The 230,686-nt window shown below is 31.8% G+C and carries 223 protein-coding genes, 3 tRNA genes and 1 riboswitch (1 of these 227 only partly in view); of the genes, 114 read left to right on the forward strand and 112 right to left on the reverse strand.

Going from position 1 to position 230,686, the window contains the following annotated elements; translation table 11 throughout:
* Positions 1–53: 53 nt before the first annotated feature.
* The 4 genes from rpsT to proS form a co-directional block, all read right to left on the reverse strand.
* A complete protein-coding gene (rpsT, locus tag BUC09_RS05050; RefSeq protein ID WP_073309316.1) occupies positions 54–305 on the reverse strand; it encodes a 30S ribosomal protein S20 in 252 nt (83 codons plus the stop codon).
* A 158-nt stretch (positions 306–463) separates the two neighbouring features.
* A tRNA-Glu gene (locus BUC09_RS05055) sits at positions 464–535 on the reverse strand.
* Between the two features lie 33 nt (positions 536–568).
* Positions 569–640, reverse strand: a tRNA-Glu gene (locus tag BUC09_RS05060).
* A gap of 120 nt (positions 641–760) precedes the next feature.
* Positions 761–2,239 carry a proline--tRNA ligase gene (gene proS, locus BUC09_RS05065; protein ID WP_073309317.1) on the reverse strand — a complete coding sequence of 493 codons (1,479 nt, stop codon included), beginning with the start codon at positions 2,237–2,239 and terminating at the stop codon, positions 761–763.
* Positions 2,240–2,338: 99 nt separating this feature from the next.
* On the opposite strand from proS, the gene BUC09_RS05070 reads away from it, so the two are divergent.
* From BUC09_RS05070 to BUC09_RS05085, 4 genes are all read left to right on the forward strand, one after another.
* Positions 2,339–3,430 carry a hypothetical protein gene (locus tag BUC09_RS05070; protein WP_073309319.1) on the forward strand — a complete coding sequence of 364 codons (1,092 nt, stop codon included), beginning with the start codon at positions 2,339–2,341 and terminating at the stop codon, positions 3,428–3,430.
* 64 nt (positions 3,431–3,494) lie between these two features.
* Positions 3,495–5,006, forward strand: a complete 1,512-nt coding sequence (locus BUC09_RS05075) for an OmpP1/FadL family transporter (protein WP_073309321.1) — start codon at positions 3,495–3,497, stop codon at positions 5,004–5,006.
* 141 nt (positions 5,007–5,147) lie between these two features.
* Positions 5,148–6,452 carry a 30S ribosomal protein S12 methylthiotransferase RimO gene (gene rimO, locus BUC09_RS05080; protein ID WP_073309323.1) on the forward strand — a complete coding sequence of 435 codons (1,305 nt, stop codon included), beginning with the start codon at positions 5,148–5,150 and terminating at the stop codon, positions 6,450–6,452.
* 154 nt (positions 6,453–6,606) lie between these two features.
* Positions 6,607–7,158: a YfbU family protein gene (locus BUC09_RS05085; RefSeq protein ID WP_073309325.1), complete on the forward strand. Its 552-nt coding sequence runs from the start codon at positions 6,607–6,609 to the stop codon at positions 7,156–7,158.
* Positions 7,159–7,236: 78 nt separating this feature from the next.
* On the opposite strand, the gene BUC09_RS05090 is transcribed toward BUC09_RS05085, so the two are convergent.
* Genes BUC09_RS05090 through BUC09_RS05105 form a run of 4 tightly spaced genes read right to left on the reverse strand, consistent with a single transcriptional unit; the run spans position 7,237 to position 12,083 of the window.
* On the reverse strand, positions 7,237–9,456 hold the full coding sequence (locus BUC09_RS05090; RefSeq protein WP_073309327.1) for a B12-binding domain-containing radical SAM protein: 2,220 nt from the start codon (positions 9,454–9,456) through the stop codon (positions 7,237–7,239).
* Positions 9,457–9,482: 26 nt separating this feature from the next.
* Positions 9,483–10,013: a tetratricopeptide repeat protein gene (locus BUC09_RS05095; protein WP_073309329.1), complete on the reverse strand. Its 531-nt coding sequence runs from the start codon at positions 10,011–10,013 to the stop codon at positions 9,483–9,485.
* Positions 9,997–10,689, reverse strand: a complete 693-nt coding sequence (gene prfH / locus BUC09_RS05100; RefSeq protein WP_073309331.1) for a peptide chain release factor H — start codon at positions 10,687–10,689, stop codon at positions 9,997–9,999. Before prfH ends, BUC09_RS05095 begins: the two co-directional genes overlap by 17 nt.
* Before the next feature lie 2 nt (positions 10,690–10,691).
* Positions 10,692–12,083 carry an RtcB family protein gene (locus BUC09_RS05105; protein WP_073309333.1) on the reverse strand — a complete coding sequence of 464 codons (1,392 nt, stop codon included), beginning with the start codon at positions 12,081–12,083 and terminating at the stop codon, positions 10,692–10,694.
* Positions 12,084–12,502: 419 nt separating this feature from the next.
* Here BUC09_RS05105 and bshC point away from each other — a divergent pair, with 419 nt between their 5' ends.
* The 4 genes from bshC to BUC09_RS05125 all read left to right on the forward strand — a co-directional run bounded on the left by bshC (position 12,503) and on the right by BUC09_RS05125 (position 17,327).
* Entirely contained in the window at positions 12,503–14,092 is a 1,590-nt protein-coding gene (gene bshC, locus BUC09_RS05110) for a bacillithiol biosynthesis cysteine-adding enzyme BshC (RefSeq protein ID WP_073309335.1), read from the forward strand.
* A 71-nt stretch (positions 14,093–14,163) separates the two neighbouring features.
* Complete coding sequence (locus tag BUC09_RS05115) at positions 14,164–15,882, forward strand: carbamoyltransferase family protein (protein ID WP_073309337.1); 1,719 nt, start codon at positions 14,164–14,166, stop codon at positions 15,880–15,882.
* A 131-nt stretch (positions 15,883–16,013) separates the two neighbouring features.
* Positions 16,014–16,835: a formylglycine-generating enzyme family protein gene (locus BUC09_RS05120; RefSeq protein ID WP_073309339.1), complete on the forward strand. Its 822-nt coding sequence runs from the start codon at positions 16,014–16,016 to the stop codon at positions 16,833–16,835.
* A 72-nt stretch (positions 16,836–16,907) separates the two neighbouring features.
* Positions 16,908–17,327 (forward strand): nucleoside-diphosphate kinase, encoded by a 420-nt coding sequence (locus tag BUC09_RS05125; protein WP_073309341.1) that lies wholly within the window; start codon positions 16,908–16,910, stop codon positions 17,325–17,327.
* A 49-nt stretch (positions 17,328–17,376) separates the two neighbouring features.
* Here BUC09_RS05125 and BUC09_RS05130 read toward each other — a convergent pair whose 3' ends face one another.
* The gene (locus BUC09_RS05130; RefSeq protein WP_200778476.1) at positions 17,377–18,855 is read right to left on the reverse strand and encodes a helix-turn-helix domain-containing protein; all 1,479 of its coding nucleotides are present in this window, start codon (positions 18,853–18,855) and stop codon (positions 17,377–17,379) included.
* A gap of 142 nt (positions 18,856–18,997) precedes the next feature.
* Between BUC09_RS05130 and aceB the strand changes: the two genes are divergently transcribed.
* Positions 18,998–20,578, forward strand: coding sequence for a malate synthase A (aceB, locus tag BUC09_RS05135; protein ID WP_073309345.1), 1,581 nt, complete (start codon positions 18,998–19,000; stop codon positions 20,576–20,578).
* Positions 20,579–20,654: 76 nt separating this feature from the next.
* Positions 20,655–21,932 (forward strand): isocitrate lyase, encoded by a 1,278-nt coding sequence (gene aceA, locus BUC09_RS05140; RefSeq protein WP_073309347.1) that lies wholly within the window; start codon positions 20,655–20,657, stop codon positions 21,930–21,932.
* 41 nt (positions 21,933–21,973) lie between these two features.
* On the opposite strand, the gene BUC09_RS05145 is transcribed toward aceA, so the two are convergent.
* On the reverse strand, positions 21,974–22,270 hold the full coding sequence (locus BUC09_RS05145) for a DciA family protein (RefSeq protein WP_073309349.1): 297 nt from the start codon (positions 22,268–22,270) through the stop codon (positions 21,974–21,976).
* Complete coding sequence (locus BUC09_RS05150; protein ID WP_073309351.1) at positions 22,251–22,688, reverse strand: hypothetical protein; 438 nt, start codon at positions 22,686–22,688, stop codon at positions 22,251–22,253. Before BUC09_RS05150 ends, BUC09_RS05145 begins: the two co-directional genes overlap by 20 nt.
* A 76-nt stretch (positions 22,689–22,764) precedes the next feature.
* Here BUC09_RS05150 and BUC09_RS05155 point away from each other — a divergent pair, with 76 nt between their 5' ends.
* Positions 22,765–23,844 (forward strand): serine hydrolase domain-containing protein, encoded by a 1,080-nt coding sequence (locus BUC09_RS05155; protein ID WP_073309352.1) that lies wholly within the window; start codon positions 22,765–22,767, stop codon positions 23,842–23,844.
* A 30-nt stretch (positions 23,845–23,874) separates the two neighbouring features.
* Here the strand turns inward: BUC09_RS05155 and BUC09_RS05160 are convergent, their stop codons facing one another.
* From BUC09_RS05160 to BUC09_RS05170, 3 genes are all read right to left on the reverse strand, one after another.
* A complete protein-coding gene (locus tag BUC09_RS05160) occupies positions 23,875–24,474 on the reverse strand; it encodes a glutathione peroxidase (RefSeq protein WP_073309354.1) in 600 nt (199 codons plus the stop codon).
* Between the two features lie 2 nt (positions 24,475–24,476).
* Positions 24,477–27,608, reverse strand: a complete 3,132-nt coding sequence (gene ccsA / locus BUC09_RS05165) for a cytochrome c biogenesis protein CcsA (RefSeq protein WP_084127115.1) — start codon at positions 27,606–27,608, stop codon at positions 24,477–24,479.
* A gap of 431 nt (positions 27,609–28,039) precedes the next feature.
* Positions 28,040–28,228 (reverse strand): hypothetical protein, encoded by a 189-nt coding sequence (locus BUC09_RS05170; RefSeq protein WP_073309358.1) that lies wholly within the window; start codon positions 28,226–28,228, stop codon positions 28,040–28,042.
* 321 nt (positions 28,229–28,549) lie between these two features.
* On the opposite strand from BUC09_RS05170, the gene BUC09_RS05175 reads away from it, so the two are divergent.
* The 6 genes from BUC09_RS05175 (at position 28,550) to BUC09_RS05200 (ending at position 41,675) form a co-directional block, all read left to right on the forward strand.
* Positions 28,550–29,299, forward strand: coding sequence for a hypothetical protein (locus BUC09_RS05175; RefSeq protein ID WP_073309359.1), 750 nt, complete (start codon positions 28,550–28,552; stop codon positions 29,297–29,299).
* Positions 29,300–29,739: 440 nt separating this feature from the next.
* Entirely contained in the window at positions 29,740–31,383 is a 1,644-nt protein-coding gene (locus BUC09_RS05180; RefSeq protein WP_073309361.1) for a T9SS type A sorting domain-containing protein, read from the forward strand.
* A gap of 2 nt (positions 31,384–31,385) precedes the next feature.
* Positions 31,386–34,742 (forward strand): RHS repeat domain-containing protein, encoded by a 3,357-nt coding sequence (locus tag BUC09_RS05185; protein WP_073309363.1) that lies wholly within the window; start codon positions 31,386–31,388, stop codon positions 34,740–34,742.
* A 12-nt stretch (positions 34,743–34,754) separates the two neighbouring features.
* Positions 34,755–38,261 (forward strand): DUF6443 domain-containing protein, encoded by a 3,507-nt coding sequence (locus BUC09_RS05190; protein WP_073309365.1) that lies wholly within the window; start codon positions 34,755–34,757, stop codon positions 38,259–38,261.
* A gap of 11 nt (positions 38,262–38,272) precedes the next feature.
* Positions 38,273–38,695, forward strand: coding sequence for a hypothetical protein (locus BUC09_RS05195; protein ID WP_073309367.1), 423 nt, complete (start codon positions 38,273–38,275; stop codon positions 38,693–38,695).
* A gap of 355 nt (positions 38,696–39,050) precedes the next feature.
* Positions 39,051–41,675, forward strand: a complete 2,625-nt coding sequence (locus tag BUC09_RS05200) for an AAA family ATPase (RefSeq protein ID WP_073309369.1) — start codon at positions 39,051–39,053, stop codon at positions 41,673–41,675.
* Between the two features lie 65 nt (positions 41,676–41,740).
* Here the strand turns inward: BUC09_RS05200 and BUC09_RS14755 are convergent, their stop codons facing one another.
* On the reverse strand, positions 41,741–41,881 hold the full coding sequence (locus BUC09_RS14755; protein WP_159432937.1) for a hypothetical protein: 141 nt from the start codon (positions 41,879–41,881) through the stop codon (positions 41,741–41,743).
* Positions 41,882–42,792: 911 nt separating this feature from the next.
* Here BUC09_RS14755 and BUC09_RS05210 point away from each other — a divergent pair.
* Together BUC09_RS05210 and BUC09_RS05215 are read left to right on the forward strand one after the other, a co-directional pair.
* Positions 42,793–43,287 (forward strand): hypothetical protein, encoded by a 495-nt coding sequence (locus tag BUC09_RS05210; RefSeq protein WP_073309374.1) that lies wholly within the window; start codon positions 42,793–42,795, stop codon positions 43,285–43,287.
* Positions 43,288–43,376: 89 nt separating this feature from the next.
* Positions 43,377–43,937: an REP-associated tyrosine transposase gene (locus tag BUC09_RS05215; RefSeq protein ID WP_073309376.1), complete on the forward strand. Its 561-nt coding sequence runs from the start codon at positions 43,377–43,379 to the stop codon at positions 43,935–43,937.
* Between the two features lie 152 nt (positions 43,938–44,089).
* On the opposite strand, the gene BUC09_RS05220 is transcribed toward BUC09_RS05215, so the two are convergent.
* On the reverse strand, positions 44,090–44,530 hold the full coding sequence (locus tag BUC09_RS05220) for a hypothetical protein (RefSeq protein WP_073309378.1): 441 nt from the start codon (positions 44,528–44,530) through the stop codon (positions 44,090–44,092).
* 150 nt (positions 44,531–44,680) lie between these two features.
* Between BUC09_RS05220 and BUC09_RS05225 the strand changes: the two genes are divergently transcribed.
* The 8 genes from BUC09_RS05225 to BUC09_RS05260 all read left to right on the forward strand — a co-directional run bounded on the left by BUC09_RS05225 (position 44,681) and on the right by BUC09_RS05260 (position 51,235).
* The gene (locus BUC09_RS05225) at positions 44,681–45,445 is read left to right on the forward strand and encodes a Rossmann-like and DUF2520 domain-containing protein (protein WP_073309380.1); all 765 of its coding nucleotides are present in this window, start codon (positions 44,681–44,683) and stop codon (positions 45,443–45,445) included.
* A complete protein-coding gene (locus BUC09_RS05230; protein ID WP_073309382.1) occupies positions 45,429–45,956 on the forward strand; it encodes a KdsC family phosphatase in 528 nt (175 codons plus the stop codon). Before BUC09_RS05225 ends, BUC09_RS05230 begins: the two co-directional genes overlap by 17 nt.
* 9 nt (positions 45,957–45,965) lie before the next feature.
* Positions 45,966–46,889 (forward strand): geranylgeranylglycerol-phosphate geranylgeranyltransferase, encoded by a 924-nt coding sequence (locus BUC09_RS05235; protein WP_073309384.1) that lies wholly within the window; start codon positions 45,966–45,968, stop codon positions 46,887–46,889.
* Positions 46,879–47,463 (forward strand): Maf-like protein, encoded by a 585-nt coding sequence (locus tag BUC09_RS05240; protein ID WP_073309386.1) that lies wholly within the window; start codon positions 46,879–46,881, stop codon positions 47,461–47,463. Before BUC09_RS05235 ends, BUC09_RS05240 begins: the two co-directional genes overlap by 11 nt.
* 92 nt (positions 47,464–47,555) lie before the next feature.
* The gene (locus BUC09_RS05245; RefSeq protein ID WP_073309388.1) at positions 47,556–48,071 is read left to right on the forward strand and encodes a hypothetical protein; all 516 of its coding nucleotides are present in this window, start codon (positions 47,556–47,558) and stop codon (positions 48,069–48,071) included.
* 261 nt (positions 48,072–48,332) lie between these two features.
* Positions 48,333–49,085, forward strand: a complete 753-nt coding sequence (truA, locus tag BUC09_RS05250; RefSeq protein WP_073309390.1) for a tRNA pseudouridine(38-40) synthase TruA — start codon at positions 48,333–48,335, stop codon at positions 49,083–49,085.
* Positions 49,072–50,826 (forward strand): ABC transporter ATP-binding protein, encoded by a 1,755-nt coding sequence (locus BUC09_RS05255; RefSeq protein ID WP_073309392.1) that lies wholly within the window; start codon positions 49,072–49,074, stop codon positions 50,824–50,826. The genes truA and BUC09_RS05255 overlap by 14 nt, the downstream gene beginning before the upstream one ends.
* Before the next feature lie 10 nt (positions 50,827–50,836).
* The gene (locus BUC09_RS05260) at positions 50,837–51,235 is read left to right on the forward strand and encodes an acyl-CoA thioesterase (protein WP_073309394.1); all 399 of its coding nucleotides are present in this window, start codon (positions 50,837–50,839) and stop codon (positions 51,233–51,235) included.
* 147 nt (positions 51,236–51,382) lie between these two features.
* Here BUC09_RS05260 and folP read toward each other — a convergent pair whose 3' ends face one another.
* The gene (gene folP / locus BUC09_RS05265; RefSeq protein WP_073309396.1) at positions 51,383–52,204 is read right to left on the reverse strand and encodes a dihydropteroate synthase; all 822 of its coding nucleotides are present in this window, start codon (positions 52,202–52,204) and stop codon (positions 51,383–51,385) included.
* Between the two features lie 76 nt (positions 52,205–52,280).
* On the opposite strand from folP, the gene BUC09_RS05270 reads away from it, so the two are divergent.
* Genes BUC09_RS05270 through BUC09_RS05300 form a run of 7 tightly spaced genes read left to right on the forward strand, consistent with a single transcriptional unit; the run spans position 52,281 to position 56,872 of the window.
* On the forward strand, positions 52,281–52,823 hold the full coding sequence (locus BUC09_RS05270) for a DUF1599 domain-containing protein (protein WP_073309398.1): 543 nt from the start codon (positions 52,281–52,283) through the stop codon (positions 52,821–52,823).
* 2 nt (positions 52,824–52,825) lie between these two features.
* Entirely contained in the window at positions 52,826–53,923 is a 1,098-nt protein-coding gene (locus BUC09_RS05275; RefSeq protein WP_073309400.1) for a BT_3928 family protein, read from the forward strand.
* A 2-nt stretch (positions 53,924–53,925) separates the two neighbouring features.
* A complete protein-coding gene (locus BUC09_RS05280) occupies positions 53,926–54,432 on the forward strand; it encodes a TlpA family protein disulfide reductase (protein ID WP_073309402.1) in 507 nt (168 codons plus the stop codon).
* Positions 54,433–54,434: 2 nt separating this feature from the next.
* A complete protein-coding gene (gene tpiA, locus BUC09_RS05285; protein ID WP_073309404.1) occupies positions 54,435–55,184 on the forward strand; it encodes a triose-phosphate isomerase in 750 nt (249 codons plus the stop codon).
* A 6-nt stretch (positions 55,185–55,190) separates the two neighbouring features.
* On the forward strand, positions 55,191–55,619 hold the full coding sequence (locus BUC09_RS05290; protein WP_073309406.1) for a DUF1801 domain-containing protein: 429 nt from the start codon (positions 55,191–55,193) through the stop codon (positions 55,617–55,619).
* 46 nt (positions 55,620–55,665) lie between these two features.
* Positions 55,666–56,322 (forward strand): hypothetical protein, encoded by a 657-nt coding sequence (locus tag BUC09_RS05295; RefSeq protein ID WP_073309408.1) that lies wholly within the window; start codon positions 55,666–55,668, stop codon positions 56,320–56,322.
* A 10-nt stretch (positions 56,323–56,332) separates the two neighbouring features.
* Positions 56,333–56,872 carry a hypothetical protein gene (locus tag BUC09_RS05300; RefSeq protein ID WP_073309410.1) on the forward strand — a complete coding sequence of 180 codons (540 nt, stop codon included), beginning with the start codon at positions 56,333–56,335 and terminating at the stop codon, positions 56,870–56,872.
* Positions 56,873–56,925: 53 nt separating this feature from the next.
* On the opposite strand, the gene BUC09_RS05305 is transcribed toward BUC09_RS05300, so the two are convergent.
* The 5 genes from BUC09_RS05305 to BUC09_RS14970 form a co-directional block, all read right to left on the reverse strand.
* Positions 56,926–58,116, reverse strand: a complete 1,191-nt coding sequence (locus BUC09_RS05305) for a serine hydrolase domain-containing protein (RefSeq protein ID WP_073309412.1) — start codon at positions 58,114–58,116, stop codon at positions 56,926–56,928.
* 418 nt (positions 58,117–58,534) lie between these two features.
* Positions 58,535–60,736, reverse strand: coding sequence for a TonB-dependent receptor (locus BUC09_RS05310; RefSeq protein WP_073309414.1), 2,202 nt, complete (start codon positions 60,734–60,736; stop codon positions 58,535–58,537).
* Complete coding sequence (locus tag BUC09_RS05315) at positions 60,736–62,028, reverse strand: tetratricopeptide repeat protein (RefSeq protein WP_073309416.1); 1,293 nt, start codon at positions 62,026–62,028, stop codon at positions 60,736–60,738. Before BUC09_RS05315 ends, BUC09_RS05310 begins: the two co-directional genes overlap by 1 nt.
* A 66-nt stretch (positions 62,029–62,094) precedes the next feature.
* Complete coding sequence (locus BUC09_RS14965) at positions 62,095–62,646, reverse strand: DUF4331 family protein (RefSeq protein ID WP_073309418.1); 552 nt, start codon at positions 62,644–62,646, stop codon at positions 62,095–62,097.
* A 26-nt stretch (positions 62,647–62,672) separates the two neighbouring features.
* The gene (locus BUC09_RS14970; protein WP_073310378.1) at positions 62,673–63,323 is read right to left on the reverse strand and encodes a DUF4331 family protein; all 651 of its coding nucleotides are present in this window, start codon (positions 63,321–63,323) and stop codon (positions 62,673–62,675) included.
* A gap of 151 nt (positions 63,324–63,474) precedes the next feature.
* Between BUC09_RS14970 and BUC09_RS05330 the strand changes: the two genes are divergently transcribed.
* Together BUC09_RS05330 and BUC09_RS05335 are read left to right on the forward strand one after the other, a co-directional pair.
* Entirely contained in the window at positions 63,475–64,005 is a 531-nt protein-coding gene (locus tag BUC09_RS05330; protein WP_073309420.1) for an RNA polymerase sigma factor, read from the forward strand.
* On the forward strand, positions 64,006–64,773 hold the full coding sequence (locus BUC09_RS05335) for an anti-sigma factor (RefSeq protein ID WP_073309422.1): 768 nt from the start codon (positions 64,006–64,008) through the stop codon (positions 64,771–64,773).
* Between the two features lie 57 nt (positions 64,774–64,830).
* Here the strand turns inward: BUC09_RS05335 and BUC09_RS14760 are convergent, their stop codons facing one another.
* The 11 genes from BUC09_RS14760 to BUC09_RS05385 all read right to left on the reverse strand — a co-directional run bounded on the left by BUC09_RS14760 (position 64,831) and on the right by BUC09_RS05385 (position 72,501).
* A complete protein-coding gene (locus tag BUC09_RS14760; protein ID WP_159432938.1) occupies positions 64,831–64,989 on the reverse strand; it encodes a hypothetical protein in 159 nt (52 codons plus the stop codon).
* Position 64,990: 1 nt separating this feature from the next.
* Positions 64,991–65,944: a signal recognition particle-docking protein FtsY gene (gene ftsY / locus BUC09_RS05340; RefSeq protein ID WP_073309424.1), complete on the reverse strand. Its 954-nt coding sequence runs from the start codon at positions 65,942–65,944 to the stop codon at positions 64,991–64,993.
* Between the two features lie 160 nt (positions 65,945–66,104).
* A complete protein-coding gene (locus BUC09_RS05345) occupies positions 66,105–66,257 on the reverse strand; it encodes a DUF4295 domain-containing protein (protein WP_014166478.1) in 153 nt (50 codons plus the stop codon).
* A gap of 41 nt (positions 66,258–66,298) precedes the next feature.
* On the reverse strand, positions 66,299–66,481 hold the full coding sequence (rpmG, locus tag BUC09_RS05350) for a 50S ribosomal protein L33 (protein ID WP_035640032.1): 183 nt from the start codon (positions 66,479–66,481) through the stop codon (positions 66,299–66,301).
* Between the two features lie 27 nt (positions 66,482–66,508).
* Positions 66,509–66,745: a 50S ribosomal protein L28 gene (gene rpmB / locus BUC09_RS05355; protein WP_073309425.1), complete on the reverse strand. Its 237-nt coding sequence runs from the start codon at positions 66,743–66,745 to the stop codon at positions 66,509–66,511.
* Between the two features lie 68 nt (positions 66,746–66,813).
* Positions 66,814–68,070, reverse strand: a complete 1,257-nt coding sequence (locus tag BUC09_RS05360) for a CinA family nicotinamide mononucleotide deamidase-related protein (protein ID WP_073309427.1) — start codon at positions 68,068–68,070, stop codon at positions 66,814–66,816.
* 45 nt (positions 68,071–68,115) lie between these two features.
* Positions 68,116–68,460 (reverse strand): Hpt domain-containing protein, encoded by a 345-nt coding sequence (locus tag BUC09_RS05365; RefSeq protein ID WP_073309429.1) that lies wholly within the window; start codon positions 68,458–68,460, stop codon positions 68,116–68,118.
* Entirely contained in the window at positions 68,460–69,071 is a 612-nt protein-coding gene (locus BUC09_RS05370; RefSeq protein ID WP_073309431.1) for a fumarylacetoacetate hydrolase family protein, read from the reverse strand. Before BUC09_RS05370 ends, BUC09_RS05365 begins: the two co-directional genes overlap by 1 nt.
* 71 nt (positions 69,072–69,142) lie before the next feature.
* Positions 69,143–69,916 (reverse strand): 3'-5' exonuclease, encoded by a 774-nt coding sequence (locus BUC09_RS05375; RefSeq protein WP_073309433.1) that lies wholly within the window; start codon positions 69,914–69,916, stop codon positions 69,143–69,145.
* Positions 69,917–69,984: 68 nt separating this feature from the next.
* On the reverse strand, positions 69,985–71,286 hold the full coding sequence (locus tag BUC09_RS05380; RefSeq protein ID WP_073309435.1) for a dihydrolipoamide acetyltransferase family protein: 1,302 nt from the start codon (positions 71,284–71,286) through the stop codon (positions 69,985–69,987).
* A gap of 72 nt (positions 71,287–71,358) precedes the next feature.
* A complete protein-coding gene (locus BUC09_RS05385) occupies positions 71,359–72,501 on the reverse strand; it encodes a glycosyltransferase family 2 protein (protein ID WP_073309436.1) in 1,143 nt (380 codons plus the stop codon).
* Positions 72,502–72,609: 108 nt separating this feature from the next.
* On the opposite strand from BUC09_RS05385, the gene BUC09_RS05390 reads away from it, so the two are divergent.
* From BUC09_RS05390 to BUC09_RS05430, 9 genes are all read left to right on the forward strand, one after another.
* On the forward strand, positions 72,610–74,469 hold the full coding sequence (locus BUC09_RS05390; protein WP_073309438.1) for an ABC-F family ATP-binding cassette domain-containing protein: 1,860 nt from the start codon (positions 72,610–72,612) through the stop codon (positions 74,467–74,469).
* A 1-nt stretch (position 74,470) separates the two neighbouring features.
* On the forward strand, positions 74,471–75,244 hold the full coding sequence (locus tag BUC09_RS05395) for an O-methyltransferase (RefSeq protein ID WP_073309440.1): 774 nt from the start codon (positions 74,471–74,473) through the stop codon (positions 75,242–75,244).
* A 79-nt stretch (positions 75,245–75,323) separates the two neighbouring features.
* Positions 75,324–76,010: an ABC transporter ATP-binding protein gene (locus tag BUC09_RS05400; protein WP_073309442.1), complete on the forward strand. Its 687-nt coding sequence runs from the start codon at positions 75,324–75,326 to the stop codon at positions 76,008–76,010.
* Positions 76,011–76,095: 85 nt separating this feature from the next.
* Positions 76,096–79,023 (forward strand): M16 family metallopeptidase, encoded by a 2,928-nt coding sequence (locus tag BUC09_RS05405; protein ID WP_073309444.1) that lies wholly within the window; start codon positions 76,096–76,098, stop codon positions 79,021–79,023.
* A gap of 128 nt (positions 79,024–79,151) precedes the next feature.
* On the forward strand, positions 79,152–79,532 hold the full coding sequence (locus BUC09_RS05410; RefSeq protein WP_073309446.1) for a DUF3887 domain-containing protein: 381 nt from the start codon (positions 79,152–79,154) through the stop codon (positions 79,530–79,532).
* A 5-nt stretch (positions 79,533–79,537) separates the two neighbouring features.
* A complete protein-coding gene (locus BUC09_RS05415) occupies positions 79,538–80,107 on the forward strand; it encodes a cob(I)yrinic acid a,c-diamide adenosyltransferase (RefSeq protein ID WP_073309449.1) in 570 nt (189 codons plus the stop codon).
* A 145-nt stretch (positions 80,108–80,252) separates the two neighbouring features.
* On the forward strand, positions 80,253–80,474 hold the full coding sequence (locus BUC09_RS05420) for a DUF2795 domain-containing protein (RefSeq protein WP_002986941.1): 222 nt from the start codon (positions 80,253–80,255) through the stop codon (positions 80,472–80,474).
* 78 nt (positions 80,475–80,552) lie between these two features.
* Positions 80,553–83,912 carry a preprotein translocase subunit SecA gene (secA, locus tag BUC09_RS05425; RefSeq protein WP_073309451.1) on the forward strand — a complete coding sequence of 1,120 codons (3,360 nt, stop codon included), beginning with the start codon at positions 80,553–80,555 and terminating at the stop codon, positions 83,910–83,912.
* 68 nt (positions 83,913–83,980) lie between these two features.
* Positions 83,981–84,613, forward strand: coding sequence for a class I SAM-dependent methyltransferase (locus BUC09_RS05430; RefSeq protein ID WP_073309453.1), 633 nt, complete (start codon positions 83,981–83,983; stop codon positions 84,611–84,613).
* Between the two features lie 10 nt (positions 84,614–84,623).
* Here the strand turns inward: BUC09_RS05430 and BUC09_RS05435 are convergent, their stop codons facing one another.
* From BUC09_RS05435 to BUC09_RS05445, 3 genes are all read right to left on the reverse strand, one after another.
* Positions 84,624–86,777 (reverse strand): TonB-dependent receptor, encoded by a 2,154-nt coding sequence (locus tag BUC09_RS05435; RefSeq protein ID WP_073309456.1) that lies wholly within the window; start codon positions 86,775–86,777, stop codon positions 84,624–84,626.
* 96 nt (positions 86,778–86,873) lie between these two features.
* Positions 86,874–87,242 (reverse strand): hypothetical protein, encoded by a 369-nt coding sequence (locus BUC09_RS05440; protein WP_073309457.1) that lies wholly within the window; start codon positions 87,240–87,242, stop codon positions 86,874–86,876.
* Positions 87,243–87,291: 49 nt separating this feature from the next.
* Positions 87,292–88,695 carry an FAD-binding oxidoreductase gene (locus BUC09_RS05445; protein WP_073309459.1) on the reverse strand — a complete coding sequence of 468 codons (1,404 nt, stop codon included), beginning with the start codon at positions 88,693–88,695 and terminating at the stop codon, positions 87,292–87,294.
* Positions 88,696–88,905: 210 nt separating this feature from the next.
* Here BUC09_RS05445 and BUC09_RS05450 point away from each other — a divergent pair, with 210 nt between their 5' ends.
* Positions 88,906–90,591: an SBBP repeat-containing protein gene (locus BUC09_RS05450; RefSeq protein WP_073309461.1), complete on the forward strand. Its 1,686-nt coding sequence runs from the start codon at positions 88,906–88,908 to the stop codon at positions 90,589–90,591.
* A 63-nt stretch (positions 90,592–90,654) separates the two neighbouring features.
* On the opposite strand, the gene BUC09_RS05455 is transcribed toward BUC09_RS05450, so the two are convergent.
* Positions 90,655–91,560: an AEC family transporter gene (locus BUC09_RS05455; protein WP_073309463.1), complete on the reverse strand. Its 906-nt coding sequence runs from the start codon at positions 91,558–91,560 to the stop codon at positions 90,655–90,657.
* Positions 91,561–91,853: 293 nt separating this feature from the next.
* On the opposite strand from BUC09_RS05455, the gene BUC09_RS05460 reads away from it, so the two are divergent.
* Positions 91,854–92,051 carry a hypothetical protein gene (locus tag BUC09_RS05460; protein WP_073309465.1) on the forward strand — a complete coding sequence of 66 codons (198 nt, stop codon included), beginning with the start codon at positions 91,854–91,856 and terminating at the stop codon, positions 92,049–92,051.
* 173 nt (positions 92,052–92,224) lie between these two features.
* Entirely contained in the window at positions 92,225–93,307 is a 1,083-nt protein-coding gene (meaB, locus tag BUC09_RS05465) for a methylmalonyl Co-A mutase-associated GTPase MeaB (RefSeq protein WP_073309467.1), read from the forward strand.
* Positions 93,308–93,319: 12 nt separating this feature from the next.
* Here the strand turns inward: meaB and BUC09_RS05470 are convergent, their stop codons facing one another.
* The gene (locus tag BUC09_RS05470; protein WP_073309468.1) at positions 93,320–94,204 is read right to left on the reverse strand and encodes an NHL repeat-containing protein; all 885 of its coding nucleotides are present in this window, start codon (positions 94,202–94,204) and stop codon (positions 93,320–93,322) included.
* A 54-nt stretch (positions 94,205–94,258) separates the two neighbouring features.
* On the reverse strand, positions 94,259–94,849 hold the full coding sequence (locus tag BUC09_RS05475) for a TetR/AcrR family transcriptional regulator (protein ID WP_073309470.1): 591 nt from the start codon (positions 94,847–94,849) through the stop codon (positions 94,259–94,261).
* 165 nt (positions 94,850–95,014) lie between these two features.
* On the opposite strand from BUC09_RS05475, the gene BUC09_RS05480 reads away from it, so the two are divergent.
* From BUC09_RS05480 to BUC09_RS05490, 3 genes are all read left to right on the forward strand, one after another.
* The gene (locus BUC09_RS05480; RefSeq protein WP_073309472.1) at positions 95,015–95,647 is read left to right on the forward strand and encodes a hypothetical protein; all 633 of its coding nucleotides are present in this window, start codon (positions 95,015–95,017) and stop codon (positions 95,645–95,647) included.
* 653 nt (positions 95,648–96,300) lie between these two features.
* Complete coding sequence (locus BUC09_RS05485) at positions 96,301–97,065, forward strand: sensor histidine kinase (protein ID WP_073309474.1); 765 nt, start codon at positions 96,301–96,303, stop codon at positions 97,063–97,065.
* 2 nt (positions 97,066–97,067) lie between these two features.
* Positions 97,068–97,706 carry a response regulator transcription factor gene (locus BUC09_RS05490; protein WP_073309475.1) on the forward strand — a complete coding sequence of 213 codons (639 nt, stop codon included), beginning with the start codon at positions 97,068–97,070 and terminating at the stop codon, positions 97,704–97,706.
* 8 nt (positions 97,707–97,714) lie between these two features.
* On the opposite strand, the gene BUC09_RS05495 is transcribed toward BUC09_RS05490, so the two are convergent.
* The gene (locus BUC09_RS05495; RefSeq protein ID WP_073309477.1) at positions 97,715–97,942 is read right to left on the reverse strand and encodes a hypothetical protein; all 228 of its coding nucleotides are present in this window, start codon (positions 97,940–97,942) and stop codon (positions 97,715–97,717) included.
* A gap of 4 nt (positions 97,943–97,946) precedes the next feature.
* Positions 97,947–99,314 carry an MATE family efflux transporter gene (locus BUC09_RS05500; RefSeq protein ID WP_073309479.1) on the reverse strand — a complete coding sequence of 456 codons (1,368 nt, stop codon included), beginning with the start codon at positions 99,312–99,314 and terminating at the stop codon, positions 97,947–97,949.
* 81 nt (positions 99,315–99,395) lie between these two features.
* On the opposite strand from BUC09_RS05500, the gene BUC09_RS05505 reads away from it, so the two are divergent.
* The gene (locus tag BUC09_RS05505; protein ID WP_073309481.1) at positions 99,396–99,869 is read left to right on the forward strand and encodes a hypothetical protein; all 474 of its coding nucleotides are present in this window, start codon (positions 99,396–99,398) and stop codon (positions 99,867–99,869) included.
* Here the strand turns inward: BUC09_RS05505 and BUC09_RS05510 are convergent, their stop codons facing one another.
* A complete protein-coding gene (locus BUC09_RS05510) occupies positions 99,870–100,745 on the reverse strand; it encodes a PPK2 family polyphosphate kinase (RefSeq protein WP_073309483.1) in 876 nt (291 codons plus the stop codon).
* Between the two features lie 134 nt (positions 100,746–100,879).
* On the opposite strand from BUC09_RS05510, the gene BUC09_RS05515 reads away from it, so the two are divergent.
* The 7 genes from BUC09_RS05515 (at position 100,880) to BUC09_RS05545 (ending at position 107,804) form a co-directional block, all read left to right on the forward strand.
* A complete protein-coding gene (locus BUC09_RS05515) occupies positions 100,880–101,698 on the forward strand; it encodes a DUF6929 family protein (RefSeq protein WP_073309485.1) in 819 nt (272 codons plus the stop codon).
* A 19-nt stretch (positions 101,699–101,717) separates the two neighbouring features.
* Positions 101,718–102,164, forward strand: coding sequence for an SRPBCC family protein (locus tag BUC09_RS05520; RefSeq protein WP_073309487.1), 447 nt, complete (start codon positions 101,718–101,720; stop codon positions 102,162–102,164).
* Positions 102,165–102,329: 165 nt separating this feature from the next.
* Positions 102,330–102,830, forward strand: a complete 501-nt coding sequence (locus BUC09_RS05525) for an RNA polymerase sigma factor (protein WP_073309489.1) — start codon at positions 102,330–102,332, stop codon at positions 102,828–102,830.
* Between the two features lie 3 nt (positions 102,831–102,833).
* Complete coding sequence (locus tag BUC09_RS05530; RefSeq protein ID WP_073309491.1) at positions 102,834–103,739, forward strand: hypothetical protein; 906 nt, start codon at positions 102,834–102,836, stop codon at positions 103,737–103,739.
* A gap of 40 nt (positions 103,740–103,779) precedes the next feature.
* Positions 103,780–104,130, forward strand: a complete 351-nt coding sequence (locus BUC09_RS05535; protein ID WP_084127119.1) for a TonB-dependent receptor plug domain-containing protein — start codon at positions 103,780–103,782, stop codon at positions 104,128–104,130.
* A gap of 39 nt (positions 104,131–104,169) precedes the next feature.
* Positions 104,170–106,077, forward strand: coding sequence for a vWA domain-containing protein (locus tag BUC09_RS05540; RefSeq protein WP_073309494.1), 1,908 nt, complete (start codon positions 104,170–104,172; stop codon positions 106,075–106,077).
* Between the two features lie 170 nt (positions 106,078–106,247).
* Complete coding sequence (locus tag BUC09_RS05545; RefSeq protein WP_073309496.1) at positions 106,248–107,804, forward strand: vWA domain-containing protein; 1,557 nt, start codon at positions 106,248–106,250, stop codon at positions 107,802–107,804.
* A 49-nt stretch (positions 107,805–107,853) separates the two neighbouring features.
* On the opposite strand, the gene BUC09_RS05550 is transcribed toward BUC09_RS05545, so the two are convergent.
* From BUC09_RS05550 to BUC09_RS05600, 11 genes are all read right to left on the reverse strand, one after another.
* Positions 107,854–109,488 (reverse strand): ABC-F family ATP-binding cassette domain-containing protein, encoded by a 1,635-nt coding sequence (locus tag BUC09_RS05550; protein ID WP_073309498.1) that lies wholly within the window; start codon positions 109,486–109,488, stop codon positions 107,854–107,856.
* Between the two features lie 102 nt (positions 109,489–109,590).
* Entirely contained in the window at positions 109,591–110,034 is a 444-nt protein-coding gene (locus BUC09_RS05555) for a hypothetical protein (RefSeq protein WP_073309500.1), read from the reverse strand.
* Between the two features lie 10 nt (positions 110,035–110,044).
* Positions 110,045–110,845, reverse strand: coding sequence for an alpha/beta hydrolase (locus BUC09_RS05560; RefSeq protein ID WP_073309501.1), 801 nt, complete (start codon positions 110,843–110,845; stop codon positions 110,045–110,047).
* Between the two features lie 74 nt (positions 110,846–110,919).
* Positions 110,920–111,138 carry a putative signal transducing protein gene (locus tag BUC09_RS05565; RefSeq protein ID WP_073309503.1) on the reverse strand — a complete coding sequence of 73 codons (219 nt, stop codon included), beginning with the start codon at positions 111,136–111,138 and terminating at the stop codon, positions 110,920–110,922.
* Positions 111,139–111,160: 22 nt separating this feature from the next.
* Positions 111,161–111,796 (reverse strand): DEAD/DEAH box helicase, encoded by a 636-nt coding sequence (locus tag BUC09_RS05570; protein WP_073309505.1) that lies wholly within the window; start codon positions 111,794–111,796, stop codon positions 111,161–111,163.
* A gap of 6 nt (positions 111,797–111,802) precedes the next feature.
* The gene (locus BUC09_RS05575) at positions 111,803–112,966 is read right to left on the reverse strand and encodes a sigma-54-dependent transcriptional regulator (protein ID WP_073309507.1); all 1,164 of its coding nucleotides are present in this window, start codon (positions 112,964–112,966) and stop codon (positions 111,803–111,805) included.
* 15 nt (positions 112,967–112,981) lie between these two features.
* Entirely contained in the window at positions 112,982–113,809 is an 828-nt protein-coding gene (locus tag BUC09_RS05580; protein ID WP_073309509.1) for a mechanosensitive ion channel family protein, read from the reverse strand.
* Positions 113,810–113,812: 3 nt separating this feature from the next.
* Positions 113,813–115,114 (reverse strand): ABC transporter permease, encoded by a 1,302-nt coding sequence (locus tag BUC09_RS05585; RefSeq protein WP_073309511.1) that lies wholly within the window; start codon positions 115,112–115,114, stop codon positions 113,813–113,815.
* Positions 115,114–116,040, reverse strand: coding sequence for an ABC transporter ATP-binding protein (locus BUC09_RS05590; protein ID WP_073309513.1), 927 nt, complete (start codon positions 116,038–116,040; stop codon positions 115,114–115,116). The genes BUC09_RS05585 and BUC09_RS05590 overlap by 1 nt, the downstream gene beginning before the upstream one ends.
* A gap of 125 nt (positions 116,041–116,165) precedes the next feature.
* Entirely contained in the window at positions 116,166–117,287 is a 1,122-nt protein-coding gene (dnaJ, locus tag BUC09_RS05595; protein WP_073309515.1) for a molecular chaperone DnaJ, read from the reverse strand.
* A gap of 41 nt (positions 117,288–117,328) precedes the next feature.
* Entirely contained in the window at positions 117,329–117,868 is a 540-nt protein-coding gene (locus BUC09_RS05600; protein WP_073309518.1) for a nucleotide exchange factor GrpE, read from the reverse strand.
* A gap of 161 nt (positions 117,869–118,029) precedes the next feature.
* Here BUC09_RS05600 and BUC09_RS05605 point away from each other — a divergent pair, with 161 nt between their 5' ends.
* On the forward strand, positions 118,030–118,692 hold the full coding sequence (locus BUC09_RS05605) for a YceI family protein (protein WP_073309520.1): 663 nt from the start codon (positions 118,030–118,032) through the stop codon (positions 118,690–118,692).
* A gap of 1 nt (position 118,693) precedes the next feature.
* On the opposite strand, the gene BUC09_RS05610 is transcribed toward BUC09_RS05605, so the two are convergent.
* Positions 118,694–119,602 carry a TIGR01777 family oxidoreductase gene (locus BUC09_RS05610; RefSeq protein ID WP_073309522.1) on the reverse strand — a complete coding sequence of 303 codons (909 nt, stop codon included), beginning with the start codon at positions 119,600–119,602 and terminating at the stop codon, positions 118,694–118,696.
* Between the two features lie 80 nt (positions 119,603–119,682).
* Positions 119,683–120,138 carry a DUF4442 domain-containing protein gene (locus BUC09_RS05615; protein ID WP_073309524.1) on the reverse strand — a complete coding sequence of 152 codons (456 nt, stop codon included), beginning with the start codon at positions 120,136–120,138 and terminating at the stop codon, positions 119,683–119,685.
* A gap of 206 nt (positions 120,139–120,344) precedes the next feature.
* Here BUC09_RS05615 and BUC09_RS05620 point away from each other — a divergent pair, with 206 nt between their 5' ends.
* From BUC09_RS05620 to BUC09_RS05645, 6 genes are all read left to right on the forward strand, one after another.
* Positions 120,345–120,809 carry a DUF4870 domain-containing protein gene (locus BUC09_RS05620; protein ID WP_073309526.1) on the forward strand — a complete coding sequence of 155 codons (465 nt, stop codon included), beginning with the start codon at positions 120,345–120,347 and terminating at the stop codon, positions 120,807–120,809.
* 88 nt (positions 120,810–120,897) lie between these two features.
* A complete protein-coding gene (locus BUC09_RS05625; RefSeq protein ID WP_073309528.1) occupies positions 120,898–121,227 on the forward strand; it encodes a PadR family transcriptional regulator in 330 nt (109 codons plus the stop codon).
* A gap of 5 nt (positions 121,228–121,232) precedes the next feature.
* Complete coding sequence (locus tag BUC09_RS05630) at positions 121,233–122,948, forward strand: PspC domain-containing protein (protein WP_073309529.1); 1,716 nt, start codon at positions 121,233–121,235, stop codon at positions 122,946–122,948.
* Between the two features lie 3 nt (positions 122,949–122,951).
* Complete coding sequence (locus BUC09_RS05635; RefSeq protein WP_073309531.1) at positions 122,952–124,031, forward strand: M23 family metallopeptidase; 1,080 nt, start codon at positions 122,952–122,954, stop codon at positions 124,029–124,031.
* Positions 124,032–124,050: 19 nt separating this feature from the next.
* On the forward strand, positions 124,051–124,788 hold the full coding sequence (locus BUC09_RS05640; RefSeq protein WP_073309533.1) for a head GIN domain-containing protein: 738 nt from the start codon (positions 124,051–124,053) through the stop codon (positions 124,786–124,788).
* A gap of 72 nt (positions 124,789–124,860) precedes the next feature.
* A complete protein-coding gene (locus BUC09_RS05645) occupies positions 124,861–125,694 on the forward strand; it encodes a GIN domain-containing protein (RefSeq protein WP_073309535.1) in 834 nt (277 codons plus the stop codon).
* A gap of 400 nt (positions 125,695–126,094) precedes the next feature.
* Here the strand turns inward: BUC09_RS05645 and trxB are convergent, their stop codons facing one another.
* Together trxB and BUC09_RS05655 are read right to left on the reverse strand one after the other, a co-directional pair.
* Positions 126,095–127,045 (reverse strand): thioredoxin-disulfide reductase, encoded by a 951-nt coding sequence (gene trxB, locus BUC09_RS05650; protein ID WP_073309536.1) that lies wholly within the window; start codon positions 127,043–127,045, stop codon positions 126,095–126,097.
* 140 nt (positions 127,046–127,185) lie between these two features.
* Positions 127,186–127,260 (reverse strand) — tRNA-Pro (locus BUC09_RS05655).
* A gap of 195 nt (positions 127,261–127,455) precedes the next feature.
* Between BUC09_RS05655 and BUC09_RS05660 the strand changes: the two genes are divergently transcribed.
* The 4 genes from BUC09_RS05660 to BUC09_RS05675 all read left to right on the forward strand — a co-directional run bounded on the left by BUC09_RS05660 (position 127,456) and on the right by BUC09_RS05675 (position 131,455).
* A complete protein-coding gene (locus BUC09_RS05660; protein WP_234972532.1) occupies positions 127,456–129,567 on the forward strand; it encodes a prolyl oligopeptidase family serine peptidase in 2,112 nt (703 codons plus the stop codon).
* Positions 129,568–129,702: 135 nt separating this feature from the next.
* A complete protein-coding gene (locus tag BUC09_RS05665) occupies positions 129,703–130,230 on the forward strand; it encodes a hypothetical protein (RefSeq protein ID WP_073309540.1) in 528 nt (175 codons plus the stop codon).
* A gap of 155 nt (positions 130,231–130,385) precedes the next feature.
* Positions 130,386–130,952, forward strand: coding sequence for a hypothetical protein (locus BUC09_RS05670; protein ID WP_073309542.1), 567 nt, complete (start codon positions 130,386–130,388; stop codon positions 130,950–130,952).
* 92 nt (positions 130,953–131,044) lie between these two features.
* Positions 131,045–131,455, forward strand: coding sequence for a hypothetical protein (locus BUC09_RS05675; RefSeq protein ID WP_073309544.1), 411 nt, complete (start codon positions 131,045–131,047; stop codon positions 131,453–131,455).
* A gap of 63 nt (positions 131,456–131,518) precedes the next feature.
* On the opposite strand, the gene BUC09_RS05680 is transcribed toward BUC09_RS05675, so the two are convergent.
* From BUC09_RS05680 to BUC09_RS05845, 34 genes are read right to left on the reverse strand one after another with little or no spacing between them, the layout of a single operon-like run.
* Positions 131,519–132,010, reverse strand: coding sequence for a hypothetical protein (locus BUC09_RS05680; RefSeq protein ID WP_073309546.1), 492 nt, complete (start codon positions 132,008–132,010; stop codon positions 131,519–131,521).
* A 55-nt stretch (positions 132,011–132,065) separates the two neighbouring features.
* Entirely contained in the window at positions 132,066–132,881 is an 816-nt protein-coding gene (locus BUC09_RS05685) for an SDR family NAD(P)-dependent oxidoreductase (RefSeq protein WP_073309548.1), read from the reverse strand.
* A 4-nt stretch (positions 132,882–132,885) separates the two neighbouring features.
* Complete coding sequence (locus BUC09_RS05690; protein WP_073309550.1) at positions 132,886–134,175, reverse strand: flexirubin biosynthesis putative acyl-CoA ligase FlxY; 1,290 nt, start codon at positions 134,173–134,175, stop codon at positions 132,886–132,888.
* Positions 134,172–135,839, reverse strand: coding sequence for a C45 family autoproteolytic acyltransferase/hydrolase (locus BUC09_RS05695; protein WP_073309552.1), 1,668 nt, complete (start codon positions 135,837–135,839; stop codon positions 134,172–134,174). Before BUC09_RS05695 ends, BUC09_RS05690 begins: the two co-directional genes overlap by 4 nt.
* Positions 135,836–137,362, reverse strand: coding sequence for a phytoene desaturase family protein (locus BUC09_RS05700; RefSeq protein ID WP_073309554.1), 1,527 nt, complete (start codon positions 137,360–137,362; stop codon positions 135,836–135,838). The genes BUC09_RS05695 and BUC09_RS05700 overlap by 4 nt, the downstream gene beginning before the upstream one ends.
* A gap of 2 nt (positions 137,363–137,364) precedes the next feature.
* Positions 137,365–141,039: a 1-acyl-sn-glycerol-3-phosphate acyltransferase gene (locus BUC09_RS05705; protein WP_073309556.1), complete on the reverse strand. Its 3,675-nt coding sequence runs from the start codon at positions 141,037–141,039 to the stop codon at positions 137,365–137,367.
* Positions 141,040–142,218, reverse strand: coding sequence for a DUF2062 domain-containing protein (locus BUC09_RS05710; RefSeq protein ID WP_073309558.1), 1,179 nt, complete (start codon positions 142,216–142,218; stop codon positions 141,040–141,042).
* A 3-nt stretch (positions 142,219–142,221) separates the two neighbouring features.
* Positions 142,222–142,701 carry a hypothetical protein gene (locus BUC09_RS05715; protein ID WP_073309560.1) on the reverse strand — a complete coding sequence of 160 codons (480 nt, stop codon included), beginning with the start codon at positions 142,699–142,701 and terminating at the stop codon, positions 142,222–142,224.
* Between the two features lies 1 nt (position 142,702).
* A complete protein-coding gene (locus BUC09_RS05720) occupies positions 142,703–143,074 on the reverse strand; it encodes an ApeI family dehydratase (RefSeq protein ID WP_073309562.1) in 372 nt (123 codons plus the stop codon).
* 20 nt (positions 143,075–143,094) lie between these two features.
* On the reverse strand, positions 143,095–143,706 hold the full coding sequence (locus BUC09_RS05725) for a porin family protein (RefSeq protein WP_073309564.1): 612 nt from the start codon (positions 143,704–143,706) through the stop codon (positions 143,095–143,097).
* 13 nt (positions 143,707–143,719) lie between these two features.
* Entirely contained in the window at positions 143,720–144,340 is a 621-nt protein-coding gene (locus BUC09_RS05730) for a flexirubin biosynthesis protein LolB2 (protein WP_234972525.1), read from the reverse strand.
* Positions 144,318–144,944, reverse strand: a complete 627-nt coding sequence (locus BUC09_RS05735) for a flexirubin biosynthesis/transport protein LolA2 (RefSeq protein ID WP_073309565.1) — start codon at positions 144,942–144,944, stop codon at positions 144,318–144,320. Before BUC09_RS05735 ends, BUC09_RS05730 begins: the two co-directional genes overlap by 23 nt.
* Entirely contained in the window at positions 144,934–145,698 is a 765-nt protein-coding gene (locus BUC09_RS05740; RefSeq protein ID WP_073309566.1) for a polysaccharide deacetylase family protein, read from the reverse strand. Before BUC09_RS05740 ends, BUC09_RS05735 begins: the two co-directional genes overlap by 11 nt.
* A complete protein-coding gene (locus tag BUC09_RS05745; RefSeq protein ID WP_073309568.1) occupies positions 145,685–146,752 on the reverse strand; it encodes a beta-ketoacyl synthase N-terminal-like domain-containing protein in 1,068 nt (355 codons plus the stop codon). The genes BUC09_RS05740 and BUC09_RS05745 overlap by 14 nt, the downstream gene beginning before the upstream one ends.
* 44 nt (positions 146,753–146,796) lie before the next feature.
* Positions 146,797–147,987 (reverse strand): beta-ketoacyl-[acyl-carrier-protein] synthase family protein, encoded by a 1,191-nt coding sequence (locus BUC09_RS05750; protein WP_073309570.1) that lies wholly within the window; start codon positions 147,985–147,987, stop codon positions 146,797–146,799.
* Between the two features lie 21 nt (positions 147,988–148,008).
* Complete coding sequence (locus BUC09_RS05755; protein ID WP_073309571.1) at positions 148,009–148,377, reverse strand: four helix bundle protein; 369 nt, start codon at positions 148,375–148,377, stop codon at positions 148,009–148,011.
* A 42-nt stretch (positions 148,378–148,419) separates the two neighbouring features.
* Positions 148,420–148,677 (reverse strand): phosphopantetheine-binding protein, encoded by a 258-nt coding sequence (locus tag BUC09_RS05760; protein ID WP_073309573.1) that lies wholly within the window; start codon positions 148,675–148,677, stop codon positions 148,420–148,422.
* Positions 148,665–149,309, reverse strand: coding sequence for a 3-oxoacyl-ACP synthase (locus BUC09_RS05765; protein ID WP_073309575.1), 645 nt, complete (start codon positions 149,307–149,309; stop codon positions 148,665–148,667). The genes BUC09_RS05760 and BUC09_RS05765 overlap by 13 nt, the downstream gene beginning before the upstream one ends.
* A 1-nt stretch (position 149,310) precedes the next feature.
* Complete coding sequence (locus BUC09_RS05770) at positions 149,311–150,447, reverse strand: beta-ketoacyl synthase N-terminal-like domain-containing protein (protein WP_073309577.1); 1,137 nt, start codon at positions 150,445–150,447, stop codon at positions 149,311–149,313.
* On the reverse strand, positions 150,447–150,896 hold the full coding sequence (locus BUC09_RS05775) for an acyl-CoA thioesterase (RefSeq protein ID WP_073309578.1): 450 nt from the start codon (positions 150,894–150,896) through the stop codon (positions 150,447–150,449). Before BUC09_RS05775 ends, BUC09_RS05770 begins: the two co-directional genes overlap by 1 nt.
* Positions 150,871–152,154 (reverse strand): ABC transporter permease, encoded by a 1,284-nt coding sequence (locus BUC09_RS05780; RefSeq protein ID WP_073310382.1) that lies wholly within the window; start codon positions 152,152–152,154, stop codon positions 150,871–150,873. Before BUC09_RS05780 ends, BUC09_RS05775 begins: the two co-directional genes overlap by 26 nt.
* On the reverse strand, positions 152,147–152,902 hold the full coding sequence (locus tag BUC09_RS05785) for an ABC transporter ATP-binding protein (RefSeq protein ID WP_073309580.1): 756 nt from the start codon (positions 152,900–152,902) through the stop codon (positions 152,147–152,149). Before BUC09_RS05785 ends, BUC09_RS05780 begins: the two co-directional genes overlap by 8 nt.
* 3 nt (positions 152,903–152,905) lie before the next feature.
* Positions 152,906–153,901 carry a BtrH-related acyltransferase DarH gene (locus tag BUC09_RS05790; RefSeq protein ID WP_073309582.1) on the reverse strand — a complete coding sequence of 332 codons (996 nt, stop codon included), beginning with the start codon at positions 153,899–153,901 and terminating at the stop codon, positions 152,906–152,908.
* Positions 153,901–154,305 carry a flexirubin biosynthesis protein DarG gene (locus BUC09_RS05795; RefSeq protein WP_073309584.1) on the reverse strand — a complete coding sequence of 135 codons (405 nt, stop codon included), beginning with the start codon at positions 154,303–154,305 and terminating at the stop codon, positions 153,901–153,903. The genes BUC09_RS05790 and BUC09_RS05795 overlap by 1 nt, the downstream gene beginning before the upstream one ends.
* A 2-nt stretch (positions 154,306–154,307) precedes the next feature.
* Positions 154,308–154,766, reverse strand: coding sequence for a hotdog family protein (locus BUC09_RS05800; protein WP_073309586.1), 459 nt, complete (start codon positions 154,764–154,766; stop codon positions 154,308–154,310).
* Position 154,767: 1 nt separating this feature from the next.
* A complete protein-coding gene (locus BUC09_RS05805; RefSeq protein ID WP_073309588.1) occupies positions 154,768–155,205 on the reverse strand; it encodes a hotdog family protein in 438 nt (145 codons plus the stop codon).
* Positions 155,205–156,338 (reverse strand): dialkylresorcinol biosynthesis protein DarB, encoded by a 1,134-nt coding sequence (locus BUC09_RS05810; RefSeq protein ID WP_073309589.1) that lies wholly within the window; start codon positions 156,336–156,338, stop codon positions 155,205–155,207. The genes BUC09_RS05805 and BUC09_RS05810 overlap by 1 nt, the downstream gene beginning before the upstream one ends.
* Before the next feature lie 3 nt (positions 156,339–156,341).
* Positions 156,342–157,241, reverse strand: coding sequence for a hypothetical protein (locus BUC09_RS05815; protein WP_073309591.1), 900 nt, complete (start codon positions 157,239–157,241; stop codon positions 156,342–156,344).
* Positions 157,242–158,126, reverse strand: coding sequence for an LpxL/LpxP family acyltransferase (locus BUC09_RS05820; protein WP_073309593.1), 885 nt, complete (start codon positions 158,124–158,126; stop codon positions 157,242–157,244).
* A 5-nt stretch (positions 158,127–158,131) separates the two neighbouring features.
* A complete protein-coding gene (locus BUC09_RS05825) occupies positions 158,132–158,383 on the reverse strand; it encodes an acyl carrier protein (protein ID WP_073309595.1) in 252 nt (83 codons plus the stop codon).
* Between the two features lie 13 nt (positions 158,384–158,396).
* Complete coding sequence (locus BUC09_RS05830) at positions 158,397–159,617, reverse strand: beta-ketoacyl-[acyl-carrier-protein] synthase family protein (protein WP_073309597.1); 1,221 nt, start codon at positions 159,615–159,617, stop codon at positions 158,397–158,399.
* A 17-nt stretch (positions 159,618–159,634) separates the two neighbouring features.
* On the reverse strand, positions 159,635–160,366 hold the full coding sequence (fabG, locus tag BUC09_RS05835) for a flexirubin biosynthesis SDR family reductase FlxB (protein WP_073309599.1): 732 nt from the start codon (positions 160,364–160,366) through the stop codon (positions 159,635–159,637).
* 10 nt (positions 160,367–160,376) lie between these two features.
* A complete protein-coding gene (locus BUC09_RS05840) occupies positions 160,377–161,495 on the reverse strand; it encodes a WG repeat-containing protein (RefSeq protein WP_073309601.1) in 1,119 nt (372 codons plus the stop codon).
* Positions 161,496–161,521: 26 nt separating this feature from the next.
* A complete protein-coding gene (locus BUC09_RS05845) occupies positions 161,522–163,039 on the reverse strand; it encodes a flexirubin biosynthesis tyrosine ammonia-lyase FlxA (RefSeq protein WP_073309603.1) in 1,518 nt (505 codons plus the stop codon).
* Between the two features lie 118 nt (positions 163,040–163,157).
* On the opposite strand from BUC09_RS05845, the gene BUC09_RS05850 reads away from it, so the two are divergent.
* Complete coding sequence (locus BUC09_RS05850) at positions 163,158–164,417, forward strand: NAD(P)/FAD-dependent oxidoreductase (RefSeq protein WP_073309605.1); 1,260 nt, start codon at positions 163,158–163,160, stop codon at positions 164,415–164,417.
* Positions 164,418–164,448: 31 nt separating this feature from the next.
* Here BUC09_RS05850 and BUC09_RS05855 read toward each other — a convergent pair whose 3' ends face one another.
* A complete protein-coding gene (locus BUC09_RS05855) occupies positions 164,449–166,089 on the reverse strand; it encodes a hypothetical protein (RefSeq protein WP_073309607.1) in 1,641 nt (546 codons plus the stop codon).
* Positions 166,090–166,178: 89 nt separating this feature from the next.
* Complete coding sequence (locus BUC09_RS05860; RefSeq protein ID WP_073309609.1) at positions 166,179–166,952, reverse strand: hypothetical protein; 774 nt, start codon at positions 166,950–166,952, stop codon at positions 166,179–166,181.
* A gap of 115 nt (positions 166,953–167,067) precedes the next feature.
* Here BUC09_RS05860 and udk point away from each other — a divergent pair, with 115 nt between their 5' ends.
* From udk to BUC09_RS05900, 8 genes are all read left to right on the forward strand, one after another.
* Positions 167,068–167,676: a uridine kinase gene (udk, locus tag BUC09_RS05865; RefSeq protein WP_073309611.1), complete on the forward strand. Its 609-nt coding sequence runs from the start codon at positions 167,068–167,070 to the stop codon at positions 167,674–167,676.
* A 112-nt stretch (positions 167,677–167,788) separates the two neighbouring features.
* Complete coding sequence (locus tag BUC09_RS05870; protein ID WP_073309613.1) at positions 167,789–168,124, forward strand: FtsB family cell division protein; 336 nt, start codon at positions 167,789–167,791, stop codon at positions 168,122–168,124.
* Between the two features lie 73 nt (positions 168,125–168,197).
* A complete protein-coding gene (locus BUC09_RS05875) occupies positions 168,198–169,565 on the forward strand; it encodes a methylmalonyl-CoA mutase subunit beta (protein ID WP_073309615.1) in 1,368 nt (455 codons plus the stop codon).
* Between the two features lie 10 nt (positions 169,566–169,575).
* Complete coding sequence (locus tag BUC09_RS05880; RefSeq protein WP_073309617.1) at positions 169,576–170,028, forward strand: VIT1/CCC1 transporter family protein; 453 nt, start codon at positions 169,576–169,578, stop codon at positions 170,026–170,028.
* On the forward strand, positions 170,029–172,155 hold the full coding sequence (gene scpA, locus BUC09_RS05885) for a methylmalonyl-CoA mutase (protein WP_073309619.1): 2,127 nt from the start codon (positions 170,029–170,031) through the stop codon (positions 172,153–172,155).
* Positions 172,156–172,296: 141 nt separating this feature from the next.
* Positions 172,297–172,518 (forward strand): helix-turn-helix domain-containing protein, encoded by a 222-nt coding sequence (locus BUC09_RS05890; protein WP_073309621.1) that lies wholly within the window; start codon positions 172,297–172,299, stop codon positions 172,516–172,518.
* Positions 172,515–173,774, forward strand: coding sequence for a DNA cytosine methyltransferase (locus BUC09_RS05895; protein WP_073309622.1), 1,260 nt, complete (start codon positions 172,515–172,517; stop codon positions 173,772–173,774). Before BUC09_RS05890 ends, BUC09_RS05895 begins: the two co-directional genes overlap by 4 nt.
* Positions 173,775–173,776: 2 nt before the next feature.
* Positions 173,777–174,400 carry a hypothetical protein gene (locus BUC09_RS05900; RefSeq protein WP_073309624.1) on the forward strand — a complete coding sequence of 208 codons (624 nt, stop codon included), beginning with the start codon at positions 173,777–173,779 and terminating at the stop codon, positions 174,398–174,400.
* Between the two features lie 27 nt (positions 174,401–174,427).
* Here the strand turns inward: BUC09_RS05900 and BUC09_RS05905 are convergent, their stop codons facing one another.
* Both BUC09_RS05905 and BUC09_RS05910 read right to left on the reverse strand, forming a co-directional pair.
* On the reverse strand, positions 174,428–174,991 hold the full coding sequence (locus BUC09_RS05905) for a hypothetical protein (protein ID WP_234972526.1): 564 nt from the start codon (positions 174,989–174,991) through the stop codon (positions 174,428–174,430).
* Positions 174,992–175,013: 22 nt separating this feature from the next.
* The gene (locus BUC09_RS05910) at positions 175,014–175,922 is read right to left on the reverse strand and encodes a phytanoyl-CoA dioxygenase family protein (RefSeq protein WP_073309626.1); all 909 of its coding nucleotides are present in this window, start codon (positions 175,920–175,922) and stop codon (positions 175,014–175,016) included.
* Positions 175,923–175,985: 63 nt separating this feature from the next.
* Between BUC09_RS05910 and BUC09_RS05915 the strand changes: the two genes are divergently transcribed.
* The 7 genes from BUC09_RS05915 (at position 175,986) to BUC09_RS05945 (ending at position 182,662) form a co-directional block, all read left to right on the forward strand.
* A complete protein-coding gene (locus BUC09_RS05915; protein ID WP_073309628.1) occupies positions 175,986–177,113 on the forward strand; it encodes a methionine aminotransferase in 1,128 nt (375 codons plus the stop codon).
* A 134-nt stretch (positions 177,114–177,247) separates the two neighbouring features.
* Positions 177,248–178,012, forward strand: coding sequence for a ParA family protein (locus BUC09_RS05920; RefSeq protein ID WP_073309630.1), 765 nt, complete (start codon positions 177,248–177,250; stop codon positions 178,010–178,012).
* 8 nt (positions 178,013–178,020) lie between these two features.
* Entirely contained in the window at positions 178,021–178,923 is a 903-nt protein-coding gene (locus tag BUC09_RS05925) for a ParB/RepB/Spo0J family partition protein (RefSeq protein ID WP_073309632.1), read from the forward strand.
* Complete coding sequence (locus tag BUC09_RS05930) at positions 178,923–179,483, forward strand: DUF5683 domain-containing protein (RefSeq protein ID WP_073309634.1); 561 nt, start codon at positions 178,923–178,925, stop codon at positions 179,481–179,483. Before BUC09_RS05925 ends, BUC09_RS05930 begins: the two co-directional genes overlap by 1 nt.
* Before the next feature lie 56 nt (positions 179,484–179,539).
* Entirely contained in the window at positions 179,540–180,247 is a 708-nt protein-coding gene (gene dapB, locus BUC09_RS05935) for a 4-hydroxy-tetrahydrodipicolinate reductase (RefSeq protein WP_073309635.1), read from the forward strand.
* Positions 180,248–180,295: 48 nt separating this feature from the next.
* A complete protein-coding gene (lepB, locus tag BUC09_RS05940) occupies positions 180,296–181,996 on the forward strand; it encodes a signal peptidase I (RefSeq protein ID WP_073309637.1) in 1,701 nt (566 codons plus the stop codon).
* 54 nt (positions 181,997–182,050) lie between these two features.
* Positions 182,051–182,662 (forward strand): WbqC family protein, encoded by a 612-nt coding sequence (locus BUC09_RS05945; RefSeq protein WP_073309639.1) that lies wholly within the window; start codon positions 182,051–182,053, stop codon positions 182,660–182,662.
* Here BUC09_RS05945 and BUC09_RS05950 read toward each other — a convergent pair.
* The 6 genes from BUC09_RS05950 to BUC09_RS05975 all read right to left on the reverse strand — a co-directional run bounded on the left by BUC09_RS05950 (position 182,659) and on the right by BUC09_RS05975 (position 188,802).
* A complete protein-coding gene (locus tag BUC09_RS05950) occupies positions 182,659–183,714 on the reverse strand; it encodes an endonuclease/exonuclease/phosphatase family protein (protein WP_073310386.1) in 1,056 nt (351 codons plus the stop codon). The genes BUC09_RS05945 and BUC09_RS05950 overlap by 4 nt on opposite strands.
* Positions 183,715–183,750: 36 nt before the next feature.
* On the reverse strand, positions 183,751–184,635 hold the full coding sequence (locus BUC09_RS05955) for a rhomboid family intramembrane serine protease (protein ID WP_073309640.1): 885 nt from the start codon (positions 184,633–184,635) through the stop codon (positions 183,751–183,753).
* Between the two features lie 31 nt (positions 184,636–184,666).
* On the reverse strand, positions 184,667–185,413 hold the full coding sequence (locus BUC09_RS05960) for a rhomboid family intramembrane serine protease (protein ID WP_143161872.1): 747 nt from the start codon (positions 185,411–185,413) through the stop codon (positions 184,667–184,669).
* Positions 185,410–187,260, reverse strand: a complete 1,851-nt coding sequence (gene mutL, locus BUC09_RS05965) for a DNA mismatch repair endonuclease MutL (RefSeq protein WP_073309641.1) — start codon at positions 187,258–187,260, stop codon at positions 185,410–185,412. The genes BUC09_RS05960 and mutL overlap by 4 nt, the downstream gene beginning before the upstream one ends.
* A 182-nt stretch (positions 187,261–187,442) precedes the next feature.
* Positions 187,443–187,931, reverse strand: coding sequence for a 6,7-dimethyl-8-ribityllumazine synthase (gene ribH, locus BUC09_RS05970; RefSeq protein WP_073309642.1), 489 nt, complete (start codon positions 187,929–187,931; stop codon positions 187,443–187,445).
* Between the two features lie 79 nt (positions 187,932–188,010).
* Entirely contained in the window at positions 188,011–188,802 is a 792-nt protein-coding gene (locus BUC09_RS05975) for a tetratricopeptide repeat protein (RefSeq protein WP_073309644.1), read from the reverse strand.
* 139 nt (positions 188,803–188,941) lie between these two features.
* Between BUC09_RS05975 and recF the strand changes: the two genes are divergently transcribed.
* The 19 genes from recF to BUC09_RS06070 all read left to right on the forward strand — a co-directional run bounded on the left by recF (position 188,942) and on the right by BUC09_RS06070 (position 206,621).
* Complete coding sequence (gene recF / locus BUC09_RS05980; RefSeq protein ID WP_073309646.1) at positions 188,942–190,021, forward strand: DNA replication/repair protein RecF; 1,080 nt, start codon at positions 188,942–188,944, stop codon at positions 190,019–190,021.
* Positions 190,022–190,049: 28 nt separating this feature from the next.
* Positions 190,050–190,748, forward strand: a complete 699-nt coding sequence (gene trxA / locus BUC09_RS05985) for a thioredoxin (RefSeq protein ID WP_073309648.1) — start codon at positions 190,050–190,052, stop codon at positions 190,746–190,748.
* Complete coding sequence (locus BUC09_RS05990) at positions 190,748–191,422, forward strand: DUF2461 domain-containing protein (protein ID WP_073309650.1); 675 nt, start codon at positions 190,748–190,750, stop codon at positions 191,420–191,422. The genes trxA and BUC09_RS05990 overlap by 1 nt, the downstream gene beginning before the upstream one ends.
* Positions 191,423–191,436: 14 nt before the next feature.
* Complete coding sequence (murB, locus tag BUC09_RS05995; protein ID WP_073309652.1) at positions 191,437–192,450, forward strand: UDP-N-acetylmuramate dehydrogenase; 1,014 nt, start codon at positions 191,437–191,439, stop codon at positions 192,448–192,450.
* A gap of 32 nt (positions 192,451–192,482) precedes the next feature.
* Positions 192,483–193,211 carry a phosphodiester glycosidase family protein gene (locus tag BUC09_RS06000; protein WP_073309654.1) on the forward strand — a complete coding sequence of 243 codons (729 nt, stop codon included), beginning with the start codon at positions 192,483–192,485 and terminating at the stop codon, positions 193,209–193,211.
* Positions 193,212–193,315: 104 nt separating this feature from the next.
* Positions 193,316–193,930, forward strand: a complete 615-nt coding sequence (locus BUC09_RS06005) for an FMN-binding negative transcriptional regulator (RefSeq protein ID WP_073309656.1) — start codon at positions 193,316–193,318, stop codon at positions 193,928–193,930.
* Positions 193,931–194,020: 90 nt separating this feature from the next.
* Positions 194,021–195,136 carry a glycosyltransferase gene (locus BUC09_RS06010; RefSeq protein ID WP_073309658.1) on the forward strand — a complete coding sequence of 372 codons (1,116 nt, stop codon included), beginning with the start codon at positions 194,021–194,023 and terminating at the stop codon, positions 195,134–195,136.
* On the forward strand, positions 195,127–195,675 hold the full coding sequence (locus BUC09_RS06015) for an RNA polymerase sigma factor (RefSeq protein ID WP_073309660.1): 549 nt from the start codon (positions 195,127–195,129) through the stop codon (positions 195,673–195,675). Before BUC09_RS06010 ends, BUC09_RS06015 begins: the two co-directional genes overlap by 10 nt.
* Positions 195,675–196,451 carry a hypothetical protein gene (locus BUC09_RS06020; RefSeq protein ID WP_073309662.1) on the forward strand — a complete coding sequence of 259 codons (777 nt, stop codon included), beginning with the start codon at positions 195,675–195,677 and terminating at the stop codon, positions 196,449–196,451. Before BUC09_RS06015 ends, BUC09_RS06020 begins: the two co-directional genes overlap by 1 nt.
* A gap of 49 nt (positions 196,452–196,500) precedes the next feature.
* On the forward strand, positions 196,501–197,745 hold the full coding sequence (locus BUC09_RS06025; protein ID WP_073309664.1) for an MFS transporter: 1,245 nt from the start codon (positions 196,501–196,503) through the stop codon (positions 197,743–197,745).
* A gap of 268 nt (positions 197,746–198,013) precedes the next feature.
* The gene (locus BUC09_RS06030) at positions 198,014–198,883 is read left to right on the forward strand and encodes a caspase family protein (protein WP_073310390.1); all 870 of its coding nucleotides are present in this window, start codon (positions 198,014–198,016) and stop codon (positions 198,881–198,883) included.
* Positions 198,884–198,936: 53 nt separating this feature from the next.
* Positions 198,937–199,899 carry a trypsin-like serine peptidase gene (locus tag BUC09_RS06035; RefSeq protein ID WP_073309666.1) on the forward strand — a complete coding sequence of 321 codons (963 nt, stop codon included), beginning with the start codon at positions 198,937–198,939 and terminating at the stop codon, positions 199,897–199,899.
* Between the two features lie 10 nt (positions 199,900–199,909).
* On the forward strand, positions 199,910–200,263 hold the full coding sequence (locus tag BUC09_RS06040) for a hypothetical protein (RefSeq protein ID WP_073309668.1): 354 nt from the start codon (positions 199,910–199,912) through the stop codon (positions 200,261–200,263).
* A gap of 64 nt (positions 200,264–200,327) precedes the next feature.
* Positions 200,328–201,878, forward strand: coding sequence for a hypothetical protein (locus BUC09_RS06045; protein WP_073309669.1), 1,551 nt, complete (start codon positions 200,328–200,330; stop codon positions 201,876–201,878).
* Between the two features lie 62 nt (positions 201,879–201,940).
* A complete protein-coding gene (locus BUC09_RS06050) occupies positions 201,941–203,728 on the forward strand; it encodes a hypothetical protein (RefSeq protein ID WP_143161873.1) in 1,788 nt (595 codons plus the stop codon).
* 12 nt (positions 203,729–203,740) lie between these two features.
* Positions 203,741–204,403 carry a hypothetical protein gene (locus tag BUC09_RS06055; protein WP_073309673.1) on the forward strand — a complete coding sequence of 221 codons (663 nt, stop codon included), beginning with the start codon at positions 203,741–203,743 and terminating at the stop codon, positions 204,401–204,403.
* A gap of 76 nt (positions 204,404–204,479) precedes the next feature.
* Entirely contained in the window at positions 204,480–205,307 is an 828-nt protein-coding gene (locus BUC09_RS06060) for an N-acetylmuramidase domain-containing protein (RefSeq protein WP_073309675.1), read from the forward strand.
* A 5-nt stretch (positions 205,308–205,312) separates the two neighbouring features.
* Positions 205,313–205,687 (forward strand): hypothetical protein, encoded by a 375-nt coding sequence (locus BUC09_RS06065; RefSeq protein WP_073309677.1) that lies wholly within the window; start codon positions 205,313–205,315, stop codon positions 205,685–205,687.
* Positions 205,688–205,805: 118 nt separating this feature from the next.
* A complete protein-coding gene (locus tag BUC09_RS06070) occupies positions 205,806–206,621 on the forward strand; it encodes an energy transducer TonB (protein ID WP_073309679.1) in 816 nt (271 codons plus the stop codon).
* Between the two features lie 66 nt (positions 206,622–206,687).
* Here the strand turns inward: BUC09_RS06070 and BUC09_RS06075 are convergent, their stop codons facing one another.
* The gene (locus BUC09_RS06075; protein ID WP_073309681.1) at positions 206,688–207,479 is read right to left on the reverse strand and encodes a hypothetical protein; all 792 of its coding nucleotides are present in this window, start codon (positions 207,477–207,479) and stop codon (positions 206,688–206,690) included.
* A gap of 232 nt (positions 207,480–207,711) precedes the next feature.
* On the opposite strand from BUC09_RS06075, the gene lipA reads away from it, so the two are divergent.
* Genes lipA through BUC09_RS06090 form a run of 3 tightly spaced genes read left to right on the forward strand, consistent with a single transcriptional unit; the run spans position 207,712 to position 211,848 of the window.
* Positions 207,712–208,584 (forward strand): lipoyl synthase, encoded by an 873-nt coding sequence (gene lipA / locus BUC09_RS06080; RefSeq protein WP_073309683.1) that lies wholly within the window; start codon positions 207,712–207,714, stop codon positions 208,582–208,584.
* A 24-nt stretch (positions 208,585–208,608) separates the two neighbouring features.
* Positions 208,609–209,613, forward strand: coding sequence for a type I glyceraldehyde-3-phosphate dehydrogenase (gene gap / locus BUC09_RS06085; protein WP_073309685.1), 1,005 nt, complete (start codon positions 208,609–208,611; stop codon positions 209,611–209,613).
* A gap of 36 nt (positions 209,614–209,649) precedes the next feature.
* Positions 209,650–211,848 (forward strand): tetratricopeptide repeat-containing hybrid sensor histidine kinase/response regulator, encoded by a 2,199-nt coding sequence (locus BUC09_RS06090; RefSeq protein ID WP_073309687.1) that lies wholly within the window; start codon positions 209,650–209,652, stop codon positions 211,846–211,848.
* Here BUC09_RS06090 and BUC09_RS06095 read toward each other — a convergent pair.
* Both BUC09_RS06095 and lpxK read right to left on the reverse strand, forming a co-directional pair.
* Positions 211,835–212,647, reverse strand: coding sequence for a purine-nucleoside phosphorylase (locus BUC09_RS06095; RefSeq protein ID WP_073309689.1), 813 nt, complete (start codon positions 212,645–212,647; stop codon positions 211,835–211,837). The two genes, BUC09_RS06090 and BUC09_RS06095, sit on opposite strands and share 14 nt — an antisense overlap.
* Entirely contained in the window at positions 212,619–213,650 is a 1,032-nt protein-coding gene (gene lpxK, locus BUC09_RS06100) for a tetraacyldisaccharide 4'-kinase (protein WP_073309691.1), read from the reverse strand. The genes BUC09_RS06095 and lpxK overlap by 29 nt, the downstream gene beginning before the upstream one ends.
* Positions 213,651–213,727: 77 nt before the next feature.
* On the opposite strand from lpxK, the gene BUC09_RS06105 reads away from it, so the two are divergent.
* From BUC09_RS06105 to BUC09_RS06115, 3 genes are read left to right on the forward strand one after another with little or no spacing between them, the layout of a single operon-like run.
* On the forward strand, positions 213,728–214,822 hold the full coding sequence (locus tag BUC09_RS06105; RefSeq protein WP_073309693.1) for a Nif3-like dinuclear metal center hexameric protein: 1,095 nt from the start codon (positions 213,728–213,730) through the stop codon (positions 214,820–214,822).
* 3 nt (positions 214,823–214,825) lie between these two features.
* Positions 214,826–215,602, forward strand: a complete 777-nt coding sequence (locus BUC09_RS06110) for a zinc ribbon domain-containing protein (protein WP_073309695.1) — start codon at positions 214,826–214,828, stop codon at positions 215,600–215,602.
* 33 nt (positions 215,603–215,635) lie between these two features.
* Positions 215,636–216,478 (forward strand): alpha/beta fold hydrolase, encoded by an 843-nt coding sequence (locus tag BUC09_RS06115; RefSeq protein WP_073309697.1) that lies wholly within the window; start codon positions 215,636–215,638, stop codon positions 216,476–216,478.
* On the opposite strand, the gene BUC09_RS06120 is transcribed toward BUC09_RS06115, so the two are convergent.
* Positions 216,479–218,152 (reverse strand): S8/S53 family peptidase, encoded by a 1,674-nt coding sequence (locus BUC09_RS06120; RefSeq protein WP_159432939.1) that lies wholly within the window; start codon positions 218,150–218,152, stop codon positions 216,479–216,481. It lies immediately after the preceding gene.
* A gap of 82 nt (positions 218,153–218,234) precedes the next feature.
* Here BUC09_RS06120 and rluF point away from each other — a divergent pair, with 82 nt between their 5' ends.
* Positions 218,235–219,044: a 23S rRNA pseudouridine(2604) synthase RluF gene (gene rluF, locus BUC09_RS06125; RefSeq protein WP_073309701.1), complete on the forward strand. Its 810-nt coding sequence runs from the start codon at positions 218,235–218,237 to the stop codon at positions 219,042–219,044.
* A gap of 30 nt (positions 219,045–219,074) precedes the next feature.
* Here the strand turns inward: rluF and BUC09_RS06130 are convergent, their stop codons facing one another.
* From BUC09_RS06130 to argS, 7 genes are all read right to left on the reverse strand, one after another.
* Positions 219,075–219,884, reverse strand: a complete 810-nt coding sequence (locus tag BUC09_RS06130; RefSeq protein WP_073309703.1) for a mechanosensitive ion channel family protein — start codon at positions 219,882–219,884, stop codon at positions 219,075–219,077.
* 1 nt (position 219,885) lies between these two features.
* Complete coding sequence (locus BUC09_RS06135) at positions 219,886–220,383, reverse strand: GNAT family N-acetyltransferase (RefSeq protein ID WP_073309705.1); 498 nt, start codon at positions 220,381–220,383, stop codon at positions 219,886–219,888.
* Complete coding sequence (locus tag BUC09_RS06140; RefSeq protein ID WP_073309707.1) at positions 220,374–221,255, reverse strand: bifunctional 5,10-methylenetetrahydrofolate dehydrogenase/5,10-methenyltetrahydrofolate cyclohydrolase; 882 nt, start codon at positions 221,253–221,255, stop codon at positions 220,374–220,376. Before BUC09_RS06140 ends, BUC09_RS06135 begins: the two co-directional genes overlap by 10 nt.
* Before the next feature lie 65 nt (positions 221,256–221,320).
* Entirely contained in the window at positions 221,321–222,667 is a 1,347-nt protein-coding gene (gene ffh, locus BUC09_RS06145) for a signal recognition particle protein (RefSeq protein WP_073309709.1), read from the reverse strand.
* Between the two features lie 153 nt (positions 222,668–222,820).
* Positions 222,821–223,207 carry an acyl-CoA thioesterase gene (locus BUC09_RS06150; protein WP_073309711.1) on the reverse strand — a complete coding sequence of 129 codons (387 nt, stop codon included), beginning with the start codon at positions 223,205–223,207 and terminating at the stop codon, positions 222,821–222,823.
* A gap of 107 nt (positions 223,208–223,314) precedes the next feature.
* Positions 223,315–223,442, reverse strand: a riboswitch (cobalamin riboswitch).
* 61 nt (positions 223,443–223,503) lie between these two features.
* The gene (locus BUC09_RS06155) at positions 223,504–223,968 is read right to left on the reverse strand and encodes a hypothetical protein (protein WP_073309712.1); all 465 of its coding nucleotides are present in this window, start codon (positions 223,966–223,968) and stop codon (positions 223,504–223,506) included.
* A gap of 96 nt (positions 223,969–224,064) precedes the next feature.
* Positions 224,065–225,843, reverse strand: coding sequence for an arginine--tRNA ligase (gene argS / locus BUC09_RS06160; RefSeq protein WP_073309714.1), 1,779 nt, complete (start codon positions 225,841–225,843; stop codon positions 224,065–224,067).
* Positions 225,844–226,056: 213 nt separating this feature from the next.
* Between argS and BUC09_RS06165 the strand changes: the two genes are divergently transcribed.
* Positions 226,057–228,459, forward strand: a complete 2,403-nt coding sequence (locus BUC09_RS06165) for a TonB-dependent receptor (protein ID WP_073309716.1) — start codon at positions 226,057–226,059, stop codon at positions 228,457–228,459.
* A gap of 179 nt (positions 228,460–228,638) precedes the next feature.
* Positions 228,639–230,686, forward strand: partial view of a TonB-dependent receptor gene (locus tag BUC09_RS06170; protein WP_073309718.1) — the 5' portion only. 436 nt of this gene lie beyond the right edge of the window; 2,048 of the gene's 2,484 nt are visible here — the first part of the coding sequence; its start codon is at positions 228,639–228,641; the stop codon falls past the right edge of the window.

Here is a 230,686-nt window from a genome sequence, read left to right on the forward strand (position 1 = left end):
AAAAAGCCTTGCATTTGCAAGGCTTTTGAGTAAATTTTGAACACTAATTTGAATTATAAAGCAGCTACGTGTTTAGTCAATTTTGACTTTAAGTTAGATGCTTTGTTATCGTGAATAATGTTTTTCTTAGCTAATTTATCAATCATTGAAATAACGCTAGATAATTTTGCAGAAGCTTCAGCTTTATCAGTTGCTAAACGAATTGCTTTAATAGCATTACGTGTAGTTTTGTGCTGATATCTGTTTAAAACTCTTTTTTTCTCGTTACTTCTAATTCTCTTTAAAGCTGACTTATGATTTGCCATTTTCTTTTAATTTTAATTGTAATAATTATTTATAAACTATCAGTTAAAAAAGAAAAACCTCCCACAATTACATTTGCAATCACTTTGGTTTTAACTAATAAAATAAATCTTGAGACACTAAGAGTTTATTTTATAAAACTTATTTACAACTAATTTTGTAGCCCGTAAGGGAATCGAACCCTTCTTACCAGGATGAAAACCTGGCGTCCTAACCGATAGACGAACGGGCCATCTATACTTTTATTTCAGTATTTCAAAATTTGTAGCCCGTAAGGGAATCGAACCCTTCTTACCAGGATGAAAACCTGGCGTCCTAACCGATAGACGAACGGGCCATTTACTTACTCTAAGTCTCTTTAAGAGCGCTCATTTCTGTAATGCGAGTGCAAAGATACACCTATTTTTTATTTCTGCAAGAGCACTCGCAAATTTTTTCAATATTTTTTCACTCAATTTTAGTAAGCCTTTGCAAATAAGACTCTTCCTGTTGAAGGTTTTCCTGTAAAAACACAAGTTCCTGTTTCCTCTTTTCTATCTAAAGGAATACAGCGTATCGTTGCTTTTGTCAACTCTTTTATTTTTTCTTCAGTTTCTGCAGTACCATCCCAGTGAGCTGAAACGAATCCAGCTTTTCCTTCTAAAACCTTTTTAAACTCATCAAATGAATTTACTTCAGTAACATGTGTATTTCTATAATCTAAAGCTCTTTCAAATAAATCCTTTTGAATTTGCTCTAATAATGCTTGAATATGACTTGCTACTCCTTCTGCTGCAACCACTTCTTTTGACAAAGTGTCACGACGTGCAACTTCAAAAGTTTTATTTTCTAAATCTTTTGGACCAACAGCAATACGAACTGGCACTCCTTTTAACTCCCACTCTGCAAACTTAAATCCTGGTTTCTGAGTTGTTCTATCATCAAATTTTACAGTAACACCTAATTTTCTGAATTGAGCCATTAAATCTTTTACAACTATAGAAATATTCTCCAATTCCTCATCTGATCTAAAAATTGGCACAATAACCACTTGAATTGGCGCTAAATTTGGAGGCAAAACTAATCCATTATCATCTGAATGCGTCATAACCAATGCACCCATCAAACGTGTAGAAACACCCCAAGAAGTTCCCCAAACATGTTCTTGCTTACCTTCTTGATTAGCAAACTTAACATCAAATGCTTTCGCAAAGTTTTGTCCTAAAAAGTGTGAAGTCCCTGCTTGTAATGCTTTTCCGTCCTGCATTAACGCTTCAATGCAATACGTTTCATCTGCACCTGCAAAACGCTCTGTTTCTGTTTTCACACCTTTTACAACTGGAATTGCCATAAAGTTTTCAACAAAATCAGCATATACATTCATCATTTGAACTGTTTCATTTAATGCTTCTTGTTTAGTTGCATGAGCAGTATGTCCTTCTTGCCATAAAAACTCAGCCGTTCTTAAAAATAAACGTGTACGCATTTCCCATCTTACAACATTAGCCCATTGATTGATTAATAGCGGTAAATCTCTATAAGATTGAACCCAATTCTTATAAGTACTCCAGATGATTGCCTCACTAGTAGGACGAACAATTAACTCCTCCTCAAGTTTAGCATTTGGATCCACCATTAATTTCCCAGGTTTATCTTCATCATTTTTTAAGCGATAATGAGTTACAATGGCACATTCTTTTGCAAATCCTTCAGCATTTTTTTCTTCAGCTTCAAACATGCTTTTTGGTACAAATAATGGAAAATAAGCATTACTATGCCCTGTTTCTTTAAACATTCTATCCAATTCTGCTTGCATTTTTTCCCAAATCGCATACCCATAGGGCTTGATTACCATACAACCTCTAACACCAGAGTTTTCAGCTAAATCAGCTTTGACAACTAGCTCGTTATACCATTTAGAATAATCTTCTTCGCGTTTTGTTAAGTTCTTGCTCATATTGAATAGTTTGGCACAAAAATTGTTTATATTTATACTTCAAATAGTTTGGCAAAACTAACTATTTTTGTGTTGTCCAACAATAAAAACTCAATAGAAATGAAAACTTACTACTTTTCTTTTAAAAATAGAATCCTAGTATCCCTTGTTGGATTATTAGGACTAACAGTAGTTTCTTGCGGTACTTACCAAAATAAATCTTATTACGATAATGATGGGATTTATGGTGGCGAAAAAAGAGAAACTACACAAAATGAGAATTCTGCTGTTGAAAATCCTTCAGCCAACAAATACAAAGAATATTTTGCAGCAAATGCAAACAACTACAGTACTGAAAACACAGAAGTTTTCACCGATGTAGAAGGATATTCCAGCGATACAAATGACACAATAAAAAAAACCGAGAGTAAAAGTTATGCTGGCTGGGGTGAAAACAACAGCAATGTAACTATTAATTACTACGACAATAATTGGGGATGGAACTCAGGTTGGTATTGGCAAAGTTATTGGGGCTACAGACCATGGCGTTCTGGAATATATTTAGGTTGGAATTCATGGAACTACGGCTGGTACGACCCTTACTGGGGATATGCCGGATATTACGGCCCTTCATGGGGTTGGTATAATCCATATTACTATGGTGGTTATTACGGATATCCATACTATTATGGTAGTGGTTATTACGGAAGAAATTACGCTTACGGGCACGAAACTAGAGGATCATCATACTATAATGACAGATATAATTCTAATGGTTATTCACCTGGAAGGAGATCCTACGCTTCAACAAGTAATGGAATTTCAAATTCACCTAGAAATTATACACCTAGACCAAGAAGAGGTGAATCTGACAACAGTATGATTAACAACACCCCAAGACCTAGAATTAGTAATCCTAGAGGAAATACAGAAAATGACAATGTAAATCCAAGACCTAGAACTTCACCTAGAAGTTATGATGATATAAACACTCCTAGACCAAGAACCGAGAATCCCAAAGGTACAGAATACAATACCCCAAGACCTCGTATGGAGAGCCCAAGAAGTTCAGATTACAATACACCAAGACCACGTACAGAAAGTCCTAGAAACTTTGACACTCCAAGAAGTTTTGACACACCTCGATCTTCAGGAGGAAGTAATGGAGGTGGTTCTTTTGGCGGTGGCGGAAGAGGTGGTCGCAGAGGATAAATAAAATCTACACAGCCTATACTGCTACATAATTAGTACGTATAGGCTTTTTAATACATACGTTATGAAAAAATATCTATCACTATTCATTATAGTTATTGGTACAAGTGCTACACAAGCTCAAGATTTTACAGATGCTTTAAGATATGGTCAAACCAACCAATTAGGGACTGCTCGTTTTAGAGCATTAAGTGGCGCTATGGGAGCTCTTGGTGGAGATTTATCTGCCATTAGTGTTAATCCAGCAAGTTCTTCCATTTTTAACAACAATCAAATTTCAGTAACTCTGAGTAATTCAAATAATAAAAACAATTCAAATTATTTTGGTACAAAAAATTCAGAATCATCTAATGCTTTTGATTTAAATCAAGCTGGAGGCGTTTTTGTTTTTGAAAAAAATGGTGAGAAAAACCAATGGAATAAATTCGCATTGTCCATAAATTATGAAAACCAAAATAATTTTGATAATTCCTTATATTTCAGTGGAATCAACCCCACAAATTCTATAGATAAATATTTCCTATATTATGCTAATAGAGAAGGTGGTGTTTCAGCATTTAATTTAGATAATTATTATTACGATGAATTAACTTATGAAGAACAGCAGGCTTGGTTAGGATATCAATCATACATTATTGACACAGATCCTACTTACGACGAAAACAATAATAGATTATACACTTCTTTAGTTCCTTCTGGGGGGAATTACTATCAAGAAAAAAACATTCAAACAACAGGTTATAACGGAAAACTTACCTTTAATGCATCTGCACAATATGCTGATTGGCTGTCTATTGGCTTAAACTTAAATTCACATTTTTCAGACTTTAAAAGAAGTTCATATTTTTTCGAAAGTAACAATAACAACAATACCACAACAGATCTTGTAAAAAGAGCCTATTTTAATGAAGACTTACATACTACTGGAAATGGATTTTCTTTTCAACTTGGTGCAATATTTAAAGTAACTAATATTCTAAGACTTGGTGCAGCATATGAATCACCTACATGGTATGAGTTCACAGATGAACTAACTCAAAATGCAAAAGCCGTAAGCGGAAGCACAAATGGAGAATTAGCACCAGATTATGCAGACCCAAATGTGACTATTGTGTATGAACCTTACAATTTAAAAACTCCTGGAAAAATAACTTTAAGTGGCGCATTAGTTTTCGCAAAAGTTGGCTTATTAAGTCTTGATTATTCTTTAAAAGACTATGGTAATACAGAATTTAAACCAATTAGAGATTATAAAGGATTAAACAAAGCATTAAAAGATAATCTTGATACCAGTAAAGAATTACGTATTGGTGCTGAACATAAAATCCACCAATGGAGCTTAAGAGCTGGTTACCGTTTTGAAGAAAGTCCATATAAGGACAAAAAAATCATGGATGACCTTAAGGGATATTCTGCAGGTATAGGTTACGATTTTGGAAGAACTAAGTTAGATCTTGCTTATTCAACCGCTAAAAGAAATTATGGAGAGCAACTATTTTTGGCTGGACTTAACGATAGAGCAGCAATCAAAAACAGAATGGACAACATTATAGCTACAATTTCATTCAAATTATAAAATTTCTTACACAAAACATAAAAAGCCTTCATAATTGAAGGCTTTTTTATTTTCAACGTTTAAAAAAATCATAAACGTTAACGCTCCTTAATATAAAAAGCGTAATTTTGCACACTTTCTAAAAAATAGAACACTAAATATATGAGAACCAAGTCTTTAAAAAAGAATAAAATCAATGTTATTACCTTAGGTTGTTCAAAAAACGTTTACGACAGTGAAGTGTTAATGGGACAATTAAAAGCAAGCGGAAAAGATGTAGTACACGAGCAAGAAGGTAATATTGTAGTAATTAACACATGTGGTTTTATTAACAATGCTAAAGAAGAATCTGTAAATACCATTTTAGAGTACGTTGATAAAAAAGAACAAGGCATTGTAGACAAGGTTTTTGTAACAGGATGTTTATCTGAAAGATATCGCCCAGATTTAGAAAAAGAAATTCCAGACGTAGACAAATATTTTGGAACTACAGAACTACCTCAATTATTAAAAGCGTTAGGTGCCGATTATAAACATGAATTATTAGGAGAACGTTTAACTACAACTCCTAAAAATTATGCTTATCTAAAAATTGCTGAAGGTTGTGATAGACCTTGTAGTTTTTGTGCTATACCTTTAATGAGAGGAAAACATGTTTCTCAACCCATTGAAAAATTAGTTAAAGAAGCTGAAGGCCTTGCAGCAAATGGAGTAAAAGAGCTTATTTTGATTGCTCAAGATCTTACCTATTATGGTTTAGACTTATATAAGAAACGTAACTTAGCTGAGTTACTAGAAAACTTAGTAAAAGTTGAAGGAATTGAATGGATACGTTTACACTATGCATTTCCAACAGGTTTCCCTATGGATGTTTTAGAATTAATGAAAAACGAACCTAAAATCTGTAATTATATAGACATACCACTTCAACACATTTCTGACAATATATTAAAGTCAATGCGTCGTGGAACGACTTATGAAAAAACCACTCAGTTATTAAAAGATTTTAGATTAGCAGTTCCTGGAATGGCAATTAGAACAACACTAATCGTTGGCTATCCTGGTGAAACTGAAGAAGATTTTCAAATTCTTAAAAACTGGGTTCAAGAAATGCGTTTCGAGCGTCTTGGCTGCTTTGCTTACTCACACGAAGAAAATACTCATGCATATACATTAGAAGATGATGTGCCTGCAGAAGTTAAACAAGCAAGAGCAAATGAAATCATGGAATTACAAGCGCAAATTTCATGGGAGTTGAACCAAGAAAAAATTGGACAAACTTTTAAATGCATAGTTGACAGAAAAGAAGGTCAGTATTTTGTTGCTAGAACAGAATTTGACAGTCCAGATGTCGACAATGAAGTTTTAATTGATGCCGCTACACATTATTTAAAAACTGGCGAATTTGTAAATGTAAAAATAACTGATGCTACAGAATTTGATTTATATGGTTCACCTGTAAAATAATTTACAACCTAAATAAATACTAAAGAGCTCTTTATTGAAGGGCTCTTTTTATTACAACCAATTTCTTAACTTAAAGTTTAACATTTATTACGGAAAAACCGTAACCCAATACAATTAGATAGTTATACATTTGAATTAAGCAAATTTAACTACTATGATTCCAGAGACATTATCAGTTATTGAAAGACAAATGCTTGTCAATCAATTCAAAATCTTATCAAAGATTGGTGACCCATCTGAAAACTACGATTTAAGAATCGAGATTCTTGAGAATGGATATACTGAGAAATATTATGAAGTATTTGATGTAGCAATGGAAGAAATTCCATTAGAAATTTGTGAAGAAACAACTCAAATCTTGTTCATGTACAAACGCATTAATTCAGCAATAGAGTCGTTAAGCGAATCTGATAAGCAAGAACTAGATTTAGATGTTATAAAATTTGAAGGGTTTAATGCTAGAAGAAATCTACATTACCAATATTTTGAATTCTTAGTTGAGAAAACAGACCAATGGGATGAATATTCAGATATGTATTTTATCTCAGCTGATGAATCTCAGTTAAATAAATATAAAAAAATGCTAGATTATCAAATTTTCTTACTTGATAATGACCAATATATTCTAAGAAAAGAAGATTTGTGCCATCTAATTAACGTTGTAGCCAGTCCTAGTAATACAAATCCATTTCAGTTAGCTGTTTAACATTTAGTTATTCAAATATTATTCCTAGGATATAAAAAGTCTTCATACCAAAATGAAGACTTTTTTTTATTTAATTAATTACAAAACAAGTAATCCGTATTCTCTTAGTGCAAAAATTGGTTTTGAATACCAAAATAATTCAAATTCTTCAAACCCAAAATTATCATAATCAGTTTTAACTTCTTGATAATTCATTCTTTTATCGTTTGCTATATGAATTTTATTTAGAAGTAAAACCAACCATTCCCCTTTTTCTTTTTCAACAGATATATTAAACGTTTCTCTTTTATCATGAAATATAAGCTTCATCATTTCCCAAGAGTTCCCTTTTTTTGATTTAGTAAAAATTTCTACTGAAGGCTTACCGCCAATCCATATAATCTTAGCATTAGGCTTCGTTTGCAATTGACTTTCTTCCTCTTGTAAACAGTCGTAGATAAAATTAGAATCAATTTTAGTGTTAGGTATTTTGAAATCAAACCAATCTTGAAGTGGATATTCAAAACAAATTCCGTGCATATAATTAAATAAAGATTTCTTTAATCCAAAACTAAATTTATCATGATTAATCCCCGTTTTATCTTTAAACTGAATATCATTATTGGCAAAAGTAATATCATTTAATTGTGGTGTCACACCAAATTCTTCAGGGTTCATTCCCACAGGGCTGTGCGCGGTCATAGCAAACTGGTGCCAGAAACCAGACTGCAAAATTCCAAGTTCAAACATTTGACGAACCATTTCCAAACTATCAATAGTTTCCTGAATGGTTTGTGTTGGATAACCATACATCAAATAAGCATGAACCATAATTCCTGATTCGGTAAAGTTTCTAGTTACTTTAGCAACTTGCTCAACAGTAACTCCTTTTTTAATCAACTCCAATAAACGATCGGAAGCAACTTCTAATCCTCCAGAAACTGCAATACAACCTGAAGATTTAAGCAAAACACACAAATCAGAGGTAAAACTCTTTTCAAAACGAATATTGGTCCACCACGTCACAGTTAGATTTCTTCTTAGGATTTCTAAAGCTACCTCACGCATCAAAGCGGGTGGAGCCGCCTCATCTACAAAATGGAAACCATTTTCTCTAGTTTGAGTAATTAATTCCTCCATCCTATCCACCAATATTTTAGCGTGAATAGGCTCGTAGACTTTAATATAATCCAAAGAAATATCACAGAACGTACATTTACCCCAATAACAACCATGAGCCATGGTTAATTTGTTCCAATGACCATCACTCCAAAGACTATGCATTGGATTAGCAATTTCAATAACCGAAATATATTTATCTAATAACAAATCTGAATAATCCGGCGTCCCGACTTCACTTTGTTTATAATCGTGTCGAGAAGTATTGTTCTTATAAACTACTTCGCCGTTTTCCATAAGAAATGTTCTTTTGACTTCAATAGACTCAGTCACCTGAATCGTTTTCAACAAAAGTTCAATAGGCAATTCCCCGTCATCGAGTGTGATATAATCAAAAAACTCAAATACACGAGTGTCCTTCAAATCCCGTAATTCGGTATTAGGAAAGCCACCACCCATAGATACTTTAGTGTCTGGAAAATGGTTTTTTACATATTTAGCACAACGAAAAGCACTGTACAGATTTCCCGGAAAAGGAACAGAAAAACATACTAACTTCGGCTTAGTCTGCTCTATTTTTTGTACTAATATCTTTAAAGTAATATTATCTATATAAGTAATCTCTCCTTTGAGTGAAGTATATAATTCATCAAAAGAGTTGGCACTTCTTCCCAATCGTTCAGCATAACGACTAAATCCAAAATTTTCATCAACACATTCCACTATAAAATCTGATAAATCTTCAAGATACAATGTAGCCAAATGCTTTCCTTTGTCTTGCATTCCCATAGAACCAAAAGCCCAATCCATATCATCAAGTTGTTCAAATCTTGAGGCTTCTGGCAAGAAATTTCCGGAACAAATTTGACGTGCTAAAGTTGGATTTTTTCCTTGAAGAAATTCTATTACAGAATCAATTGTTTTTACATACTCATCCTGCAAAGCCATAATACGCTCAGAATTTAATGTCATATCCAATTCTTTGTTGGCTACTGCATCAAAAATTTCAGTCAATCCTTTTTTGGAAAACAATTCTAAAATTACCTCTATTCCCAAATCCATCTGAAAAGATGTGATGTTTTTAGTATTCAAAAATCCTTTTAAATAAGCAGTTGCTGGATACGGAGTATTCAGTTGTGTAAAAGGCGGTGTTATGAGTAGGATATCTTTCAAGAGAAATGTTTTGGCAAAGTTACACATTCCATGGTTTAATAAAAAAAGAGCAGTTATTTACTGCTCTTTTTATTTTTGGACTTTTTCTTTTTCTTTTTGGGTGCGATTAACTTCAGTTTTTCGGTCAATCTTTTTTCCGTTTCCTCGATACAATAATTATAATCATTGTTGACGATTGCCAATCTCATGTCTTTCAACAAAGCTTTTGCTTTTTTATACTCCTGTTTTCTTTCGAACAATTGGATTTTTTTCAATTGCAATTCGGCTTTATTGCTTCCTTTAACGGTCATGGCGAATTCGATTAACTTTTCTGCCTCGTCATAATCTTCATTCAACAATAAGGTTTCGATATAATAAGCGTATACTTCCAAAGCATTGACATTAATTGCCAACGCTTTTTGGAAATAGCTTTTCGCCTCTTCGAATTGCAACAATTGTTCGGTGTATACACGTCCGTACAAGCACAATGCCATAGTATTTTTATCATCATAAGACAAGGCATAATCCAATGATTCGATGGTTTCCTCCAACGAATACGGATAATTGTCCAATGCCTGAAACAAGTATTTATCTATAGATTTCATCTTTCAATTCTTTTTTAAACCGCTGTCGATCGGTTTTGTTATTCTTTTCTTCTTTTGTTTTTTTGAAGTCGGTCCCTTTGAATGTTCGCACAGGATTACCTCTTTCGATTTGCATCTGGTTCATCCATTGCTTTTGAAACTCCCTTTTAATCAGTTCCACATTGACCACTTCCAATTTTTCGAACAAACGTTCCTTCGCCAGTTTTTTATTCTGGTGTTGCGAGCGCGAGTCCATAGCTACCACCGAAGTACCCGTTGGTACGTGTGTTGCTCGGATAGCCGAACTCACTTTGTTCACATTTTGGCCTCCTGCCCCGCTACTACGCATGGCTTGGTATTGAATCTCTTTTTCGTGAAAAGCCGCTTGTTTAGGTTTTTTCACTTCAAAAATTCCGATGAACCAATTTTTGCGTTTGTGCATTTTTCGGAATTGGCTTTGACCGATCCATTGGATAGTTCCTTTCCACGAAGCGGCGAATTCGGCAGCATTCTTACCTTCCAATGCCACCAATGCCGATTCGATGGTACCGTTTTCGTTACCCTGTTCCCGATCAATTACGGTAGCACTTAAGCTACAATCTTGAGCTTCCTCCAGTACTTTTTTAAGCACTTGGGCGACAACCCAAGTGCATTCTGCAGGACCTCTTCCTGCGGTTATTTGTATGATAGTGTCCATTTTTATTTATCCATTCTCACAATTTTGGGTGTGAAAGTTCCCATTACGTTGACTAATTCTTTTTGCAATTCAATTACCGTATTGATATTCTTATAGGCCATTGGTGCTTCGTCTATATTTCCGCCGATTAATTGCACTTCATGTTTTTTCAATTCCTTTTTAATATCACTTTGGGTGAATGTTGCTTTACATTTGGCGCGAGAGAACAAACGTCCGGCGCCGTGAGAAGCCGAGTTTAGACTTTCCGGATTTCCCTTACCCATTACGATAAACCCCGGAGCCGTCATAGAACCCGGAATGATTCCCAATTGGCCTTCGCTTGCTGGAGTCGCCCCCTTTCGGTGCACGATACACTCTTTACCGTTGACCATTTCCTTCCACGCGAAATTGTGGTGGTTTTCGATGGTAGTTACGATACGTTTTCCCAGCGCTTTTGCGATACGTCTGTGAATATCATCGTGACAGGCTTTAGCATATTCACCAGCTAAATTCATAGCCATCCAATATTCCTGACCGTCATGCGTATTCAAATCGAGCCAAGCCAAATGCTGCACCTGTTTCGGCAGCGGACATTGCTTAGTGGCCAGATACGTGTAATGTTTGGCGATGTTAGTGCCCAATCCGCGGGAGCCACTGTGAGACAAAACCGCCAGGTATTCGCCCGGGAGTAATTTCCATTCGGGCAAAACCGTATCCAGTTTTGCGATACCAAATTCAACGAAATGATTACCGCCTCCCGAAGTTCCCAACTGCTTGTAGGCTTTACCCAACAAGTTTTTCAAAAGCGGAATATCTTTGAATTCACTTCTGCTGAACACTTCATGATCCGCTTTGATCTTGTGCGTTTCGGTCATACCGAATTTAGTATGCTCGCTCAAAATCGCTTTCAGTTGGTCATCTTTACCTTTCAGAAAAGAAGCTGGTAAATCAAAGACAGACAAACTCATTCGGCAGCCGATATCGACACCTACTCCGTATGGAATTACGGCATTATCTGTGGCCAATACACCACCAATTGGCAAGCCGTAACCCGAATGCGCATCGGGCATCAAAGCACCTGAAACGGCGATAGGCAATTTCAATGCATCGTACAATTGGAATTTGGCCTGTTCGTCAATTTCATTTTCACCAAAGATGGAGAAAGGAGCGCGAGTGGTGTTCAACTGATGCATTCTAACCTGCACCGGATTGATTAAACCTTCTGCTACTTTGCCCCAAGTACCGTGACCTTTGAATTTTTCAGGTGCCAAGAGTACTTCTTTTGCTTCGGTTAAAATGCTGGCTTTCTTTTCTTTTTTTCTATATCTGTTAATTTGCCCTAAGGCAATGTTTATTGCGTTATTTTTAGGGAAACCCAATTGAATTAGGTCTCTCCCTGATAATTTATTTCCCATGATTTTGTTGCTAAAAATTTCTATTGTTGCCTAATGACAATGCATAGGCAAATCATTTTATTCGTTACGAATAAATAACAATCGGTGTTCGGGAAGTAATTGTGAAGTGTGTAGAATATACAAAAAAGCCCGAAACTAAATGTCTTCGGGCTTTTTCATATATTTTGATTTAAATCGCTACGATTGAAATAAGCCACGAAGAAAAGCTACACCACGTACTGATGAGTTGCTTTGAGATGTTAAGTTGAATACAAACATTTTTCTTCGTTTTTAAGAGTTAATTATTACGGCACAAATTTTTAGAAAACTTTTTCAAATTTCCAAATTTCTTACAAATTATTTTTTTTAAAATGATAAGAAGACGTTAAAATAAAATCGTCGAATACCTCAATTTAGTACATTTACAAAAAATAAAAAAAATGCCAACCGACTGTATCAGCTACCAAAATTCAGGATATTTTTCAAAACTCATCATCGATTATTTAAATCAGAAACCCGAATTACAGTCGTTATACCATCGGCTTCCCACGGCAGAAAACTTTCTTCCTCAAATTGAGGAGAAAGGCAATAATTTTCCAGTTGAAAACCGAAAAGTATTAGTTGAAAGTCTGTTACAACAATATACCAACTTCACCTTATCCGACACTTCTTTGCACAACATCGAATTGTTAAAACAGCCCAATACCTTTACAATTACCACCGGTCATCAATTGAATTTATTCACAGGTCCGTTGTATTTCCTTTATAAAATTGTTTCAACTATTAATTTATCCAAACAATTAAAAGCTAAATACCCCAATTATCATTTTGTTCCCGTGTATTGGATGGCGACTGAGGATCATGATTTTGAAGAGATCAATCACTTTACATTCAAAACAACCAAGATAAAATGGAATAAAGACAGTAAAGGGCCAGTTGGGCGATTGTCAACTCAAGGATTGGAAGAAGTGTATGCACAATTTGAAAAAGAACTGGGTGTTGGTGACTATGCCAAGTATTTGAAAGAGTCATTTAAAAAGGCCTATTTAGAACATGCAACATTAGCCGATGCCACTCGGTTTTTGGCCAATGAATTATTCAAGGAGGAAGGTTTGGTCATTGTCGATGGAGATGATGTGAATTTGAAACAACTCTTTGCTCCCTATGTTAAAAGAGAGTTATTAGAGCAAGCTTCCTTTCAAAACGTTACCGCAACGAATAAAGCATTAGCACACTATGACATTCAGGTAAATCCGAGAGAGATCAATTTATTTTATATAGAAGACAATCTTCGGGAACGAATTGTATTCGAAGAAGGTAAATATAGTATCAACACTACCAAAACAACATTCACAGAAAGTGATATCTTGGCTGAGTTGGAAAACCATCCGGAGAAATTCAGTCCGAATGTTATTTTACGACCGTTGTATCAAGAAGTTATCTTACCGAATTTATGCTATATTGGTGGTGGCGGTGAAATCGCTTATTGGCTACAATTGAAATCCAATTTTGAGAGCAATGGCGTTACATTTCCTGTTTTACTGGTTCGAAATTCAGTAGTGATTGCTACAGCAAAACAAGTGCAGAAGATTGACAAACTGGATTTAAGTTGGTCCGATTTATTTACAAAACAGCACGATTTGATACGTAAAAAAACCAAAGAACTTTCCAGTCTGACGATTGATTTCTCGGAGCAAAAAGAATTTTTAAAGCAACAATTCATTACGTTAAACGACATTGCCAAGCGAACTGACCCTTCCTTTATTGGAGCAGTAAAAGCCCAAGAAGCAAAGCAAATCAAAGGTTTGGAGAATTTGGAAAAGCGATTATTAAAAGCTGAGAAGAGAATTTTAAGCAATCAATTGGAACGAATTTCGATGATTCAAAATGAACTATTCCCTAATGGAGGACTTCAGGAACGCAAACAGAATTTTTCAGAATTTTATCTTGAAAATGGCGATCAGTTGATTTCTAAATTACTCTCTGAACTCAATCCGTTAGATAAAGATTTCACCCTATTGATTGTGTAAAACCCTAACTTAAAAATTCAATCTCCAAATCCAAAGATTATTTATAACTTTCGATTGCACAAAATCGAAAAATGAGTACACCAATTTATATACTGGGCACCGGATTATCTCATGATGGTTCTGCGGTATTACTGAAAGACGGAAAAGTTTGCGTAGCTATTGAAAAAGAGCGCATTACAAGAGTTAAACACGATGGTGGTAACGATACCGATGCGATTCAGTACTGTTTGGATGCTGAAAACATTACAATTGACGACATTAGTTTAGTTGTACAAAGCGAGAACTTCTCAATACCATCACGAGAGCGATTTAAAGGAAAACGTCTTTTTGCGGAAAAATCCACTCTGGAAATCATCACAATATCGCACCACCTTGCTCATGCTTATAGTGCTATTGGCACATCCTCTTTTACCGAATGTGCCGTTATGGTTATAGATGGTTGCGGGAGTCCACTCGAACAGTTTTTACAATTAAACCCTGAAGAAAAAGACACTGTTCCGGCACATTATTTGACGGCTAATGTAATGCTTTGTGAAAAAGATAGTTTTTACTATTACAATGGAACCGAATTAAAAACCCTATATAAAGATTTCAGTCCGATGGCTGAAGTAAGAGAAAATCAATTAAAACTACCCACCACTCGACATTCTATTGGAGGTTTTTATGCAGCAGTAAGCCATTATGTATTTGGCAATATGGACGATGTTGGCAAATTAATGGGATTGGCACCGTATGGAAATTCCGGAGTATTTGAAATGGAAGCCTTTTATTTTGAAGATCAGAATATCTATGTTTCAGACGATTGGAAAGCAGTGCTGAACAATCCCTCTGAAGGATATGATTATTTCAAAGCTCATTTTTCCTATTATGCCGATGTTGCAAAATGGGCACAAGAACAAGTAGAAAAAGCAGTTTTGAAATGCATTACCCAACGCTACACTCTATTTTCCCATCCCAACCTTTGTTATTCTGGAGGAGTTGCTTTGAATGCTGTAGCCAATGCTAAATTGCAGGATACGAACTTAGCCCAAAATATCTATTGGGAGCCCGCTGCCGCTGATAACGGATTGGCATTAGGATGTGCATTTTACGGTTGGCTTCACCATTTAAAAATGCCCAAAATCCCACATCAAGGTTCGACCTGTTTTGGAAAAAAATACAGTGAAAATGAAATCAAACTTGCAATACAGAAAGTAGATAGTAAAAATTACAATATGAATTATTTTCAGGATGAAGATGAGTTATTACAACATTGTGCTACGAACATTGCGAAAGGAAAAACAATTGCCTGGTTTCATGGAGAATCTGAATTTGGTCCAAGAGCGCTAGGTAGACGTAGTATTTTGGCGCATCCCGGCATAAAAGGAATGAAACAACATATTAATAGAAACATTAAATTCAGAGAAGACTTTCGCCCTTTTGCTCCTGCAGTACCTGAAGAAAAAGTAGAAGAGTATTTTGAAAATGGTAGAAAAAGTCCATATATGATTTTAGTCGATAAAACTCGTGAAAAATATATCGATTTACTCCAAAATACCACTCATGAAGACGGTTCTGCGAGAGTACAAACAGTTAATAAACATTGGAATGAGCGTTTCTATAAACTTATTGAATATTTTGAAAAAGAATCTGGAATAGCTGTACTTTTAAATACTAGTTTAAACAGACGAGGTATGCCTATGGTCGAAACTCCAGATCAGGCAATTGCTTTTTTTGAAGAAACCGCACTTGATATTTTGGTTTTGGAAAATTTTGTAATTAAAAAAAGTAGTTTTTTAAATATCTTTTAAAAAAATAGTCATTTTGGCGATTATTTTTGCATTTATATCGATTAAACACACAAAGCCTCAACATAATCCATAATTAAATATACTTTTGCGGCCGATTTAAAAAGACATTTTTATAACAAATAAATAATCTTATGTTAAAAAAATTAGTATTTATAAGCCTAGTATCTTTTACATTATTATCATTTTACAGAGTTGGTAATCCAGTACTTGAAATTGTTAAAGTTGAGGGAGGATCATTTATGATGGGATCTAAAGACGATAACCGCATTGCCGAAAATGACGAACAAAAACAACACGAAGTTAAATTAAAATCTTTTGAGATTAACAAACTTGAAGTTACAGTTTGGGAATGGAAAGACTACTGCAAAAAAAATAATAAAAAAATGCCTTTAACCCCATTTTGGGGATGGAATGACAACAATCCCATTACAAATATCACTTGGTTTGAAGCTGTTGAATATTGCAATTGGCTAAGTAAAATTGAAGGTTTAAAAGCGGCTTATACTTTTGCTGGTCCAAATGTAAAGTGTGACTTTACTGCTAATGGGTACCGTTTACCAACTGAAGCAGAATGGGAATTTGCTGCTAAAGGTGGAAAAAAATCAAAAGGAAACATTTTTGCTGGTTCAAATAATTCAAACGATATTGCCTGGTGGATTAAAAACAGCGAAAGAAAACCACATGCTGTGGGGACAAAACTACCTAATGAACTAGGTATTTATGACATGAGTGGTAATGTATGGGAATGGTGTTGGGACTGGTACAATAAAGACTACTATAAAACAGAAGATAGTAACAATCCATGTGGTCCTATTCGTGGAGAGAAAAAATCTGTTCGTGGAGGATCTTGGGATAGCCAAGAAAATTATTTAAGAACTGCTAATCGAATTAGTACAGATCCAAGTAAAACAAATGAGTTTTATGGTTTTAGATTAGCTAGAACTATTAACTAAAATAACATTAAAACTTTTCTTTCAGATTGATTAAAAAGTTATACTTTTGCACGCAAATTAAAAAAGGAAAAAATGGCAAGTAATAGAACTTTTACTATGATCAAACCGGATGCGGTTGAAAAAGGAAACATCGGTGGAATTTTAAATATGATTACTGAAGGTGGTTTCAGAATTGTATCAATGAAATTAACACAATTAACTGTGGCTGATGCTCAGAAATTTTATGCTGTTCACTCAGAAAGACCTTTCTTTGGTGAATTAGTAGAATTCATGACAAGAGGTCCAATCGTAGCTGCTATCTTAGAAAAAGATAACGCTGTTGAAGATTTCCGTACTTTAATTGGTGCTACTAATCCAGCTGATGCTGCAGAAGGAACAATCCGTAAAAAATATGCTACTTCAATTGGAGAAAATGCAGTACACGGTTCTGACTCTGATGAAAATGCTGCTATTGAAGGTGCTTTTCACTTTGCAGGTAGAGAAATGTTCTAATCAAACATATATTATATAAAAAGGCCGTTCAAATGAACGGCCTTTTTTATTATTTATACTTTTCAAAAATCCCTTGAACCACTTCGTCCGTTTGAGCAAATCGAACTTTTTTCTCTACTGTTTTTGGAGGCGCTACTCTTTCAGCACAATCATTAATTCTACACGATTCACAAGTTATTCCTACTTCACGTCTTTTACTATTTTCATCGTTCAAGAAAGCAATTTTAGAAGATGAATTAGGAGTAATCATAATTCCAAAACCTATACTTCTATAATATCCATTTTTAAAAGGATCTTTTGTTGCCGAAGACATTGTAAAATATTCTACCCCACTATGTGTATAGGATGATATTTGAGTATCAAACAAGTGTTCTTTAACTAGATTCGGAATTTCTTTTATGGTTTTTAAAGAAATCCATCTTCTACAATAATGCTCATAACTCTCATTAGCATGAGGTTCTAACAAATTTGTGATATGCAATTCTTTAGTCAACTTAATATCACTTTTATCTGGCTTATAACTAAAACGAAGAAAAAATAGATTCTTTAGATTGAAATCTTTAGGTAAAATGTTAGTTAAGCGTTGATAAAATGTTTCTGGCGAATCTGTATACTCAGCAATTAAATTTTGAAATTCAATAGAGTCAAATGTTTTCTTCTCAAAAAAATCTTTCAGTTTTTTTACTAAAGGTTTTCTTGGAATCAATAAAGCACCTGCAAAATAGGATGCCAAGAAATTATTCAACACCTGATCAAAACGTTCAAACTTAATCCATGAAAAAGTGTACAATCTATCCGTAATATTTAAATAATTATACGCAATCTCTTTAGCATAAATAAACATTCTTTGCGACTCATCAGTTTCAGATGAAACCAATAATGTTTTTGAGCTTGGAACAAAAACAGAACGAAGATTAATTAATTCCTTATGTTGAGATAATTCATCGTTATTTATAGTATAACCATACTCTTCAATCAAAATTTCTTCTAGCTCCTGAATAGATAATCTTTTATTTAAATCTATTGAATAGGCTTTTGCAAACTTCTCAACTTGACTTTCAATTTCATCAAAATAATTATTATTTGCTTCCTGATAAGAGCGGAGTGCTGCCAAGAAAAAACTTTCGCGAGTTAGATTATAATGTTTAGCTATTTCAAATAATGTGCTGATAAAGGCATTAACCTTCACAGGCGCTTCTGCAATAATATCAATCAAATCACTTTCTTTAATTCCAAACAACTCCAGCGGAATTTCCTTCAATATATTTGATTGCAATATTTCACCAATTGGCGCCAAATTTTTATCAAGTTTTAAAGAAACCAAATGGTCATAATTGGACTCTAATGCTTCGGCAAGTAATAATATTTTATCACGTTTTGGATACTTTTTCCCTTTTTCAATTTCATTAAGATAAGACTTAGACAAACCTGTCATTTTAGCCAAGCCAAATAAAGACAGATTTTTTTCTGTACGCATCTGCTTCATCTTCAAACCAAAAATCAATCGGATATATTCTTCTTCAATCATTATAAATACTGATATTATTACTTACAAACAAAGATATAACTTTTAATGAATTTTGCAATTTGAAAATATTTTGCGAACGTTCGCTTGTTTTGTAAAAATTAATTTTATAAGTTTGTTCGCATAAAACTAAATAAACGCAAAAATGGAATTAGCAATCAATCAAAACTACAAGGTAAAAAACCAACATACCTTCAAAGACATACTTACTGAGGAGGCGTTAGCTTTCTTAGAAGCTTTACACAAAAACTTCAATCAAAGTAGAATTGAGCTTTTAGAAAAAAGAGAAATTCAACAAGAAATTTTCAATTCGGGTGAAAGCCCTGTTTTCCCATTGGAAACAAAAAATGTAAGAAACACTGCTTGGACAGCCGCAAAAATTCCTGATGCCTTATTAGATAGAAGAGTTGAAATAACAGGACCTGTTGATCGCAAAATGGTAATTAATGCTTTAAACTCAGGCGCTAAAACTTTTATGGCAGATTTTGAAGATAGCTGCTCACCTACTTGGAGCAATTTAATGGAAGGGCAACAAAATTTAAGAGATGCCATCAACAAAACCATTGACTTTGAACAAAATGGTAAAAAATATAGCTTAAATGAAAAAACAGCAGTATTGTTAGTTCGACCACGTGGATTACATTTAGAAGAAAAAAACATTTCTTTTGAAGGAGAATTAGCTTCAGGATCATTAGTTGATTTTGGATTATTTTTCTTCCACAATGCAGAAAATTTAATCGCAAATGGAGTTGGCCCATACTTCTATTTGCCCAAATTAGAACACTACGAAGAAGCTCGCTGGTGGAATGATGTTTTTGTTTTTAGCCAAGAATATCTAGGAATTAAACAAGGTACAATTAAAGCCACAGTACTTATTGAAACAATAACGGCAAGCTTTCAACTAGATGAAATTATATACGAACTAAAAGAACATATTGCTGGTTTAAATTGTGGTCGTTGGGATTATATATTCTCATACATCAAAAAACTTAAAAATCATAAAAACTTTATCGTTCCTGATAGAGATCAAATCACTATGACAAGTCCGTTTATGAGTGCTTATTCGTTGAGAGTAATTCAAATTTGTCATAAACGCAACATATTAGCAATTGGTGGAATGGCTGCCCAAATTCCCATCAAAAACAACGATGAAGCAAACAAAATAGCTTTTGCCAAAGTAATTGCAGACAAAGAAAGAGAAGTAAAAAATGGACATGACGGAACATGGGTAGCACATCCAGCATTAGTTCCAATAGCCATGAAAGTTTTTAATGACAATATGCTTACAAAAAACCAAATGCATATTAGAAGAAATGAAATAAGCATTACCGAAGAGCAATTACTAGAAGTTCCTCAAGGAACAATTACATTAAACGGAATTAAAAAGAACATTAACATAGGCATACTTTATATTGAATCTTGGCTAAGCGGAACAGGAGCAGCAGCATTATACAATTTAATGGAAGATGCTGCAACAGCAGAAATCTCTAGAGCTCAAATTTGGCTTTGGCTTAAAAGAAATATTGTTTTAGAGGATGGTAAAACATTCACTCCTCATCTTCTAAAAGAATTAACAGAAATAGAATTGATAAAAATCAAAGAAGATCTAGGAGAAGAAAAATATAATAAAGGAAGATTCGAATTGGCAGCAGAACTATTCACTGAGATGTCATTAAGAAAAGAACTAGATGATTTCTTAACCACAATAGCATACAAATACTTATAAAAAACTGCCAGATGCGGCAACATCTGGCAATTACATTCAAATAATTAATAATAACTATCTAAAGCACAACAAAATTATGAAAACTGAAGAAAGAATTCAACAATTAGTAACTGAATGGACTACTAACCCAAGATGGAAAGGAATTGAAAGACCTTATACTGCTGAAAAAGTAGTAGAACTACAAGGCTCTTATCAAATCGAACATTCCATAGGTCGTCGTGGTTCAGAAATACTATGGAAAAAATTACATTCTCAGGATTGGGTAGCCGGACTAGGTGCTATGACAGGAAATCAGGCTATTCAAGAAGTAGAAGCTGGATTAGAAGCAATATATTTAAGTGGTTGGCAAGTAGCTGCTGATGCTAACTTGGCTGGCGAAATGTACCCAGACCAATCGTTATACCCTGCTAACAGTGTACCACAAGTAGTAAAAAGAATCAACAACGCTTTATTACGCGCAGATCAAATTCAGTCTGTAAATAAAGTAGAAAATAAAAAAGACTATCTAGTTCCTATCGTAGCTGATGCAGAAGCAGGATTTGGAGGAAATCTAAATGCCTTCGAATTAATGAAGGGAATGATTGAAGCTGGTGCTGCGGGTGTACATTTTGAAGACCAATTATCTTCTGCCAAAAAATGTGGTCATTTGGGCGGAAAAGTATTAGTACCCACTCAAGAAGCAATAAACAAATTAGTCGCTGCTCGTTTAGCTGCTGATGTTATGAATGTTCCAACTTTGATTGTTGCTCGAACTGATGCTGATGCTGCCAATTTATTAACAAGTGACATTGATGACAGAGATAGAGAATTCATCACTGGTGAGAGAACTCCTGAGGGATTTTTCTATGTTAATGCAGGATTAGAACAAGGAATTAGCCGAGGATTATCATACGCTCCTTATGCAGATTTGATTTGGTTAGAAACCTCAACTCCAGACATTACAGAAGCTAGAAAATTTGCTGAAGCTATTCACGCACAATATCCAGGTAAACTATTAGCTTACAACTGTTCTCCATCATTCAACTGGGCAGCTAAATTGAGTGTAGAAGAAATGGAAACTTTCCGCGAAGATTTAGCAGCCTTAGGATATAAATTCCAATTCATTACTCTAGCAGGATTTCATGCTTTAAACACTTCAATGTTTGAATTAGCTTTAGCGTATAAGAAAAAAGGAATGGCAGGTTATTCAGAATTACAACAAAAAGAATTTGCGTTACAAGCAGAAGGCTTTAGAGCAGTGAAACATCAAAACTTTGTTGGTACAACTTATTTTGACGAAGTACAAAATGCTGTTACAGCAGGTTTAGCTTCTACTGTAGCAATGAAAGATTCGACAGAAACTGCGCAATTTTAATTTTTTGGTTAATAAAAATGCCCCACAAAATGGGGCATTCTTTATTTTAAAACAACATCTTTTACGACTTCCCTTCCGAGTTCTTCATTGATCATCTTAATGATTTTATCTTTTCCATAACTCAGTTCTTCTCGTAAAACCGATGAAGTTAATTCGACATATAAAGTTGAACCTTTAAGCAATACATTTCTAGTATAATTATTTACTCCATTTCCCATAAGGTTTTTCCACGCATCAGCCACAGAAATTTGATTTAAGCCTTTATCTAATTTATTAGCTTCAATAATTTCCTTTAAAATATCGCTTATAGAACTTTCGTTACTCAGCCTTTTTGCCATAGTGAGGTAATGAATTTATATTAACTTTTTTATAATAAAAATTTGCACCTTCTTTTGATTCTAAAACCAATAAACTATCAGATAGTTCAATAACAGTTTCTGAATGCTTACCAAAATTTGAAGAAAAATCTAAAACCAATTCACCTTCTTTTTCTGAAGCAACCATTTTTTCTTGTAAATCATCTACTAAAAAAGTTCCCATAGGTTGCCATCTTACTTTTTTATGAAAACCTACTTTGTTTTTAATATCAAAATATTCATAGTTTTCATTAACAGGATAGTCCTTCTCATCTCCTTGAGCAGTTTCTACCTTTGATATTTGCCAATATCCTTTAATTTTATCTATACTATTTATAGTTACTTTATCCTTACAAGAAAAAACAACTAAACACGCTAACAAAATAATACTCTTTTTCATATTGTAAAATTAACACATTAGGTTAAACCTTTTTGAAAAATTATAGTCTAAATTTGAAATAACTAAAACTACCAAAATGAAACTATTTTATCTTTTAAGCTTTGTCTTTTTAGGAATCGTGAGTTGCAGTTCTGATGACGAAACTACAACAGCGCCCTCACAACCAACACCAGAGGAAAGTATGTATTTTCCACCTAACAATTCTTCTGTGTGGGAGACAAAAACAATTGCTTCTCTAAACTGGAATCAATCTGCAGTTCAACCATTATTAGATTACCTAGAACTAAAACATACTAAATCATTTATAATTTTAATAAATGGTAGAATTGTAATGGAAAATTACTTCAATAATCATGCTTCATCTTCATTGTGGTACTGGGCAAGTGCAGGAAAAACACTAACATCAACAGTTACAGGAATAGCACAACAGGAGAACTTTTTAAACATCAACAATAAAGTCTCAACATACATTGGTAACGGATGGACAATTGAAACTTTAGCTCAAGAAAATTTAATTACATGTAAACATTTATTAAGTATGTCTTCGGGTTTAGATGATGCGCTAGGAGACAATGTTGATCCAAGTAACTTACAATATAAAGCCGATGCTGGAACAAGATGGGCATATCATAATGTTTATGTTAAGCTACAAGATGTAGTAGCACAAGCAACCAATCAAACTTGGAGCAACTATTTCAACACAAAACTTAGAGATAAAATTGGCATGAACGGAAGCTGGTTTCAAAGTGGAGACAATTCAGTTTATTGGAGTGACACAAGAAGTATGGCTAGATTCGGCTTGTTAGCACTTAATAAAGGAAACTGGAATGGTACTCAAATAATCAACACCAATTATTTCAATGAAGCAACGACAACTTCACAAAATATAAATCAATCATACGGATATCTTTGGTGGCTCAACGGAAAATCAAGTTACCATTTACCTCAAAGTCAGTTACAATTTAATGGAAGTATAATTCCTGCTGGGCCCGCTGATATGTATATGGCACTTGGTAAAAATGATCAAAAAATTTATGTTGTTCCAAGCAAAAAAATGGTAGTGATTAGAATGGGAGACGCTGCTGATAGTGTTAATCCGGCCTTATCAGATTTTGACAACACTCTTTGGCAAAAAATAAATGCACTATATCAATAGTGCATTTATTTTTTTAATCTATAAATATTTTTAAGAGCTAATCCAATTAATAACAACTTCGTCGATAGGTAGTGTTTGAGGCGATAACACTTTATCTAAATGGCCTTTTTCATTTATTAAGTATTTCTGAAAGTTCCATTCAACTTTATTTTCTTCAATACCGTTTTTAGCTTTTGAAGTTAAAAACTGATACAAAGGATGCATTGATTCTCCTTTTACAGAAATTTTTTCCATCATAGGAAAATTAACTCCATAATTTTTAGAACAAAAAGCAGCAATATCTGCATTGCTTCCCGGTTCTTGATTTGCAAAATCATTTGATGGAAAACCTATTACAACAAAGTTTTTACCCTTAAACTCATCATACAACGCTTGTAATTGTTCATACTGAGGAGTTAAACCACATTCTGAAGCGGTGTTTACAATCATTACTTTTTTCCCTTTTAATGAGGCTAAATCAAACTCTTTTCCAGAAATGTCATTGACTTTGAATTGATAAATGTCCTCACCAGCTGTGTTTTCTTGAATTGATTCCACGTTTACTGCTTTGTTTTTAATACTGTCTTCTTGGTTTTTACAACTAAATGTAACAACCGCCATTAATGCTACAATAAGTAATTTCTTTTTCATGGTTATTTGTTTTTTTCAATTAGCTTGCGTCTAATATAAACAATTATCGAAAACGTTAAGAAAAAAACTAACACATATCCATAAATTTTAACATTTTGTTTTTCACCAGAAGCATATGAATGTAAACCGCTTAAGTGAAAATTAACTCCGAAGTAAGTCATTAATATTGAAGCAAATGCTAAAACACTCATAAAATTATAGATGAACTTACCACGCAAAACTGGAACAAAACGCATATGAATAACAAATGCATACACCATAATACTAATTAATGCCCAAGTCTCCTTAGGGTCCCATCCCCAATAACGACCCCAACTTTCGTTTGCCCACTGACCACCTAAAAAGTTTCCTATGGTAAGCATCACTAAACCAACAGTTAAAGCCATTTCATTGATATAAGTAATCTCTTTGATATTGAGATCCATTACTTTTTTATTCTCTTTTGTAGTAAACAACATCAACAACATAGCAACTAAGCCCAAAATTGCTCCCAATGCAAAAGGCCCATAACTTGCTACAATTACTGCCACATGTATCATTAACCAATACGAATTTAGTACAGGTTGTAGATTTGCAATTTCAGGATCCATCCAATTCCAATGTGCCACCATTAATATCATTGCAGCAACAAATGCAGTAGATGCTACAGTTAATTTAGATTTTCTACCAAAAGCTAATCCAAAAAACATAATAGACCATCCCACATAAATCATTGATTCGTATGCATTACTCCAAGGCGCATGTCCAGAAATATACCAACGTGCGATTAAACCTGCTGTATGCAATAAAAATAATAAAGCGATTATAGCATGAAACACATTAATTGTTATTGAAACCCATTTCTTTTTATTAAAGATGTAAACTATAACAAAAACAAACATTAGTAAACCTGCATAGATATACCAAGAGTATAATTTTTTGAATACATCATATTTGTTATAAGCAATTTCTAAGTCAATTTGCTTATCTGTAGGACGCACTTCATATCCATACTTTTTTTGATACTTTTCTAAACCAACAACTAAACTATTAGCTAGTTTGTAATCTTTAGAAAATGAAGCTTTATCTAATGAGTTCAAATAAAAGGGCAATACATTTTTTACTGTGTCAAGAGCTGTATTGGTAGACTCATTCAGCTCTAAATAACTTAGCCACTTATTGTTTTTATCATAAGGTTTTGGAAATATTTTCAATATTTGCCCACTTAAAGCAGAATATAAAAGATTAACTTTTTTATCTGCATCAATAAAATCTTTCTCAAACTGACTTGGTACAGCAGCTTTGTATGCTTTATCCAACTGATTTGTAAGCTTATAATTTCCTTTCGCATCAAAGAAGTCAATCATTTTTGCATACTTAACATCCTTTTCGATACCAATTAATTTTCTGATACTATCATTTCCTCTTTTTAAGTAGATAACTGGCACTTCATACCAAACTTGTGGAAATTGTGTAATTGATAAAAACACCTGATCAGCATTCATGTCTTTATACGTATCACTTTTACTTACCTTACGAAGTAATTCAGATGAAAAAGTATTAATTGGCTTCATACGACCTCCAGCATCCTGAATTACTAATCGCCCAAATTTTTCAGCATGCTCTGCCGGTACTAAAAACTTATTTAATAAAGAATCTATTTGTTTTTCGGTCACTTTTTGGTGTGCATGATTATCATGTTGTGCAAAAGCCCCCAAAGACAATAAAAATAAAACTACAGTCAGTGATGCTTTTTTAATACGCACTTTATCCAACTTTTCTTTAAGCTCACCAAAGCGAGAATACTTAGTAAATAAAATTGCCATCATTCCTAAGTATAGTAGAAAATATCCAATATACGTTATCCAAGTTCCCCAGAAATCATGGTTAACTGATAATTTTGTTCCTTTTTCATCTGGATCAAAACCAGCTTGAAAAAATCTATATCCTTTGTGGTCTAAAATATTATTCATAAAAATTCGAGCATCAAATGGTTTCTCGTCTAGAATCGTTACTTGACTTTCAAAAGCAGAATAACTCTTTTCAGTCCCAGGATATTTAGAAGCAATAAATTTGTTTAATTTAACTTTAAAAGGGAGCTCATATACTTTACTTCCAAAAATAACTGTATAATCTAAGTCACCAATTTTAAAACTTTGTGGCTCGCTTATCTTTCCTTTTGAACCTAATAAAGTGATGGTTTTTTCCTGATTTTGGTTGGAAATTTTCAACACCACAGCATCATCTAATTCTTTATCTTTGTAGTTCCCGTTTGACTTGTACTCCTTCACTCCTTTTATGGATGCTTCAGGAAAAACAAATTGAGCACCACCCACATTATATAGTGAACGATACATTAAATCTGCTTTAGCATCCTTAACAACATTACCTTTAAACTGATCTGCCATACGCATAAAATTACCATCAAAAGGAGTCTCTATTGAAGATCCTTTATCATTTATAGTAATATTTACCGCTCCATTGGTGTATTTATTAAGTGCAAATAATATATTGTGAATACTTTGAACTTCACCTTCTTTTAAGTAATGTTCATGACGACCACCTTCTCCTGCTTCAACCATTTTTAGATAAAGAATACCTTTATCATCTTGTTTTATGGTCTCTTTAGCCCCCATCACATAATCAACTAATTCAACTTTGAAAGGAATATTGCTAAATTGGTATTCATCTGTAAACGTATTATCTACTGCGGCAGAAAGTAATAATGGTTTTTCAAAAGTTCTTCTTTTAGTTTCTCCTTCATGTTGCCCATCAACATACATTGTTAAATAAGTTCTATCCGAATAAAACTGATTCTCTGTTGCTCCCTCTCTTATGGGCATCATTCCTTCATAACTTATGTATCTTGTTACAAAAGCCCCTAAAAGAATTAAAATAAAAGACAAATGAAGTGTTAAAGTTGCCCACTTTTCTTTTTTATACAGTTGATATCTTTTAATGTTTCCTAGAAAGTTAATCATGAAGAAAAACATAATTACTTCGAACCACCACGAATTATAAATTATTATTCTAGCTGTATCTGTATTATATGCGTCTTCGATAAAAGTTCCTGCTGCCATGGCTGCCGCAAATACTATGAATAAAACAGCCATTAGCTTTGTCGAGAATAGAAAGGAGAATATTTTTTTGTCCATTATTTTGGATAAGTTTTTTTTAGCGGAACAAAAATACTCAATTTGTTATTGTTAAGCGCTAAACAATGGAACTTTATGGTGTTAAAAAAAACAAAAAATGAGGTTATTATTACGGATTGCAAATCCTCGTTATATATGATGAAATCATTTTCTTTTGTCTTGAAACAAAAGAAACAAAATTACTCATACTATTTTTTAGCCTAAGGATTTCTTAAATCTTCGATTTCAAGTCTTGTTTTCTCAGTGGTCTGATTTTGTTTTCATTTCTAAAAGAAAAGAACTTGTCTTACAGACTTCAAACGACTTTTCTTTTTAACAGAATGTCAACCATCAGACACTCCACCTGCGAAAACTAGGACGGTATTTATTGTTATTGTTTTGGCTTCGGCTATGCTCAGCCATCAATTTAATCACAAAAAGGATATTAAAATTCATTTTAATACTTGAAGTACACTTGCCGGATTAATCCCCATATAAGAACAAAACTCATCGACTGTTATTGCCTGATGTTTTTGTTTATTATGCAATTCTCTTATTTTCATAATAATATTACGGCTTTGTCTTTCGCTCTTACCAGTTATTTGTTGAATGTCTTTTGCGTATATACAAATTCTTTTCATTCTGAATATCGATTAAAATTTTATTCAATTCTTTTTTGTCATTTCTTCGGCTTATGCTCGGAGTACAGTCGGAGTATCATCGACTTTAACTCGGAGTATAGTCCTAGTATGAATATGTTGTTTTACACACTTATTAATCACACCAATAATTATGCTAATTTTATATTATTTTTCTTACGATTTATTATAATTAACTTTTATTTAAATTTTACTGCAAAAAGTTGCAATTCTCTGCAATAAAAGGCGATATCGGCAATCTCTCTTTTACATTAATTTTTCTTGCTTTAGTATTGCTACATAATAATTTTAAAACACAAACATATGGCTAGAGTAAGCGGTCTCATTAAGATTGAGGGAACAGTAGAAGATTTAACCTTTTACAAAAAAGAAGGCGTTAGTTATGTACGCAGAAAAGGAGGCGTTTCTAAAGAACGCATTGGTTCTGATTCAAATTTTGTTAGAACCAGAGAAAATAACAATGAATTTGGACATAGTGGTTCAAGTGGAAAAATTTTACGTCGTGCTTTAGGCTCTATGGTTCTAAAAGCAAAAGACAGTAAACTATCGAGTCGATTACTTGGTGTAATGTCTCAAATCAAGAACTTAGATACAGTATCTGCAAGAGGAGAGAGAAAAGTTTCTATAGGGTTAGGAACCCCTGAAGGTAAACAAGTTTTGAGAGGATTCAACTTTAATGCAAAATCAACCTTAAATGGAGTACTAATGGCTCCCTATACATTAAACACTTCAACTGGTGAAGTAACAGTAACTAATTTACTAACTGCTGAACAAATTTTATTTCCGCAAGGAGCTACACATGTAAGTTTTCAAAGTGCTGTACTTGCATTGGATTTTGAGACAGAAATTTCAGAGTTAAACTATAGCTCTGTATCAAACTTACCAATAAACCTCACACCTACTTCTATTTCATTGACCCCGACTCAAATTCCAACTGGAAGTGGCCAGCAATTTTTTATGCTCATGATTTCGTTCTATCAACAAGTAAATGGTGTACAATATTCGTTGAAAAATGAGGAATATAATGTGCTCTGCATTTTAGATATCATTTAATTTTTTAAAGATTTGAACCCAGTAGCAAACTACTGGGTTTTATTTTTATGGCTTAAAATTGCTATTGATTTATAACTAATTTTCTTATTTGTACTTTGTCTTGAAACAAAGTACCAAAATTACTCATGCTCTTATTTAGCCTAAGAAATTCGTGAATCTTCGATTTCAAGTCTGGGTTTCTCAGTGTTCCAATTGCATTTCAAATCCTAAAGCAAAAAAACTTGCTGCGCACAACCAACTTTTACTTTTTAACGAATTTTTCAATGATTGGAAGCTCAAGATAATTGAGCAGTTAAATTATTATAAATTCCTACAAAAAAATAACCAATTTTGGTGATTGTTTTATGCTAAAATAAAATCTAATTTTGCGCCCGATTAAAAGAAACAAGCATATCAACCGTCTCTAAATCAAAAACATTTCTTAACCTTAACACGTTTGTATGATACTTTATCATCTTAAAAGCAAGCTTTTGGCTCTGCTTACTCTCTTCTTTTGTGTTTTCACAATGCATGCTCAAGACATACTTTGGGAAAAATCATATGGTGGAAAACATGCTGAATATCTTTTTGACGCCATTCCCACTCCTGATTATGGTTTCATTCTTGCTGGTAGTTCTATTTCCAATAAAAACGGTAACAAATCTGACAATAATAAAGGAGATTTAGATTATTGGGTTTGGAAAATGGACGAAAGAGGTGGACTTGACTGGCAAAAAAGTTTTGGTGGTTCTGGAACCGATTTACTACAAAGTATAAAACTAACTAACGACGGTGGGTTTATTTTAGCCGGTACTTCGACTTCAAATAAATCTGAAGATAAAAAAGATAATGCTTATGGTGATGCTGATTTTTGGATCATAAAACTAGATGCTAAAGGTGGTGTGATGTGGCAAAAGACAATAGGCGGCACTGGTCAAGAAAAATTACAAAGTATAGCTTGTACTAAAGATGGTGGTTATATTATAGGAGGATCATCGAGCTCAGACAAAGTAGAAAATGATAAGGAAGAAATCAACCTTCATGAAAAAACTGAAAAAAATAGAGGTAATCTTGATTATTGGGTAGTTAAGCTTAGTGTAAATGGAACTCCTGAATGGCAAAAAACTATAGGAGGAAAATATTTTGATGAACTTAAAAGCATTGAACAAACTACGGATGGAGGTTATATTTTAGGAGGATATTCTAATTCACCCGTATCTGGAGATAAAACATCAGATAATTTTGGGCTTGGGGATTATTGGATTGTAAAATTAGATGAATCTGGAAATATAACTTGGCAAAAAACTATTGGAGGTGATAAAGATGATAACTTATTCACTTTAATTCAAACTAAAGACAAAGGTTTTCTTCTAGGAGGAAACTCAAACTCTAATGCCACAAATTCGAAAAAGAAAGGCAATGGAAAGGGAACTGATTTTTGGGTAGTAAAACTAGATGAAACTGGTGATATTGTTTGGCAAGAAACCTATGACTATGGGAAAGTAGATGTATTAACATCGATAGTCGAAAATGAGGATCATACTTTTCTTATAGGTGGGTATGCACAATCAGAAATCAGAAATCAGAAATCAGAAATTAGTAAGTCATCAACATCAAAAAATGACAAAGAAGGTATAAACGATTATATAGCCTTAAAAATAAAAGACAACGGTGAAGAGGTCTGGACCCAAACCGTGGGTAGTAAAGGAGATGAAGTGATGAAAAAACTCTTGGAAACCAGAGATGGGGGTTACTTACTTGCAGGAACTTCAAAAGGAGGACAATCTAGAGATAAAGGAAGCTCCATAGGAGGAAACGATTTTTGGGTAGTCAAACTAAAAGACAAAGAGAAAAAACAAAAAACAAAAACAGCAGTAGAAGCTTATCCTAACCCTGCTGAAAGCTTTACCAATACATTAGTAAACTATGACTACAACGATGGCTGGGCAACTTTATATGACCTGAATGGTAGACAATTACAAAAAATAGAACTCCATGGTGAACATACTGTTCCAATTCAACTAGGAAACATACCAAGTGGTGTGTATTTAGTAAACATTAAAACAAACAACGGAGAAGACTCTGTGAAAATTATAAAGAATTAGAAATGAAATTAAGTAAAGTATTTATATTATTAATTTTAACATTGAGTATTAAAACATTAGCTCAAGAGTTGCCCAATATTGTACCACCTTCCCCTGAAGCATCACAAATGTTAAAAGCTATTGAAACTCCCGTTTCTCATTTTTCCGGTTTAGCAAACATTTCAATTCCTATAACAACAATAAAAGTTGATAACATTGAAATTCCAATTAGATTAGATTATTATTCTAAAGGTATTTTAGTAGACGAAATTTCCTCAAGAATTGGAGCTGGTTGGTCGTTGAATTATGGAGGTGTTGTATCTAGACAAATAAGAGATAAAGCTGATGGATATGGAATACTTTATAATGATCATTTTAGAGACTTTCAATATAGCCCTAGTAGAAGAATAAATATTCTTAGTGCAACTGTTGACCCTGAAACTAATCCATATGATTTTATTCCAGATCAATTTTATTTTTCAACACCTAGTGAAAGTGGTAAATTTATTTTTGACTACATGGATGACCAACCCGTTATCCAAGATTATAAAGATATCATAATAAATCATGATTTTAATTCAACCACCAATGCATCATTAAGTTCAGGATTTATCTTAACAGATAAAGAAGGAAACAAGTTTTATTATGGCAAAACAAAAGATCAATCAAGAAAAGCATTGAATTACGAAAAATCAAACACATCCTATATTTATAGTTCAAATTTTTTTCAGCAAAATAATTTAAACGAAAGTTATCAACCTAATTCTTGGCAATTAGTTGAGATAGAAACATCAAAAGGTAACAAAATAGAATTCTTTTACGAACCTGAGACTACTTACTACATAAAGAAGAACCATGATAAACATGAAAAGCAGGGAGAAAACAATTTTTACAATACTCCCACCTCATACTTTTCTAAAATAGAAAGTGTTCAACAACAATTAAGCGAAATAAAATTTAATCAAGGCAAAATAAAATTTATAAATAATTTACAGCAACAGAGAGAAGATTTACTAGGAGGAAGATCTTTGGATCAAATAGAATTATATGATATAAAAAATGTATTGATCAAAAAAATTAAACTCAATCACTTTTATACTTCTGCAAATCCTCAAGATCAAAATGTACTTCCTCAACTGAGAATGCTTGACTCTGAATCTGAAAAAAGATTATTTTTATCTGAAGTTATAGAGTTTCCTGTTGTTTCCAGCGAAGTTGAACCTATTACATATAAACTGGAGTATACTAATCAGATACTACCTAGCAGATTTTCAACATCTCAAGATGCGTGGGGATATTACAACGGTGAACCAAACGGTCATTATCTTACCTTTTTTCAAACAAATGTTAACCCAATTAATAGAAGAGTTAGTCCAACTTTTTCTTCTGCAGGTATGTTAGAAAAAATTACATATCCAACCAAAGGATATACAACTTATACTTATGAAAATAACGTAGCATTTTACGATAATAGGTTTGATGGAAATATAATTATCCATGAAACAATGCCTGAAGATGATGCTACTCCAGTTGGTTTATCTCCTTTTGAATATAATACTAATTTTAATGGATCATATTATACTAAAATCTTTGAAATAACTGATGTAGATACTGGAATTTCAAATTATGAAACAATCAACACTACTTTCCATATATACAACAATTCAGAATGTATAACTGGTAAAGAATTAACTTGTTCTTATAAAGCTTCAATAACAAATGTTGACACAAAAAAATCATATCCTTTAAAGCCTAATTTAAGTACAATATTGTTACCGAAAGGAAAATATGTTTTGAATGTACATCCTTTAAACTATCCATACGACCATCTTGACATGGTTAACGGATTTAACATCATACTAAATTGGAAAAAAAATGTAAATTCCAGTGATAACTTATATTCTGGAGGAAAAAGAATTAAAAGCATAAAGCAATTCAATCACGATAATTCTCTTGTTACGAGTAAAGAATATATTTATCCTGGCAAAGGTAATTTATATGGATTGCCTAATTTCCTGTCTTTTCATTATAAAGATGAAAATGGACAAAGAATATACACTAACTATGGAGGTATACCTGGAGCTCCTTTTAGCACTTACCAATCCAACTCAACAGGTTACACTACTGTTATTGAATATTTTGGTGACAGTAACCAAAACAATGGAAAAATAGAGTATTCTTTTACAGATACTCAAGACAATGGAAAATATTGGGAATTCCCTCAGCATGCCCCTACTGATAATGAATGGTTAAGAGGAAAACCTTTAGTTACAAATTATTACAAAAACAATAATGGCAATTATGAATTACAGAGAACATTAGAATATGAATATTACAATCAGAATTCTATGCTTAATATGATTAACAGTGATCCACAAATTGAAACCTTAAAGCCAGAACCCACTTATAAAGGTTTATCTCAAAATGTTACAGATCCTTTAAAAAAATACAAAAAAACAAGAGATTCATTTAGATTACCCTTATTTAGTTTTATGAGTTCTGGGAATGTAAGTGGAGAACCTGCTAATAATAATATACCTAATTGTTGGGTTCCTGATGGTAATGGAGGTGTAAAATATGAATGTTCAGAAGATTACTATTATAAATCATATTTTTTAACTGGTGGCTTTGCTCCTCTAAAAAAGATAACTCAAACTGAATACTATGAAGGATCAGAATTCATTACAGTTAATGAGTATTTATACAATACACAAAACAACTATCAAATTAAAAGTACACAAAACCGAAATTCAATTGAAGAAACCCTTGAAACCAAATATTCTTATGCACATGAAATAGGCAATCAAGCTATGATTGCTAAAAACATGATAGGTATACCGTTAAAAACAGAAACCTTAAGAAATAATGAAAAACTATCTACACAAGAAACTCTTTATAAAGACTGGGGGAATAATTTGTTAGCTCCTGAAATTGTAAAAGTTTCAAAAGGAAACCAAGACTTAGAAGACAGAATTAAATATAATAGAATTGATGGCACTAATGGCAACCCATTAGAGGTTGAACAAATAGGCGGTACCAAGATAGCTTATATATGGGGTTACAATAAAACACAACCCATTGCCAAAATTGAAAATGCCTCGTATGCTGATGTAGAATCCTATGTAAGTAATTTACAATCTAAATCAGATACTGGAACAGAATCTGAGCTAATTACAGCATTAAATAACCTTCGTACTGCGTTGCCAAATGCTATGGTAACTACCTTAACCTATAAACCGTTGGTAGGAGTTAGTACCGTTACCGATCCGAAAGGTAATCTAACAACTTATTTATACGATGAATTTAACAGACTCAAGCAAGTTGTAGACCATCAAGGAAACGTTATTAGTGAAAACAATTATAATTACAGACCTAACTAAAACTAAAGCAACATGAAGAAACTATTATTTTTATTGATTTCTGGTTTTGCTTTAGCTCAAAACACAGATCAAAATTTTGTCAAAACCACTACCTACAGAGATCAAGGAGCAACAAAACCTTTGCATCAAGTCACTTATTTTGATGGGTTAGGTAGACCTATTCAAAAGGTTACCAATGCTCAATCTAATACAGGAAAAGATATTGTAACTCATATTGAGTATGATGCTTTTGGACGTCAGGTAAAAGACTATTTACCCTATCCGAGTTCCCAAAACAACATGCAATTTATCGATCCAGTAACTGCAAGTACTGGAACAAGTTCTTATTATCAAGGTCTGTATGGCGATGCTAACCCTTACAGTGAAAAGCTTTTAGAAGCATCACCCCTAGATAAAGTTTTAAAACAAGCTGCGCCTGGTAATGCATGGGCCATGAATTCAGGTCATGAAATCAAGAGTGACTATCAAACTAATACAGCTAGTGAAATTAAACTATTTCAAGTTACAACTACTTGGAATACAAGCAATCTTTTATATGATATTGCTATTTCAAATTCTGGAAATTATCAAGCCAATCAGTTATATAAAACAGTAACTAAAGATGAAAATTGGATTTCTGGAAACAACTATACTACTCAGGAATTTAAAGACAAAGAAGGTCGAGTTGTGCTAAAAAGAACTTTTTCTAACATTATAGAAGGAGGTACAATTGTAGAATCTGAAGCCAAACATGATACTTATTACATTTATGATCAATACGGTAATTTGACTTATGTTATTCCTCCGTTAGCTGATGGAGATATTTCTGAGAATAGTTTAAACGGTTTATGCTATCAATACAAATACGATTACCGTAATAGACTGGTTGCTAAAAAACTACCTGGAAAACAATGGGAGTTTATTGTGTATGACAAATTAGACAGACCTGTGGCTACAGGTCCAGCATTTTCACCATCGGGTGATGCAACCTCAGGGGTACTTATAACAGAATATGATGTTTTTGGTAGAGTAACCCAAACGGGATGGAAAGCAATGAGCATAGATGAAACCTCAAGAGGTTCATGGCAAAACAACATTAACTCTGGAACTAATCCATTTGTTCTTGGCACTACAGATATTTTAACCAAAAACTTTTATGATAATTATAGCTTTAATCCTAATCTATCGGTAGGTACTCCATATGCAACTAATGTGAAAGGATTACAAACTGGTAGTTGGGTTAAAGTATTGGACCCTAATAATCCAAATGCTAGTGAATTATCGTACACGTTGTATGATTATAAATACCGCCCTATTGTTACACATACAAATAATTATTTAGGAGGTTATACCCATACAATCAACACATTAGATTGGGCTGGTAAAACATTACAAACTCAAACCACTCATAAAAGAGTTAATAGTGATACTGAAATAAAAGTAACCGACACTTTTGAATATACTCCTGAGGATAGATTATCATTACACAAACAACAAATTAATAATCTTCCTGAGCAACTTATTGCTAAAAACACTTATGATGAATTAGGGCAATTAACATCTAAAAATGTGGGAGGTAATGATGTTACAGGAACATTAGGTTTACAAAAAGTAGATTATAATTACAATATTAGAGGTTGGCTTACAGCCATTAATGATGTTGCAAATCTTTCTAAAGGAACAAATCTTGAACTTAACGATTTATTTGCTTTTAAGATAGGTTATAATACTCATAATACTATAGGAACAAACGATATTGAACCATGGTTACTCTATAATGGCAATATTGCCGAAACTTATTGGAGAACCAATAGTGATAATGTAATTAGAAAATACAATTACAAGTACGATGCCTTAAATAGATTACTTGATGCTCAATACATAAAACCTGAAGTAAGCTCAGCTTATAACAGTTATAGAGAATTATTGTCTTACGATAAAAACGGAAACATTAATTATTTATCCAGAAACGGTGACCAAGACTCAGACGGTTCGCTTCCAGAAAATACTATTGATGAATTAAATTATACATATGATCCTATCAAAAAAAATCAATTGATAAAGGTGATAGATTATAGCTTCAATCCACAGGGATTTAGAGATGATTCTGACGGAGTTAATGATCCTGATGATGATTATGAATATGATGCTAACGGAAATCTTACTAAAGATGACAACAAGGGCATTACAAAGATATTTTACAACCATTTGAACCTACCTACTAAGATTGATTTTACTAGTGTATCAAATCAAAAAATTGAATATATTTACAATGCACTAGGACAAAAAGTGCAAAAAAAAGTTTACGATTTAATTTATAATGGTACTACTTTTGTTCCTGGTAGTAATGTAACTCAATATTTAAATGGAGGTTTTCAGTATAGAGATAATGTGTTACAGTTTTTCCCACATGCTGAAGGATATGTAAACAATACCGTTGTAAACGGAGCTAATAATTATAACTATGTTTTTAATTATACAGACCATTTAGGGAATATAAGAGTAAGTTATGGTATTGACCCAGATACACAAGTTCTTAAGATTATTGAAGAAAATCATTATTATCCTTTTGGGTTAAAACACACTAATTATAACAATACAAAATTAATTTTCAAAGAAGAAGAGGAAAGATCAGGTGTTGTAGCACTAAAAGGAGGTGGTGGTACACCACAAGCTCCAAAACCAACTTATAATTATAAATACAACGGAAAAGAGTTGCAGGACGAGCTGGGGCTGAACATGTACGATTATGGAGCTAGGAATTATGACCCTGCAATTGGTAGATGGATGAATATTGACCCACTTGCTGAAACATCAAGAAGATGGAATCCTTACACATACTGTTATGACAATCCTATGCGATTTGTAGACCCTGATGGAATGCAAGCTGACGATTGGAGAATTAACTATGTTGATAAAAATGGTAAACAGCAGGAATTTATTTTTAATGGGGGGCAAACGGCTTTGCCAGACAATCAGTTTGTCAGAGATTTTGTTGATGCATATCGTTATAATGTAGGTAATGGTGGCGGAGATGGATTAAGGTCAGTTGCAGAAAACCCTAATTTAATGGTAGATGTCCAACAAACTGACGGTGTTTCATTTACTGACCAACCTTCATTAGCTCCTAATTCAGGTGATTACAATGTTGTAAATTGGAATCCAAATATGGGATTAGAGACAACAAGTGGAAATATTTTATCTCCAGCAACTGTATTAGACCATGAAGGTGACCATGCTGGAAAATATGCAGCTGAAGGGAAAGTTAAAATGAATCTTAGACTTGAGAAAGAAGATGCAAAATATGATAATAAAGAAGAGAAAAGAGTTGTTACGGGCTCTGAACAAAGAACAGCAAGAGCAAATGGAGAAATTGCTGGTCCTGAAGTTACCCGAAATAATCACCAAGGGTTACCTGTTATAACAAGTTCTCCAACTTCAACAAAGGTTAATGCATCTAAAACAGTTCAATTTAACCAGAAGATGGCTGACCAAGGAATATTCTATAATCCTTCTTTTGAAAAATACAAAAAGAGATAAACTATAAACTTATGAAAAGCATACTTTTAACTATTATTATATTTTCAGCTTTAAATTGTAATTTAAACAATAAACCTGAAAAAATTGATAATCAATATCTAGAGTTTTTTTACTTCAAAGGAAATAAACATTTTCCTTTTAGAATTAATTGTAAATCTATACGAAGTGAAATGTTTAGAGAACATATAAAATATAAAAAAATAGAAGATACTGAGTATATTGAGAGGTTTAAAAAAGAATATGAAAAGTTAAAAACTGGAAAAAAGCAAGACGAAATAGATGTGCGTACACAAATAATTTTTCATAAAGGCAAAATTTCAGATACCATTTGTATGGGAAGTCATTTTGGCATCAAAATTAATGGAGTAAGAAAAAATGATTCTAAGTCATTCTTAAATTTAATTCAAGAAAAAATGTACGAATCAGAAAAGTAGATAACGAATGAATTGGGTATAAATTCCTAAAATAATAATTCGTTTCCAACGGCATTCGGGATACAGGGATGGGCGCATAATCGTGTCCATCCTTTGTTTTATCCACCCTCACCCAAACCAATCAAATTCAGTATAAATACGTATTGTGTGATTCTTTGGAATTCATTTTCTTGTTACGGTTTCCCGTAAAGAAATAATTGATTTATTGGTTTTATTTGTTTTTATGTAAACGGGCATCTAACTAAATCTAGTTAGATAAAATATCATTAGAATTAGGGATTGTTTGGTGTTTGTATTAGTAATACATTTCTATCGAATAGTGCTAAACAATAATTAATAAATTATTTACTGAAATATGTCAATATTAAACGATATTATAGATTGGGTTGAAGATAAACCTATATTTTGGCAAGTTGCAATTGATAAACTTATCCGAAATAATCATATAACTGAAACTGAATTCCTAAAGCTGAAAGAAATCTGTAAAAAAGAATTTGGATTATCAAAGATTGAACATGAAGATGTGAATTTTGATAATTTAAGAGAATATGTTGATAATTTATCAAACAGTAACAGTATTACATTGTCTAGTATATTAAATGTAGATAATGTCAATGCTCTATCAACAACAGCCACACTGGAATTTGCCCCCACTGGATTAACCGTTGTATATGGTGATAATGGTTCAGGAAAATCAAGTTATGTTAGCATTCTCAAGCATATATGTAATACCAGAGGTCAAAAACCAAAAATAAATGGTAATCTATTCGACCCAGAAAGTAGTAGTAAGGATAAAAAAGCCGAAGTTGGTTATACTCTTGATGGAATAAATTTTGATTCTGTTGAATTAAAAAACGATGTACTGAGTAATTCAATTCTTAAGAGCGTTGATGTTTTTGATACATTTAGCGCTAATCATTATATTGAAGGAGAAGATGAAATTGCCTTTATACCACAAGGATTAGCAATTGTTGAAAAATTTGCAATTATTTTAAAGCAAATTGAAACTGAAATAACCAGTGAAAATCAAAACCTAAATTTAACTAGATTTGATTATAGTATTTTACAAGTTGACGCTAATTCTTCAGCAAAACAATTTTTAAATAATCTCAATCCTAATACTACACTTGACAATTTAAGAATCAATTCTGTATGGAATAGTTTAAGTGAGGAGAGAATTGTTGAATTGGGCAAAATTATTCTTGAATTAAAAGCTACTGACCCTCAAAAATTATTTAGGCTTAATTTGGAAAGAATTAGTCGATTTAAAATTCTTATAAATAGATTTTCAATTCTTGAAAAAGCCTTAAGCGGAGATTCTTTAAATAGTGTAAAAGAAATACTTGATAATTATGTTATAACTAGCGATACATTAAAAGCTTCATCAGAAAAAATATTTTCAAATTTGCCTATCAATGGAGTTGGAAATGATTCATGGAAGCAATTGTGGGAAAGCGCAAGAAAGTTTTATAATGAAAGTAAAGAAAAAGAAATCTTTCCAGAAACTGAATCTGACAGTAATTGCCCTCTTTGTCTTCAAAATTTAAGCGATGAGGCAAAAAAACATTTTATTGATTTTGAAGATTTTGTCAAGCAAGATATCCAAAAGCAATATGATAACGCTTTAAGAAATTACAATGAACTAATTGGAAAACTAAATAATTTATCTTTTGATTTAGACGAATTGAATCCAACGATTAGTGAAATAAGCAATTTTATTAATGATTATGGCACAAATCAAGATTTATACTTAAAGGGGCTTTCTGTCCAAAGAGATTATTTAATTAGTAAGTTGCTAGACAAAAAAGTTTTAGCTTCATTGACAAAGCCAGAGATTAAACCAAATGCAAGAGAATTGATAGAAGGACTGATTAAAAGAATTGAGGAAGAAAATAAAAAATTATCCACGCAATCAATCGAAAGTGAATTAGAGCCACTTGAAAAAGAATTGTCAGAACTTCAAGGTAAAAAAGTAATTTTTACACATAAACCTAAATTAGCAAGAGAAATATACCGTCAGAAGAAAAGTAGTCTTTTAGCTCAGTGTATTGCTAAATGTAATACTAGAACGGTTACAACTATTAGTAATCAACTTACGTCTACTTATGTGACTCAAAATCTTAAGCAAAGTTTTCAAAATGAATTAACAAAATTAGGATTTAGAAATATTAAAATTGAAACTGAAACTAGAGGAGCAAAAGGTAAGCAATATCATTTTTTAAAATTAAACGAACCAAATTCGACAGGTGTAGTATTAAAAGATATTCTAAGTGAAGGAGAGCATCGTTGTATAGCTTTATCTACGTTTTTATCTGAATTATCGCTTTCAGAACATAATAGTTCAATAATTTTTGATGACCCTGTTTCATCTCTTGACCACAAATGGCGTGATAAAATAGCAAGAAGGATTTCAGAGGAATCAAAAAACAGGCAAGTAATAGTTTTTACTCATGACATTTCTTTTTTATTGATGATTCAAGAGCATGCTGAAAAACTCGATTGTGAGTTAGATATAAAAAGTTTAACTCGAAAGAAAATAGAAACTGGAATTATTGCCAGCAATCCACCTTGGGATGCACTTCCAGTCGGAAAAAGAATTGGAATTCTCAAAGCAGATTATCAAATTTTAGAAAAAATTGAAAGAACCGAAACTGAAGAAGTATATAATGAAAAAGTGAAAGTATTGTATGGAAAGTTAAGGGAAACATGGGAAAGATTTGTTGAAGAAGTATTCCTTAACAGCACTGTACAAAGATTTGGGAGAGAAATTCAAACTAAAAGATTAGCAAAGGTTATTGACCTTACTATTGTAGATTATACTATTGTAGATGATAATATGTCGAAATGTTCTACTTATTTTTTGGGACACGATAGCGCAGGAGAATTGATAGCAACTGTACCTGATTCTCAAGAATTTTTATCCGACATAAATATTCTTGAGGAATTTACAAAGACCATAAGGAATAGACGAAACAAATAAATTAGAAATAAATAACCCCTGTCGGATCGACAGGGGTTATTTACTTTTAAATTGAACCTCATTTATCATTCAGTTTCTGTTTCCACCTCATTAATTTCAATATCTCGATACAGTCCTTTGAAATCTTCTCTTTCCAACACCACATTTCTAAAAACTGATTTTAAATGATTTGCAAATGCAATACGAAAATCTTCATTAACAACCATTGAAGTCGATGAACCACCAGTAGAACCCCGATAGCGCGGAAATGTTTTCCGTGCCTACATAAAAAACAAAAACCCCGATACTCCCGATAGCTCGGATTTGCAATCCGTGCTTACAAAGAATATAAACTACAACCTTAAAAGTTGTAGTTTTGTTTTTAGATAACTAAGCCAAATAATTTAAAAGTGATTTTGATAGATCTCACTTGAAATTGATGATAAGCACGGATTATAAATCCGCGCTATCGGGATTTGCAATCCGTGCTTACAAAGAATATAAACTACAACCTTAAAAGTTGTAGTTTTGTTTTTAGATAACTAAGCCAAATAATTTAAAAGTGATTTTGATAGATCTCACTTGAAATTGATGATAAGCACGGATTATAAATCCGCGCTATCGGGATTTGCAATCCGTGCTTACAAAGAATATAAACTACAACCTTAAAAGTTGTAGTTTTGTTTTTAGATAACTAAGCCAAATAATTTAAAAGTGATTTTGATAGATCTCACTTGAAATTGATGATAAGCACGGATTATAAATCCGCGCTATCGGGATTTAGTTGCAATTTTAAAAATTTATTTTTGGCCCCGATAGCGCGGAAATATTTTCCCTGCCCACAAAGAATATAAACTACAACCCTAAAAGTTGTAGTTTTGTTTTTAGATAACTAAGCCAAATAATTTAAAAGTGATTTTGATAGATCTCACTTGAAATTGATGATAAGCACGGATTATAAATCCGCGCTATCGGGTAAAGATAAACAAGGGATACCTTCAATAACTGGGATTAGTTCGCGAATAATAGAAAAAAACGGTAAAAAAATATTTGATTCTAAAGGTAGTGTGGTCATTTATAAAGGTGGTGTTGAAATCAAAAGAATGAGTTTGTCTAATTATAAAAAAAAATATAAAAAATGAAGTCAGTATTAAGAGTACCATTAAAAGTTTTAATATTAATTTCTATACTTTATTCTTGTAATAAAAAAGATAAAATCGAAAGGAGTGAATATGAAGAAAAATCAAATACATTTTCCTTTTATAATAAAGAATTTATCAATGCTAATAAAATAGAAAACTTAAAAAAAACAATTGAAATTAAAGGTGATACTATTGCTTTTTTAGAATTAGAAGAAATTTATTTTAACAGTGGTCATAGAGATGAATTTCTATATTATGCCATCTTTATGGCAAATGCATATGATTATAGTGGAGCTTACTATACATGTTATAAAATTTTGCATACAGATTTTGGTAAAGAGAAATACAAAATGAATGATAAACTTGCCAATTACTACTTATTAAAAGCAAATGAAAAAGGGAGTAAAAGTTCAACTTACAATATAAAAGAAAGATTTCCAAATGGCAAAATTCCTTCCTCAGAAGAATATTGGAAATCAATAATTAAATAGCCCCGATAGCGCGGATTTGTAATCCGTGCCCACAAAGAATATAAACTACAACCTTAAAAGTTGTAGTTTTGTTTTTTTAACTAAAAGCCATGTCAACAAAATATAAAGCCACAACCACAGAAGACGGTTATTTTATTACAATAACAACCGTAGGATGGATAGATATTTTTACTCGTCTGAATCAAAAGTATGTCATCATTAATGCCCTGCAACATTGCCAACAAAACAAAGGATTAGAAATATATGCGTATTGCATTATGAGTTCGCATATTCATATACTTTGCAAAGCAACAAACGGGTTTATCTTATCTGATGTCATACAGGATTTTAAAAAATTCACTGCAAAGAAAATAATTCAAACTATTATAGATGAGCCTGAGAGTCGACGAGAATGGTTGTTAGATTATTTTCAAAAAGCTTGTGAACACTTAAAAAGAGAACAACAATATAAAGTCTGGCAAGATGGTTATCATGCAGAATTAGTATATAGCAATTCGTTTATAAAAGAAAAGATAAACTATATTCATACTAATCCTGTAAAAGACAAAATAGTTGCATTGCCAGAAGATTATTATTTTAGCTCAGCAAGAAACTATTCAGGGCTAGAAAATGATCTAGATATTGTTTTGTTGGAATTGTTTTTGATATAAATTGTAGGCACGGAAAACATTGATTGTAAGCACGGAAAACATTTCCGCGCTATCATGTTTATTTTTGACTTCGACTACGCTCAGCCAACAATTTAGGCATTAAAAAAAGGGCGAAACAAATTGTTTCACCCTTTTAAAAATTTTATAGGTTATTAACTTTTTTCAAAAAGTTTTTTTACATCTTCAATTGTCATCATTTCAGAAACTCCTGTAGACGATGTTACTTTGTTAGTTGTCATAAATTGAACAGTCAACTTGCTAGTAGTTTTAGTGTAATGCAACCAAACATAATCATTTGGCAATTCTAATTTAATATCATAAATAGGATTTGCATTAAAACCATCCATGATAATTTTATAGAAATTTTCAAAATCATTATCGATATTCTTAAATGTGAAATTTCTAATGCTTTCGTCATCCTTGTTTTCAATATTCTTGTAAAAGAAAGTGTATTGAGTTCCTTCTTTTTGAATATAAACATCATTTGTACCTACTCTCCCTAGTCTTTCTAAAGGAGTTGTTGGTAATACCTTAATTTGGCTAAAAGCCATACAACTTAAAAGAATCGCAAAAGCTGTGATGATTTTTCTCATGGTCTTTGGGTTAAAAAATTAATATTTGCCAAACATAACAAAAAATATTTTTTATAAAAAATTTAAAAAATTATTTATCAACAACTTATCGTTAAATCTATTCATAAAAAGCAGATTAGGACTCTAAAACCTTTTTCTTATTTTAGCAAAATGATTAGAATAGTAATTATTGGTTCAGGAAATGTAGCTCAACACTTGATTTCTGCTTTTAATAAAAGTAAGAATATAGAAGTGATTCAGGTTTTTTCCAGAAAAAATGATTTGGATCCTTGTTTATTTCCTTCTAAAAAGGTAATTTCTGACATTACTTTATTAAAAGATGCGGACTTGTATATAATTTCAGTTACAGATGGAGCTATAGCAGAAGTTTCAGAAAACATTTGTTTCAATAACAGATTAGTTGTTCATACTTCAGGCACAACTTCGATGGAAATTTTAAATGATAAAAATCGAAAAGGTGTTTTTTATCCATTGCAAACATTTACAAAAGGTAAAGAAGTTGATTTTAATGAAATTCCTATTTGTTTAGAAACTCAAAACGATGAAGATTATATTCTTTTAGAAAAAGTAGCTCAATCTATATCCAAAAAAGCTATAAAAATATCTTCAGAACAAAGAAAGGCTATACATGTTTCTGCGGTATTTGTGTGTAATTTTGTCAATCATTTATACCAGATAGGAAATGAAATTTGCACGGAAAACAACATCCCTTTTGAAATACTCTATCCTTTAATTGAAGAAACCGCTTCAAAAATAAAAAATCTTTCTCCTGTTGAAGCACAAACTGGCCCAGCAAAGAGAAATGACACAATAACTATAAATTCACATTTGAATTTCTTATCAAACGAAACATACAAAGAAATTTATAAATTACTAACTAAATCTATCATAGACACCCATGTCAAAGAGTTATAAAGAGATTATGAATGACATCACTACTTTTATTTTTGATGTCGATGGAGTACTAACAGACGGAACAGTACACGTTTCTCAAACTGGTGAAATGCTACGCGAAATGAACATTCGTGATGGTTTTGCTATGAAAGCAGCAGTAGAAAGTAACTATCATGTTTGTATCATATCTGGAGGAAGTAATGAAGGAGTTCGCATAAGACTTCGTAATTTAGGGATTAAAGATATTTATCTTGGTTCACCAGATAAAGTAGAGACTTTTAAAGAATACTGTAGTATTAATAATATTAAGCCTGAACAAGTATTGTATATGGGTGATGACATCCCTGATTATCATGTAATGAAGTTAGTTGGTTTACCAACATGCCCTCAAGATGCAAGTCCAGAAATCAAAGAAATATCAAATTACATTTCTCATAAAAATGGTGGAAAAGGTGCAGTGAGAGATGTAATAGAACAAGTTATGAAAGTTCAAGACAAATGGAATACTTATTTTAACGGCAAACACGATTAATCGCTACAAATGAAATACCTTAAACTTATTCGATATCCCAATTTGATTCTTATTGCTTTAATGCAATTAATAGTATTATATGGTTTTTTAAAAGTACAAAACATCGATTTAGCATTAAATGATTGGCAATATTGTTTACTAATCATAGCTACAGTTTGCATAGCTGCAGGCGGATACATCATTAACGACATTAACGATCAAGATGTGGATAAGATAAATAATCCTAAAAAAGCTATTGTTGGGAATCTAATAACCGAATCTCTGGCTTATAATTTATATGTTGGGTTTACTATAGTAGGAGTTGGTATTGGGTTTTATCTATCAAACTTTGTAGAAAAACCAAGCTTTGTTACTCTATTTATACTTTGTGCAGCATTACTCTACATATATGCCACAAATTTCAAACAAATTGTATTGGTTAAAAATCTTGTTGTGGCTTTTTTACTTGCTTTTAGTATCATTATTGTTGGCTTGATCAATATTTTTCCAGTAACACATGCCGGTAATCAAGCACAAATGCGAATGACTTTTTCAATTCTTATTGATTTCGCTATAATGGCTTTTATTATCAATTTTATCCGAGAAATAGTAAAAGACCTTGAAGATATTAATGGTGACTATAATAATGGAATTAAAACATTACCTATTATACTGGGAGTTTCAAGAACTGCTAAAGTAACTCTAGTGCTTTCTTTTATCCCTTTTGCAGGCATATTATATTACACTTACAATTATTTATTTCATTTACAATATGCAACAATTTACATCCTTGCTTTTTTAATAGGACCACTAATATATTTTATGATTAAAATGAGTGGAGCTAAAAGCAAAAAAGATTTCAAACACTTAAGTGATGTTTTAAAGCTAATTATCTTCTTTGGTATTCTGTGCATTGGTGTAATTGGATTAAACATAAAATACTATGTTGCTTAATAAACTAAAAGACATTAAAATAATATTAGCTTCTGGTTCGCCACGAAGACAACAATTCTTTAGAGATTTAGATTTAGACTTTCAAATAAGAATACGTGAAGTTGAAGAAGTTTTCCCTCCTCACCTTCAATCTTATGAAATCACAAATTATTTAGCGCAGCTAAAAGCCAACGCTTTTGATGATTTAAATTCTGACGAATTACTAATTACCAGTGATACTTTAGTTGTATTAGATGGAAAAACATTAGGCAAACCTTCTTCTGAAGAAGATGCAGTCAAAATGCTTCAAAATTTATCTGGAAAAACTCATGAAGTTATTACATCGGTATGTTTTAAAACAAAAAACAAAACTGAAATTATATACGATATAACAAAAGTTACTTTTTCAGATTTATCGTTAGAAAGTATAGAATATTATATTAAAAAACACAAACCACTTGACAAGGCTGGAAGCTACGGAATCCAAGACTGGATTGGCCTTATAGGAATTTCAAAAATAGAAGGATCCTATACAAATGTGGTTGGTTTACCTACCGAAAAAGTCTATCAATATCTGTTAAAATTTCAATTTTAGAACCCTTTCATAATTTTTCTGGCACAGTTGTTGGATAATATTACTCAAACAAGATCGTTATAGTATTACCCATAAATTAAAAAACATAGATTATGAAAAATATCAAATTAATTTTAGGAACATTTGTGATGTTTTTTGCCTTGCAATCGAGTGCACAAGTATCAGTAAGTTTAAACATTGGAGGTCCTCGTGACTGGTGCGATTATCATGACGAAAGAGTACAATATGTTTATTTACCAGAATTAGAATGTTATTATGATAATTACGCATCAGTTTATGTGTATTTAGGCCCTAGCGGATGGATACGTTCACGTTACTTACCTGATTATTGTCATGGTTATGATATTAACAGAGCACGTTACGTAGTCATTGACTATAGAGGTCATTCTCCTTGGAGATATTTTAACGACCACCGTCGTATGTATTATAGAGATGGATACCGTAACTATCGTCAAGAATATTACGCTCCACAACACAGAAGAAGCAATCATGTTGCAGTAGTTCACCATAGAGACTATGATAACGGACCACGTTATTATAAAAAAGATCGTGATAATGATAATAGAGGAAATGGTCACGGACATGGAAGAGGACACGGAAGACGTTAACAACCATCTACTTAAATAGAAACTCAGAGAACTACGGTTCTCTGTTTTTTTTTTAGCATACACCTCGGGTATATCTGCAAACGTATTTCCCGCTGTCCATTATATCTTTTTGTTGCCCTCGATCCTTCGACAAGCTCAGGAACCTACTCAGGCAACAAAAAGGATGTCATTTCCATCGGGGCTAAAAGCAAGCTAAAGGACTACTTTAAAACATTTTATTCCTCTAAGTAATTCTGTTATCTTTGCGCAAAAGAATTTACATTGAGGTATTTTATAGAATTTGCTTACAAAGGAACCCATTATCATGGTTGGCAATACCAACCAAATGCCATTTCTGTTCAGGAAACATTAAACAAAGTGTTTTCAACTTTGCTACAAGACGAAATTGAAATCGTAGGCGCAGGAAGAACTGATACTGGAGTTCATGCATCACAAATGTATGGTCACTTTGATACAGAAAAGACTTTAGATTTAGAGCAACTCAAATACAAAGCCAATTCTTTTTTACCAAAAGACATAGCAATTTCTAAAATAATAAAAGTTCATGATGACGCTCATGCTCGTTTTGATGCAACATCAAGAACCTATCATTACCACATCTCAACAATAAAAGATGTTTTTAACAATGAGTTAACTTGGTTTTCACAACAAAAGTTGGATATTGAAGCCATGAATAACGCTGCTAAATTATTACTAAATTTTACAGATTTTCAATGCTTCTCTAAATCAAACACTGATGTTTTTACATACAATTGTGACATCACAGAAGCATATTGGACTCAAAAAAACAATGAACTTATTTTTACCATAAGTGCCGATAGATTTCTTCGCAACATGGTTCGCGCCATTGTAGGAACATTGGTAAATATAGGTTTACACAAAATAACAATTGATGATTTCATCAAAATAATAGAAAGCAAGGATCGAAAAAAAGCAGGTTTTTCGGTACCAGCACAAGGATTATTTCTTACTCAAATAAAATATCCGTACATCAACAACGATGAAAGCATTTGATAAAAAACTTTTTAAGCGTATCCTAGAGTATACTAAACCCTATAAATTTCGCTACAACAGCGTAATTATTTGGGCTATTTTACTCTCTATATTTGCTGCTTTACGTCCTTATTTACTTAAAAATATTATTGACGATTATGTTTTTCCTAAAAACAATAATGGCTTTGTAATTATGCTTACTCTCATGGGAATAACATTATTACTTGAAGTACTTGCTCAATTTTATTTTGTCTATTGGGCAAACTGGTTAGGACAAGATATCATTAAAGATATTAGGATAAAACTCTTTAAGCATTTATCTAACTTCAAAATGAGTTACTATGACCATGAACCTGTTGGTAAACTTGTAACTAGAACGGTTTCTGATATCGAAGCCATTGCACGAATTTTCAGTCAAGGGTTATTCATGATTATTAGTGACTTGATGAAAATGTTTGCTATTTTGATTTTCATGTTTTACATGAACTGGAAGCTTACAATGATTGTACTATTTTCTATGCCGATTTTGATTTATGCAACGAGAGTTTTCCAAATAAAAATGAAAGGAGCTTTTGAAGAAGTAAGAACTCAAATTTCCGAAATGAACACTTTTGTTCAAGAGAGAGTTACTGGAATGAAAATCGTTCAACTTTTTACAAGAGAAGATATCGAATATGAAAAGTTTAAAGAAATAAATCATAAACACAGAGTAGCTTGGGTGAAAAACGTGTGGTACAACTCCATTTTTTTTCCAATTGCTGATATTGTTACCTCGCTAACTTTAAGTTTTATTATTTATTACGGAGCTATTTTGGTACTTAATCACGACCCTTTTACAGAAAAAGGAGATTTGTTTGCCTACACCATGTACATCGCAATCTTTTTTACTCCACTTCGTCAAATTGCCGATAAATTTAATGAGATGCAGATGGGAATGATAGCTGCCAATAGAGTTTTTGAGGTACTTGATGACAACAGTCATTCAGAAGATAGCGGAACAAAAACTGCTCCTGATTTTGAAGGAAACATTGAATTTAAAAATGTTGTTTTTGGATACAAAAAAGAGGAAGATGTATTAAAAAACATCAATTTAAATATCAATAAAGGACAAACTGTGGCCATTGTAGGTGCCACTGGAGCTGGAAAATCGACTATTATAAATTTATTAAATCGCTTTTACGAAATAAAATCGGGCGAAATATCAATTGATGGTCACAACATAAATGAGTACACTTTAGAAAGTCTTCGCAAGCAAATTGCTGTCGTTCTTCAAGATGTATTTTTGTTTGCAGATACCATTCACAACAACATTACGCTAAACAATTCAGACATTTCTAGACAAGAAGTAATCAATGCGGCTAAAGAAATTGGTGCTCATGAGTTTATAATGAGTTTACCAGGAAATTATGATTATGATGTAAAAGAAAGAGGAATCATGTTATCTTCCGGACAAAGACAGTTGATAGCATTTTTGAGAGCTTACGTTAGTAATCCGAGTATTTTAATTTTAGACGAAGCTACATCTTCTATTGATGCTTATTTAGAAGAATTAATCCAAAAAGCTACAGATACATTAACCAAAAACAGAACATCAATTGTTATCGCCCACAGATTAGCAACTGTAATCAATGCCGATAAAATTGTAGTTTTAGACAAAGGTATTGTAGTAGAAGAAGGAAATCATAATCAGTTACTGCAAAAAGAAAACGGTTTTTATAAAAAACTATACGAAGCACAATTTATTAACCACGAAGAAATATAAAATTAGTAAAATGCAAAAATTTTCAATTGAATTAGACGTTAGAGATTACGAACTAGATGTACAAGGAATTGTAAATAATTCAGTTTATCAAAATTACTTAGAACATGCACGTCATGAATTTTTACACCACCACGGTATCGATTTTGTTGAATTTGCTCAAAATAATATCCTGCTAGTTGTGAAAAGTATCGAAATGAATTTTAAAAACTCTCTTGTAAGTCGAGATAAATTCAAAATTGAAGTTTCAGCAGAAAAAGAAGGCAATTTAAAAGTAGTTTTCCATCAAGATATTATCCGACTATCTGATAATAAAGCTATTTTATCTGCAAAAGTAACGGGAGTTGCTATCAAAAATGGAAGACCTGTTGCTCCAGATACTATTCCACAAATTGAAGGTTTTTTAAGTTAATCTATTAAGTATAATTACTTAAAAAAAACGTCAGTTCGAGTATTTTTTTATGAAATAAAAAAGTATCAAGAACCTTTTTAAGAAAATATTTCTTGCTCTCGATATAATTTTCTAACGAAAATCACTCGAGCTGACAAAATAATAAAATCAACAAAACTTATTTAAAAGCTTAACGCACTCTACAGCTTCTTTTACATCGTGTACTCTTAAAATGCTAGCACCTTTACTTAAAGCTAATGCATTTAGAGCTGTTGTACCATTTAAAGCATTCTCTGGTATTGTTTCAAGTGTTTTATAAATCATAGATTTTCTAGAAATACCCACTAAAACTGGTAATTCAAGCATTTGAAACAACTCTAGTTTAGAAAACAGTTCAAAATTTTGCTCTAGGGTTTTGGCAAAGCCAAAACCCGGATCAACGATTAAATCATTTATTCCTAAACTTCGGGCTGCATTTATCTTTTCAGAAAAATAGAACATCACATCTTTAACTAAATCATCATACTGCGTTAATTGTTGCATGATTTGAGGAGTTCCTCGCATGTGCATCATAATATAAGGGACCTGAAGTTTTGCAATGGTGGGCAACATGTTTTCATCCAAATTTCCTGCGGAAACATCATTGACAATTGCAGCACCTCCATTGATAGTTTCTTCGGCAACTTTAGCGTAAAATGTATCTATAGAAAGTAGCGTTTCAGGAAAGTTTTTTAAGATTAAATCGACTACAGGCACTACCCTTTTCAGTTCATCTTCCACAGAAATTAAACCAGCAGTAGGCTTTGTCGTTTGTCCGCCAATATCAATAAAAGTAGCACCTTCATTAAGCATTTTTTCTACCTGATTTAAAATAACAGTATCAGAAGAAAACCTTCCCCCATCATAAAAGGAATCAGGAGTTACATTTAAAATCCCCATCACTTTGGGCTTTGTTAAATCGATCAGGTTTCCTTTACAATTGATGGTCATTTTTATATTTTTTTTAAAGAAATTCTAAACAAAAAAGGCTATTTTTGGACAAACTTGATACAAATATAAATTAATAATGAGTAACACCTCACAACAATACGACGCAATCATTGCAATTTGTCGTGATTTATACACAAAAAAATTACAGGATTATGGCTGTGCTTGGCGAATTTTGAGATTGCCATCACTTACAGACCAAATATTTATAAAAGCACAACGCATACGTTCATTACAAGAAAATGAGGTTCGAAAAGTAGATGAAGGAGAAGCCTCAGAATTTATTGGAATTATCAATTATTCTATCATGGCTTTAATCCAATTAGAAAAAGGAGTGGCAGATCAACCAGATCTAAGTGTTGAAGAAGCTGTTACTCTTTATGATGAAAAAATCAAATTGACAAAAAATTTAATGGAAGCTAAAAACCATGATTACGGTGAAGCTTGGAGAGACATGAGAGTTAGCTCACTAACCGATTTGATATTGCAAAAAGTATTAAGGGTTAAACAAATTGAAGATAATAAAGGAAAAACTATAGTTTCTGAAGGAATTGATGCAAACTATCAAGACATGATTAACTATTCTGTTTTTGCTTTAATACATATGGATTTAAAAAAATAAACATGAAATATTTAGTACATTTTTCACGTCTGTTTGTTGGCGTTTTATTCATCATTTCTGGATTAATCAAACTAAATGATCCCATTGGTTTTTCATACAAATTAGATGAATATTTTGGTGAAACAGTGTTTAACTTACCTTTTTTACTTCCTTTCACTCTCAATTTAGCTCTTTTTGTTGTTATCATGGAAGTGGTTTTAGGCGTAATGTTATTGGTTGGTTATAAACCTAAATTTACCGTTTGGAGTTTATTAGGGCTAATTGTTTTCTTTACCTTTTTAACATTCTATTCTGCATATTTCAATGTGGTTAAAGACTGTGGTTGTTTTGGAGATGCCTTAAAATTAACTCCTTGGGAATCATTTACAAAAGATGTAGTTTTACTAGTTTTTGTTCTTATACTTTTCTATGGAAAACAACATATATCACACTTATTTAGTTCAAAATTTGCTTCGGCAGCTTCAATAATAAGTATTCTTTTAAGTTGTTATTTGGGATATCATGTATTAAATCATTTACCAGTAATTGACTTTAGAGCATTTGCAGTTGGCAAAAACATTCAAAAAGGAATGGAAATTCCAGAAGGTGCTCAAAAATCTGAATACGAAATGAAATTCATTTACGAAGTAAACGGAGTGAAAAAAGAGTTCTCTGATAAAGAATTAATGAATTTACCAGCCAATGCTAAATTTGTTGATAGAGTAGACAAACTAATTAAAGAAGGCTATGTACCTCCTATTCATGATTTTAGTCTTGAAAAAGATGGAGTTGATGAAAAAGACCAAATCCTTTCTGAAGAAAAAGTAGTTTTCTTTACGATGTATAATTTAGATAAATCTGCTAGTTCAGGATTAGAAAAACTAGAAGAGTTTTCTAAAAATGCTAAATCAAAAGGGTACAGAGTATTTGCGTTAACAGGTTCTGCAGCAGATGCGATTGCAAAAACAAAAAAACAATATGGTCTTACTTTCGACTTTTATTTTTGTGATCCAACTACAATCAAAACTATTGAAAGAGCAAACCCTAGTATAGTTGTTTTAAACAAAGGTACTGTGGTTCAAAAAGGACATTATAATGATATTGACTCAATAAAACTATAATTATGAAAAAGATAGCATTAGTAGTATTACTTATTGGAGGAATTCTTTTAGCATTTGCTTATTCAGCAAAAAATCAAAAAGATAAATTCTCTGGACAAACATTAGCTTCAAAACTTAAAGATACAGCTGGAAATGAAATTACTTTTCAAGAAATCATTGACAAAAGTAAAGGAAAACCAACTGTTATAGAATTTTGGGCTTCTTGGTGTGGTGATTGTGTGAAAAACATGCCTAAATTAAAAGAATTACAAGCCAATCATCCTAATGTGAATTTTGTTTTCTTATCAGCAGATAAAACTCCTGAAGCTTGGCTTAAAGGAATTGAAAAACATCAATTAACAGGAGATCACTATTTAATGGATGGAGGAATGAAAGGAAGTTTTGGTAAATCAGTAAATCTTGATTGGATTCCTAGATACATCATACTTGACAAAACAGGAAATATTGCTTTATACAGAGCAATAGAAACTGATCACGAACAAGTAAACAACCTACTTAAAACATTATAAAAATGAGACAGAAAATAGTAGCCGGCAACTGGAAAATGAATAAAAATGCTGGTCAAACACAAGAATTAATTACCGAATTATTACAAAATCTTCCTCAAACAGAAGCAAAAGTTATTATAGCTCCCACCTTTGTGAATTTAGCTCAAGCAGTCAATCAAACAAAAGGGACTGCTATTGAAGTAGTAGCTCAAAATATGCACCAAGCTGAAGGCGGAGCCTTTACTGGAGAGATTTCTGCTGATATGCTAACAAACATTGGAATTAAAACCGTGATTTTAGGTCACTCTGAACGTCGTGCCTACTTTCATGAAACAGATGCTTTGTTAGCGAATAAAGTTGATACTGCTTTGAAACATGAAATGAAAGTTATTTTCTGTTTTGGTGAAGAACTAAAAGATCGTCAAGACAAACAACATTTTAATGTAGTTGAATATCAATTGAAAGATGCTTTGTTTCATTTAGGTGAAGATGCTTGGAAAAACATCATTTTAGCTTACGAACCAGTTTGGGCTATTGGTACAGGAGAAACTGCTTCGCCAGAGCAAGCACAAGAAATGCACAAATTTATTCGTGAAACTATTTTAGAACGTTACGGAAATGATGTTGCTGAAAATGTTTCAATTTTATATGGAGGAAGTGTAAAACCAGATAATGCTAAAGAAATTTTCTCACAAGCTGATGTAGATGGAGGTCTAATAGGTGGAGCTTCTCTAAAAGCTGATGATTTTGTTGGGATTATTAACGGGATTTAATTTTTTGTGAAAATACAAGACCAAATTCAAGAATACATTTCAAGTTTAGAGCAACCTAAACGTAATGAAATAGAGGAATTACACAAACTGATTCTTACAATTTCACCAGAATGTAGATTATGGTTTGAGAATGGTAAAAACAAAGAAAATAAAATTGTTTCAAACCCAAATATTGGATATGGTTTTTATACTATAAAGTATGCTGATGGCAAAACTAGAGAATTTTACCGTATTGGATTGAGTGCAAACAAAACGGGTATCTCTGTTTATATTTTGGGTATCGATGATAAAACTTACCTGGCAAATACCTTTGGTTCAGAAATAGGCAAAGCAAAGGTAACGGGATATTGCATTAAATTTAAAACTCTAAAAGATATAAATATCAATATTCTTAAAAATGCCATTCAAAGTGGTTTTGATTATAAAAATCAATAAGTCAACAATTTTGTTTCTTAATCCATAATAAAAAAACTTCTTAGCAGTGAAATCATTACTCATTCTTTTAACCACAATTATAACTTCTTTTTTATTTGGTCAAAATCCACAAGATAAAGACTTGATGAAATTTTTACCTAAAGGCTATGTCCTTTTTGAAAAGATTAAAGGAGATTTAAACAAAGACGGTCTTGATGATATAGCTTTGATTATTAAGGCTACTGACAAAAGCAAAATTATCAATGATGAATATCGAGGTGAACTAGATAGAAACAGAAGAGGAATTATTATCTTATTGAATAAAAAAAATCGTTACGAGTTAGTCACTAAGAACTATAATTGTTTTTCCTCTGAAAACGAAGATGGTGGTGTGTATTTTGCCCCTGAGCTTTCTGTAGAAATTAAAAAAGGGAATTTATATGTTCATTACGGTCACGGAAGATATGGTTTTTGGAAATATACGTTTAGATTAAAAAATCTAGATTTAGAATTAATTGGTTATGATTCAACTAATGGTGGAGCTGTAATTGAAAGTGAAACAAGTATTAATTTTTTGAGCAAAAAAAAGCTTGAACGAATAAATGTAAACCATGAATCTGAAGGCGGAGATGAAGTTTTTAGAGAAACTTGGTCAAAAATAAAGTCAAACAAAATCATTAAATTATCTGAGATTGTTGATTTTGATAATCTAGAATTTCAATAATTCCCAAAAAATGAAACACTTACCAATACTTCTTTTTTTTATTATTTTGTTTTCTTGTAATGAAAATAAAAAATCCACGTCCAATACTGATTTACCCTTTTTCCACTTTGACAAAGTAGAATATTATCATCCAAACATTACTCAAAAGGAGTTTCAAAGTATTATAATGAATTCCAACAAGACTAGAGAAGATGAAGCTCTTTTACAAATCCTTACAGGTAATGTTCCAGTTTCGATAAAGGATACTATGTTTATAAAAAACATGGAAATTCTTAATTTTGAAAAGGATGTTATTGATCCTAAGTTACATTCTAAAATATCACATTTGTTCTCTTTAAGAGAAAAAAAACATTCTCTTGCTCCAACATGTAAATCTGACTACAAAGACATTCTTATTTTTAGAGAAAAGAATATTATTGTAGGCATGGCCAAAATTAGTTTTGACTGCAAAAGACACCAAATGATTGGAGAAAGATATAATGATTCTAAATTTGGTCAATCTGGTGAATATGAAGAATTAAAAAAAATTCTAAGTATATATAATGAATAAAAAAAACAGCTTTTTTGCTGGTTTTTTTTATTCAATTTAAGTAGTAAAACTAACTAGATTTCATTACTCCAGGATTCATTATAAATTTTAATACAACTATCACTCCAATTAGGATGTGGAGGTGGTTTATGTCCAGCATTAGATAATGATACTACAATTAGGTTGTTATTCTTAAAACAAAGCCACCAACTAGCAATCTGAATTTTTTCCGAAAAAGGAATCCATCCTCCATGCCCATAACTTGTGTTTCCACTCTTAGAATCAATATTTGCGTACATTCCAAATCCAGGATCTGGATATGGTAGTAATGGTAACATTTGTTTCTTCATATCATCTGAAACAATAATCTCTGTAAACAAAAATGTCTGTACAAATTTGGCAAAATCTACCACCGAAATAGCCCAACCATGTGCACCACTATATAAATAATCATTAGTTAAATAATCATATCCATGATTTTTTGGAGAATGTTGGTACTCATATAATAAAGTAGTTTCTAAACCTCTAAAGCTACCTCTAGAATTACAATTAGCTCCCACCACTCCTGAAGGAATTAAAACACGTTCATTTACAATTCTCATATATTCATTAGCATAAGCCTCTTCAAGATTAGTATCAGAACGAAAAATAAGTCCCACCTGCTTTGTAAATCTGTTGTAACTATTTAAGAGAGGAATTATAACACGAAATACTGAATAATTAATATTTCTATACTCCCAATTCTTTTTGGGTAAATTAGTAGGTCCTAATTCCATACTACTTTTAATTTTAGCAAAATCGTGACCATCCTCACCTACAGTAAATCCAGTTCTATGTGTCAAAAAATCTTGAAAAGTAAGTGTTTGTACTGTGGGATGTAACTTCCAATTACTAGGTAAAAAATCTTTCACAAGAGTAGTTACAGGAAGATCTTTGTCTTGAAGAATATTTAAAACTGTAGCTGCCGTAATTGTTTTACTCATACTCGCCACATTAAAACGATCGTTAATAGAAGCTGTCATTTGTGGTGGATCAATAGCTGTTCTTCTGGCACCTCCACTACCAAATCCTATTCCTGAATTTTTACCAATTTTAATATGATTAGTTTTTAGTTTACTTTCCAATTTATTCTGATCAAAGGAAGAAGTGTCTCCTAATAAATATACTAATTCTTCTGTGACGCAAATAAATCGATATCCATCAGGAGCAGATTCTTGCATCATAGCATTTAAATTGTTTCTAAATTTTACAAAGTCAAATTTCATATTTTAGTTGTAGTTAAATAGTTTAATAATAATAATAATAATTATAAACATCTTCTATTTTTTAAATTTGAAAAAAAATTCTTACAAAATATAAATAAAATACAAAATTTCGATAAACTACAAATAAATACCAATCTACAACATGTAAAACTGACTACAAAGTCATTCTTATCTTTAGAGAAAAGAATATTATTGTAGGCATGGCCAAAATTAGTTTTGACTGTAAAAGACACCAAATGATTGGAGAAAGATATAATGATTCCAAATTTGGTCAATCTGGTGAATATGAAGAATTAAAAAAAATTCTAGAACAGTATAAATTATAATTTAGCCTAAATTAACAAACCCCAACACTTAAAACTAAAAAAAAGAATTGGGGTTCATCAAAAAAACAAACAATCAAATAATAAACTAACTATCAAAACTTAAATAAAACCTTTCCTTTTAAATTAAATGGTGTACCTGGTGTAAAATGTATTTCGGTAACACTTTGTGATTCATTTTGTAACTGTGATTCGGTAGCAAACTGAGTTTCATTCCATTTCACATTTAATATATTTTCTGCAGATAAACCAAAAGTGAAATTTTTCCACTCATAATTTATATTTGCATCTGTAATTCCATATCCTAACGCTACTATCGAATTATCTTCGTTAGCGGGTCTAGATTTTAAATACCTGTACTGTATTCCTCCTGACCAATTTTTATAATCTTTTAAACTTATTCCAGCTGTTGTAGTAAAATCTGGGGCCAAAGGAATATAATTTAACCCCTCAGGTTCCTCAGTACTTCTAGCATGAGTATAAGTCAAATCTGAATCAAAAAACAAATAATTATTGAATTGATATCTTATTCCTAAATCGATTCCTTTTCGCATGGTTTTACCACTTGGTTCTACCACACCCTCATCTCCTACATAAACAAACTCTTGTTGTAATTTAAGTAACCAAACTGATGAATTCACAATCAACTTTGGCAATGGCTTAAATAGTATTCCTAAATCGCTACCAAAAGAACTTGGAAGAATTTCTTTTCCTAATTGAGACACTACAACTCTAGCATCATTTGAATGAAAACCGTATCCTGATTTTAAAAACAATTGTAAATTATTGTTGTGTGTGTATATAAAATTTAATTTTGGTGATACTATTGTTTTATCTACAGACTCATTTGTATACTTTTCCTGTAATTTATCTTGATAGTTGAATTTAAAATGATCTAATCGAATTGATGGATTTACTTTTAATTTCCCAAAATTGATTTCAGCATTCAAATACGAGAACAAATTAGTTTGATTGATATCTCCCAACTTTATGTTTTCTAGCACTTCATTTCTATTGAGTGTATGCGATAATTCAGAATTTGAAGTTTCATCATTTCTAAAACCTAATCCTAATTGTAAATTCCCTAATCTCATTTTTTGGTTAAACTCCGAATTTAAACCATAAATATTTCTAAATTCTTTTTGTCTAATTTGATCACCATTAACAGGATCATTCAAAAAAAATGTAAAATTTGAATACAATTTAAATTGATAATTTGAAAAATATACATTGGTTTTTAATGACAAGTTTTCATCAATTGGTTTTACAAAAGAAACATTGAAATTTGTTCGCTGAGTTTCCCCTCCCTCTGTATTATCTACTGCTCCAAATCTTGATATCGTTCCATTATCAACTAATCGTTGTGGTATTTGACCCGATGCGTCCCAATTACTTGTAAAATGAGAAGCTAAAAATGAAACCTTTCCATTATTTAATAAATTATAAGTGTATTTCCCTAAAATATTAATGCGTTTAAAATTTTGTGGCGATTCAAAAGGACCATCTGTTAACATATATTCAGAAGCAATGTAAGCGCTGTTTTTAGATTTTGGTTCCAATAAGTCAAAAATCCCATGAATTCTTAAGGTATTAAATTGACCAACTTCTGCCCCTACACTACTGTTATCTATTCGTTCTTTTGTTTTAAAACTAACATAACCTGCTGTACTAAAATCTCCTTTACTTGCATAGTAACTTCCCTTTCCAAAATCAATTTTATCTATGGTTTCTGGAATTACAAAGTGTAAATCTGCATAGCCCTGACCATGAGCGTGTGAAACCATGTTTACTGGTATTCCATCTACATCTAGCGCAATATCTGTTCCATGGTCAATATCAAAACCACGCAAAAATATTTGTTCTGCTTTACCACCTCCGGCATGCTGTCCTATAAAAAGACCAGGTACTTTTCGCAAAATCTCCTGAGATGATTTTACTGGAGTTACAGCCAAATCTATTTTAGAAATAATATTCATCGCCGAGAGTTTTGAATTAACTACTACTTCATCTAACTTAAAAATACTCGGAATTAAAATAATTTTAATATCATTAGTTTCTATCGGAAATGTTTGCTTTTCAAAACCTAATGCCGAAACAGTTAATGTATCTTTTATGGTAGTATTTTCTATAGAAAATTTCCCAAAATCATCGGTGTGTGCATGAGCCTTTGTTCTAAGATTCAAAATGTATGCATTTTCAATAGGATTGTTTAATGAATCTAAAACAGCTCCTTTTTGAATTTGAGAATAAATTAATGTGGCTTGTAAAAAAAACAGTATGGCTAATATATTTTTCATTATAATCTATCAATCTTTGTAACCATGTTAGGTCCTAATTCATAAACACTTGCTTGAAGTTCTTTTTTTATTGACTTAATTTGATTGATTTCATTATTGGCTTTATAAATACATGCTAGATGATATAAAACTTCCGGTTCAAATGATTTATTTACAATGTGCTCATTTGCTATCTTTAATGCTTGTTTAACATCACCTTTTTTATAATAATACCATGCTAACAAATCATACGATTGAGGTGTTGGTCTATTAGCAATCTCTTCTTTAGCAATAACTAAAGTCTTATTTAAAGTGTTATTATCATCTGCATAAAGAAAACCATTATACTTATTATACATCACACCATAATTTTTACTCTTTAGAGTATTGAAGTATTTTTTTAGATAAATTTCTTGGGAAGCAAAATCTTTCTCGTATTCAGCAATTTCTGCTTTTAGTAGATAAAAATCAGGCGAATTGTGTTTTTTAGAAACAACATCTATAATTCTTTTTGCTTCTGATGTGTTTTTTTCGTGTGAAAATGCGATCCAAGCTAAACCTTTAAGAGCAAAAGAATTATTAGGATCAATTTTTAAAGTTTTTATGTAATGTTTATAGGATTCTTCGATGTTACCAGCATGTCCATACATATCACCAAGATTGGAATGCGTCCATGAAAGAAGATACTTGTTATCAAATTTCTCGACAATTGCTGAAGCTTTTTCCATCATTGCAATTGCAGCCTCAAGATCACCCTTGTGATCATTCCATTTTGCTAATCGTATTAAGTAATCAAAATCATTACTGTCGCTTATTGCAACAAGACTTTTTTTTGCTAATTCATAATTACCAAGCTCCATTTGAACATCGAAGAGTAATTTATGAGTTTCATTGATTTTATCACCTGTTTTAAAAGCTTTATTAGCTAAATCTAACGCTTCTTTAAATCGATGTTGTGTAATATAGTTTTTTGCTAATGTTCTCAAAGAGCTAGCATCAGTGTAATTTAATTGCAGGTTTGATTTGATTAACAATTGTTCTGCTTTATACAAAGCTTGTATGTCACCAGTTTGTTCAAAAAGAACTGAATAATTTGCAGCAATTTTATTTAAATAACTGGTTTGATTGGGAGCTTTGTCAAATTTGTTCTGCCAAAATTCTATTTCTTTTAAAGCAAAATCAGTCTTTTTGTTATCATTTGAGACCAAAAAAGAATCATACTCATCAGCATTTGTGATTTGGTCACTTTTTTTATCACATCCCATCAAAAGCAATGTGAATAATATTGTAATAAAAGCAGATAAAAGTTTCATATGAGTTCTATTAATTAGTTAAAAAGAGCATGTTTAAATAAAACATGCTCTATTAAAATAATCCGTTTACCAAGCCGAAGCCAAGTAAGGGAAAGAAAGTGTAAATGCTTTATCATTTGCATTTACATGATCTGAAGTTAGCTCAGCATTAGAAGTTCCTGATGGTCCACCAAAAATTAACAGTAATTCTACATCAATCACGTCATCTGCTAAAGTTCTTCCTGTTAAAACATTTGTTCCATCAAAAAAAGTCGTTGTTGCTGTTTTGCTAACATTCAAAACGTCTGTAGCCAACAAACCTGTAAATTGTGCTGCCGTTTGTCCCAATGCATTTGTAGTATATCCTGGGTTTAACGCTAATAATCTTGATTCAAATACTGATTGATATGAAGCTGCCATCATAGATGGAGTTGTCATATTAAAATTATCTTTTGGAGTTCCTGAAGCAACAAAAACTGTATTTATTGCTGGTCTAGCCATCTGGTCTTTTTGGACATAAGTTCCCGAAAAGTCAGGGCCATAATCAATCACTTGATTATCATCGTTATCATTACAACTAACTAAAGATAATGAGGTTAAAATCACTGCAGCTATTACTTTATATTTATATGTTTTCATAAAAGTTATTTTTAAAAAGATTTATATTATTGCTTTTGTTTAGTTTCAACCCAAACATTAACCGTTGAAGATGTTCCTAAAGCTGTTTTAGGTACTTCAATTACTGTAGAAAGTACATTTGTACCTGCAAAAGTGTCTGTACCCGGATTGTTAAAACCAGTTGCAGTTCCTGCTAGTATTGCTTTGTATTGATTTAAATCAAAAAAGAAGGGATCATCTCTTGGTCCTGCAAAAAACTTCATTCCATTATTTGTAGCAATAACTGGAGCTTGTCCATATTGTGAAATATCTACACTTCCAGAAGCTGCGCTCGTTTTAATTGTACTTGATGTACCAGCTGTTCCTGGAGCAACAGGGCCAAAAAAGTACATTTTATTTCCTCTTTTAATAGCTTGAATTACCAAGTCTTCAACATTGTCGTTGTTATTATCAATGTTAATTTCAGTTAAGACATTTTCATTAAAACTTGCCATTGCTGTAGCACTTGGACTTAACAATCCTTGTGAATTAACAACAAATACCAAATTATTTGAATCTTGTCCTTGAAATGCATAAACATCAGTTATATCTGACGCATTACCTGTAACAGCTGGAGCATCTGCGTGATCGGCTGCAATTAAAAATAAACCTACCGCTGCGAATAATGATAGGCCTACATACTGTTTTGTCTTTTTCATTTTTATTGTTTTTTTAATGATTATAACTACACTTACGGCAAAAGTTTCGATGCGGTTTTCAAAAAAGTAACTTTTTTTTAAAAAAAATAATAAGTCCCAGAAAGTCAGCATTTAAAAAAGAATATTTATGTTTGTAATACAAACCTTATTTATGAGCCAAGAAGAAATTGTTACGTTGTTATTAAAAAAAGATGATAAAGCATATAGTGTTTTATATGACATGTATGCCAAAAGTCTTTTTGCTGTTATTATTAATTTAATTAATGATAGAGAAGAAGCTGAAGATGTTCTTCAGGAAGTTTTTGTTAAAATCTGGAAAAACATTGACACCTATAATGAATCTAAAGGTCGTTTTTATACTTGGATGATTAATATCGCCAGAAATTCTGCCATTGATAAATTACGTTCTAAAAACTTTAACAAATCTAAAAAAAACCTATCTACAGATAATTTCGTACATCTACTTGACGAGAGCAATAAATCTGCTTTTAAAATTGACGCCATTGGTATTCAGGAGTTTATTAAAAAACTTAAGCCAAAGTGTATTGCTTTAATTGATTTATTATTTTTTAAAGGTTATACTCAAGTGGAAGCATCAGAAGAATTAGAAATACCACTTGGAACTGTCAAAACACAAAACAGAAATTGCATTAATGATTTAAGAACTTTTTTAAAAGTATAGATGGATATTAAAGATTACATAGAATCAGGAATATTAGAACTTTATGTTTATGGCTTACTTGACGAAGCTCAAAACAAGGAAGTGCTAGAGATGTCTAAAAAACATAAAGAAATTGAAAATGAAATTATAGCCATAGAAAAGTCTATCCTTTCATTATCTACAAGTTTCTCTCCATTCCTTTCGGTTCAGAATTTTGAAAAAATCAAAGCTGAATTAGAAATAAAACATAATAAAATAATAGAATTAAAATCGAAAAGTAGTAGATACAATTATGTAGGATGGGCAGCAGCAGCTTTATTTTTACTTTTCATTGGCTATCAATATCAACAACAGTCAATACTAAAGGATGCTAATAACGAACTAAATCAAACAATAGTTTCTTCTGAAAACGAAAATAGAAGAGCTAACGAATTACTAAACATTATAAGAGACAACAATAATACTGTTGTTACATTGGCTGGACAAACTGTAGCTCCTAAAGCTGTGGCAAAGGTGTATTGGAACAAAGAAACTCAAAAAGTGTATATAGACGCTTCGGGATTACCTACACCGCCAGAAGGCAAAGAATATCAAGTTTGGTCATTAAAACTTAAACCTGCATTAACTCCAACTAGTATTGGTTTATTATCTGAGTTTAACCAAAATGGTTCAAAAATATTCGAAGTTAGTAAAACTCAAGATGCAGAAGCTTTTGGAATTACGCTAGAACCAAAAGGAGGAAGTAAAACACCTACAATGGAGCAGCTATATACTCTAGGTTCTGTTTAAATAACATAAAAAAACCAGCCATTTGGCTGGTTTTTTTTTATATCTCTAATATTTTTTCTATTTCTTTTCTTTATTAAACTTTACCCATGCAGCAATGTACATGATAAGTGCTATAAAATAAAATGCAATAGAAACATAAAGATTCTTTACAGTTTGTGCTAACAACAAAGCAGAAGTAGCAAATAAAAAGAAATGAAACGCTTTAAAACTTTGCATATTATTTAAAGAATGAATCTACGAATTCGTATTTATTAAACACTTGAAGATCATTAATACCCTCTCCAACTCCAATATATTTTACTGGTATTTGAAATTGATCTGAGATACCAATTACAACACCACCTTTTGCTGTACCATCTAATTTAGTAACTGCTAAACATGTTACTTCTGTAGCCGCAGTAAACTCTTTTGCTTGTTCAAAAGCATTTTGTCCAGTAGAACCATCAAGAACTAAAAGAACATCATGAGGAGCATCTTCAACTACTTTTTGCATTACACGTTTTACTTTAGTAAGCTCATTCATTAAACCTACTTTGTTGTGTAAACGTCCTGCAGTATCGATGATAACAACATCTGCATCTTGAGCAACAGCACTTTGTAAAGTATCAAAAGCTACCGAAGCAGGATCACTTCCCATTTGTTGTCTTACAATAGGCACTCCTACTCTATCAGCCCAAATTTGTAATTGATCAATTGCAGCTGCTCTAAAAGTATCTGCCGCTCCTAAAACTACTTTATAACCTGATTTTTTAAACTGATTTGCCAATTTACCAATTGTAGTCGTTTTTCCAACTCCATTTACTCCAACAACCATAATGACATATGGCTTTTTATTAGCTGGAATGGTAAATTCAGTTTCTTCACCAGAATTAGTTTCAGATAATAACCCTGCGATTTCTTCACGAAGTATTTGATTTAGTTCTTCAGTTCCTAAATATTTATCTTTAGAAACTCTTTCTTCAATACGTTCAATAATTTTTAAAGTGGTATTAACCCCTACATCAGAAGTTACTAAAACTTCCTCTAAATTATCTAAAACTTCGTCGTCTACTTTTGATTTACCAGCTACAGCTTTAGTTAATTTTGACAAAAAAGAAGTACTTGATTTTTCAAGACCTTTGTCTAGTGTTTCCTTTTTTTCTGAAGAAAATAATCTTTTGAAAAAGCTCATTTTAAATTATGAGTTATAAGTTATAAATTTTAAAAGTCTAAAAACCATTGTGAAAATCGTATTTAAAACACGATAAAATTAGGCTTCTAAACTATAGCAAATATAAAATAAAAAAGCTACTTCCCAATGAAAGTAGCTCAGTTATATTGAATTGATAAAATTATTTCTTTTTAAGAAATTCATCTACTTCTTCTGGAGACATAATAGCCTCAACAAAAGTGTAAGCACCAGTTTTTGGAGATTTTACCATTTTGATAGCTTTTGATAATCTCTTAGAAGCTGTTTGTAATGTTGCAACGGTTTTCTTTGCCATGACTTATACTATTTAATGAAGTATTGTAAAAAACTTCTAGATTATTTAATTTCTTTATGAACAGTCACTCTTTTTAAGATAGGATTGAATTTTTTGATTTCTAATCTATCTGGAGTGTTTTTTTTGTTTTTAGTAGTGATGTAACGAGAAGTTCCTGCTACGCCAGAAGCTTTATGCTCAGTACATTCTAAAATTACCTGGATTCTATTACCTTTCTTTGCCATTTTGCTATAAATTTATTAAGGAACAGATTATTTAATAAATCCGTCTGCTTGCGCTTTTTTCAAAACTGCAGAAATTCCGTTCTTGTTAATCGTTTTAATTGTAGAAGCAGCTACTCTTAGAGTAATCCATCTGTCTTCTTCAGGAAGGTAAAAACGTTTTTTAACCAAGTTTACAGAGAATTTTCTCTTAGTCTTGTTCATAGCGTGAGAAACGTTATTTCCTACCATCGCTCTTTTTCCTGTAAGGTCACAAACTCTTGACATTATGCTTATCTTTTATCGTTATTCAAAATCAGGGTGCAAAGTAACAAAAAAGAAACCTTTTGTGCAAACTATTTTTTGTAGTTTTTTAAAATTTCTTTGTAAACTAACTCTAATCCTTTATTTACCGCTCTATCTATGACTTTTTCGCGAGGTTGACCAAAGTTAAATTCCTCAGTAAAAACTTCTTTTGGCGTTGCTATGCTAATAAAAACTGTTCCAACTTCAGCATTAGAATCTCCTTTAAGCGGACCTGCGTTTCCTGTTACAGCGATTGCAAAATCTGTTTTAAATAACTTTTGCACACTTAGCGCCATAGCTTCAGCTATTTGAGTACTAACAACAGAATATTCCTGAATTAATTGATTAGAAATCCCTAAAACATCTTCTTTCGCAACAGTCGCATAACTTACTACACTACCCCTAAAATAAGCAGATGCTCCTGAAACAGAGGTTAACACAGAAGCAATCTTACCTCCTGTACAACTTTCTGCAGTAGCTATTGTTAAATTTTCTTTTACCAAAAGCTTTCCTAAGACCACTTGTAATGTATCATCCTCTTCTAAACCTACGAGACAATCTTGAATTTGAGGCTCTAATAAAGCAATTTTTTCAGCTAAAACTTTTTCTAGCATATCTTCATCTTTACCTCTAGCAGTCATTCTTAAACGTACACTACCTGGACTTGGCAAATAAGCTAATTTAATGAAATCTGGCAGAGCATCTTCCCATTCCTCTATTCGTTCGGCTAACAGACTTTCACCAACTCCGTAAGTCAATAAAGTTTTATGAATTATAAAAGGACGATCGTATTTTTTAATTAGCCTAGGAATAACTTCATTTTCAATCAAATGTTTCATTTCGAAAGGAACACCCGGTAAAGAAACAAAGACTGTTCCTTCTTTTTCCATCCACATTCCAGGCGCAGTTCCAACTTGATTGAACAAGACTTCACATTTTGATGGCACTAAAGCTTGATCTTTGTTTAGCTGTGTAATTGGACGTTTAAAATACTGCTCAATCAATTGAGTTACATGATTCAAAACATCTTCATTAACCACTAACGTATCCTCAAAATATTCTGTTAATGTCTTTTTAGTTATGTCATCTTTTGTTGGCCCAAGACCACCAGTAATAATAACTAGATTAACTTTATTTTGGAGCTGTAAAAGTGTATCTAAAATATGTTTTTTATCATCCGAAATAGAAAGCATTTCATTAACTTCTATTCCAATTTGATTTAAAGATTTAGCAATAAAACTCGAATTAGTATCAACTATTTGACCTATTAAAATTTCATCACCGATGGTGACAACTGTTGCTTTCATTTTTATATAAATAGAAAGTGAAGTATTTAAAAACTAGCTTGGAAATTATAAATTAAAATCTTTTTTCACCTCATCAAGTGCTGCGTCAACACGTTCTTTTAGGCTTTTATAAACTTCTTTAATTTCTTTCTTTTTTCCTTTATCTCTAGTCCATTGCTCTATTTGAAGTATCTCTTCTTTTGCAGAATCCATTCCCAACAAGTCTAAAGTTGGTTTTGTTTTATGAGCAAAACTGTATGCCTTAGCATAATCTTTTTCTTTGATACCCTCTCTCATCTCTTTGATATCTCCCGGTACCTCATCAACAAATAAATTTATTATTTGCAATACAAAATCTTTGTCATCATCTGATATTGCGTAAACTTTTGCTAAATTATAATGTATTGCCATTATTTTACTTGAATCTTAAATAATTGTTTTTCTTCAATAAACCCTTCCAAAACATCATCAGGACTAACTTTTGCTACTCCTGCTGGAGTTCCTGTAAAAATAATATCACCTGTTTTTAGTGTAAAAAATTCAGAAACATGAGCAATAATTTCATCTATTTTCCACAACATCATACTAGTGTTACCTTTTTGAACAGTCTCACCATTTTTGGTTAATTCAAAGTTAATATTTTCTAGAGAATCAAACTCTTTTTTCGATAAAAAGTCACCTATTATCGCCGAACCGTCAAATGCCTTCGCTTTTTCCCACGGCAAGCCTTTCTCTTTTAATTTTGACTGTAAATCTCGGGCAGTAAAATCGATCCCTAAACCTATTTCATCATAATATTTATGGGCAAATTTAGCATCAATATACTTCCCTACTTTATTTATTTTTACCAAAATCTCCACTTCATGATGCACATCATCACTAAACTCAGGAATGACAAATGGAAATTGCTTTGGTAAAATAGCAGTATCTGGCTTCATAAAAATTACTGGCTCACTTGGTCTTTCATTATTTAATTCAGAAATGTGGTCAGCATAGTTACGACCTATACAGATTATTTTCATAATATTCAGTTCTTAGTTATTGGTTATAAACATTAACGAATTACAAAACGATCCGCTAACATTAAAACCAACTACTGTTTTGTGTTCAGTTTTCTTAATTTAATACCAGTTAAAACCTTTTTAGTATACAATGGAAAATCAGCATTTTGAATCCAACCAAAATATCCAGGTTCCTTCTCAAGCACTTCTTCTACTAATGCTCCTTTATGCTTTCCAAAAGTGAAAATTTCATTACCATCAGCATCTAAAGCTATAAAACCTGCAAAATCCACAAACTTTTTACGTGTCGTAAATTCAGACAATGATTTCATATCATTTTCTAAATCCGGATAACGATCTAACTGAGCTTTAAGTATTTCATAAGTTGCTTCAGTATCTGCTGCTGCACTGTGGGCATTTTCTAAACTTTGTCCACAATAAAACTTGTACGCAGCACTCAAAGTTCTTTCCTCCATTTTATGAAAGATGGTTTGCACATCAACAGAAACTCTGTTTTTCATGTCAAAATCAACCTCAGCTCGTAATAATTCTTCAGCTAATAAAGGAATATCAAAACGATCCGAATTGAATCCTGCCAAATCTGAATCTTTAATCATATTATGAATTTGAGACGCTAATTCCTTGAAAGTTGGTTCATTCGCAACCTTTTCATTAGTGATTCCGTGTACAGCAGTTGACTGTGGTGGAATGGGAATAGTCGGATTTACCAACCAAGTTTTACTTTCTTTATTTCCGTTGGGATATATTTTAACTATTGCAATTTCTACGATTCTGTCTCTTCCAACGTCGATTCCTGTAGTTTCTAAGTCAAAAAAACAGATTGGTCTGTTTAGTTTTAATTCCATTTTATTTATTTGATAAGCAAATATAAAAAAACCACGCAATAAGCGTGGTTTTCAATTTATGATTTAGACTAAATATCTCTATTAATATCCCAAGCTTCAAGATAATCAGCAACGCGTTTCACGAAACTTCCCCCCAAAGCTCCATCAACAACTCTGTGATCGTATGAGTGTGATAGGAACATTTTTTGGCGGATTCCAATAAAATCCCCTTCAGGAGTTTCAATAACTGCAGGTACTTTTCTAATAGCTCCTAAAGCTAAAATACCTACTTGTGGTTGGTTGATGATAGGCGTTCCGAAAACTGACCCAAAAGTACCAACGTTAGTAACTGTATAAGTTCCGCCTTGAGTATCGTCTGGTTTTAATTTTCCAGCTTTTGCACGGTTTCCTAAATCATTAACCGCTTTTGCCATTCCAACTAGATTTAATTGATCTGCGTTTTTAATTACAGGGACAATCAAGTTTCCATTTGGTAAAGCGGCAGCCATACCTAAGTTGATATTTTTCTTTTTAACAATATATTCTCCTTCTACTGAAATATTCATTCCAGGGAAATCTCTTAATGCTTTTGCAACAGCTTCCATAAAGATTGGAGTAAAAGTTAACTTCTCTCCTTCTCTCTTTTCGAAAGCGTTTTTCACCTTATCTCTCCATTTCACGATGTTTGTCACATCAACTTCAATGAATGATTGAACGTGTGCAGATGTTTGTACTGATTCCACCATGTATTTTGAAATCAGCTTACGCATTCTGTCCATTTCAACTACTTCATCAGCACCATTTACTGATACTGGAACTGCTTGCGTTGATGCTTGAACTGGAGCAGAAACTGATTTTGGAGCTTCAGCAACTGCCGTAGCAGGCTTACTACCTCTATTTTTAATATAATTTAATAAATCTTCTTTATTTACACGGCCATCTTTACCTGAACCTTGAATCGATTCTAATTCAGCCAAAGAAACTCCTTCAGCTGCAGCAATATTTTTTACTAATGGAGAGAAAAACTTATCCGAACCTGAAAAATCTGCCGGAGCTGCAGTTTCTTTTGCTACTTCAACTGTTTTAGCAACTTCTGCAACTGGAGTTGAAACCGTTTCTGCTTTTGGAGCTTCTGCTACAACAACACCACCTTCAGTTTCAATGATAGCAATTGTTTGACCAACTTGCACCACATCATCTTTTTGGAATAATATTTCTACAAGTGTTCCAGATACTTCTGAAGGCACTTCACTATCTACTTTATCTGTAGCGATTTCAAGAACAGCTTCATCTTGTTCTATTTTGTCACCAACATTTTTTAACCAGTTTGTTACGGTTGCTTCTGCAACGCTTTCTCCCATTTTGGGTAATTTCAATTCAAACTTTGCCATATTTTTAAACTAAAGTTGTGTTTCCTTATTCGGTTTGCAAAATTAACATTTTTTTGTTCGATTCACCACGAATCAGTCAATTTTTGTTAAATTTATTACTTCACCTATATCGTTTGCGTTATTACTACCAATCATATAGTTCGTCGATTGTGGTATTATCTTAAAAGTATATCCTTTGTTTCTACTATTTTCAATAAAGGCGATTATATCTTTAAATGAATAACTATTGTTGTCTAAAACCACTTCTATGCTAGCAGACATTTCATAAAGATAATTATTATTCATTTTTTGAACTCTTGCATGCTTATCAAAACATTCTTTAAAGCTATCTTCTTCGGAAATAAGCAAATACGAGCTCACATCTGCTTTATTCTCTTTTTGTTGATTCTTTTTAAACAAAACAAAAAAGAAAATACCAATCTTCATAAAAAGATTAAAAAACCATGAGCCTCCAAAATGCTTTTTATAGAAAAACTGCATCGCTTCACTAAATCGTTTCACATATTTTTCATCACGAACTGTACTTTCTCCTTTATAATGTATAACAGAAGTTTCGTGGAAATAATAATTTTTAAAACCTGCTTTTTGAACCAAATAACTCAAATCGATATCATCTGAATACATAAAACAGTTTTCATCAAAACCTCCTACTTGTAAGTATAAATCTTTCTTCATTACCATAAACGCACCCACAAGAATATCAACTTCGCCCGATTCATCATCTTCCAAATGCTGTGCATAATACTTATTAAATAAAGGAGATTTTGGAAAGAATTTATATAAACCAAAAATTTTAGTCAGTGCCACCCAAGGTGTAGGCACACCACGCTTACATTCGGGAAGGAAATTGCCTGTTCCGTCGATGAGTTTACAACCAACAATACCTAAATCCGTTTTCGTTTGGGCAAACTGCAGTACTTTTTCAAAAGTATCTTCAGCAACAACAGTATCAGGATTTAAAATACATATATATTCGCCTTTAGCTTCAGCAACACCAATGTTATTTCCTTTTGGAAAGCCAAAATTCACCTTGTTCTCAATCAGTTTTACACCAGGAAATCGTTGTTTTATCATTTGGCAACTGTCGTCCTGAGAAAAATTATCTACCACAATAATTTCTCCATCAATGTTTTGAAGTGCTTTTTGAACACTCAAAACGCATTGTTCTAAAAAGTATCGAACGTTGTAATTGAGAATGATTACTGAAAGTTGCATCTTGCGAAGATATATTTTAACTGCTAAAGTTGCAATCTTTCAAAGTGACAAAATTTAATTTCAAAAGATTACTTTTGCAACTCATAACATATAACTCATACTTAAAAAGTGAATTACCTTTCAGTCGAAAATATATCAAAATCATTTGGCGAACGCACTTTGTTCGAAAACATCTCATTCGGAATTAACAAAGATCAAAAAATAGCCTTCATTGCCAAGAATGGTTCAGGAAAAACTTGTATCATGAAAATCCTTAATGGTGAAGACGAACCAGACACAGGACAAGTTGTAGTGCGCAAGGATATTAAAATGGCTTTTCTATCTCAGGATCATAATTTACAAGATGAATTAACTATTGAAGAAAGTATTTTCGCTTCTGATAATGAGATATTGAAAGTAATTGAGCGTTATGAAAAAGCATTAGAAAATCCAGAAGATGAAGAAGTTTACCAAAAAGCTTTTGATGATATGGACCGTCACAATGCTTGGGATTTTGAAACGCAATTCAAGCAGATTTTATTCAAACTAAAGCTAGAAGACTTTAAATTAAAAGTCAAAAATCTTTCGGGTGGACAAAAAAAGCGTCTTTCATTAGCTATTATATTAATCAATCGTCCTGATTTATTAATTCTTGACGAACCTACCAATCACTTGGATTTAGAAATGATTGAATGGTTGGAAAGTTATTTCGCAAAAGAAAATATTACTTTGTTCATGGTGACACATGACCGTTTCTTCTTGGAACGTGTTTGTAACGAAATCATTGAACTTGACAACGGGAAATTATACCAATACAAAGGAAATTACTCATATTATTTAGAAAAGAAAGAAGAAAGAATAACTTCAGAAAATGCTAGCATCGACAAAGCCAAAAACTTATTCGTAAAAGAATTGGAATGGATGCGTCGCCAGCCTAAAGCTCGTACTACCAAATCAAAATCACGCCAAGATGATTTTTACGTTATCAAAGAAAAAGCACAGAGTCGTCGTAAGGAAAATGTAGTTGAGCTTGAAATCAATATGGAGCGTATGGGTAGTAAAATTATCGAGCTTCATAAAATCTCTAAAAAATTCAAAGAAAAGGTCATACTTGATAATTTTAGTTATGACTTTCAACGTGGTGAACGAATTGGCATCATTGGAAAAAATGGAACAGGAAAATCAACTTTTTTGAACTTACTTACTGGAACTATTCCTTTAGATAGCGGAAAAGTAATCAAAGGGGATACAATTAAAATTGGTTACTATACTCAAAGTGGCATCGATCCTAAACCAGGTCAACGAGTTATTGACATTATTAAAGAGTACGGAGAATACATTCCGTTAGCAAAAGGTAGAATAATTTCGGCTTCACAATTATTAGAGCGTTTTTTATTTGATTCTAAAAAACAATACGATTACGTAGAAAAACTAAGTGGGGGTGAATTGAAACGTTTGTATTTATGTACCGTTTTAATTCAAAATCCAAACTTCTTGATTCTAGATGAGCCAACTAACGATTTGGACATTGTGACTTTAAATGTACTTGAAAGCTTCTTGTTAGATTACCCCGGATGTCTTGTAGTAGTTTCTCACGACCGTTATTTTATGGACAAAATCGTTGATAATTTATTTGTTTTTAGAGGTCAAGGAGAAATTGAAAACTTCCCTGGAAATTATTCCGACTTTAGAGCTTATGAAGACAGTATCGAACCAGTAAAAGAAGAAGCGAAGGAAAAAGTAAACTGGAAACAAAACAATCCTACAACTTCTGGCTTATCATTCAACGAACAAAAGGAATTTCAGAAAATTGAGCGCGAAATCAAAGATTTAGAGCACAAGAAAAAGGAAATTGAAGCTTTATTTTCGGATGGAAAAGTAGCCGATGCAGATATTGAGAAAAAAGCTAACGAGTTACAAAACATCATCAAAAAGATGGAAGAAAAAGAAGAACGTTGGTTTGAGTTGAGCGCTAAGATGGAAGGGTAAAATGCTACAAATCATAAAATCATATTTCAATTTTCTAAAAAACTCCACAAATGAACACGGAGTGCACTCCCCTTTTGTATTTAATTTAGTAACCAGATGTTTTTATGATAAAACTAATCACCCTGAATACCTGACTTTAAAAGAATACCGAAACAGTTTACTTCAAAACAACAATACTATTGAAGTAACCGATTTTGGCGCTGGCTCTCGTGTTTTTAAAAGTAATCAAAGAAAAATATCTGCTATTGCTAAAAATGCAGGAATCTCAAAAAAAAGAGCAAGACTTTTATTTAGGATTGTTCGCTATTTTCAACCTTCAGCTATTTTAGAAATAGGAACTTCTCTAGGTTTAGCGACTTCTGCCCTTTCAACAGGAAATCAAAAGGCTGTAATTACAACATTAGAAGGCTGTACAGAAACATCAAGAGTTGCACAAAATCAATTTGAGAATTTTAGATTTAATAATATCAAATCAGAAGTAGCTGAATTCTCTGTATATTTAAGAAATACTTCGTTTTCTACTTTCGACTTAATCTACTTCGATGGTAATCATTCTAAAAAAGCCACATTAGAATATTTTGAAACCTTATTACCAACCATTACAAACGAAAGTGTTTGGATTTTTGATGACATTCATTGGTCACAAGACATGGAAGAAGCTTGGAAAACAATAAAAAATCATCCAAAAGTAAAAGTTACAATTGACACCTTTCAATGGGGATTAGTATTCTTTAGAAGAGAACAAGAAAAAGAACATTTTATAATTAGGCTATAAATTATCAAATACAAATCTTAAATAGTGTAACATTTTTTTATTTTTATGTCTAATATGCCAAAGTTAAACTTCAAACTAAATGACCCATTCATTAATTGACATAAAAGACATAAAACGTGATTTCCAACTTGGAAGCGAAACTATAAACGTTTTAAAAGGCATCGACTTACAAATTAATAAAGGTGAATATGTAGCTTTAATGGGGCCTTCTGGTTCTGGAAAATCTACCTTAATGAATCTTTTAGGTTGTTTAGACACTCCTACTTCTGGAACGTATATCTTGAATAACAAAGATGTGAGCCAAATGGTCGATGATGAATTAGCTGAAATACGAAACAAAGAAATTGGATTTGTTTTTCAGACTTTCAACTTATTACCAAGAACAACTGCTTTAGATAATGTGGCATTACCTATGATTTATGCTGGTTATTCGAAGACCGACAGAACAAATCGCGCTAAAGAAGTTCTTAATCAGGTTGGTTTAGGAGATCGTATGGACCATCAGCCCAATCAGCTTTCAGGAGGGCAACGTCAGCGTGTCGCAGTTGCTCGTGCATTAGTAAACAAACCTTCTATCATTCTTGCAGATGAGCCTACAGGAAATCTTGACAGTAAGACTTCTGTAGAAATCATGAGGCTTTTTGATGAAATCCATGCTAATGGCAATACTGTAATTCTAGTAACTCACGAAGAGGATATTGCACAACATGCACATAGAATTATTCGTCTTAGAGATGGTCTTATTGAAAGTGATAACACAAAATAAAACAATTAACATTTCATTATCATTTTATAAAAAATCTCCTACTATTTTTGATTTATTAAATTAATTAAATTAATTAAACTAAATAATGCTAAACAAATTAAAATTTGCAATTTTAGCAATACTATTTTCCTCTATAGTATTTGCTCAAAGCCAACATCAGTGGAAAGAAGCCTCAGTGAATGGTTACGCCTATAAATATGTGACCAATGACCCTACAAAAGCACGTTTTTATACTTTAAAAAATGGACTAACTGTAATTTTAAGTCCTACAAAAAAAGACCCCAGAATTCAAGCATATGTAGCAGTTAAAGCAGGAAGCAAAACAGATCCATCAACAAATACAGGACTAGCTCACTATTTAGAACATATGTTGTTCAAAGGAACGGATAAATATGGTTCTTTAGATTGGGCTAAAGAACAAGTAGAGCTAAACAAAATAGATGGGTTGTATGAGCAATACAACAAAACAACTGATGAAGGTCAACGTAAAGCAATTTATAAAAAAATTGATTCAATTTCAGGAGTTGCTAGTAAATATGCCATTGCTAATGAATATGATAAAATGATGAGTGCTATGGGAGCTCAAGGGACAAATGCTTTTACATCTTTTGAACAAACTGTTTATACTGATGACGTTCCAAGTAGTTCCATCGATAAATATTTAGCAGTTCAAGCAGAACGTTTCCGTAATCCTGTTTTACGTATTTTTCACACTGAATTAGAAGCGGTATATGAAGAGAAAAACAGAACTTTGGATAATGATGGACGTAAAGTTTTCGAAACATTATTTGCTAATTTATTCCAAAAACACAACTATGGCTTACAAACTACTATTGGAACAGTTGAACATTTAAAGAATCCTTCATTAGTAGAAATTCGAAAGTATTTTAATAAATATTATGTTCCTAATAATATGGGGGTTATTTTATCTGGAGATTTCAATCCGGATGAAGTTATTGTAAAAATTGACAAGGCTTTTGGTTCAATGCAAAATAAGCCAGTTGAAAAATATACTTTCCAACCAGAAAGCCCAATTTCAGCACCAATCATAAGAGAGATAGTAGGTCCAGATGCTGAAAGCTTAACAATTGGTTATCGTTTACCAGGAAACAAAGATAAAGATGCATTATTGGCCGATTTAGTTGGTAAAATTTTAACTAACGGAAAAGCAGGTTTATTAGATTTAAACTTAGTTAAACAACAAAAATTACTTAGAGCCAGCGCTTTCACTTATTCGCTAATAGATTATGGAGTTCTATATTTCTCTGCAGCTCCTACAAATGGACAATCTTTAGAAGATGTAAAAACCTTAGTATTGGCTGAAATTGAAAATTTGAGAAAAGGAAATTTTGATGACAACTTGATTCCTTCTATCATCAATAATATCAAAAAATCTAAAATTTACGAAACTGAAAAATATTCAGATAGAGCAAGCACATTAATGGATGCTTTTACTTCTGAATTAGACTGGAAAGATCAAGTAGCTTATGTAAATGATTTATCTAAAATCAAAAAAGAAGACATTGTTGCATTTGTAAATAAATATTTGGGAGAAAACTATGTCGCTATCTTAAAACGTAAAGGTGAAGCTCCAAAATCAAACAAAATAGAGAAACCTTCAATTACACCTGTAGAAACAAATGCTGATAAACAATCAGATTTTGTAAAAATGGTAAATGAAATGCCTAGTATTTCTGCACAACCAGTGTTCTTAGATTTTAATAAAGATATCGAAAAATCTAAATTAGGTAAAGCTGAAGTATTGTATGTAGCAAATAAAGACAATGATATTTTCCGTTTAAAATACCGTTATAAAATTGGTTCATTAAACGATTTAAAGCAATCAATCGCCTCTCAATACATTCAATTTTTAGGAACTGACAAAATGAGTGCAGAACAAATTTCAAAAGAGTTTTATAAAATAGCATGTAGTTTCAGTGTAACTACTGGAGAAGAATACACAACGGTTTCAATTGAAGGTTTACAGGAAAATTTTGAAAAAGCAGTTACGTTATTTGAAGATGTTATCAACAACGTAAAAGCAGATGAAGTTGCGTTAAAAGCATTAAAAGCTCGTTTAGCAAAAGCTCGTAAAGACGCAAAAGCAAACAAAGGTGCAATTCTTCAAGGATTAACTAGTTATGCACAGTATGGTCCTAAAAATAAATTCAACAATACACTTTCTGATAAAGATTTAGAAGCTATTACTGCACAAGAATTATTAGACCATATTAAAAATTTAAACAACTTCGAACAAACAATCATTTATTATGGTCCTCAACCATTAACAGCTTTAGTTGGTAAGTTAAAAACTATTCATACAGTTCCAGCATCATTTGCTTTAGCGCCTGCTATGAAAGATTTCAAACAAATTGCACAAACCTCTAATCAAGTATTGTTTGCTGATTATGATATGGTACAGGCTGAAACTCGTTGGATTAGAAACACTGAAAATTATGATTCAAACAAATCAACAATCGTAAATGTTTTCAATAACTATTTTGGTGGAGGTATGGGGTCATTAGTATTTCAAACTATCAGAGAAAGTAAAGCATTAGCGTATAGCACTTATGGTTACTATATAGCTCCACAAAAAAAAGAACAAGAATACTACATGTTAGGATATGTGGGTAGCCAAGCAGATAAATTCAAAGAAGCTACGACTGCCATGAATGAATTATTGATAAAAATGCCTGAATTACCAACTAATTTAGAATTAGCTAAAACTGGCGTTAAAAAAGACATTCAAACAGAACGTATCACTCAAGACAACATTATTTTCTCCTATTTAGCAAACAAACAATTAGGTGAAACTTCAGATATTAGAAAGAAAATATACAACTCTGTTGATGCTATCACTATGCAAGATGTGCAAAATTTCCACAAAAATAATCTTTCAGGAAAACCGTATACATATGCTATCGTGGCTTCAGAGAAAAAAATATCTATGGATGATATGAAAAAATTAGGTGATGTAAAGAAAGTTTCTTTAGAAGAGATTTTTGGATATTAGTCTGTAATATGTTTCTAAAAAAAAGACTGCTCTTATAAGCAGTCTTTTTTTATTCTCCAAACTAATGATTAAAACAAATCTTTCACCATCAGTAATAATATAATATATTTGATGCAATATTTGTTTTAATGAAAAAAACAATACTAATATTATTCTTTCTAGCATCTACTATTTGTTTTTCACAAAATGTGACTCATAAAACAGTTACCAATACTTTTATACAAAATTTCAATAACTACAATTTTGAAGGAATATTTCAATCATTTTCAGAAAAAATGCAAAAAGCTAAAACTAAAGAATACTTTCATGATTTTTTTTCAAGAATAAGAATTGAAAATGGAGCGATTTTGAATTTAGAGATTTTAAAGTATAAAGAAAACAAACAAAAGACAACACAAGGAATATATGATTCTCAGAATGAAAATGGTGAACTTACAATAAAAATTACTATTGATAAATCTGGCCAAATAGTTGGTTTATATATATTTAAAAAGAAAATTTACATTTAAAACTTATGAAAGTTTATACAAAAACAGGTGACAAAGGAACCACAGCTTTATTTGGCGGAACACGTGTCCCTAAACATCATATAAGAATAGAAAGTTACGGTACAGTTGATGAACTAAATTCGCACATAGGACTTATTCGTGATCAAGACATCAATTCGTTATACAAAAATGTTTTAATCGAAGTTCAAGATAGGTTATTCACACTTGGAGCCATTTTAGCTACTCCTCCTGAAAAAGAAGTTCTAAAAAACGGAGAAAAACGACTTCAAAATCTAGGAATCACAGAAATTGATATCGAATATTTAGAAAAAGAAATTGATACTATGGAGGCCGATCTACCTCCTATGACGCATTTTGTTTTGCCAGGAGGTCACACAACCGTGTCATATTGTCATATAGCACGTTGTGTATGCCGTCGCGCTGAGCGTTTAGCTACACATTTACATGAAATTGAACCTACTGATGAACTTGTTTTAAAGTACTTAAACAGACTTTCTGACTACCTTTTTGTACTGGCACGAAAGTTGTCACATGATTTGTACGCTAATGAGGTACCATGGATACCTAGAAAATAGCTATTGATCATTAGTTTTATTCATTAAAAACTAAGGCTAAATAATCAAAAAAAGACGTTCTTAAATTTAACTGAAAATAAATCAAAAAAAACTTGATTTTTTTTGTAGAAAAATTATATTTGCACAAATTAAAATTTTTACTGAGATGTATTGGACATTAGAATTAGCATCGTATTTAAGTGATGCTCCGTGGCCTGCTACTAAAGACGAATTAATCGACTACGCCATTAGAACTGGTGCACCTCTAGAGGTGGTAGAAAACTTACAATCTATCGAGGATGAAGGCGAAATTTACGAGTCGATGGAGGAAATTTGGCCAGATTATCCAACAGACGAAGATTATCTTTGGAACGAGGATGAATATTAATAAAAATAAAACCTACTAAAAAAGTCTCTTTGGAGACTTTTTTTTTGGTTAATTTTACACATTTTTAAAATAAATACTATGAGCTTCATAAACAGCATATTGAAGGTTTTTGTTGGTGATAAATCTGAAAAAGATGTAAAAGCAATCCAACCTATTATAAATAAAATAAAATCATTTGAAGGAGCACTTTCGCAACTTTCTAATGACCAGTTAAGAGCAAAGACTACTGAGTTTAAAGACAAAATCAAACAATCTCGTGCCGATAAGGACGCAAAAATAACTGCATTAAAACAAGAAGTAGAAAGTATTTCTGATGTTGATGCTAGAGAAGATGTTTACAACGAAATAGACAAACTGGAAAAAGAAGCTTACGAAATTTCAGAAAAAACATTAAACGAAATTCTTCCTGAAGCATTTGCTGTAGTAAAAGAAACTGCTCGTCGTTTTAAAGAAAACACAGAAATAACAGTTACTGCTACTCCAAAAGATTTGGAGTTATCTGCTACAAAACCTTACATCTCAATTCAAGGAGACAATGCAGTATGGGCAAACTCTTGGGATGCTGCTGGAAAAGCAATTACTTGGGACATGATCCACTATGATGTTCAAATGATTGGTGGTGTGGTACTACATCAAGGTAAAATTGCCGAAATGCAAACAGGTGAAGGTAAAACATTAGTAGCAACACTTCCTTTATACTTAAATGCTTTAACTGGAAATGGTGTTCACTTAGTAACTGTGAATGACTATCTTGCAAAACGTGATAGTACTTGGAAAGCACCTTTATTCGAATTCCACGGATTAACTGTTGATTGTATTGACAATCACCAACCTAACTCTGACGCTCGTAAAAAAGCTTACAACGCTGATATCACTTACGGAACTAACAACGAATTTGGTTTCGATTACCTTCGTGATAACATGTCACACTCACCTAACGACTTAGTACAACGCAAACATAATTTTGCTATTGTGGATGAGGTTGACTCTGTATTAATTGATGATGCTCGTACACCATTAATTATTTCTGGTCAAGTTACAGATGGTGACCGTCACGAATTCAATGAATTAAAACCAAAAATTGAAGATTTAGTTGCTATCCAACGTCAATTAGCTAACGGATTTTTAGCTGAAGCCAAAAAATTAATTTCATCTGGCAACACTAAAGAAGGTGGCGTACAATTATTACGTGCTCACCGTGCTTTACCTAAAAACAAAGCTTTAATTAAATTCTTATCAGAAGAAGGAGTAAAACAATTACTTCAAAAAACTGAAAATGAATACATGCAAGATAACAACCGTAAAATGCCAATCATTGATGAGGCTCTATACTTTGTTATTGAAGAAAAAAACAATCAGGTAGAATTAACAGAAAGCGGAATCAAAGAATTATCAAAAACTACTGATGATAGATTCTTCGTTTTACCAGACATTGGAACTGAAATTGCTCGTATTGAAAAATTAAACCTTTCGAAAGAAGAAGAAGCTGAACAAAAAGAAGCTTTGTTTGCTGATTTCTCTGTAAAAAGTGAGCGTATCCATACCTTAACTCAGTTATTAAAAGCATATACTTTATTCGAAAAAGATACAGAATATGTTATCATGGACAACAAAGTAATGATTGTTGATGAGCAAACTGGACGTATCATGGATGGTCGTCGTTATTCAGATGGATTACACCAAGCTATTGAAGCAAAAGAAAATGTAAAAATCGAAGACGCTACACAAACTTACGCTACAATTACACTTCAAAATTACTTCCGTATGTACAACAAATTAGGAGGTATGACGGGTACAGCTGTAACTGAAGCAGGTGAGTTTTGGGAAATATACAAATTAGATGTTGTTGAAATTCCAACAAACAGAGGAATTGCTCGTAAAGATAAAGAAGATTTAATTTATCGTTCTGTTCGTGAAAAATTCAACGCTGTTGCAGAAGATGTTCAACAATTAGTAAATGAAGGACGTCCTGTGTTAATTGGTACAACTTCAGTTGAAATATCAGAATTATTAAGCCGTATGCTTAAAATGAAAGGTATTCAACACAATGTATTAAATGCTAAATTACACAAGCAAGAAGCACAAATTGTTGCCGAAGCTGGTAAACCAGGAGTGGTAACTATTGCTACAAATATGGCTGGTCGTGGTACCGATATTAAATTAACTGACGAAGTAAAAGCTGCTGGTGGTTTAGCAATCATTGGTACAGAACGTCACGATTCACGTCGTGTTGACCGTCAGTTACGTGGTCGTGCTGGTCGTCAAGGAGATCCAGGAAGCTCTCAATTTTATGTATCATTAGAAGATAACTTAATGCGTTTATTTGGTTCTGATCGTGTAGCAAAAGTTATGGACAGAATGGGCTTAAAAGAAGGTGAAGTTATCCAACACTCTATGATGACAAAATCTATTGAAAGAGCTCAAAAGAAAGTAGAAGAAAACAACTTCGGTGTTCGTAAACGTCTATTAGAATATGATGACGTAATGAACTCTCAGCGTGAGGTAGTTTACAAACGTCGTCGTCATGCTTTACATGGTGAGCGTTTAAAACTGGATATTGCTAACATGATTTATGATGTTTGTGATAACATTGTAGAAAAAAACAAATTATCTAAAGATTTCAAAAATTTCGAATTTGAATTAATTCGTTATTTATCAATAACATCTCCTGTAAGTGAAGCTGATTTTGGAAGATTATCAGATCAAGAAATTACTGGTAAAGTTTACAAAGCAGCATCAGAATATTATCAAGCTAAAAACGATAGAGATGCTAACGAAGCTTTACCTATCATTAAAAACATTTATGAGAATCCAAATAATCAATTCGAGAGAATTATTGTTCCTTTCTCTGACGGAATTAAATCGTTAAACGTTGTAACAGATTTAAAGAAAGCATACGAATCTCAAGGAAAACAATTAGTAGCTGATTTTGAAAAGAACATCACTCTAGCCATTGTTGACGAGGCTTGGAAAAAGCATTTACGCAAAATGGATGAGTTAAAACAATCTGTCCAGTTAGCAGTACACGAACAAAAAGATCCATTGTTGATTTATAAGTTTGAAGCATTCAACTTGTTCAAAAACATGTTAGATGGTATCAATAAAGATGTGATTTCTTTCCTTTTCAAAGGAGATTTACCTCAACAAAATACTAACATTCAAGAAGCAGTTGAAGAAGTTCATCATGAAAATTACATAGAGAGTAAAGACGAAGTGTTAAACATGGAAGAGCAAGCTGAACGTAATAGAGAAGCAATGCAAAATGCTGGTCAACCACAACACCACGTTACAGAAACTATTGTTCGTGATCAACCAAAGATTAACCGTAATGATAATGTTACAATCAAACATGTGATGAGCGGAAAATCTGAAACTATGAAATTCAAAAAAGCTGAACAACTTTTAGCTTCTGGCGAATGGGTTATCGTTCAAGAATAATATTATAAAACTATAGTAAATAAAATCCCTAACTACGATTTGTTGTTAGGGATTTTTTATATTTGAATATGAATCTTCCTTGTCCACTTTGTCAAACTGAAAGCACTTTTTTTGAAGAAGTAAAAACTCGTATGTATTATAAATGCCCAAAATGTTTTGGTATTTTTTTATCCAAAGAAAACTACATGAATTCTGAAGATGAAAAGAAACATTACGAATATCATAACAATGATGTAGAAGACAAAGGGTATCAAAACTTTGTTTCCCCTATTACAAATTCAATTCTGAATGACTTTAACGATTCTCATAAAGGTTTAGATTTTGGCGCTGGAACGGGTTCTGCGGTTTCAAAAGTTTTAAAAGACAATAATTACAGCATTAAGCAATACGATCCATTCTTTCATAATCACAAAGAATTACTTAAAAAAAAATACGATTATATAGCCTCATGCGAAGTAGTAGAACATTTTCATCATCCTGACGAAGAATTTAAATTATTGAAAAGTCTTTTAGAAGAAAATGGTAAGCTATATATCATGACGCATTTATATTCTCCCGAAATTGATTTTGCTTCATGGTATTACATAAAAGACCATACTCATGTGTTTATATACCAAAAAGAAACCATGCAGTGGATTGCAAAGCAATATGAATTTTCATTGGTAGAAATAGAAAATAGATTAATAATCTTTACCAATTAAAAAAAGCCTCTTAATGAGGCTTTTTATTTAAGAACAAACTATACTGCAAACCAAAAACGAAAGTGCTTGGCGACGCAGCGGTGTATGTAGCTGGTGATGAAGCTGTATTACCTTTGGTAACATTATAAGCATACAATTTGTCGGTAACGTTCATAGCATTTACAAAAAATTCAAATCCTCTCCATTGATAACCAACTCTCGAATTAAAAATATTGTAACCTTGATATTTTACAGTATTAATTTGATCTTGATACCAACTAGAAACCATTTGCCATTCTAGAGAAGCTCTAAAATTTGGCAACCATTCAGGGTAATAACTTACTTCAGAATTTCCAGTCCATTTTGGAGCTGAAGGCATCTCGAAACCATTTAAGTTTTTTACTGGATCTGATGGTTTATCAGAAATTTTAAAATCGACAAAAATATGTTGAGCAGTTGTTCCTCCTACTCTAATTTTAAATTGAGAACACACAGCATAATTAAGCGAAAACTCAATTCCTTTATGCAATGTTTTTCCAGCCGATTGATAATCGGTTGAATTATCAGGTTGACGAATATTCAACAATTCATTTTTACCTTCCATATAATACAGAGAATAATCGAATTGTAGTTTTTTATCAAGTAAACTCACCCAACCTCCTGCTTCATAATTATTAAATTTTGCAGATTCTAAATTATAATAAAACTCTGCTGGCTTTGGATTCATTCCTCCTGTTCCTGGTTTTGCTCTAAAAATTGAAGTAAGTGCAGGTGGTGAAAATCCTTGAGAATAATTTGTATAAAACCCAGCAAAAGTGAATGGATTATAATTGGCTCCAGCTTTAAAAGTAAATTGGTCATAAACTTTATCACCTTTTGATTTATCTACATTATTTATATAATCTAAACTCATATTATCATACCGACCTCCAAGAGTGATAATTACGTTTTGCAAAGGCTTAAGACTTAATTGAGCAAAGGTCGCTTTGTTATATATATCTGCCTCATAATCTGAAAGTTTAATGTCTGGACGAACCGCTAAAATTTGGTAATTATTAACCGTTTGACCTCCTGGATTTAAATTAGCTAGTAAATCTATTTGATATGCATTGTAATCAACTGGCGAATAATCAAATAGTCCGCCAATCACAATAGAAGAACTTAGAAACTCAAATTTTTGGTTGTGTTGTGCAACTAAACCGTAACTTTTAAAATTATTTGAATTAATTTCTCCTTTAGCAGTTGTTATTCCTTGTGTCCAACGAATACCATACGAAGGATTTTGCCCCAATTTATTATTTCTGGTAAAAACTGTAAAAGAAGTGTTTGAATTATTATTCCATTTCCCTTCAAAAGAAATCTTGCTTCTAAGAGCATTGGATTTACGGTAGGTAAAATCGGTAGTACTTTTATAGGTTCGATTATAAAAATCAGCTTCATTTACTGTTCCAGTCATATCTGAATAATATTCTCCATAGAAAAAAGTCCCATAAAGCTTTATTTTATTGGAAATATTGTAATCAATCCTTGCATTAATATTATCCTTGTTATAGTCCGAAAAAGTCATCCAAGAATTTCGCTGAGAGCTTGATAATCCTGCAACATGGAATCCAACTTTACCTATAGTAGTTCCACCTGCCACCTGAAATCTTCTATAACCCCATTGATCAGCTTGAAAACCAACTTTTAATTGTGGCTGAAGTGAAGGTTCTAAAGAAATTAAATTAACAGCGCCACCAACAGCTTCAGGGCCATAAAGAGACGACACTGGACCTTTAACTACTTCAATGCTTTGAAAATTGAACTGGTTAATTTCCAATAAAGCGTTGTGGTTGAAAACTCCCATTGGTCTAATGGGCAAACCGTCTTCTAAATACAAATAATAAGCATTTGTAGTCATTGGCTGTCGGATAGCCATCGAATGTTGCTCGTTACCTAAATTTACCATTAAAACACCGGGTGTTTTATTTAACAGTTCATAAGTACTTATAGCTTTTGTTTCATTAATTGTTTTTAAAGATAACTTCGAAATTGCAACAGGAACTTCACTTTTATGTGTTTGCACTCTGTTTGCAGTTACAACTATATCTTCTAATTGATTTGATTTTACAGAGTCTTTATGCATTGGGGTTTGTCCATACATAATTTGTCCTGATACCAAAAAGGCAAGGAATATTTTTTTCATTGTATTTAAATTATTGTAATAGAAATTTGCATTGAATAAATCAATAACAGGTTTTCTGCCATTAAGAAATAGCAGAATAAATTCATTTATCAATAATTAAACTGTAGGGGGATGAAAGACAAGAATAGAATCTTGGTAGAAATACAAATTTGAATATTCAGAATTCAAATTACTTTCAATAGGAAACTCTTGGTTTAAACCTAGTGAGTAATTTTTATCTTCGAAAAATAAGACTTCAAATTCATGATGTGCCGATTTTTTATCTGAAGAAGCAGGCATTTCTTTTTCGGAAGCCTTTGCAAGTTCTTTCATTAAGTGACACTTTCCGTTACAAGCCATTTTTGGTTTGTCTCGATTCTCACAAAGTTCTTTAACAATATAATCGTAATTGATAGCATATTCTAAAACCGGAAGTATTGGCTTCAAAATAAATAAAAACACTACAATTACAATCGCTTTTTTCACGTTGCAAAAGTAGTGCTCAAATAGTAAAAAAACTAACGTTTAAGATAGTTTATACTTTATCTGGTAAAATTTTACCTGGATTCATAATATTGTTTGGATCAAAAATATATTTGATTTGTTCCATTAGTTCCAAATGAGATTTTGAAAAGGCAATATCCATGAAATTCTTTTGAACAAAACCTATTCCGTGCTCTCCAGAAAGTGTTCCTTTTAAAGAAATAGTTAGTTCAAAAATTTCCCGAATTCCTTTTGGCACTTCTTTTTTCCAATTCTCATCGGTCATATCTCCTTTTACAATATTCACATGTAAATTTCCATCACCTGCATGACCATAACAAACCGATTTAAATCCGTATTTATTACCTATTTCTTTTATTCCTTTTAATAGTTTAGGTAATTCATATCTAGGAACTACTGTATCTTCTTCTTTGTATATTGAATTTGCTTTTACTGCTTCTGCAACGCCTCGACGCATACGCCATAATGCATTTTTTTGATCTTCGGTATCTGCAAAAAGAATTTCATCGATTTCAAATTTCTCAACAACTTCCATAATTTTTTCTGCTTCAAGCATTAAAATTTCAGGATAGTTTCCATCAACCTCAATTAATAAATGCGCCTGATGCTCTGGCTTAACCGTAACCGAAATTCCGTCAACATATTTTAAACTCCAATCGATAGCATCTCTTTCCATAAATTCTAATGCACTTGGCACAATACCAGCTCTAAAAATTGCTGATACCGCTTCACAAGCTTGTTCGGCTTTATAAAAAGGAACCAACATCAGAACGTTATGAGAGTTTTTAGGCCAAAGTTTCAAAACTGCCTTTGTGACTACCCCCAATGTTCCTTCACTACCTACCATTAACTGAGTTAAATTGTAACCTGTAGAATTTTTTAGGGTATTTGCTCCAGTCCAAATAATTTCTCCGTTGGGTAAAACTACTTCAAGATTCAAAACATAATCCTTGGTAACACCATATTTTACAGCTCTCGCACCACCCGAATTCTCTGCAATGTTTCCTCCAATAAAACAACTTCCCATGCTACTTGGATCTACTGGATAAAACAAGCCTTTTTGAGCCACCGTATCACGTAAAACTTGTGTAATCACACCAGGTTCAACCGTAACTTGTAGATTTTGTTCATCTATCTCAAGAATTTTATTCATGCGCTCCATCGACATCCCAATACCATGCAATAAACTTAATGCACCACCACTTAAACCTGTTCTTCCACCAATAGGAACTACAGCCAAGTAATATTTATTAGCCAATTTCATAATCTCGGATACTTCTTGGGCAGTGGCAGGTTTTACGACTACTCCTGGAGGAAAGTTATAATCTTCAGTTTCATCATGACCATAGTGTTTACGTGTTTCTTCATCAGTAAAAACAAATGAAGGTCCAACTATTGCTTCAAGCTTTTGTATTATTTCGGGTGTGAATTGCATGTCATGTTTATTTTAAACAAATTTATGAAAGTTAATTAGAATCAAAACAAAGCAAATAAACCTTCTTTTATTGATTTAAAAAAAATACTTATCGCAAAATCATACAATATAAATCTTCAAAAAAAAGACAATTCCACATATTTTTCAGAACTTTGCGTCCTCTTTTTAGAAATTTAAAAAATTACTGAATACGATTAAAAATATAACTAAGTGAAGAAAACATTACTATCAAGTCTTTTATTAATCTCTACATCATTATTAAATGCTCAAAGCTTTGAATGGGCAAAATCATTTGGAGGAACTTCTTCAGAGCAAAGTCTATACATGAGTATAGATGCTGCTGGAAATATTTATACTGTGGGAACTTTTACAGGAACAGTAGATTTTGATCCTGGAGCAGACTCAACTAATCTAACTTCTGCAGGAAGTACTGACATTTTTATTCAAAAAATAGACGCATTAGGTAATTTTATTTGGGCAAAATCATTTGGAGGAAATTCTTCTGATAATTGTAATTCCATAACTATTGACGGATCAGGAAATATTTATATGACCGGTTTATTTAATCTAACAGTGGATTTTGATCCTGGAACAGGTACAGCAAACTTCAGTTCAAATGGCAATAATGATATTTTTGTTTTAAAATTAGATAACTCAGGTAATTTTGTTTGGGCTAAAACATTTGGAGGAATATCATTCGATAGAGGTATATCAACCTGCATTGATTCTTATGGAAATATATATACTGCTGGAGATTTTTCTGGAACTGTAGATTTTGACCCAGGAAATGCTTCATCAAACATTACATCTTTTGGAAGCTCAAATATTTTTGTTCAAAAAATGGATTCCGACGGTAATTTTATTTGGGCAAAATCATTTGGAGGAAATTCTTCTAAATATTGCAGCTCAATCAATCTGGATTCTTTTGGAAATATTTACACTACAGGATTTTTCGAAGGAACAATAGATTTTGATCCTGGAATAGGTACAACCAACCTAACTTCTATAGGAGAAAGTGACATTTTTGTTCAAAAAATGGATTCTGACGGTAATTTTATTTGGGCAAAATCATTTGGAGGAACAACTTCAGAACAAAGTTTATCTTTGAGTATTGATACAGCAGGAAATATCTATACTACTGGAAGTTTTACAGGAACAGTAGATTTTGATCCAGGTGTAGGAACTTCCCAATTATCATCGGCTGGACTACCGGCCTTTTTTGTACAGAAAATGGATTCGGATGGTAATTTTCTATGGGCAAAATCAACAAATGGAAATTATCACGAAGTAGGTACATCAATCACTGTTGACAACTCAGGAAATGTATTTGCTACAGGATATTTTAATGGGACTGTAGATTTTGATCCTGGAACTGGAACCGCATACTTAACTTCAGTAGGGTCTTCTGATATTTTCTTAATTAAATTAGATACTTCAGGCAATTTTATTTGGGCAAAATCATTTGGTGGAACCAATTCAGACTACCCCAAATCGACAAAAGTAGATGCAACTGGAAACATATACACTACAGGAATTTTTTATGAAACAGCAGATTTTGATCCTGGAACTGGAATAGTAAATTTAACTTCTGCTGGAGCCACAGATATTTTTATACAAAAATTGAATCCTACTACTATGAATATTAATGAGTTTAATAGTTCTATTAAACTATCCTTATTTCCTAACCCAACTAAAGGAACATTTTTTCTTTCATTTAATCAAGATATTGATGATTTAGAAATAATAATCACAGATGTGCAAGGAAAAATAATATCTAAAGAAGCTTATAACACTTTTTTAAATGCAAACTTTGAACTCAAAGGATCTAAAGGTGTTTATTACTTAACTGTAAAAAATTCAAAAGGTCAAAATACAATAAAAGTTCTAAAAGAATGATGTTCACTAATAATGTATTTGGTCAAATACACCAAATTGATCACATACATATAAAATTTTAAATCATCTTAATACAAAATACCAAAAACCCAACGTTAAAAATGAAAGCGGTATCCCAAATCCAATCATCATATTCGCCAATTTAGGTTTAAGACCATAATTTGATGCTACAATTGCACCAGTAATCATTGGAGCCATTGCTGATTCTAGCAGTGATACTTGTACCTCTAGACCATTTCCTTTAAGAATAACCACATACAATAAATAGAAGAAAGCAGGTGTAATAAATAACTTAAACAAAAGTCCTAAAGTTAAAAACTTCCAATGTTTGCTTTTGCTATCAAATTCTAACTGCATTCCAACAGAAACTAAAGCTATTGGTGTTACTGTACTTCCTAGCCGTTGAAAAACTGATTGCAAAGCTTCAGGAAAATCAATTTGACTTAGGTTCAAAAAACAAGCAACTATAAAAGCAATAAACGGAGGAAACAAAAGTATTTTTTTTAAAATAGCGCTTGAACTAGTAGTATTTCTTGAATACATTGTAGCAATTAAAATAGCTAATGTTGAAACAACAACAAACGAACCAGGTTGGTCCACAATTACTGCAGTTTCAAGAGCTTGTTTTCCATAAACTGCTTCAATAACTGGAAAACCAACAAAAGAAGTATTACCCAATCCAGCAACTATTATTAAACATCCTGTAAGCTTTTTAGACCATCCAAATACTTTTGAAAAACCTGTAAAAAACAAATAGGAAAGTAAAAAACCCAACCAAGCAATTCCCAATGGATATAATAGTTTAGAGCTGATTTCTAATTTTGGAATATAATATAACGCAACAGCAGGAAGTGAAATGTAAATCACAAATTGATTAAGTGTTTTGTAGCTTAATGAAGGAAATGCAGCATTTCTTTTGAGTAAAAAACCCAAAATCATGCAAACAAAAATTAGTATTATATTATCCATAAAAAATAAACTACAATATTACGAGGAACTATAATATTTCAATAATTATTTTTTAGTTTATAAATCTTATGATTAAGTTATTAATGTTAACTATACAATTTGATTTGTAAGACACAACATACACTCAAAATTTAAATTTACTTAATTATGAAAAATAAATTTAAATAATGTTAATTTAATGAATTTAACTTATTATTTTAAAATTAATAAATAATAAATATTTATTTTTTAACATTTTTTTTGATTATTTATTTTTTATTCATATATTTATACAACCCTAAATTAAATATATTATGCCTAAATCTATGATTACTTACACTAAATTAACTCTAGAAAGAGTTAGTTCAGACCCTGCAAAATTTTGCAAAGAGCTTTTAAATGCTATTAAAATTTTAACTGTTTCAGAACTGGAGGAATTAGCCGTTTGGTTTGCAAATTTCACCAAAGAAAGACCTGAATTACAACACTGTAACATATCGTCTATGGAGTAAAATTACTTTAATACATTTCGGAACAAGTAAAGCATTTTTGTAGTGTTTTAATCTCAAATACACAGTATAACAAAGTTTATATTGTGTATTTTGCTATAAATAAAAATGAAAAAGTTTAAAACAAACTAATTATAAAATTCTTAAAAATTCATATTTTTACGAAAAGCTTTATTTTGAATTCCTCTTCCAAAAAATCAGCCTTAAAAGAAAATGACGGTATCGATCAACCTGAAGCCATTAGTTCATCTTCTATACAACAAATTCAAAAATTAAGAAGAAAGCAACCAACTGCAGATGATTTAATTACAGCCATTTTAAAGGGAGATAAGATCGCATTAAGTAGAGCCATAACTTTAGTTGAAAGCACTAATCCAGATCATATTGAGAAAGCAAATCAAGTAATACAAGGATGCTTACCTTTTGCCAACAAATCAGTTAGAATAGGCATCACAGGTGTTCCTGGTGTTGGAAAATCAACATTCATAGAGGCTTTTGGAAAATATTTGACTTCAATTGGTAAAAAAGTAGCAGTTTTAGCTGTTGATCCTAGCTCTTCAATTAGTCATGGTAGTATTTTAGGTGACAAAACCAGAATGGAAGAATTAGTAAGAGATGAAAATGCTTATATACGACCAAGCGCTTCTGGTGAAAGTTTGGGAGGAGTTGCACGTAAAACAAGAGAAAGCATCATTTTATGTGAAGCATGTGGTTTCGATACAATTTTAATTGAAACTGTAGGTGTTGGCCAAAGCGAAACAGCAGTACACAGTATGGTTGATTTCTTTTTATTATTGAATTTGGCTGGTGCTGGTGATGAACTGCAAGGTATTAAAAGAGGCATTATGGAAATGGCCGATTTAATTGTTATCAATAAAGCTGATGGAGATAACATAACTAAAGCGAAACTTGCTAAAACTGAATTCAATAGAGCTTTACATATGTTCCCTGCAAAAAGCTCTGGTTGGAATCCAAGTGTAACCACTTGCAGTGCTATTCAAAAAACCGGCATTGATACTACATGGCAAACTATTCAAAATTATTTGTTTGTAACCAAAGAAAATAGCTATTTTGAAACCAAAAGGGCCAATCAGAATCAATACTGGTTATTAGAAACAATCAATGACCAATTAAAAAACCATTTTTACAATAATTCTGAAATAGAAAGTTTATTGGAACAAAATAAAAAAGCCGTGCAAAACAATGAAAAATCACCTTTTGCAGCGGCTCAAGAATTATTAAAAAAATACTTTAAGTAATTTTATTCTATTTTAGTGGATATACATTAATTCTTTTCTAATGTTTACGAAGTATAATGCACCTTCTAACATTGCAGGAATAACTAAATGATCTCTTGAAACTGTTAAATCAGCTGGACCACCAATAAATTCAGGAAGCTTCATAACCGTCATTTTATGATTGTTCATCAAATCAATCGAAACAAGAATACCTTTTTTCTCCATAGCAATCCAATTAGTGAAATACAATACATCTTGATAAATGGTAATTCCATCATAAAGCCCTTCTAATTGAATTAATTGAGTGAATTTATTGTCCTTTAAGTTTATATAACCAATTGTTCCATTAACTTGGTTATTTGTACCAAAACCATTTACATATAATCTTGATGCAGCTTTATCAGCATATAATCCATTTATTCCATCAATTGCTACATCAGTAGGAACTTCTTCAAATGTTTTATTTGTCAAGTTTACTTTAAAAAGCTTACTCTTATCAGTTGCAGAAACATACAAAGTCGTTTTATCCCAAACAGCTATATCGTTAAGAAATGATGTTTGAGGAACAAAATCAATTTCATATAATTTTTTCCCTGTTTTAATATCAAATGCCACTACTCTATCTACATCAGCAACAAATAAAATATTATCATCTATCGCTAATCCTTTAGGAGCATTCAAAATCTCTTTAAAAAAATTATCGTCAATAACTTTTCCAGCTTTGTCAAGTCTTAATATCTTTCCATCACCATCTTTATCTGTTGGTCTCATTTTTGCACCTATGTCAGCAACATATAAAAATGATGCATCAGATGCAACACTTTCTGGGTAATTAAAACCACCAACTTTATTCACTTCTTGGGCATTTGAACCATAAAAACCTAAGATTAAACCTAAAGCAACTAAAACATTTTTCATATTTCCAATTATCTATTATTAAAAAATGCCATCTGGCATACTGTTGTTTAAAATTTATTTTTTTACTGAAAGAATATACTGCTCTAAGTAACTCATAGCTGAATTAAGCGAATTCATCTTATTCGTCACTTTAGCTTGTAAAATTCCTCCTTGAATTATCGACATAAAAACAGAAACAAACTCTTGCTTATTAATATCAGCAATAATTTCGCCATTTTCAATTCCGTTATTGATATGATTTATAAGGGTTTCTTCCCAAAAATTATAGGCATTTTCTACTTTAGCTTTTAATAAAGGATGAGTATCATCGGCTTCTGTAGAAGTATTTGTTATTGGACAACCAGTAATTAAAATTGAATTAGTTAAAAAATTGCGGTAAGTCTCAGGGTATACTAATAGTTTTTCAATAGACGAGTTTCTCGTATCCATAATCCCTCTGATGTAACTCACTAACCTTTCAAAATTATAATCAAAAGCTGCAAGAGCAACTTGATCCTTATTTTCAAAATTTCCGTAAATACTACCTTTAGTTAATCCAGTCGCTTCAATTAAATCATTGATAGAAGTACCTGCATAACCTTTTGCATTAAAAATGCATGCGGTTTTTTCTATGATATATTGCTTAGTACGATCTGCTTTTGACATCTAACTACTTAATTTTGATGCAAATGTATAAAAAAATACCGTTTGGTATTAAAAAAACAGAAAAGAAGTAAAATTAAATATATGAGATTATCAAAAAAGGGTGTTTTTCCTGTCCTAGTTTTGTGATATAAGCAATAATTTCGCAAGTAAATTAACATAAACAAAATGAAAACTAAAAGAAACGTCACTTTACTTGTAGCTTTAATACTACAGTTGTTAACCTCGTGTGAACCTAAAAAGGAGACCGAAGTTGTAAAAATGCCACATAACATTATCCCTGTTAGAAAAGGAATAATGATGAAAGAAACCTATAAAAATGATGTTCAAAGAATAATAGAAAGAAATAGAGAAAATGGAACATATCAAGGAACTGAATTTGCTTGGATTGATTTAGACTCTCTAAAAAATTACATCAAATTATTAGATAAAGTATCTGAATTGAATAACAAAAAAGTTACTGGAGTTAGAATTTATTTTTCTCAGTATCCTAAAGTTGGGAACTATAATAAAGAACAAATTGAAAAATTAATTCCCGGAAGAGAAACTATTTTCTTTGCTCCTACAATAGCAGCAGCACCAAGTGAAAAATCAAAAAGGTATCCCATTTTAGAAAATGTACCTTTTAGCATAAAAAACACTCGTGATAATAAATTAAAAGGAGAATTATCAGTTATCAATGCTCTACTTGGGCATAGCGAACAAAAAAGTGATACTTTACAAAAGCAAAGATTTTTAGAAGAGCAGGAAACAAGTTTATTACTTAATGAAGTTGCCATGTTTCCTCCTCCAAAACAGTAAACATGTAAATAATTTATGCCCCTAAAAAACATTACAACAGAAGACATTAAGTACTTAATAATCATATTGCAATTTATTACTGCAATTATCGGAAGTATTTATTATTATAAATTTAAAAATACAGTATTAAAATATTTTTTATTACTACTTTGGTACACTAGTGTAAATGACATTTTTGGTTTATTGTATCAAAGCTATAATAACGCTTCAAGCAATTATTTTATATATAACATATATCAAATTATAAGGTTTATTACCATACTTTTTATATACAAAGTGTACATAGAAAGTAAAATTTCAAAAAAAATAATTTCATTTTTTATAATTGCTTACTGTCTTTCTGTTGTAATTAACTTTTTTGTTGAATCCTTTTGGGATGAATATTTCCTAAATACGTTCATAATTGGCGCAACTTTTATTGCAATATCTGTTTTGCTCTTTATGTTTGAAATTTTACGTTCTGAAAAAGTATTATACATATCTGAATCATTAATATTTTGGATAAGCTCTGCTTATTTGATTTATTTTGTCCCTAATATTCCTTTTTATATCGTTAGAAAGTACTATTCTGATTCAAATACTGTTCCCTATATTTTTATCGTAAATTATTTCTTACTTTTGAGCTATTATATAATTCATATTATTGGATTCATATGGAGCAAACCGGAAACGAAGGAGTAATATTTGCAACACTAGGCCTTGCTGGCTTATGTTTTGTAATTATTCTATTGTTTCTAATTTTTCAAAAAAAGAAAAACATTTTAATTACACGACAAGTAGAAGCTCAAAAACAATTTGAAAAAGAACTTGTCGAATCACAAATTGAAATTAGAGAACAAACACTACGAAACATTAGTTGGGAATTACATGACAACATAGGTCAATTAATAACATTAGCTAAAATTCAACTTCAAAAGATAAAAGATCAGGATACAATTGAATTAAACGAAAACTTAACAAACATTCTCAATGAAGTTAGAAGTTTATCTAAAGTGACCAATCCTGACTATGTTAGTAAAATTAGTCTTGAAGAAGCTGTAAAATTAGAAATTGACCGTTTCAATAGGCTAAACTATATTGAAGCATCATTATCGACAGAAGGGGATTCTTTTACTATTAATCCAAAATCTGAAACAATTATTTTTAGAATTCTACAAGAGTTTTTTTCTAATACTATAAAGCATTCAAAAGCTACAAAACTATCTGTATCTACAAACTATTATACAGAAAACGGAAAAAACAGAGTAGTAATTATCGCTAAAGACAACGGAAAAGGATTTGACATTACTAGTACAAATGAAAGAGGTATTGGGTTAATTAATATGAAAAAAAGAGGACACTTAATTAATGCCGAAGTAAATATTGAATCAGAATTAAATATTGGGACCAGCCTTTCAATCAATTATCATCAAAACTAATCATGGAAAAATACTCTATTGCAATAATTGAAGATCATACTTTACTATCTGAAGCAATTGCAGAAGTAATAAATAAATTTGATTTATTTAAGGTAGATTTTTTGTGCAAAAATGGAGCAGAATTAATCGAAACACTCAAAACAAAAAGTGCACCAAAAATAATCTTAATGGATGTTAATATGCCCATTATGAATGGTATCGAAACCACTAAATGGTTAAGCGAAAATTATCCCGATGTATATGTAATAGCTTTAACAGTAGAGGAAGACGAAAGTACAATATTAAAGATGATTCGAGCTGGCGCTAAAGGTTATCTTTTGAAAGATGTAGACAAAAAGACTTTAGAAATTGCACTTATAAAAACAATCGAAACAGGATTTTATCATTCCAATATTGTAGTTGATGTATTAGTAAACTCGATTACTGGGAAATCAAACACAAAAGAAGCTTTAAAAGATACTGAAATTGAATTTTTAAAACTTCTTTGTAGTGAAATGACTTATAAAGAAATAGCCAACAAAATGAATTTAAGTCCTAAAACTATCGATGGCTATCGTGATAATTTGTTTGTAAAACTAGATGTAAAAAACCGTATTGGCCTTGTGATTTATGCTATAAAAAACAAGATTTTTACCTGTTAATATTTAGTTTACTCATCATATCGCTCCATTTCGCGATCGTAAAATTCACCTGCTAATGTGATCAAATGTTCCATTTCAGACTCTAACTCTTGCTCATCTTCGTCGTCAAGTTCTTCTATAAACTCTACCGAATCATCTTTTAGATTGATTAAAAAACGAGGATATTCAAGGTGAATGATAAAAATATCATCTGGGAAATCTGAATTATCAGCAAGTACAAATTTTGGTAATTCCATGTTATTAGTATGTATTATGAATTATTAGTTTTTTTGAAAGTTTATTAAAACGAAGGTACAAAAATAATGCTGCAGCTGTTAAACCGGAAAGTAAACCAATCCAAACGCCAATAGCTTTTAAATTAGTATAAAACCCTAAATAAATTGAAATAGGAAAACCAATTATCCAATATGCAACAAAAGTAATATACATTGGTACTTTTACATCTTGTATACCCCTTAATGCACCTAAAACAACTACTTGTATTCCATCAGACAATTGAAATACAGCTGCAATTAAAATTAAGCTAGAGGCAATTGAAATTACTTCACCAGTTTGCAAAACATTCTCGTTAACAAAAAAATGAGGCAAGATTGTGTGTAACAAAACAAACAATAAAGCAAAAGTTCCTTGAACGATTATTGCCAATAAAAATATGGATCTTGCAACGATACGAAGCTTTATAAAATCACCAATTCCTTTTTGATTTCCTACGCGCACCATTCCCGCAACACTAAGTCCAGAAACAAACATAAAAGTGAACGTTGCTAATGTCAGGGCAATTTGATTCGCCGCCTGACTTGCAGTTCCAATCCTTCCACATAACCATATGGCTCCAGTAAATAAAGCAACTTCAAAAAACATTTGCATTGCGGATGGCAATCCAAGGTTAATAATTTTTAAACTCATCACCTTACCTATCCCTTTAATACTAAATCCGTCGAAATAAGGTTTGAATTTATCCTTTGATTTTAAAGCAATATGCATATAAATAACCATTACAATCCTCGAAATTACGGTTCCAAAAGCAGCTCCTAGCATCCCCATTTTTGGAAAAAACCAAACTCCATAAATTAAAACAATATTCAAGAACAAATGAACCACATTACAAAGTAAATTAGCCCACATCGCATATTTGGTTTCACTCTTACCATCAGCAAATTGTTTATATCCTTGAAACACAACTAACGGAATTAATGAAAAAGCTACTAAATCTAAAAAAGGTCTTGCCATTTCCACAACTTCTTTAGGTTGTCCCATTAAAACAATTAATGGTTTAGCAGCATATATTACACCAAACAATACTAAACCAAGAACGCTACAAAGTACTAATCCGTGGTGAAAAACGCTTCTACCTTTTACTAAACTATTTTCTCCGTCAGCCTCTGCAATTAAGGGAGTTATAGCTGTAGAAAAACCAATACCTAAAGACATACCAATAAACACAAAACTATTCGCTAAGGAAACCGCAGCTAGTTCTGTTGGCCCTAAACGACCAACCATAATATTATCTACTATACTCACTAGAGTATGACCTAACATTCCAAGTATAATTGGGTAAGCTAATTTTATGTTCTCTTTAAATTCTCTGGTGTATACAGAAAGCTTCATGGCAAAAAATTTTCGCAAAAATACAATAATTAAAAAGGATATCGAGTTAACACTATACCCAATTCTCTAATAAAATTTTTTATGAATTTATTTAAAACAAACTTATTACTACTTGTATTTTTTCTATGTTCAATGCCCAATTATGGGCAAAAAAAAGTGGGCGATATTCGCTTAGGTTATGGATTTAGCGGAGGTGTTCCTATCAAAGATCATGTTTTTGCTGCAGGTATTGATGGAAGAATTCAATATGATATCACACTTAAAAGTTCACTGATAGGTACAACAGGCTACACTCATTATTTTAGTAGTACCGTTTCAGACATTGCTTACATACCCGCAAAAGCAGGTTTTAAGTCACACATTGGAGATCAAATTTACATCCTTGGAGAGCTTGGCGCTGCTTTTAGTACCACTGGCGAAGGAGTTTCTTTTTTATGGAATCCAGGTGTTGGTGTTGCAACAAAACATATAGATATTTCTTTACGTTATGAAAACGTAGGCAATTTTAACACTGGACAATTAGCTTTACGACTAGCTTATGGTTATAAATTGTGATTACTCACCTAACTGCTTTTTATACTCTGCAAAGTTTACTTTCACTTTTTCATCAAGAGGAGGTTCGTTTACATCTGTATACTTTTGCATTTCTTCCCAAATAATCTTTCCAACCATATAACGCGCCATTTCTTTGTCGTCCGAAGGAATAATATACCATGGTGCGTTTGGTTTGGAAGTTTTATTGATAGCTTCCTCATAATATTTCATATAATCGTCCCAACGCTCGCGTTCTTTTAAATCTCCTGGAGAAAATTTCCAGTGATGTTCTTCTTCTTCCAAACGTCTTAATAGCCTTTTACGTTGCTCTTCTTTACTCATGTAAAAAAAGAACTTCAAAACTATTGTTCCATTTTGAGTTATATGCTTTTCGAAATTATTAATCTGTTCAAAACGATTTTCCCAAAATTCATGCGTAATATCTTCTACTTTTTCAATTCCTGGCAAATTTTCATTTAAAATATACTCAGGATGTACTCGAGTTACCAATACATTTTCATAATGTGTACGATTGAAAACTGCAAACTTTCCTTTTTCTGGCAAAGCCAAATAATGACGCCATAAATAATCATGCTCTAATTCAGTCGAATTGGGTGTTTTAAAACTATGAACCACTACCCCACGCGGATTAAACTCTTTAAAAACCTCACGAATCAAACTATCTTTTCCCGAAGTATCCATTCCTTGCAAACAAATCAAAACTCCATAACGATTATGTGCATACATCACATCTTGCCACTCACTCAAAGGCTTTTGCACCTCATCAAGCATTTTCTCTTTTTCTTTATCTTTTAATGAAGTTTCAATTTCTGTTGGAAAGTCAGATAACTTAAAAGGCTTAGTGATTTTAAAGTCTTGAGAATTAAAAGCTGTCATAGTTTTAAAGTATATTTGTTATTGTATGTAGCAATTTCCCGCTTTTCGCTATATCTTTTTACGGTAACTTCGAGAACCTCAGTTTCAGTAAAAAGGATGCCACTATAATCGGGGCTATGCTTATTTGTAAATATATGGAAAAAATTCAACTACTTGCTTTTTTGACTATTCAAGGTATTGGAGCTGCCTCAGGAATAGTTTTTCACAACAATTCATTATTTATGGTTAGTGACAATTCTGGTTATTTATTTGAACAAAGGCTGGATAAATCACCTTTAGTAAAACACTCACTTATAAAAGATGCTTCGGTTAATATTGAAAAAAAAAGAAAACCAGATTTTGAGGCTATAACATTAAAAGAAAATGAACTGCATGTTTTTGGTTCTGGTTCTACTATCAACAGAAATAAAAAAGTTATTTACAACTTAAAAACCAAAGAGGTCAAGGAAACTGATTTTTCATCTACTTATCAAGAACTAAAGTCAAAATTTAAAATGTCTGATGACGATTTAAACATCGAAGGCGCTTTATACAATAACGAAACTTTGTTTCTATTCCAAAGAGGAAACGGATTAACTGCGAAAAATGGTGTGTTCAAAATTAGTACCGACAATCAATATGAGTTTTTCCCAATTATATTACCAAAAATCAAACATGTTGAAACCAGCTTTACAGACGCAATCCTAATCGAAAATAAAATTTATTTCCTTGCAGCTGCAGAAGATACCATTTCGACTTATGAAGACGGTGAAGTTTTGGGCACCATAATGGGAATTATGAATCCCGAGACACTCGAAGTTGAAAAACACATTCAATTATCGCCCACTCATAAACTCGAAGGCTTGACTCTTTTTGAAAAACAAGGAAATCAATTGACTTTTTTACTGTGTGAAGACAACGATACCGAAGATTTAAATGCAACTATTTACAAGTTGGTTCTAAACGTTAAATAAACATTCTAAAATTGAAACTATGAGTCAAGATTCTGATCGCAAAATTTTTAGTTCGAGAGTTTTAAACTATCCTGTTGAAACAGTTTATGAAGCTTTCGCTAATCCAGAGCATTTAAAAAATTGGTGGGGTCCAGAAGGTTTTACCAATACAATTCATCAATTTGATTTAAAGCCTGGCGGAAAATGGATTCTTACCATGCACGGTCCTGAAAAAGGAAATTATGAGAACTCATCTATTTTTAAAATAGTTGAGCCACTGAAACTAATTGCTTGGACAAGAGTTTCTCAACCTTTTTTTGATATGGAAATAGGTTTTAATAAGATTGATGAATCTAAAACTGAGATTTCTTTCCTAATGATTTTTGATACCGCTGAAGAATGTGAGAAGATTAGAAAGTTTGCTGAACCTAAAAATGAAGAAAATTTTGACCGATTAGAAAAAGAAATTTTAAACATAGTAAAATAAGCTAAACCAAACAATATCAATATATTTCGATACATTTAAAAGCTAAACTTTGGAATAAAAAATATTTTTTAGACAACCTTCCCAACCTTTTTATAAAAATCATCCTCTTTACATATAAAGATCTTTATTGTGATAGACGAACAATTAATACAAGCCTGCCGAAAAATGCATCGAGACGCCCAGCGAAAGATGTATGAGTTAATGGCGCCCAAACTTTATCAGGTTTGCAAACGCTACTTGAAAAAAGAAGAGGAAATAGAAGAAGTACTTGCCGATGCTTTTGTAATCATTTTTACAAAATTGGATCAGTTAAAAGAAAACGCTGCTTTTTACAGTTGGGCAAAACGTATTACGGTTAATGAGTGTTTACATTTATTAAAGAAGAATGTGAATTTCAATTTGTATCTAGAAGAATCAAGTTTTAAAATTCAGCCCGAAGTGGCTCAAGATACAAGCTTAGAGGAACAGGATGTATTAAAACTACTAAATTATATTCCGGAAGGATGTAAAACAGTATTCAATTTGTTTGTCATTGAAGGATACTCACATAAAGAAATTGCAGCAATGCTTAAAATTTCAGAAGGAACATCAAAATCACAATTGAATGTAGCAAAAACCAAATTGAAAGATTTAGTGAACAATTTCTACTATCAAAACGCAAAGTAAGTAATGGAAGATCAAGATAAAATATTCGAACAATTTAAAAAAGCTGCCGAAAATCAGGATTCACAAGATTTCCCAGGAATGGAAAAAGTCTGGTCCCGCGTTGATGCAAAACTAGATACGGAAGTTTTTAAATCACAAAAGAAAACGAATACCAACTGGAAAAAGTTCGCTGTTGCTGCATCAATAGTTGTAGGAAGTGTTTTTGCTTTCCAACTTTGGAAACAATTTGACGCTACAAAAGAACCAATGCAGAACTCGGTTGTTGAAACCACAAAAGAAGAAATCAAGTCACTTATTAGCAATGATTCAACTGCTATTGTTGCTAATGATGAGCCTCTAATTGACAATAAAGTCAACGAAAAAATATTACACCAACAAATACAAAGTGCCAACCAAGTAGCAGTTTCTGAAAATAAACCAAAAGCCAATGATAGCATTCAAGTAAGGTCAATGGCAGCTCCAATTATGGAAGAAGATAAAGGTTATTTAAATAATTCAATTACTCATGAAACTGTAGGTATAAAAAGTTCGAGAGTAGACGAAAGTGATTACAATGCCAAAGAAAAACCTGCACAATCAGTAACTCTAGGTAAAAAAGCACCACCATTAGTCGTAGTTGATGGCAAGGCTACTGACAAGAAAGTGTCTGATGTTAAAAACTCTGATGATTTAGAAACCATTGTAGAACTTAAAGAACCTTTGTACATCATTAACGGAAAAGAATATTCAGAAAAAGAACTCTTTGGACCCAACCCTACTTCGCCCTATTATCCATTAAATAAGCAGGAAATTGAATCGATGTCAATTTACCAAGATGAAGAAGCTATAGAACTTTATGGCGACAAAGGAAAAAAAGGAGTTGTAGTCATTAAAACTAAATACGGAAGACCGGCTATTCAAAAGAAATAGCAAAAAAAAATCAAATACTAACATATTAAAACTTACTATTATGAAAAGTGTTAAACTATTTTCATTAGCCATAACTATGTTCTTTTCTATCATAACTTTTGGACAAGAAAAAAGGGACTCTATTTTAAATGTTAAAAGAGATAATGTTAGATTCTGTACTCCAAATAATAAAAATCTTGCTTTAATCGTAATCGATGGTCATTTTGCCAATGCTAAATTAGTTGAAATGATAAATCCAAATGATATTAAATCTGTTGAAGTTTTGAAAAGAGATAAAGCAAAGGCTAAATATGGTGAAAAAGCTGAAAATGGAATAATTATAATCACTTCAAAACTAAGTAGGCGGAAGTTAAAAAAACTTCTAAAACAAACAGAAATTAAAAATATCTAAACCAAAAAATCAAGTACTAACATATTAAAACTTACTATTATGAAAAGTGTAAAACTATTTTCATTAGCCATAGCTATGCTTATAAGTTTCGTGGCAATGGCACAAGAGAGAACAATTACTGGAATAGTTTCAGACTCATCTGGACCAATACCAGGAGTTAATGTTGTTGTAAAAGGAACAACTAGAGGAGTACAAACTGGCTTCGATGGCAAGTATGCTATAAAAGCATCACAAGGAGAAAAACTAGTTTTTAGTTTTTTGGGAATGAAAGAGGAAATCAGAACTGTTGGGGCTTCAAATATCATTAATGTAACAATGAGAGATGATTCAAAAAACTTGCAGGAAGTTGTTGTTACTGCTGTTGGGATATCACGAGAAGAAGGATATTATTATTCTTCATCACCTAAGAGAACAAAAAAATCTAGAGCTGATAAAAATCAACTTACTGGTCAAGTTGCTGGATTAGCAGTAGCTTATGAAAGAGACAACAAATTGGTTATTAAAGGCAAAAAAAATGATAAGAAAAAACCAATTTCTACCAATGATGAAGATTATGGTATTTTTGTAGAAAATGAATTTGAAAGTCCAAAACAATCACCACTTTCTACTTTTTCTATCGATGTTGATAATGCTTCATACACAAACATTCGTCGCTTTATAAACAATGGACAACAAGTTCCTAAAGATGCGGTTCGTGTAGAGGAAATGATGAATTTCTTTAAATACCAATACCCACAACCTATAGGAGAACATCCATTTTCAATCACAACAAATTATAGTGATTGTCCATGGAATTCAAAAAATAAATTGGTACGCATTGGTTTACAAGGAAAAAGTATTTCAACTGAGAATTTACCAAATTCAAACTTTGTATTCTTAATTGATGTTTCAGGTTCAATGAGTGATGAGAACAAGTTACCATTGTTAAAACAATCCATGAAAATTTTAGTAAACGAATTACGCCCAGAAGATAAAGTTTCTATAGTAGTGTATGCTGGTGCTGCAGGTTTGGTTTTACCTCCAACAGCCGGAAACAAAAAAGAAACCATCATCAATGCACTAGACCAATTACAAGCTGGCGGAAGCACTGCAGGTGGAGAAGGAATCAATTTGGCTTACAAAATTGCAATGGAAAACTTTATTAAAAACGGAAACAACCGTGTGATTTTAGCCACTGATGGCGATTTTAATGTAGGCGCTTCTTCTGATAACGACATGGAACGTTTAATCGAAGAGAAAAGAAAATCAGGAGTTTTCTTGACTTGTTTGGGATACGGAATGGGCAATTACAAAGACAGTAAAATGGAAGTACTTGCTAACAAAGGCAACGGAAACTATGCTTACATCGACAACATTCAAGAGGCTAATCGTTTTTTAAGTAAAGAGTTCAAAGGTTCTATGTTTGCTATCGCCAAAGATGTGAAAATTCAAATTGAATTTAATCCAAAACATGTTCAATCGTATAGATTAATTGGTTATGAAAACAGAAAATTAAGAGCTGAAGATTTCACTAATGATGCTATTGACGCTGGTGAATTAGGAAGCGGTCATACAGTAACGGCATTATATGAAATCATTCCTACTGGTGTTAAAAGTGATTTCTTTAAAGAGCCAACTGATTTAAAGTACTCTCAACCTAAATCATCAGAAAATAATTATAATGATGAATTGGCTACTATCAAGTTTAGATACAAAAAACCTGATGGAGACAAGAGTATTGAAATGGTTGAAGTAATTGACAACAAACCACAAGCATTCGATACTGTTTCGGAGGATTTTAAATTCACAACTGCTGTAGCTTGGTTCGGCTTAAAAATAAGAGATTCAAAACTTATTGAAAATAAATCATCGGATGATATTAAAAGTCTGGCAAAATTGGGCTTACAAAATGATTCTGAAGGATATAGAGCTGAATTTATTAGACTTATGGAAAATATACGATTATAATAGTTAGGTTGTTTTTTAGTTTGGTTAAGACCCTAAGGATCTAATTCTTAGGGCTTTCTGCTTTGTATTGAAATTTTCGCAAATATTTAACATTTTTATTAAAAATCAGGCATACGTTTTGTTTCAAGAACAAGAAAAACTTATTTAATAATCCTCTAAAACAATTTGGTATGAAAAAACCTTTCCTTATGCTAGCTGGACTAGCATTGCTCTTTGCATCGTGTAAAGAAAATCAATACATAAATGAAGCTGAAGCTAGCAGTGAAATAATGATCACTGATGCTGCAGATAACAATACTCTCGAGGAGTATTCCCCCGAAAATGAAAACCAGGAAAGTTATGCCGAAATAGAGGAAAATAAGTTTGAAAACCCCAAGACAAAACCCTTATCCACGTTTTCTATAGATGTTGATAATGCTTCTTACACCAATATCCGTCGATTCATTAACAACGGGCAAGAAATTCCTAAAGACGCTGTAAGACTAGAGGAAATGATGAACTACTTCGCATACACTTATCCACAACCTAAAGACCAACATCCTTTCTCTATAAATACCGAATACAGCGAATGTCCTTGGAATTCTGAGCATAAACTGGTAAAAATTGGCCTTCAAGGCAAAAAAATAGAAACGGATAACCTACCTGCATCAAATATTGTTTTTTTAGTAGATGTTTCTGGTTCTATGAGTGATGAAAACAAACTTCCTTTATTAAAAGAATCTATGAAAGTTCTTGTAAAAGAGTTACGACCAGAAGACAAAGTATCTATTGTTGTATATGCTGGAGCGGCGGGAATGGTTTTACCTCCTACTCCTGGAGACGAAAAAAGTAAAATCATGAATGCTTTTGATGAATTAAATGCTGGTGGAAGTACAGCAGGTGGAGAAGGATTAGAATTAGCTTATAACATTGCTGAAGAAAACTTTATAAAAGGTGGTAACAACAGAATTGTTCTAGCTACTGATGGTGATTTTAATGTTGGTGCTTCTTCTGATAAAGAAATGGAGAACTTAATTGAAAAGAAACGTAAATCTGGTATCTTTTTAACTTGTTTAGGCTATGGCATGGGCAATTACAAGGATAGTAAAATGGAAACACTTGCAGACAAAGGAAACGGAAACTATGCTTACATCGACAACATGCAAGAAGCCAATCGCTTTTTAGGAAAAGAGTTTAAAGGATCTATGTTTGCTATTGCTAAAGATGTAAAAATTCAAATTGAATTCAACCCTAAATATGTGCAATCGTACAGATTAATTGGATACGAAAACAGAAAATTAAACGATGAAGACTTTAAAAATGATGCTGTAGATTCTGGTGAATTAGGAAGCGGACATACCGTAACTGCTTTATATGAAATTATTCCAACAGGAGTTGAAAGCAACTATACACCTTCAAAATTAAAATACACTTCTAATGAAACTGCAAGCACATCAAATTCTGATGAGTTGGCAACAATTAAATTCCGTTACAAAAAACCCGATGGAGAAAAAAGTATAGAAATGGTTCAAGTTATCCCTAATGCCTCTAAATCATTAAAAGCTACAAGTCCTGACTTTAAGTTTGCTTCATCAGTAGCTTGGTTTGGAATGAAACTGAGAGATTCAAAATATATTGAGAATAAAGAAATCGAAGATATTGTAAGCCTTGCAAAAGAAGGATTGGACAATGATTCTGAAGGTTACAAAGCCGAATTTATTCGCCTTGCAAAAAGTGCTAAAATCTAAAGATAAATAATAAAAAAAGGGATGAATTTCATCCCTTTTTACTTTTGTTTTATTTTTCAATTTCTTTTAAACTCTCCATTTTCTTATGAGCTAGGAAACCTTTAATATCTTCAAAATGCTCTTTAACACGTTTGTGACCAAATTCGAATACTTTTTCGGCCAAACCATCCAAGAAATCACGGTCGTGAGATACTAAAATTAAAGTTCCATCAAAGTCTTTCAAAGCATCTTTAATAATGTCTTTAGTTTTCATATCAAGGTGATTTGTTGGCTCATCCAGAATTAGAACATTAACTGGTTCTAACAATAATTTAATCATTGCTAAACGAGTCTTTTCTCCTCCAGAAAGCACTTTCACTTTCTTTTGAATATCATCTCCTTTGAACATGAATGCTCCAAGAATTGTTTTGATTTGAGTACGAATATCACCTTCAGCGATTCTATCAATCGTTTCAAAAATAGTTGCTTCTCCATCAAGTAAAGAAGCTTGATTTTGTGCAAAATAACCAATTTGTGAATTATGACCAATTTCTAATTTTCCACTATCAATGTCTAATTCTTTCATAATGGCTTTGATCATGGTTGATTTACCTTCACCATTTTTACCCACAAAAGCTACTTTTTGACCTCTTTCAATCACCATGTTTGCTTTTTGAAACACTACGTGATCTCCGTATGATTTTGTTAAATCTTCCACAACGACTGGATATTGTCCAGAACGTGGCGATGGAGGAAATTTAAGCTTAAGTGCAGATGAATCTACTTCATCTACCTCAACCAAAACTAATTTTTCCAACATACGAACACGCGACTGCACTTGCTCTGTCTTAGAAAAAGTACCTCTAAATCGTTCAATAAATGCCTGATTATCTGCAATAAATTTTTGTTGCTCATCGAATGCTTTTTGTTGGTGAATTCTTCTGTCTTTACGCAATTCTAAATAATCAGAATATTTAGCTTTGTAATCATAAATACGTCCCATTGTTACTTCGATAGTACGATTTGTAATCGCATCAACAAAAGCGCGGTCGTGCGAAATCACCATTACTGCTTTTGCTGAATTCACCAAGAACTCTTCCAACCATTGAATACTTTCCATATCCAAGTGATTTGTTGGCTCATCTAACAAAATTAAATCTGGTTTCTTCAAAAGGATTTTAGCTAACTCAATTCTCATACGCCATCCTCCTGAAAATTCAGATGTTTTGCGAGTAAAGTCTTCTCTTTCGAAACCTAAACCTTTTAATACTTTTTCAACTTCAGCTTCGTAATTCACCTCTTCAATTGAATAGTATTTTTCAGAAAGTTCCGAAACACGTTCAATCAACTTCATGTAATCGTCACTTTCATAGTCAGTACGAATTGTTAATTGCTCATTGATTTCATCAATTTCTTTTTTCATTCCTAAAACACCTGCAAAAGCTTTAGATGTTTCTTCCATTACAGTACAATCATCATTTAATAGCAAATGCTGTGGCAAATAAGCAATTACAGCATCACTTGGAGCCGAAATACCACCACGAGTAGGTTTGTTTTCTCCAGCAACAATCTTTAAAAGTGTCGATTTACCTGCTCCGTTTTTACCCATAAGGGCAATTTTATCGTTTTCATTAATAGCAAAAGTAACATCGCTAAACAGAGTAGTACCGCCAAACTCAACTGCGATATCGTTTACTGTAATCATAATTCTATTATTTAGGCATTTGATTGTTTGTTAACCAAATTTTTGAAGGTGCAAAGATAGAATTAATGAACGGATTTGAAAATGAGATTTTAAATTATAAAATTATCGACAAGGAAATCTAATCTGGCTATAACCATACTCTACATTTTTATAAAAACTAGCTTTGATATAGAAATATAACTGGTCATTAGTTAAAACTTCTAACTTTTGTTTATCAAGTTTTGGTAACTTTATTTTTACTTTTAAAGCATTAATTTTTTTTACAAATTCTTCTTGTAAATGAATCTTTTCGCTTTTATCTTTTTTTACAATTTCTTTAAAAAAAGTATCTATTTCTGATTTAACTAAATTATGTTGAAGTACATATTCTTCAAAACCGTCAATTCCTTTGCTTTGTCGACCATAAACTTCCGAAAATTCTTTTGAGTTTTTTTCAAAATAATCTGAATTTTCTTTTAGGAATTCTAAAAAAAAATCATTTGAATTATAGTCTGTTTCTTTACAAGAAAAACAAATCAAGCATAATAATAAAACAATTTTTCTCATCTTTAAGATTTTAATTAATAATTTGTTTTAACTTTTTCTGATACTCTATATTCTCATTTATTCCTAAATGATTCTGGCCTTCAAGTATGAAAAGACTATCTGTTGGCTTCAATACTTTTTTTAGTCTAAATGAATTTTCTATTGAAATTAATTGATCCTTATTTCCGTGAAACAGATAAATAGGTGTTTTTATTTTGTTTAAATATTTTTCTGTTTCAAAACGAAACTTCTTCAACGAATTTGGAAAATAGGGAACTCTTCCTTCGGTAAATTTTAAAAAATTATCAAATGGTGCTTTTAAAATCAAGAGATCGTTTCTTCTTATGGAAGCCAAATAAGAGGCAGATCCTGTTCCAATTGAATAACCTATAATAATTCTCTTTTTATATTTTTTTGAAACAGTATCAAATACTATTTGTACATCTTTTAAAACCTGTTCTTCATTTTCTATTTTACCTTCGCTTTTTCCAAAACCTCTATAATCTAAAATAAAAATATCATAACCCAAGTCAATATAGGTTTTAGAAATTTTTCCCCATCTATCCACTGCACCTGCATTTCCATGAAGATAAAATATTAATCCTTTGGGATTGTTTGCTTTAAATAAAATACCATGTTGATACTTTCCATCAAAAGATTTTACTTTAACTTCTTCAAAGTTATTTTCAAAATAGAACTTATAATTTTCATTCAATTTATACTGAACAAAAACCATCTCAGTTTGATTAAAGTAAAAGTAACTCACGTATAAAACATAAAGACCTCCAAAAATTCCTAAAAAAGAAAGTACTAAAAATTTGAATTGTTTCATAAGTAAGTCAAAGTTTAAAAATACAAAAAAAGACTACCAATAGTAGTCTTTCAATATTTTTGATGTTTAGAGTATTAAATACTCATCTTAAATTCTTCAATAATTGGATTTGCTTTAATTAGATCCGTTTTTTGAATAAAAACTTCGACAGCTTGACCTGCTGTACCAAAACCAGCAATAAGTCCTGATTGTATATTATTTTTTACTACGGTAGAAATTTCAGCTGCTTCTAGTTTAGATTGCAATGCTTGTGCTAAAATTTCGCTACCTGAAAATATTTTCATTAATGCCATACTTTTTTATATCTATTTATTGTTATTCGTCATCTTCTTCTTCATAGTCATCGACACCAAAAAGAAATGGATCAATCATAATTTTATCTGCAAGAATTTCAACTCGTTCTGTCAATTCGGAACAAAAAAACAATCTTTGTGTTTTTTCGACGCTCATAGAAAGTCTTTGAACTATTGGTTCTAAGCGAAGTTTAAAAATTTCATTAGCATCATCGACCACAAATATTTTTACAGTATTCATGTTAAATCCTGCTCCTGAAAACATAGCATTTATTTTATTGGGAGTTCCTATTAAAACATCCATTCCTGCCGAGATTATGTTTTTCTCTTCGTCAATATCTGTTTTATCGTTTACACCAATGATTCTTAGATTGGTATATTTTCCAAATTTTTCAAACATTTCAACAGTTTGCAAAACTGCCTCTTTGTCTTTTACTATAACTAACGCTCTTGTAGATTCACCAACTGCTTTTTCAAGTTTTTGAATTACTGTATATACAATTGAAGTGGTCTTTCCTTCGCCTTCTGGCATTATTACAACTGCATCTGCACCACTTTTTAAAGTACTCCAACAATCTGCCTGTACCTCAGTAGGATCTGTTATCCAATTCTCAATTAAAGCTTGCTGAAGGTTTTGATTTATTTTTTTTAACTGCATAGTTCTTTATTTAGATGCAAACAATTTGACATCATTCTCAGAAATTTCAGCTCCTCCAAGAATTATTAAACGTTCCACCACATTTCTTAGTTCACGAATATTACCTGTCCAATCGTATTCTTGTAATAATTTGATTGCTTCTTTAGAAAAAGATTTTACTGCACTACCTTGCTCACCAGCAATTTTAGCAGCAAAATGTTCAATTAAGTTAGGAATATCATCTCTTCTATCATTTAAGGCAGGAACTTTTATTAAGATTACTGCTAAACGATGGTATAAATCTTCACGAAAACGACCTTCTTCAATTTCCTTTTTTAAATCTTTGTTGGTTGCAGCTACAACACGAACATTTACTTTAATGTCCTTGTCTGCTCCTACTCTTTGAATTAAGTTTTCTTGTAATGCACGCAAAACTTTAGCCTGTGCAGGCAAACTCATATCTCCTATTTCATCTAAGAAAATTGTTCCTCCATCGGCAGCTTCAAATTTTCCAGCACGGTCTTTTACGGCAGAAGTAAATGCTCCTTTTATATGACCAAATAATTCGCTTTCTATTAATTCTGAAGGAATTGCAGCACAATTCACTTCTATAATTGGTCCAGAACTGCGTTCACTTTTTTCATGAATTTGATGAGCTACTAACTCTTTCCCTGTTCCATTAGGACCAGTAATAAGTACACGAGCTTCTGTAGGCGCAACTTTTTCGATCATATCCTTAATATGACTAATTGCATCGCTATCACCAATCATTTCGTAGTTTTTAGAAACTTTCTTCTTTAAGATTTTATTCTCAACAACTAGTTTTTTTCTGTCAAGTGCATTACGAACTGTATTTAGTAATCTATTTAAATCTGGTGGTTTTGAAATGTAATCAAAAGCCCCCAATCGCATAGTATTTACAGCAGTATCTAAATCACCGTGACCAGATATCATTACCATTGGAACTTCGGGCTTAATTTTTTTAATTGCCTCTAAAACTTCTACTCCGTCCATTTTAGGCATTTTTATATCGCACAAAATTAAATCGTAATCTTCATTTGTTGCTTTATCAAGTCCTTGAACGCCATCTTCTGCTTCATCAACCTTATACGTTTCACTCTCTTCAGAAAGGATTTTGACTAAAACTCTACGAATTGCGGCTTCATCTTCTATTATTAATATTTTTGACATTATAATAAGATTTCTTTATTTTGAAATTATATGGATATCTCTTTGTGGAAATGGTATTTCTATTTTATTCTCTCTAAATTTTTGATCAATTTTATATCGAATATCACTTTGTATTTTAGGACTCTTCATGCCATTTTCTACATAAAAATACACTGAAAAATTTAAAGATGAATCTGCAAAATCTTCAAACAAAACATTTACAGTATCTGGAGATACAATACCTTCAGTATTTTTAGCACATTCTTCTAATATTTTTTTTACCAAATTCACATCGCTTCCGTAAGCTACTCCCACAGAAACATGTTCTCTGTTAGTTGAATTATTTTGAGTCCAATTAAAAAGAGTTTCAATCATGAACTTATGATTTGGAATGATCATAACTCTATCATTACGCGTAACCATTCTTGTAGTTCTTAAATTGATTTCTTTAACCTGACCTACTTTACCATCAACTTCAATAATATCTCCAACATGCAGAGATTTGTCTAAAATCATTAGTATTCCAGATATAATATCTTGAAAGAAAGTTTGCAATGCAAAACCAATCCCTACAAATAGAGCTGCAGAAGCAGTAATAAACACATTCATATTTATTCCGCTTGAATGCAAGATAAACATAAAAACTAAGATATAAACAACGTACTTTATGAATTGAAATAGGCTGATAAATTTGTTTTTATCTTCTGGAGCAAGTTTACGTGTTATAAACTTTCTAATAAATTTAAGCAGAATTGATGTTAAAACTAAAGCAAAGATTAGCACCAATAAATTAGCAACCGTAAATTCTATTGTTTTAGAATCGATTAACTTATATTTTAATATTTCAGTTATTTGGTTTAACATTTATTAGTATTTCAACCATTTATATAATTCTTTCCAAGTTGGCTTTTTACCATACATTAAAATACCTACACGGTAAATTTTAGATGCAAACCATACCACAGTTATAAAAGTTGCAAATAGTATTACTATTGACAAAATTAATTGCCAAACTGGTACCCCAAAAGGAATTCGCATCAACATTACAATTGGTGATGTTAACGGGATCATCGAGAAAACAGTAGCAACTGTTCCGTGAGGATCATTAATAACCGTAAAGAAACCTACATATACTCCTAACATTAATGGCATAATGATAGGAAATAAAAATTGTTGAGAATCTGTCTCAGAATCTACAGCTGCTCCAATGGCAGCATACAATGAGCTATACAAGAAATAACCACCAATGAAATAAATAATAAAAGCTACAGTTAATGTACCTATAGGTAAATTCCAAAGTTCACGAATGTAAGTCTGAACTGTTCCCATTTCTTTTTGAGCCATTTCCATCATTTCTGGAGATACTGTTGAACTAGCACCAGGTTGAACACCGAAAAAAGAGGATATACCAAACATTAAAACTCCTCCTAAAATTGCCCAAATTGCAAATTGAAGAATTCCAGCCAATGAAGTACCCATAATTTTTCCTAACATAAGCTGAAAAGGTTTGACAGAAGAAATAATAATTTCTATAATACGATTTGTTTTTTCTTCTATTACACTTCTCATAACCATATTACCATAAATGATAATAAACATCATAATTAAGTAACCAAAAGCACCACCAATACCAACTTTAATCTCATTTAAACCTTTTAAACTATCCTCACCAGAAAATTTAGACAAATGAATATCAGAATCCACTTTTGCAGCATCAATTTTAGCAGCATCAAAACCTAATTTTTTTAAATTTTCATGAGTAAGTTTGTTATCTATAACTTTTTCCATACTCATAATAGATTCCATACTTGGACTATCATCAGATATATATTCTACTTTAGTTGATAGTTCTTCAGTGTTTGATACCTTTGGCACATATATTAACCCTTCATAATTTTTTGCTGCTGTATCCTTAGCTAATTTTAAAGGCATGGCTGACAGATCCACATACTGAGTTTCCTTGTCGTTTTTAAAATCAGATTTTAAAATTCCTGCTTCATCATGAATGGCAATTTTAGTAATTTCACCTTTATTCATATTGGCTAAGTAACCAATCAAAAAAGACATTCCTACTATTAATAATGGACTTAGAAAAGTCATTACTATAAATGATTTATTACGCACTTTGGCAATAAATTCTCTTTTTATAATTAAAGATAAAACTCCCATTATTTTTTATTTGTAACTGTTTGAATAAAAATATCGTTTACACTCGGTATAGTTTCAGTAAAATGTGTTACCTGTCCATTTCTTGTTAAAATTGACAATAATTCATTTTGCGTTGCGCCTCCTAAATCAATCTCAAGTTTTAAATCATCGTTTAATGACTTAAAATTAGTTTGTCCAACGGTAAATTTTTGTGTTAAATCATACATTAACCCCTCAACATTGTTTGAAACAATACCCACTTGAAATTTATGTGTTCGGTATTGACGTTTTACATCTTCTAACTTACCTTCAATAAGTTTATTTGATTTATGAATTAAAGCAATATAGTCACACATTTCTTCAACACTTTCCATACGATGAGTTGAAAAAATTATAGAAGTTCCTTTTTTATTTAATTCGATAATTTCGTCTTTAATCAAATTTGCATTTACAGGATCAAAACCAGAAAATGGTTCATCCAGAATCAACAACTTAGGTTGGTGCAAAATGGTAACAATAAATTGGATTTTTTGCGCCATCCCTTTTGAAAGTTCTTGGATTTTTTTATTCCACCAAGCTTCGATTTCAAATTTTTCGAACCAATATTTTAATTGCTTTTGAGCATCTGCTTTAGACATTCCTTTTAGCTGAGCTAAATAAAGCGCTTGCTCTCCCACCTTCATTGTTTTATACAAACCACGCTCTTCTGGCATATAACCAATTACAGAAACATGATTGGGTGCTAACTTTTCACCATCTAAAATCACCTCGCCAGAATCTGGCATTGTAATTTGATTAATAATACGAATTAATGATGTTTTTCCAGCTCCGTTAGGTCCCAGTAGTCCATAAATACTACCTTTAGGTACTTGCAGAGAAACTGAATTTAATGCTGTGTAATCACCGTATTGTTTAACTACGTTTTTTACTTCAAGTATGTTACTCATTCGAAATGATTGATTTTTGTAAAAATAAGAATTTCTGTTACTATAAAATTAGATGCAAATAGATTGAAAATGTTACAAAAAAATCCCACAATCTTGTGGGATCCTTATTTGATATTCACTTTAAATTATGAAAACATATCTTTTACCTTTTCAAAAAAAGACTTTTCTGATTTTTCTGGTTTTGGAATAAAATTAGCATCTTCTAAATTGCTTTCAAAGAATTTCTTTTGCTCTTTAGAAAGGTTTTTAGGAGTCCAAACATTTACATGCACCAATAAATCTCCACTTCCATAGCTATTTAAACTTGGTATTCCTTTTCCTTTTAAGCGAAGTATTTTACCAGACTGAATTCCTTCTTCAAGCTTAATACGTACTTTACCGTTAACAGCCTCAATTTCTTTTGAAGCTCCTAGAACAGCTTCGGGATAACTTATATATAAATCGTAATGAAGGTTTTCACCCTCACGTTTTAAAAATTCATGCTCAATTTCTTCGATAGCAACAATTAAATCACCTGCAATACCATTACCTGGCGCATCGTTTCCTTTACCAGAAACTTTAAGTTGCATACCATCTACTACACCTGCTGGAATTTTGATTGATACTGTATCTTCTTCGGTAATCATTCCGTGAGCATCTGCTTCATTTGGTTTTTTATCAATAGATTGACCAATACCTCCACATGTAGGGCAAGTAGTTGCAGTTTGCATACGTCCTAGAATTGTGTTCGTAACTCTCATTACTTGGCCTTGACCATTACATGTAGCACAAGTTTTATAAGTTACTCCAGCAGCTTGAACTTTTCGTTTAACTTTTACTTTCTTTTCAACACCATTTGCAATTTCTTCTAAAGTTAATTTGACTTTTATTCTCAAATTACTTCCTTTTGCTCTACGCTGACCTCCGCCACCGCCAAAGCCTCCAAAACCACCCCCAAAAGCGCTACCAAAAATATCTCCAAACTGGCTAAAGATATCGTCCATATTCATGTGACCAGCTCCTCCGCCAAAACCACCAGCACCATCGAAGGCTGCATGACCATACTGATCGTAACGAGCACGTTTATTGGCATCACTCAATACTTCGTAAGCCTCTGCTGCCTGCTTGAAATTTTCTTCTGCTTGTTTGTCACCAGGATTTTTGTCAGGATGAAATTCAATAGCTTTCTTTCGATACGCTTTTTTAATTTCGGCTTCTGAAGCTCCTTTACTAATCCCTAATATTTCGTAATAATCTTTTTTGCTCATAACATTTATCCCTTGACTTTACTCAGGATGACAATTTAATATTAATTACCAATAACAACTTTAGGAAAACGAATAATCTTATCTCCTAGTTTATATCCTTTTTCTACTACATCAACAATTTTTCCTTTAAGCTCATCGCCTGCAGGAATTTGTGTAATAGCTTCAGCAAAATCTGCATCAAAAACATCACCTTGCTTAATTTCAACTTCTTCTAAACCTTTAGAAATCAAAGTCGATTTTAGTTTTTCTTGAATTAATTCAACACCTTTTACTAAAGCCTCATCGTCAGATTTTGAAATCTGAACCCAAGCTCTATCAAAATCATCTAAAACGGGTAACATTGCTTGTAAAACTTCTTGTCCAGCAGTTTTAAATAGCTCAATTCTCTCTTTAGATGTACGTTTTTTATAATTCTCAAATTCTGCAAATAAACGCAAAAACTTATCTTTCTCTGCTGCTAACTCTTGAGTTAATTTTTCTTCAACTGTCAATTCTGGCGCAACTTCTTGATTTTGCTCCTGATTTATTTCTTGGTTAGTTTCATTCAATTCTTGCTCCATCTCTTTATTCTTGGCATTCATAGGTATATTCTTTATGAAAATTATTTTTTTCAATAATTGATTGCAAATGTACTGCCAAAGGTTTAAAAATGCCAAATTGTCATTAATATTTTTATTTAAAGCTTGTAAAGACAGATTATAATAAGTAACTTAGTGATAATCAAAATTTTAAAAAAACCATTATGAAAAAGTCTCTTGTATGCCTTACTTTACTGCTAAGTGCTTTTATTTTTTCGTGCAAAAAAGAAAAAGTTGAAACTAACGACATTGAACAGCCAAACGAAATTACCAATGCTACTGGAACAAAGTTCAATGTTGATACCAAGGAATCTATTATTAATTGGACTGGTTTTAAACTTACCGGAAAACACAATGGCACAATTCATTTAAAAGAAGGTTTTATAAGTTTAAAAGACAGCATTATAAATGGAGGAAGATTTTTTATTGATATGAATACAATAACTGTTACCGATTTAAAAGCTGGTGACGGAAAAGAAGACTTAGAAAATCATTTAAAAGGGACTGGCGAGAACGAAAAGAAAGATCACTTTTTTAATGTAAAAAAATATCCTACTAGTGATTTCAAAATCACCAAAGTAGAAAAAGATGGAGACAAATACATTGTCTTTGGCAACCTTTCTATAAAAGGCATAACTAAAGCAGTAAATTTTCCTGCTACAATAAAAGTATCTGATGATGAAATATCTATAAACAGTGAACCTTTAAGACTTAATAGAACATATTGGAATGTTAATTATGCTTCAAAATCAATTTTTGCTGATATTGGAGACAAATTCATTTCTGATGAAATTGAAGTTCAAGTTTATGTAAAAGCAAAAAAATAAGCTATTTAGCTAATATTTCTTCTAAAGCCGATCGGATTGAATTAAACTTAAATTCAAAACCTTCGGCTTGGATTTTAGCTGAACTAACATTTTGACTATCCACAAGTAACAAATGCATTTCTCCTAAAATAAATTTAAGCATAAATTTAGGAATATTTGGCAACAGCAAAGGAACATCACAAGCTTCCGCTATTTCGGTCGTTAATTCTTTATTTGTTATAGGATTGGGAGCAACTGCATTATATACTCCATCTAATTTTTTATCAATTGCAAATAAAAACATTGCAGCTAAGTCTTTAATATGAATCCATGACTGCATTTGTTTACCAGAACCAAAAGGTGATCCCATTGCCATTTTTATGGGCTTAATCATTTGAGCCAAAACACCACCATCCTTAGACAAAACTAAACCTATTCTAAACTTACAAACTTTTATCTCTAGACGATTAATTTGATTGACTGAATCTTCCCATTTTGAGACTACATTACTTAAAAATGTATCTTTAAAACCAGTAAATTCTTCTGTATATAAATAAGTAAGATCACTTGGATAAATTCCAATAGCTGAAGCCGATATGACCTGAGTTACACTATGCGGATTATGCTTTAAAGTATTATATAAAAGATTTGCAGATAGAATTCTACTTTCTAAAATATCTTCTTTGTTTTTTGAAGTCCATCTTTGAGCAATAGTAGAACCTGCGAGGTTAATAATTACATCAACACCTATTAAGCAATTCTCATCTATAACTCCTGCTTCTGGATTCCAATAAAAACCATTATAATTAGGCTGGTATTGTATTTTGTTTTTGGAAGTAGTTAAGTAGTTAATTTTTACACCATTTTGCAAAAGTAAATCCACAACTCCCTTGCCAACTAAACCAGTTGCACCTGTAATTAAAACTTTCATAGCTTAGGACTTTTCTTTCAAATTTACAGAAAGATTGTCATAAGTATTTGCTAATTGTAGGTATTTTAACTTTTGTCTATTTATTTTTTAACACGAATTGTCCATTCAAATTCCATTATTGAAACTTGATCTCCTTTTTCATCTGTTCCGATAGATTTCATCCAAAAAGTTTGCCCCTCTCCAGTAGCAATAGTATTTTTAATTGCTTCTGTAATTAAATGCCCATCTGTACAAGTAAAAGTAATTCTACCTGTTGCTTTTTTAGTAAACGTCCCTTTATTATTAGCCACAAGCATCGAAATACTTTTGCCACTATCTTTTATTTGCTTCATTACTAAAGCACCAGTAGTCAATTCGGCAGCCATAGCTTGAACAGCAAAATACATTGAGTTAAATGGATTTTGATTAAACCAACGATGTTTAACAGAAGCTACACATTTTGTATCCTCGATAACTTTAACACGAACTCCAGACCAAAAAGCCGAAGGTAATTTGAAAAATAAAAAAGTATTCAATTTTGCTGGTGTAAACTTCATAACGCTATATTTTTCGCTAATCTACAAAAAAATACTATGCGCGCCTAATATTTTTAATTGTTAATTTTATGTTAAATTACATTACTTTGTTTTGCATAGTACCTGTTTTTTACCTTATCTTTGTATAAGAAATTAATAAGCTAAAGACAGTATTATTCAGTTTCAATAATTATTAAACATAATTAATCAAATAAAAACAATCAATCATGGAAACATTAACTATCACAAAACACGAAAAAAATTATGCATCACTTTTACAATTAAGTGCTTTTACAAAATTCATAATTCCTTTTGGTAATTATATAGTACCATTCATTTTATGGTCTACTAAAAAGAAAGAATCTTCATTTATTGACTACAATGGTAAACAAATATTAAACTTTCAATTAAGTATTTTAATGTATAGTATATTTCTAGGCATTTTAGCAATCCCAACAATTGTAGGAACCGTATTAAGTAATTTTACTTGGTCAGAATTAGAAAGTGGCAATATAGTTTTAGACAACATGCAAATTAACAACCTAATTGGTTTAGGTGTTTTTGGATTCATCTGCGGAGCATTATTTGTTGTTCTTAAAGTAGTAGAGTTTTTCTATATTATTTATGGAGCCATTAAAGCTAACGAAGGAGAATATTTCAGATACCCTTTAACAATCAACTTTATAAAATAAGTTAAGTTTCAATCATCAATCATCAATCATCATCATCAATCATCATCAATCAAAAAATGAACAGTTTAACAACAAAAAAAGAAATCTTATGAACATTGAGAACACAAAAGCTCAGATGCGCAAAGGAGTTTTAGAGTTCTGCATCTTATCAGTACTAAAAGAAAAAGATGCCTACACTTCAGAAATTCTTGACACTCTGAAAAACGCAAAGTTACTAGTAGTGGAAGGAACAGTATATCCCCTATTAACTAGATTAAAAAACGACGGATTATTAACTTACCGTTGGGAAGAATCAACATCAGGTCCACCAAGAAAATATTACGGATTAACCGAAGAAGGGCATGAATTTTTAAAAGAATTAAACGTAACCTGGAACGAATTAGCCGGGGCTGTAAACACAATAACATCACAAAACTAAAAGCTATGAACAAGACAGTAAATATGAATCTAGGAGGCTTCTTTTTCCATATAGATGAAGATGCTTATCAAAAATTGAATCGTTATTTTGAGGCGATACGCAGTTCACTTTCAAGTGAAGGACGTGACGAAATCATGAACGATATTGAAAGTAGAGTTTCAGAATTATTTTCTGAAAAACTAGTAAATAGCAAACAAGTTCTTAGCCTTAAAGATGTAGACGATGTTATCGCTATCATGGGACAACCTGAAGATTATAAAATTGAAGATGGCCCAACAACAGCTCAATCAAACTATACCTATAGTAGCAAATCAAAAAAATTATACCGAGATAAAGACAAAAGTATAATTGGAGGAGTTTGTACAGGGTTATCACATTATTTTGGGATTGATACTGTTTGGATAAGAATATTGTTTATAGTTTCTCCTTTTGTAACAGCTGGTACATCCTTGTTAATATATATTATTCTTTGGGCAGTAACTCCTGAAGCAGTAACAACATCTGAAAAATTAGAAATGATGGGAGAACCAATAACTGTTTCTAATATTGAAAAAAAAGTAAAGGAGGAACTTGATGCTCTCTCTGAGAGGTTCAAGGGAGCAGATTATAGCAAAATGAGCGAAAATGTTAAAAATGGTGCTCAGAGAGTTGGAAACTCTCTAGGTGATGTAATTATAAGCATTATGAAAGTCTTTTCTAAATTCATAGGCGCAATTATGATATTTATTGGAAGCGTTACCATTATAGGCTTATTAATTAGCTTAATAACATTAGGATCAACTTCTAACTTAAGCATGCCTTGGTTAGATTATTTTAACACATTCAATTATACTAATACTTCAATGTGGCTAATTGCATTCATGTTCTTTTTAGCTATCGGAATTCCATTTTTCTTATTAATACTTTTAGGATTAAAAATTTTAGTTCCTCATTTAAAATCTATCGGAAATATTGCAAAATATACATTGCTAGCTTTATGGATTTTATCAGTAGGTGTATTAATCACTCTTGGAGTTCGTCAAGCATCTGAGGTAGCTTTTGAAAATAAAGTTGTTACTAAAGAAATGATTAATTTAAAACCTAATGATACTTTAGAAGTAAAATTCAAAAACAATGATTACTTCACTAAACATAATTATCATAATGTAGATTTTGAATTTGTTCAAGATTCTTTAGGTAGAGATGTTATTTATTCAAACGACATTAATTTTGAAGTTCTACCAACAGATGAAAAACAAGCCTATATTCAAATTGAAAAAGAATCAAACGGAAAATCGTTTTCAGAAGCTAAACAAAGAGCATCAAACATTGAATACAAATTTAAAGTTGAAGGAAATAAAATAATTTTTGACAACTATTTCCTGACAGAAGTAAAAAACAAATTCCGTGGACAAGAAGTAATGATTTATTTATACTTACCAAAAGGAACTTATTTTAAACCCCATGAAAGTGTTGAAGATTTTGATAGCTCAGACAATGACTTTTTCAATTTACACTACAGTTCTGACAAATACACTTACAAAGTTGAAGACAGCAAAGTTAAATGCTTAAACTGTCCTGTTGATGAGAACGAGTGGGACGATGTAGAAGACAACAAAAGCCACACTGTTATCATAGATGAAAACGGAGTAAAAATTAAAAGAGACACTGTAATTTCAAATTCTAAAGAAATTAAAGAATTAAAAATTAATGAAGATGGTATCATCATCAAAACTAAATAATTAATGCAAATCATCAATCAAAAAATCGATCAATCACTTTTATTATTGGGGTTACTATCAATGGGTAGTTTAGTTTCTGCTCAAAATTCGATCAAAATTGAACATTTTCCTAAAGACCCATTAATAGAAATAGTTAATAACAGTAGTTTTGTGAACTTCGATTTCAAAATCACAAATAGTTCTGCTGATACATTAAAATTAACCAAAGTTGAAATTCATTGTTTAGACAAAAACAATGTGCTAATTCAACAAAAGTTCTTAGACAATAACGGAACAGCTCCAAGTATAAACACCATTCCTTCTACAGTTTGGAATGGTGTTTCTCAGAAGCTACTATTTAACCCATTTCCTGAAATAAATTCAGTAACTGAAAAACTTGAATATAATTTCATTTTTAATGATTCGATAGAGTTAAAGCATATCATTGAACCAAAAAAATACTCTCAACCTGACAATTTTATTTTGCCTTTAAAAGAGAAATTATTGGTATATGACGCACATGATTTAAACTCACACCATCGTCGCTTTGATTATGAATTTGATTTCATCAAACAACTGGGTTTTTCTTCAAATTTCATGCGATACGCTTATGACTTTGCTGTTTTAGATCAAAACAACAATCAATATTCTGGAAAAGGGGAAAATAACACAGAATGGATTGGTTTTGGTAAAGAAGTTTTAGCTGTTGCAGATGGAGAGATAATTGCTATAGAAACGAATCAAAAAGACGACAAGCAATTTGATGTACCTTCTCTGAAGAATAATCCACTTGCCTTGTATGGTAATTATATTGTTATAAAACACAACAATAATGTTTTAAGCATGTATGCACATTTACAAAACAACAGTTCAAAACATCTTAAAAAGGGAGATAAAATAAAACAAGGGGAAGTCATTGGTCAAATAGGAACTTCTGGAAGTTCGTTTTTTCCTCACTTACATTTTGAAGTTAGAAACAGCATCGACCATAAAGCAGAAGGTATTCCTTCATATTTTTCAAATTTTGACTTATATTTAGGTTCTCAAAAAAAAACAATCAAAAAAGCAACTGTTACCACTGGTGACATTATAAAATCAAAATAAACAACTAAAAAATACTATTATGATAAAACTAATGATTCATCTAACAAAATTAATAATAGTCACATGCGTAGCATTGCTATTTAGTTCTTGCAACATGTCATTTGGTGGCAATGCAATTACAGGAAGTGGAAATGTAGTTTCCAAAGAAAGAAAAGTTGACGATTTTACAAAAATAGAATTAAAAAGAGGTTTAGACTGTGAAGTAAAACAAGCAGATGCTTTTAAAGTTGTAGTAGAAGCAGATGACAATCTTCAAGAAGGAATTATTACAAAAGTAGAAAACGGCACTCTTGTCATAGATTCTGAATACAACAACTACAAAAATGTAAAATCAAAAACAGTTTACATATATATGCCAATAGTTGATGAAATTGAAACTACAAGTGGTTCTAGTTTAAAAACTAGTGGTGTTATCAAAGGAAACAATATTCATCTTAAATCAAGTAGTGGAAGTTCATTAAAAGCCGAAATAGAATCTGAAAACTTATCTTTAGAATCTACTAGCGGAAGTACACTTACAGTTTCTGGAAAAGCAATTGAATTATCCACTTTATCATCGAGCGGAAGTACCATAGATGCAACGAATCTTTTAGCAAACAATGTTCACTCGCAAAGTACAAGTGGCAGCAATACTGAAGTAAGCCCAATACTAAACTTAAAAGCTCAAGCTTCAAGCGGTTCAAGTATAGAATATGCAAAAGTTCCTAAAACGATTAGCAAGCAAGAAAGCTCTGGCGGAAGTGTCTCGACAAAATAAATATCAAAATAAAAAACATCAGCTTTGCTGGTGTTTTTTTATATATTTGTGTAGAATCAAAATGCCTCAAAAATGAAAAAATTTACACTCCTACTACTATTAACCCTATCCTCTACTCTTATTTTTGCCCAAAAAAAAGAAAAAATAAAGGGTTCAAAAATCACTACTACTGAACGAAAAAAAATAGGAAGCTTTGATCAAATTGAAGCAGAAGATAACCTTGAAATATTTTTAGTTAAAGGTGATAAAAGTGGTTTAGAAATCGAAACAGACGATAATTTACATGCTGCAATTGATTATAAACTATATGGCACTGTTTTACGTTTAAACACAAATAAAGATATTTCTTCTTTTAAAAAATTAGAAGTTCGAATAACCTACACAGATAGTTTAAAACTAATTAGTAGTAAACACGAAACAAAAATCAATGCTCCATCAGGACTTGCTTTAAGCAACGTAACTATTAAAACTTATGATTATTCTAAAGCATATCTTAATGTAGATTCTCCTAACTTCTCATTAATTGCTAATGATAAATCTAAAATCGAATTAAACTTGAAAAGTGACGATGCTTCTATAGAAATGAGTAAAAACACTGAACTTAAAGCATTAGTTACACTTAACAAATTAAAAATTGATCTTTATCAAAAAGCAGATGCTACTATTGAAGGCACAACAAATGACATGAAACTTCGATTAGACAACAATGCTAGTTACAACGGACAAAAACTCACTTCAAAAAGCTTAAACCTAACTACAGAGTCATATACAAAATGTGCTGTTAATACCAATGGTAACTTAAGTATTACGGCATCTGGAAAAAGCGAAGTTGATATTTATGGCGATCCAAAAATTGAAATTAAAAAATTTGGTGACGATGCCATTTTAAGAAAAAAGTCAAAGTAAAATGAAACCTCCTAGTTTATTATTTTTAATAGTAAATTATTTCTATGTAGCAGTTTCTATATTATTACTTTTTTTTATTTCAACTTTCAATTTAGGCGCTCCTTGTTCTTTGTATAGTGAATTAATCGAACCTCCCTTCATTTATTTTTGGGGTCTATTATTTTCTAATTTAATTTTAGTAATTGTACTTGTAATAGCTTTGAAAATATTCTACAGACTACTTAAAATTGAAGAAAGTAGAATATCAAAATATTTTAAAATAAACTTAAAAATATTACTACTATTCGATTTTATCTTTATCTCGATAAAACTAATTCAGTTAATACGATTTGCTGAAATCTACTGTTAATAATAAAAAAGCCAGCTTTAAAGCTGGCTTTTTTATTATTATGGAAAGTTATTAATGTTCTTTAGCAGCTAAATAACGTTCAGCATCTAATGCTGCCATACATCCAGTTCCTGCAGCTGTAATCGCTTGACGATATACATGATCTGCTGCATCACCAGCTACAAATACACCAGGCACATTTGTTTTTGAAGTTCCTGGTTCATTTATAATGTATCCAGTTTCATCAAGAGTGATATACTCTTTAAAGATATCTGTATTGGGTTTATGACCAATAGCCACAAAGAAACCAGTAGCTGGAATCTCTTTTTTCTCTCCTGTTGCTCTATCAATAACTCTAACACCAGTAACCACTTGGCCATCTCCTAAAACCTCATCAGTTTCTGTATGCATTAAAATTTCGATGTTTTCAGTTTTACGAACGCGTGCTTCCATAATTTTTGAAGCTCTAAACTGTTCGCTACGTACCAACATTGTTACTTTTTTACACATTTTAGCCAAGTAATGTGCTTCTTCACAAGCACTATCCCCTGCTCCAACAATTACCACTTCTTGATTTCTGTAAAAGAATCCGTCACATACCGCACAAGCAGAAACTCCACCACCCATGTTTAAATAATGTTGTTCTGAAGGCAATCCAAGATATTTAGCCGAAGCACCTGTCGAAATAATTACTGTTTCGCAGTGTAATTCTTTAGTATCGTTAATCCAAACTTTGTGAACATCTCCTGAAAAATCAACTTTAGTAGCCCATCCATCACGAATATCTGTTCCAAATCGTTTTGCTTGCTCTTGCAATTGAACCATCATTTCAGGTCCCGTAACCCCTTCTGGATAACCCGGAAAATTTTCTACTTCATTAGTCGTTGTTAACTGACCACCAGGTTGAGTACCTTGATATAATACTGGATTCATATTAGCTCTAGCCGCATAGATAGCTGCTGTATAACCAGCAGGTCCAGAACCAATAATCAAACACTTAATTTTTTCTATAGAATCTGACATAATATTTTTTTTGAGCACCAAAAATAATCAATTTAAAAACTATAGTAAACAAAGTTCCATTACAGTTTTCAATAGTTTTATAAACAAAAACTGTAAATAAAAAAATCCTCACTGCAAACACAATGAGGATTTAACTTTCGTCGGGGTGGCAGGATTCGAACCTGCGACCTCCTGGTCCCAAACCAGGCGCGATGACCGGGCTACGCTACACCCCGAAAGCGGGTGCAAATATAAAACAAAAAATTACAAAACAAAACATTTATAAAATAAAAAATACTCGAACAGACATAATTCATCAATTAGTTCTTTTAACAAAACTCTAACAACTAATTTCATTAAATTCGTAGTCAATCAAAAAAACGACTATGAAAAATTCACTAACCTTAACTGCAATAATTTGTAGCTTATCCATGAGTTCCCAAACATCCCAACAAAAAAGTTCAATAAAGTACCCCGAAACAAAAAAAATAGATCATATTGATAATTATTTTGATAATAAAGTAAACGATCCATACCGTTGGTTAGAAGATGACCGATCTGCTGAGACAGAAAAATGGGTTAAAGCACAGAACGAAGTTACTTACGGTTATCTCGATAAAATTCCGTACCGAAATGCCATCAAAGAAAGAATGGAAAAATTATGGAACTACGAAAAGATAGGTTCCCCATTTAAAGAAGGTGAATTCACATATTACTATAAAAACAACGGATTACAAAATCAATCGGTTTTATATAGAAAAGATAAAAATGGAAAGGAAGAGGTCTTTCTTGATCCAAATACTTTTTCAAAAGATGGGACAACATCATTGGGAGGAGTCGATTTTTCAAGAGATGGCTCTAAAGTAGCCTATGCGATTTCTGAAGGCGGAAGCGACTGGAGAAAAGTTATCATCATGGATGCTATGAGTAAAAAAATACTTGAAGACACCATTGTTGATGTAAAATTCAGTGGTGTATCTTGGAGAGGAAACGAAGGCTTCTACTACTCTAGCTATGACAAACCAAAAGGAAGTGAATTATCTGCCAAAACAGACCAACATAAATTATATTACCACAAACTGGGCACTTCACAAAAAGATGACAAAGTCATTTTTGGAGCCGACCAAAAAAGAAGGTATGTAGGCGGAAACGTAACAGATGATGATAACTATTTAATCATTACAGCAGCTAATTCTACTTACGGAAACGAGCTTTACATTAAAGATTTAACGCAAGAAAACAACCCAATTATCACAATCGTAGACAACTTTAAAAATTCAAGCTATATTATCGAGAATGAAGGGACAAAATTATTTATTGTAACCGATTTAGATGCTCCAAACAAAAAAGTAGTTACCGTAGATCTTTCAAATCCTAAACAAGAAAATTGGAAAGAATTTATTCCTGAAACAGAAAATGTACTTTCGCCAACTACTGGAGGAGGCTATTTTTTTGCTAATTACATGAAAGACGCGGTTTCGTTAATCAAACAATACGATTATTCAGGGAAATTAGTGCGTGAGATTTCGTTACCAGGAATTGGAACAGCTAGTGGTTTTGGAGGTAAAAAAGAAGAAAAAACATTGTACTACTCTTTCACAAATTATATTACGCCAGGAACAATCTACTCGTTTGAACCTAATGGGGGAAAATCAGACATCTATCAAAAACCTAAAGTAGATTTCAATTCAGAGGATTATGAGTCAAAACAAGTGTTTTACACTTCAAAAGACGGTACAAAAGTTCCAATGATCATCACACATAAAAAAGGTCTGAAATTAGACGGTAAAAATCCAACTATTCTTTATGGATATGGTGGTTTCAATATTAGCTTAACACCAAGTTTTAGCATTGCGAACGCAGTATGGTTAGAAAACGGTGGTGTTTATGCTGTGCCTAATTTAAGAGGTGGTGGCGAATATGGTAAAAAATGGCACGTGGCAGGAACTAAAATGCAAAAGCAAAATGTATTTGACGACTTTATCGCTGCTGCAGAATATTTAACAAAGAGCAAATACACTTCAAAAGATTTCTTAGCAATTAAAGGAGGATCTAACGGAGGTTTATTAGTAGGGGCTACTATGACACAACGTCCAGACTTAATAAAAGTAGCGTTACCAGCAGTAGGTGTAATGGACATGTTACGTTACCACACTTTTACCGCAGGTGCTGGTTGGGCTTATGATTATGGTACCGCTGAAGACTCAAAAGAAATGTTTGAATACTTAAAAGGTTATTCACCTGTACACAACGTTAAAAAAGGAGTACAATATCCCGCAACAATGGTTACAACTGGAGACCATGATGACCGAGTTGTTCCTGCACACAGTTTTAAATTTGCTGCCGAGTTACAGGAAAAACAATCAGGAAGTAATCCTGCTTTGATACGCATCGATATCAATGCGGGGCATGGCGCAGGAAAATCTGTTTCTGCGACGATACAGGAAAATGTAGACATGCAAGCATTTACTTTCTACAACATGGGAATTAAACAGCTTCCTTCTTCTAAAAAAATTGATAAAACAAAAAGGCCTAAATTATAGGCCTTTTTTTATTATTTTAAGTTTTAAGGATTTTACATAAATTAGTAGTAAAAATAGGCACATTAATAATCCTGGCAAAAACTTGAATTGCAAATCCAAACCATAATTGTTAACTACTGGTTTAGCTAAACTAAAATGAATAAATTCCTTATCATATTATTACTTACTTTTCAAAATTCATTTTGCCAAAATTTTTCAACTGAAAATATAAATAATAGTGCTAGCATAGAAATTTCTGGTCACTCAGAAAGTATTATTTCTATAAATTACGAAAGACTTTTCACAAACTACAACAGTAAATTTATATATCTATTAGGGATCGGTGTTGGAAGAAATCCTGGTGCTGATAAAGAAAGTAATATAAGGTTTCCTGCTACGACTAGTTTGCCTGTATTTGGTGGAGTTTTATTTGGCAAAAGAGATCATTTTGCTCAAATAAAATTTGGCTACACCCCTATTTTTAGCAAAAATTTCATAGATACTTCGTTAGAACCAAACGTTGTTTATAAGAAGTTTCAATCTGATTATTCATTAAGCCTTGGTTATCGATTTATGTCAAATAGTGGAATTGTAGCTCAAGGCTTTCCAATATTTATTTGGAAACAAAATCCAAATGAAAAATTTAAGATTAGTTTTGGAGTTAGTTTAGGTTATGCATTTTAAAATATTATAGGAGATAAACATCCTGATAGTGCGGAAATGTTTTCCGTAAAAAAACTCGGACTGCAAATCTGGGCTATCGTGACTCATCAATATCCTTAAAAGAATAAAAAAATAAATACGATAAATTAAAAACAATTATCTTCCATCAAAAAAATATGAAACCAAAAATTATTTGCTTAATCGGATTGTTCTTCTTTGTTGTGAGTTATATTATGTTTTCACAAGGTTCAAAACTTGCATATTTTCAAAAACCTATAGATTTTGCACATTGGTTCAACTTAATTGGCGCAGTATTACTCATTTCATTTAATAAAGTATTTCCAAAAAACAATCTTAATACTGTCGCTTCTTTTTTGACAACTTTAGGTGTTATTGCCCACATAGGTCTTTGTACTATTGACTTTATAATGTGGAGTTTTGGAGATGATGATGTTGCAAAAGCTCAATTAAGTGAACATATAAGCAATACGCCATCTATTTTGTTGCCATTTATTATTGTTGGCCCTTCATTATTATTTATAGGATTAGCATTACATGCATCAAATTTTATCAAAACCAATCCCATAAGTTCACTAATGGTAATGACAGGAGCACCCGCAGTAGGTTTTTCTTTTTTTATATTGAAAAATGGGGTGCTAATGGTATTAAACTGTTTACTTTTTGCTCTAGGGCTGGTTTTACTTCTTTATAGTGATGAAAAACAGAAGGTAATAATCGAATAAACCCATACCATAGTGCGGAAATGTTTTCCGTGTGAAAATTCAGATTACAAATTCTAGCTACCGTAACCATTTCCAGTAATTAAAAAATAATCATGAAAAAATCTACATATTACATTTCCATCCTTGCATGTTTTCTCTTTTCGTTCATTACTCCAAATTTAGAGCAAGATTTTGAACCAAAAACACTTAATGACATTTTTCCTATAGATAATATTGAATCAGTAATGATTGAGAATATCAACGGTAAACATCAATTAACTAAAAAAGAACTTGAAAGCCTCAAAAAGAATTTGAAATTAGCAAAATATGCAGGTGGTCTCATAGAAAAGCCTGGACATATATACTTAAAATTTAAATTAAAACAAACAAAGAATGTAGTTTTAGGCTATGCCTATGCAAGTAGAAATTATATACATTTTGAAAACGAAATTGATAAGAATAATAAACAATTTACTGGTTCTTATAAGATGCCAGAAAAATTTAATTTTGATAGTTATAAATAGAAGAACAACCGATAGCGCGGAAATATTTTCCGTGCGAAAAACTCGGATTGCAAATCTAAGCTATCATGGTTTTTTAGCAACATCAATTGGGTCTGGTGACACAGTATAATAACTCAAAACTTTTCTTGCCTCATTTTCTGTCAAAACAGTCAACTTAGAATTAATAATTGCTTCATCATCAGACATCATTGAACGTGACAAAATGAGTTTAAATACTTCTTTTTTAGTATTCAAATCCAATTTTTCTTGTTTAGAACTTACATACTTTTTATAAGTGTCAGCCATTTGCAACCAAATAGTAATTTCATTATCAGGATTTTGATCTCTTTTGAAATTTGTAATGGTTTCCTCTAAGCTTACTGGAATTACTTCTGCAAATGTTGATTGAATTATTTTAATTTTATCAATCTGCTCCTTTGTCAATGAATCATGAACTACTTCACCAATTTGAATATCATTAGGATCCATCGTTTGGATGTTTTGATTTCCATCCTTATTAGAATTACAAGAATACAATGTAAAAACAACAGTTAGTATAAAAATAATATTTTTCATGGATTTTTTTGATTTAATCTATTAACTCTTATTGCTTTTAAACAATATACAAGTACTATCCTAACACCGATTTTCTAATCACCGAATTAAACAATCGATAGCCCAATTTTGAGCGAAGTATTTTCATTGCATTGGCATCAAAACCTACAGCATAACGTGTAAAGTTCTTTTTAGGGTTATTTGCAATGTTAAAAAGAGTTTTGGTTATCTCTGGAGTAAGATTGGTGTTTTTCTTTGTCTTTTTATGAAGGATATCCGTAACTTTTTTCATTAAATTCTCATACGATTTAATGCCACCAGTTTCTGATTTTACAACTTGGCTCTGAAACGCTGTTGGTGCATTGCCAAACTGCACTGTACTTACGCTGATATTGAAATCCAATAATTCATACGACATACATTCGGAAAAGCTTTCTACTGCTTTTTTTGTGGAATGATAAAAGCTTCCCAACGGTAAATTTACCAATCCCGCAATAGAAGAAATATTGATAAACTGTCCAAATTGCTGCTCTCTAAAAACCGGAATAAAGGCGCGACAAATTTTTACCACTCCCAACCAATTCACATCTACAATGTGCTTTATTTTATCATCTTCAGAAAGTTCAACAAAACTTCTATAACCTATACCTGCATTATTGATAATTACATCGATAGTTTTATGGTTGGCTAAGATTTCAGCTTTGGCCTTCTCAATACTCTCGGTAGATGTCACATCTAAAAGATAACTGCTCACATTAGGCAATGCCACCACATCTTTTCCATGATCTAAACAAGTCATCGTGGCAATTACATGCCATCCGTTTGTTGAGAAATATTTAGCTGTAGCTGCTCCAATTCCACTTGAAGCTCCAGTTATAAGAACAGTTTTCATTAGGTTAATTTCTTTTGTCTATAAAGGTTATAGGTTTTCTACTCATAGGAGTAAAAATAATTTTATTAAGTTGATCTGAAGGCACAAATTCGACTTTAGGAGTTACTCTAAGTTTGGCTCTAAAATGATCCTTGATTTCAGACAATAATTCCTCAGAAGCTTTTGAAGAAGCTATTTTGATTAATATCTCATCGGTTCCTAAATCGTTAGTCGAAATTTCGATTACATGATTTTGTATGGCTTCAAAGTAATTCAACAAATCGTGCATTGCTGGCGGATACAAGGTTGTTCCTTTATATTTAATCATGTGTTGTTTTCTTCCCACAACAGGACCTATTCGATATGTATTTCTACCACACTGACAAGGTTCTGGATGCAGTTTTACAATATCACCAGTTTTAAAACGCAATAAAGGCATACCTTCTACTCCTAGCGTTGTAATGGTAAGCTCTCCGCTTTCGCCTTCCGCAACGGGATTATCGTTATCATCAAGAATTTCGGTAATGATTAATTCAGGATGATGATGACCTCCAGAGAAAGCTTCACATTCGGTAAAAGCCGTACTCATTTCGGTAGATGCATAGGTAGAATACAGTTTAATTTTCCACTTATTGGTTATTTTTTCCGCCAAAATAGAAGGCGAAAAGTCTTGGTTACGCAACGATTCTCCAATACATACAACTCCTTCAATACTCGAATTGTTATAATCTATATTATTATGCTCTGCATACTCAATCATCTTCAATAAAAATGAAGGTACAGCGATTAAATACTTTGGATTGTATTTTAAAATAGAATCCCATTGTAATTCTGGTATTCCGGCTCCAACACGTATAACACCAGCTTTTAGTTTTCGTAAACCCAGAAAATACGCCAAACCAGCCATGAATCTTCTGTCCATGGTAGTCATCAATTGGACTACATCGCCTTCCTTGATTCCTGCACAAGCAAAAGAAATAGCTTCGTTGTAGGCTAATCTTTCGAGATCTTCATCTGTCAATCCAAAAGTTACAGGACTTCCTAAAGTACCAGAAGTAGTAGCATAATCTATAATTTTATGCATTGGCACACAAAAAAAGTCATCGTTATATTGCTGCAAATCGGTTTTACTAGTAACGGGGATTTTTTGCAAATCCTCAATCGAATTTACGTCATTGATATTGATGCCTTCATTTTGGAATAATGCTTTATAATACGGTGAATTTTCACTTAAATAAACCAGTAATTCCCTAAGCTTCTTCTCCTGAAACTCTTTTATCTCTCCTTTTGATGCTTTTTCTATTACCGGAATCATTTCAATTTTTTATTTATCTTTTTAAGATATTTTTCTATGTTTTTTTTATCAGTAAGTGTAGTAATTTCTTTGGTCAAAGCAGTTTCAAATTGTTCTTTTGCCTTTTGAAATTCTTTCTTCTGATAATAATAGTCTCCTGCTTTATAATATACAATCCAATGTTCTGGATTTAACTTTTGATAATCCGAAATAAATTCAGGTGATGCTACTCCCTCTTCATCAATTATTTTATCAAAAGTAATACTTTGTACTCTGTACTTTTCATAATTCTTAAACTCCTCAGAATAAACAAATTTATCTCTTGGAATAGTTAAAGAATCAGTGGCTAAAGCTACAAAATCATTTTCTTTTTTACTGAAAATTTTATTTAGATCATACGCCACAAAATCTCCTAACTGATATGGATTTGACGAAACCCAGACCATTCTACTTTCAGGTTTAAAAATTATGGCATGGTGTGCCAACAATTGGTTCAATGATTTTTCGTTTCCGTAACCAATTTTCTTATTGTGCAATCCTTCTTTATTCCTTAAGATATCTGCCATTTTTTGAGGATTCATCTTATCTTGCTTATCAAGTAACTCCTCAACTCTATCGTAACGATATTTTGAATGACTTTCTATAATGTGTTCATTATTTCGCTCATCGTCTTTGTAAACATCACTTTGAAAATGATTGGTACAAACTAATTGATTGTTTTGATTGGGTACTTCATAAACACCAAATTGTTTTGGTGACATCTCTATCAAAACTGCTTTTTTATCCCTTGCGCTTCCAATCATAATAGATTCTGAAACAAAAACCTGACGCTTTTTTGCAATTGCTATGGCTTCATTAATAGTCGAAGCATATTGTAAAATTTCGCGAGCTACAATAGAAATAGGTGTCTTAGCAACCAAAGGAATTTTGGATTTACCAGCATTGATAGTAATTGTAAGTCCTTCCTTGTTCATTCCTGAAACCACGCCAATCATTCCGCCCCAAGTAACCATCATAAATGGATGCCCAGAATCTGGTTTTATAAAAGCAACTACTTTGTCTTTTGCGAATTCATCTCCTGCATAAAAATCAAAATTTCTGCCTAACAAAAGCTCTCCATCTTCGGTTTTATCACCCCATAATGCCAATGAGGAACAACCCACCAATGCCAAATCTTGCATTGCGTGACCAATGTCATGTGCTCCGTGCAAATAAAGGCTTCTTAAGTACTTAGGAGCAATCGAATTGAAATCATCTGAAGCATATTGAGAAACACCATAAATTTCAGTTTTATACTCTTCTGGAACATTCAAATACAACTTTCTATTATACCATTTTAAAAATTGGCGAAGTAGATTTTGTTTAAAATTTGAAGGTACAATTTCTTTTACTTTAGAAAAGAAAAGACTTTCTTGCTTTTTGACCAATGGTTCAGCTAAAGCTCCCATCAATAATCCACGTTGTAATGGATCACCAGAGACATATAATTCCCAAATGTTTTGTTTGTTTTTTACCAAGTAATTTGTCCCTGATGAGAAAACAGTATCTGAATGTTTTACAACACCAGGAATTGCTTGATTGTATCCTGTAACTTTAGGTTGATGATGAATTGATTTAGAAGTTCCACAAGATGATAATGATAGTAAAACTCCAAGAATAAGTATTAAATGAATTACTTTTCTCATTGCTTATCTTCCAATTCTTGATTTATTTTTTGAATCAGGTATTCTCTACCCACAATTTCAGAACAGGTTACCACAGCTCCAATAGTAACTCCTAAAACACCATGCATATTAATGCTTTGGCCTGTTAAAAATAAGTTTTCTATTTTAGTTTTAGGTGAAATAAATGTTTTCATAGGATTACTTGAATCCTTCACATATCCATATAAATTTCCATGATGACCGCCTATATAATCTCTATAAGATAAAGGTGTAGAAGCATGAATCGATTTAATGCAATCTCTAATTCCAGGGAATTTTTTCTCAATTTCTTTTAAAAATATTACAGTTTTTTGAGCTTTGAACTTTTCATACTCTTCCCCTCTCTCTTCCTTTTCTGCAACGGTATTGTGTGTGTTTTCCCATTGCATCATTTCTTCATAACGCATATAAGTTATACCAGTCATACTTTCTGCCCAAACTTGGTTTTCTTCAGATACATTCATTGAAACCATATAACTCTCTGGCCAAGAATGTTCAGTATAATTAGCAGTATCCCAAATTTTGTTAGAATCTTTAAAATGGTAAAAATTATGGTTTATGTACTTAAAGGATTCTGGCTTAAAAACTATGTAAATACTAAAAGGAGCGGTTAAAACTTCTATTTCTTGAATACGTTTATAGTAAGATTTTCTCAACCTATCTTCTCCTACCATTTTAAGTGTAGTTTTTGGCTCTATGTTAGATATAAAAACATCTCCAAAATAGGTTTTCCCATTTTTAGTTTTTACAGAAACAAGCTTTTCTTCTTCAAATCCAAAACCAACAACTTCACTATGTTTATAAATTTCACCACCATAGTGTCTAAGTTGTTTAATCAATTGTTTTGTGATTTGACTTCCTCCATTAATACATCTCCATGAACTTTGCATGTAAGAGTTTACCGAAAGAGCATGTACATAAAAAGGTGTCTTATCAGCAATTCCGGCATACAAAAAGTTAGAACCTGCAAGAACAGCCTTTAACTTATCATTATCAGTTAACTCATCAAAGTATGACTTTGCATTGATTGATAAGATTTCCTGTTGGTATCCTTCTCCCAGCACCATATTATACAACGGGAAAGAATCGCAGGTGTATTGCAAATAATCACAATATTTCTTTATTGTTTCTTCTTCTTCAGGGAAAAACTCCTTTAACTGTTTAACAAAATTATCATAGCCTTGAGCATGTGGATATTCGTTTGAATCGTCATCAAACGTTATGAAATCATAACCGTCTTCATCCATTTTTTTTAAACGAAGTTGATCCATAATACCTATATAGGAAAAATATCCGTGAAGATTTTGACCTTTTTCGAGTCCTCCTATATAGTGAATTCCAGTATCAAAAATAGTTTTATCACGTACAAAGGTTTGTAAATTTCCTCCGTACTGATTGTTTTTTTCAAGAACACAAACTTTTTTACCTTCTTTCGCTAAAATAATAGCAGACACAAGACCTCCCAGACCACTACCTATAATAACTATGTCGTATTTGTTCTCCAAAATTACTTTACTAAAACTATAATGTTATGGTTTTCAGTTTCAAGTTTGAAACCTAAATTTTCAAAATGATTTTTATATTCAGAATTTGAAACCAAAATGATTTTATTTACTGTTGAAGGTAAAGCTAAATTTTCTAATTCGTTTGTTTCCACATCAGAAATAAGCAAGTCAGAATATTTTCCATCATTTAATTCAAATGAATCCAAATACTTTATTTCTCTCTTTTTAACCAAATAATTAGTCGAAGCTATTTCTCGATTATCTAAATTAGAAATATAGCTTTGAATTTTACGTTTTGGCTCATTAATAGCAAGCATAAAATCAATTTGCCCATAATCATTTCCTAAATGCATTAACCTTGCACTATCCGTTATGACTTTGTTTAAATGATAATACACTGTTTTATTTTTCTCAAAATCAGTTTTTACAGCTTTAACAATCTCGTCTTCTTTATATAAAAAACTTGAGAACAATTTATTTCTAAAGTAGTTTTCGCCTTCAAATTCTTCTCTTATCTTCGAAAATTGCTGACGGTAAAATTTATTTATTTTTTTAGATCTTTCTGTATAATCTGAACCAAAAGAAGCATCAGAAGCTTTTATTCTATCTTCTATAACAACAGTTATACTTTCATTGTGAATCATAAAATCTCCTTTTGGAGCAGTCTCTGAATTTCCGTGAATGTAAATTGGTAAGATATCTAAATTGTATTCTTGCGCTAAGAAAAAGGCTCCTTTATGAAAACGCTTAACTACATTATCATCTGAACGAGTGCCTTCAGGGAAAATCATTAAAGAATAACCTTGTTCTATTTTTTCACGAAGATGATCTACTCCTCCTTCAATTCCTTGTGAAACTGGATAATATCCCATAGCACGAACAGCTTTGCCAAAAATTGGTGAATTGTAAACCCAATCATTTACCAAATACACAATTTTATGAGTCACCATTCCTAAAGCCAAAGTATCTAACACCGAAGTATGATTCGCAATTATAATAGCTGGCTTCTCAAATTTCTCTCCAACTTTATTTATTACTTGTTTTTTAACAAAAGGATTCGAATATAAAACCGAAGTCACAAATTTTGCCATTAACTTTCTAAAGAAAAGCATTTTCTTTTCAGCATTAGCCGGTATAATTTTTAATAAAAAACGGCCAAAAGTTGATAACAAAATACCTCCCAAACTATAATACAATAATGAAACAACCGAATGTAAAAAAGTAAAAATAGTAACCGGTACATTTCCTTTTTTCACTCTATTAAAAAAGCAAAATCTAAATAAAATTGGATAAACTATAAATGTTATGATTAAAGCCGCAAACACTCCAATTAAAGATACAGAAGAGATTGACTTTAATGCAGGATGCTTCGCAAAAACTAATGCACCAATTGCCAAAATAGTTGTAAGTGCCGCTAAAATGATCGAAATACGATAGGTTTTCATTTCATTTTTTCCAGTAGTATATTCTTTTTGTAAAGCACTTGTCATGAAAATACTAAAATCGACTCCATGACCAAAAATTAATGTACAAACGATTAAACTAAAAATATTAAGTTGAATGTCGAAAACACTCATAATTCCTGCTGTCACAACTCCTGTAATAACAATTGGAATAGTACTTACAATAACTAATTCTATACGTCTAAAAAATACAAATAAGATAACAACAACAGCTATAAAAGAAAAATTGATTAAGCTATTAAAATCGTCACGAAGTTTGCCCAAAAAGGTTTCGTTCATTTGTTGACGATCTATGGTTATCACCTCCTTGTGTGAATCCATTTTTTTTACAAAATTGTCTCTTTGCTCATTCGAAACTTTTGCTACTGACGAAATAGTATAAAAACCATTTTTTTCGGTAACAAATTCATTCAAAAACAAAGCTTTCATCGAAGCATATTCAGCAAAACCAATTGGTTCGAATTTTTTGCTTAATAAATCGTAAAATTTTTGATGCGTCTCAGGCTTAAAGCCTAAAGAACTTCCTGAACTTATTAATTTACTCTTTACAAATTCTTTTTTCTGAGTAGTCCAAAAAGAATTCCATTGTTGTATTTTTTTAAGTTGTTCTTCTTTAGAGAAAACTACACCACCAATCGAGCTGAAGTTTAAAATTTGCTTCTTGTCTTTTTGGCTTGAAAGATTTTGAAAAAGTTTACTATTGTTTTGCAAAGCCTCTTCAAATGAATTTCCATATGAAGCCAAATAAATTGATTTTGAAGTTAAATTAGAAGAACCTTCAAGTTTTGATTCGGCTTTCTTTATCTCAGAAGGAATAAAATTTAAATCCGATAAATTGTTATTAAACTTAACATTTCCAAAAGTAAAAAAGCTTACTATCACTACGATTATGCTTGTAATGATTAAAAACTTATTCTTTTCGAATGAAAAACCAGCTACTTTATCTAACACTGTTTTTCGTTCAATTGTTTCATCGGTTTTTGGTTTATACAAATGTGGAATTATCAATAAAGAAAAAATTGCTGATACCATTACACTAATAGCCGCAAATACACCTAGATCTTTTAGAGCTTCTGAGTTTACAAACAACAAACATAAAAATGCCAAAGCTGTTGTTGAACTACTCATAATTAAAGGCATGGTAATATCCTTGTATAATGTTTCTACATCACTATTATGACGATAATGCGTCATAATATGTAACGAATAATCTATAGTTACTCCCAATAAAACCGCACCAACACTCAACGAAATGGCTGAAATTGTCCCTTTTAAAAAAACTAAACTCGTTATAGCAATTGCTACTCCAAATAAGGTAGGAATGAATATAATTATAGGAACATATAGTTTTCTATAAAAAAGAATTAAAATCAACAATAAAGCCCCCAAAGATGCAAAAATGGTTGTGATAATATCCGTTTTTATTTGCTTTGCATTAGCAACAGCAATTAATGAAGAGCCAAAATAATCAACTGAAACTTTTTGCTTAAACTGATTGTTTAACGCTTCTTGAATCGAATACAATTTATTGGCGAAAAATGTATTGTTTTCTGTTTCACTTCCTCCCAATTTAGGATTGATAAAAAGTAAGAGTTTAGACTCATCTTTTGTAATAACATAACCATTCTTAAGCTGAAATTCATCGCCAACACTTAATTGTTGTAATTTTTTAAGTGCTATGAATGAAATTCCTAATGGGTCATTTACTATAAAATCTTTAGCGACAATTCCTGTGGGTGAAATTAAAGTTCTGTAGTTTTTATCAACTTGATTAGCAATACTATCATTGTTTATTTTTTGCTGAATTTGTTGGTAATCTTTATCCGTTAAAAATAAAGGAAGGTTATCATAAACAAACTGAAAAGTTTCTTGAATATTTTCTTCGTCTACTTTTCCTTGAATATCTTTTATGTAGTCATTACAGCTTTGAACAGAGTCTAAAAAAATATCGGCAACTTCAGATAAATCATCAACAGACCCATTTTTATCTTTCTCGATTATAACCGTAATTTTATCAGAAAATTTTAATTGCTGAAGCACTTTTGCAGTAACATCTGCCTTTTCATTTTTAGGAATTATCCTTGTAATGTCTTCTTCAAACTTAATTCTCGAAGCTAAAAAACCAAAAAACAACAAAACAGAAGCCGCAATTGAAACTGCCAACCATTTATTTTGCTCTACAAATTGATGAATTTTAATAAAAAAACGATGCATTTACTCTCTTGATTTTTTGGAAAGCGAAAGTACTAAATAACTTCCAACTCCAAAAATAAATGCCATAACAGTTGCTAAAATAAAACTACCTATTAGGTATTGAAAAATATTTGTTTTAATATGACTAAAAGTGATAGGGTCACCAAAACTAAATTTTGCTTTATCTTCTACAAACAATCCTCCCACTTTTAACGATCCATAAATAACAAAAGGAATCATAGGTGGAATACTTATATTTGAAAAAGTAAAAGCCAGTGCTTTGTTCCAACGAAGAAGAACTGCTATTGAAATTACAATTGCAGTTTGAAAACCCCAAAAAGGAGCAATACCACAAAAAACGCCTAGAGCAATGGAAAGTGCTTTTTTTAAATTAGAATCTGAACTGGACAGCACATCATCTTTTAGAAACTCTTTAAAACTTTTTTTTTTAAAACTTCGAAAAAAATCTCTTGGCTTAATGTAAAGAAACAATAAAAGAACTAAAACAGTATTTAATATACTAATTCGAGTAAAATCACGAAATGGTCTAAAATGCGAAACCCTTTCTGAAGGATCATACAATACCTTGATAGGAACGTTTTTTACATCAACACCATTCCAAGCAGTACGAACAATCACTTCTATTTCGAATTCAAATTTTTTAGTAAAAAACTTTTTCGGAATAGCATTCAAAGGATAAAGTCTGTATCCTGACTGAGTATCATTTAATTTGATACCTGTTTCAAACCAAAACCAGAAATTTGAAAATTTATTTCCGAAACTACTTTTTTTAGGAACACTTTCATGAGCCATATTTCGGCTTCCAATTAGCAAAATATCTTTTCCTTCTTGCTCAAGAGCATCAAGAAAAACAGTGATATCATCTGGAAAATGCTGACCGTCAGAATCGATTGTAATGGCATGATCAAAACCTAGTTCTTTTGCTTTACGAAATCCTTCTTTCAAAGCATTTCCTTTACCTTGGTTTTTAACAACACTTATTAAGGTTATTACTTTGTAAGTTTCAAGAATTTGAGGTGTTGTATCTGTAGAACCATCGTTTACCACAATAACATTACTAGTTAGTTCTAAAACTCCATCTAAAACTCGTTGCAATGTTTTGTGATTATTGTAAGTAGGTATAATAACACAAACATTCAATTTTGTCATTCTTTCTGAAACAGTTACTACAGAATTCATGTGTTATTTTATTTTTTGCTTTTCGGCTTCGGTAAAAATTTTAGACTGATTGACATAGATTTTGATATATTCCTTTAAATCTTTTGATTGTTTTTCAAATGAATTTAGAATCATCTTTTTATCTTCCTCAATATTAGCTTTATATTTTAAAAACTTAGGTGTATTCTCCTGAACACTTAATCTTATTAATCGGATTTCAGCGTTGCTAGGTTCTTGCTTTACACTGTTCTCAATGGTAGTCACTCCTTCAATAAATAGCTCTTTTTTTTCTTTTTTATCAGAAGTGTATTTAGATTTTAAAGCCAATGCAGCACCTTTGTAGGCAAGCAATGTTTTATTTTCTTTGTTATACTTAACTAGTAAATTGTAGAACTTATCAGCATTTTGCTTACTCTTTGAAGCGGCATAATATTGTTCTCTTACATCCGTTGGGTTTTGGATGAAAGAAAAGACAGTAAACAATATTAATACTAAAGATTTCAACTTATGCCTTTATATAAGTATTTGTTAATTTTAACGCTACAGTATCTTCAAACTTTGTGGTGTTTTTTACTTTAATTTCAGAAGTTAAATCACCCGAAATTTCAAGTTCTAAATCCAATTTTGGATTATTATCTGGGTTGATAAGTGCCATGAACTTTACATTCGATGAACTTTTCATAAATAAAGAACTTCCTAGGATTTCCTGAGAAAGTTCTTTTATAATTTGCATCATACAAACACCTGGTGTTACAGGATTTCCTGGAAAATGTCCTTTAAAAATGTCGTGTTCTCTATTAAGCAAAACAACTGCATTGTACTTGCCTTCAGCAACATTTTCTAATTTCTCGACAGTATAAAAATCTTTTAGTAACATGTTTGTAATTTTATTTTTTATTAGAATGTGTATGTAATACCTGTTTGGAAAACAACATTTGTAGAGTCCCAGTCACCATTATCATTAACAGGAATAATTCCTTTTTTAATTCTTGCTTCAATTCCGAAATTTTCTGTAATATCAAATCCAGCTCCTAAAAAGAAAGCGAAATCAATAGCCGTTAAATCATTATTATAATAGTAGTAATTATCATAATTATTATATGTATTCCCTAGCTTTTTACCAGCATCCTTAACTTTAATATCAAGAGTAGGTCCAAGATGAATGTTAAACTTATCAAATTTGAATTTATTAGCTACACCAAGTGATATATAAGAAACTTTAATTTCTGAATTGTAGCGTCTATTATCTGTGTCAATAAATTCATATTTAGCTCCTTGTCTAGAATAATTTATCTCAGGTTGAAGTGTATACACTTTTGATAAATTTAATGCTCCAAACGCTCCAACATAAAAATCAGTTCTAGTACTGTATTTTTCATTTGGATTATCAGTTTGTGTTAAATGAGCAAAGTTAGCTCCTCCTCTAATTCCTGGTCTAAATTTAGACTGTGCATTAACTTGAGTAATTCCTAAAAAGCATAAAAATGCTACAATTATTGTTTTTCTCATTTGAAATTCTAGGTTAATTAGTAATTTGATTTAATTCAATTTTTAATTTAATATTCTTGTGATTAATTTTAATAATCTCGGCAAAAGTAGTGTTTTTTGATTCAAATTCGAAAACTACCTTTTCTTTATGTTTTGTTGCACTTACTAATTTCGTTAATGAATTAGAATTCTTATTAACAAAGAAATAAATAAATTTATGATTACTATTTGACTTGAAAATATTGAATGAAGAATTTTCAAAAGACTGATTAACTTGATGGTTTACTTTAAGCAATAATCTAAAATCTTCTTCTAATGTATTTAAAATCATTTTCCTATCTAGCTCTTCCAAAACATAGTTGACTTTGAAGTCATTATCAGACAATTCGAAATCCATTAATTTATTGCCAAATTCAGTTGTAAAAACAACCCTATGAATTGAATCAGATATTTTTTTTGCCACAAAAATTCCTCCAAGTTTATTTCCATAGACTTCAATTTGTGCCTTGTAAACATAATCTATTTCAGGATTATCAAAATAAGGATTCTTAAACTCTTGAATAGAATTTTCTTTTACCGTAGCGTCATCTATTTGATATGATTTACACGATATTAATTGTAATAGAAAGAAACTAATTAGTAAAAGCCGAATCATCTATTTTTGCATTAACTTGTTTGTTCTTAAATACAATTTTTGTGTAATCTCCAGAAGGTTCTATAAGCTTGACTTGTGACACTGTTGATTCATTTTCAGGAAAAAATAAATTTACTTCTTTGATATACTTTTTAATTGTAGCTGTTTTTGGAAACAATTTGGCAATATTGTAATCTTTGGTTTTAAAGTAAGTAATCGTAAATTCATTATCATCAAACATATTCCCACTTACACTTCCAACAATAAGTTTGTTTATTTTTTCAAACATTTTACTCTTTGCATCAACTGTACTTTTATTCCCTTGATCGTTTATGTAGATTTTATTGTTTTTAAAAACAATACTATACTGATAAGGTTTGGTATACTGCCAATTAAGTAAATTAGGTGCTTTAAAAACCATTTTTCCTGAAGTTTCTATATCCTTAGATAAAAAATCCATATGCTTATATTGCACAAAATCTGTCTTTAAGCTTTTTATATTTTTTGTTTCCTTAGTTACTTCATTCTTAAAATTCAGAATTTCAGAATTTGACATTTTTTGCTCTTGTGCAAATCCAATTGAAACTGTAAAAGAAAATAATATGGTAAAAAATTTAATTTTCATATGCTGAAATATTCAGTAATTTATCAACGGTTATCATTTCATACTTCTCAGATTGCAAAAATAGCAATAACTGTTCCAATACATTCACCGTTTTTAAAGAAGTGTCATGTAAAAGAACAATTCCTCCTGGTTTAACCTTCTTTTTTATACGTTGAAAAATCTTAGTTTCATCATCAATAACTGTATCTAATGACCTTATATTCCAACCAATTACAGAATGTCCAGTTTGAGCAATAGCTTTAGCTACATTCGGATTTGTTACCCCAAAAGGAGGTCTAAAAAAAAGAGGTTTTTTTATTGTTTTATTTTGCAATAAGGTATCAGTCTGTTCAATTTCTTCTTTAACTTGTGATGTTGAAAAAAACCCAAAAGATTTTGAATGAGAAAGAGTGTGATTTCCTACTGTGTGTCCTTCTTTAATAACTCGTTGTAAAATTTCGGGATGCTTTTCAATTTGATTTCCAATACAAAAAAAGGTCGCTTTAGCATTATACTTTAGCAAAAGATCTAAGACTTTTTCGGTCATTTCATGTGGTCCATCATCAAAAGTAAGTGCAATTCTCCTAGACTTTTCATTTGGGTTGCTTGAGTAAGCTTTTATAAAATAATTTAATCGTATATCAAAAGATCCCCAACTTGTTAACCCAATAAAGACTAAAAAAATTAAAAGATACAACCACCATTCTACATTAAGTACTATAAAAACTAGTAATAGAAGTACAAATAATGCGGCAGTAAATTTATGCTTTAGCATTTTTAAGTAGTATTAAACTATGATCTTTCCCTAGATATTGGTTATAAAGTAGAATAGTTTTGTATGAGTCTTTTTGTAAACCATTCATTTTCACAATGGCTGGAATTTGTTGTTGCTTCATAATATTAGCAGCTAACCACAAACCAAAACCAGAAGCTGTGTTATATTCACCACTTAAATGCTTATAAAACACTTGAGGTGTTTCATTAAATATTGTAGAAGAAACGTTGTAATACCCATCATGAGTTACATCTCCGTTATTTCCAAAAACCACAGCATCAATTTCTGAAATTGCTAAATTGTTAGCCTTTAAAAATTCGGTTACAAAATTTGCAACTTGTTCAGGTTGCAAAGCACTGTATATAGCAACATCTTCAATTTTAGCATAAGTTGTATCATTTGGAGTATTTGCTAAAGCAAAAAAGTTTGCTCCCTCACCAAACACTACACCTTTTGAGTTCGAATTCAAAACTGAATAAGGCTTATCTTCTTCTTTTTTAATTATTTGAGTTAATTTAAATAATTCTAAAGTGTGAGAAGATGTCTCATCGATACCACCTACTAAAACATTAGTAAGTTCATCATTATCTAATTGCATTTTTGCATCTATCAAAGCGGTTTCCATTGAAACAGCTCCGTTAACGTATGTAAAATTGTAGTTTTTACATTGTAATCCAAGAGCGATTTGGGCACCAACTGTATTGTGAGTCGATTGGATAAAAGATGTTGGTGTTAAAAATTGTTCATCATTATCTAAAATAGCTTTTAGAAACTTTTCAGAATCTTCAACACAACCCATTCCTGTACCAGTAATAATCGCTCCAGGTATTTCTATTCCTGCTTCTTCCAAAGCTTTAGTAGAAGCATAAATTCCCATTTTAACACCTTTAGCCATACGACGTATCATCGCAGGAGGTATCATTTCTTTGTATGAAGGTTGCTGAGCATAAAGCACGTTTTCTGTTTCATTAACAATGACTTCACTCAAAAACTCCGAATCAAATGTTTTTTGAACCGATACGATTCCCATTCCATTGATATAGCAACCTTTCATCTTTTATTCTTTAGTATTATTGGTACAGCTCAAGCTGTATTTATTTAATTTTTTGAAAAAATCACAGTCGAACAATTCCCTCCAAAACCAAAGGAATTAGACAATACGTGATTAATCTCTTTGTTTTTTAATGTTGTCTGCGGAATGAGATTGAACTCTTCCATAGGTGTTACAAAATTCAAATTTGGGAAAATGATATTATTTTGCAAAGCCAAAACACTATAAACCGCTTCGATGGCAGCCGCAGCCGCCAAAGTATGTCCCGTAAAAGCTTTTGTCGAACTAAACTCAGGAGTATTATCCCCAAAAATTCTAATTAAAGCTCGGCCTTCAGATAAATCATTGTTTGGTGTAGCCGTTCCATGAGCATTAACATAATCTATGTGAGACGGATGCAGATTAGCAATTTTTAAAGCTTTTTCCATTGCTAAAAAGGCTCCGTCACCATTTTCTGAAGAAGCCGTTTGATGATAAGCATCGTTAGCATTTCCAAAACCAGAAACATATGCCAATACTTTTTTATTTGTTTTTTGAACCAATTCATCTGATTCTAAAACCAAAAAAGCAGCAGCTTCTCCCAAATTCAATCCCTTACGATTATTATCAAATGGTGTATTATAAGTATCCGATAAAATCATTAATGTTTTAAATCCGTTTATGGTGAATTTTGCCAAAGCATCTGTTCCTCCTACCACTACTCGATCCAGTTTCCCTTGTTGAATCATTCTCGCGCCCATCATAATAGCATTCGCGGCAGATGAACAAGCTGTACTTATTGTAGAAACAAAACCTTCTAAACCAATATATTCTGCTATTTTATGAGATGAATCTCCGGCATCGTGACTACTTATATATTTTTGACAAGCTTCATCTTCAAAATATTCGTAATAGAAACGCTCAGTCATATCCATACCACCAACACTAGTTGAAGAAATTAAACCTGAACGAGAGTCATTCATATCTGAAATTCCTGCATCTTCAACTGCTTTTTTAGCTGCATAAGCCCCTAACATATCAGTTCTCGAATAATTATTATCAGGAGACAATCCAAGAAGTTGCTCTAATTGAGAATTGGTCAACTTAATTTCACCTACTTTAATAACATCTTTGTGAACGGTATGGAAATTTTCTATTGTAGAAATCCCTTTTTGTCCTGTTACCAATGCGTTGTAGTTCTCTTCTACGGTTTTACCAATAGCAGAGATAATTCCCATTCCTGTTATCGCAACTTTCATATTAATTTTAGAGTTCAAATTTTAGATTTTTGATTGATTAATTCTTGAATTAACTGTTTTAAGTGAACTAACAAAAATTGCTACTAATTGATTTCCTTCTTCTAATAAACTTTTTGTCATAAACTCTGTAATCCATTTTTTGTCCAGAATTATTTCCAACCAAAATACCGTTTCATCAGCTTCTTCTAACACAATATTCATTTTAGAAATAAATTCTTTATCACTTCTTGCTCTGCAAGCAGCTCTGTAATTTGCTGCCACAGATGTTCCACTTCTAATAATTTGATTGGCAATTACTCTACAAGAAATTGAATTTGGTAAACTTTCTACCAAATTTATAATTTCTAATGAGAATTTTTTAGTTCTTAATTTTAATTCATCTGTTGTCATTACTTTCCTTTGAATCTAAAATCTAAGATCTAAATTCTAAAATTATTTTGTTCTGTTTGCAGTAATGTAAGCAGCCATAGTATCGATAGACTGGAAAATGTTTTTTCCTTCTTTTGGATCTGTTAATTTGATACCATAATCTTTATCTAACAATACGATTAATTCTAAAGCGTCGATAGAATCTAATCCTAAACCGTCACCAAAAAGAGCATCATTATCATTAATATCCTCTACTGCAATATCTTCTAAGTTTAAAACTTCAATGATTTTAGATTTTAATTCTTGTTTTAAAGCGTCCATAATGTATTTGTATATAATTGTTTTATTGTTTCTATGTTATGTTCTTTGCTAAAGCTATTTGATGAAGTTTTCTCAACCAAATATACTACAGCTCTATAATTCTCTTTATACAATTCAGTCCATCCGCAAAGTACTTTCTCAGCCTTTTCAGATTCTAAAAGGTTATTTGCATAATGCATCATAAATTCTGCAGGAAATTCCTCGAAAACAAAAAAAGCATTTTCCGATTTTAAATTGTTCTTGATACTTATTTCCCCAATACAAATATTAGGAAGTGTATACACAAAAACCGCTGGACTTGGAAAATAATTATCTTTACTCGCTATCGATTCTTGGTATTTCACATCTGTATCTAAACTTGATGAACGATTCGCAAAAACTACTGCTATGTCATTTTCTTGTTCATTGGATTGCACTACTTCTTTTAAAAGCAATTCGGCTGATAAAAAAGCTAATTTACTCAAATTGTCCATTTTAAAAAATTTGGGATATTCTATCTCAAACTTTTTGTAAACTGCTTTTGAAAATTCGGAAAAATTAGCATCATCAAGAATAAAACTATTTTCTCCAGAGAGAAAAACAGCATTATCTTCAATAACACAACTTTCCGATATATAATTATTAAACTCCAAATTAACTTACTTTTTCAAATAATACTGCCGTATTACAACCTCCAAATCCAGATGCAGTTTTTAGGAAGTAATCCATTTCAATCACATCATTATCAGTAATTACATTTATCTCTTGGCTAACCCCTAAATCTGAATACCCTTTAGAAACGATTAAACGATTTTGCTTAGCACTTTCCATAGCCATAACTGTTTCCAACAATCCAGAAGCGCCTAAAGTATGTCCATAATAGCCTTTCAAACTATTCACTGGAACATTTTGTAATCCTAAACGGTTAAAAGCAATTGCTTCCATTTCATCATTATAAAGTGTTGCTGTTCCATGAGCAGAAATATACTTTACTTTATTCTTTTCTAATTTTGCTTCTTTAAATGCACTTTCAATGCTTCGGAACAATCCTTCACCCGTTCTTGAAGGGCCAGAAATATGATTCGCATCGTTTACAGCACCATCCCCAATAATTCTAAAACTATTAGATTTTAGCTCATCTTCATTTGCAGTTATATAAACCGCCGCTACTGCTTCTCCAAGAGTTACTCCTGTACGATTAGCGTCATAAGGTTTACATGGCTCGGCACTCATAGCTTGGAAGGAATTAAATCCAGAAAGCACAAATTCTGAAACTTCATCACCCGCAACTACAAAAGCATTCTCATACAAACCAGTCTCTATCATTCGCTTAGCAACTGAAACTGCTAAAATTCCCGAGACACATGCATTTGAAACCACAATTGGCTCTACTTCAAAACCAAAATATGCACTTATTTTTTTTGCTAATGCCGCAAGTTGAGCATTTTCTACTGATACCTTTTTATCTTCTAAAAGACTTATGTTTCCTTTAGTTGTTGAAAAAATAAAAGCTGTTTTTTTTGAAATTTTATTTTCTTCTACTAATGGTTTCAAAGCCAAAATCATCATTTTCTCCAACTTGGTAAAATGGTGATTACTTTCTACCTTAGAAAAAGCCAAATCTAATTTATTGCTATCAACAATTGAAGCATAAAAAGACTCTAACTGTCCTATATTTTGATGTTTTTTTATTCCTGAAAGATTGTTTTGGAGAGCATCCCAATTGGAAGCCACGTCAAATCCTAAAGGAGTTACACAACTACTTGCCGTGATGTAAACATTCTTCTTCATTATTTCAGCAAACCTACATTACGTTTCCATTCTTCAAAGAAAGGAGGAAGATTTAAAACCAAATCTCCTTTAGCATCCATAAAAACCTGAACAGTTTCTCCGGTACAAACTACTTTTTCGTTGGCATCAAAAATTTTATATCTAAAAATCATTTTAGCAGCTGGAGTATTTACAATCGTTGTCTCAATTCTAGCGACATCACCATAACGCAATGAAAGTTTATGCTCACATTCCGATTTTACAATAGGCGTAGTATATCCATTGCGTTGAACATCTAAATAAGAGATGCCGTGTTTACGACCAAAAGCCTCTCTTCCATCCTCAAAATAAGTAATATAATAGCCATGCCATACAATTCCTAAAGGATCTGTTTCATTAAAGCGTACTCGAATTTTTTTCGATACGGTTAATTCTGGAACTTCATTATACTGCTCTTTTCTTCTTATCATATCCTATAGCTATAGTCGTTGCAATTATAAAAAACAAAAGTAATAAAAATATTTCCGGTAGGATTTCTACAAAACCTCCGTTACGTAACAATACATCGTAGAATGCATTTAATCCCCAATTCATTGGAGAAATATGTGAAGCGTATTGCATGATTTTTGGCATAGCAAAAACAGGAACCCAAACTCCTCCAATAGCGGCTAAAATAACCACTGAAGTTGCACCAAACGGCGCTGACTGTTCTTGTGTCTTAGCAATAGTTCCTAATAATATTCCGAAACCAATAGCTGCTAATCCTGAAAATAATGCTACCGTACTCATTAAAAGCATTTTCCCGTTAATATCTAATACTGGTAATCCTAAATAAGGGAAAAGATAAACACCCACAGCAACCATCAACCAAAATTGAATCATACAAATGATTAAATACGTAGCTGTTTTTCCTAAAATAACTATCGCATATGGAACTGGATTCGTAATCAATCGCACTAAAGTACCTTGACTCTTTTCTTTCACAATATTGATAGACAAAGGCACTACCACAAAAAAGATTGCAAACAAAGTCCAAGCTGGCACATTATGTTGTACTGAATTTGGGATAATTTCTTTGTTATCAACTTTAGGCACAATCTCTTTAAAAGAAATAAAACTTTTTTGATCAAAAATTGGTGCTTCACCTTCACCTAGCTGATCTTGAAAAGTAGCATAGATAGATTTATTCTCAATTTGAGAAATCATTTTGTCGATAGCACTTTTCACTCCATTTTTAAATGTCAGTTGGGTAGCTGGATCAAAATATAATTTTACTTCTTTGGGCAGTATTTCAATATTTTTTGAAGAGACTTTTGTACTGTCTTCCATACCAAAATTGCTCAAAATTTTATTTACATTTTGATTCACCTTTAGCTGCAAATCTGAACTTAATTTTTCTGGAATAACTATTGCTAATTGGTATTTTCCTTTAAAAACCTCATCTCTTGCAATACTTTCGGTTATTTTTTGACTATTTATTTCTGTAACTATTTCAAAAGAACCACTTTGATTTAAATTCTCTTTAACTGTTTTTGAAATATCACCATGGTCATTATCAACAAGTAAAACAGGAATTTTTGTATCAGAAACCGTTTTAAAGGTGCTATCTTGAATTAAGGTAATTGTTACAATAAGCACTAATGGCATTACAAACAAGATTACCAACCCTCCAAAATCTCTTTTAAGCAAGAGAATTTCTTTATAAACCGACATTAAAAACTTATGCATCATCACGTAATTCTTTACCGGTTAATGAAATAAACACATCTTCTAAATTATGAGCGTTTGGCGTTTGAGCAACCAAGCCTTCAGGAGTTCCTTGAGCATAAATAGTTCCTCTATCTATAATTGCAATATGTGTACAAAAATCTTGCGCTTCGGTTAAATGGTGAGAAGTATAAATTATTGTTGTTCCACCTGCATTGAGTTCTTTTAGGTAATCAATGATTACATTTTTAGATTGAACATCCACACCAACTGTTGGTTCATCTAGGAATAAAACCTTTGGATTATGTAAAATTCCTGCGATCAAATTTACACGACGCTTCATTCCTCCTGAAAATGTTTCCACTTTTTTATCGGCAAATTTTAAAAGCCCCAAATGTTCAAGTGAGTTATCTACTTTTAAACATAGCTCTTTCCCTTTCAAACCATACATACTCCCGAAATATCTTAAATTTTCACGAGCAGTTAACGTAGGATATAAAGCATATTCTTGAGGTACAACTCCAATTTTATTTTTAATTTGGGTTGCATTTTTATCATAAGAAAGCGAATCGATCGTAAACTTACCAGATGTGGGTTTTATTAAACCACAAAGCATGGAAATTAGAGTTGTTTTCCCAGCCCCATTTGGTCCTAAAAGTCCAAAAATTTCTTTTTCCTGTATTTCTAAATTTAAATTCTGAACAGAAAAATCTTCGGAATCTTTATACTTTTTATAAAGCTCTTTAATATGAATAATTGGCGTCTCCATGAATTAAATCGCTTTTTTTAATTTTTTAAAAAAGGCTTCTTCTAGATTTGAAATATGAATCAATTCGTCTGCAAGACTATTGTAAACATCAGTCTGATTACTTCTGTTTTTATATACTCTAGCTGCATTTACAGCAAAATCTCTCCATAAATCACCAATAGTAGTCATTTCAGCAGACAAAACTTTTAAACTATCATTTTTAAGCACAACTGATGCTTCTTGTAAAAAAGCTGCATAAATAAAACGAAATCCTCCACCTCCTGTGCCAATTTCTTCCTGCATACGAACCATTTGTGCCAAATAATGATTGGCAACCTTAACACCTTTTTTAACTGGCCATTTACGAATGCTTCTTGCAAGAAAACGCATAGCAGCAACACCTACAATAGGCACTGGAGCCAACATATCGTTACATGTGTTTTTGATTCCTTTTTTAATAGCTGTTTCCCAATCTATTTCTGAAGGTATATTCACTGGGTAGTACATTTGCCCTTTAGGTGCTAATGCTCCTTTTGCAAAACGCACTTTTTCCAATTCTTTTTCGGTAAGAGTGGTCACCGTTTCCATTACAGGATCACTTATTAAGAAAGTGTCGTCTTTTTTACCATAAACCACTAGGTTATGAGCATTGAAATGGAAACGATATTCATCTGGAAAATAAGTAAGATTATAAACCCCAACTTGCAATCCTGATGGTATATTATTATTTAAATTTTCTTCTAAGGCTTTTTGAGCAGATTGAGGATTAGAAAATTTTACACGTTTTACTTTGATTCCTAATCTTTTTGCTGCTTTATTGAAAATGAATCCTGGCATAGGTCTATAACTAATTGCCGGGGCATGATTCACTTTTAATAATGGTAGATAAAAAAAGAATAATCCTGAACCAATTCCAAATACCATTGGCTCACTTATATTGATACCATGATATTTTAGTAAATTTGAAGCAACACCATTTTCACAATGTGCCGATTGATGATGAACAAAACCCGTCTCCATTATTCTCCTTTATAATTTTTTAGTTCTTCAACTGATATTTCGAAAGCTTCGGCATATTTAGCCAAAAGTTTATTGCTTAATTTTTTAAAAACAGAAGGTTTTCCATGACGTTTAACGCGCCAAGTCCACATACCAACATAACCCGAAAGAGTCATCCAATCCATCTTACAAACTTCCATAAAATACACTATTGGACTAACCAACCCTAATTTCACATCTTCTTTTGCTTGTTCAATGCGTTCATTGATTTCTAACATCGATTGTTCTAAGGCAATGGTTTTAGGTTCCCAACCAGAACTTAAAGCAGTAGTATAATTACCGTTTTCATCTGTTGCATAGCAAAGTTCTTTCATATTGCTTTTTGAAAGATTGCTTTTATCCTGTGGTACTTCTTCCTTTTTCATTTTTACTTTTCTTGAATGAATAAATTAATTTCAGTTTCGAAAAGAATTTCTTCTCCTACAAAAGTTTCACATTTCATTGTACAAATACAATAATTATCTGAATCGAAACGTGAATTTAGAACAGCTTCTGTTCTAATAACTTCTCCAACTTTTGGAAGTTTATGAATATTTATTTTTTTTATTCCGCTAATGAAACCTATTATTCCAACATCTTCCTTAACTTCATTCTTATCATCTAAAAAAAACGTTTGACCAACAATAGCCGAACAAGTTTGTGCGGCATTTTCAATAAGTCCAGTCTCGGCAAAATAATTATCTGCTACAAATAAATTATCTTCTTTTATTTCAAAAACAGTTTTTACTTTTTGATCACTAAGTTCCAAAATCAAATCGACCATAAGCATTGGAGCTCTATGGGGCAAAAAATTTTGGATCTCAATAGTATTTTCGTAAGTATGCATACTAATTTGCTAAAACTGTTTTCATTTGCCCTTTGGCAATTTCTTTATCGTTTACTCTAGACACAATATCCACTAACGTAACTCCCATAAATTCGTGTAAAACACTTACAGTAGTTACAACATCGTCAGAGAGTTTAGGCAATTCTATTATTTCTATCGACTTTATTGAACCTATGTAGCCAGTTGGTGCCGGTTCATTTTTTAAATAAAATTGGTATCCTGTAAATAAGGCTACAGATTGAGCCATATGCTCAATAAGTCCAGATTCTTGAAAAACACCTTGATTTTCAAATATATTTTCTTGAGTTACTTGTAAACCTGCAATCACTTCGTTATCCGAAAAAGATAGAAGCTTGTCAACCATTACAAATGGAAATTTTTGAGGAATTAAACTTCCCACAAATCCTGAATCTAATATTGGTAAAGTTTGGTTTTCCATTAGCAAACCGTTAAATAAGCATATGAGTAAGAAAATCTTCCACTTTCTGGAACAGACAATAATACTTTATCTCCTTTTTTAAGTTTTCCAGAATTCATTAACTCTTCTAGCATCAAATAAATTGAAGCTGAACCCACGTTACCTACATTTTTTAAGTTCATAAACCATTTTTCCATTGGTACTTCTATCCCTTTTTCTGCAAGGTTTTTATACAAACCTTGTACAAAATAATGAGATGAAACGTGTGGTAAGAAATAGGTTATATCTTCAACAGTAATATTGTTCTTATCCATAGCAGCTTTCATGCTTAAAGCCCCTTTTTCAAGAATATACTGGTCTAATATTTTTACATCTTGTTTAATTGAAAAAACAGATTCTGTAAGCCATTCATTAGCATTATAATCACTCCACGGTTTGATGCTTCCATCTGCTTGTTTATCTCCTCCTGCATACATACAAGCTTCTAATTCATGAGCATATGAAAAAGCTTCCATCCATTCTATTTTCAAAGGTGTTTCTCCCTTTGGTTTATTTTCAAGTAAGAATGCAGCAGCGCCATCTGACAACATCCAACGCAAAAAATCTTTTTTAAAGGCAATTATAGGCTGCTCTTCTAAATTTTTTAAGTTAACTATTTCGTTTTCAAACTTTTCTGATTTCATCCAAGTAGAAACTCTTTCTGAACCAGTACAAACCGCATTATTAGTATTTCCAGATTTAACAGACAAATACCCAAATTTTAACGCGTTCATACCTGCATTACAAACCCCAGATGAAGAGTTAAGTTCTACTGATTGATTTTTCATCAATCCGTGAACCATAGCTGCATGTGACGGTAATAAATTATCTGGAGTCGAAGTCCCGCAAGACAACAACTCTACATCATTTGCAGAAAAAGTATCATCATAAAGCGATTTGATAGCATTATTTGTTAACTCAGCATTAGTATGCGTAGGCACTCCATTCTCATCTAAAGCATAGTAGCGCGTAACGATTCCGTTATTACGCAAAATAATTCTTCTGGCCTTTGATGCCGTATTGTTAATTAAACCAAGAAAAGACTCCATCTCATCATTAGTGATAGGCTTATTAGGCAAAAATTTTCCTGATTTTGTTATGTAAACTTCAAACATATTTTAAACTCCTCTATAGTAGGCTTTTTCTTTTTTGATTTTATTAAGAACCAATGGATATTTTAAAAGGTGCAAGATATATACAATTGGCGAAATTAACCAGATTGCAACCAATAAATAAACATTAAATCCCTTAAGTAATTTTGGACGTGAATTTGGCCTTTTTATGATCAAATTCGCCCATTTTTTAAACATTTTATTCGCTTTTTTATCCATTTCGACCAAAAAAGATCTTATTTCAATTGCGTCTTTTTCTAACAAATTTTCTTGAAGTTGTTGAAAAGAGTCATTTTTTAAGTGATTTAGAATTACTTCACCAAATTTTGATGCACCTTTAATTTCCTCATCTGAAACTCCAGGTTTGGGAAAAATTCCAAATTTCTCCTTTTTCCCAGTAAACATCCATTCAACAATAGTAATAACACTTACGTGATTTATATGTCGGTCCACAAGAGCAATATTGCCAACTAATTTAGCATTAAGTCCTTTTAATATCACTTTCATCTTCTCTTGAGCCATTACCCACATATTTCTAGCTCCAATAACTGTAACAACAGGTGTTTCGTTGAAAAGATTTTTAGCGTATTCACTTTGTAAAAATGAATTAACTGGTATAGATGGTGATAAATACCAAACTTGGTATCCTAAAATAATCAAATCGTATTTTTTATTCAACACTTCATCAGAAGGAGGAACTACTTTTGAGGGAATGTGTAAAAATGATTCTGGAAAAGCATCAAAAAAAGCTGCTTTTTCCCATGGAAACGGAAAAGGCTTTTCTAAACTAATATCACAAAACGTAAGATTAATGTCTGAACTTGCCAATAATGGTGCAGAAAGATTTTGGACAATTTCTTCCAACTGACCTGATTGAGTATAGTAAAGCACAAGAACATTTTTCATTTACTTTTTATTTAATGAATTCCAAAAATCAAAATAATTAAACCATTGCATAGGATATTTTAAAAGCATATTCTCGACACTAGTTGTGTAAGCCTTTAATAAACCTTTTTCATCTCTATGTTTAGCGTCAGATTCACGAGCATATAAATGGTAGTGTAAGTTTGCCTCTTTCATAACATACACAAACAAAACGGGTACTTTTAAACGAGATGCTATTAAAAAAGGACCAGCTGGAAAATGTGCTTCTTGACCTAATAATTGTTCTGTTAATGTTTTAGTTCCTTCAAAATATCTATCTCCTGTAAAACAAATTAATTCATTATTAGCTAGAGCATTATTAATTTCAAAAATATGCGACAAGTCTTCTTTTACAATAATAAATTTTATAGAAGATTTTTTAGTAACACTGTCTAGATACTCTTTTATAATCGAATGTTCCATATCTGTAGTGACTAAATTAATTTGAAAATCTAAATCTATTTCTCCAAAAAAATGCTCAGCTATTTCAAAATTCCCGACATGAGCACTTATTAAAACTCCTCCTTTTTTTTCGGCTAAAAGCTTTTTAAGTAAATCAATACCATCAAACTCATATGTAAATTTATCTCTAAGCCCCGCTGATATGGCAGTTTTATCAATAATGGTCTGCCCAAATGTAAAGTAACTTTTATAAACTGAACAAATTGATTTTAGGTACGAGTAACCTAATCTTTTATTAAAATAATAAAAGATTGCCTTATTAGAACGCTTCTCAAATATAAAATAATAAAAAGCTACAAAAACCAAGACAGAATATGCTGCTTTGATTCCGAGCTTTTTTATGCAGTAAACAAAAATTTTATATCCGAGTAGTGTACCTTTTGATTTTCCGTCCCACTCACTCATTTAAATTATCCTTTTGTCTTGATTTTATTCTCAATCAAATCATAAAATTTTTGAAATGTATCTATACCGATAAAGTCAGCTTCACCAAGTTTTACACCAAAATTTGATTCGATAATTACAACTAGATCTACATAATCTAAGCTATCTAAACCTAATGTATCTTTTAAATTTGCTTCGGGTGAAATTGTGTCTCCATCAACCTCAAATTCATCAACCAAAAACCCGTTTACAATTTCGATAATCTCTTCTTTGCTCATTTCTCTTAAATCACTATACTTTTTTTATTACTAAAGCCGAATTTGTTCCTCCAAATCCGAAAGAATTTGACAAAAATATGTCAATTTTTTTATTTATGGTAGTTGTAGCAATATTTAATTTTTTTGAATCCTCATCAGGATTCTCCAAATTAATGTTTGGGGCTACAAACGAATTTTGCATCATTAAAATCGAATAAATAATTTCACTAGCACCCGCCATCCAACATTCGTGACCTGTCATCGACTTAGTTGAGCTTACAAGTGGTCCATTTTCGCCAAAAATTTCAAAAATGGCTTTTGCTTCATTCGCATCACCTACAGGAGTTGATGTTGCATGAGCATTGATATAATCGATTTGACTTGGCTTAATATTAGCTTGATCTAAAGCTCTTTTCATTGCAGTCGCTGGACCATCAACATTTGGAGTAGAAATATGTCCACCATTTGACGAAAATCCATACCCAACTACTTCAGCGATGATAGGAGCGCCTCTTTTAACAGCAGACTCATAACTTTCAAGAATTAACGTAGCTCCACCGCCCGATGGTACTAAACCATTACGAGAAGAATCAAAAGGACGTGATGATTTTGCTGGATTGTCTTCATCTGTAGAAAACACACCTAATCCATCAAAACTAGCCATAGCATATTTATTGATTTCTTGTGCTCCGCCACAAATAATCATATCTTGAAGACCACTTTTAATTAAATGATATCCTAAACCAACAGAATGTGAACCGCTTGCACAAGCTGCACTAATGGTAAGATTCACCCCTTTTAATCTAAAAATAGTTGAAAGATTCATGGTTACCGTAGAATTCATCGATTTAAAAATTGCTCCAGAACCAATAAGTGTTGTATCTTTTTTCTCTCTTATAATATCAGTAGCTTCAATTATTGCAAGCGAAACACTATCATTACCATAGATAATTCCTACTTCATTTTCATCAAAATAAGCATCCTCTATATTGGCGTTTTTTAATGCTTCTATAGTAGCCATATAAGCATATTCTGTTTCTTCACCAACACTAATTCTTTGCCTTCTATTAAGAAGGTTTTTTAAATCAGGTTTAGGAACACTTCCTGTTAAAGCAGACCGGAAACCAAACTGTTTTCTTTCTTCATCATAAATTATTCCTGACTTACCTTCATACAAAGAGTTTTTAACCTCATCTAATGAAGTACCTATACAAGAATAAATTCCCATTCCGGTAATTACTACTCTTTTATCCATTTTCTAATTAAGTAATTTTATGAATAAATTCCTCCGTTTATATTGATTACTTCCCCTGTAATATAACCTGCTTTTTTTGAGGCAAGGAATGCTACTAAATCAGCTACTTCTTCTGCTTCGCCAAAACGGTTTACTGGTATTAATTTTGCTAATTCTTTTTCGTCTAATTCACCTGTCATATCCGTTCTAATAAAACCAGGTGCAACAGCATTTACGGTAATATTTCTTTTAGCTACTTCTTGCGCTAAAGCTTTAGTCGCCGCAACAACTGCTCCTTTTGCAGCAGAATAGTTTGTTTGTCCAGCTGTTCCTTTCACTCCAGATACTGAAACCATATTAACTATTCGTCCATACTTATTTCTTAATAATTTTTGAATGAAGAAATTAGTTACGTTAAAAAAACCATTTAAACTGGTATTAATAACATTATTCCAATCATCTTGAGACATCCACATGAACAAACCATCGCGTGTAATTCCGGCATTATTTACAATAACCTCAACAATAGCATCTGGATTAGCTTCTTGCCAAGCTGTCAAGGCAGCTTTAACCTCTTCGGCATCTGCTACATTGAATTGAATAATTTCACCAGTTGCTCCTAATGCTTTTACTTTTTCAAGCGTTTGCAGGGCAGCTTCTTGGTTTCCTTGGTAATTAATTAAGATGTGATAATTTTTATCTTCGGCTAATTTTTGACAAATAGCACTACCTATTCCTCTTGAACCACCTGTTACTAAAGCACATTTCATATGTGTATTTTTATTTTGAGAATAACTCTACGTGTTGAAACCAAACGTTTCCTAATACAGAACCATCGGTTTTAATAAATCCGAACTTTTTATCTTTACTTACACGAGCTAATCCGTTTATGAATCCTTTTTCTTCGTTTTTAAACATTCCAACAAAACCTGGCATTGAAATTTGATATTGAGGCTCGATTACCATTTTTCCACTAGTATTTATAAAACCCCAATTTTTATCAACTTTCACAGGAGCTAAACCATCTTCACTAAACGTTTCAGCATCTGTATAGGTTGGTTTTACTACATAATCTCCTTTTACATTAATAAAACCCCATAACTTATCACTAAAAACTGGTGCTAAACCTTTAACAAAGGCTCTAGCTTTGTCAAATTTTGGTTCGATAACCCATTTTCCTGATGTATTAATAAAACCAACTTTTTCGCCTTTTTTAGCGTAAGTTAGATCTGATGTTGCTACAAAATCCCAAATTTTTGTCACACCTTCTAACACTTTGAATGAATTGTTAGTTACTAAACCAAAATCTGTTCCTTTTTTTGCCCAACATACATTTTTAACATAATCTCCAATATCATCATAATCAAATTTTACAATGATTTTACCAGTTTGATCAATAATCCCCCATTTATCATTGACTTTTGCACGAGCGTAACCACCTTCAAAATGCTTAATCATTTGATAAGTTGGCTTAATTACAACTTCTCCTTTAGAATTAACAACTCCAACGCTTTCATTTTGTCTAATAAATGCTAATCCCTTTTCGAAATCATATGCCTTATCAGTTTGTGCTAGATTTGTTTTTTCTCCTTTTTTATTGATCCAAAATCCTTCTTTACCAATTACAACTGCACAAATTCCGTCTTTAAAATATCGAGCTTTATCATAAGTAGGTTTAATAACCCAATTCCCTTTCATATCAATAAAACCAAATTTCCCATCTTCCATTACAGCAGCTAAACCTTCAGAAAAACTCATTGCCGCTTTATATTTGCATGGAATAACTAATTCACCAGATTTATTAATAAACCCCATTTTTTTCTTTTCCATAACTAATGACATTTCTTGTGCAGAAACCCATTGCGTTACTAAAACGATTAATAAAATTAGTTTTTTCATAGCTTGTATTGTTTAGTTGATTGTTTTTACCCTATTAAATAATCTTTCACTTTTTGAACATAAGGATACATTACCATATCATCTTTAAACTCTGGCACAATTTTTCTCACTTCATCATAAATAGACTTGGTAGTTGAAGATACTTGATTTTTAAATCCAAGAGCATCTATTGCTTGAACTACTGTAATTAATTCAATTGCTAAAACTTCGAATGCATTTTCGACCACTTTACCAGCCATTACTGCAGCATTAGTTCCCATACTAACGATATCTTGATTATCATTGTTATTTGGAATACTATGAACATACATTGGATTTGACAAAGTTTGAGATTCAGCTGTAGTTGATACAGCTGTAAACTGAACACCTTGCATACCAAAGTTAAACCCTAAAGTACCTAAATTTACAAAAGGAGGCAAAATTTCGTTTATTTTAGAATTCAATAAATAATTTAGCTGTCTTTCTGCAAGCATGGTCAATTTGGCAACAACAATTTTCAATTTGTCCATTTCCAAAGAGATGTAATCCCCATGGAAATTTCCACCATGATAAACATGTTTGTTCTTAACATCAATAATTGGGTTATCATTAGCTGAATTGATTTCGTTTTCTAAGACTTTTTCAACTCCATTGATAGTATCTAAAACTGGTCCTAAAATTTGAGGAACACATCTTAATGAATAATATTCTTGAACTTTTTCTTTAAAAACATCTTCAGTATTTTCTCCCGAGTACAAATGATCTTCTCTTTTTCTTACCAAAGAACTATCTGCTAAATGATTTCTCATTATTCTAGCAATTTCTTGCTGTCCAAAGTGATGCTTTACTCCATTTAACTCTTCAGATAAATGATCATCATAAGCTTGAACCAATTCATTGATAGCACATGATATTTTTACAGACCAATCTAAAACCTTTTTAGAGTTATAAGCATTTACAATACCAATACCTGTCATTACAGAAGTTCCATTCATTAAGGCTAAACCTTCACGAATTTCAACATTAATAGGTTTTAACCCTTCTATTTCAAAAACTTCTTTAGTTGCTCTTCTTTCACCTTTATAAAAAACTTCTCCTTCACCTATTAAAGTAAGAGCTAAATGCGCTAACTGCACTAAATCTCCACTTGCACCTACTCCACCATGTTCAAAAATCAAAGGAGTAATATCCCTATTAATAAACTCTTTCATTAATAAAATAACCGAAGGATGAACTCCAGAATTACCTAACGAAAGTGTATTTAATCTTGCTAAAATTGCCGATTTCACAAAAACAGGACTTAATGGTTTTCCTGTCCCTGAAGAATGGCTTCTTATCAAGTTATATTGCAATTGCAAACGATCTTCGTCTTTAATACGATATTGAGCCATTGGTCCAAAACCAGTATTTACTCCGTAAATCACTTTATTTCCTGAAAATTCTTTAAGAAATTCAAAACTTTCTGAAACTCTTTCCAGAACATTATCACTTAATTGTACAGGATTTTTTTTAAAGACTATATCTTCAAATTCTTTTAAACTTAAATACTCGTTTATTATACTCATCAATTGCTCATTTTTTTAAAGCGAAATTATAATTAACATTCGCTTTCATTTTCAAAATATATGTAGTTAATTTGAACTCGCAAAAGTAATATTTTCTTAAGAAAAAAAAAGAAAAAAAATGACAAAGGAGATAGTAGATGTTTTAGTGATTGGCGCAGGACCATCAGGCTGTGTATCAGCATCATATTTACACAATAACAATGTAAAGGTAAAAGTTGTCGAAAAAACTAAATTTCCTAGGCTAGTTGTTGGTGAAAGTTTGATACCTCGAGTGATGGATCATTTTTATGAAGCTGGTTTATTTCCTGCACTTGACGCAATGAATTTTGAAAAAAAACTAGGCGCACGCTTTATCAGAGGAGAAGAAATTTGTGTATTTGATTTTAGCGATAAATTTTCTGAAGGTTGGGATTGGACTTGGCAAGTTCCTAGAGCTGACTTTGACAACACTTTAGCGCAAGAAGTTATTAGAAAAGGTATTGACTTAGAATTTGAAAGTGAAGTTCTTGCGGTAGAGTTTAACGGAAGCGATTCTATTACCACTGTTAAAGATAAAGATGGTAATATGAAAGAAATTCATGCTAAATTCATTATTGACTCTAGTGGATATGGACGTGTTTTACCTAGACTTTTGGACCTTGACACACCTTCAAAATTAGACCCTCATTCTTCAATATTTACTCATGTTAAAGATATTAATCGTCCTGAAGGAGAAGAAGGTACTTTAATTTCATTCGATATTTTAGAGACCGAAGTTTGGTTATGGGTTATTCCTTTCTCTAACGGAAATACAAGTTTAGGAGTTGTTGGCCCTACTGATTTCATCAATTCACTTTCTACCAATAAAGACAATGCCGAGGCTTTAAAAAATGCTATTCAGTTATCTGATTATTATATAAAGCGTTTTGGAGGTGTTGAATTCTTGTTTGAGCCTGTTAAACTTGAGAACTACTCTCGTTCTGTTAAGAAAATGTATGGAGATGGGTTTTCATTAACTGGAAATAGTTCAGAGTTCTTAGACCCTGTATTTTCATCAGGAGTTGCTTTTGCTACTGAATCTGGTATGCTTTCAGCAAAATTAGTTCACCGTCAACTTCAAGGAGAAAAAATAGACTGGGAAGTAGAATTTACGCAATACATGAGAAGTGGAATTGGAGTATTTACTACTTATGTTAAGGAATGGTATACAGGAAATTTACAAACCTTATTTTTCCACCGACCTGAAAACCCAGAAGTTAAAAGAAAAATATGTGCTGTCTTAGCAGGTTATGTTTGGGATCAGGAAAATCCTTTTGTTAAAAAACATGATAATGTAATCAAAAATATGGCTCATTTGATAAATCTAGAAAAAGAGCAAAAAATAGAAAACCCATCTTAACGATGGGTTTTTTATTGTAATTTATCTAAGCTTAATTCAAATTAATCTTCAACATTACATCCTCTTTTTTCTTTTTATAAGCCTCCATCATAAATGAATTTTCGGAAGATTGGAAAACTCTGTCCATATTAATTTGATGCAAATTAAATTCCTCCATACCTCTTACATCCAATATTGAACCTTTAGTAACAGAACCATCTTTATCATTTATTTTTACACAAGTTAAATACCCACCTTTTCCATCTGAATGCCTTGCTGGGAATTTATTTAAAGGCAAATCAATATTTTTAACATTATCTAGAAAAACTACATAGTGATTATTATTATTGAATAAATATTGGAATGACATTCCTCCTCTACCTCTACTTCCTATTTGATTTTTAGGAATTTTTTTCATCCATCCTAATTTTCCATTCGAATCAATTTTTGCAGCATATACACTACCATAATAGTACGTATAACTTGTTCTGGTTCCAGATGATGTCATATAAGTATGAACAATTACATTATAAACTTCACTTGTTAAGACAATACTTCCATCAGGATTCAAACTCAAATCTCTTAAAACAAGATTTTTAATATTAGCACCTTCTCCATCTTCATCCTCTTTTGCTTCTTTTTTCTCATTCTTTTTAGCAGTTTTTTCAGAAACATATTGATTCATTAATTCTAAAGGAAATTCAATAAAATTTTTATTGATAACCGCAAAATTTTTATCTAATTGAAAAGTAACAAATCCGTCTGCATCATCTAAATCTTTTGATCCACTGTTGTAAATTCCACCAAAAACCATTTTATCATCTGGAGAGTCAATAAACTTTAAATTATTGATAAATTTATCTTTCAAATCGATTTTTGTAGTTTGAAATTCTTTGGCATTAGCTTTTAAAGTTAAAATTTCTAAATGATAGTTTGGTTTATCATCCTTTTTACTTTTTCTATCTTTATTAGAATCATCTTCAAATATTTTTTCTAGCAAAAATAAATCACCATTTTTATTTAGTTGATAATCTAAGTTTTCCATAATTCTTTCAGTGTATGGCATTTTTACCTCACTTTCAGAATTTACAGACAAATCAAAATTTAATACTTTATAACCTATAATTTCATTACTTTTTTTATCATTTTTAACTTCTGGAATTCTTGAAAACTTAACAAGCATTTTACTTTTATCATGTGATCTATAAAACTCAAATTTTCTTAAGTTAAAATTCATATACTTTATAGTATTTGGAGCCATACCTTTAACTTTTCCATCAATATAAAATACACGTTTAGGCTCAGAAACAAACTCCCCTTTTTCAATATCTATTTCTGCTGCAAATAATTGCTCTCTTTTAACATTTCCTCCATCCCATGACGAGTAAAAAATATAATATTTATTACCAAACTCATATACTTCTTCAATAACACCGTTTTTAGGCAAAAATTCTTTATACAGTTTTTCACTTACAAATTTTGGTTTTTCATTATCAAATTTTTGTATCATTATATTTCTACCATCAATCTTTACGGCTATAGAATTGTTATCTCTAGAAAAATAATGTTTTTCATCAGCATCAAAAACCTTATAGGGTTCACTTACTTTATACGAATAAGAGTCTTCTACTTTCATTTGCGAAAACGAAAGCATTGAAAGGAACAACATAGCTCCTAAAAAAAAATTTTTCATTAATTCTATTTTTATAATTTGCGGCAAAAGTACATTAAACTATTGTAATTTTAATTAATAAAAAAACCGGAGTAATCCGGTTTTTTTTATTATTGTTTTGACTCTTCAGTCATTCTCGTGTATTCATAAATTAAGAAACTCAAATACCCCCATTCTATAGAGTTTAAAGGGTATTGCTTAATAAACTCTGGATTGTCACCAAAAATTTCATTGTAATAATCTCCAAAGTCACTTTTGTGCATCCAAAAAACTTTATCACCTTTCTTTAGATAAAAAGATTTTAAAAGTCCCCCTCCCATTTGCATACCTCCAAAACTTACACCTTGAGTTTCATTTGCATTTGGATCACCATATACTTCGATAATACTATTAAATTCAGGATTAATTAACTGCATTAAATATTCCTTGATCTCTTTTTTATTTTTCAAAGAAACTGTTTGGTTTTTAAAATACACTGTTTCCTTGTTTGTTGCTTTTTTCATTTTTTTAGTCGCTAAGCTTCTAATGTTGGTAGCATTTTTAAATGCTTTTGCCCCTTTCTCAGCACCACTCGGAGCCAAATACAATTCACTAATTAAGGCAGCATCTAACTCTTCTTGTTTACCAGTAACACTGTCTTTAAATTTAATATCAGTAATTTGTCCTTTTTTTCGGTCAATGTCTTTAAAGTATCCTTTAATAACTCTTCCATCTTTAAGAATAACAGTGGAAGTTTTTTTATTATTAACAGTTGTAAAAACTTCTTCAAACAAATAGGCTTCCATTTCTTTGATCTTTTCTTTACTGTACTTTATTTTTTCACTACTTTGTGCAAAAACAAAAGAAGACACAAATAATAAACTCAAGGCAGCAATTTTCTTCATTATAATTAGTATTTAGTTATACTGTAAAAGTATTATTTTTTTTAATGAATAATCAATAGCACTACAAAAAATAAATCCATAATCCCTATTTTTGCAGTTCACAAACAAGACAATTATGCTAATTATAGGTATTGCCGGAGGAACTGGCTCAGGAAAGACTACTGTTGTTCACCAAATTATGAATGAATTACCAGAAACTGAGGTAGGTATTATTTCTCAAGATCATTATTACAAAGAAACAAGTGATTTAAGTTTAGACGAACGTACAAAAATCAATTTTGACCATCCTCGTTCTATCGATTTCGAACTTTTAGTACAACACTTAAAAGACTTAAAAGATGGTAAAGCAATCGACCAACCTGTTTACTCGTTTGTAAAACACAATCGCACCGGTGACACAATCCACACACTACCTCGCAAAGTAATGATTGTAGAAGGTATCTTAATCCTAACTAATCCGGAACTTCGTGAAATGTTTGACATCAAAGTTTTCGTTCATGCTGATTCTGACGAAAGACTTATCCGTCGTTTAAAAAGAGATATTGCAGAGCGCGGAAGAGACATGGAAGAGGTTTTAAATCGTTACCAAACGACATTAAAACCAATGCACGAACAATTCATTGAGCCTACAAAAGCCTTTGCTGACATCATTATTCCTAATGACAAATACAATACTGTTGCTATCGATGTGGTTCGAGCAGTAATTAATCAACGTATTTCATAAATATTTACTATTTTTAGGAGCTATTTCCCGCTATTCGCTATATCTTTTTGATGGCTTCGAGAGCCTCAGCCATCAAAAAGGATGTCGCTACTATCGGGGCTAAAAAAAACCAATGACAAATCCAATTGAAAAGATAACTTCCAAAAAACCTTGGCTAAAATTTTTAGGCAACAGGTACTTTTTGGTTTCATTGTTTTTTGTGGTTTGGATGCTTTTCCTTGATAATTATTCTTATTTAGATCACCGAGTTTTAAATAAGGAAATTGATGAGCTTGAAGACAACAAATCTTATTATCAAGAAGAAATAAAAAAAGACAAAGGGCAGATTAAAAAACTCAAAAATCCTGCTCAAATAGAAAAATATGCTAGGGAAAAATATTATATGAAACGTGAAAACGAAGACATTTATATAATAGAATTTGAAGGAGATACAATTGAAAAAAATTAGTCACCAATAAATAAAATCGAATTTCTAACCCTAAAAGTTAGAATCATAAAGTTGGTATTTGGAATTTCAAATTATGAAAAATAACTTATTTAAAGATTTCGAACCCGTTTCGTCCAAACAATGGAAGCAACAAATTCAGTACGAACTAAAAGGGGCAGATTATAACGAAACACTAGTTTGGGAAAGTCCAGAAGGCATAAAAGTAAAACCTTTTTACCATGCGGATGAAGATGCAAACATAAATAATGTTCCATCTTCTAATGAACCTTTCAAAATCTTACAAAACATCTTTGTTTTTGACATAGACAAATCAATTAAAAAGGCAAAAGATGCCATTGCAAGAGGTGCAGAAAGTTTACGATTTACAATAGAAAACGAAGAAACTGATGTTGCTAAACTACTTTCGAACATCGAAATCGAATCAATTCCAATTTACCTAACTGTAAAATTTCTTTCAGATAGCTTTTTACAAAAAGTAAATGCTGTTGCAGCTACAAGAAACACGACAATATATTGCTTAATCGACCCTATTCATCAACTGGCTTCAGATGGTAATTGGTTCACAAGTCAAGACAATTTTGAAGTTGTAAACTCAGCAATCAACAACTGTAAAAACATAAATGTTGTTTCTATAAATGCTACTTTGTATCAAAATGCTGGTGCTACTATTGTTCAGCAATTGGCTTACACACTAGCACATCTAAATGAATATTTCAACAAATACAAAAAAATAGAACAGCCTATTGTAATTGAAACAGCAGTAGGAACCAATTATTTTTTCGAAATCGCTAAACTAAGAGCATTACGTCTATTATTTTCGGCACTTGCAAAAGAGTACGATCATACTTTAGATTGTCATATCATAGCAACTCCTACAAAACGCAACAAAACACTTTACGATTATAATGTGAATATGCTTCGCACTACTACCGAATGTATGAGTGCTATTTTAGGCGGAGCAAATGTGGTTTCAAATCTTGCTTATGATGCCATTTACCATAAAGACAATGAGTTTGGCGACAGAATTTCAAGAAATCAACTATTGGTTTTAAAACATGAAAGCTATTTTGACAAAGTAGAAAACCCTTCAGATGGTGCTTATTATATTGAGAGTTTAACGTCTCAACTTGCCAACAAAGCACTTCTACTATTTAAAGATATCGAAGCTAATGGCGGTTTCTTACATCAGTTAAAAGAAGGAACCATCCAAAAGAAAATACAAGAAAGCGCTCAAAAAGAACAAGAGTTATTTGATTCAGGTAAAGAAATTCTTTTGGGAACTAACAAATACCCGAATAAAAATGACCGCATGAGTCATGACTTAGAACTTTTCCCTTTTGTAAAAATAAAGCCACGAAAAACATTGATTACACCAATAATTGAAAAGCGTTTGGCCGAAAAAATAGAACAAGAGCGTTTAGAAACCGAAAAACAACCATAAAACCAACACTATGAAAAAGCTATTATTATTAGTATTAGTTCTTACAAGCTTTACCTTTTTTGGCCAGACAAAAAAACTAGAAGCTACTAATAAAACTACGGGCAAAACTGTTCTTTTCGAAGACGGACAAAGAACTAAAATTGCCACATTAGATCGTAAAAAAATGGTAGGTAGCTTTTCAGTAAAAGACAATGAAACCATCACCATCGACGGAGCCGAAGTAAAAATTAACAACATAGCAAGCATTAAAATTTACCCTAAAGGTGGCCGTACAGTAAAAAATATACTTTTTGGAGCCAGTGCTGGATTATTAGTTACTTCAGGAGTTTTAGCTGCTGGAAGTAATGAATCTGCGGTAGCTGTGTTTACTGGAGGTGTTGCTACTGCTGCTGTTGGCGCTTTGGTTAACAACAAAAACAAAAACTTAAGTTACCGTCATTATCAATTTCAAGTTATAGAATAAATAGTGAGAAAAAATATTCAACATATTACTTTAGAGTCATCAGCTAATAGCCATCAGCCATCAGCTAATAACTCTTTTTTAACAGCTGAAGGAATAGAAGTAAAATCTTCTTATGCTGAAGCTGACATTCAAGGTTTAGAGCATCTGGATTTTGGCGCTGGTTTTGCACCCAATTTACGAGGTCCTTACGCAACGATGTATGTTCGCCGTCCTTGGACAATCCGTCAATACGCAGGTTTTTCTACTGCCGAAGAAAGTAATGCTTTTTACAGAAGAAATTTAGCTGCTGGCCAAAAAGGATTATCGGTTGCGTTTGACTTGGCAACTCACCGTGGATACGATTCAGATCATGAGCGTGTAGTTGGTGACGTAGGAAAAGCAGGAGTTGCCATAGATTCGGTAGAAGACATGAAAGTGCTGTTTGACCAAATTCCATTAGGTGAAATGTCGGTTTCGATGACGATGAATGGTGCGGTGTTACCAATTATGGCCTTTTACATTGTAGCTGCCGAAGAACAAGGTGTGGCTCCTAACCTATTGTCAGGAACAATTCAAAATGATATTCTAAAAGAGTTCATGGTGCGTAATACTTACATTTATCCACCTACGCCTTCGATGAAAATCATTGCGGATATTTTCGAATATACGAGTAAAAACATGCCTAAATTCAATTCAATATCAATTTCTGGTTACCACATGCAAGAAGCAGGTGCCACTGCCGATATTGAGTTGGCTTATACTTTAGCGGATGGATTAGAATACATTCGTACTGGATTAGCTGCAGGAATGGATGTAGATACATTTGCTCCTCGTCTATCGTTTTTCTGGGCGATTGGAATGAATCATTTTATGGAAATTGCAAAAATGCGTGCCGGTCGTATGCTTTGGGCAAAATTATTGAAACAATTCAACCCTAAGGACGAAAAATCATTAGCACTAAGAACACACTGCCAAACATCGGGTTGGAGTCTAACAGAACAAGATCCTTTTAATAATGTAGCGCGTACTGCTATCGAAGCTGCCGCAGCAGCTTTTGGAGGAACTCAATCCTTACACACGAATGCTTTAGATGAAGCGATTGCTTTACCTACTGATTTCTCAGCACGTATTGCGCGTAATACACAAATCTTTTTACAGGAAGAAACCAAAATTTGCAAAACTGTTGACCCTTGGGCAGGAAGCTATTATGTAGAAAGTTTAACGGCTGAAATTGCTGAAAAAGCATGGGCATTAATCGAAGAAGTAGAAGAATTGGGCGGAATGACCAAAGCGATTGAAGCAGGTATCCCAAAACTTCGCATTGAAGAAGCAGCTGCACGTAAACAAGCACGTATTGACAGCGGACAAGATATTATTGTAGGGGTGAACAAATACCGTTTGGAAAAAGAAGATCCTTTACATATTCTTGAAGTAGATAACCAAACGGTTCGTAAACAACAAATTGAGCGTTTGGAACAAATAAAAGAGACGCGTGATAATGCAAAAGTTGCGGAGTGTTTAGCCAAACTAACCGAATGTGCTACAACAGGAAATGGTAACTTATTAGATTTAGCCGTTGATGCAGCTAGAAACAGAGCCACTTTAGGCGAAATTAGTGATGCTTTAGAAACGGTTTTTGGAAGATACAAAGCACAAATTAGAAGTTTTAGCGGAGTGTATAGTAAAGAAATTAAAAACGACGAAAGCTTTGAAAAAGCAAAACAATTAGCAGATGCCTTTGCTAAAAAAGAGGGACGTCGCCCTCGTATTATGATTGCTAAAATGGGACAAGACGGTCACGACCGTGGCGCTAAAGTTGTTGCTACAGGTTATGCCGATGTAGGTTTTGACGTAGACATTGGGCCATTGTTCCAAACACCACAAGAAGCCGCGAAACAAGCCGTAGAAAACGATGTACATATTTTAGGTGTTTCCTCTTTAGCAGCGGGACACAAAACGTTAGTTCCTCAGGTAATTGAAGAATTAAAAAAATACGGCCGTGAAGATATTATGGTGATTGTGGGTGGCGTAATTCCTGCGCAAGATTACCAATACTTATTTGACGCCGGAGCGGTTGCGGTTTTTGGTCCTGGGACTAAAATTAGCGATGCAGCCATTACGATTCTTGAGGTCTTATTAGAGGATTAAGTTATAATCTAAATATTTATAAAAAAACACCAGCAGAAATGTTGGTGTTTTTTTTATGCTTAAAACTTGTTAACAACTAAACCTTTCCTGCTTACAATTGTAAGCAGGTCAATTGTAAGCATAGCAATAATTTTATACACTATGAATATTAAAGAAAAATTTGGTTTAAAAGTAAAATCTCTTAGAGAAGAAAAAGGAATTTCTATTGAACATTTAGCCAATATTTCCAATGTGGATAGAAACTATATCTCAGATATAGAGAAAGGAAAAAGGAATGTTTCTATAGAAATTATGGAAAAGATAATAATTGCTTTAGATTTTGATTTAACAACATTCTTCAACGATAAAATTTTCAAGAAATGATGATGAAAGAGACTATATCAATAGATGAATTTGACGGAAAAAAATTTAAAATTCGTTTTGTAGAAGAAGATGATAATAGAAAAGCCGTTTTAACTCATTACTTACATAACTATCATAATGGTGTAAAAAAACATTATGAAAAAGAAGCTCTTGAATATCTTAATCAAATTATTGAATATAAAAATCAAGAAGAAGAATTAGGATTAGTAAATGAAGTTGCTTTACAACAATTATTATTTGAAGTAGAAAATGTTCCTTTCCCAACTCCAAAGGATTATACCTTTAAATTTATTGATTTATTTGCAGGAATTGGGGGCTTTAGATTAGCACTTCAGAACTTAGGTGGGAAATGTGTTTTTACTAGTGAATGGGATGAAAATGCAAAGAAAACTTATCGTGCAAATTTTGGTGAAACTCCTTTTGGCGATATCACAAAAGAATATACTAAAAACTATATACCTGATAATTTTGATGTTTTATGCGCAGGATTTCCATGTCAAGCATTCTCGATAGCAGGTAAAAGAGGTGGTTTTGAAGATACTAGAGGAACATTATTTTTCGATGTTGCTGATATAATAAAAAGAAAACAACCTAAAGCTTTTTTTTTAGAAAACGTAAAAGGCTTAAAAAATCACGATAAAGGAAAAACATTAGCTACTATTTTAAACACATTACGAAACGACTTAAACTACTACGTACCTGAACCTGAAATATTAAATGCTAAAGATTTTGGAATACCTCAAAATCGAGAAAGAATTTTTATTGTTGGTTTTCATAAAAACACAGGCATAACTAGTTTTGATTATCCAAATGTTTTAAATCAAAAAATTACATTCAAAGAAGTAAAAGAAGAAAATGTAGTAGACACAAAATATTATCTTTCAACACAATATCTACAAACTTTAGAAAACCATAAAGCTAGACACGAAAAAAAAGGTAATGGATTTGGTTACAACATTATTAAAGACGATGAAATTGCAAATGCTGTGGTTTGTGGAGGAATGGGAAGAGAAAGAAACCTAGTTATCGATCACAGAATTACAAATTACACACCAACAACAAAAATTAAAAGTGAAGTCAATAAACTTGGAATCCGAAAAATGACACCTCGCGAATGGGCAAGATTACAAGGATTTCCAGATAATTTTGTCATTCCTGTTTCTGACACATCAGCATATAAACAATTTGGCAATTCAGTTGCTGTTCCAGCGATTCAAGCGACAGCCAATGAAATCTTAAAATTAATATTAAAATAATAATGGGAAAATTAAACGATTTAAGCATTACCATTGGAAAAGATAATAAAGCAGAAATTATTTTTGATAGTTTATTCCCGAATTTTTTTGAAATATCGTATACAAAACCTAACGAATATATTCAAAAATATTGGAATGCTTATGCTTTACATCCAGAAAGAAACAATAACCTAAACGGTAAAATATTTGAATACATTTTAGCTACACTTTGTATTCGAGAAGGCATTCTGCCTATATATATGAGTGCAAAAGTAGCATTTGTCCCTAATGTAATTTATGATTTAATGTTTTACACTTCAGAACGAGGTCCAATTTGCTGGAGTGTAAAAACAAGTTTAAGAGAAAGGTATAAACAAGCAGATTTAGAATCTATTGCGCTTAAATACGTTCACCGAAAAGCATTAAGTTATCTAATTACCCTTGAAGAAAATGAAGCAAAAAGTGTAAAAGCAAAAATTAAAAGTGGAGATGTTATAGGTCTTGACAACCTAATTGTTGCTACCTCGGAAGAATTCAATGAGCTAATTATAGAACTAAAAGGATATGAATTTTCAGAGCCTCCAACAGTAAAGGTTATTGAAAGTAATCAAATAATAACAAAAGAAAAAGTATCAAATATAATATAAACCAGCCTCACAGCTGGTTTTATATTATTAAAAATTTAATTTATCCACTTCCATCACCCCCTCCAAAAAATCAATACTTTTCACTTCTTCAAAAAAGTCGATTTCGGTTTCATGCGGTAAAAAATCAGAGATAATACGAACAATAAAATCTTGTGGTTTTTTGAGGTACATAAACGTATAATCTTCCATATTCACGACTGTTTTTTCGGCTAGATCTGTCGTTCGTACAAACTTATCTGAAGTCAAGGAAGACAAGCATGGTAAATTTAAATGTGCTTCTTTGGTAATGGGAGCGCCATTTTCAAACAAACCGCCTTCGTAACCATACAAAGAGGCATTGGTAATTTCAATAGGTTTTCCCAATTGCAAATAATCGGGTAAATCACTGGCTTTACCAACTATGGCCGCAAATCCCATCAATACACAAACATCATGTGGTGGCAATTGCATCATGGCTTTGGCAGTACTTTCTCTCCCTATTCCTGAAACAATGACTTCGTAGGTATGATTTAGTGTTGGTATTCGAGATAAAGCAGAAAGCACTTTTTCTCTTTCTATCTCCATGGGAGTGAGTATAATTATTTTTGACATTGTATATTGTTCTATTGTTTGTTTAAATCCATTGGGTAGGTTCTGTGTACTTTTCGCCAAAGTACGTTAGGTATTGTACCATTCGTGGCGTTGTACCATAATTAGGCGTTGCACAATGAGGCAAAGCCTGATGCCAAATGACCATATCACCAGCTTCTCCGGTTATGGGAATGGGTTGTAAGGTTGCTGTAGCGTAGGCTCGAATGTTTTCATCTTCGGGTACTTGTTTTATCCATTCTGCAATACTTCGATGAAAACCTGGCACACAATGAAACGCACCGTCTTTTGGTCCGCAATCAGAAAGGTAAATTAATCCTTGCAATCGAAACGGGATGGGTTGTTGCAAACTGACATCCCAATGCAAATCACTGCCTTTGAAACTGTAATTTGGAGTAATGGGAGGATTAAAGCTTACTTTATCGATCGTTTTATAAATTTGTTTGGATTGATACAACTGCTCGTAGGCTTTTTTTATTCGGGCAGAGGCTCTATTTTTTTCTAAAACGGGATGCTCAAAAAAGTTAACCATCAATCCCTTTTGCTCTGGATGTGCAACATACCAAGAGTCTGGATTGTCAGGTTCCATTCCTAAAAACTCCCATATAATTTGTTGAGTCGCTAAACAATCTTCTTTTGAAATGGCATTTTTTAAAACAAAATAGCCATTATCTTCAAAAAATTGCAAATCGGTTTCAGACAAAACATCTTCATTTTTATCCTCAACAGAAACTAGTGTTGTCGCTTTCTTATTGATCCAATTTTCAAAATCATCTGCAGAAGGTTTTTCAAAATACAAGTACTGCAAGGCTTCGTCTAAACCTATTCCGTTTTTGTACAATTGCTCAACTTCTTGCGCCCAACTTGCACTAGCTGAAGATTCTCCGTTTAATATTCGGTTTCTAAGTGACGCTAGAACAGAATTGGCAGACATATTTATGGTATTAAGTAAAGTTCAAAAATATGAAATTCTTATTTGTTTTCTTAAATTTGGGCCATGTCAAAATTACCCAATATCACAACTAGCATTTTTTCTGTAATGTCGCAATTAGCGAATGAGCACAGAGCTATCAATTTATCACAAGGTTTCCCTAACTTTCCAGAAGACGAACGTTTATTGCAAATTTCTGAACGTTTAATTAGAGAAAACATCCATCAATATACTCCAATGGCAGGTTTACCTTCGCTAATGGAAAAAATTGCAGCTCAAACTACTAAACAATACGGAAGAATTGTTAATACATCTACCGAAATGCTTATTACCGCAGGCGCTACTCAAGGCGTTTTTACTACAATTAACACCTTTGTTTCGGCTGGTGATGAAGTGATTATATTGGATCCTAGTTATGATAGCTACGAACCATCGGTTCTAGTGGCGGGAGGAATACCTGTTCGTGTTTCGTTAAACGAGGATTACACGCCCAACTTCAATCGAATTGAAAACGCTATCACTTCCAAAACCAAAATGATTGTCATCAATAATCCGCACAATCCTACAGGTAGAATTTGGACAGAAAAAGATTTTGAATCACTAGAAACCATCTTAGAAAAACATCCACAAATTTTAATCTTGGGTGATGAAGTATACGAATACATTACTTTTACCCAACCTCATATTTCATTCAATACTCGAAAAAAATTAAAACATCGCACGGTAATCGCTTCTTCTTTTGGAAAATCATTACATGTTACGGGTTGGAAAGTGGGTTATCTAATAGCGCCTGAAAATTTAATGTCCGAGATGAAAAAAGTGCATCAGTTTTTAGTTTTTAGCGTAAATAGTTTTTCGCAACATGCCATTGCTCACTATCTTGATGTAGTAGATTTTAACGAAGTATCTAAAATGTATCTTCGAAAAAGAGATTTATTTCAAAACCTAATTCGTGATAGTCGTTTTGAGCTGATGCCTTGCGATGGTACGTATTTTCAAGTAGTGAACTACAAAGAGATATCGAAACTGAACGATGTTGATTTTGCTAAAGCATTAATCACAAAGCACGGTGTAGCTGCAATTCCAATTTCGGTTTTTTACAACGACGCCACAGACAGAAGTATGCTTCGTTTTTGTTTTGCCAAAACTGATGAAACATTAATTGCAGCTGCTGAAAAATTATGTAGAATTTAATCTAGTTCAATAATATTTTTTTTACAACTCTCTGTTTATAGGGCACGGAATCATTTTGTCAAAATGTTAACAAAATAGATTTTCAAAACCCATAAATAATTGTATTTTTACGGCTCAAAATTTCAAAAAATCAGATGGGTAAAATCATTGCAATTGCTAATCAAAAAGGTGGAGTTGGAAAAACGACAACTTCTATCAACCTAGCGGCCGCTTTAGGCGTTTTAGAAAAAAAAGTATTGCTTATAGATGCAGATCCTCAGGCAAATGCCAGCTCTGGCTTAGGCATTGATGTAGAAAGTGTCGAGATAGGTACTTATCAAATCCTTGAGCATAGTAACACGCCTGAAGAGGCTACTATTAAAAGCTCATCGCCTAATGTTGAAGTGATTCCTGCACACATCGATCTAGTTGCTATCGAAATTGAACTAGTAGATAAAGAAAACAGAGAATACATGCTTAAGCAAGCTTTAGAATCTGTTAAGGATAAATACGACTATATCATTATAGATTGTGCTCCATCGTTAGGATTATTAACACTTAATGCGCTTACTGCTGCAAACAGTGTTGTAATCCCTATTCAATGCGAATATTTTGCACTTGAAGGTTTAGGAAAGTTACTTAACACTATAAAAAGTGTTCAAAAAATACACAATCCTGATTTAGACATTGAAGGATTATTGTTAACAATGTATGATTCACGTTTACGTTTATCAAATCAAGTGGTTGAAGAGGTTCAAAAACATTTCAACAATATGGTATTTGAAACAGTGATACAACGTAACATCAAATTAAGTGAAGCTCCTAGTTATGGAGAAAGCATCATTAATTATGACGCTACAAGCAAAGGAGCAACAAACTACTTACATTTAGCAGAAGAAATAATTAAGAAAAATAGTTAAAATAGTATATGGCATTAGCGAAAAAACAGGCAATGGGAAGAGGGTTATCTGCGTTATTGAAAGATCCTGAAAACGATATCAAATCAGTTACAGATAAAAATGCTGACAAAGTAGTTGGTAATATTATCGAATTAGATATTGAAGCTATCGAAATTAACCCGTTTCAGCCTCGTACCAATTTTAATGAAGAATCTTTACAAGAATTAGCCACTTCTATTCGCGAACTTGGTGTAATACAACCTATTACAGTTCGTAAAATGGAATTTAACAAATACCAATTAATTTCTGGGGAACGTCGTTTACGTGCTTCAAAAATTGTTGGTCTAAAAACTGTTCCTGCTTACATCCGATTAGCTGACGACAACGAGTCGTTAACTATGGCTTTAGTAGAAAACATTCAACGTCATGATTTAGATCCAATCGAAATTGCTTTATCATACCAACGTTTAATGGATGAAATTCAGTTAACTCAAGAACAAGTTAGTGACCGTGTTGGTAAAAAAAGATCAACAGTAGCAAACTACATGCGTTTATTAAAACTTGACCCAATAATCCAAACCGGTATTCGTGATGGATTCATTTCTATGGGGCATGGTCGTGCTATTATTAATATTGACAACCACGATGATCAAGCTGATATTTACCAAAAAATAGTTAGCCAAAATCTTTCTGTACGTGAAACAGAAGCTTTAGTAAAAGCTTACCATGAAGGCACTCCAGAAAAGGCGATTCCTTCTTCAAAAAATAATGATGCTTCTTTTGATGTAAAATCTGAAGACAAAAAAGCATTTGCAAATTATTTTGGAGCTAAAGTAGATGTGAAAGTAGCCGGAAATGGTAAAGGTAAAATCACTATTCCTTTTACTTCGGAAGAAGATTTTAACAGAATTCTTAAATTGATTAACAGTTAGTGAAAAGCTGGTTATACATATTTATTTTTTGTGCTATTACTGGGAATTTTTCAAGTTTTGGTCAAGAAGAAATTAAACTAATCGCCTCAGATACTGTTACCAAAACCATAGATCCTTTAAGACCTGCAAAAGCCGCTTTTTATTCGGCAGTTTTACCGGGTTTAGGGCAAGCTTACAATAAAAGGTATTGGAAAATTCCTATTGTTTATATTGCTTTAGGTACAGGTATTTATTCGTACACTTGGAATCAAAAAAGATACGACAGATATCGTGATGCTTACAAACAACGTTTAGTTCTTGGCGAAAATAGTAATGACCGCTACCAAGGTCTTTTAAGTACTGATCGATTAATTGACGCACAAAAATACCATCAACGCAATAGAGATTTATCTTTACTAATCACTGCTGCCTTGTATGCTCTTAACATTATTGATGCTAATGTTGACGCTCATTTACAACAATTTAACGTAAATGGTGATTTAACTATACGACCTGAAATCCAAACTAATGAATTCAACTACAAACAAAACGTTGGACTTAGTTTAAATTATAAATTCTAACAATTAATTGGATTATTGATAAAATTCTTTAATCCCTTAATTTAAAATAATAAACAGTGAAAATTGCACTTTTAGGATACGGAAAAATGGGTAAAGTGATTGAAAGAATCGCTTTAGAACGTGGTCATGAAATTGTATTACGCAAATCAAGCCAAGATAGTTTTGATGGACTTAAAAATGCAGATGTAGCAATCGATTTTAGTGTCCCAAGTAGTGCAGTATGTAACATTTCTGAATGTTTTGCTACTAACATTCCAGTGATAAGTGGTACAACAGGCTGGTTAGAAAAATATGATGAAATAGTTTCGCTTTGTAAAGAAAAAAATGGCGCTTTTATATATGGTTCTAACTTTAGTTTGGGAGTCAACATTTTTTTTGAATTGAATGATTATTTAGCTAAAATGATGGCTAATTTAAATCAGTACAAAGTATCGATGGAAGAAATTCATCATACTCAAAAACTTGATGCTCCAAGTGGAACTGCAATATCACTAGCTAATGGAATTATAGAAAATTCTGCTTATGAATCATGGACACTTGATACTCCGTCAGAGAATCAAATACACATTGATGCTAAAAGAATAGAAAATATTCCAGGTACACATAGCATTTTTTATGATAGTGAAGTGGATCAAATAGAAATTAAACATACAGCACATAACCGCGAAGGTTTTGCCCTTGGATCAGTTATTGCAGCAGAATGGTTAATAGGAAAAAAAGGAATTTTCACAATGAAAGACGTCCTCTTTAACAACAATAAATAATTCAACTTTAGAAGTAAAATTCAAAAGCAAACATAAAAAGGTAAAAAAATGACAGCATTACAGTGGTTTATATTTTTCTTAGTAGTTCAAATCATTCATGGATTAGGAACATGGAAACTATATGAAAAAGCAGGTAGAAAATCATGGGAAGCTTTTATTCCTGTTTACAATTCAATTGTATTGATGAAAATAATAAACAGACCTACTTGGTGGACTGCTTTATTATTTATTCCAATTATAAACCTAATTATGTTCATTGTTGTTTGGGTGGAAACACTACGCAGTTTTGGTAAAAATTCAACAAAAGATACACTTTTAGGGGTTCTTACTTTAGGTTTTTACATATACTACGTCAACTATTTTGAAAATGTAGAATACATCAAAGACAGAAGTTTAGTGGCTAAAACTCAAGTTGGCGATACTATAAGCTCTTTATTGTATGCAATTGTTGTAGCAACCCTAGTGCATACTTATGTAATGCAACCTTTTACGATTCCTACTTCATCATTAGAAAAAACACTATTAGTTGGGGATTTCTTATTTGTGAGTAAATTTCACTACGGAGCTAGAACACCTAAAACCGCAGTGGCTTTACCAATGGTTCACGATAGTTTATTAGTAGTTAAAGAAAAATCATATTTAAGCTGGCCGCAATTACCGTCTTTCCGTTTTCCAGGAATCCAAAGTATAAAAAGAAATGACATTGTTGTCTTCAATTGGCCAATAGACACTGTATATTTCTTTAGAGATGCTTCTCATAGACATATTGACAAACCATTAGACAAACGTTCTAATTATGTAAAAAGATGTGTTGGTTTGCCTGGTGATAATTTATCTATAAAAAATGGCGATATTTTTATAAACAATAAAAAACAAACTTATTCTGACAGAACCAAACTTCAGTTTATTTACAAAGTTAAATCGAAAAACGGTGTATCTACAGAGTTAATAAAAGAGTCAGGTTCAACTGAATTTAGCAGAACATATATAGCATATTTTGAAAGCCAAGAGCAAATTGACGCTATTATCCCTTTTGTTAAGAGTTCTTATTCTAATCCTGACAAATCAGCAACTTTAATCACAGAAAGCAATGGCATTCCTGATAATGTAGCAATCGCATTATCATTAAATATCAAAGAAATATATCCTCTAGAAAGAGAAGCAAATCTCACTTTTGAAGGAGCAGAAAAAATAAAAAAATCTGGACTTGTTGATTCAATTGAAAAAATAATTCTTCCAAAAGAAAGTCAAAGTCATTCTATGTTTCCTCACAATAATGATTGGTCTTTAGATAATTTTGGTCCAATCTATATCCCGGAAGCTAACAAAACAGTTGTTTTAAACAAAGAAACCCTTCCTTTCTACAAACGTCTTATAACAGTTTATGAAGGCAATAAATTAGAGGAAAAATGGGGAAAAATCTATATTAACGACAAAGAAGCTACAAACTACACTTTTAAACAAGATTATTACTGGATGATGGGAGATAACCGTCATAACTCAGAAGACAGTCGTTACTGGGGATTTGTACCTTTTGATCATGTTGTGGGTAAACCAGTTTTTATCTGGTGGAGTGTTGATCCTAACGTTCCATGGAGCAAAGCTATCGATAAAGTGCGTTGGGATAGATTATTTTGTACTGTGGGAGGTGATGGACAACCAACATCATATTTCAAATATTTCTTGATTGCACTTGTATTGTGGTTTGGTTACGATTTTTACAAAAGAAAAAAAGCTAAAAAAGCATAATATAAAACAATGCTAAATCAGTAAAATGGTTTAGCATTTTTTAAATAATTCGCAATGGACATTTTAATACATCCTACCTACTTTCCTTCAATAAGTCATTTCGTGGCAATCATTAAAGCTAATTCTGTTACATTTGAAATGGAAGACAACTTTCAAAAACAAACCAACAGAAATAGGATGTATATTTATAGTCCAAATGGAATTCAGCTTTTAAACATTCCTATAAAACATTCTAAAGAAATACACCAAAAAACTAAAGATGTTCGTTTAGAAACCGCATTCGATTGGCAAAAACAGCACTTTAAATCATTAGAAGCAGCTTACAGAACTTCACCTTTCTTTGAATATTATGAAGATGCCATCGCGCCTATATTCACAAAAAAACATACTTTTTTAATGGATCTTAATTTCGAAACTATTGAAATTGTAAAAAAATGTCTAGGTCTTACTTTTGAAGCAAACAAAACCATTGAATATTTTCACGAAGTTCCATCATTTGATGATTACAGAATTTTAGCAAATGGAAAAAAAGACAATTCTAATTTTGATGAATATACTCAAGTTTTTGAAGAAAAGCATGGCTACATTAACAATCTAAGCATTTTAGATTTGTTATTTAATGAAGGTCGTTATGCCTTAGAATATTTAAAAAAACAATCTATTTAATTCTTTAGTTCTACTCTTGCCATTACAGGCAGGTGATCAGAATTAATGAATTCAGGGAAGTTTGTAAAACTCTTAACTGTCATTCTTGGATCTGCAAAAATATAGTCAATACGAGCAGGATAATACTTAAAATTATAGGTTTGACCAAAGCCTTTACCAGCTTCCTCAAAACCATCTTGCAAATCGCCTTTGATTACTCTATATACATAGGAAAAAGCACTGTTATTCATATCCCCACAAACAACTAATGGAAGTTTTGATGTCTTTTTGTGCTCCATTATTATTTCGGCTTGTTGCTGTTGCTTTTTGAAAGCTTCACTAATGCGCTTAAAAAGCATTTGTGATTTTTCTTGATTAATTCCTTCTACATTTTCAGACATTTCATTCACATCTGGTGAAATTTTTATAGACTCTAAATGAATATTATAAATTCTAACAATATCTTTTCCCACTTTAATATCAGCAAATATCGCATCATTATTAGAATTAGGAAATTCAATTTTACCTTCTTCTACAATAGGGAATTTTGAAAAAATAGCATTACCTGATTTTATCTGATCCCCTTTCATAAAAATGGCACGATAAGGATAAATTTTTAAATCAATTTTTGCAGATGCTGATGTAGAATATTCCTGAATACAAAGCACATCAGGATTATTTTCATTAACAAATTTCAAAATATCTTGAGCGACATCATCTCGAGGAATCCAATTAAAAAGATTAAGTAATCGGACATTGTAAGTCATCACCACAAAATCCTTATCAGACACTTCTTTTTCTATAGATGAAAATTTATAAAACTTATTGATAAAAGTTATTCCCAAAAGTAAAACTAAACCTGACAAAAACATTTGCTTTTTAAACTGCAAACACCAATAGGCAAAAAACAAAGCATTAACAATCAAAAATAAGGGCAAAATAAGTGTTAAAACTGACAATAAGGGAAACCACTTAGGTGCTAAAAAAGGAAGCACATAAGCGAGGAAAGTCAATATAGTCAACACAATATTGAGAAAAAATATAATTTTATTAAACCACGAAAGGTTTTTCATCATAACTTATCTAGTTCAAAATCAACTTAAACAAATTCACTTTCCAGCTCTAAACAAGAAATCTTTTTCTTCTTTAGTAAGACTGTCATATCCTGACTGACTTATTTTATCTAAAATTTCATCTATTTGCTGTTGCGTTTTGTCTTTAATTACTACTCTGCTTGTTGTTTTTGTAGGATTACTAGATTTGGGATTTTTATGAATTTTCTTAAATGGGGCCGATTTTTTTGGTGAAAATAGATTTGCAAAGAAATCTAAAAGAGAATTAAATCCAGAGGTTAAATCAGTTCCAGCTTGCAATGCTTTTATAAATACAAACCCGAAAACTGCTCCTCCTATATGTGCTAAATGTCCTCCTGTATTTTCTAGAGGTAATTGAATTAAATCTAGTACTAAAAAAACAACAGCAATGTGCCAAAGTTTCACATTCCCTATAAGTAACAACCTTATATTCATGTATGGGCTATATGTTGTTGTGGCAACCAATATTGCCATTACAGATGCAGAAGCACCTACTAACAGGGTACTTTGATTTTGCAACAAAGGAAAAACAAAATACGACAATAAATACAATACTCCTCCAAATAGACCTCCTAATACATACAATGCAAATAATTGCTTTTGAGTAAAGAAAGTCACAAATAATTTACCGCAAAAATTAAGCATAATCATATTAAATAGAATATGCATAAAACCTGAATGAAAGAAAGAATACGAAACAATCGTCCAAGGTTTAATCAGGAAACTACTAAAATTTGAAGGCAATCCAACCAAATTATAATAGTTGAACTGTACATTAAAAAGTCTTAATAAAGCAACTGCAACACTAGGAATAGTAAATAACAATATGTTCCAAAATATTAATTTGGTGGTCATATCCCCTATTCTATATTCTAATTTAAAATCGTTTATTAAACTCATTTAAGTAACAATGATATACAATTATAATAAATTAATTCCAACGACGGTCATTAAATGAATTTTTCTTCCAATACCACATCATAATAAAACCAACTATGGCTCCACCTATATGTGCAAAATGAGCAATCCCCGTACCTCCTCCAAATATGGACCCTCCTTTAACTCCTAAAAATAAATCAATAGCTAATAAACCTGGCACAAAATACTTTGCTTTAATAGGAATTGGAATAAACATAAGTGCTAATTCAGCATTAGGAAACATAAATGCAAATGCAGTTAGCAAACCATAAATGGCCCCTGAAGCTCCCACTGCTGGAACTATGTAAGCAGAAATAAATTCAGTAAAATCATTTTTGGTTAAAATTTGTTCCCAATTTAAGTTATACTGTCCTTCTTTAAGCAAGTTCATAATATCATCAACTTTTTCTCCGTTAGCAACCAATGTTTCTAAACCAGAATGAAAGTTGTAATAGTTCACCAAACTATGTAGCAATGCAGCTCCAAAACCACATGAAAGATAAAAGAATAAAAACTTTTTACTTCCCCAAAAGTGTTCTAATGCAGAACCAAAAGAATACAAAGCAAACATATTGAAAAAAATATGTGCTATGTTTCCATGCATAAACATATGTGTTAAGGGTTGCCAAACTCTAAAAGCACTGCTTTCAAAATAATGAAGCGAAAGCAACTGTTCAGCTTGTGGCACAAATTGAGTTCCAACAAAGAAAATAATATTAATTATTAACAACTGTTTTACTGTTGGTGTTATTTGTATCATACACTAAATTTTTTATCTAAATCTTCAACACTTATAGTGATGAAGGTTGGTTTATTAAAAGGCGAAACAGAGTTTTCTTTACATGCAAATAAATTGTTTACCAAGTTTTCTTGAGCAGCTTCAGTCAAAATGGCTCCTGTTTTAACTGCTAAACTCTTAGCCATAGACTTTGCCATACTGTCTATTTGACTAAAACTACTTTCTGGAATTTCGTCTTGTAAATCAGCCACTAGTTGTTCAAGAACAATCGAAGCTTCACTCTCAGAAACAGTAACCGGTAATCCTGAAATCACAACAGAATCCTGTCCTATTGCATCAAATATAAAACCTGTATTTTCAAGTGATGGTCTTAATTCATTAATAAGACTCATTTCATTACCTGAGAAATACAATGTAATAGGAAACAATAATTGTTGGCTATTCGCATGATGAACAGTAATGTTAGTTAAAAACTGCTCATACAAAACTCTTTGATGTGCTCTTTGCTGATCAATTATTAACATGCCAGATTTTATTGGGCTAACAATATACTTTTTATGAATTTGATAAGTAACAGTTTTAGGCTTTTCTACTTCAGAATCCGCAAACAATGAGTTAATCGTTACTTCAGACTCAAAATGCATTTCTTGAGGCTCAAAAGTATCCTTTAAACCTACATACAAACTTTCCCACGACTGTGTTTCTTTTTTTGGCTTATAACCACCAGAACTAAAATTACTTGTGGTAGTTTTCTTTTCTTGCTCAAAAGGATTAAAAGTACTATCTACCTGAATGGTAGGAAAATCGACTTCTTTATTTTGAAAACTATAAGGCGTATCTAAAGTAGCATCTCTTTCGAAATCCAAGACCGGCGCAACATTAAATTGTCCCAAACTATGTTTTACTGCAGAGCGCAAAATGGCATACAATGCATGCTCATCGTCAAATTTTATTTCAGTTTTTGTTGGATGAATATTAATATCTATGGTATGCGGAGGCACACTTAAATACAAGAAATAACTTGGCTGAGCGCCATCACGTAATAATCCTTCATAAGCAGCCATTATCGCATGATGCAAATAGCCGCTTTTAATAAAACGATCATTAACAAAGAAAAACTGTTCTCCTTTATTTTTTTTGGCGAACTCAGGTTTTCCTATAAATCCATCAATAGTTACAATTTCTGTATTCTCTTGAACAGGAACTAACTTTTCATTCGTTTTTCCTGAAAAAATATTCACTATACGTTGACGTAAATTGGATTGCGGTAAGTTAAACAACTCGCTTCCATTATGATACATCGTAAAATGAATGTTCGAATGTGCTAAAACTACTCTTTGAAATTCATCAATAATATGACGAAGCTCAACTACATCAGACTTTAAGAAATTTCTGCGTGCCGGTATATTGAAAAATAAGTTTTTTACTGAAAATGAAGTCCCTTTGGGTAAAACAGAAGGCTCTTGCGAAGTGAATTTACTTCCTTCAATAACAAGATGTGTTCCTAATTCGTCCTGATCTTGCTTTGTTTTTAATTCAACATGTGCAATTGCCGCAATTGAAGCTAGTGCTTCACCACGAAAACCTTTGGTATGTAAATCAAATAAATCCTCTGCTTTTCTTATTTTAGAAGTTGCATGGCGCTCAAAACACAATCGAGCATCGGTAACATTCATCCCTTTTCCGTTATCTATAACTTGAATAAGTGTTTTACCAGCATCTTTACAAATAAGCTTGATATCTGTTGCACCAGCGTCAATGGCATTTTCCAACAACTCTTTAACTACAGATGCAGGACGTTGCACCACTTCGCCAGCAGCAATTTGGTTAGCAACATGATCAGGAAGTAATTGGATTATACTTGACATTGAAAAATTTAATCTTTTGAGTTATGAGCATGTTTAAAACTCATATAGGACAAATTTAAAGAAAACAAATGGGTTTTAATAGCCAATAAAATCTTAATTATTGACAAAAAATGTCATTCTGAATAAGGCTAAGTTTATACTCTACCTAGTACTCAGAACGACATTCATTAAAGCTTTTGTGCTTAAGCCTTTTTTCTTAAGTCAGCCATTTTAATTGCTGCGATGGCCGCTTCAGTCCCTTTATTACCGTGAACACCTCCACTTCTATCTATGGATTGTTGTTCATTGTTATCTGTTAACAAACAAAAAATAGTTGGAACATCTGTTTGAACATTCAAATCTTTTATTCCTTGTGTAACACCTTCACACACAAATTCAAAATGCATTGTTTCTCCTTTGATTACACAACCAATAGTAATAACACAATCAACATTTTGAGTTTCAATCATTTTTTTAGCTCCGTAAATTAATTCGAAACCACCTGGAACATTCCAACGAACTATATTTTCTGGTAAAGCGCCACAATCTAACAAAGCAGCTTCTGCACCATTATAAAGCCCTTCTGTGATTTTGTCGTTCCATTCTGAAACAACAATCCCAAACCGAAAATCTTTCGCGTTTGGGATTGTATTTTTATCGTAATTTGATAAGTTTTTATTTGCTGTAGCCATCTAAAATTTAGAATTTAGAATTTAGAATTCAGAAAAAAGATTAGAAATCTCTAACCTTATATTTCTAATTTCTAACTTCTTATTGAGCTAATCCAATTAAAGCATCTACGTTCATTGCTTCTGGAGCATCTTCGTAGCTTTCTTTAATTTCTGTAAAATATTTTAAAGCATCTGCTTTTTTACCTGTTGACAAAGCAACTTGTCCCGCTTTCATTAAGAAACGTGGAGTTGTAACATCATTCTTAGCACTTTCAGCAGCCTTAACATAAAACTCTAATGCTTGCTCAGGTTTTTTTAATTCAGAATAAGCATCTCCTATCGCTCCAATTGCTAAAGCATTTGTAAACTCATCTTTAGTTTTAAATTCAGACAAATGATCAATCGCTTTTTGGAACTGCTTAGTATTCAAGAAAGACATACCTGCGTAGTACTGTGCTAAATTTCCTGCATCAGAACTTCCGTGATTTTTAATAATATCTAAGAAACCTTGTTTTCCTTCACCTCCATTTAATGCTAAGTTGTATAATGAATCACTAGCTACAGGAGCATCAACTGCTTTTTGGAAATATTGTTGTGCTTGGAACATATCGCTAGCAGCTTCATTTTCTGCAGGTCCAGAAACAAATTTGCTGTATAACAAATATCCAGCAACCACAAGAGCAATTCCTCCAACAACTGATAAAATAATGTTTTGATTTTTTGCAATGAACTCTTCCGTTTTTGAAGCTGTTTCATCTAACGTATTAAAAACCGTAGCTGTAGTACTGTCTTTTTCATCAATGTTAACTACTTCTTCAAGATCATTTACATTTTCTACTTTTTCAGCTTCAGGCTTTGGAGCTTTGTATCCTCTTTTATTGTAAGTTGCCATTTATATAAAAATTAGTGAGGTGCAAAAATAAAATTTTTATTGAAAAACAAAACATCTTTAGCGATATTTTTAATATTTTGCAAAGCTTTTATAATAATGGTCTTTTTACTCACAATTCCGCTGTAATTTTCAGTTTTTCATGCACTTAAAAAAAATCTCTCTTTTAAATTTTAAAAACTTCAGTGAAGCTAATTTTAATTTTGAGCATAAAATAAATTGTTTCGTAGGAAAAAACGGCGTAGGAAAAACAAATATCCTTGATGCAATTTTTCATTTAGCTTTTGGAAAAAGTTATTTCAACACCCTTTCTGTTCAAAATATAAAACATGGCGAAGAGTTTTTTGTCATCGACGGAGAGTTCGAAAAACAAAATCGCTCAGAACAAATTTTGTGTAGCCTAAAAAAAGGGCAAAAAAAAATCCTAAAAAGAAACGGAAAGCTTTACGAGAAATTTTCAGACCATTTAGGTTTTATTCCTCTAGTAATAATTTCACCTACAGATGCTGATTTGATTCGAGAAGGGAGTGAAACCAGAAGAAGGTTTATTGATAGTGTTATCTCTCAGCTGGACAACGTTTATCTTCATCAATTAATCAACTACCAAAAGATTTTACAGCAACGCAATGCTTTATTAAAATATTTCGCTGCTAACAGAGTATTTGATAATGAAACTTTGGAAATATACAACGAGCAACTGGCTACTTTTGGAAGTACAATTTATGAAAAGCGTAAATCATTTCTAGAGGAATTCATTCCAATTTTTAATCATTATTATCAAGATATTTCAAACTCTTCTGAACAAGTACAATTAGTATACGAAAGCCAACTTGAAAGCCTTGATCTTTTATCACTATTACGCGAAAACATAAACAAAGACAAAGCACTACAATACACCAGCGTAGGCATACACAAAGATGATTTATCTTTTGAAATTGAAAATCATTCTATCAAAAAATTTGGCTCTCAAGGACAGCAAAAATCCTTTCTGATTGCTCTAAAACTAGCTCAATTTGAATTTGTAAAAAAACAAAGCGGTGAAAAACCTATTTTGCTTTTTGACGACATTTTTGACAAACTTGATGAAATGAGAGTATCTAAAATTGTAGCTATGGTCAACAATGAAAGTTTTGGCCAATTATTTATATCAGACACCCATCCAGAACGTACCGAAAGCATAGTAAAACAGACGCATCAGAGTTATAAAATATTCAACATTTAATTTATATCTTAGCATAAAATTTAACCTCATGAAAAATCTTATATTAACATTTTTATGTACAGCAACAATATCATTTACAAGTTGTAAAGGTCAAGACAAACACAATTACGAAAGTATCGAGCCTAAAGTTTTTGCAGAAAAAATAGCAACAACTAAAAATCCTCAAATTCTTGATGTGAGAACTCCCGAAGAATTTAATTCATTACACTTAGACAATGCAATAAACAACAACATTAATGATGCCGATTTTGACAAAAATTTAAGCAGCTTAGACAAAAACAAACCAGTTTTTGTGTATTGTTTAGCTGGAGCTAGGAGCGCAAAAGCAGCAGCAAAACTTACTGAACAAGGTTTTACTGAAGTTTATAATATGACTGGAGGGATTACTAAATGGAATTCTTCTGGACTTGGAAAACCAGTAAAAAAAGAAGGAGCACTTAGTATGGCTGACTATCAAAAATTAGTTCAAAGCGACAAAAAAGTTTTAATCGATTTTAATGCAGAATGGTGTGGGCCTTGCAAAAAAATGGCTCCATATTTAGCCAAAATGAAGGAAGAATTAAAAAATGATATAGTTATCATTCAAATTGATGTAGATAAAAATCAAGAACTGGCTCAAGAAATGAAAATTGAAGGTTTACCAACTTTAATTTTATACAATAAAGGAAAAGAAGTTTGGAAAAACCTAGGATACATGTCTGAATCTGATTTAAAATCAAAGTTATAATGTGGACGAAGGAAGCAGCTCAATTTCTTGACGATTTGACAAAAAATAATGCTACCGAATGGATGCATGAAAATAAAAAACGTTACGAAGGCTACAAAAAAGATTACAATAATTTAATTGCTTCTGTACTTGAAGCTATGAAACCATTAGATAGTAGCTTAGAACCTCTCGAAGTTAAAAATTGTACGTTCCCTATTAATCGCGACATCCGTTTTTCAAAAGATAAATCTCCATACAAAACCAATATGGGCATTTGGATATCAACCAACCGAAACAGAAAAAATAGCCCTGGTTACTACATTCATTACGAAAAAGGAAGATCATTTATTGCTGGAGGCGTTTGGTGTCCAGAAGCAGATGAATTAAAAAAAATAAGAAAAGAAATCGCTTTCTTTTACGATGATTTAGAAGTAATCATAAACGACAAAGCCTTTAAAAAAGAGTTTGGCGAACTGGATAATGATGATGCTAATAAACTAAAAACAGCACCCAAAGGATATGAACCAAATCATCCAGCAATCGAATTTTTAAAACTCAAAAGTTTTACTTGCTCCCATCCCATTGACGAAAAATTATTTTTTGAAAAGGACTTTGGAAAAAAAATAGCTGAAAAGCTTATCGCTATCAAGCCACTAAATGAATTTTTAAACAGAGCTTTAGAAACTGAAGAATAAAATAGAATACTAAAATGCAAATCCAACATAATTTCTCATTAAAAAAATACAACACTTTTGGAATCGAAGCAAAGGCTAGAGAATTTGTAGCTGTTCACTCTGTAGATGAATTAAAAGAAGTACTTGTAGAGAATTCTTCGAAGAAAAAATTCATTTTAGGAGGAGGAAGTAACATGCTACTTACTCAAGATATTGATGCTTTAGTAATACATGTTGACATCAAAGGAATTCGTATTGCAAAAGAAACTGAAGATTTTGTTTGGATTGAAGCCAATGCTGGCGAAAACTGGCATGAGTTTGTGCTTTGGAATATTGACCATAATTTTGGGGGTCTTGAAAATATGTCACTTATTCCAGGAAATGTAGGTACAACCCCTGTACAGAACATTGGTGCATATGGCGTTGAAATTAAAGACAGCTTTGTTTCTTGTGAAGCAGTAAATATTGAAACTCAAGAGTGCAAAACTTTCGATAAAGAAGAATGTAACTTTGGGTACAGAGAAAGCATTTTTAAACACGAAGCAAAAGACAAATACATCATAACTTCAGTTACTTTTAAGTTAACCAAACAAAATCATAAAATAAATACTTCATACGGAGATATCTTAAAAGAATTAGAAAAAAACAACATCTCTACTCCTACTATCAAAGACGTAAGCAATGCTGTAATTGCTATTCGTCAAAGTAAATTACCAGACCCTAAAGAACTAGGAAATAGTGGAAGTTTTTTTAAGAACCCAATCATTTCACGCGATCATTTTGAAAAAGTAAAAGCTTTATTCCCAGATGTAAAACATTATGATGTTTCTTCTGAACAAGTTAAAGTCCCTGCTGGATGGCTTATAGAGCAAGCAGGTTTTAAAGGCATTAGAGTTGGCGATGCTGGCGTTCACAAAAATCAAGCTTTGGTCTTAGTAAATTACGGAAACGCGACTGGACAAGAAATATTAAGTCTTTCAAAAGAAATTCAAAAGACTATTTTAGACAAATATACCATAGCAATTGAAGCAGAGGTAAATGTAATCTAGTTTAATTGTCAACTAACTCTAACGATTTCTAAATGACGAAAAAAGTAGCCATCATATTTTTAATTCTAATTTCGTCAATTTTATTCGGCTTTTATATTCAACCAAAAAATATAAAAATTGACGATGAACGTTTTATTACTTATACTATTAATCCTAAGAAACTAAATGTAGAATTTTATTGGAAAAACGAAAAGGGTGAGAATTTTAAAAATATTGAAAACCTAAAACTTTGGCTGGAACAACGAAAAAAAACACTTGTTTTTGGAACAAATGGTGGGATGTATAAAAAAAACAATTCTCCACAAGGACTTTACATTGAAAATAAGATTCAAAAAGCTGAAATTGACACAACAAATGGTAATGGCAATTTTTATCTAAAACCTAACGGAGTTTTCTATATAAAGACTGATAAAACAATAAATATTTGCTTAACCAATGATTTCGTTAATGATGGTAAAATAAAATACGCAACACAGTCAGGACCTATGTTAGTGATTAACGGAAAAATTCTTTCTGCATTTAAAAAGAATTCAACAAACTTAAATATCCGAAATGGAGTTGGAGTTTTACCAAATAATGAAATAATGTTTGTGATGTCAAAAAAAGAAATAAACTTCTATGAGTTTGCAGAATATTTCAAAAACAATGGTTGCAAAAACGCTTTATATTTAGATGGATTTGTTTCACGAACTTATTTACCTGAAAAAAATTGGATACAAACTGATGGTAATTTTGGAGTAATAATTGGAGTGACAAAATAAATCATTGAAATAATTAATAGCAATTTGATTAATTCCCTCAACTTTTTACAAGTTGTAAAAATATAAAGACATATCTTTTATATCATTCTAAAATCTAAAATTTTATGTACATCCCTGATTTATACAAAAATGAAAACCAAATAGAAATTGAACAATTTCTAACTAACAATGGATTTGCAATTTTAATAAATCAAACAAATGGTAGATCTTGGGGTACACATACACCACTAGTTCTTGAAAAAACTATTGATGGCAAATCTATTTTGACTGGCCATATTTCAAAAGAAAACCCACAAGCTGAAAATTTCAAGGAAGGAGAAGAAATCCTAGCAATTTTTAACGGACCTCACTCATACATTTCCTCTTCTTGGTATGACCATGAAAATGTTCCTACATGGAATTATATTGCAGTACATGTCTATGGAAAATTAAGATTATTATCTTTTGACGAAACTATTGAATCCCTTAAGAAATTAGTCAATAAGTACGAAAAAAACGAAGAAAACCCTGTTAAAGTAGAAAACTTATCTGCAAAAACAATGCTTCAAGCTAGAGGAATTGTCGCATTTGAAATTGAAATTACCGAGGTACAAGCTAAAAGAAAACTATCACAAAATCGAGATGACAAAAATCACCAGAATATTATAAATCATCTTGAAAATTCACAAGACCATGATTCGATTAACATCGCTTCAGAGATGAAAAAAGATAGAAGTTAAAGATTTAAATTTTAAGCTAGAATTCTGTTATTATTCAATTGCTAATTGTCAATTAATAATTACATTTGCACCTTAATTCTAAAATACTTTATGGAGCTATTTTTACTCGTAATTTTTTATTTCTTTATTTCTATTGTATTAATCCAAACAGTGTACTATTTGTTCATTTTTGGAAAATTTTCTTTTGGAAAAATTGAAAAAAACACTCCAAAACACATTCCTGTTTCAGTAATTGTTTGTGCAAAAAACGAGGAGAAAAATATCCAAAAATACCTTCCTTTATTAATCAATCAAAATTATCACAATTTTGAAATTGTAATCATAGATGATGCCTCTTCTGACGACACTCGAGATTTAATTGAAAATTTCCAAATTCAGCATCCTAACTTAATCAAACTTGTAAAAGTAGAAAATAATGAAGCTTTTTGGGGCAATAAAAAATTTGCCTTAACTCTTGGTATAAAAGCTGCTTCAAAAGAATATTTATTATTTACAGATGCTGATTGTTATCCTAATTCAGACAATTGGATTGCAGAAATGACATCACATTTTACACTTCACAAAACATTTGTTTTAGGATATGGTGCCTATGAAAAAGAACCAGGATTTTTAAATAAATTAATTCGTTTTGAAACACTACTTACTGCAGTACAATATTTTTCTTGGGCAAAAATAGGAAGACCATACATGGGAGTAGGTCGCAATTTAGCATATAAAAAAGAAGAGTTTTTTAACGTAAATGGATTTATTCATCACATGAAATTACGTTCTGGAGATGATGATTTATTTATAAATGAAGCTGCTAAAGGGCATAAAACAACTATTTCTGCAAATCCTGAAGGATTCACTTATTCTAAAGCTAAAGAAACTTTTGGAGATTGGATTATGCAAAAAAGAAGACATGTTTCTACAGCGAAGCATTATAAAAGTTTCGATAAACTTCAGTTAGGCTTGTTCTTTTTATCACAACTTTTATTTTTCATTCTTCCAATACCTTTATTAGCATTCCAATTCCAATGGATAATAATAGTATCACTTATTGCGTTCAGATATTTGATTACTTGGTTATCTTTAGGATATTCTGCTAGTAAACTCGAAGAGAAAGATGTCATGTATTGGTATCCTATTCTAGAATTAATTCTTATATTAATACAAATTAATGTGTTTATTAAAAACATATTTTCAAAACCATATACTTGGAAATAAAAAAACATATTGAAAAAGCTGTTTTGGGAGACCAAGTAGCTTTTACTTTCCTACTCGACAGATACTGGAATGAGGTTTACGGCTTTATGCTACAGCGAACAGAAAATGAAACTGACGCAGAAGATATTACTATCGAAACTTTCTCAAAGGCTTTTGATAAAATTTCAACATACAATCCCGAATATCAATTCAATACTTGGTTAATTGCAATTGCAAAGAATGTTCACATTGATTTGTTGAGAAAGAAAAAATCATCACTATTCATAGACATTACAGATGAAGAAGATGATATCGCTTATACTGTTGCTGATTCCTCCCCTTCTGCCGAAGATAAATTAATAACGGAACAAAACTTAAACAGACTTTTACAGTACATTAAAGAACTAAAGCCTGCTTATCAGGAAGTAATTCAGATGCGCTATTTTCAGGAAATGAGCTATCAAGAAATTGCTGATGAACTTGATGAACCACTTAACAACATCAAAGTAAAGCTATTGAGAGCAAAAAAACTTCTTGCAGAAATCATCTCAAGTAAGTAATGAAAAAGAATAAAAACAAATATCTTAAACCAAAAACAAATTCATTACTAAAAACTGATTTTTACAAAAATTCACTCATTATTTTAGCTTGTGCTTTTGGCATCTATCTTTTAAGGAACGAAAGTGGCCCACTTCGCTATTTAGTAGTTGGATTAATGTTATTATTACTTTATAAACTGATCTTTTTAATTCAATCTGCACCTGAAATTGTTGAAGAGTTTTTTCCACCTAAAGTAAAATTTGAAATAAACACAAAACCAATTGATCAATTTATATATAAAAGCTCAAATTATTTTTTTGGTCTCTCTTTAGTTCTTATTCTTTTTCAAATTAGAAGAATTGACAATACCATACATGGAATTAATTTATTTTTCAAGTTTGGATTATATGGTGCTTTATTTGGATTTATAGTATTATATATTCTAAAATTAATAAGCCCTACCATATATGATACTGGTAATAGACGCTTTGCAATTACATTCATTTCTATTGTTGGTTTTTTTCTTGTTACTGCTGCTACTGCAAGTTTTGTAAATTATAATTTTCCAAAAGAAAAACCTAAATCATCTACATATCTCATTAAAAGAAAATCACTTGGTGGGAAAAGAAATAATGACCATTTGTTGTTTATAGAATTCTATAAAAATGATGAGGAACGAATTGAGGTTTCAGAAAATGAATACAATACGGTTAAAGAGGGAGAAAAAGTAAATCTAACGACTCAAAAAGGATATTTTGGTTATGAAACAATTATAGATATAAAATCAATAAATTAAATTTTAAATCTTATAAAAATTTCTGTAGGTTTGGCAAAAAACCAAACTAATGCAAAACTTTTCCAACCAAGAAAAAATAAAACACCTATTATCATTACCCGTTATCGTGGCCGCTCTTGGCTATTTTGTTGACATATACGATTTACTTTTATTTGGAATTGTTCGTGTACCAAGCCTTAAAGATTTAGGGCTAAACCCTGATACTTCAGGAACATTAATCATGAATTTTCAAATGATTGGTTTATTACTAGGAGGTATTTTATGGGGAGTTCTTGGTGATAAAAAAGGAAGACTTTCTGTACTATTTGGTTCTATAATTGTATATTCATTGGCCAACATAGCTTGTGGCTTTTTACCTCAATTTCCAATAGAAGACAAAACAACCATTTATGCCGTTTTACGATTCATTGCGGGGATTGGTCTAGCAGGCGAATTAGGCGCTGGTATAACACTAGTCTCGGAATCTCTTCCCAAGGAACTTAGAGCAATAGGTACATCTATAGTTGCAGGATTCGGTTTAATGGGAGCAGTTGTTGCTCAATTAACAGTAGAATTAGCTGGAAGCTGGACTACAGCCTATTTCATTGGAGGAACGCTAGGATTATTATTACTATTACTACGTGTTGGAGTTGTAGAATCCGGGATTTATAAAGATATTGAGAAAAAAGAAACTGTTTCAAAAGGTAATTTCTTATCCTTTTTTACAAATGGCGAAAGGCTAGTTCGCTACTTAAAATGCATTGCCATAGGATTACCAACTTGGTTTTGCATAGGCATCTTAGCTGTAATGGCTAATCAGTTTGCACCAGCCTTAGGGATAAAAAATATAGTTCCTGGTAAAGCTATTATGTGGGGTTATGTTGGAATTTCGATAGGAGATTTTGCCAGTGGATTTATTTCGCATTGGTTAAAATCAAGAAAAAAAGCAATTTTTTATATGATGCTTTTTACAATCATTGGAGTTGCTTTAATGCTTTATGGAGGAACAAATACTGAGAGTATGTATTATTTCTACTGTGCTTGGTTAGGATTAGGAACAGGTTACTGGGCAATGTTTGTTACAGTTGCTTCTGAACAATTTGGAACCAATATTAGAAGTACTGCTACAACCACAGTTCCCAATATGGTAAGAGGTCTACTTCCTTTAATGCTTTTAGGTTTCGATTTTTTCAAAAAAAGTAACGGAGTAATACTTTCTTCAACAATAGTAGGAGCAATAGCATTTGCATTAGGAATCTATTCAACATTAACTATAAAAGAAACCCATGATAAAGATCTTGATTTTATCGAATAGATAAACTTAGATATAAACGATCTATATTCTTTAAGCCTATGTGTAAACACACATAGGCTTTTTTGTTTTTAACTATTTGTATCCATCACTAAAATTAGTGATTTAAAAAAGGAAATACCCCTTTCTAATTCCAACCTTTTCCTATTTAAAAATTGGTAAAAACCCTCTATCAAAATGGGCCATTTCTCTGACAACTATAATGTCAGATATAAGCAATTTTACATCAAGAAATTTCACAAAAATTAATCAACAATTTAACAACAAATATATGGCTAAGAAAGCAGTAATTATAGGAATAAACGACTACGCTCCAATAGGCGCTGGAGGTCCCGACTTAAATGGTTGCATAGCAGATGCACGTGATATGGCTAATACATTAGTTATATGCGGATTTCAACCCACTAACATCAGAATTTTAACAAATCAAAATGCTACAAAAAACAATATCATCACTTATATAAAATGGTTACTAACTGGAAATAAAGCTGGAGATTCATTAGTGCTTTATTACTCAGGCCATGGAACAAGAGTGGCTAATATAGGAACAGATCTTGAATTAGACGGTTTAGACGAAGCTGTATGTCCTCACGATTATGCAACAGCAGGAGTTATAAGAGACGATGAATTCAAAAATCTTTTTAAAGGAAAAGTACGAAAAGGAGTAAGTTTTGATGTTTTCTTTGACTGCTGTCACTCTGGATCAGGAACCAGAAAAATGAATCTTAGCGGCATTGATGGAATGTTTGCAAATGAAACTCCAAGGTTTATCCCTCCTATGCTTGAAGATGAATTTTACTTCAATTTCTCGAAAAGCATCGAAACTAAATCATCCACAAAAGAAGCCTCATCTGAAGAAGCAACAACTACAACTAAATCATTAAACAAAGTCCCTGAAATGAATCATGTTCTTTGGGCTGGTTGTATGGACAATCAAGTATCAATGGAAGGTGACTTTTCAGGCATGACAAGAGGATATTTCACTTACAACTTATGTAAAGTCCTTAGAGCGACAAGCGGTAACATTACTAGAGAACTTCTTGACTCTCAAATAGCAAACGCTCTTTCAGCTATGGGTGCGGCACAAATTAATCAAACCGAAGGTAAATCAGCTAAGCTAAAACTAAAAATATTCGAATAGCGGTGGAATCCGAAAAGCCATAAAAGAGTAGGAAAAATTAAAAATCAAATAAAATGACAACTAACAAAAAAGACAAACCCATGTTGCAAGATGAGGTTAAAAATTTAAAACCTATCAAAGCAAAAAGAAAAATTGAGTTCGATGAAGATGGAAAACAGCGAATTGAAGCTATTGGTGTAAAATCATTAGAAAAAGGAGCTAGAGGTTTAATGGAACAAACACCATTTTGTCCTGACCACTTAGATCAAGATTTCAATCCAAAAGTGGATAAAGCGGGAGCTAAAACTCCAATTTTCATTGACAGAACTACATTTATGCAACCAGAAGGAAGCAGAACCATTTTTGGAGCAGATAACAGAACTGTATATAATTCAACAGCCTACCCTTGGGGATGTGTAGGTAGAGTTGAAACTGCTCTAGGAATAGGAAGTGGCGCCATGATTGGACCAAGACATATATTAACTTGTGCGCATGTTATCGATTTTAAAAGCGATGGATCAACAGGTTGGGTAAAATTTTCTCCTATGTACTACAATGGACCAAATCCAACTTTTGGTACTGCAAATGGTATCAAAACTTACTATAAGTATAAAGTTAAAGGATCTGACGGTATAAACTCTACAGAAGCGCAGTACGATTATGTTGTAGTTGTGTTAGATAGAAATATTGGAAATCAAACAGGTTGGTTTGGTGCAAAAGCTTACACAGATTCTTGGGATGGCTTAGCTTCATGGACTCATGCAGGATATCCAATGGATAAGACTGGTGCTCAAAGACCAACATATCAAAACAATATTGCTTTAGATGGAGATGCATTAACAACAGATGCTCATGAAGCAATTTATCACCAAGGTGACATATGGCCGGGACAAAGCGGTGGACCATTTTGGGGATATTGGTCGGGAACACCTTATGTAGTAGCTGTACAAAGCTGGCAAAACGCATCTAAAAATGGAGCCAGTGGCGGATCTGACTTACTAGACTTAGTAAATAAGGCTAGGACTGAATATCCTTAATTAAATCAAAATGGAAAATGATAAGACAATTGAAGAAATCTTCAAAGATGTCACAGATATTAATAGACTTCAGTATCTAAAAGAAAAACTTGGTCAAGTTAAAAAAGATAAAAATGGAGCTTCAAACATTTACCCTTCTTCAAAATTCGCCAAATATTTAGAGCACAAGGATAACTATTTAAATCTATCCAATAAACTAAATACTTTAAAGGAGAAAGTTGAAAATGGAGAGATAGATGCAATGACTGAGATGAACTTTTCTGGTGCATCTCATATCAAAAAAGTTGAAAATGCTCTTAAACTATGGTCAACAATTGGATATAAAAATGAAGTCGAGAAAATAATATCTGAAAGTTTAAAATAAATAAAATAAGGCGTATACCGAAAAGCCTTAAAAAGAGTAGGAACAAACTAAAAAAAATAATATTATGCCAAATTTCACACCAATGCCTGATGAAAAAGATTTTTTAAATTATCTATTAGGCGATGTTTTTAAAAAAATGACTAACGGCGGAGACGCTAAAATGTTAGGCCCAAACAACTTTATTGCTTGGGAACCTGTACCTGTAGTCATGGACCCAGAAGCTTTTGATTATGCTTTAAAAGGTTTTTTTGGAGCTACTCCAAAATTAGAAAACATGTCAGACGAAGAATATGAAGATGCAAGAAGCTCAAAAAAATACAGCAAATTTGCTTATGCAGAAGAATTTGCTAGAATAGCAGATCAAATTCCAAGTATGATTCCAGAAATAGATCCAGCTTCTGGAGCTAGAAAGTTCACAATTTTTAGCCCGCATCCTGATCATACAAAATCAAACGTATATAGTGATGTATTGGATTACTGTGTGGTTAAAAATTCAAAAATTGACCCTAAAGTTGAAAAGAAATTAGAAACTTTAAGAAAACAAATTGTTACTATTAAAAAGTTGGCAAACCCTGATTTTGATGAATCTGTTGTTGAACACCCAGAAGATAATCCAAAATTCATCTATCAATCTTTTCCATCTCCACAGTATGTAAAGTATTTAGAATATGAAGCACTTTACTATGAAGCAGAAGACAAATTAACAGATCTTCAAAAAAGAGTATCTGATGGAGATAGCGAAGCGATGACTGAAATGGCAATTAACGGCCGTAATTACATCAAAAGAAGAGATGATGCCTTAAAACGTTGGGAAGGTATCGGTTATAAAGGGAAAATTGAAAAAGCCTTGAATTATATCGATGAAATTGAAAGCAGTAATTTCATTACGATTAAAAAGCGTTATGAGTCGGAACTTTTAGCAGCAAAAAGAACTGGCTTAGGAGGTATGAATACTTATTACTTCTCTCAACCTGTACCAGCAAGTACTTTAGCTAATTCAACAAAATGGTTAGAGTATAAATTTAGCAAAAGTGATTATGAATCAAACTACAAAAGTACTGCACACAGCTGGAGTGCTGCTGCAAGTTTTGCAGGAATGGTTAATGTTGGCGGAGCTGGAAAACATAAAAGAATAGATTCATCTTATGACTTTAACCAATTCGAAATGTCATTTAAAATAGGAAAATGTTATGTATCAAGCCCATGGTTTGGTAGTACATTCCTTAAATCACGTTATTGGAAATACTCAAAAAATGGAGCTGAAATCCTTAACAACCAAATGATTAGCGACGGTAATGGCAAAGGATTATTACCTGCAGTTACTACAGAATTATACTTTATTTCTGACTTAAAAATTGGTTTCAAAAAAGGTTCTGACTCTTACAAAAAAGCAGAAGACGAAGTAAAAGCTGGAGCTCATTTAGCAATAGGTCCTTTTATGTTTGGAGGTACTTATGGTTATGAAGATACTCGTATAAACAGAACCGGAAAAAGAGAGCAACAAGGCTTATCTTCAGGTGGAATACTACTATTAGGTAGAAAATGTAACATCTTAGAATTGTCACCTAATCCACTTCCATCAATTAAAGATGATGAATGGGTAGAAGTTAACTAATTCATTTTTAAGCCAAACACTTTAAGGTGTTTGGCTTTTTAAACAATCAAAAAACTATAAAAATGAAATACTATATCGCACTATACCAAAAACTAAAAGATACTTATTTGTCTATTAATTCTAATGAGAATGATTTACCCTTAATATGTCCATCGTTAACTATGTATTCTAAGGAAGAATTAGAATTACTAAAACCACAAAGTCAAATTACAGACAAAAACATTATAGGTGAATCTCTGTTAAAGAAAGAACAAGTTTCTAATGAACTAAACTCTATTCCTACGTCATCATCAAATTGGAGCGTGAATCCACAAAACATTTTATCGGAAGTTTATAAAAATATTTTGGAAAACATTCAACCAATAGGGCTTCAAGATGAGTTTGTAAAATTAGATGTAAACGATTCAGCTGTTTTATTTGACTCAAAACAAAAACCGACTAAAGAATATAAAGCTTATTTAAAACATCTTGAATTGTATGAAAAAAGTCTTGATACCATTCAAGAACATTTATTAGAATTTGGCTCCCTGTCTACAGACTCTGAAAAAACTTCTTGGGAAGAAAAACTAGTTGTTTTAAAATCAAAAGCCAAGTTGGCTTATGCTGAATTAGAAGTAAAAGGTTATAAAAATGTAGTTGAAAAAGCAATTAATGATATTAACAATAATACCGAATTAGAAAAATATTTAAGTCTATTAGAATCGACAAAATCAATTTTTGACATCACTAAAAAAACAGGCGTAGAAACACTCGCTTCATATCATAATATAGATTTTAGTCCATATGATTTCATGGTAAATGAGTCTGGATGGAACAATTTAAAAATTGACAAAAAAGAATTAGACGAACTTTATCTAAAAGCAAAACAATCTTCTGTAGGTATTCCTGAAGAAATTTTATCACTTGAATATGACGAAAAATACATCAAAGGCATCGAACTTGATTATTCATTCGTCCATTTAAAAAGAAGTTGGTTTAACAAAGAAATATTCAATGAAAAATTTTTCTCTCATACAAACGAAAAGAAAATTTCTGACGGACAAACTATTTCTAATGATTTTCAGCTTTCTGCTTTCCCTAAAATAATGATTTTAATGAAAAACTTGAAAGTAGATTTAGAAACAAACATTGAAAATCAAGTTATTGCCATTAATAACATGATTCACTTTGGGCCTTTAGTTTTAAAAAATCAAATGTTTGTAAATAGACAAAACAATACAAACTTTTTAAAAGTTGTAACAAATAAAGAGACAATTCGATCAAATCAATTGCAATATTTAACGCGAAAATCTGAAAACACAAGTCTAGAAATCCAAAAAACAGAAACTAAAGAAACAACTATAACTAATCCCGTAATTAGACGTACTTCTGCTATAAATACTGCTAGCATGAGGATTCTTAACTCTCCAAAAACCAATATCATTAAACCAGTCGAGGCAAAACCAGTTGCAGCAAGACCTATTGGTACAATATTACATGTAAACACAACATTACTTACTCCAATAATCGCAACTTTTCCAATTGTAGGCGCAAACACAACTTTCATAGTAAATGATTCAGTAAGTAAAAGTGGAGTATATAAATGTTCCATTTCAATTAAAGGAAAAGAAGGAAATAACATAGTACGTGAAATAGAAACAAATCAAGAAGGAAAAATTACAACTCATCTACCTGTTGGCAAATACAATATTGATCTAAAGTGTGATTTCTATACTTCTAAAACTATCGAAATAAACATTGAAAACAATAATCCAATTAATTTGAATTATGAGCTTTCAAGAGATATTGTCGAATATAAATCATATTTTTTAATTGGAATGATTTGTGAAAAAATGCCTTTAATTAATTAAATCCAAAAAATCATGTTAAGTAGCACAGAAACAAGATGGTTTTTAAACAAAATCAGTTCCAAAGAGATTGAAAATTGGTTTAATGCAAAAGGGGTATTTTTCAAAAGTGAGGATTTTTTTCCAAGACAAGATTATTATTTAAAACAATTAGATAAAAACTTAGGAGTAAAAATAAGAGAACCTAAAAAAGATGAAAATGGAAATCTGAAAACTCAATTAGAAATTAAAATATTATCTAATGACAATGGTGCAACCAAATTCAACAATGGCAATAATGGTTATGTGAATTCTTGGAAAAAATTCAGTTTTAGTCTTGTCTCTAACGAAGCTGAAATGTCTAAAATCATTAACTCATTTATAGAGAATTCAAACTATTCAAATGATTGGATTAAAATTGATAAGGATAGATTGCTTTTAAAATTCAATACCAAAAGCGAGTTATTGGTTTCTCCAGACTCAATAATAGATGAAGGCGCAGGAATTGAGCTTACCAAATTAAAAATTAATGAAACTGTATATTTTAGTTTAGGTATTGAGGCCTTTTCTACAACTAATAAAGAACTAGAAAACTTTAATGCAACCAGTAATTTTCTATTTAATGATCTAAAAATTGCAGGATTAGATAAAGAAGATTCTTTAACCTATCCCGAAAAATTAATTAGCATTTTAAAATGAATAAAACAAAACCACTCAATAATCCTCCCTAGTCTTTAAGATAGGAAGGTTTTATAACAATCCTAAATAAGAAAAAATGAAAACAATACAATACAACGTTAAATGTCCTGAAGTCAGAATCCTTTGTGAATTGTTGAATAATTTAGGCTATCAACTCACAGTATCAGATTCTTTCACTGCTGCAGTGGATGTAGCTGTTAGAGAATTTCAGCTCAAAAACAAACTAATTGCCGATGGTATAGTTGGCATCAAAACATGGTCTAAATTATACGAATTACAACCTAACTTGATTGATTACAATGGCAAATTTCTATCAGAACAAGATTTAATCGATTTTTCTAATTTATATAATGTAGATTTAGCAGCCGTTAAAGCAGTAAATCAGGTTGAAAGCTCAGGAAAAGGTTTTCTTTTAAGCGGAAGACCTAAAATCCTTTTTGAAGGTCATATTTTTTGGAAAGAATTAGAATCTAGAGGTATAAATCCAAATAATTTAGTACGAGGAAATGAGGATATTTTATATCCAAAATGGACAAAAAATTACTATCAAGGAGGAGAAGGAGAATACACAAGACTTCAAAAAGCCATAAGCATTATTCCTACAAGTCATAGTCCCGAAGCCGCTTATGCTTCAGCTTCTTGGGGTTGTTTCCAAATTATGGGATTTCATGCGACAAAATTAGGATACAGCTCTATAACTGAATTTGGTGAAAAAATGCACATTTCAGAAAGAGAGCATTTAATTGCATTAGGAAGATTTCTTGAGGTCCATTCAGCAAATTTAATAGCGTTACTTCAACAAAAAAACTGGGATAGATTTGCTTACTATTATAATGGTACTGGTTATAAATCAAATAAGTATGATGAAAAATTAGCTGCTGCTTACCGAAAATATTCAAACTAATCATTATGGAAAATTTAATTCTAGAAATGACCAATTTATTAACCAATAAAAAATTGGTTTATGAAAATGTAGAAAGCGACAGAGATTATTCAGGCGGTGGCTGGTATAACGATGTTAAGTTTTGCCTAACTCTTTACGATGATAAAAGTTTTGAGGCTAAAAAAGAAACTTTTACAAGTGTTACTGGTGGTGGACTTTCATTACCAAGAGAATCACGAGAAGTAAAATACGGTTATTGGAATATTCAATATGAATTTCCAAACTTATATTTAGTTCTCAAATACCAAAATGGTGAACAAGAATTTTTAGAAACAAAATCTTTAGGAACTGGTTTACAAAGAGTTGGAAACAAAACTTGGAATCGTTATCGCTTAGAGTAAAATTATTTTGTTAATTTTTAAAGATATTTTTATTAAAAATAATTTTTTGGCACAGTTTTTTCATTCATTTAATTAAATCGATGAAAAATTATTAATTAACCATAAAAACCAAGAAATTATGTCTAAACTAAACATTACCAAAGACGAATGGCTAGAACTCGTTTTTGAAGGAAAAAACAAAGAGTATGGTGCTTATCAACTAAGAAAAGAGGACGGCGCAACAACTACAAAAGCTTTTTTTACAGCTTTAGTATTTGTTAGTGCTCTAGTAGCACTCCCAATTTTATTGAGCTCTTTTGGTGAAAAACCAACTCCAGAAACTATCTATATTGATGATCCAGAATTAGTACTTCATAGAATTGATTTACCTAAAATAGAGGAACCAAAAGTAACAGCTCCTCCAAAAACAAAAGCACAGCCTCCTATTAAAACTGAAACATTAGTTAACCCAACTGTTGTAAAAGCTGAGGAAGCTCCAGATGTAGATTTTACTAAACCTGAAGATGTAGGAAAACCAAATACCGAAAACACTAATACTAATGGTAACACTTCGGGAACGGGAACAAATACAAATTCCGTAGTTACAAATCCATCTATTGAACCTGCTGATGATGGAGGTAACAAAATTGAAACAATGGTTGAGAAAAATCCTAATTTCCCAGGCGGAATTAATGAGTTTTTGAAATTAGTAGGAAATAGATTTGCTGTACCTGAATTAGATGAAGAAAGAACGTTAAAAGTTATTGTATTCTTCGTTGTAGAAAAAGACGGTACTCTATCAAACATAACAGTTCCAAGAAGTCCTGGTTATGGTTTAGACAAAGAAGCCATAAGAGTTTTGAAATCTATTAAAACAAAATGGGAACCTGGAATTTTAAGAGGAAACCCTGTTAGAACTCAATATTCTTTACCAATTGTTGTAAAAACACAATAAAAAAATCGATACTAAATAAAAAAGCCATTCTTTTCGAATTGAATTGAATGGCTTTATTTATTTATTTTATTCAGACCAATAAGTTAAATTAACGATAATTACTCCTTCAGAATTTTCTAAACTCTCTGACAAAGTAACATCACTAGAAGAAGTCCCACTCCAATAACCATCATAAGAATCGAATCTATAAGTTCCTCCTGGTAAGTTTTCAAAACAATTCCCATCTTGATTCGTTGGATAAATATATTCACCAGTAGTTAAGTTTTGGGCCCAAAAACCATGTAAATCACTTCCTGAAACTGGATTCCCTTGGTAATCTGCAGTTTGTACGCAAACATTAAATAACTTAATTGTTTGTTTTAAAGACTGGATCGCATTAATAACCTCAACTGCTTTATTATCTTGAGCATTTAGCACATTCGTTACTTGTGACAAATAGTTAAGTGTTGCATTATTGTTATTATTACTCAATGCTTCTTCAATTTGATATGTAAGACCAATCAATTCATCATTCAAATTAATTAAATCAGCTGTCAAAGTATTGATCGCTTGTGTTGTAAAAGAAATAACAGAAACATCCTTAGCTTCGTTTACAAAATAATCCGTATCATCAACATTGTTTTGTACTGTATTTACTTGTTCAAACATTTTATTATTAAACAATACAGCATTTGGATTACCAATTATCACAATTTCTTTAGTCAATTGATTTACTGCATTTTTAGCAGCAATCACGCCATCTCTAATATTTCCTTCTGATTGGATTGCAGAATTTAAATGCTGTTGAGCATTTTGAGCATTGGCTTGACCAAAAGCTAAAATTGTCATTACAATGACTGAGAAAATAATTTTCTTCATAATTAAAAAGTATTAAAATTCTTACAAATTTAAAAATTATTGTTAGAATCACTCTTAATTTATAGTTATGAATACATGAAATAATAATTACATCAAAAACTCAACCCTGTTAACTCCTTATATCTGGTGTTAATAAAATCTCTAATATTAAAAGTCAAAAAAATCATAAATATCTACCCATAACTTAATAATATTCATTCTTTACGTATCTTTGCTAGGCAAAAATGGTTTTATGGAAACGGCAACAACTTCAAATATATTACCAGTAGGAAAACCAAAATGGTTAAAAGTAAAACTTCCTATTGGAGAGAAATACACAGAACTTAGAGGATTAGTAGATAAATACAAATTAAACACAATTTGTACCTCAGGAAGTTGTCCTAACATGGGAGAATGTTGGGGAGAAGGTACAGCTACATTTATGATTTTAGGTAATATTTGTACTCGATCATGTGGTTTTTGTGGCGTTAAAACTGGAAGACCTGAAGATGTAGAATGGGATGAACCAGAAAAAGTAGCACGATCAATTAAAATCATGAAAATCAAACACGCTGTTATTACAAGTGTAGATCGTGATGATTTAAAAGATATGGGATCAATTATTTGGGCAGAAACTGTAAAAGCAATCCGAAGAATGAATCCTGAAACTACTTTAGAAACATTAATTCCTGATTTTCAAGGAGTAGAAAGAATCATTGACCGTATAGTAGAAGTTAGTCCAGAAGTTGTTTCACACAATATGGAAACGGTACGCAGACTAACTAGAGAAGTACGTATTCAAGCAAAATATGATCGTAGCTTAGCAGTTTTAAAATACCTAAAAGAAAAAGGTATTAGAAGAACAAAATCAGGCATCATGTTAGGTCTGGGTGAAACCGAAGAGGAAGTAATTCAAACGATGAAAGATTTACGTGAAGCTAATGTTGACATTGTTACCATAGGTCAATATCTTCAACCAAGTAAAAAACACTTACCTGTAAAAGAATATATTACTCCAGAACAATTTGCAAAATACGAGCAAATAGGAAAAGAATTAGGTTTTCGCCATGTAGAAAGCGGAGCTTTAGTTCGCTCTTCTTACCATGCTCAAAAACATATTCTTTAATTCCTTTACGAGCTTAACAAAGTAATGAGTCAAAAAACCAGAATTGCAATAAACGGATTTGGAAGAATTGGTAGAAATTTATTCCGCTTACTTTTAAACCATCCTACAATTGAAGTAATAGCTATCAATGATATTGCAGACAATAAAACGATGGCGCATTTACTCAAATATGATAGCATTCACGGAATTCTTCCAAATGAAATTAGTTATAATGACAATTCAATTCTAGTAGACAATAAAAGCTTTCTTTTTTTTCATGAAAGGGAAATTTCAAAACTAAACTGGAAAGATTTATCCATTGATTTTGTTGTAGAAGCCACTGGAAAGTTTTTAAAATATCAATTAGCAGAAGAACATCTTAAGTCTGGAGCAAAAAAAGTAATTTTATCTGCACCACCAGAAGATGATTCTGTAAAAACAGTTGTTTTAGGAGTAAATGAGCATATTTTAGATGGAGATGAACTAATTGTTTCTAACGCAAGTTGCACTACAAACAATGCTGCTCCAATGATAAAAGTGATTCAAGAGCTTTGTGGCATCGAACAAGCATACATTACAACTGTTCACTCCTACACTACCGATCAAAGTTTACACGACCAACCTCATAAAGATTTAAGAAGAGCAAGAGGAGCTGCACAATCAATAGTACCTACAACTACTGGAGCTGCAAAAGCACTAAATAAAATTTTTCCTGAATTAAATAATAAAATGGGGGGCTGCGGAATAAGAGTCCCAGTTCCTGATGGCTCACTTACTGACATTACTTTTAATGTCACAAAAGAGGTTTCTATTGAAGAAATTAACCTAGCCTTCAAGAAAGCTTCTGAAACAAATTTAAAAGGAATTTTAGACTATACAGAAGACCCAATTGTATCTGTAGATATACTAGGAAACAAGCATTCTTGTCTGTTCGATTCACAACTAACTTCAGTTATTGACAAAATGGTAAAAGTGGTGGGTTGGTACGATAATGAAATAGGTTATTCATCCCGAATTATTGACTTAATAGCTCATATTGATAAAAAATAGTTATATTTAGGGAGTTTTTTTGAAACCTCTAATGATTTGAAACAGCTTTTAGTTTTTTTCTTTTTATTTTTTCAATTTTTAGGATTTACACAGGAGACAACTGTTAAATCTTCAAAGATAGACAGCTCTTTTTTTTATATCTCTGAAGCCAATATTTACAAAAAAGAAAGAATATTTGACAAAGCTTTAGAATACGCTAACAAAGCAATTGTTTACTCTGATAAAAAACGCAATAATTTCTCATTAGCTAATGGTTACCAAACTTTAGGAATTATTTTTTATGATTTCAAAAAGTATGATTTAGCTATTGAAAAACTATTGAGATCGGTAGCAATTTATAATTCTTTAGAACCTACATCTGAACTAGCTCTTTCTTACTACAACTTAGGAATGTGCTTTATGAATAAGGCAAATTATTCAAGAGCAGAATCATATTTTGATAAATCAACTGCCATTTATCAAAGTTTAGACTTATCTAATGCTAAAAACATGGTTCAGCTTCAAAAAGCACTTTTATATCTTGAGAAAAAAGAAGATGCTATTGCTGAAAAAACTTTTGAAGAACTCACTAGACTTCCAAAGGATAAAAATATCTTTGAAATGCAATCTGAAGCATTTTATCAATTAGGAAACCTAAAAGCTAAACAAGACATTAATAATTTAGCACTAAATTATCTTACAAGAGGATATGAAATAAGTGTTAATGATAAAAATCTTGAACAACAATTAAAATTTTGCAAATACCTAAGTGAGATTTATGAGAAAATTGGAGACTCTAAAAATTCTTTAATTTACTTAAAAACCTACACAAAACTTAAAGATTCTATACAATCTATTTCAAGAAGTAAAGAGCAAAATTTTGTTTCAGAAAGAGCTAAGGTAAATGACATTATGAAGTCAATGGAAAAGCTCGACAAAGAAAATAAAGAAAAAGAAAAAGAAGGAAAGTTCTCTAAACTAATCAACATTTTAAGTATCGCGCTAATCACAATTTTATCATTGTTGAGTCTATCTTTATACAAAAACAACATCATTAGAAATAAATCAAACGAACTACTTCGAGATAAAAACAATGAATTAGAAATTGCTAAAGAGAGAATGGAAAAAGCCTCAAAAGCAAGAGCTGAATTCCTTTCTACAGTAAGTCATGAACTTAGAACACCTCTTAATGCAATAAATGGTATTTCTCATATTTTACTTGAAGATAAGCCAAAAGCCAGTCAAATAGAGTACCTAAAATCATTAAAATTTTCAGGCAACTATTTACTTACTTATATTAACGAAATACTTGAAATTAATAGGATAGAATCTAACAATATTGAAATTGAACAAATCAATTTTAATTTTAAAGAACTTCTTCACAACATTCAAAATTCATTGAAAGAACAAGCAAGTCAAAACAACAATGAATTTAAACTCGAAATTGCTAAAGAAGTCCCAGAAAACCTGATTGGAGATCCCACAAAACTATCTCAGATTTTCATCAATCTAATCAACAATGCTCTAAAATTCACTCACAATGGAACGATAACAGTAAAAGCTTATGTTATTCATAAAAGTGAGGACGATTGTAGCTTAAAATTTGAAGTTGCTGATACTGGTATTGGAATCCCTAAAGACAAACAAGAAAGTATTTTTGAAAGTTTTTCACAAGGGTCTGTAGAGATTAATAGAAAATATGGAGGAACTGGTCTTGGATTAACTATTGTTAGAAGGTTAGTTTCATTGATGGGTGGAAAAATAGCTGTAGAAAGTGAAGTAAATAAAGGTTCCACATTTTTATTTTCTCTAGACTTTAAAATAGGAGAAGAAACAGTTCCTGTTAACACCAACTTAGTTTTAGACGATACAATATTTATAAATAAAAGAGTTCTTTTAGTAGAAGACAACAAAATCAATCAAATGATTACTAAAAAAATTCTAGAGAAAAAACGCATGCTTTGTGAGCTTTGTGAAACTGGAGAAGATGCAATTCTTAAATTGAAAGAGAATAAGTATGATTTAGTATTAATGGATGTCCATTTGCCAGGAATAAATGGTACAATTGCTACTGAAGAAATCAGAAAATTTGACACTAAAACTCCTATTATTGCGCTAACTGCTATTTCATTAGATGAAAATAGAGATATGTTAATGTCTTTTGGGATGAATGATGTAATCACTAAACCATTTAATCCCGATAACCTTTACAAGGTTATCGAGACAAATTTATTGATTGAGACTAATATTGCGTAATTAGTTCTTTTATAAGTTTACGAACATTAGGTTCAGCTTCTCTCGCTGCTTCCAGAACCTCTTCGTGTGAAATAGTATCAATACTTTCTTCATTACCCATATCAGTAATTACAGAAATTCCAAAAGTTTCAAGCTCCATATGACGAGCAACTATAACTTCAGGAACTGTAGACATTCCTACACAATCACCACCTAGAAGTCGTACCATTCTATATTCTGCTAAAGTCTCAAAAGTTGGCCCTTGAATTCCTAAATAAACACCATCTTCAACTGTGATATCTAATTCAGATGCAATCTCTTTGGCTTTTGCCATCATTTTTCGGCTGTAAGGCTCACTCATATTGACAAATCTTGGACCAAAACGCAAATCGTTTTTACCTCTTAATGGATGATCTGGCATAAAATTAATATGATCCTTAATAATTACAATTGAGCCTACTTTGTAGTTTTGATTTACTCCTCCAGAAGCATTTGAAACCATTAATTTTTCAACTCCAAGATGTTTCATTACTCTCACTGGGAAAGTAACTTCTTTCATAGTGTATCCTTCATAATAGTGAAAACGTCCTTGCATCGCAACAACATTTTTACCATTCACAGTCCCAAAAACCAATGCCCCTTTATGTCCATCGACGGTCGAGACAGGAAAATTAGGAATTTCATTATATGGCAATATAAATTCAATTTCCATGTCATCAGTAAATCCACCAAGACCCGAACCTAAAATAACACCATACTCTGGAGAGAAACTTGTTCTATTTTGAATGTAATCAACTGTTTCTTGTACTTGCTCCCACATACTCTAAAATCTTTTTATCAAATTCATTACTACTAGTTACAAACGAAGACTTAATGGGTAAATAATACAATTGACTTATTGGTAATTTGCCTTTCAATCTCACAAAATCCTTCTCGGTTGTAACGATTTTTCTTCCATTTGCTGTTTCAAGAATCTCCTTGATATCTTTTTCGTAAAAATTATGATGATCCGGAAATACCATAGCTGATTTTTTGACAGCCTGCAAATATGCAAAAAAAGGTTCGGGTTTTGCAATCCCCGAAACAACTATTTTATCAACAACTTGAAATTCTTTTAAACTTATTTTTTCATTTTCAGAATAAACATATTCTTCATAATCTATATAACTAAAGAAAACTGGAATATCTTTTTCCAAATAACTTCTTATTTTACTTTTAATTTCTTCTTGTTTGTCTGATGATATGTTAGTTGGGCATTTAGTAACCACAATAACATCTGCCCTATTAACACCTGATCTCACTTCTCTCAAATTGCCAGTGGGAAGCATAAAATCCTTATAAAATAAATCATCAAAAGCAGTAAGCATGATGTAAAAACCTGCTCTAACTTTTCTATGCTGAAATGCATCATCTAACAAAATAATATCAGGCTTTTGACTTTGGGATAACAACTGTTCAATTCCATTTACACGATTAGCATCAACAGCCACTTTTATTTGAGGAAATTTTTGAAAAAACTGAAACGGTTCATCTCCAAGTATTTCACTAGTCGCATTAGAGTCCCCTAAAACAAATCCTTTAGATTTGCGCTTATATCCACGACTTAAAGTTGCTACATTATATTTATCAGAAAGTAATCTAATTAAATATTCAATTTGAGGGGTTTTCCCTGTTCCTCCCACACTCAAATTTCCCACCGCTATCACTGGCAAAGAAAATGCTTGTGATTTTAAAATTCCTGTATCAAACAAAAAATTCCTGATACTGGTAATCCAACCATAAAGTATAGCAAAAGGGAAAAGTATTTTACGTAACAAATTCATACTACGAATGTAGCTATTTTTTTATTTTTAAGTTGACATCTTTATTCGTTAAATTTGTTTATTCGAAACATTTCAAAATGAAAATCAAAGAAATAATTTCTGTTCTTGAAGAGATGGCTCCTCTAGCGTATGCCGAAGATTTTGACAACGTAGGACTACTTGTTGGGAACAATGAAGATGAGGCTACTGGCGCATTAATCTGTCACGATGCTTTAGAATCTGTTATTGATGAAGCTATTGAAAAAAAATGCAATCTTGTCGTTTGCTTTCACCCAATTCTATTTTCAGGCATAAAAAAAATTACTGGTAAAAATTATGTCGAAAGATCTATTCTTAAAGCCATAAAAAATGATATTGCTATTTTTGCAGTTCATACCGCTTTGGATAATCACCAAGAGGGAGTAAACAAAATATTTTGCAATGCATTAGGTTTACAAAACACCAAAATATTAGTTCCTAAACAAAACTTTATCCAGAAACTAGTTACTTATACTATTCCCGATAACGCCGAAGAGGTTCGAAATGCTTTATTTAATGCTGGAGCTGGAAGAATTGGAAATTATGAAGATTGCAGTTTCAATTCGAAAGGAATAGGAACCTATATGGGTAATGAAAATAGCAATCCAGAAATAGGTGAACGTTTTGAATTTGTTCAAGGAGAAGAAATTAAAATCGAAGTAACTTTTGAAAAACATCTTCAAAGCAAAATTCTAAAAGCTTTACTTACTAGTCATGTTTATGAAGAAGTAGCTTATGAGATTTATGATATTCAAAACACTCATCAAAATATTGGATTAGGAATGATAGGTGAATTATCATCAGAAATGAATGAAATTGAGTTTTTAAAAATGGTGAAAGAAAAAATGGAATGTGGAGTAATTAGACACACCAATTTTTTAAACAAACCTATAAAAAAGGTAGCCGTTTTAGGAGGCTCAGGAAGCTTTGCAATTAATAACGCAATTCAAGTTGGGGCTGACGCTTATCTCACAGCTGATTTAAAATACCACAACTTTTATGAGGCAGAAAATAAAATTTTATTGGCTGATATTGGACATTTTGAAAGTGAGCGATACATAAAAAATCATATAGTTGATTATCTTATGAAAAAAATTCCTAATTTTGCATTCGTTTTATCACAAATAAATACAAACCCAGTTAAGTACATATAAACTATGGCAGCAAAAGAATTGAACGTTGAAGAAAAGTTAAGAGCGTTGTATGATTTACAATTAATAGATTCAAGAATCGACGAAATAAGAAACGTAAGAGGAGAATTACCTCTTGAGGTGGAAGATTTAGAAGATGAAGTTGCAGGTTTAAGCACTCGTTTAGACAAATTTAAAAGTGATTTAGAAAGCATCGAAGATCAAATCAAAGCTAAAAAAGTTAGCATTGAAGAGCATAAAGAAGCTATCAAAAAATATACTTCTCAACAAAAAGAGGTTCGTAACAATCGTGAATTCAATTCATTATCTAAAGAAATTGAATTTCAAGAATTAGAAATCCAGTTAGCTGAAAAACACATCCGTGAAATGAAAGCTTCTATTGAGCATAAAAAAGAAGTAATTGCTCAATCTAAAGAAAAATTAGAAGCTAAATCTACTCACTTAAAGCATAAAAAATCAGAATTAGACGCAATAATGTCTGAAACTGAAAAAGAAGAAAAATTCTTAACAGAAAAATCTGCAGAATACCAAGCTCAAATCGAAGATCGCTTATTAAGCGCTTACAACCGTATTCGTGGTAGCGTAAGAAACGGTTTAGCTATTGTTTCTATTGAACGTGGAGCTTCAGCTGGTTCATTCTTTACAATACCGCCACAAACTCAAATGGAAATTGCTTCTCGTAAAAAAATCATTACTGATGAGCACAGTGGAAGAATTCTTGTTGACAATGCTTTAGCTCAAGAAGAAAGAGAAAAAATGGAGCAATTATTTGCAAAAATATAATTAATTTAAAGCCTCTATTAAGAGGCTTTTTTTATGAAAAAAATTATCTACTTCTTATTTACTAAATCATTGGGTTTATATATAAATCTAATTAGTTTTTTGTTTCCAAAAAAAGCAAATGAACTTACTTATGAATATTTTAGTCAACCCAGAGAAGGAAAATTAGATAAAGAAAAGCTTCCTAAATTCTTAAACGAAACATACACAGAAAATATTGAAGTAGATAATCACGAGTTTCCAGTGTATTTATGGAAAGGTAATTCTACTAAAATTTTATTAATCCATGGTTGGGAAAGTAATGCCTCTCGATGGGAGAATTTCTTACCCTATTTAAAAAAATCGGGATCAACAGTAATTGCAATTGATGCCCCAGCACATGGATTAGCAAGTGGAAAAGAATTTAGCATCCCTCAGTACGCCGAGTTTATTCATAAAACTGTCGAAAAGTACAATCCTCAATACTTAATTGGACATTCTATAGGCGGCAAAACTTGTTTGTATTACAAACATCTTTATCCTAATGATAATATAGAAAAAATGGTAGTTCTAGGCGCTCCTAGTGATTTTAATATACTAATACGAAACTATGTAAATATTTTGAGCTTAAACTCAAAACTTGCTTCAAATTTAGAAAAGAACTACATTGAGAAATTCAAACAAAAGCTCGAAGATTTCTCAAGCAGAAAATTTGTTTCAAACTTAAAAATAAAAGGACTTATTGCCCACGATAAAGACGACACTGTAGTCTCAATTGACGAAGGAAAAAAGATTGCGGAAGCTTGGAAAAACGCCACATTCATTGAAACAAAAGGACTAGGTCATAGTATGCATGACGATCTTTTGTATCAAAATATTTACCGATTTTTATTTGAATAATTATTCTTTAATAATTTTTCTTGTAGTTTCTTTTCCTCCAGATATTACTTTCAAGAAATAAACTCCTTTTTGAAGCGAAGACACATCAATATCAAATGATTGCCCTTCAAATTGTTTCACATTTATTTTTTGTCCTAAAACAGAATAAATTTCAACTTTAGTTTTGCTTGAACTATCAAACAAATTAATAGTAATTCTATCTCTAGATGGATTAGGATAAACAGAGAAAACAATTTGATTATTTTGCGAAGTACTTAAAGTCTGATTAATACGCTCAATCGCTGATTGCATATTTGGAATTGGACCAATATGTCCTCCTGAACCTTGTGGTATTCCAGTATCAATTAAAAGCTGACGCATTTGTAGTGGCGTCATGTAAGAGTTTGTTTGCGAATAATAGTAAGATTGCAAAGCCACCACACAAGCTGTAACAATAGGTGTTGCCGAACTAGTTCCTGAGAAATTAGTATAATTTTGATTAAAATCACCTCCTATTTGGCTATAATCTCCATATCCAGTACTTCTTACACTCCCACCCCAAGCTTGAACATCTACTCTGGAACCATATGTACTAAACGACATCTTATTATGTGTCGTACTAGGAGTACCCGCACCTACTATAATAGCTCCAGAATCCCCTCTATTCATATACGGTGCATAATAAGCATCATCTAAATTTTGATTTCCATTACCTCCTGCTGCAACAATTATAATTCCTGAGTCTGTAGCTGCTTTAGTTAAAGTCCATATCAACGAATTATATTCTGCTGGAACATAAGTAGAACCCCCGTTTCCTGCGGTTTGCATTTCATAAATAATGACATCTCCAACTACAGAATTCTCAATAGCTTTTGTAACTGCATTAGCTCTATTATACCCTGTTTGTTGCCATTCTGGAAATAATACTAATTCTTGAGCTCCGTAAACCATTCCTGAAACTCCATAACCACCTCTATCTGCATATAAAACTCCAAAAGTAGCAGTCCCATGTTCAGTATATGAAGTCGAAGCGCTTGTCGATATAGTCATCCCAGTTGCAACAGAAACATTTCTCCCTGAGAGTTCTTCGTGATTCATATTAAAACCATACTCACAATCTCTAATGCGAATACCTGAGCCATTTAATCCCAAGTCCCAAGCATATGTCATGTTTACCCCTGGGTCAGGACCTATATAATTCTGAAAAGATTCATAATCAGGCGTAGCTGGCGGAATATCTGAAGGAGGCAATGTAGGAGGATCGATTGGATCTAAAGACAGCAAAGAACAAAAATCAACTTCTTTAAATCCCTCCAAGAGTCCTGCCAATTCATATAATCTTGAATTTGTTGGATTTTCTATTTTTACTTTAGCAATATTTCTAAGTCTTATAATATCTCTGTCTGATTTTGATAATTTAATTGCTTGAGCAGCCATCTCATTAATTTTTTCATCAGATAATAAAATTCCTTTTTCTAATTCTAATTGAAACTCAGTAAAAATATTTTGCAATTGCGGAATTGAATTTACAATATTTGAAGTAGATATATCACCATTAAAGTTAATAGAAGGGTCAAACGAAACATATAGCTCATGCATATTTGAACTTGGAGTTAAAAAATACTCCCCTTTTGTAACCTGCGCAAACACAGATAAATGAGCTATGAATAATACTAAAAAGTAAATTTTTTTCATAACAATTTTTCTTTCAAATATATAAAAAAAAGTAGTTAAAAAACAGATAATGAGTTTCATAAATAAGTTTTACTTTTGCACAATGGAAGAAAACAAAACACGAATAAATAAATTTTTATCAGAAACTGGCTATTGTTCACGTCGCGAAGCAGACAAATTATTAGAAGAAGGACGCATTACCATTAATGGAAAAGTTCCTGAACTAGGAACTAAAGTCTCTATTGAGGATGAGATTCGTGTAGACGGAAAATTGATTCGTGAAAAAACTACCAAACCTATTTATCTTGCATTTAATAAACCTGTTGGAATTGAATGTACTACAAATCAAAGTGTTCGTAATAATATTGTTGACTATATAAACTACCCAAAACGCATTTTCCCCATTGGTCGTTTAGACAAAGCCAGCGAAGGGCTAATTTTCATGACTGATGATGGAGATATTGTAAACAAAATTCTTAGAGCTCGAAACAATCACGAAAAAGAATATATTGTAACTGTAAATAAACCTATCACAGATCGATTTGTACAACGAATGTCAAACGGGATTCCTATTCTAGATACGGTTACCAAAAAGTGTAAGGTCGAACAAGTAAGTAAATTTATTTTTAGGATAGTTCTAACCCAAGGATTGAATAGACAAATTCGCCGAATGTGTGAATATCTTGGCTATGAAGTAACAGCACTTAAAAGAACGAGAATTATCAACATTTCATTAGACGTTCCTCTAGGACGCTACAGAGACTTAACTGATGAGGAAATAAAGGAACTGAATACTCTAATTGCTCCATCAAGCAAAACTGAGGAAGCAAGTTTTCTAAAAGACAAGAAGAATCCTTCAAAAACACTTGAGAAGAAACAACATTTTGAGAGAAGAAAAAGAAAAGACTCTTAAAAAGAGCCTTTTGTGCATGTATCTGATTTTTTAATTAAAATTTCTTCTTTCTAAACTAATTCCAGCTTTAGTAAACTCATTTTTAAGACTTTCTAATACTTGAGTATTCATTTTTGAAAAGTTATCGTTTGTTGCCCATGATTTAACAGCTAAACGAACACCATTTTCCGAAAGTGCAACTACATCAACTGAGGGTTTTGGATCTTGAAGAACATTTTCATTTTTATTTAAAATATCAAGGACAATATCTTTAACTTTTTTTAAATCCTCATCATAAGAAATTAAAAACTGTAAATCTGTTCTGCGCTGTCCTTGCAAAGAATGATTTACTATAGTTCCATTAGATAATGATCCATTTGGAATAAAAATGGTTTGATTATTTGCGGCAATTAATTTTGTAACAAATATTTGTATCTCAGAAACAACACCTATAACGCCTTGAGCTTCGATAGTATCTCCTACTTCAAACGGTTTAAACAAAACAATAAGAATACCTCCCGCAAAATTTGAAAGAGACCCTTGTAGAGATAAACCTATAGCTAAACCAGCAGCTCCTATTATAGCTACAAAAGAAGCTGTTTCAATACCTAATCTTGATATGAAAGTAATAAAAAGTAAAAAACGTAAAATCCATACTAAAATATCTATCAAAAATTTTGACAGCGTGATATCAAATTCGCTATTTTGAACTTTTGAAAGAATCATTCTTTTTACAAAATTGATAGTATAATGACCAACAATAAGTATGAAAAAAGCGATTAAAATTTTAGGTGAATAATTAATGACAGCTTCAATAACCTCATCAATGTATTTGCTTAAAATACTTTTATCTATAATCATATTATTTAATTAATTTTTCCATTACAAAATCATCCATGACATAACCTTGTCCAATATCGATTACTTCATCTGCTATTTTTACAAAACCTTGCTTTTCATAAAAACTAACGGCTTTGTTATATTTATTGACATTTAAAAACAAAAAATTATTTTCTGCTTGCTTAGTCCTTTGCTCAACTTCATTTAATAAAAATTTACCTATCCCTTTCCCTTGTGTATTAGGCATAACATATATTTTATGAAGTTTAGTTTTTCCTTTTTCTTTACAATCTGTTTCGTAAGCCGCAAAACCTAAATATTGACCATCTTCTTCTACAAATAAAAAAACATGACCACTATCAAATTGTTCTTCTAGTGAACTTATTGAATAAAAATTATCTAACATATAGTTAAGTTGCCCAACAGATAATATTTCACCATAAGTATCAGGCCAAATTTTATATGCCAATTCACGAACAATAGCTAATTGTTGCTTTGAAGATTGTATTATTATTTGCATCTTTTTTGCTCTCTCGCTAATAAAGTATTTTTAAGTAACATTGCAATAGTCATAGGCCCTACTCCGCCAGGAACAGGAGTAATATAAGATGCTTTTTTAGAAACATTTTCAAAATCGACATCACCAGTTATCACATAACCTTTTTCGGAAGTTTCATCTTGTACTCTAGTAATTCCCACATCGATAATAACTGCATCATCTTTAATCATTTCTGCTTTAAGATAATTAGGAACTCCAAGTGCAGTAATAATAATATCGGCTTGTGATGTAATTTGATTGATGTTTTTAGTATGACTGTGAGTTAATGTTACTGTTGAATTTCCAGGAAATCCTTTTCTTCCCATCAAAATACTCATAGGACGTCCTACGATATGACTACGACCAATAACCACTGTATGCTTTCCTTTTGTTTCTACATTATATCTTTCTAACAATTCAAGAATACCAAATGGTGTTGCAGGTATAAAGGTTGACATATCTAATGCCATTTTTCCAAAGTTTTCAGGATGAAAACCATCAACATCTTTACTAGGATCAATAGCCATTAAAACTTCCTGAGTATCAATTTGGTCTGGTAATGGAAGCTGAACAATAAATCCATCTATATCATCGTCTTCATTCAATTCTTGAATTTTTTTAAGCAATTCTGTTTCAGAAGTTGTACTAGGCATTTTGATTAATGTAGATTCGAAACCTACTCTTTCACATGCTTTTACTTTACTTCCTACATAAGTTAAACTTGCACCATCATTACCTACAATTATAGCTGCTAAATGAGGTACTTTTTCTCCCTTTACTTTCATCTCCTGCACTTGTGCAGCGATTTCGTTTTTGATGTCTTCTGAAACTTTTTTACCGTCTAAAATTTGCATTGTTGTTGTGTTGTTTAGGTTTAGTGTGTATTAATTAAAAAGGCGCGAAAACTCGCGCCTAAATTTTATCTCATTCCAGGCATACCCTTCATACCGCCCATCATCTTCATTAAATTCTTTCCTCCAGGTCCTTGCATCATTTTCATCATTTTGCTCATTTGGTCGAATTGTTTCATCAATTGATTTACTTCTTCAACCTTTCTTCCTGAACCTTTAGCTATACGATTTTTACGTTTAACGTCAATAATTGATGGTTTACTTCTTTCTGCAGGAGTCATCGAATAAATAATCGCTTCAATGTGTTTGAAAGCATCATCTGGAACATCGATATCTTTTAATGCTTTTCCAGCACCAGGAATCATTCCAACAAGGTCTTTCATATTACCCATTTTCTTTACCTGTTGAATTTGAGTCAAGAAATCATCAAAGCCGAATTCGTTTTTAGCAATTTTCTTTTGTAGTTTACGCGCTTCCTCTTCATCATACTGCGCTTGTGCACGCTCAACTAATGACACAACGTCTCCCATTCCAAGGATACGATCTGCCATACGATCTGGATAGAATACATCAATAGCATCCATTTTTTCTCCAGTACCGATGAATTTGATTGGTTTGTTTACTACCGATTTAATCGAAATAGCAGCTCCACCACGAGTATCACCATCTAATTTGGTTAAAATAACTCCATCAAAGTTTAATCTATCGTTGAATGCTTTTGCAGTATTTACAGCATCCTGACCTGTCATTGAGTCAACTACAAACAAGGTTTCGTTTGGTGTAATTGCTTTATGAACGTTTGCAATCTCGGTCATCATTTCCTCATCAACAGCTAAACGACCAGCTGTATCGACAATTACCACATTGAAACCGTTTGCTTTTGCATGTTTAATTGCATTTTGCGCAATATCAACAGCATTTTTATTTTCTGGTTCAGAATATACTTCTACTCCAATTTGCTCTCCTACAACATGCAACTGATTAATCGCTGCTGGACGGTAAATATCACAAGCTACCAATAAAGGTTTTTTGTTCTTTTTATCTTTTAAGAAGTTTGCTAATTTACCTGAAAAAGTCGTTTTACCAGAACCTTGTAAACCTGACATCAAAATAATCGTCGGATTTCCTGAAAGATTGATACCTGCAGCATCACCTCCCATTAATTCTGTTAATTCGTCTTTTACGATTTTAATTAAAAGTTGTCCTGGCTGTAACGTAGTTAATACGTCCTGACCCATTGCTTTTTCTTTTACACGTGTGGTAAAATCTTTAGCAATTTTAAAGTTAACATCGGCATCAAGTAACGCACGACGAACTTCTTTTAAAGTATCAGCAACGTTTACCTCAGTAATTTTACCGTGACCTTTTAATATATGAAACGCTTTATCTAATTTCTCTGATAAATTATTGAACATAATTCTTCTTTTTTTGAAGTTGCAAAGATAAATTAAAGTTACCAAGTAGCAAAGTAGCAAAGTAACAAAGTTTACAGTTAAATGCGTTAGGGATTGAGCCAAGTACCTTGTACAGGCGAAAGCCCGACCGAATGCAATGAGGAACGCCCAAAATTAAATAATATTGACTGCTTTTTTATTTTCGTCGATAGCCACAAAAGTAAATTCGCCAGTAACTGCTTTATCTTTTTGAGTGCTATACATTTCTTCTACAAAAATATCTACTCTTACTTTTAAGCTCGTAGTTCCTAAATAAGTCACTTTTCCAACCAACTCTATGATTGTACCATGGGGGATTGGTTTTTTAAAATCGATTCGATCACTACTAACTGTAACCATTTTTTGACGACTGTAACGTGTAGCGGTAATAAAAGCAACTTCATCCATGAATTGCATAGCAGTACCTCCAAATAAGGTATCGTAATGATTCGTAGTATTAGGAAAAACGGCTTTAAATACTCTGGTTACAGATTCGTTGATTCTTTCTTCTTGTCTTTGCATATAAAATAAGGTTTAAAATTCATTTATGCGACAAGTGTGTGTAACAGAAGTATTTTTCCATTCTGAAAAAAATGGAAGTTTACTTTCGCCCAAGCACTTATCGTGGTGCCCAAACAAAATCATTTCTATGTATCTGACTTATCTTTTTAAAAAGAAACACAGTTGCACGACAGTTTAGGATTTTCACCTAATTCCATATTGAAAGCTAGCTTTCTGAAATGATTTTATACGATATGAGTTGAGCAAAGATAAAAAAAGCAACCCAATTGGATTGCTTTGTGATATAATCTGTAAGTTTAATTTTTCTCGAAAGTAACATAATCGGTTCCTCCACCTCCTCCGCTTTCATGAATTAAGCGAACTTTAGTATCTGTTCTTTCCAAAATATTCCAGTCTTCGGTCAATTCTGCAAAATTAGAAGGTGCGCTAAATGCGATATTAAAATCCAAATCATTACTTGGACTATCATCTCCACTATTATCACTAGTAACAGACCAAGTTCCTGTATAAGTATTAGTACCATTTGTCGCTGTTAAAACTGCAGCGTCAGCAAATGTAAAGTTGTAACCGTTAAAATTTGAAGTCTCATTAGTACCAGAATCTTCATAAAAAGTTATTCTCCATGTACCAGATTTTACAGTATTAATAACTGGTGTTGGGTCTACTGAAGGATTTGATGGGTTATCATCGTCATCGCTACACATGCCTGAAACACTTAGCAAAGAAGCTAAAATTAGAATTTTTACAAAAATATTTTTCATAACCGTTTGTTTACCATAAAGTTAACGAAAAATAAATCTATTTATTGTTAAAAAAAAATTAACACAAAAAAGCCCGCTTTCAGCGGGCTTTACTTTTTACATTCTATTTGGAACATCTATACCTAATAAACTAAAAGACAATCTTATTGTATCTCCTACTTTTTGGGCCAACTGTACTCTAAATACTTTTTTATCTTGATCTTCTTCACCTAAGATGGAAACGTTTTGATAGAAAGAATTAAATTCTTTAACCAAATCGTACGTGTAATTTGCAATTAATGCTGGACTATGATTGTGTGCTGCACTTTGAATCACTTCTGGAAATAAAGCTACTTGTTTAATCAATTCTTTTTCTTTTTCATGCATCACCTCAACCTTGCTCGATGCGTTATAATCAAAATCAGCTTTTCTTAAGATAGATTGAATACGAGCGTAAGTATATTGAATAAAAGGACCTGTGTTACCATTAAAATCAACAGACTCTTCCGGATTAAACATCATTCCTTTTTTAGGATCTACTTTAAGCATGTAATATTTTAAAGCTCCAAGTCCAATTGTTCTATATAAATTAGCTTTCTCTTCTTCAGAATAACCGTCTAATTTTCCTAACTCTTCAGAAATCTCTTTAGCAGTAACTACCATTTCTTCGATCAAATCATCAGCATCAACTACAGTTCCTTCACGAGATTTCATTTTACCAGAAGGCAATTCCACCATTCCGTAAGACAAATGGAATAAATCAGACGCCCAATCAAATCCTAATTTCTTAAGAATTAAGAACAATACTTTAAAGTGATAATCTTGTTCATTACCAACCGTATACACCATTCCACCCACATCTGGATTATCTTTTACACGTTGAATTGCTGTACCAATGTCTTGCGTCATATAAACCGCAGTACCATCTGAACGCAAAACTATTTTTCTATCTAAACCATCTTCTGTTAAGTCAATCCATACTGAACCATCTGGATCTTTTTCGAAAATTCCTTTCTCTAAGCCTAACTGAACAACTTCTTTACCTAATAAATATGTATCGCTTTCATAATAGTATGAGTCAAAATCTACTCCTAGATCTTTGTAAGTAACATCAAAACCATCGTAAACCCATTGATTCATGGTTTTCCATAGCTCAACAACTTCAGGTTTTCCAGCTTCCCAATCTAAAAGCATTTTTTGAGCTTCTAAAAGTATTGGAGATTGTTTCTTAGCTTCTTCTTCAGATTTTCCTTCTGCCATTAAAGCAGAAATTTCTGCCTTGTTTGCTTTATCAAACTCAACATAGTATTTTCCAACCAACTTATCTCCTTTTAATCCTGAAGTTGCTGGAGTTTCTCCGTTACCAAATTTCTGCCAAGCCAACATTGACTTACAAATATGGATTCCACGGTCGTTAATGATTTGCGTTTTATATACTTTTTTACCAGATGCTTTAATAATTGATGCCACTGAATAACCTAAAAGGATATTTCTAACATGTCCTAAATGCAATGGTTTATTGGTATTAGGTGAAGCAAACTCTACCATAATTGCTTTTGCATCAGCTTCAGGAGTGACAAATCCAAAATTTTCTGTAGTTCTAATCGAATTGAAAAAGTTTATATAGTAAGAATCAGAAATAACGATGTTCAAGAAACCTTGTACCACATTGAATTTTTCTACTTCATGAACATTTTCAACTAAATAGTTACCAATTTTAGTTCCAATTTCTACAGGATTCCCTTTTACTAACTTTAATAAAGGGAAAACCACCACTGTTATATCACCTTCAAACTCCCTACGTGTAGCTTGAAATTCAACTTTATCAAGTGAAACATCAAACAAAGCCTGTATGGCTTCCTGAATTTTTGGCGTAAGAATTTGTGTAAGTGTCATAATTAATGATTTTTAAAGGGTGCAAAGATACGTTTTCTAGAAATAAAATTAAAATAGATAAATTTTACTGTATTTATTGTAACGAAACTAAAATTGAATCGTCTATTATTACAACAAAGCGAAAGTTTTTTTAAAATAAATAGTACTTTGTATTGCACAGTATTATTTTTTACCTTAGCTTTGCATCATCATCAATCAAAATCAATCATCAAAATGAAATTAAAAGCGATTTTAATTTGCTTACTAGTATGGTATACTGGTACGCAAGCACAAACTTCGGTAACACCATCAAATCCATTGGTACTAGGAACAATCAACGGTAAAGTAATCGATAAGAAAAACAACGAACCACTACCTTACGCATCTGTTACAATAAAAGAAGACGGAAAAGTCATTACTGGAGCAATGACAAAAGACAATGGTAGTTTTAGTGTTTCAAACTTACCTATTAAAACACTTCATGTAGAAGTAGTATTTATGGGTTATCAGAAATACGAAACTGATGTTACTCTTACTAATGATGACAACTCAATTAACCTTAAAAACATTGCTCTAGAAGACGAAGCCAAACAACTAAATGAAGTAAATGTTGTTAGAGAAAAGTCTTCTGTTGAACAAAAAATTGACCGAAAAGTAATTACTGTGGGTAAAGATTTACTTTCTGCAGGATCTACCGCGGCTGAATTAATAAACAACATTCCTTCGGTAAGTGTAGATCAACAAAACAATACTGTTTCTTTACGTGGCAATGAAAACGTAAGAATCTTTATTGATGGAAAACCTTCAAATCTTTCTGCTGCACAAGCGTTACAACAAATTCCATCAACATCAATTAAACAAATTGAATTGATTACTAATCCTTCGGCTAAATACAATCCTGAAGGTATGAGTGGAATCATCAATATTGTTTTACACAAAAATTCGAATCTTGGTTTTAATGGTAATATTAATACAGGTGTAGTTTTTGGAAAAACGCCCAAATTTAATGGTTCAATTGACATGAATTATAGAGTAAATAAATTCAATTTTTACACTACTTACTCGATGAATCATGGCAAAAATGCCAACAAAGGACTTATACACTGGAATGAATATGATGATTCTATCAATGATTATGATATGACTTTTGACATTAAAAATTTCAATAAAAATCATTTCACTAAATTGGGGTCAGACTTCTATATTAACGATAAAAACACATTGTCTTTTTATACAATTCAATCATTTGGTAATCCTACAGCAGAGTTTAGAAATGGTGTTAATTATTTTGATTCTGGCGTTTATGAATTACAAATTCAAAAAACTAAAGGAAGTGAAAAAAATCAAACGTATAATTTGGCATACAAACATCTTTTTGAAAAACCAGAAAGAACACTTGATATCGAATTAAATTACAACTTAACAAAAGAACCTGAAAACAGCTTATTTTTTGACGAAAATTATAGTTTGACTAAAACTAACAATATCAAAAAAGATGGAAACAACTTCATTGCAAACATTGATTTTGTTAATCCAATGAGTGAAACTGCAAAAATGGAGTTAGGATTAGAAAGTCGTTTCGATGGAACTAACAATAAATTCAATTTAGACGGTAATTACGATTCAGATTTTGACTTTAATAGAAGTATTCAATCAGCTTATGGGAATTACAGCAAACAACTAGGTAAATGGAGCTATCAATTAGGTTTACGTTTTGAAAGTTATGATGTAAATGGAACATTTAAAAAAGTAGGTCAAGAAGATAAATCGTTTAAAGACTATATTTTCACAGCTTATCCTTCAGCTTTCTTTACTTATACTCCATCAGAAAAAAACTCTTTCAATTTTAATTATTCGAGAAGAGTTGACAGACCAAACATGGAACAAGTAAACGAAATCAGACAATGGACAGGTTTAACAGTTGAACAAATTGGTAATTCAAACTTAAAACCTCAGTTTACAAATTCAGTAGAAGCAAATTATACAAGAAAAGTAAAAATTGGTTCAATAACTTCTGGGGCTTTCTTTAGATACATCAAAGACGATATTTCTCAAGTATTAACCAGCAATCCTTATGATGCAAATAAACAATTGTTAACATTTACAAACTTTGATCATAACTCAGAATATGGTGTAGAGATTTCTGGAAACTTAGACTTTAATAAGTGGTGGAATTTAAATTTTGGTGTTGACAGTTATTTTAAAAATAACAAAGGAATTATCGAAAATAGATTTGGAGATTTAGTAGAAAAAGAAATCAACGCTACTTTATTCAACTCTAGAATGAATCATACGTTTAAACTAACAAAAGATATAAGATTAATTTGGTTTACAATGTATAGAGCTGGAGAAAGAAGTTTACAGTTTTCTAACAAAGAAATGTGGAAAATGGACTTAGGAGCTCGTTTGAATGTATTAAAAGGCAAAGGAACGTTAAGTGTTCGTTACAACGATTTATTTGACACAATGCGTTCAAGATTTAACAGCGACGAACCTGCTGCAATTTCTGGGGAATTCCGTTGGGAAAATCAAACTTTAAACATCAATTTTAATTACCGTTTTGGTAGTGGTAAAAACAAAGCTTTAGAGCGCAAACAAAGAGATAACGGCGATGCCCAAGGAGGAGGCATGTTTTAAGATAGTTTTTGGTGTGTAATGGGGTTTACACTTGAAGCGCTTCAAAGTTTACTTTGGAGCGTTTCTTTTTGCTGTTAAACATTTCTTAAAATTGTAACATTAAGTACAGCTTGGTGTCTACTACATATTAATTTTGCACAAAAATTCATCAATCAAGAATTCACAAACAAACATTACACATGAAATTTAAAATTTTTATCGCATGTATGTTGGCACATTTTGCTAATTTAAGTGCACAAACGTCTGCCCCAACGACGGTAAATACAAATCCAGGTACATTATCTGGAAAAGTAGTAGACAAAAAAACAAATGAATCGATACCTTATGCCTCAGTCACAGTAAAAGACGGCACAACTGTTGTATCTGGAGCCATTACAAAAGAAAACGGAAGTTTTATAGTTACTAATCTTACTTTAAAAGAACTTACTGTTGAAGTTCAATTTATGGGTTATAAAAAGTATACAAAAAACTTTTCCCTATCTAATAACGACAAAAGTGCTAATTTAAACATTGCTCTAGAAGAAGAAGCTACACAACTTGATGAAGTTAGCGTAGTTAAAGAGCGCTCAACGATTGAACAAAAAATTGATCGTAAAGTGGTTAATGTTGGTAAAGATTTAATTGCTTCTGGCACAACAGCCTCAGAAATCTTAAACAATGTACCAACCGTAAGTATAGATCCTCAAACTAAAGAATTAAGTTTACGTGGCAACTCTAATGTGAGAGTATTAATAGATGGAAAACCTTCAAACATCGAAGCTTCACAATTATTACAACAAATTCCATCGTCTTCAATTAAACAAGTTGAATTAATCACTAACCCTTCAGCTAAATATAATCCTGAAGGAATGAGTGGAATAATTAATATTATTTTACACAAAAATGCTAACACAGGATTTAACGGCAGTATTAATACTGGTGTTACTTTTGGTATTACACCTAAAACAAATTCAGCATTAAACTTAAACTATAAAGTAGGCAAAGTCAATTTCTATACAAACTATGGCTTTAATCATGGTATCAATGCTAATCATGGTAATGTAAACAGTTTCAATCCAACTCGTGAAAGTCTTCAACTTTTTGAATTTAGTAATAAAAACAACTCACATTTATTTAAGTTTGGAGTAGATTATTACATTGATGATAAAAACACCCTTTCTGTTTACACAAATCAAAATCTAACTCATGTTGATGGATTTGGAAACAGTATTGTTGATTATAGAGATAATAATACCATTTTCTTTGACGATACACCATCAGGGATAATTTTAAGAAGAAACAGAGACTCAAGACAAGATTATAACAATGAAAATGAAAATAAAAATCAAACATACGATTTAGTCTATAAGCATGACTTTGCAAAGAAGGGACAAACTCTTGAAATGCAAATAAACTATTCTAAAACAAAGAATAACGAAAACACTGACTATTTAGATACTGTTTTTGAACCTACTGAATCAATTCAAAGAGACAATATTATTGAAGCTAAAACTGATTACACACAAATTAATTTAGATTATACCCATCCGCTTTCTGAAACGGCAAGTATCGAAACTGGTGCTGAATCAAGAATTCAGTCGACAGGAAGTAATTTCAATAATGTTTCTGGAAGTTATTTTGCTAATAATAAATTTGATTTTCTAAGAGATATCCACGCAATCTACTTTAATTATAAAAAACAATGGGGTAAATGGAGTGGACAGATTGGTGCTAGAGCAGAATCATATAGTTTAAAAGCTGATTTCGAAACAAAATCAACAAACACAAGTGAAAATGCACAAAAATCAGTAAAAGATGAAATCTTTACAGTTTATCCATCATTATTTTTCACTTATGCTCCAAGTGAAAAAAACTCTTTCAATTTCAATTATTCTAGAAGAGTAGACAGACCAAGTATTGGACAAATAAACCCAATCAGAGAATGGACAACATTAACTGTAGAATCTAGAGGTAATCCTGATCTAGAACCACAATTTACAAACTCTTTTGAGGCAAATTATACAAGAATTTCAAAAATTGGTTCTATAACCGCAGGGGTATTTTACAGAAGAATTAATGATGAAATTTCTAGAGTATCATACAATGATCCAAATGATATAAACCGTAGAATTTTATCATTTGATAACTTCAAAGACAATAATGCTTATGGAATTGAGGCAAATGCCAATTTGAAATTTACCAAATGGTGGTCAGCAAATACAAGTGCTGATGCCTATTTCAAAACTGT

It is taken from the genome of Flavobacterium terrae, assembly GCF_900142035.1.
In the GTDB taxonomy this organism is placed as follows: domain Bacteria; phylum Bacteroidota; class Bacteroidia; order Flavobacteriales; family Flavobacteriaceae; genus Flavobacterium; species Flavobacterium terrae.

What these genes read in the sequence shown, in the direction of transcription:
- rpsT (WP_073309316.1), bottom strand. Translation starts at nt 305, where the DNA reads ATGGCAAATCATAAGTCAGCTTTAAAGAGAATTAGAAGTAACGAGAAA.
- proS (WP_073309317.1), bottom strand. Translation starts at nt 2,239, where the DNA reads ATGAGCAAGAACTTAACAAAACGCGAAGAAGATTATTCTAAATGGTAT.
- BUC09_RS05070 (WP_073309319.1), top strand. Translation starts at nt 2,339, where the DNA reads ATGAAAACTTACTACTTTTCTTTTAAAAATAGAATCCTAGTATCCCTT.
- BUC09_RS05075 (WP_073309321.1), top strand. Translation starts at nt 3,495, where the DNA reads ATGAAAAAATATCTATCACTATTCATTATAGTTATTGGTACAAGTGCT.
- rimO (WP_073309323.1), top strand. Translation starts at nt 5,148, where the DNA reads ATGAGAACCAAGTCTTTAAAAAAGAATAAAATCAATGTTATTACCTTA.
- BUC09_RS05085 (WP_073309325.1), top strand. Translation starts at nt 6,607, where the DNA reads ATGATTCCAGAGACATTATCAGTTATTGAAAGACAAATGCTTGTCAAT.
- BUC09_RS05090 (WP_073309327.1), bottom strand. Translation starts at nt 9,456, where the DNA reads ATGTGTAACTTTGCCAAAACATTTCTCTTGAAAGATATCCTACTCATA.
- BUC09_RS05095 (WP_073309329.1), bottom strand. Translation starts at nt 10,013, where the DNA reads ATGAAATCTATAGATAAATACTTGTTTCAGGCATTGGACAATTATCCG.
- prfH (WP_073309331.1), bottom strand. Translation starts at nt 10,689, where the DNA reads ATGGACACTATCATACAAATAACCGCAGGAAGAGGTCCTGCAGAATGC.
- BUC09_RS05105 (WP_073309333.1), bottom strand. Translation starts at nt 12,083, where the DNA reads ATGGGAAATAAATTATCAGGGAGAGACCTAATTCAATTGGGTTTCCCT.
- bshC (WP_073309335.1), top strand. Translation starts at nt 12,503, where the DNA reads ATGCCAACCGACTGTATCAGCTACCAAAATTCAGGATATTTTTCAAAA.
- BUC09_RS05115 (WP_073309337.1), top strand. Translation starts at nt 14,164, where the DNA reads ATGAGTACACCAATTTATATACTGGGCACCGGATTATCTCATGATGGT.
- BUC09_RS05120 (WP_073309339.1), top strand. Translation starts at nt 16,014, where the DNA reads ATGTTAAAAAAATTAGTATTTATAAGCCTAGTATCTTTTACATTATTA.
- BUC09_RS05125 (WP_073309341.1), top strand. Translation starts at nt 16,908, where the DNA reads ATGGCAAGTAATAGAACTTTTACTATGATCAAACCGGATGCGGTTGAA.
- BUC09_RS05130 (WP_200778476.1), bottom strand. Translation starts at nt 18,855, where the DNA reads ATGATTGAAGAAGAATATATCCGATTGATTTTTGGTTTGAAGATGAAG.
- aceB (WP_073309345.1), top strand. Translation starts at nt 18,998, where the DNA reads ATGGAATTAGCAATCAATCAAAACTACAAGGTAAAAAACCAACATACC.
- aceA (WP_073309347.1), top strand. Translation starts at nt 20,655, where the DNA reads ATGAAAACTGAAGAAAGAATTCAACAATTAGTAACTGAATGGACTACT.
- BUC09_RS05145 (WP_073309349.1), bottom strand. Translation starts at nt 22,270, where the DNA reads ATGGCAAAAAGGCTGAGTAACGAAAGTTCTATAAGCGATATTTTAAAG.
- BUC09_RS05150 (WP_073309351.1), bottom strand. Translation starts at nt 22,688, where the DNA reads ATGAAAAAGAGTATTATTTTGTTAGCGTGTTTAGTTGTTTTTTCTTGT.
- BUC09_RS05155 (WP_073309352.1), top strand. Translation starts at nt 22,765, where the DNA reads ATGAAACTATTTTATCTTTTAAGCTTTGTCTTTTTAGGAATCGTGAGT.
- BUC09_RS05160 (WP_073309354.1), bottom strand. Translation starts at nt 24,474, where the DNA reads ATGAAAAAGAAATTACTTATTGTAGCATTAATGGCGGTTGTTACATTT.
- ccsA (WP_084127115.1), bottom strand. Translation starts at nt 27,608, where the DNA reads ATGGACAAAAAAATATTCTCCTTTCTATTCTCGACAAAGCTAATGGCT.
- BUC09_RS05170 (WP_073309358.1), bottom strand. Translation starts at nt 28,228, where the DNA reads ATGAAAAGAATTTGTATATACGCAAAAGACATTCAACAAATAACTGGT.
- BUC09_RS05175 (WP_073309359.1), top strand. Translation starts at nt 28,550, where the DNA reads ATGGCTAGAGTAAGCGGTCTCATTAAGATTGAGGGAACAGTAGAAGAT.
- BUC09_RS05180 (WP_073309361.1), top strand. Translation starts at nt 29,740, where the DNA reads ATGATACTTTATCATCTTAAAAGCAAGCTTTTGGCTCTGCTTACTCTC.
- BUC09_RS05185 (WP_073309363.1), top strand. Translation starts at nt 31,386, where the DNA reads ATGAAATTAAGTAAAGTATTTATATTATTAATTTTAACATTGAGTATT.
- BUC09_RS05190 (WP_073309365.1), top strand. Translation starts at nt 34,755, where the DNA reads ATGAAGAAACTATTATTTTTATTGATTTCTGGTTTTGCTTTAGCTCAA.
- BUC09_RS05195 (WP_073309367.1), top strand. Translation starts at nt 38,273, where the DNA reads ATGAAAAGCATACTTTTAACTATTATTATATTTTCAGCTTTAAATTGT.
- BUC09_RS05200 (WP_073309369.1), top strand. Translation starts at nt 39,051, where the DNA reads ATGTCAATATTAAACGATATTATAGATTGGGTTGAAGATAAACCTATA.
- BUC09_RS14755 (WP_159432937.1), bottom strand. Translation starts at nt 41,881, where the DNA reads ATGGTTGTTAATGAAGATTTTCGTATTGCATTTGCAAATCATTTAAAA.
- BUC09_RS05210 (WP_073309374.1), top strand. Translation starts at nt 42,793, where the DNA reads ATGAAGTCAGTATTAAGAGTACCATTAAAAGTTTTAATATTAATTTCT.
- BUC09_RS05215 (WP_073309376.1), top strand. Translation starts at nt 43,377, where the DNA reads ATGTCAACAAAATATAAAGCCACAACCACAGAAGACGGTTATTTTATT.
- BUC09_RS05220 (WP_073309378.1), bottom strand. Translation starts at nt 44,530, where the DNA reads ATGAGAAAAATCATCACAGCTTTTGCGATTCTTTTAAGTTGTATGGCT.
- BUC09_RS05225 (WP_073309380.1), top strand. Translation starts at nt 44,681, where the DNA reads ATGATTAGAATAGTAATTATTGGTTCAGGAAATGTAGCTCAACACTTG.
- BUC09_RS05230 (WP_073309382.1), top strand. Translation starts at nt 45,429, where the DNA reads ATGTCAAAGAGTTATAAAGAGATTATGAATGACATCACTACTTTTATT.
- BUC09_RS05235 (WP_073309384.1), top strand. Translation starts at nt 45,966, where the DNA reads ATGAAATACCTTAAACTTATTCGATATCCCAATTTGATTCTTATTGCT.
- BUC09_RS05240 (WP_073309386.1), top strand. Translation starts at nt 46,879, where the DNA reads ATGTTGCTTAATAAACTAAAAGACATTAAAATAATATTAGCTTCTGGT.
- BUC09_RS05245 (WP_073309388.1), top strand. Translation starts at nt 47,556, where the DNA reads ATGAAAAATATCAAATTAATTTTAGGAACATTTGTGATGTTTTTTGCC.
- BUC09_RS05255 (WP_073309392.1), top strand. Translation starts at nt 49,072, where the DNA reads ATGAAAGCATTTGATAAAAAACTTTTTAAGCGTATCCTAGAGTATACT.
- BUC09_RS05260 (WP_073309394.1), top strand. Translation starts at nt 50,837, where the DNA reads ATGCAAAAATTTTCAATTGAATTAGACGTTAGAGATTACGAACTAGAT.
- folP (WP_073309396.1), bottom strand. Translation starts at nt 52,204, where the DNA reads ATGACCATCAATTGTAAAGGAAACCTGATCGATTTAACAAAGCCCAAA.
- BUC09_RS05270 (WP_073309398.1), top strand. Translation starts at nt 52,281, where the DNA reads ATGAGTAACACCTCACAACAATACGACGCAATCATTGCAATTTGTCGT.
- BUC09_RS05275 (WP_073309400.1), top strand. Translation starts at nt 52,826, where the DNA reads ATGAAATATTTAGTACATTTTTCACGTCTGTTTGTTGGCGTTTTATTC.
- BUC09_RS05280 (WP_073309402.1), top strand. Translation starts at nt 53,926, where the DNA reads ATGAAAAAGATAGCATTAGTAGTATTACTTATTGGAGGAATTCTTTTA.
- tpiA (WP_073309404.1), top strand. Translation starts at nt 54,435, where the DNA reads ATGAGACAGAAAATAGTAGCCGGCAACTGGAAAATGAATAAAAATGCT.
- BUC09_RS05300 (WP_073309410.1), top strand. Translation starts at nt 56,333, where the DNA reads ATGAAACACTTACCAATACTTCTTTTTTTTATTATTTTGTTTTCTTGT.
- BUC09_RS05305 (WP_073309412.1), bottom strand. Translation starts at nt 58,116, where the DNA reads ATGAAATTTGACTTTGTAAAATTTAGAAACAATTTAAATGCTATGATG.
- BUC09_RS05310 (WP_073309414.1), bottom strand. Translation starts at nt 60,736, where the DNA reads ATGAAAAATATATTAGCCATACTGTTTTTTTTACAAGCCACATTAATT.
- BUC09_RS05315 (WP_073309416.1), bottom strand. Translation starts at nt 62,028, where the DNA reads ATGAAACTTTTATCTGCTTTTATTACAATATTATTCACATTGCTTTTG.
- BUC09_RS14965 (WP_073309418.1), bottom strand. Translation starts at nt 62,646, where the DNA reads ATGAAAACATATAAATATAAAGTAATAGCTGCAGTGATTTTAACCTCA.
- BUC09_RS14970 (WP_073310378.1), bottom strand. Translation starts at nt 63,323, where the DNA reads ATGAAAAAGACAAAACAGTATGTAGGCCTATCATTATTCGCAGCGGTA.
- BUC09_RS05330 (WP_073309420.1), top strand. Translation starts at nt 63,475, where the DNA reads ATGAGCCAAGAAGAAATTGTTACGTTGTTATTAAAAAAAGATGATAAA.
- BUC09_RS05335 (WP_073309422.1), top strand. Translation starts at nt 64,006, where the DNA reads ATGGATATTAAAGATTACATAGAATCAGGAATATTAGAACTTTATGTT.
- BUC09_RS14760 (WP_159432938.1), bottom strand. Translation starts at nt 64,989, where the DNA reads ATGCAAAGTTTTAAAGCGTTTCATTTCTTTTTATTTGCTACTTCTGCT.
- ftsY (WP_073309424.1), bottom strand. Translation starts at nt 65,944, where the DNA reads ATGAGCTTTTTCAAAAGATTATTTTCTTCAGAAAAAAAGGAAACACTA.
- BUC09_RS05345 (WP_014166478.1), bottom strand. Translation starts at nt 66,257, where the DNA reads ATGGCAAAGAAAACCGTTGCAACATTACAAACAGCTTCTAAGAGATTA.
- rpmG (WP_035640032.1), bottom strand. Translation starts at nt 66,481, where the DNA reads ATGGCAAAGAAAGGTAATAGAATCCAGGTAATTTTAGAATGTACTGAG.
- rpmB (WP_073309425.1), bottom strand. Translation starts at nt 66,745, where the DNA reads ATGTCAAGAGTTTGTGACCTTACAGGAAAAAGAGCGATGGTAGGAAAT.
- BUC09_RS05360 (WP_073309427.1), bottom strand. Translation starts at nt 68,070, where the DNA reads ATGAAAGCAACAGTTGTCACCATCGGTGATGAAATTTTAATAGGTCAA.
- BUC09_RS05365 (WP_073309429.1), bottom strand. Translation starts at nt 68,460, where the DNA reads ATGGCAATACATTATAATTTAGCAAAAGTTTACGCAATATCAGATGAT.
- BUC09_RS05370 (WP_073309431.1), bottom strand. Translation starts at nt 69,071, where the DNA reads ATGAAAATAATCTGTATAGGTCGTAACTATGCTGACCACATTTCTGAA.
- BUC09_RS05375 (WP_073309433.1), bottom strand. Translation starts at nt 69,916, where the DNA reads ATGGAATTAAAACTAAACAGACCAATCTGTTTTTTTGACTTAGAAACT.
- BUC09_RS05380 (WP_073309435.1), bottom strand. Translation starts at nt 71,286, where the DNA reads ATGGCAAAGTTTGAATTGAAATTACCCAAAATGGGAGAAAGCGTTGCA.
- BUC09_RS05385 (WP_073309436.1), bottom strand. Translation starts at nt 72,501, where the DNA reads ATGCAACTTTCAGTAATCATTCTCAATTACAACGTTCGATACTTTTTA.
- BUC09_RS05395 (WP_073309440.1), top strand. Translation starts at nt 74,471, where the DNA reads ATGCTACAAATCATAAAATCATATTTCAATTTTCTAAAAAACTCCACA.
- BUC09_RS05400 (WP_073309442.1), top strand. Translation starts at nt 75,324, where the DNA reads ATGACCCATTCATTAATTGACATAAAAGACATAAAACGTGATTTCCAA.
- BUC09_RS05405 (WP_073309444.1), top strand. Translation starts at nt 76,096, where the DNA reads ATGCTAAACAAATTAAAATTTGCAATTTTAGCAATACTATTTTCCTCT.
- BUC09_RS05410 (WP_073309446.1), top strand. Translation starts at nt 79,152, where the DNA reads ATGAAAAAAACAATACTAATATTATTCTTTCTAGCATCTACTATTTGT.
- BUC09_RS05415 (WP_073309449.1), top strand. Translation starts at nt 79,538, where the DNA reads ATGAAAGTTTATACAAAAACAGGTGACAAAGGAACCACAGCTTTATTT.
- BUC09_RS05420 (WP_002986941.1), top strand. Translation starts at nt 80,253, where the DNA reads ATGTATTGGACATTAGAATTAGCATCGTATTTAAGTGATGCTCCGTGG.
- secA (WP_073309451.1), top strand. Translation starts at nt 80,553, where the DNA reads ATGAGCTTCATAAACAGCATATTGAAGGTTTTTGTTGGTGATAAATCT.
- BUC09_RS05430 (WP_073309453.1), top strand. Translation starts at nt 83,981, where the DNA reads ATGAATCTTCCTTGTCCACTTTGTCAAACTGAAAGCACTTTTTTTGAA.
- BUC09_RS05435 (WP_073309456.1), bottom strand. Translation starts at nt 86,777, where the DNA reads ATGAAAAAAATATTCCTTGCCTTTTTGGTATCAGGACAAATTATGTAT.
- BUC09_RS05445 (WP_073309459.1), bottom strand. Translation starts at nt 88,695, where the DNA reads ATGCAATTCACACCCGAAATAATACAAAAGCTTGAAGCAATAGTTGGA.
- BUC09_RS05455 (WP_073309463.1), bottom strand. Translation starts at nt 91,560, where the DNA reads ATGGATAATATAATACTAATTTTTGTTTGCATGATTTTGGGTTTTTTA.
- BUC09_RS05460 (WP_073309465.1), top strand. Translation starts at nt 91,854, where the DNA reads ATGCCTAAATCTATGATTACTTACACTAAATTAACTCTAGAAAGAGTT.
- BUC09_RS05470 (WP_073309468.1), bottom strand. Translation starts at nt 94,204, where the DNA reads ATGAAAAATGTTTTAGTTGCTTTAGGTTTAATCTTAGGTTTTTATGGT.
- BUC09_RS05475 (WP_073309470.1), bottom strand. Translation starts at nt 94,849, where the DNA reads ATGTCAAAAGCAGATCGTACTAAGCAATATATCATAGAAAAAACCGCA.
- BUC09_RS05480 (WP_073309472.1), top strand. Translation starts at nt 95,015, where the DNA reads ATGAAAACTAAAAGAAACGTCACTTTACTTGTAGCTTTAATACTACAG.
- BUC09_RS05485 (WP_073309474.1), top strand. Translation starts at nt 96,301, where the DNA reads ATGGAGCAAACCGGAAACGAAGGAGTAATATTTGCAACACTAGGCCTT.
- BUC09_RS05490 (WP_073309475.1), top strand. Translation starts at nt 97,068, where the DNA reads ATGGAAAAATACTCTATTGCAATAATTGAAGATCATACTTTACTATCT.
- BUC09_RS05495 (WP_073309477.1), bottom strand. Translation starts at nt 97,942, where the DNA reads ATGGAATTACCAAAATTTGTACTTGCTGATAATTCAGATTTCCCAGAT.
- BUC09_RS05500 (WP_073309479.1), bottom strand. Translation starts at nt 99,314, where the DNA reads ATGAAGCTTTCTGTATACACCAGAGAATTTAAAGAGAACATAAAATTA.
- BUC09_RS05505 (WP_073309481.1), top strand. Translation starts at nt 99,396, where the DNA reads ATGAATTTATTTAAAACAAACTTATTACTACTTGTATTTTTTCTATGT.
- BUC09_RS05510 (WP_073309483.1), bottom strand. Translation starts at nt 100,745, where the DNA reads ATGACAGCTTTTAATTCTCAAGACTTTAAAATCACTAAGCCTTTTAAG.
- BUC09_RS05515 (WP_073309485.1), top strand. Translation starts at nt 100,880, where the DNA reads ATGGAAAAAATTCAACTACTTGCTTTTTTGACTATTCAAGGTATTGGA.
- BUC09_RS05520 (WP_073309487.1), top strand. Translation starts at nt 101,718, where the DNA reads ATGAGTCAAGATTCTGATCGCAAAATTTTTAGTTCGAGAGTTTTAAAC.
- BUC09_RS05525 (WP_073309489.1), top strand. Translation starts at nt 102,330, where the DNA reads ATGCATCGAGACGCCCAGCGAAAGATGTATGAGTTAATGGCGCCCAAA.
- BUC09_RS05530 (WP_073309491.1), top strand. Translation starts at nt 102,834, where the DNA reads ATGGAAGATCAAGATAAAATATTCGAACAATTTAAAAAAGCTGCCGAA.
- BUC09_RS05535 (WP_084127119.1), top strand. Translation starts at nt 103,780, where the DNA reads ATGAAAAGTGTTAAACTATTTTCATTAGCCATAACTATGTTCTTTTCT.
- BUC09_RS05540 (WP_073309494.1), top strand. Translation starts at nt 104,170, where the DNA reads ATGAAAAGTGTAAAACTATTTTCATTAGCCATAGCTATGCTTATAAGT.
- BUC09_RS05545 (WP_073309496.1), top strand. Translation starts at nt 106,248, where the DNA reads ATGAAAAAACCTTTCCTTATGCTAGCTGGACTAGCATTGCTCTTTGCA.
- BUC09_RS05550 (WP_073309498.1), bottom strand. Translation starts at nt 109,488, where the DNA reads ATGATTACAGTAAACGATATCGCAGTTGAGTTTGGCGGTACTACTCTG.
- BUC09_RS05555 (WP_073309500.1), bottom strand. Translation starts at nt 110,034, where the DNA reads ATGAGAAAAATTGTTTTATTATTATGCTTGATTTGTTTTTCTTGTAAA.
- BUC09_RS05560 (WP_073309501.1), bottom strand. Translation starts at nt 110,845, where the DNA reads ATGAAACAATTCAAATTTTTAGTACTTTCTTTTTTAGGAATTTTTGGA.
- BUC09_RS05565 (WP_073309503.1), bottom strand. Translation starts at nt 111,138, where the DNA reads ATGGCATTAATGAAAATATTTTCAGGTAGCGAAATTTTAGCACAAGCA.
- BUC09_RS05570 (WP_073309505.1), bottom strand. Translation starts at nt 111,796, where the DNA reads ATGCAGTTAAAAAAAATAAATCAAAACCTTCAGCAAGCTTTAATTGAG.
- BUC09_RS05575 (WP_073309507.1), bottom strand. Translation starts at nt 112,966, where the DNA reads ATGTCAAAAATATTAATAATAGAAGATGAAGCCGCAATTCGTAGAGTT.
- BUC09_RS05580 (WP_073309509.1), bottom strand. Translation starts at nt 113,809, where the DNA reads ATGTTAAACCAAATAACTGAAATATTAAAATATAAGTTAATCGATTCT.
- BUC09_RS05585 (WP_073309511.1), bottom strand. Translation starts at nt 115,114, where the DNA reads ATGGGAGTTTTATCTTTAATTATAAAAAGAGAATTTATTGCCAAAGTG.
- BUC09_RS05590 (WP_073309513.1), bottom strand. Translation starts at nt 116,040, where the DNA reads ATGAGTAACATACTTGAAGTAAAAAACGTAGTTAAACAATACGGTGAT.
- dnaJ (WP_073309515.1), bottom strand. Translation starts at nt 117,287, where the DNA reads ATGAGCAAAAAAGATTATTACGAAATATTAGGGATTAGTAAAGGAGCT.
- BUC09_RS05600 (WP_073309518.1), bottom strand. Translation starts at nt 117,868, where the DNA reads ATGAATGCCAAGAATAAAGAGATGGAGCAAGAATTGAATGAAACTAAC.
- BUC09_RS05605 (WP_073309520.1), top strand. Translation starts at nt 118,030, where the DNA reads ATGAAAAAGTCTCTTGTATGCCTTACTTTACTGCTAAGTGCTTTTATT.
- BUC09_RS05610 (WP_073309522.1), bottom strand. Translation starts at nt 119,602, where the DNA reads ATGAAAGTTTTAATTACAGGTGCAACTGGTTTAGTTGGCAAGGGAGTT.
- BUC09_RS05615 (WP_073309524.1), bottom strand. Translation starts at nt 120,138, where the DNA reads ATGAAGTTTACACCAGCAAAATTGAATACTTTTTTATTTTTCAAATTA.
- BUC09_RS05620 (WP_073309526.1), top strand. Translation starts at nt 120,345, where the DNA reads ATGGAAACATTAACTATCACAAAACACGAAAAAAATTATGCATCACTT.
- BUC09_RS05625 (WP_073309528.1), top strand. Translation starts at nt 120,898, where the DNA reads ATGAACATTGAGAACACAAAAGCTCAGATGCGCAAAGGAGTTTTAGAG.
- BUC09_RS05630 (WP_073309529.1), top strand. Translation starts at nt 121,233, where the DNA reads ATGAACAAGACAGTAAATATGAATCTAGGAGGCTTCTTTTTCCATATA.
- BUC09_RS05635 (WP_073309531.1), top strand. Translation starts at nt 122,952, where the DNA reads ATGCAAATCATCAATCAAAAAATCGATCAATCACTTTTATTATTGGGG.
- BUC09_RS05640 (WP_073309533.1), top strand. Translation starts at nt 124,051, where the DNA reads ATGATAAAACTAATGATTCATCTAACAAAATTAATAATAGTCACATGC.
- BUC09_RS05645 (WP_073309535.1), top strand. Translation starts at nt 124,861, where the DNA reads ATGAAAAAATTTACACTCCTACTACTATTAACCCTATCCTCTACTCTT.
- trxB (WP_073309536.1), bottom strand. Translation starts at nt 127,045, where the DNA reads ATGTCAGATTCTATAGAAAAAATTAAGTGTTTGATTATTGGTTCTGGA.
- BUC09_RS05660 (WP_234972532.1), top strand. Translation starts at nt 127,456, where the DNA reads ATGAGTTCCCAAACATCCCAACAAAAAAGTTCAATAAAGTACCCCGAA.
- BUC09_RS05665 (WP_073309540.1), top strand. Translation starts at nt 129,703, where the DNA reads ATGAATAAATTCCTTATCATATTATTACTTACTTTTCAAAATTCATTT.
- BUC09_RS05670 (WP_073309542.1), top strand. Translation starts at nt 130,386, where the DNA reads ATGAAACCAAAAATTATTTGCTTAATCGGATTGTTCTTCTTTGTTGTG.
- BUC09_RS05675 (WP_073309544.1), top strand. Translation starts at nt 131,045, where the DNA reads ATGAAAAAATCTACATATTACATTTCCATCCTTGCATGTTTTCTCTTT.
- BUC09_RS05680 (WP_073309546.1), bottom strand. Translation starts at nt 132,010, where the DNA reads ATGAAAAATATTATTTTTATACTAACTGTTGTTTTTACATTGTATTCT.
- BUC09_RS05685 (WP_073309548.1), bottom strand. Translation starts at nt 132,881, where the DNA reads ATGAAAACTGTTCTTATAACTGGAGCTTCAAGTGGAATTGGAGCAGCT.
- BUC09_RS05690 (WP_073309550.1), bottom strand. Translation starts at nt 134,175, where the DNA reads ATGATTCCGGTAATAGAAAAAGCATCAAAAGGAGAGATAAAAGAGTTT.
- BUC09_RS05695 (WP_073309552.1), bottom strand. Translation starts at nt 135,839, where the DNA reads ATGAGAAAAGTAATTCATTTAATACTTATTCTTGGAGTTTTACTATCA.
- BUC09_RS05705 (WP_073309556.1), bottom strand. Translation starts at nt 141,039, where the DNA reads ATGCATCGTTTTTTTATTAAAATTCATCAATTTGTAGAGCAAAATAAA.
- BUC09_RS05710 (WP_073309558.1), bottom strand. Translation starts at nt 142,218, where the DNA reads ATGAATTCTGTAGTAACTGTTTCAGAAAGAATGACAAAATTGAATGTT.
- BUC09_RS05720 (WP_073309562.1), bottom strand. Translation starts at nt 143,074, where the DNA reads ATGTTACTAAAAGATTTTTATACTGTCGAGAAATTAGAAAATGTTGCT.
- BUC09_RS05725 (WP_073309564.1), bottom strand. Translation starts at nt 143,706, where the DNA reads ATGAGAAAAACAATAATTGTAGCATTTTTATGCTTTTTAGGAATTACT.
- BUC09_RS05730 (WP_234972525.1), bottom strand. Translation starts at nt 144,340, where the DNA reads ATGATTCGGCTTTTACTAATTAGTTTCTTTCTATTACAATTAATATCG.
- BUC09_RS05735 (WP_073309565.1), bottom strand. Translation starts at nt 144,944, where the DNA reads ATGAAAATTAAATTTTTTACCATATTATTTTCTTTTACAGTTTCAATT.
- BUC09_RS05740 (WP_073309566.1), bottom strand. Translation starts at nt 145,698, where the DNA reads ATGCTAAAGCATAAATTTACTGCCGCATTATTTGTACTTCTATTACTA.
- BUC09_RS05745 (WP_073309568.1), bottom strand. Translation starts at nt 146,752, where the DNA reads ATGAAAGGTTGCTATATCAATGGAATGGGAATCGTATCGGTTCAAAAA.
- BUC09_RS05750 (WP_073309570.1), bottom strand. Translation starts at nt 147,987, where the DNA reads ATGAAAGTTGCGATAACAGGAATGGGAATTATCTCTGCTATTGGTAAA.
- BUC09_RS05755 (WP_073309571.1), bottom strand. Translation starts at nt 148,377, where the DNA reads ATGACAACAGATGAATTAAAATTAAGAACTAAAAAATTCTCATTAGAA.
- BUC09_RS05760 (WP_073309573.1), bottom strand. Translation starts at nt 148,677, where the DNA reads ATGGACGCTTTAAAACAAGAATTAAAATCTAAAATCATTGAAGTTTTA.
- BUC09_RS05770 (WP_073309577.1), bottom strand. Translation starts at nt 150,447, where the DNA reads ATGAAGAAGAATGTTTACATCACGGCAAGTAGTTGTGTAACTCCTTTA.
- BUC09_RS05775 (WP_073309578.1), bottom strand. Translation starts at nt 150,896, where the DNA reads ATGATAAGAAGAAAAGAGCAGTATAATGAAGTTCCAGAATTAACCGTA.
- BUC09_RS05780 (WP_073310382.1), bottom strand. Translation starts at nt 152,154, where the DNA reads ATGCATAAGTTTTTAATGTCGGTTTATAAAGAAATTCTCTTGCTTAAA.
- BUC09_RS05785 (WP_073309580.1), bottom strand. Translation starts at nt 152,902, where the DNA reads ATGGAGACGCCAATTATTCATATTAAAGAGCTTTATAAAAAGTATAAA.
- BUC09_RS05790 (WP_073309582.1), bottom strand. Translation starts at nt 153,901, where the DNA reads ATGGAGACGGGTTTTGTTCATCATCAATCGGCACATTGTGAAAATGGT.
- BUC09_RS05795 (WP_073309584.1), bottom strand. Translation starts at nt 154,305, where the DNA reads ATGAAAAAGGAAGAAGTACCACAGGATAAAAGCAATCTTTCAAAAAGC.
- BUC09_RS05800 (WP_073309586.1), bottom strand. Translation starts at nt 154,766, where the DNA reads ATGCATACTTACGAAAATACTATTGAGATCCAAAATTTTTTGCCCCAT.
- BUC09_RS05805 (WP_073309588.1), bottom strand. Translation starts at nt 155,205, where the DNA reads ATGGAAAACCAAACTTTACCAATATTAGATTCAGGATTTGTGGGAAGT.
- BUC09_RS05810 (WP_073309589.1), bottom strand. Translation starts at nt 156,338, where the DNA reads ATGTTTGAAGTTTACATAACAAAATCAGGAAAATTTTTGCCTAATAAG.
- BUC09_RS05815 (WP_073309591.1), bottom strand. Translation starts at nt 157,241, where the DNA reads ATGAAAAATGTTCTTGTGCTTTACTATACTCAATCAGGTCAGTTGGAA.
- BUC09_RS05820 (WP_073309593.1), bottom strand. Translation starts at nt 158,126, where the DNA reads ATGAGTGAGTGGGACGGAAAATCAAAAGGTACACTACTCGGATATAAA.
- BUC09_RS05825 (WP_073309595.1), bottom strand. Translation starts at nt 158,383, where the DNA reads ATGAGCAAAGAAGAGATTATCGAAATTGTAAACGGGTTTTTGGTTGAT.
- BUC09_RS05830 (WP_073309597.1), bottom strand. Translation starts at nt 159,617, where the DNA reads ATGGATAAAAGAGTAGTAATTACCGGAATGGGAATTTATTCTTGTATA.
- fabG (WP_073309599.1), bottom strand. Translation starts at nt 160,366, where the DNA reads ATGAAATGTGCTTTAGTAACAGGTGGTTCAAGAGGAATAGGTAGTGCT.
- BUC09_RS05840 (WP_073309601.1), bottom strand. Translation starts at nt 161,495, where the DNA reads ATGAAAAAACTAATTTTATTAATCGTTTTAGTAACGCAATGGGTTTCT.
- BUC09_RS05845 (WP_073309603.1), bottom strand. Translation starts at nt 163,039, where the DNA reads ATGAGTATAATAAACGAGTATTTAAGTTTAAAAGAATTTGAAGATATA.
- BUC09_RS05850 (WP_073309605.1), top strand. Translation starts at nt 163,158, where the DNA reads ATGACAAAGGAGATAGTAGATGTTTTAGTGATTGGCGCAGGACCATCA.
- BUC09_RS05855 (WP_073309607.1), bottom strand. Translation starts at nt 166,089, where the DNA reads ATGAAAAATTTTTTTTTAGGAGCTATGTTGTTCCTTTCAATGCTTTCG.
- BUC09_RS05860 (WP_073309609.1), bottom strand. Translation starts at nt 166,952, where the DNA reads ATGAAGAAAATTGCTGCCTTGAGTTTATTATTTGTGTCTTCTTTTGTT.
- udk (WP_073309611.1), top strand. Translation starts at nt 167,068, where the DNA reads ATGCTAATTATAGGTATTGCCGGAGGAACTGGCTCAGGAAAGACTACT.
- BUC09_RS05870 (WP_073309613.1), top strand. Translation starts at nt 167,789, where the DNA reads ATGACAAATCCAATTGAAAAGATAACTTCCAAAAAACCTTGGCTAAAA.
- BUC09_RS05875 (WP_073309615.1), top strand. Translation starts at nt 168,198, where the DNA reads ATGAAAAATAACTTATTTAAAGATTTCGAACCCGTTTCGTCCAAACAA.
- BUC09_RS05880 (WP_073309617.1), top strand. Translation starts at nt 169,576, where the DNA reads ATGAAAAAGCTATTATTATTAGTATTAGTTCTTACAAGCTTTACCTTT.
- BUC09_RS05890 (WP_073309621.1), top strand. Translation starts at nt 172,297, where the DNA reads ATGAATATTAAAGAAAAATTTGGTTTAAAAGTAAAATCTCTTAGAGAA.
- BUC09_RS05895 (WP_073309622.1), top strand. Translation starts at nt 172,515, where the DNA reads ATGATGATGAAAGAGACTATATCAATAGATGAATTTGACGGAAAAAAA.
- BUC09_RS05900 (WP_073309624.1), top strand. Translation starts at nt 173,777, where the DNA reads ATGGGAAAATTAAACGATTTAAGCATTACCATTGGAAAAGATAATAAA.
- BUC09_RS05905 (WP_234972526.1), bottom strand. Translation starts at nt 174,991, where the DNA reads ATGTCAAAAATAATTATACTCACTCCCATGGAGATAGAAAGAGAAAAA.
- BUC09_RS05910 (WP_073309626.1), bottom strand. Translation starts at nt 175,922, where the DNA reads ATGTCTGCCAATTCTGTTCTAGCGTCACTTAGAAACCGAATATTAAAC.
- BUC09_RS05915 (WP_073309628.1), top strand. Translation starts at nt 175,986, where the DNA reads ATGTCAAAATTACCCAATATCACAACTAGCATTTTTTCTGTAATGTCG.
- BUC09_RS05920 (WP_073309630.1), top strand. Translation starts at nt 177,248, where the DNA reads ATGGGTAAAATCATTGCAATTGCTAATCAAAAAGGTGGAGTTGGAAAA.
- BUC09_RS05925 (WP_073309632.1), top strand. Translation starts at nt 178,021, where the DNA reads ATGGCATTAGCGAAAAAACAGGCAATGGGAAGAGGGTTATCTGCGTTA.
- lepB (WP_073309637.1), top strand. Translation starts at nt 180,296, where the DNA reads ATGACAGCATTACAGTGGTTTATATTTTTCTTAGTAGTTCAAATCATT.
- BUC09_RS05945 (WP_073309639.1), top strand. Translation starts at nt 182,051, where the DNA reads ATGGACATTTTAATACATCCTACCTACTTTCCTTCAATAAGTCATTTC.
- BUC09_RS05950 (WP_073310386.1), bottom strand. Translation starts at nt 183,714, where the DNA reads ATGAAAAACCTTTCGTGGTTTAATAAAATTATATTTTTTCTCAATATT.
- BUC09_RS05955 (WP_073309640.1), bottom strand. Translation starts at nt 184,635, where the DNA reads ATGAGTTTAATAAACGATTTTAAATTAGAATATAGAATAGGGGATATG.
- BUC09_RS05960 (WP_143161872.1), bottom strand. Translation starts at nt 185,413, where the DNA reads ATGATACAAATAACACCAACAGTAAAACAGTTGTTAATAATTAATATT.
- mutL (WP_073309641.1), bottom strand. Translation starts at nt 187,260, where the DNA reads ATGTCAAGTATAATCCAATTACTTCCTGATCATGTTGCTAACCAAATT.
- ribH (WP_073309642.1), bottom strand. Translation starts at nt 187,931, where the DNA reads ATGGCTACAGCAAATAAAAACTTATCAAATTACGATAAAAATACAATC.
- BUC09_RS05975 (WP_073309644.1), bottom strand. Translation starts at nt 188,802, where the DNA reads ATGGCAACTTACAATAAAAGAGGATACAAAGCTCCAAAGCCTGAAGCT.
- recF (WP_073309646.1), top strand. Translation starts at nt 188,942, where the DNA reads ATGCACTTAAAAAAAATCTCTCTTTTAAATTTTAAAAACTTCAGTGAA.
- trxA (WP_073309648.1), top strand. Translation starts at nt 190,050, where the DNA reads ATGAAAAATCTTATATTAACATTTTTATGTACAGCAACAATATCATTT.
- BUC09_RS05990 (WP_073309650.1), top strand. Translation starts at nt 190,748, where the DNA reads ATGTGGACGAAGGAAGCAGCTCAATTTCTTGACGATTTGACAAAAAAT.
- murB (WP_073309652.1), top strand. Translation starts at nt 191,437, where the DNA reads ATGCAAATCCAACATAATTTCTCATTAAAAAAATACAACACTTTTGGA.
- BUC09_RS06000 (WP_073309654.1), top strand. Translation starts at nt 192,483, where the DNA reads ATGACGAAAAAAGTAGCCATCATATTTTTAATTCTAATTTCGTCAATT.
- BUC09_RS06005 (WP_073309656.1), top strand. Translation starts at nt 193,316, where the DNA reads ATGTACATCCCTGATTTATACAAAAATGAAAACCAAATAGAAATTGAA.
- BUC09_RS06010 (WP_073309658.1), top strand. Translation starts at nt 194,021, where the DNA reads ATGGAGCTATTTTTACTCGTAATTTTTTATTTCTTTATTTCTATTGTA.
- BUC09_RS06020 (WP_073309662.1), top strand. Translation starts at nt 195,675, where the DNA reads ATGAAAAAGAATAAAAACAAATATCTTAAACCAAAAACAAATTCATTA.
- BUC09_RS06025 (WP_073309664.1), top strand. Translation starts at nt 196,501, where the DNA reads ATGCAAAACTTTTCCAACCAAGAAAAAATAAAACACCTATTATCATTA.
- BUC09_RS06030 (WP_073310390.1), top strand. Translation starts at nt 198,014, where the DNA reads ATGGCTAAGAAAGCAGTAATTATAGGAATAAACGACTACGCTCCAATA.
- BUC09_RS06035 (WP_073309666.1), top strand. Translation starts at nt 198,937, where the DNA reads ATGACAACTAACAAAAAAGACAAACCCATGTTGCAAGATGAGGTTAAA.
- BUC09_RS06040 (WP_073309668.1), top strand. Translation starts at nt 199,910, where the DNA reads ATGGAAAATGATAAGACAATTGAAGAAATCTTCAAAGATGTCACAGAT.
- BUC09_RS06045 (WP_073309669.1), top strand. Translation starts at nt 200,328, where the DNA reads ATGCCAAATTTCACACCAATGCCTGATGAAAAAGATTTTTTAAATTAT.
- BUC09_RS06050 (WP_143161873.1), top strand. Translation starts at nt 201,941, where the DNA reads ATGAAATACTATATCGCACTATACCAAAAACTAAAAGATACTTATTTG.
- BUC09_RS06055 (WP_073309673.1), top strand. Translation starts at nt 203,741, where the DNA reads ATGTTAAGTAGCACAGAAACAAGATGGTTTTTAAACAAAATCAGTTCC.
- BUC09_RS06060 (WP_073309675.1), top strand. Translation starts at nt 204,480, where the DNA reads ATGAAAACAATACAATACAACGTTAAATGTCCTGAAGTCAGAATCCTT.
- BUC09_RS06065 (WP_073309677.1), top strand. Translation starts at nt 205,313, where the DNA reads ATGGAAAATTTAATTCTAGAAATGACCAATTTATTAACCAATAAAAAA.
- BUC09_RS06070 (WP_073309679.1), top strand. Translation starts at nt 205,806, where the DNA reads ATGTCTAAACTAAACATTACCAAAGACGAATGGCTAGAACTCGTTTTT.
- BUC09_RS06075 (WP_073309681.1), bottom strand. Translation starts at nt 207,479, where the DNA reads ATGAAGAAAATTATTTTCTCAGTCATTGTAATGACAATTTTAGCTTTT.
- lipA (WP_073309683.1), top strand. Translation starts at nt 207,712, where the DNA reads ATGGAAACGGCAACAACTTCAAATATATTACCAGTAGGAAAACCAAAA.
- gap (WP_073309685.1), top strand. Translation starts at nt 208,609, where the DNA reads ATGAGTCAAAAAACCAGAATTGCAATAAACGGATTTGGAAGAATTGGT.
- BUC09_RS06095 (WP_073309689.1), bottom strand. Translation starts at nt 212,647, where the DNA reads ATGTGGGAGCAAGTACAAGAAACAGTTGATTACATTCAAAATAGAACA.
- lpxK (WP_073309691.1), bottom strand. Translation starts at nt 213,650, where the DNA reads ATGAATTTGTTACGTAAAATACTTTTCCCTTTTGCTATACTTTATGGT.
- BUC09_RS06105 (WP_073309693.1), top strand. Translation starts at nt 213,728, where the DNA reads ATGAAAATCAAAGAAATAATTTCTGTTCTTGAAGAGATGGCTCCTCTA.
- BUC09_RS06110 (WP_073309695.1), top strand. Translation starts at nt 214,826, where the DNA reads ATGGCAGCAAAAGAATTGAACGTTGAAGAAAAGTTAAGAGCGTTGTAT.
- BUC09_RS06115 (WP_073309697.1), top strand. Translation starts at nt 215,636, where the DNA reads ATGAAAAAAATTATCTACTTCTTATTTACTAAATCATTGGGTTTATAT.
- BUC09_RS06120 (WP_159432939.1), bottom strand. Translation starts at nt 218,152, where the DNA reads ATGAAAAAAATTTACTTTTTAGTATTATTCATAGCTCATTTATCTGTG.
- rluF (WP_073309701.1), top strand. Translation starts at nt 218,235, where the DNA reads ATGGAAGAAAACAAAACACGAATAAATAAATTTTTATCAGAAACTGGC.
- BUC09_RS06130 (WP_073309703.1), bottom strand. Translation starts at nt 219,884, where the DNA reads ATGATTATAGATAAAAGTATTTTAAGCAAATACATTGATGAGGTTATT.
- BUC09_RS06135 (WP_073309705.1), bottom strand. Translation starts at nt 220,383, where the DNA reads ATGCAAATAATAATACAATCTTCAAAGCAACAATTAGCTATTGTTCGT.
- BUC09_RS06140 (WP_073309707.1), bottom strand. Translation starts at nt 221,255, where the DNA reads ATGCAAATTTTAGACGGTAAAAAAGTTTCAGAAGACATCAAAAACGAA.
- ffh (WP_073309709.1), bottom strand. Translation starts at nt 222,667, where the DNA reads ATGTTCAATAATTTATCAGAGAAATTAGATAAAGCGTTTCATATATTA.
- BUC09_RS06150 (WP_073309711.1), bottom strand. Translation starts at nt 223,207, where the DNA reads ATGCAAAGACAAGAAGAAAGAATCAACGAATCTGTAACCAGAGTATTT.
- BUC09_RS06155 (WP_073309712.1), bottom strand. Translation starts at nt 223,968, where the DNA reads ATGAAAAATATTTTTGTAAAAATTCTAATTTTAGCTTCTTTGCTAAGT.
- argS (WP_073309714.1), bottom strand. Translation starts at nt 225,843, where the DNA reads ATGACACTTACACAAATTCTTACGCCAAAAATTCAGGAAGCCATACAG.
- BUC09_RS06165 (WP_073309716.1), top strand. Translation starts at nt 226,057, where the DNA reads ATGAAATTAAAAGCGATTTTAATTTGCTTACTAGTATGGTATACTGGT.